Here is a 230686-nt window from a genome sequence, read left to right on the forward strand (position 1 = left end):
TAGGCACAGACGAGGAGAAAGCGCTGTCGTTCACGCCCGCTGATTTCGATAACAGCGAAGCCCTGTTTGTGGAAATTTGGGAAGACGGCGAGAAAACGGATGACTTCCGATTAGAACAATAAAAGAACCTTCTACCATAAATACATAGAAAGGCGGCACGAACATGGTACATGCATTCACCATTCAGCCCGAAACCTACACAACCTTCGAGGATGAAACCGAACAATTGGAGCAGTGTAAAGAATGGGGCTTACTTTCTGAGAAAGCGGCCAAAACGAAAACCTTTTACTACAAAAACAACGGCATGAACTTGTCTTGCGATATCGTCGGCTTGGTAGATAAAATGACCGCTGTCATCGAATTCGACAATAAGCAGCTGCACTGCATTCACCCCTCTTATCTGAAGGAGATGCAGGCGGCCAATTATAGCCAAAGACTGACGGCTGCCACAGACGAGACTACTGGAACTGACGCGGCAGAGTCTGAAACCGTAGCTCCCGCTGCTGTAGAATCCATCGCAGACGACTCCGCTCCAGCCGAGCAAGAAGCTGAACAAGCGAAAGCTCCGAAAACAAAACAGCCGAAAGAAAAAGCAGCAAAAAAAGAAAAGGCCCCGAAGCTGGAGCTGCCTGAAGATAAAGTTAAAATGATCGCTACGGTGCAGGAATTTACGACCGTCCCTAACAATTTCTCCGATAATGATGATGAAGTTATCATTTATGAGGCTGTTTCCATCACGGAACCTGCCATGGAGATCGGCACAGCCTGGTCCAGTCACAGCAACACGCTCAAAAAGTTGGAACTCGAAGTCGGAGATACCGTCACCTTTGAGTGCAAAATCGTAGCTAAGAAGCTTAGCAAGCATCCTGTACCTTACAAAATCAACAACCCTGCCAAAATGCAAAAGGTAACGGCGGAATAAGAAGACCAAAAAAGCTTAATCCATCCGCTTTGGCAAGCTGGGATTAAGCTCTTTTAACGCTGCCGCGGCAGCAGAGGGACGTGCTTCAGATGACGTATATTCAGAATCTTAGCTTCAGCGAGAGTCCGCTTTACTTTGCGTACCGCCGTCAAACGATCGGCAACGAACAGTTTCATGGCACCTTTCATGCACATCAAGGCGTAGAAATTTTGTTTGTACACGAAGGAAAGGGTACGCTGATTGTCGATCAACAAAGCTATGAGGTTACCGCCGGCATGCTTTGTGTTTTCCAACCCTATCAGCTGCACCATATCCAAGTAAGTCCCGACACGCCTTTCATCCGCTCAATTGTACACTTCGAGCCCTATCTCTATGAATCTTATTTTGAGAGATGGCCGAAGCTGCTGACATTTTTCAAGCAAATGCACACGAGCAAGCTGCCTGCGCCATGCATCTACAATATCAGCGAGCCGGAGCCGCTGCTTTCCCTTTTTCCAAGCCTGGAAGAGAAAATACCGACATTAGCGAAGAAAGACGAGCTGGAGGAATTTTCGTTATTCCTCGTTGCTTTTTTCCGAGCTTTACGGCAAATATGGGAACGAAGCGATGTGCAGTTCGACTCCGGCCACACACGCCATAAGCATCAGGCTGAGCGTATTCTGGGCTGGCTCGAAGGGCACTACACGGAACCGCTTCGACTTGAGCACATGGCTAGCGAGCTTCACCTGTCCCCTTACCATCTCTCTCATTTGTTCAAAGAGTGTACAGGCAGCAGCATTTCCGATTATGTGACCGCACGTAGAATGCAGCAAGCTGTCATGCTGTTAACTTCAACCGAGCAGTCGATCGCACAAATCGCCGAAAACATCGGGATTACGAACAGTTCCTACTTCTGTAAAATGTTTAAAAGCCGTATGGGCAGCACGCCCCATCAATTCCGCCTGCAATGGCAGAAGCAGCGCTGATAGCCTCGGTAAGCGGCATCCTTATTTGTAGCTGCTTCCTGTCGAGATGGTGGTCGTTGCAAAATTCTCGATCGACTTCTTTTTTTCATAGAAATGGATTGCATTCGCCTGAACACCTTCACGGGTATAGAAAGCATCCTCAGGGCCGATCGGGAATTTCACCAATTGTCCAGTGCTTGCCGATTTATAAATAGCTGTAATTAATTCGAGTGTTTGTCTGCCGCTCACCCCATCGATTAAGAGAGGCGCACCTGTCTCAATGGCGGTAAGCACATTATCGATTTGGCCCGCATGGCCTTCATGCACAACGTCCGGCAGGGCATCATAGAGAGCCTGCAGCTGTGACTCCAATGCTGGGTTCGGCTCAGGGAAGCCGTTCGCTTTTGAGTTCGATGCTTTCACTTTCCAAGGTGTGGAGACGCGCGCTTTAGCGCCTTGGAAAATCAACTGCTGCTCCTCTCCGTGATGAACCACAGAGGAGGTTAGTTGACCAAGCGATCCGTTAGCGTAACGCAGCATACCGATCGACAGATCTTCCACTTCGGCATTATCATGCGCAACATTGCTCATGAATGCCTGTACTTCACTCGGGCTGCCCATCATCCACAGCAGCGCATCAATATGATGCACGGCGTGGTTCAGTGTCGGGCCGCCGCCTTCTTTTTCCCATGTGCCGCGCCACCAGAGATCATAATACGAATGACCGCGCCACCAGAACGAATCGACCTGCACGTGCAAAATATTCCCCATAAGTCCGCTTTCCAGGACAGACTTCATTTTCATCATCGGCGTTTTGAAACGATTTTGAGCCACAACGGACAACAGCTTGCCTGTGCGCTGCGACACTTCATTCATCGTATCGCACTCTTCAAGCGAAGACGCCATCGGCTTTTCCACCATGACATGTGTGTTAGCCTCCATAAATTCGACAGCCAATGAAGCATGGGTATACGGTGGTGTACAAATGGAAACGAGGTCAATTTCCCCCGTGAGCAGTTCTTTATAATCCTTGACAGCCTTGGCATTCAGCCCATGTTGGTCAATTCGTTCCTGCGCCTTGTCCACGTAGATATCACTAATCGCCACAATTTGGCAGCGCTCCGGAAATTTCAAATAGGCTTCGATATGTGCGTTCGATATGGCCCCTGCACCAATAATAGCTACTTTGAGCATGCTTATTTCCTCCTTCAGCTTATTGGTTCAAGCTTACCAATATTCTCCTTCGAAATGTGCACACATCTTGTGCAAAAATACGACTATTTTGCGGTTGAATAACAGTCAACAGCCTTCTGATTTAATATAAAATGGAAAAACTACCGTTATTCTACGCTACCCAGTGGTGTGGAAGGTAATAACAGTGGAAGCTCCAGCTAAATCGTCGATGATTGCCCGAAAACTGATACACTCGTGAAATTAGCGGCAGAATTTCCAGTTATTAGGTTTTGTTCACATGAAATAACTGGAGTAATCGGCGCTAATAACTAACCACAAGCAAATCAAAAAAAGGCCGCCTTGTAGGCGACCTTTCATGTGACTATTCCCATTCAATGCTTCAGCTTTCTTCTAGCTTCCAATTCCTTTTTCAGTGCATGCTCAACCGATTCAGCGAGTAGATCAAATTTCTCTGCAACCGAATAACCGAGCACCACTCCGCAGTGCGAACACTTCTGCAATTGTAGATCAGTCATTTTGAAACAATGTCTACACTTGATCACAGTAAGCCGAACCTCCTATCGTGAACCATCGTCTCTATTCAACATCGGAAGCGCAGCGGAATCCAATATTTCCTGTGGAGCTATCCGGTGTGTTCTTGCTTCTCGCAGCTACCCGATACCGGTTGCAATACGATTTGTGGCACAAATAGGAGCCTCCACGCATCACACGGGCTTGACCGGACGGAGGTCCTGCAGGATTCACTCGTTTGGCTTTCACATGATAGTCCGGGCTGAACCAGTCCGAACACCACTCCCAAACGTTGCCCGAAACATTATACAATCCGTAGCCATTAGGCTCGAATGCTCGTACCGGCGCGGTACCTGCATAGCCGTCGCTAGCGTTATTCTTAATTGGGAATTTCCCCTGCCAAATGTTGCATCTATGCTGGCCGCCCGGCTTCAGTTCATCCCCCCAGGGGTAGCGCTTTTGCACCAAACCGCCTCTTGCGGCATACTCCCATTCGGCCTCTGTAGGAAGGCGTTTACCCGACCATTTGCAATAAGCTAGCGCATCTTGGTAGGACACGTGGATGACCGGATGATCCCATCGATCTTCCACATTGGAGTCCGGTCCTTCCGGATGCTGCCAGTCGGCTCCCTCGACAACCCACCACCATGGTGTTTGCTGCACGGCGGATTTCACCTTTTGAGCTGTGGCTTCAGATACAAACAGATGAAAAACAAACGACCATCCGAACGATTCCGCTTCGGTGCGATACCCCGTTTGATCAATAAATTGTTTGAATTCCGCATTGGTTACCGTACATGGATCTATGTAAAAAGGCTTGATGGTCACCTCTCGTACCGGTCCTTCACCATCGGCTGGGAAACCCTCTTGGTCGTCCGTCCCCATCAGGAACGTGCCCCCCTCCAAATAGATCATGCCCGACTTGTCCGAAACTTGACGATCGTTAGATTCAACCGCCTGAGCTTGAGCCTGAGACTGAGACTGAACAGGTGTCGGAGCGTCGGAGTGAACTTGTGTAGCTGAATCTCGACTTGCTGAACAACAGGACTTATTAGCTTCCAAAAAAATCTCCCCCCCATTTTATAATGAATGCCAAAACAACGTTATAAGACAAGAATATCACCTTCCAAGTAAACAAGAAAGGACCATTCGACAATCGTCGACTGGTCCCTGCTTGTTTACTCGCTTACCGCTCCGGTAGACTTGCGTACAACGAGCTCCGGTTTAAGCACTTGCTCTGGCTTGGCGTCCCCCTTGTTCGCGAGCTGCGCGATCACAAGATCAACAGCCAGCTTCCCCATCGCCTCTATCGGCTGGGCGATCGTGGTCAAAGGCGGGTCTGTGACCGAGGCCAAAATCGTATCGTCGAAGCCGACGATCGACACGTCCTCCGGTACGCGCAAACCCAAAGCCTTGGCCGCTTGCAGCGCGCCAATGGCGAGCAGATCGTTACAGCAAAAGAGCGCCGAAGGACGCCCCTCCTGCTGCAGCAGCTCCATCGTTTGGCGCTTGCCGTCGCGAAGCAGATCGTAACCGCCGGACTTCACCGAAGCATCCGGCAATTCGAGCCCCGCGCCCGCCAGTGCTTCACGGAACCCGCGAATGCGCTCCCGGGAGGAACTGACCTTCAGATGCTCGGCCAACACAGCAATCCGGGTATGCCCGAGCTCAAGCAAATGCTGCGCTGCTAATTTGCCTCCTTCGAAGTCGCCTACATGTACGGTTTGTACATAGGGACTTGCCATCTCCCTGGCTATGGAAACAATGGGAATCGACTTATCGACCAAGGGCGATAAAAGTTCCAAATTGTCCATTCCGGTACCGATGATCATGCCGTCCACGCTTTTTTGCTGCAACAGCGTTAAATACCGTTCAATTCGCTCGTCTTCGTTATGCGTTGAACAAATGACAATGCTATAGCCAAGCTTATGTCCTTGATCTTCAACCGCATGCGCGATTTCAGCAAAAAAAGGATTTGAAATATCGGGGACCAGCAGCCCGAGGGTGAATGTCTTTTTGCCTGTCAAAGCTGCGGCAATAACGCTTGGACGATAATTTAACCGTTCCATAACGAGAAAAATTTCGTTGCGGCGCTCCTCGCTGATTTTACCTTTTCCGTTGATAACCTGCGAAACGGCCGCTATCGATACTCCGGCTTCACGGGCTACATCATATATGGTTGCCTTCATTTGCTTCTCCCATCGTTGTTTCTTCCACATTAGTCTCTATTATGCTCAGAAGGCATCCAAGTTGCAACCCGCTCGTACAGCCGCTATTCGCGAGGTTTGGTCATGAGCCAAGCATGATCGGGATCATTATGGAACTTCCACGTCCGCGTTGGCCCCGCCATTACGTTCAAGTAATACACTTCGTACCCAGGCGGCGCACACACGGGATGATATCCTTTCGGCACCAACACCGTTTGACCGTCACGAACAACAAGCGTCTCATCCAAGGAGCGGTCATCCGTATAGACGCGTTGAATGGCGAAACCCTGCTCAGGCTGAACATGGAAGTAATAAGTCTCCTCCAGCAAGGACTCATCGGGCAGCGAATCCCGGTCATGTTTATGAGGCGGGTAGCTGGACCAATGTCCATCCGGGGTAAAAACCTCCACCACGAGTAGGCTGTCTGCCGACTCTTGTTCAGGGAGGATATTATGAATCCGACGCTCGATATTGCCATATCCGCGAGCCTCGATGCCAACCTGCGCCGGTTCAATCAATCGGGCCGGGTAACGGCCAAAGCCGGGAGCAGCGCATACCGCCAACTCCACGTCCGTAAGGGCCTTAACTTCGTAAACATCTTCATTCGGCACATACACCGAATAAGGAGCGATTTTCTCAAAGACGCTCATCCGCTCCCCAATTCCTTGCCACGATTGGAGCTTGGTGGAAACGTCCGCTTTCCCACTTAAAAGGACCAGACAGATTTCATTGCTGCCTGTTTCACGACGCAGAACCTGGCCTTCCGCTAGCTTGACGACTTGGAACCCTACATACTCCCACCCTGCAGACTCGGGAGTGACGGTAAGGACGACACCCTCTTTATCTGCCTCATAGGCTTTAACGATCAGATTGGAATCCGACATGTGATCCTGCCTCCCTACTGCATTATTGAGCTACTGACTGCTGCGACAACAGCTCGCTGATTTCACTGATTTTAACCGGACGCTGCAGCTCTCGAGAGAACTTCGCAGCCAAGGCGATACGTTCTGCTTGTAGCCCGTCAAAGCCTTCAACCGGGAGGGGATGACCGTTCACTAAGCTATCAATAAACATTTGTGTCTCAAGGATATATGCTTCATTGTAGCGTTCCAAGAAGAAATGCAGCGGTTTATCCCGCATAATGCCTTCGGCTGTGGAAATTTCCGCCGTATTCGGATGGTCATTTGTCACAGCGACACTGCCTTTGGAGCCGAAAACCTCTACTCGCTGATCGTAACCGTAGACAGCCTGGCGGCTGTTATCGATGACGCCCAGCGCACCGTTTGCGAAGCGAAGCGTCACAATAGCCGTATCCACATCGCCATGTTCAGCGAAAACCGGATTGATCAGCACATTCCCCTGTGCATACACTTCTTCCACTTCGCTGCCGGTTACGAATCGAGCCATATCGAAGTCGTGGATCATCATATCCATGAAAATGCCGCCAGAAACTTTGATGTAATCTGGATGCGGAGGATTCGGGTCGCGTGACGTAATTTTCACGATGTGAGGATCTCCAATTGTCCCATTTTGTACATGGTCACGCACACGTTTAAAGTTATGATCAAACCGGCGGTTGAATCCGATTTGCAGCTGGACGCCGGATTGACGCACCACTTCCAGCGCTTCTTCGGTTTGCGTAATGTCCATGGAAACCGGCTTCTCGCAGAAAATGTGTTTGCCGGCTTTCGCCGCCTGCTTAATCAAAGGTACGTGCGTATCCGTCGACGAGCAAATAAACACAGCGTCAATGTCGGGATTGGCAATTAGCACCTGGCTGTCCTGTACGACTTGATCGATGCCTCTTTCCGCAGCCCAAGCTGTAAGTTCCTCTCCGGCAAATAAATCACTCACCGCAACAACTTCTACCTGCGGCAATTTCAACAGATTATCGGTATGAATTTTTCCGATTCTTCCCGCTCCAATTATGCCAACTCTGATCTTCTTCATTGTGCATGTCCTCCCGCTTTTCCATCGCTGCCAAACAAGCGAATTTTCGCCTTAACCGAAGCCTTGATCGCTTCCCGCGCAGGGATCAAATAATTGCGCGGATCGTATGCTTCGGGATGCTCTTGTAGATAGCTACGAATCGCTGCTGTACAGGCCGATTGGTTATCTGTATTGACATTAATTTTACAAGTCCCCAAAGCAATCGCTTGCCGAATTTCGCTCTCCGGCAGGCCGCTGCCGCCGTGCAGAACAAGCGGCAGACCCGTCAATCGCTGAATTTCGCCCATGCGGTCGAAGCCCAATTTCGGCTGACCCCGGTAGGGTCCATGTACGGAACCTAGCGCAGGCGCCAGGCAGTCGATCCCGGTCTCATACACCAGCTTGACGCAATCCTCCGGCACGGCATACATCCCCTCAGCTTCGTCCACCACCAAGTCGTCCTCGCGTCCCGTGATTCTTCCAAGCTCTGCCTCAACGGTAGCCCCAAGAACATGAGCCATTTGAGTGACCCGCTGCGTTACCTCAATGTTCGCCTCCAATGTGTGGTGCGAGGCATCGATCATCACAGAGGTAAAGCCGGCATGAATGGCCCGTACACACACCTCATACGTTGTGCCGTGATCCAAGTGGAGGGCAACAGGTACCGTAATTCCGTAATGCTCCATGAGCGCATTGACCATTCCTACAATGCATGGAAGCCCGCCCATATAAGGAATATAAGGCTCGCTGACACCGAGAATGACTGGTGCCTTCTCTTCCTGGGCTGCTTGCAGAATTGCCTGAGTAAATTCCAAGTTGTTCAAATTAAACTGTCCAACGGCATACTGCTCTTCAAGCGCCTTATGCAGCATGTCTTTCATCGAAACCAGCGCCATACCTTCCACTCCTTCTCTCTCTCCATCACGTTTTTTACTTACATTACCAGCGAGCGGTCACCATTTTCTTCCGAGTATAAAATTCAACGCCATCCGTGCCGTTCGCATGCAGATCCCCGTAGAAAGATTTCTTCCATCCCGAGAAAGGGAAGAACGCCATTGGTGCGGGTACGCCAAGGTTGACACCGAGCATGCCGGCATCAATCGTATCCCGGAATTGTCTTACAGCGCTTCCGCTATCCGTGAAGATACAAGCGCCATTCGCAAAATCCGAACGATTTGCCAAATCGATAGCTTCTTCTAGGGAATCTACCCGCACAATAGAAAGCACAGGGGCAAAAATTTCGTCTTTCCAAATTTTCATATCACACTGCACGTTGTCAAAAATCGTTGGCCCAACGAAATAGCCTTCACCGCCCGCTGCCGCATCTTTACGTCCATCGCGCAGGAGTAAAGCTCCCTCTTGCTCTCCAGTCTGAATATATTGCAGCGTACGATCCTTATGCGGTCCACGAATGACAGGACCAAGGAAGATGCCTTCTTCGTTGCCGTTGCCGATCGTAATTTTATCCGCAGCTTCCACAAGCTTCTCTACGAGCTTATCGCCTACATCTCCCACAGCGACTACCACTGAGCATGCCATACAACGCTCGCCTGCAGAACCAAAGGAAGCATTGATAATTTCTTTAACCGTTAGGTCCAGGTTCGCATCCGGCAGAACGATGGAATGGTTTTTGGCACCAGCCAGCGCCTGTACCCGTTTCCCGTGTGCGGAAGCTGTTTTATACACATATTCTGCAACAGGCTGTGACCCTACAAAAGAAACCGCCTTAATGTCCTTATGCTCCAAAATGCCGTTCACCACGTCATGCGCACCATGAACGATGTTCAGTACACCTTCCGGCAAGCCGGCTTCCATAAATAGCTCCGCCAAACGATTAGCCAGCAGAGGCGTCCGCTCGGACGGCTTCAAAACAAACGTATTGCCGCAAGCAATCGCCAGCGGGAACATCCAGCACGGCACCATCATCGGGAAGTTGAAAGGCGTGATACCGCCAACAACGCCAACCGGATAACGATACATACCGGACTCCAGCCCCGTTGCGATATCCGGAAGCTGTTTACCCATCATTAGATTCGGTGCTCCTGCAGCGAACTCGACGCACTCGATCCCGCGCAGCACTTCACCGTAAGCTTCCGTGTAGCTTTTGCCGTTTTCTTTGGTTACGAGGCGCGCCAGTTCTTCCCAATGATCGACTAGGAGCTGCTGGTACTTGAACAGCACGCGAGCTCTGCGCGGAACTGGTGTCGCGCTCCAGGTTTTAAAAGCAGCGTTTGCCGCTTGAACCGCTTGATCCACATCCTCTTTAGTTGAAAACGGCACATAAGCAATGATTTCTTCGGTTGCCGGATTCATCACGGCTTCGTTCTGTGTGGCAGTTGATGCTACCCATGCTCCGCCAATCAAGTTTTTCAATACTTGTGTCATTGTGGTTTCCCCTTTCAAAGTTGCCTGGTTTCTAAATCTCGCCTATGAGGCAGTAATTTCATTGCGATTGCAGCGCTCAATATAATCTTCTACTTGGTTAACGGTCGGCATGGCATCCGAGCAGCTATGGCTGGAAATAACGATACATGCGGCAGCGCTTCCGAATTCCATGCTCTTCTCAAGCGTCCAGCCTTGCATAACGCCGTACAGGAATCCTGCAGCATAGGAATCTCCCGCCCCGAAGGTTTTGACGACTTTGGCTGGGAAGCTCTTCGCCCGGTGCCCCTCGTCATCCTGTGTATAAGCGATAGAGCCTTCTTTCCCATGCTTGATGATGACGATTTTCGCTGAATGGTTAAACCACTTGGAAGCCGTAACTTTATCGTCGGAGGACTCGTTGCTTTCGAAACATTCCATCATATCGAACTCTTCACGCGTTCCGAGGATGATGTCGCATTTTTCAGCGGCAAGATTGTAATAAACCGCTGTTTCTTCCGGTGATGTCCATGTATAAGGGCGATAATCCAAATCGAAGACGATAACTGCGCCGTGCTTTTTGGCATAATTCAAAGCTTGGAATACAGCTTCCCGCGATGGGCTTTTGGCAAGCGCCGTCCCGGAAATAAGCAGCACCTTAGCCTGGGCGATCAGCTCCTCTTGCACCTCGTTAGGCGTCAATTTCAGGTCGGCTGCGTTGTCTCGGTACATCAGAATGCTGCAATCGGTAGGACTTTTAATCTCCGTAAAAGCAAGCCCCGTCACGGCTCCGGTTGTATCCGTTACAACACCGGCGGTGTCAATCTTGTTGCGCTGCAGATAGTCGGTAATAAAACGGCCCATTTGATCGTTAGCCACTTTCCCGATGAAAGCCGTATTCAGACCTAAACGCGACATTCCAATCGTGATATTCGCAGGCGATCCGCCGACATATTTCGTAAACGTCATCGTTTCTTCCATGGGGCGATGAATTTCATTCGCATTCAAATCGATGCACAAGCGTCCAATAGCTACAAAATCAAGCGGCTTATTCGTTGGAAAAGATACATAGGTCATGGCTTCTCTACCTGCTTTCTTGGGATATGAGCGTTTGGATAAAATCAAGCGATTTCTTCGCGTATTCGTATGCTGGATGTTCAGCGGGATCTTGCTCGCCTTCCAGCATTGCCCAACCGCTGTAGTTACGCTCTAGCAGCTCCCGGAAAATTGGAGCAAAATCCAGGCATCCATCACCCGGTACCGTGAACACGCCTTGGCGAATGCAAGTCACGAAATCCGCGTTCGCTGCGCGTGCTTGGTCGAGTATTTCTTGCCGAATGTCCTTTAAATGAATATATGCGATACGATCGTAATGCTTACGTAAAACCGCAAGCGGGTCTGCGCCGCCATAATAGGCGTGGCCTGTATCAAACAATAGATACACAAGATTAGGATCGGTTAATTCCATTAGGCGATCGATTTCTTCCGGCTGTTCTACAGCCGTTCCGCCGTGATGATGATACGTTAGTTTGAGGCCATACTCCTGAGCGATGGCTCCGGCTGCATTCAGACCTTCTGCCAGCGATCGCCAGGCTGCTTCATCGAAACGCAGCACTTCCTTCTCGTTAGGCGTACGCCGCGGATCAAAGTGCAGGGAACCTCCCACTTCGCACGTGGAGATGACGGTGCTTCCCATCTCATGAAGAAACTCTACATGTTTGCGGTACGCTTCAAGTTCCGCTTCGCGGTAAGCCGGGTCGGAAAAAAGCACCGATTTCCACTGAGATGTTAGCTCAATACCGTGCTTCGCAAGCTCAGCCTTTAGAACGGTAGGATCTGTCGGATATTTCCGTCCCATCTCGGTTCCCGTCAACCCTAAAGCCTGAATATCGTCAACAATTTGCTCAAATGTGGTGTCAGCGCCGTGTTCCCTTACATCCTCGCCAACCCAATTAATTGGATGTATGCCAAGTTTAAAAGGCAGTTTACCCATGCAGCGTATCCCCTCTCGTTAAATGATCGTGACCGCCTGAATGCGGGCTTTCATGTTTTCGTGCGCTTCAACAACCTTGCTTGAGACGGAAACCTCGGGTACGCCTACATTCCACCAGGATTCATACCCATCGGTATTCGTGCCTGGAACGACAGAGATTTCAATGAGTGTAGTTACACTCTCCTGTTTGGCCATCTGCAGCGCAGTCTGAAGCTCCTCAGCCGTATTTGCCTTATAAGCTTTAGCCCCCAAACTGCGAGCATGCGCGGCAAAATCAATAGGCATATAGGCACCCGTCAAACCGCCTGTCGCTTCCGTGCGGTAGCGGAATTCATTACCGAAACCATCACTGCCTTGGCTTCTTTGGAGGTTATGAATGCATTGGAAGCCATGGTTGTCAAATAGCAGCACCGTTATTTTGCGGCCTTCTTGCAGGCTGGTGACCATCTCGGAATGCATCATCAGGTAACTGCCGTCGCCTACCATGGCGTATACGTCGCGTTCAGGTTCTGCCAGGGCAGCCCCGAAGGCTCCGGCAATTTCGTACCCCATACAGGAGAAGCCATACTCCATGTGATAGGTTTTGGGTTCGACCGGCCGCCATAATCGATGCAGATCACCCGGCAGGCTGCCGGCCGCACACACGATCACCGAGGAAGGGTCAATCGCGGCGTTAATGACACCCAATGCACGAGTTTGTGCTAGTCCAGCCTCATGCTCGGCCGCGTACAAGCGGTCCACTTCAGCGGTCCATTGCTGTCTAAGGCCGTCAATTTCCCCGCTTTCGTATGCAGTTCTATAGGCGGTCTGTGTAAGCGCTTCCTGCAAGGCAATAAGACCTTCTCGCGCATCGGCGGTAATCCCCACGCCATTTAACTTCGCCGCATCAAATCCGCTGACATTAATGTTGACGAACTGCACGTCAGGATGGGTAAAAGCCGACTTCGACGATGTTGTAAAATCAGAATATCTCGTTCCGACGCCGATAATGACGTCCGCCTCTTGCGCAAGCCGGTTGGCTGCCAGCGACCCTGTGACGCCGATTGCGCCGACCTGCAGCGGGTGGTTCCAAGGCAGGGCGCTTTTGCCGGCTTGCGTCTCGGCCACGGGAATGCCGAAAGCTTCGGCGAAAGCAGCAAGCTCCTGCGAAGCGGAAGCATACAACACGCCGCCGCCGGCGATGATGAGCGGCTTGCGCTTGCCTTTCACCAGCTCCGCTGCACGTTTGATCGCGCCCTCTGCGGCTGGCCGACGATCGATATAATGGACTTTCTTATCAAAGAAAGCTAAAGGATAATCATACGCCTCCGCCTGTACATCCTGTGGCAGAGCCAAAGTTACTGCTCCTGTCTCGGCCGGATCCGTCAATACACGGATAGCCTGAACGGCAGCTGTCATCAGTTGTTCCGGTCTGACGATCCGGTCCCAATATTTGCTTACCGTTTTAAAAGCATCCGTAGCCGATATCGTGTAATCCTGAATAGATTCCAATTGCTGCAGCACGGGGTCCGGCTGTCTGGAGGCAAAATTGTCTCCCGGCAGCAGCAGTACCGGAATGCGGTTAACCGTCGCTGTTGCTGCGGCTGTGACCATATTTAATGCACCCGGGCCAATCGAGCTGGTGCAGGCATAGATTTGCTGCCGATTCCGCTGTTTGGCGAAAGCGATTGCAGAATGCACCATGCCTTGTTCATTTTTACCTTGCCGATAAGTAAGACTGCCCGCGCTTCGTTCCAACGCTTCACCGATGCCCGTCACGTTGCCATGTCCAAATATACCGAAAACACCTTCAACAAACTTCTGCTCTCTACCATCAACCGATATGTACTGACTGTCCAAGAATCGAAGCAAAGCCTGTGCCATCGTTAAACGGATTGTGCTCATGGGTATCTCGATCTCCTTTGCTATCCCGAGGGATTAAGCGCTTAATCTCTCCTGTTTTAAGCACTTAATCTCCATCGAGGTTAAGCGCTTAATTTGATATTACTACAGGATTTCAAATGCTTCAACATTTATTTTCCAGCATCGGGTGAAATCAATGCGTAGCTGACGAACGCCAGCCTGCTGCTATCTGGAGACCATGAGTTGACATTAATTGTGCCTTGGCCGCCAAATAGTTGAACCAGTGTTCTAGCTTCGCCGCCACCGCTTGGCATCAAGCGTATTTCCACCTGCTTGTTCGGGGGATGGTCCCCGGGTTCAACATCGCCTTTTTTATACGCGATATACGCAACAAGCTCACCGTCAGGAGACACATGCGGGAACCAGTTGTTACTTTCATCAAACGTCATCTGCGTCTGCTCGCTGCCATCTACGTTCATGCGCCATACTTGCATCAGACCCGAACGAACGGAATTAAACCATATATGCTTTCCGTCGGGTGAATATTCTGGGCCGTCATTCAGACCAGGACTATCCGTTAGCTGTTTCTCCACACCACCGGCAGCAGGGATTGTATAAATGTCATATTGTCCGTTTCGTTCTGCACAGTAAGCTAGTTCACTGCCGTCTGGTGACCACCCGTGCAAATAACTCGGCGCCATGGGGGTAACGAGAACCGGATGCCCTTCCTCCAGTGGTACGATGTAAATGCGAGACTGACCGTCTTCCTGTGTATGATGACTTACGGCAATTTGCGTTTGGTCGGGCGATAGCACGTGATCGTTATTACAATGATCAATGAATCCCGAATCGATTAGCGTGCTTTCACTTTCCAAGATATCAAAAGAATAAAGACGGCCCAGACTATTATAAATGAGCCGGTTACCGTCACTCGTCCAATTCGGAGCTTCGATCAGGTAATCATAATAAGCCAGCTGAGTTCGCTCACCCGTATGAATATCGACGACTTCAAGGATGCTTCTCACGTTGCGGCCTTTATTCGTCAGCGGTTCTTTTAATGTATTCATTTGCTTACCTCCGTAGTCTATAGGATGCAATTTCATCTGTTAAATACTTCGATGTTGGCATGTTTAAACCTGCCTGCCTTTCCGAAGCACAAAAAGACACCCCCAGTCCAACGACTGAGGATGTCATCAACAAAACCTTCTATCTCACAAGCCCATGCGGATCGATCACGAATTTTCGAGAGACACCGCGATCAAATTCCTGGTAAGCGTTAGGCGCTTCCTCTAAGGAGATTTTCGTCGCGTTCACCGCTTTCGCGATTTGCGCTCTGCCGCTAAGAATTGCCATCATCAAGTCACGATGGTATTTCATGACCGGCGTTTGGCCCGTGACAAACGTATGGGATTTGGCCCAGCCGAGCCCGAACCGGATTTTCAGTGTGCCGATTTTGGAGTCCTCATCCACAGCGCCAGGATCGCCTGTCACGTACAACCCCGGAATACCCAGACTGCCGCCCGCACGCGTAACCTCCATGATGGAATTAAGCACAGTCGCCGGTGCCTCACCCTGCGCCTTGCCATGTCCATGAGCTTCGAAGCCGACGCAGTCAATCGCGCAATCCACTTCCGGCGTGCCCAAGATTTGCTCGATCTGCTCGGCCAAATTGGCATGCTCACGCAAATTGACGGTCTCGCAGCCGAAGCTTTTCGCTTGAGCCAGCCGCTCTGCGTTCAAATCGCCGACGATAACGACCGCTGCGCCCAGCAGTTGTGCGGAATGTGCTGCCGCCAAACCGACTGGCCCCGCACCGGCAACGTATACGGTCGAGCCAGGACGAACACCGGCGCTAACTGCACCATGGTAGCCCGTTGGGAAAATATCGGATAACATCGTTAGATCAAGAATTTTTTCCATCGCTTGCGCTTTGTCAGGAAATTTCAGCAATTGAAAATCAGCGTAGGGTACCATGACGTATTCGGACTGCCCTCCTACCCAACCGCCCATATCCACATAGCCATAAGCAGAGCCTGGACGATCCGGATTCACATTCAGACATACATTCGTATGGCGCTCTTTGCAATTACGGCAGCGTCCGCAGGCGATATTGAACGGAACGGAGACCAGATCCCCCTTTTGGATAAACTCCACATCCCGACCAACCTCAATGACTTCGCCTGTGATTTCATGTCCCAAAATAAGACCCGACGGCGCCGTCGTTCTGCCCCTGACCATGTGCTGGTCGCTGCCGCAAATGTTCGTCGTGACAACTTTCAGAATGACGCCATGTTCACATTTACGTCCCACATTTAGCGGATTCACGCCTGGACCATCACGTAAAATAAGATCCGGATAAGCTGTATCCCGGATTTCTACACTGCCTGGTTTGTTATAAACGACTGCTCTGTTTCCTGTCATCTTCGTATTCCTCCCAAAATTGAAATGTCACTTTCGTCGTTCGAACATCCGTGGAACATTCATCATTTTTTGCATAGGGGAAACGCTTTCACAAACATATAAATAGGCAGACCAAATAACCATTCCATCTATTTCCATTATATGAGACAAGCCCAGTGAAGTATACAGCTTCGCGTAACAAAGTTGTATCCACACTCACGCCTACGCTTTCTGTAGGCATTTTATCCATACATCTACGGTTGAACGGCCTTTAGCCACTCACCGACACCAAAAGAAAGCTCCATTTCCCATTCGAAGCAACCTTTTGACGGAATGACCTGCGCCGTTCCATTGTTTATCGCCGTCTCCAACGAATCGTAATAGCCGATACTTGGCTCCAATGCACACGTAACTCGATCATTAATCATACCTTCGTCAATCCAAATGCCGATATAGGGAACTTTGTCAGCCGATACAGACATAATGAAATAATTACCGCTTACTTCTTCATACAAACCCGACCATCCAGCCGTTACTTTCCCATCGTAATAAAACTTGCGTGCATCTCCAGATGCCTCGGGTGTAAGCCGTGAGACTTCCTTCCAGGAATAGGAATTGCCGGCTGTAAGTTTTTCACCTCCAAAAACACACAACATACGCTCCATAGAGTCAGGAAGAAGAAGGCGTGTCTGCTCTGTAATCGCAAACTGAGGATGCGGGACCCACAGGAAGGGGATTGGTTTATCCCCCTCATTCTCGGCGCGATACGACAGCTTGACTTTGTCTGTGTCCGCCAATGATATTCGCCTTGAAAACCGGTAGGACAGCTGCGGGCTTACGATCGTACAATTAACAGTCCCCTCTTCGATCTGACAGCTTCCTGGAAGCGACCAAAGTTCTCCATGATCCGGCAGGAGAATAGGTTCATCTCCGCCGGAAGGACAGGCAAGAATGGTTGGAAAACATTCGTCCCAACCGCTCATATCCCAATCCGTGAAGGTTGAGCCAAACTCCGGCTGCCTGAGAGGACGCGCACCTGAATCAAGCAGCCACTGTTTTCCAGTTGGCTTATACATCATGGAAACCAGCTTCCCTCCGAGCTGCGGGATGAGTTCTATTTTGAGCGTCTCATTTTCTATGGAAAGAGAGAAGTGCTCTTTATACGTTCCTGTCTGAACCTTCGCTGCATTCCTGTCTTTCATAGCATTCTCCTCCCAAAACCCGATGCTCTCTTCCCCTCTCAGAGCCTAATGAAAACTTTCCCCGCTTCTACTTTCACTGGATATGTTTTCAAATCAATACATACCGGCGCCCTCTTCGCCTGACCGGTAATCACATCGAATCTCCCGTTATGCTTCGGACATTCGATGATGTTTCCCATGTCAAGTCCCTCTGACAGGTGAAACTTCCCATGTGTGCAAAACCCCTCCGTCGCATAGTAGTCGTTTCGATCCGTTCGGTATATCGCGAAGGAACGCTCGCTATAATCAAAGCGGATCACGTCTTCCTGTTCAATTTCGTCCGCTCTGCATGCTTCAATCCACTCATCAGGCGCCATGTGTCATTCCTCCGGTCCTTGCAGGTTTCGTGCCCGTGCTTTTCAGTTCATTGGGGTCGGACGTTTTCGCCGGACCATAGTAATAAGGACGCGCCGTGCTCGGCAGCGGCTTAACGATCGTAAAGGATGGATCTTTGCCCTGTTTGATGAGCGCGTTCATGACTTCTTTGAGCGCAGCGCCTAGACTGCTGCACGGCTTCGGGCAATCCCCCAGCATTTCATTATGAAGCGCAGGAAGTGCATGATAAGGCACCATCGGAAACATATGATGCTCAACATGATAATTCATATTCCAGTAGAGAAATCTAAACACGGGATTCAGATATACCGTGCGCGTATTCAAACGATGATCCAAGACATCTTCATGCAGCCCCAAATGCTGCGATAATCCAAATAACAGCATCAGCAATGTACCATAGAATGTCGGCAGGCCAATAAACATAAGCGGCAGGAAACTCATTTGATAAATCGCAAGCCCGGTAACAGAGGCTAAAATAAGCAGGTATATGCGTGCTTCCAGGTATGCTTTGGGGCGCTCTGATAGGGGGATGTACTCATTTTCCGTACGATCCACTTTCCCAACACAATGGAGAAAAAAACGTTTTATTTCTTTCGGCCCGCCGTACAGATGAAGAATCTCCATAAAAAGAATGCGCCAGATCGGTGGTCTTTCCATAAAAATTTCGGGGTCACGCCCCACAATGTACGTATCGCTATGGTGACGCGTGTGGCTCCAGCGCCATGGTGTTGCAGACCGCAGCACCATGAAGGAAGCAATCTGATACACCACTTCATTCATCCAAGGTGTTTTAAAAGCCGTCCCATGCCCGCACTCATGCCAACGCGAATCTCCCGGGGATGCGTACAAGGTGCCGTAGATAAAAAATGCTGGAACAGCCCACCACGTTCCCCACGAATAATAGGCAAGGATGCCAGTGCCGATGAGAAGCGCGAATAAAATAAGGGTATCCCGGATCGCCGGCCCGTCTTTACGTTTCATTAACTCCTTCATCCTCTGACGAGGAATAGGAGACGTGTACCATTCGGTGGTGACAAGGCCCCTATCTTGTGCTCGCTGATTCTCCTTGCCTGTAAGGCTGTAATCTCTTCTTCCATTGGCTGAAGACATCTGAGCGCCTCCTTCTCCTTGATGATTATGCTTTCATTGTACAGACCCACCCTACGGAAGTATTTATCCCAAAGTAACAAAATGGTTACCAAAATCACACTATGGCAAATTCCCATAAATTTGTATAATGGAATTAGGCACTTGGACGGATCATGCGGAGGCGAACGATGACGACTAAGCTTTATTTTATGGAGCCAAGCGAAACGCTCGAACAGTTAAAGCAGTATTATTTCCCGCCGTATATTACGCTTGCCCATATGTTCCATGCCCCTAACGGCTGGAAATTGAAACCACGCTCGTTGAAGCAATATCAACTGCAATATGTGGTTGAAGGAGTTGCAGACTATCATATTAGCGGGCATGATTATGTTACGGAACGTGGGGATTTGATCTTTCACAGACCGAACGAGCCCCATTACGTCACCACCCGCCCGAACGAGCCTTATGTCTGCATCTCGATTGTTTTCCATTTCGGCGAATCCGGTTTCCCCGTTCAACAAATTCTGGATGCTTCCAATGAAACCGGTCCTCATTACATGGGGAATTACCAAAATCACACTATCGAGCATAAGCTGACTGAACTTGTACACCATTACCGGATGCCTGAGGTAACAGACCACTTTCTCTGTCAAAGCCTGCTGACACAGGTTTTACTTCAAATGTCCAAGCAAAAAAAAGAGCTCGCTGTCAGCCCTTCGAAGAAAGAAGATGCTAACAAAGCGAAGCTCATTCTTATACGCAACTATATCTCCAACCACTTGCAGGTTGGATTTACGCATCAAGACCTGGAGAAATTGACCGGCTGGAGCCGCAATTACATTATTACGCAATTCCGCACCGCATTTGGCATGTCACCCGTGCAATATTTGGTCTGGGTCCGATTGGAGAAGGCCAAGGAACTGGCGCTTCAATCCGGGCAATCATTTGGCGAAATTGCCAATGAGGTGGGCTACACGAATATCCATGCATTCGGGAAAATTTTCAAGCGAAAAACGGGTATGAGTCTTAGTCAATTTTGCGCTACACTTTTCAAAGACACACCGGACCAGTAGCAGCTTATTGATGTGTGACCGAATAGTCGTACACCCAGTTCTCCGCATAGGCATCCGGACTTTCACCAGGCGCAGTTGAATCATTGGATTGCGTATAGTTTCCAATTTTGAAGAAACACCCTGTTACATTTTTCGTTTGCGTGTAAGGCACAGTTTGACCGTTGTATTCATAGGAAATGACTCCATTCGCTACAATGATTTTAACCGTAAATAAAGTTCCCAGCGTATAATTGCTGTCGAGCAAATAACCATGCGTATTATCCCCGTCTGTAATGTAAATTTTTGCTGTCGTGGAAACGCCGCCAGGATTATTGCCTTCGACACGGAAGACAGTCACATCATCATTGGCATCGTGAATTTGGCCAACGACCGTTTGCGGTTTAACTGTTGTCAGATGCGTCACTTTTTGCTTAATATACATCGTATGTGTTTTCCCGTCATTACTACCCCAAGACATCTGATTGCTGGAATCTCCAGTCGTATAGTTATCTTTCATCTCGCGCAGCTCACTTCTAGGATTGCTGGACCCTGATGTTGACACAGCGCCATGGTTCGCGCGAAATTGAACGGCATAGCCATCCGCATCGTGCACAACTTTAAACCAAGGGTCGATGGAATACGTATTTAACGCTGGTTGTAATACTTCTAGTGGACTAGTCGAGCCGGATTGCTTCGGAATCGGCAAAGTGATTTTCCAATTTTTCAAGTATAGGACATCAGATGGAAGTGTTGGAGTTGTAGGTGGCGTCGGTGTTGGTGTGGTTGTTGGCGTTGCGGTAGGAGTTGGCGTCGAGCCAGTGCCGCTGTCAAGGGTAAAATCATCAAAGCGTACATCGGAAGAGCCCGTGCTTCTAGTGAAAATTACGGCGCTGGTATTCGTCGCCCCTGTCGTAAAGTTGACGGTAAATTGCGTCCAAGTTGAGGTATTGCCGCCAGCCGTAACTTCGCTGCCGCCAAAGGTATTAGCGCCAATAACGCCTTGACCCAAAATCCAGGCTTTCAACGTATAATCGGTGTTCGCTGTTAGACCGGATATGGTTTGCTGATAACCGCCACCGCTAGCTGTGGATTTGGCCGAACGAGTACCCGAGTGATGATCGCTCGTTGAGATCGCAGCGGAGCCAACCTTCGTCCATCCTGTTGCATCACTTTCGAAGCCAGGATTAGTGATCGCAATGGATGCGGCTGTTACCGACGTAACATTGCTGAAAATTAATGCGGTTGACAACAGCAAGGAAAGCATTACTAAGTAATGAATGGGTTTTAGCATTTTTTTTCGCATAATAATCCTCCTAGTTAATGGTCAACTTTTGTGTTCTGAGTTCGAAGCAGTACGCAATGCTGTTCATTCAGAAAATCAGTGTGAGGCAATCTGAAGGCGAACAATGACTTTTGTGCTGCAGGCCTAGGTGACCTCCTTTCATGTTCGAATACTAGCGTTTATTTCCGTGTAAGCGCTTAACAATGTTCATTATAGTTAAATTCTTCCTATCCCTGTAGCGTTTTTTTTAGGTCCACTTGTGTTATTCCTAGAGTCAGCACAAAAAGGGCCACTCCTCAGAAGATCACCTTCCTGGAGCAGCCCTCTATTCACTGTCTTAATTTCTAACTAGATTCGCTTGGGGATTTCTCGTCACCGCATCGAGCTCTTTCAGTTCCTCCTGAGTTAACTTCTCAGCAACCGTTGGCAAAATATCCGTAATGTGATGCGGTTTGGACACACCCAGAATCGCCGATGTGACTCCCTGCGTACTCAGAACCCAGCTCAGCGCTAGCTGAGCAAGCGTCCAACCCTTCCGAGCTGCGATTGGTTTCAACTGCTCCACAATGTGGAAATGCCGCTCTTGCTCCAGCAGCACTTGCAGCCGCTTCTCATTGGCAGCGCCACGAGTTCCTGCAGGCGGTTGCTGACCGTAGGCGTATTTCCCCGTCAAAAGTCCGCGTCCCAGCGGGCTGTACACGATAACGCCTACGCCTTCCGAGATGGCGAAAGGCAACAGCTCCTGCTCGATTCCGCGTGCAATCAGGCTGTATTCCGGCTGAACGCTCTCGAAGCGTTCAAGCCGCTGCAGTGCAGAGATGCCATGAGCTTTGGCGATCTGCCACGCCGCATAGTTCGAGGCGCCGATGTAGCGAACTTTTCCTTGACGAACAAGGTCGTCCAACGCGCGCAACGTTTCTTCGAGCGGTGTTTGTTCGTCGAATCTATGTACTTGGTACAAGTCAATATAATCGGTTTTCAATCGTTTAAGACTATTTTCAACAGCACGGTAAATATGGTATCGGCTTTGACCAGCATCATTCGGGCCTAGTCCGACACGTCCGTGAACTTTGGTCGCGAGCACGATTTCATGGCGGCGCGCACCAAGCAAGTTGCCGAGAATCGTTTCGGACTCGCCGGTTTCAAGCGGGTTATCCTTGTCCATCCCAGAGCCATACACATCAGCTGTATCAATAAGGGTAATTCCCGCATCAAGCGCCGTGTCCAGCACTTCTGCAGATTCCTTCTCCCCGATCCATCTGCCGAAAGCCATCGTGCCCAGACTTACCTCCGAAACGCGCAATCCTGATCGGCCAAGACGTCTTTGTCCAATACTCATATTCACATCTCCCTGTCTGTTGGTATTAAAAAAAAAGGGCAATCCCTCAAAGGATCGCCTCCGTTTTCTACGGTCGGTCAAACTGCTTCACTTAAACCAAGTTAATCACTTGGATTAATCCCATATTATCACCACGATGTCTAATCGTCAACCTGCCGATTGGTTATTTCAGCACGTAATATCGGATAATATATTCATCCAATTGTTGGCTAATCGCAACGACCTTTTCATGGGTAAAACAGCCGTGACGCTCGGCTTCCTCTATCATCTTCATGCGTAATGCTTCAATTTTCTGCAACAAAAGTTCCATCTCAACAGTTCACACCAATTCTGTTCAGTTTCGTTAGTGTCTTTATTATAAATCATGATTCCGCAGAAGTTTGTAAAACTTTGTCGACATGTTTTGAAGAATTTGTGAAATTTTATTTCAAGATGAAAAAGACGTTGAAAGCACGCTTTTTATAGCACAAAAGGGAGTTCTATATCAATGACTGTCCCTACTCCCAGCTTGCTTTGAATCCTCATGCTCCCATGGTGCGCTTCAATAATCCGGTAACAAACCATGAGTCCGAGCCCGGTTCCTTCTTCTTTTGTCGTAAAAAAAGGGTCACCCAGTCTAGGTATGAGCTCCTCAGCAATCCCAATCCCATTGTCTTTGAGCTTAATCAACATCTTCTTATTTCCTAGACGTTGAATAGCGATTTGAATAATTCCGCCGCCTGGCATGGCCTCCACGGAATTTTTCAACAAATTGATAAAGACCTGTTTCAACTGGCCTTCATCGCTTTTAACCATATGTACGTCATCGTTCATCCGATTAAAATCAATCTCGACATTATGCAAGAGTGCCTGAGGCTGAAGCAAAGAGACCACATTATCGATAATGTCACCAACGTTTTTATCTTCAAATCTGCTTCTTTGCGGCTTCGAAATGAGCATGAATTCGTTTACAATGCTGTTGATTCGATTTAATTCTACCAACATGATATCTGTGTACTCGACGATTTTTTGGGCAGGAGCGCACTTGATAAGCTTTAGAAACCCTACAAGTGAGGTTAAGGGATTTCGAATTTCATGCGCGATTCCTGCCGCTAATTGTCCGACTACGGAGAGTTTTTCCGATTGGAGCAGCATCTCTTCCGCTGTCTTGCGTTCGGTGATATCTCTTAGCACCGTCTGGATAACAGGACGTTCCAAATATTTATGAAGTACGACAGATGAAGCCTCAATGGCAATACGATCTCCGTGCAGTCCTAACAGGTTCAGTTCAATAAATGGTATATATTTATCGACGAACTCAACGGACTTGACTCTCTCTTTAAAAATCTCATGAAAATCAGGGTGTATGAACTCAATAACGCTTTTACCAATAACCTCATTCTGCGTTACCGCCCCTAACAGCTTCAACCCGATATCATTGATATAACAAATGATGCCTTCCTGATGCACAAGGATCGGCTCAGGGAGCAATTTAATCATACGCCTATACTCTTCATCCCGTTCGCGAACGATGCTTTCCATCACTTTTTTATGTGTAATATCTCTGCATAATAATTGAACCGACGGCTTGCCCAAATATTCAACCGGAACGGCTCTGATTTCGACATTGATCAGTTGGTTGTCCAGCCTTACCAACTTCTTCTCAATAATATCCGTAGGCTTCTTGGTTTTCAGTAAATCCTCTACCTGCGCTTGAAGCTCGTCTCTTTCATCCGGATGAATAAATTCTTTGGCTAACTTCCCTCGAAGCTGGTTTTCACTTTCAGCACCTACCAGCTTTAATGCGGCAGGGTTTGCATATACGATAACAGATTCACTGTATACAATAATGGGTTCCGGTGAATGTTCGACCAAATTGCGATAGCGTTCTTCGCTTTCTTTCAGCTTCACATCTTCCATTTTTCGATTAGAAATGTCTCTAGCTACTTCCACTAACGCAAAAATGCGGCCTTCGTTGTCCTTCAGCGGGGATATCGTCATGCTGGCAAAAAAAGAATCGCCATTTTTGCGAAGCTTATGCGTCTCATAACTCTCAGCCTGATCATGGTCAATTACACGGGAATGAATATTTCTTACTCGGTCAACTTCGTATAAGGGAACGGTCTTTAAACACTTTTCATAAACCTCATCATTCGTCCACCCATACATGTCTTCATACGCTTTGTTCACCTGCAAAATGTGATTTTCAAGATCAATAACTGCGATGCTGGCATTTGTATGGTGAAAGCAAAGGTCGAATAGTTGGTTAATTTGCTGCATCCAATTTGTCGGTATTGGTTTACTCTGTACCCTTTTATCCATGTTGTTAGTCCTCACCCTATCAATAAACGCATGTGTTTTTAGTAACAATTCTATGTTCTTCGGCATTTTCCTTTCCTTGTAAGGGTAAAAATTGATTTTCCATTTCATGGATAATGTCGAACACACAAAAAAGAGCGGCTCAGCAAGAGCCAGCTCCTTATTTCGGGAAGATCGATACTGCTTGATGGACTAGACTGGGGATCCGGGGGTATGTTCCATCCGATTTACCAGCCAATCCTCTAAAGTCGCAACGCGATCGGGATATTTGTAACTTCTCGCCAGGAATCCCGCTCCATGACCCGGCATCGGGTCTTGGTCAGTAGGCTGATAACGCAGGTCTACACTCCAACGTACCTCATCGGATAAATTAGGCGTTGACATGTGCAGGCAACGGTCATTAAACAGGATTGCGCTTCCTGCGGATACCGGTAGAACGACAGTCTCTGTTTTGCCCAATTGGCTTTCATGCAAAGCCGTGTATCCTGTTCCTGTATCCTCTTCCCGGTGCCACTTCAGTAAGCGCTTACGGTGCGTGCGCGGTTTAATATGCAGACAACCGTTAATCTCATTCGCATCAACAAGCGGAATCCAAACCGTAATCACGGGATTGGAATTGGCATCAGGCCAGTAGGATTTATCTTGGTGCCAGGGTACTGCGCCTGCGGCCACCTTTGGTATTTTTGGTCGTGTGTTATAGACCGGATTGGAAAACAGTTCGCCGCCGATTAACGATTCAACCGCATCCAAAATTTTGGGATTGCTCATTAAGTGAAAATAACCTGGAATCCTGTCTCGCCAGCTGCGCCCATATTTCAGGAAATGCTCCGCCGTCAAATCTTTGAACAATTCAGCCAAACGATATTTAAAAGGGCGATCTTCTAATTTGTCATGAATGAGCCCAGCCTGCACAAGCTCCTCCGCAATGGCCGAGACCTTCGTCGTCATCGCTTCAATTGCCTGCGCGAGATCTTCTTCCTGAAGCAAATTTGGAATTACGAGATATCCTTCCGTGTTATAAAAATCAACTTGCTCTTTGCTCAAACTTCCGCCGACTTGATTCACGTTCATTGTGTTCATTCCTCCTCAAAGTTGATCTACACTTATAAATTTAGCATCTTTGAGTTAAAACGTATTTATCCGGCTGTTCAAGGATTGATCAATTCTTCCGGTTATTTCTTTTCAACCAGAACATTATGACATACAATGAAATGACAACCTGCTAGCAAAGGGAGACCGTCTGATGCCGATTTTGACAGCGATGAATCCATCGATAAGAACCGCCCACCACTACCGCTTTCCTTACACGAAAAATGACAGCGAATCTTTCCGTTTAGGTTATTGTTATGCCTTCCACCTCGTGACCGGTGGCAAAGGAGCCATTACCCTTCCAACAGGAACCTTCTCCATCGCCAAAGGTGATCTGCTTTATTTTCCGCCTAAGCTCCAACATTCCTTCCATTCTGATGCTGCACATGCGTTATCGACCTATAACATTTATTGCGACTTATGGGCTACGCGCCTGGACGCTGGGCAAAAACATCTTGTTTGGAAAGAAGCCGACTTCGATCCTCACTTGTTAACGGCTATGGAGCCGAATCCTGACCTGGACACCTTGCCTAATCTGCTGCATTTCCAGCATCAAAGCGCCATTACCGACCTGTTCGCCCTAGTCGTAGAGCAGCATCAGAATGCTGCCCCCTATTCAGACGTAATCGGCAAAAGCCTTCTCCAAGCCTTACTGCTAAAAATTGTTCAACTGCACACTTACATGCCGTTTATTGATTTCCGGATTAAACCTCTGCTCGATAACATTCACCAGAAAGCCTATATGGAGTCCAGTTATGAATCCTGGCTGGAACAATGCAAGCTAAAGAAAACACAATTCCATCAGCTATTCAAACAAGCCACAGGCCTGTCGCCCAAGGCCTATTGGACTTCTGTCATCATGAAGCAAGCCGCTGCCGCATTAAAAGAGAGCGCACGATCGGTTACTGACATCGCCGAGGATCTGGGGTACTCTTCTATCCACCATTTCAGCAAGCAGTTCACTCTGTATTATGGCATCTCTCCTTCGGAGTATCGGAATCGGCAGCGGTCATAAAGCGCCTAAGCTCTTATAACGCCTCCAACAAGCGTTTTCGTTCTGCCGTGCCCATCGCCAAGTGGATCAGATGCGCCATCAGTTTCTTCTGTTCCACATTTAATCTAGCGAACACTCTTGGTTCCAGCTGACAGAGCTCCCGGATGACGGATTCCAGCTCATTTTTCTTCCGTGTGTCCTCAGGAGCGTCCGTGAAATCCGGAAAAGCCTTCGCTTCCGCAAATTCTTGAATGACATGGTCAGACAGTATTTCTAAATAGGGCTTTCTTTTCTGCTTAATAAATGCATTGATTTCTTCCAACAGAAATTGAAAAGCGTCGCTTTTTTTGCTCACACCAAAAGCCGCTTCGAGCTGACCGCTTTGATCATCGCTCTCAAAATCAAAGTAGTCGAACAGTTTGCTTTGAATGTAGACACTATGGTAAAAGGAATCCCCTTTATTATTAAAGGTGGTAGGCTGTTTATACTTTTCTTCCAAATGGGAGTCGATGAAATACAGCTTGGAATATTCGTGGTTTATCCGGTCTTGCCAACGGACAAATTTAATTTGAAACGCTGTTTGGCTGCCGGCATGTACGAGGTCAAAGCACTCTTTTTCCCCGATCAGACTCGAATAATCCAGCGATTGGCCATCCAGACGAAGATCGAAATCTTTGTCCGCATGAAGCTCCAGAAACCAGCCAAATTCCTTGCATAGATATGCCGACAAATCCTCAAGAATGAAATCCTGCATGATGTTGTGAAACGTGACACTCGTTCCTGCCTCTCCATCTGTCAGTTTGATTCTCGAAACCTCGTAGGCGTCCAAATGATTCGCGTTAATTTGAATGGTATACGTATTTTTCAATAAGCCGTCTGCATAAGTCGTTTTCCATGTCGCATCAGAAGCAAACCGATGAAAGGTTAATCGGCCGATCCCATTTTTACCGTGCATCGCCGATGTGGTTCTTGTCCGCTTCTCTGGATCTATCTGCTTCTCCGACTCAAAAAAAGGCGTGAATTTCCGTTCCAATTCACGCCGATCAATCCCGTAACCATTATCCGAGATTACGATATGGTCAACACCGCCGAGCACGTTTAAATGAAGTTTAACGTCTACCACTGTAGCTTGCGCATCGAAGCCGTTCCAAATATATTCGGAAATCGCCTGCAAATAATCAAATTTACGAAGCGTTTTTTCGATCCCTTTTGAGGATATTTGTATTTTGCCCACAACGATCAGCCCCTTCTACGAGTGAACTCTGCCTTCCTTTCTATCATATTCCAAATCTCTTATTGCTGTATGTCGATTTCTGCAACCCCTTCGCCATTGATTTTCGACAAAATGAGGGTTTGACGCTTGCTGTCAGGCCCTTGCTGTTTTAAAAAAGAATTAACATGCGGTTAACGTTCCACGAATAATCGAATGTTACGCTTATCGCATCTAGGAACTACAGGAGGGATTCTTATGCGCCTCGCGTTGTTTACCGATACCTATGTTCCTCAAATGAATGGCGTTGCACTCACGTTAGGACGTCTTACGGATTATTTAAATCGTCGTGGTGTTGAGCACCTCGTGTTCACGCCGAAATGCACGGATGAAATGGCCTACTCCGAACTGATTCGCCCCGTACCGTCCGTTCCTTTTTTTCTCTACCCCGAATGCCGAATTGCTTTGCCCAACATTATTTCTCTGCGTTCTGAGCTTGATCGCTTCCGTCCCCATCTGCTCCATATGGCAACTCCGTTTAACATCGGTTTGTGTGGTCTCCACTACGCCCGCAAGCACCGGATTTCGCACGTAGCCTCCTATCACACTCATTTTGATCGCTATTTAACCTACTACCGAATGAAAAGAGCAGTTCCATTGTATTGGACGTACATGAAGTGGTTTCACCAATCCTGCGACGCAACTTTCGTCCCTTCAACCGATACCATGCAGCACTTGCATGCACAAGGCTTTGACCGCATGCTATTGTGGTCCAGAGGTGTTGATTGTGCGCTCTACACCCCCGATAAGCACACGAATGCGGTTCGTGAGCGATACGGAATTACAGCCCCTCACCTCCTCCTCTATGTGGGGCGCATCGCCCCGGAGAAAGATATAGATACCTTATCGGCCGTCATGCGTACTTTGCCTGATTCGCTGAAAGAACGTGTTCACTGGCTCATCGTAGGGGACGGACCGCAACTTGAGGAGCTGCGCGAGCAAGCTCCGGACAATGTGACATTTGCCGGTTATAAGCAAGGGGTAGAACTTGCAGAAATCTATGCCTCGTCCGATCTCTTCTTCTTCCCCTCCAGTACCGAAACATTCGGCAATGTCGTCCAAGAGGCGATGGCTTCCGGCCTTCCGGTTATCGCCGCAAATAGCGGAGGAGTGCGGGATATGATTGTTCCCGGGCAGACGGGAACTTTATGCGAGCCACGTCAGCCAGAATCTTTTATTCAAGCCATTGATGCTTTCGTCAATGCCCCGGAACAATGGGCAGATTTCCGTAAGGCAGCAAGAAGTTTTGCCCTTGGACGCTCATGGGACGCTATCTTTGACAGATTGCTGGAGGACTACGAACAAATTATCGATGCTCGTCGAATTGGAAGCAAACTGGGATTCTATACAGCTTAAAGGAGGGGACATCCATGCGAATTACATTAGTCGGAACAGGGTATGTGGGCTTGGTTGCCGCTGTGTGCTTTGCGAAGCTGGGGCACGAAGTCATTGCCGTTGACCGCGAGCCCGTCATTCGCGGGCTGAAGGAAAATAAGCTGACCGTATGGGAACCTCGGCTGGAGCCAGAGCTGGCCGATGTCTATGTGAAAGGGTTATTACGCTTCGAGACAGATCTCGCCCGAGCCTCATCGGACACGGACGCATTGATGATTGCTGTAGGCACCCCTACGCGATCAGACGGTCATACGAATCTGGGTCATGTGCATGAAGTGCTGTCTCACTTGATGCAAGCCGGCACCTGTCCTCCTCTTGTCATCATAAAAAGTACCGTCCCCGTAGGCACCTGCGATGAACTGGAAGCTACTTTGCTGGCGGCTGGTCTTCGTACAGAAGTCGCCTTTAACCCCGAATTTTTAAGGCAAGGCAGCGCCTTCAAAGACTTCATGGAACCCGATCGCATCGTGTTCGGTTGCAAAACGCCGCAAGCTGAATCACTGCTTCGCCAGTTATATGAGGGGATCGTGGCTCCCGTACATGTTTGCGACCGGCGAAGCGCCGAACTCATCAAATATGCATCGAACGCCTTCCTTGCGATGAAAATCTCATTCGCGAACATGATGTCCGATGTGTGTGAAGGTTATGGCGCAGATATCCGCCACGTGATGAGCGGAGTTGGCGCCGATCAGCGCATCGGACCTGAATTCCTGTCGGCAGGCGTTGGTTATGGAGGCTCCTGTTTCTCCAAAGATTTACAATCCCTGCTGACGACCGGGAAATTGATCGGCAGCTCGCTTCCCATTTTGGAAGCGGTCGCCAAAGTCAATGACCAGCGCATTCCAAGGATGATCGCCAAACTTATCTCGCTTTGGGGCAATCCCTTAGGCAAGCGACTCTGTGTATTAGGCATCTCGTTCAAGCCAAATACCAATGATGTTCGCGACGCGCCATTTCTAACCTTATTAGCTCAGTGTGAGCGTCATGGCATCGAGGTTCAAGCCTTCGATCCTGTCGTCAGACAGGTTGGAGCTACAGCCGCTCAGGTGATGGACTCCCCTTATGCCTCAGCAGCCCAGGCCGATGCTGTCATGATTATGACGGAATGGCCGCAGTTCGCTGAACTCGATTGGCCTTATCTGCTTCACCTTATGCGCAGGCCTTATGTGCTTGACGGTCGGAATCTACTACCAAGCCAAATCATCTCACAAATTGTTGAAGTTGATGGGGCTATGTACATGCCCGTAGGAAGGTCAATGGAATGCAGTCCAATCCCTTGGGTCGGAGTCTCCTCACTGGAATAACATAAATTAACCCCAGTCCTCCGAAATAGGACTGGGGTTTTTCCGTAGACGGTTATCTGCTTTCAACTTCCACAAAAGTAACATGATCAACAGATTTCAGCGAAGCATAAATATCCGTTGCCTGCACTTTTTCATACGTTAGCAGCTTTAATTCCAACTGGTTAGAGCTGCCTTCTACATCCTTAACTTTCACACGTTCAATCTGAATGTTCAGCTCTTTTAACCTTTTGAAAATCCGGTTGGGATCCTGACTTTCATGACATATAATTCGTACTTCCAAATAGCGTTGTTTGAGAGAGCGGGGGCCGATCCACTTAATCATTACTGGAAACAAATTGACAGAAAAAATAATAAATATCACGGCTACAAATGCCTGCAAATAATAACCTGCACCAGTTGCAATTCCTAACGCAGATGCTGACCATACCATAGATGCTGTCGTTAAGCCGGAAATTTCATCATTATTTTTCCTTAAGATGACGCCTGCTCCTAAGAAACCGACGCCGCTGACGATTTGCGCAGCAAGCCGCATGGGGTCCATGTTGGTATGACCTAGAACCGAAAATCGGCTTACGGATTCAATAGAAACCATCGTAATTAAGCAGCTGGCAACAGCAATAACCATGTTCGTTTTCATGCCTACCGGCTTATGTTTCAACTGGCGATCAATGCCGATTAACATGCCAAGAAATAGAGCAATACCTAACTTAATCACAAAGGGAGATATCAACACTGTGTTTCTCCTCTCAACATGCCCCCGTCTGCAAGGCGGGACTTGTTATATAGATACGGAAAGACCGTCTAGTACCGCGTTAATTTCAACATAAGGATAACCATGAGCTTCAGCAACAGCTTTATACGTGACTTTACCTTCAATCGTATTAAATCCTTTTGCTAAATCTTGATGCTGCAATCCAGCTTCTCGATAGCCTTTATTGGCAATTTGCAAGCCATATCCGACGGTGACGTTCGTTAAAGCCACTGTAGAAGTTTGTGCGACAGCGCCAGGCATATTGGCAACAGCATAATGCACAACACCATGCTTCACGTAGGTTGGATTGCTGTGAGTCGTAATTCGATCGATAGTCTCAATTGAGCCGCCTTGATCAATGGCTACGTCCACAATAACGGAACCCGGTTTCATTGTTTTGACAGCAGCTTCAGTTACGAGTCGCGGTGCCAGGCTGCCCGGAATCAATACGGCGCCGATCAGCAGATCCGCTTTCTTGACCGCCTCGGCAATATTGCTGCTATGCGACATCAACGTGCGCAGCCGTCCTTGGAATTGATCATCCAATTGACGCAGCCGCTCTGGATTTACATCAAGCAGCGTAACACTTGCTCCTAGACCAACCGCCATTTTCGCCGCTTGTGTCCCCACCACGCCCCCGCCGATAATTACGACTTCAGCTGGCGCTACCCCAGGAACTCCGCCAAGAAGGATACCTTTTCCACCCTTGGACTTTTCCAAAAATTGTGCGCCGATTTGAATGGACATCCTGCCGGCGACTTCACTCATCGGGGTAAGAAGCGGAAGTGAACCGTTATTTAGTTGAATCGTTTCATACGCGATTGCGACGACTTTCTTGTCCGTTAACGCCCGGGTCAACTCGGATTCTGCAGCAAGATGCAGGTAGGTGAACAGAATCAAATCTTCCCGGAAAAACCCATATTCCTCTGCAAGCGGCTCTTTTACTTTAAGCACCATCTCCGCCGACCAAGCATCCGCTGCCGTAGGTACGATTGTGGCACCTGCCGTCAAATATTCGCTATCCTCGAAGCCGCTACCCAAACCAGCGCCGGTTTCAATCCAAACCTCATGTCCGTAATGTTTAAAAGTGGCCACACCCGCAGGTGTAATCCCAACTCGATTTTCATTGTTTTTAATTTCTTTTGGCACACCAATAATCATGTTCACGCATCTCCTTCGCCTATGTCCAAAATTGTTCTTGCTGTATGGCATCCACAAGATGAATCATATCAGCCGCTTCCACTTCACCGATGTTGCCAATTCGGAACGTGTTGGCGTTCGTAATTTTCCCCGGATAAATCACAAAACCTCTGAGCTTCAATTTCTCATATAAGGTTTGGAACTGGAACGCATCGCTTTCCGGATATAGGAACGAAGTAATGATCGGCGACTGCAGCGCCTCCGGCAGCAAGGTCTCAAAGCCGAGAACCTTCATTCCTTTGACGAGTGCCCGCTGGCTTGTTTTGTAACGATTGTATCTGGCGATAACGCCACCTTCATCCGCCAATTCTTTCAGTGCTTCATAGAAAGCACGGACGACGTGGGTTGGCGATGTAAAACGCCATTTGCCATTGTAGTTCTCCATTTTATCCCACTGGTCAAACAAATCGAGGGAATGGGAACGTGCCCATCCGGCGCACTTTTTCATTTCATCAATCTTGGCGATAATAAAACCGAATCCGGGAACACCCTGAATACATTTGTTAGCGCTGCTAATCAAGAAATCAATCTGTAGATCCGCGATATCCATTGGAATTCCGCCAAAGGAACTCATAGCATCTACGATATAGGTTTTGTTATATTTTTTGACAATGCGGCCAACAGCTTCTATCGGGTTCAACATGCCTGTCGTCGTCTCGCAATGAACAACAGCTACATGTGTAATATCCGTTTCTTTGCGCAGCGTATATTCCAATTGATCCAAATCCGGAGGTTGAACCTCCCCGTTATCCAAGAGAACGAGCGGGATATTCAGCATTTTCGCCATTTGGGCCATCCGTTGACCATAAGCACCATTTGCCATAACCAGAATTTTGCCATCCTGTGGAATAACGCTACCGATAACCGACTCTACACAAAATGAACCGCTGCCCTGCATAAGAACGGAGGTGTAAAGCGAAGTCTCCTTGGTCGCTAATTGGACAAGTTTAGCGCGAATATCCTGCACAATTCGGTTATAATCATCATCCCATGTGCACCAGTCTTTCAACATGGCCGCTTTTACCCTTTTGCTAGTCGAAAGCGGGCCAGGCGTCAAAAGCAAATACGGGTTATCCTCAATCAAATCTATATTCATAGTTACGTCCTCCCTCGTTTTATTCATCTATTGGCCACCTTTTGCCAAACGGGCATTAATATCATCAATGACTTTCACAAGGTCACCGATCGTCGGAATCACGTAGTCGGCCCCTGCTTGGCGGAAACGGTCTTCAACAACGTCCATTTTCGCTGCTAATTCCTCAGCTGGCATCGTATTGACTTCCTCCTCGGTAAGACCGAGCTCGCTTCCTCCTTTTACAACCCCAACACTCCATGCGCCTGCATTCACACCTTCTTGAATATCACTGACAGTATCGCCTACTTTGACAATCGCCTGGAACGGATAAACCCCTAGATTCGCGGCATTCGCGTAACACATCCACGGATACGGCCGCCCGGCTTTCACTTCGGAAGGAGTAACCAAGGAATCCGGCTCATACCCTTTCAACTTGGCCTCCCGGCTCACCACTTCCATCATTTCCGCCGTATAGCCAGTCGTAGAGCCAATTTTCAATCCTCTGTTCCGCAGTTCCTTCACTAAGTCCAGTGCACCAGGGATAGGGTCCGTATAATTCGGTAAAATTTCAAATAGCAAAGGTTCAAAATCGGCATACAGGTCATCCACATCCGCATTCGTCGGTAGAGCCCCAAATTTGTCTTTCCACAACTGAGCGATTCTCGGAATGCTGCATAAGGTATGGATATGATCCCATTTCAATAGTCCCATCGGACCGCGTGCTTCTTCAGCTGTAATGGCAATGCCCCGTTTCTCAAATATCCGCAAGAATACGTCCAGTGGCGCAAAACATCCATAATCAACCATCGTACCTGCCCAATCAAAAATAACGGCTTGAATACGACCTTCATAATTTTTCGACATCATTACCATCCCTCTCTTAGTTCGCAAATCAATATTTATTCTGATGTGATCCACTCGACATGCATTTGTTCCAGTTCTACTTCCCATTCTTCCGGTGCAGGAACATTGCTGACGATGACATCGATATCCCGCAAATCCGCCATTTTATAAAATTGCACCATACCTATTTTGGAATGATCGGAGACCACAATGCTCACTTTCGCATGCTCCATCATCTTCTTCGCTAATTGACCGCGTTTCTCATCAAAAGATGTGATCCCTTTGTCGATCATCATCCCATCGATGGAGATAAACGCTTTGTCTGCGTAGAAATGCTCCACCATTTTCTCCGCCAATGAGCCGACAACCCTGGATTGCAGGGAGCTTACTTTGCCTCCGATGAAAAATATTTCCCCGGAGTACAACTCTCTGTTCTTATACTCAATTAGCAAGTGAAGCGCAGGAATGGAGTTTGTCAAGATCGTGAGATTTTGCTTATCAAGCAAATGTTCGATCATCTGCATAGTCGTCGAGCCATCATCGATAAAAATCACTTCATTGTCCTGGACAAGTGCTGCAGCCCACTTGCCTATTTTACGTTTCTCCTCCACATTCAGTACTTTTCTGTTCAAATGGGAGGGTTCTTCCCGCGAGCGATTAACTTTCACCGCTCCGCCGTAGACCCGCTTCAGCTTGTTAGCCTCTTCAAGATCCTCCAAATACCTGCGTACAGTCTCCGAAGAAACCTGAAGCACCTCAACAAGCTCATTGGTAATTACTTTGCCTTCGGCATTGATCTGATTAAGGATATACTCCTTACGTTCTTCCCCGATAAGTGACACGAACGCGAACCTCCTTGCACAACTGCCTCATTGTTTGTTCATAGCGGCTACTTTCGAATTTGCCAAGCTTCCGTTTTCTTTCTTACTTTTTGGGAAAGGAGCGTGTAAAGCAGTCTTACGATAATATTCGTAATCACAATGAGCACCGCCATAGCTGCCGCTGCTGCTACATCTCCTGCATCCTCCATACTCACCAGCGCAACTGCCGCTAAGTTCAAATCCGCTGACCGCAGAATTACAACAGCAGAAACCGTAACCATGGAGTTGACAAAGAGGTACATGGCAATTTCTATGATTGCCGGCAGACACATAGGAACCGTTACTCTCAGCAATGTTTTGTAAAATGGCACACGCATCGATTCAGAAACGAGTTCGAATTCTTTATCCAGCTTCTTCAAGGCTGTCGTCGCCGTGATGAACGGCACGCCATAGAAATGGGTGATATTGGCGAGCACAAGGATAATCATCGATCCATAGATCCAGTTCATGGGATTGTTCGGATTATTAAAGAAAAAAATGTACGCTAAACCTATGACCATCCCTGGCAGTGCTAACGGCAGCACAGACAGAAAATAGCCAATTTGCCTAAGTCCGTTCAAATGACGCGATTTCTCAATGAGATAGGCGAATAAGAACGTGACGATGGTCCCGACGATTGCTGTAAAAAACGATACCTGCAAACTGGTCCAGAACGGATCAAGTCCTGATCCTGCGACACCGGAGAAATCATAATGTTTGAAGCTGAAATTTAAGTTATAAGGCCAAACTTTAATCAACGAAGCACACGCGATTGTTATTAATGGAATGAGTATTAAAATAGAAATGACTACTCCGAACAATTGAAAGATGGTGTCTCGAACTTTCCCCCCGGCTATCCGATAGGGAGTTGATTTGGAAGAAAGCATGGAACGCTGTTTTCTTTCTACCATTCGGTCAACTACAAAAGCGACGATTGCCGGAATGGTTAACAAAATGCCCACTGTAGCGCCCATTGACATATTTTGCTGTCCGATGACCTGCTTATAAATATCCGTGGCTAATACGTTGAATTTACCGCCAATGGCTTGTGGCGCCCCGAAATCCGTAAAACAAGCCGTGAAACAAACGAAGATTGCACTGATTAATCCATACTTGACCGAAGGCAAGGTAACTGTCAGGAACATTCTCACCTTACTTGCCCCTAATGTCTCCGCCGCTTCATAAAGCCGTTGATCTGTGATGGATAATGCGGTAATAAAAATGAGGAACGCTTGCGGAAACAAATAAATGACTTCAGAAATAACAATTCCCACAGGACCGTAAATCGGGATACGGATACCGCTGGGCAATAATCCGAAAAAACCAGATGTCAGAATGCCTTGATTGCCAAAAAGATACGTTAAAGCAATACCGTGCATCATGGTCGGCTCAAAAAGCGGGAGCATAGCGACATAATGCAAATAGGCTTTACCTCGAATCGCCGTCCGGCTGATCCCATACGCATACAGGAAAGCCAGGGTGACGGCAATACCTGTAGAAAGCAATGAAACCCACACCGTATTCCACAAGGATTGCGCCAAGGAAGGTGTCGTAAAATACTTGATGAAATTCTGGAACCCGATGAATTCTGCATTCGTATTGAAAAAAGCTTTACTGAACAGTAAACAGAGCGGCACTAAAATCGTGAACGATAAAGTGATGACGAGAACAATGATAAGGAAATTTTGCAAATTGAGGATTTCTCCCCAGTTTCGGCGAACAGACGGTGTCCAAGCAGCGCTTTGCTTCTCCATCACGCAGTCACCACATCATCCGGGGTAAAGGTAATGACTCTCTCTTGCGGAAACTCAACCGATACTTCAGCAAACTTCATCAAGTTCAATTTCTGTGCATGCTGTGCAGAGACATCCACGGAAAGCAGCTGATTTCCTAGCAAATCTTTCAACTCACGGATGGGCTGCAATAGCAATCTATAAAACGGACCTCTAAACTCCATGTGCTTAACGACAGCTTGGTAACCTGAACCTGATGAAGAAATACGAATATGTTCGGGTCTGACAGCAAAATTGGTGAGCGGTAAGTCTCCTTTGCGTGGCCCGTAGGCCAAGAAATTAATGGAACCTATAAAATCCGCTACAAAAGGCGATTCCGGTTGATCATACACTTGCTGAGGGCTTCCTACTTGCATAATTTCAGCATTATTCATAACGACAATCCGATCCGCCATGGTCAATGCCTCTTCTTGATCATGTGTCACCATGATGGTTGTAATGCCCAATTTTTCTTGCAGGCTGCAAATTTCTTCACGCAGTTTGGTCCTAACTTTGGCATCTAACGCTGATAATGGTTCATCCAGCAAGAGAAAATCAGGTGATAAAACAACAGCTCTGGCAAGTGCAACGCGTTGCTGTTGGCCGCCTGAAAGCTGGGACGGATAACGTTCTTTCAAATGTAGTAAATCGACTAGTGAAAGCGCCTCGCTAACTTTGTCGTTAATTTCCTTCTTCGTAAGTTTCCTCCCCTGCAAGCCGTAAGCCACATTCTGAGCAGCCGTTAAATTTGGAAATAAAGCGTAAGATTGAAAGACCATGCCGAAGTTTCGTTTGGATGGCGGCAAATTTGTGATGTCCTTGCCTCCAACCGTTATTCGCCCGCGCGTCGGTTTCTCAAGACCGGCGATAATGCGCAGCAAGGTTGTTTTGCCACAGCCGCTTGGGCCAAGCAAGCAAATGAATTCATTCTTTTTAATATCAATATTTATTTCTCTAAGCGCTGTAAAGGAGTCAAATGTTTTGTTCACACCTTGAATGGATAAATAGGCTTCTGGCATAAGCTGCCTCCTTGAACTTAGATTTGAGAAGGAAGGAACTGCTGACCTAGGCAGATCCGGACAGCAGCCGTTTCATTAACTTGATGGCGGGTTATTTCGGCTCGCTCTTCGTGTTATAACGTTGATCCCATTCAGCCAGAATACTTGCCCGATTTTTCGCAATTTCATTGAGATCATTTTTGATCAATTGTTTCATCGGGTCCACTTTGTAACCTTCAGGAAGTTGCGAATTATCGGTTTTGATCGCTAAGATGGCATAATTTTTGTTGTATTCTTTCATAGCTTCATCTGTAACAGCCCAGTCCAGAAACTGCTGAGACACTTGTTTAATCGTTTTCTTCTTAATCAGTGCATTGGCTTCTACATCCCACCCGGAGCCCTCTTTCGGGAATACAACTTCAACCGGGGATCCGTTCTTTTTCTCCTGCAAGCCGCGATATCCAAAAGAAATGCCGATTGGGTATTCGCCCGTACCCGCCAACTTGGCCGGCTTCGACCCGGAGTGAACATACATGGCAACATTATCATGCAGTTTGTTCATATAGTTCCAAGCTTTGTCTTGGCCCTCCAATTGGATCAATCCAGATACCGTCAGAAAACCTGTGCCTGAGGAAGAAGGGTTAGGCATGGTAATAAGCCCTTTATACTCCGGCTTAATTAAATCGGAATATGATTCAGGAATGGGCAATTTACGCTTTTCCATCTCTGTTTTGTTGACGATGAAAGCTGTTTCCCAAGCATCAATGCCCACCCAATGTTCCGGTACATTTTTATCTTTAAATTCAGGAAGTATGCGATCTACCCCTTGCGGAGCATAAGGTTCTAACTGATTACTTTGATCTAACACCAGCAAGCTTGTTGCCGCTAATCCCCACACAACATCTGCTTGCGGATTATCTTTCTCGGCCAGCAGCTTAGCCGTGATTACCCCCGTCGAATCTCGGACAATGTTAAGTTTAATATCAGGATATTTCTTCTTGTAACTAGCTAGATAGTTCTTGATTGCATCATCTTCCAGTGCCGTATACACCGTCAGTTCCTTACTGGTTGAATCTATACTGCTTGTTCCAGCAGGGCTTGCGGCTGCTCCAGGTGTCGACTCATTGATGGTTGCAGATTTGCCGCATGCCGATAATAAAGAAACTAACGTAACCGCAACGACTAAACCTCTAGTTAATTTTTTCATTGTTCCGATTCCTCTCCTGGTTATAATCTGTTCCTTCCGATAAGACACACGCTTCTCTCTACTTTAATTTTGTATGGTCTGGATGCAAAACGTCGTTTTCGCTGATCGACTATCGATCAAAGATCCCCCCCACATCGTTTTCCTTCAGTAAAAAACATAAAAACAACTTAAACTAATTGATTTTAATTGTTTTTAGTTGTTTTTATAATGAAATTATAATCTGATCCCCGTGGATGTGTCAACTATTTTATGTCACAAAATATAACATTAACATCACGTAGAGCTACCGAAACAAGCCGACTCATCGGAAGATTCCCTCCTAATAAATAAAAAAGATCTGCCCCAGTTTCGGAGCAGACCTTTTATTCATTTAACTGACTTCACAAGCGTGGAACAAGAATTTCTTTCAACTATTTTACTTTGAATAATGACATTTCTTTGGAAGTCATTAGGCAGCACGCCTAGTTGTTTCATTAACATTCTGACGGATTGAGCACCTAATTCCGAAGGTTGCAAGTCCATACTGGTAAGCGGCGGGTTTGATTGAACCATCATGGAAAGATCGCCACATATTACGAAGACTGAAACATCTTCAGGGACTTTGAGATTAAGATCTTTAATTGCATTGAGGGCACTGAATGCTGTACGGTCATCATCTGCAATTATTGCGGTTACTCCTTTCCTAAGTTCCCCTAAAGTGGTCATTGTTTCCTCATAGCCGTAATCCATGTACACATTTGAACTTAGATCAGGCTTATGATGAATCATGTGCTCTTCAACTTGAAGATGGTGATCTTCCATTGCTTTGATAAAGCCCTCTTTTCTATCGATGGATACCGTCATTAACTCGTTGGCATTTAAAAACATGATATTCCGATGTCCTTTTTTAATCAAATATTCACAAATATGATAACTAACTGCTTGATTATCATTATCTACACTATAACTATTAAGAACCGTTGAATTCATGACCCTGCCTACCGTAACGAATGGAATATTCTCCGAAGCCATCAGATGAATTCGCTCATCATTGGTTGTTGGACGCATGACAACAGCCCCATCGATTGGGTAACTAGACAAGAAAGGGGTTTGAACCTTTTGCAAAGGAATCATATCAAGCAGCACCCGGTATCCGTAATAGGAAGCTTCGAGTATGACCCCATTGATGAATTGCGTATGAAATGCACTAAAAAAGAAGTTGCCATGCGGAATTGTTAACCCGATCGCCATCGTTTTCTTTGTCACCAAGCTGCGTGCGATATGATTCGGCACATAATTCAGCTGTTTGGAGATACGCAATACTCGCTCTTTCACTTCATTGCTTGTAGGCCTCTTTTGGCTAAAAACATTGGAAACAGTTCCCTTCGAAACTTTCGCTAATTTGGCAACGTCATCTATTTTAGCCATATCCTTATTAACATCCCTTCAGAAAACCATCCATTTACGCTAATTTGTCATTGAGCTGCTCGACTAAATCAATTAACTCCAGTGGGTGACTAATTGTATACTGAGGGATTTCACTTTCGTCTGCGTGCAGCTTTGGATAACGTGGCGTCCAGCTTAAGAAGATACTCGTGATCCCCATTTGGTTAGCCCCTTTGACGTCCCTGCTCAAGTTGTTTCCGACCATGACAATACGGTTGCAGTCCTGTTCGCTGAGATCTAATGCCCCTATCGCAGCTTTGAACATCCGAGGACTTGGTTTGGAGGCTTTGACCGTCTCCGAGTACACCATCGTCGTAAAATAATCGTACAAGCCATTTTGTGTCAGAATATTTTTGAAGGATTGCGCATTGCCGTCGGCTACAATCGCTAGTGTATACCCCCGTTCAGCCAGCGTCTTCACCATGACATCGGCTCCTGGAATCACATTAGCTTGAATGACAATATCATGATCATCTCTAATTTCCGTACCTTCATCAATAATGGTATCGCCACAGTCCAGAAAAACAATTAGTTTCTTTTGTGCTGAAATATTCGTTGTATTATGATTCATGAATGACACCTCTTAGATTTAATTGGTTCGCGTAGTGACACGCAGCAAAATGGTTATTGTCATTGTCTACAGTTTGAAGCTCCGGTTCCTGCTGCACGCATTTGTCCGTTTTATACCTGCATCTTGGGTGAAAATGACAACCGCTTGGAGGATTAGCCGGATTAGGAACCTCTCCTTCCAGAATAATTCGATCCTTCTTCGTATCGGGATCTGGCTCTGGTACGGCTGACAAAAGCGCTTCAGTATACGGGTGCATCGGATGGGTAAATAAAGAATCAACAGGCGCCAATTCTACGATTTTACCCAAGTGCATGACCGCCACCCTGTCCGAAATGTTTTGTACGATCGATAAATCATGAGAAATAAAGATATAGGTGATCTGAAGCTGCTCTTGCAAATCCTTCAGCAAGTTAATAATCTGCGCTTTAATCGAGACATCCAAGGCCGACACTGCTTCGTCGCATACAATGAGTCTTGGCTGGGAAATGAGAGATCTCGCAATCGCTATCCGCTGCCTTTGTCCGCCAGAGAATGCGTGAGGATAACGTTTGAGATAACTGACATTTAAGCCCGTCTTTTCTGCGATTAAGGTCACTTTCTCATCCAATTGTGATTTCGACAGCTTGAAGTTGGCCAAAAGCGGCTCAGAAATAATGTCATATACGCTCATTCTAGGACTAAGGGATGAAAAAGGGTCCTGAAAAATCATTTGAATATCTTTACGATATTTCTTGAATGCTTTTCCCCGTAATCCTAAAAAGTCGACTTGCTCTTCTCCCTCCGGATGATAGAGAACTTGACCGGAGGTTGCATCCATCCCTCTCACAATACAACGTCCTAAAGTCGTTTTACCGCAGCCCGACTCACCGACAATACTTAATGTCTCGCCTTCCAAAAGCTCAAAAGAAACATTATTCAGCACGCGGATGGAGGATGGTTTGCTAAACAGCTTATTTTTGGATTTCACTTGAAAATCCTTATTCAATTGATTTACTTTCAAAATTGGTTTAGACATCCTTATTCTCCCTCGCCCTCAGCCATGTAGAGAAAGCATCTCACCATATGGTTATCGGAAACATTCGTTTTGGGAACGGCCTGCTTATTGCATACACCCTCGATTCGATCTGAACAGCGCTCGTAGAAACCGCACATCGGCGGCATATTAGTTGCTATGGGGACAGTTCCATCGATGGATTCCAATCTTGCATGCCTGTTTCCGGATAATTTAGGCATCGATTTGAGCAACCCTTTGGTGTAGGGATGTTTAGGATTATTGAAAATTTCCTTCACTGTCGATTGTTCGACTATTTTCCCCAAGTACATAACAGCCACTTCATCACACATTTCGGCAATAATCCCAAGATCATGAGTGACCAGCAGGATAGCCATACCAAATTCACGTTGAAGCTCCTTCATAAGCTCCAACACTTGTGCCTGTATCGTAACATCAAGCGCAGTAGTAGGCTCGTCGGCAATTAGCAATTCCGGGTTGCAGGACAAGGCCATTGAGATCATCGCCCGCTGACGCATCCCCCCGGAGAATTCATGCGGAAATTGGTCAAAACGCTTTTCTTGATCCGATATACCGACTTTGCCAAGCATTTCAAGCGCGATTTTTTTAGCCTCTTTTTTGTTCTTCGTTCGGTGGATTAATATAGCTTCCATAATCTGATTGCCAATCGTGTACATCGGTGAAAAAGCAGTCATCGGCTCTTGAAAAATCATGGCTATTTTTCTGCCACGAATGGAGCGTATTTGTTTGCTCCGTGTAGGTAACGATAACAAATCCAACTGATTTAAGGCTTTCTCCGATTCGGAGTGATACACGATCTTTCCGGTGGTTTCGCATTCTTTGGGATTAATGCTAATAATCGCCCTGCTAGTCAAACTTTTGCCACAGCCGGACTCGCCAACAAGGCCCAGCGTCTTCCCCTTTTTTATGTCAAAGTCAACGCCATCAACGGCCTTCATTTCTCCATTATCCATTTGAATTCGAATTCTGAGATCTTGGACAGACAATAGGGGGCGTTCAGATTGTGAAACGGTGGCTTGCGATGTCATACTATCCCTCGCTTTAGACTAGAATGAATTACTTCTTGTATGGATCGGCAGCATCGCGCAATCCGTCGCCAAGAAAGTTAAAGGTTAAAACTGTCACAATAACAAAACCTAAAGGGATCAGTTTCCAGGGATACAAAGCAACATTCTCGATCTGTTGTGCTTCTTGGAGCAAGACGCCCCAGCTCGTAGCAGGCGAGCGTATTCCGAGCCCTAGGAAGCTCATTGCTGTTTCACCAAGTATCATGCCAGGTATCGCTAAGGTCGTTGCCACAACCAAATAGGAGATAAATCCAGGCAATAGATGTCTAATAATGATTTTTGCGTCACTGACGCCGGCAATTTTGGCTGCCAACACATACTCCTCATTTTTCAAAGAGATGAACTTTCCTCTTGCAACCCTTGCTAATTCCGTCCACCCAATAAAGGCGAAAATGATGACAATATACAAATACATAGTGACAATTGGAACCCTAGCCGGAATGGCAGCTGACAATGCCATCCAGAGAGGAAGCGTCGGAAATGACCGAATGATTTCAATACTCCGCTGTATAATCGAATCGAGCCAACCGCCGAAATAACCGGACACCCCTCCGATAAATAATCCCAAGATGAAGCTTATTGACACGCCAATGAGAGGAATACTTAATGAAACTTGACTCCCCAGAAATACACGGGAAAGTAAGTCCCTACCCATGCCGTCCGTACCGAATAGAAATATGCGTCCCGGCGCATCGACGCCAAATAGATGAATATTCGTTGAAAACAGTCCTAAAAACCTATAGGTTTCACCTTCTACCAAAAAGCGAACAGGGTGACGAACATTCTCGTCTTGGACAAATATTTTACGGAGCGTCACAGGATCTCTTCCTGATTTCAGTTCATTCACGAACGGTCTCATATGGAACTGGCCATCTGCATCCTTAAAGCTTACTTTTACTGGAGGTGCGTTTACGTATTTACTGTCATAGCTTTGCAAGCCATAAGGCGCAATAAACTGTGCAAATAGGGCCGCTACATAAAAGCATGCAAGAATCGCCAAGCTAATCCGGGCCAATTTATGCTTTTTTAAACGACGATACATGAGTCGCCATTGTGAGCTATAAGAAAGATCACTTTTGGGAGTTTCTTTTACTGGAGTTATCTTTTGTCTTCCGACAATTGGAATTGTTTTCATGGTCACATACCTCTAAACTCTGTGCGAATTTTTGGATCGAGCCATGCCAATAAAATATCTGAAATCAATGTCCCCAGAACCGTCAAAACAGCCATAAACAACAGCCATGTACCCGCCAAGTACATATCCTGCGCTAAGAGAGCGTTATACATGACCGGCCCTTGGATGGGAAGATTGAGAACAATCGCCGTAATGGTGGAACCTGTAAATATAGAGGTCAGTGACCAACCAATTGTGCTCACGATCGGATTCATAGCTGCACGTGTCGGATATTTGATTAATATTTTTGTTTCCGATAAACCCTTTGCTCTCGCCGTCACCACATTTGGCTTATTTAATTCGTCCAGCATCTGACCTCTCATAACTCGAATTAATTCTGCTGTATTCGCTAAACCAATGACGATAACAGGAATGATCATATGCTTGAGTAAATCCAATACCTTATCTAACGACCAGCCTGCATTAACGAATTCACTTGAAAAGAGACCTAACAAGGGATCACCAAAGTAAACATACGACAAATACATTAATATTATGGCCATTAAGAAATGCGGCGTTGCCATGCCAAGAAAGCCAACAGCAGAAAAAATATAATCACCAATTGAATATTGCTTTACGGCACAGTAAATACCGATCGGAACCGCCACTGCGTATGTGAATGCCATTGTCACCAAAGAGACGACAATCGTTAATCCCATATATTGCGAAATAACCGTAGTAACCGGCTTGTTATAGCTGAAAGAATAGCCGAAGTCGAAGTTCGTTATCATATTGCTCATCCAAGCCAGATACTGAAAAAACCAGGGCTGATCCAATTTCAAGCTTGCTCGCATTGCAGCTATATCGGCGTCTGACATGACATCGCCTGCAACCGACATTTTAGCCGCATAAGTCGACACGTAGTCACCTGGCGGAAGCTGAATGATGTAGAAAACGATCATGGAGATAAAGAAAATAACCGGTATAACCAAGACGATTCTTTTTAAGATATAGTGAAGCATCTCTACCCTATCCTCTCCGTTTAATTCAAGAATGCCTCTGAACGATACAGGGGGATTTGGGATCCCCCTATTTCGCTTGAAGCTTATTTATGGTTTGATGAAAAATTGCGCAGGATGACCGTGCCCTAAGCTGCGGAATTCATCTGAATAGACTAAGTCTTTGGGTACGTTGCCCATTTTATTAGAAGCAACTACAAGGCGAGGCGTAGGACCGGCGTAGCCAATAATCCATTGATTTTTCTGATGTAGCTTCACAATCTCATTGCTCCATTTCTCGATCTCCTCTTTACTTGTCGACGCTTTAACTTTGTTCCAGTAGTCGAGAATTAAAGCTACATCGCCTTCCGGTTTAACACCTTCTTTGCCATTGGAAGACGAGTACAGTCCGTAATGTCCATACCAAGGCGTCAGTACCCTCAAAGGAACGAGCGTATCCGGACGGAATGCTACGTTAACCAGTGAGATATTTTCAGTCGTCGCAGGAATTTTGTTAGCGTACTTAAGTTCCTGATGCGTTCCTTGATCCACAACTTTAAGGTCTACCTTAATGCCCACTGCCTCGTAATACTTTTTGACAAGTTCCAGGAAACTTGCTGTGTTCGTACTGCCTTCAATGATCGTAATGGTCAGATCAGAGCCATCTGCATTCAGCCGGAAATTATTCTTATCGCGCTTGGTCAAACCAATCTCATCCAGCAGCTGATTAGCCCGATTCACATCGAACTTACTCCACTGATCTGCCCATCCTGCTTGGTAGCCAACCAATCCTTCAGGGACCGATGCCTGCTGAGGAGCGCCCAAGCCATTCGTTACGATTTCCGAAATTTCCTTTCGATCTACAGCAACCGACAGAGCCTCTCTAAATCTAATATCCTGGAACAGCTTGCGCAGATTCGGATCTGCAATCGTCTGATTCAACTGCAGGCCAGCGCTTGACCAATTGGGCGTCGTCCAAGACATAACGCGGAACCCTGCTTTTTTCTCATTTTCCTTGAGGACAGTGAAGTCTTTAAAATCGAAGTCAAGCAAATTGTAGTCTCCAGCAAGCGTACCAAGAATACGTTGAGCAGGATCCTGTACTTTGGTAGCAACGATGCGATCCATATACGGAAGCTGATTACCCTCTTTGTCTGTTTTCCAGTAATAAGGGTTACGTTCCATAATAAACTGATCGCTGTTGGGGTCATTTTTTGCCACCCAAGCCCGCAATGTCGGAATTTGTGGATTTACCCAATAATAATAGCCTGTTGCGACTAAGAACGTTTTTACGTCTTCGAAGCCCCATTTTTTCGCAATCTCTAGTGCTTTCTCTTGACCCACAAATTCAGGCAGTATCGTTTTTTGGAAGTGCGCTGGAGCGAAGAACCATTTGTTGTCTATCGCTACACGTTCCAGGAACTGTACGCTCGGATACTTGTGTACAACCTTAAATGTATAGTCGTCTACCTTAGTAACCGTCGCCAAAGCCTTCTCCCCTGATACAGGGTCTACGGAATAATAAGCGTCATATATTTTTTTGCCGAACGTTTCTTTGGTAAGCATGTGCTCCCAGTAGAATAGCACGTCATCGGCGGTAAACGGCACCCCGTCGGACCATTTCATACCTTTTCTTAAATGGATCGTAAATTCGGTAGAATCTTTGTTGACCTCATAACTTTTGGCCACATTAGGTTCAATTGTGCTTCCATCTTTTTTAAAACGGAACAAAGCTTCCTCTGTAGGCTGACCTACTGTCCAGCGGTCATTCGGTCCGGTCCATGGCATCTTCCAATCTCCGCCGTATTTGCCGATTTCCTCGGATACGGTTTCGACCATGATGTCTTCCTTGGCAGGCATACGCTCAGTCACTGGCTTTAACGTACCTGCGCTCACAAGCTTAGTAAGCATAGGAGCTTCTTTGAATCCGTCTGTCTTTGCGGGAGCGGGCGCTACGGGAGCCGCCGTTGCCTCTTTTGCGGCAGAGCTTGCCTTTGGACTAACTTCACTTGCACTCTCGCAGGCAGCAAATACAACAGTAAACACCATCAGCATCATGCCCAAAAATATGTGGTTCGTTTTCAAACCTATCCCCTCCATCATTCATCTGGTACTTCAATCTTCCTCATCACGAACTGGAAATTGGTTCCCTTCCACCCCCTAGATAGATTCAAGCTTAAACCGGTTTAAGTATGTGGAGATAAGAGTAAGCGCTTTCTTTGCAAAGCGTAAAAAGATCCAAAATAACAGATTAAACCGGTTTAACAAGGTACATAGCAATCGGGTAATCTCCTCTTTTGAGTGGAATTAAACGTAAGGTATGGATGTTTGTTAAACCGATTTAATCATAGTCACTCTAAATGTAAGCGCTTAACCAATATCTGTATCGTACCGTGTAATACTGGAAAATGCAATAACTTTTTTTGGAAGAATTTGGTGTCGAATGCCGTCGAAAAGAAAAAAAATCCTGTAAGCATCCACTAAGGACGCTTATCCAGGATTGGAAAAAGCAGCTTCTGATTCGGTTTCGTATACATGTTTGTTTTCCAGATAACCTCCGACCCCGTATCGATTCTTCCTTCCACCTTCTGCCCACTGCTCAGTTGAACCGCCGTTTTCAATGCCACATAGCCCATGTTGAACGGTTTTTGGACGACCATTGCCTGAATGATTTCCTCTTCCAGGAAACCGATTTCTTCCATGGAACTGTCGAAGCCAATCAGCTTGATCTCTCCTGGCTTCTTCCAATCGTGAAGCGCTTTGGCCGCGCCAAGGGTCGAAGGCTCATTTAATCCAACTATCCCTTGCAGATCCGGGTAATCCTTCAGCAGTTGCATCGTAATGTCGTACGCTTTTTCCGAAGATCCCTCACTGTAGTAGGTGTTCAGAATTTGGAAGCCCGTGTCCCTTTGAATGGCAGAGCGAAGGCCGTTTTCTCTTTCAATGGAAGTAGATGACCCTTTAATGAAATTAATAATGGCTATTTGCCCGCGATTCGGCAGTGTCTGGATCAGCGCTTCACCCGCTTTTTTACCCGCTTCCACATTATCCGTAGCGATAAATGACTTGGAGATGCCTCCCTTGAGACCGGAATCAACGGTAATTAAGGGAATACCGGCTTTTACAATTTCGTGTGCAATAGGCACCGTTCGCTCGAAATCTAAAGCCGACAAGACAATCGCCTTCGGCTTCATTGCTATGACTTCGCGCAACATCCGAATTTGACCATCGACATCTTTTTCCGTGTCTGTACCGACAACTTTCACCTTGCTGCCCATCTCTGCGGCAGCGGCGTTGACGCCTTGCTCGACAACCTGCCAAAACTCAATTTGCTTATCAATTGTCTTGGGTACAAAAACGATGGGCTGATTATTTTTACCTGCCGCCTTTAAACCGTACATATAAACAGCAATTGATAAGATTGTAATGACAATTAAGAATAACCAGCGCTTCATTCGTCTTTCACCTCCAACTCCGAGCAAGGAATCCGCAATGTGACCGTCGTCCCTTCTTCCGGTTCGCTTTCGAAAGACAAGCCATACGCTGTACCATAGAACAGTTGAATACGATGATGCACATTCCAAACACCTAGCCCCTGATCCTTGGAAGATTCCTGTCCTGGTCCCGGTCCCAGCAAGCCTTGCAGCTTGGCTTTATCCATTCCTAATCCATTATCGCTTACCGTAATTTGGATGACGCCGTCGACCAACCGCCCTTCAATGCGGATATGCCCCCGTTCTTCCATGCGCCTGATGCCATGGTAAATTGCATTTTCCACGAGCGGTTGAAGCATAATTCGTAGCATACGGCAGCCTTGCAGTTCGGGTTCTACCTCAATCGCGTATGAAAATTTATTCGTATATCGCATAGATTGTACCGTTAGATAGTTAGCCAAGTGCTCCATTTCCATGGATACCGAAACTTCTTGTTCCCCTTTGCCTATGCTGTAACGCAGCATTTTGGAGAGTGCCATGGTCATTTTCACGACTTCTCTCATCTTGTTCGTTTCCGCCATCCAAATGATTGATTCCAGCGTGTTATACAAGAAATGCGGGTTGATCTGGGATTGGAGCGCTTTGATTTCACTTGTCCGAAGCAGCGCCTCTTCATGCACGATTTGTTTCATGAGATCCTTTATTTTGACAAGCATGACATTGAAGCTTCTCGCTAATTTCCCAATCTCATCGGCTTGCGTAATATCAGCCCGAATGTCAAAGTTGCCCTGTTCCACCTGTTTCATATTCGCTTCCAGCTTCTTGATCGGTCTGCTGAGTGTAAACGATAGCACGATTGAAATACCCAGCGCGATGATCAAACACACGCTGCCCCATAGAACCGTTGAAAGCTGCATCTTTTTTTTATTGCCAACCAGCTCTTCGGGATACGTGACACCAACAATTTTCCAACCAAAATTCGTTGTTCGGATCGATAAGATTTTTTCATGATCATTTTCTTTCAATGATAACTGCCCGTCTCCCGAGGCCAGAATCGCTTCAATAGGTTCACTTTTCAAATTCGTATGGATGATCTGCTGCTGAGGGTGATAAACGAGGTCTCCTTCGGAATTGACAATAAACACATACCCTCTCTTGCCTAGTTGAATATGGCTGCAGAGGTCATTAATGATCGTGTAATTCAAATCAATCAGCAACACGCCGGTCTTGTCGAATCGATCATGGCCCCGAAACTGCTGACTCATGGAGATGACCCATGGATATTCGTTGCGATAGACATGTTCAACTTCCGAAGAAGAAATATAGGTGGCATCATTCTTCGCTTTCGTATACCAATCCTGCGCAATTAACTCAGGATAACTCTTCAGAGCGCTCTGCTCCCGGTCGGAGATGACAGCTCCATTGGAGCCTATAAAAAGAATTGCGCTAATGTCATTTCTGGATTGAACGATGACTTGCAGGGAGCTTTCAATCGCATTGACCAGGCTTTGTCCGACTTCTGAATGTGGATCCGCCATCGTCAAATACTGCCTGATTTGCCCATTGTTATATAGAAGGGACGAAATACTTTTCATATTGTCAATGTATGTCTCAATGGTCGTTCCAACCTGATTGATCAGCTCATTCGTATACTGCACAGAGTTTTCCGTAACGGAGTCCGACGACTGGCGGTATGTGTTGTAGCTCAGAATAAGCGTTGTGCCTATGATCAAACAGGAGAAAGCGACAGCTATGCTCGTGTGAATGCTTTTAAATCTAAAGAAACGCCTCTTATTCAAGAGAGCTCCCCTCTCTGCTTGCTGATCTATATTCTTTGGGCGTCATCCCATGATGCCGCTTAAAAATCACGCTGAAATACTGCGGGTCGCTGTATCCAATTTTCGCGGCAATTTCATAGGCCTTCAAATTCGTCTCGGTTAACAGCTCCTTCGCTTTGGCAAGGCGTATCCATGTGACATATTCAATGAAGGACTGGCCTTTCTTCTGCTTGAACAGCCCGCTGAAATAATTCATGCTCATATAGACGTGTTGGGCCACTTCATTCAGCGATAAGTTCTCATTCTGATAGTTTTCCAGAATATACACTTCAGACCGGATCAACAAAGAGTCTACATCTTGCGCCATTTTCATCATGACCTGTTCAAACAACTGCAGACATAACGACTCCAACCACCCTTTTATTTCATCTAAGGTTTTGTAGGCTCGAACCTGTCCGAGAATATCCGCAGCCTCCAGGGCGTCATGCCCTGAGTCCTCGAATAATTGAATGATGGCAACAAGCAGCCTTTGCACATAAATGTAGCAGCGATCTACCGATGATTGCGAAGCACGCAGCTCATGCATCCAGTCATTTAAGAGTCTGGCGAAAAGCTCTTTATTCCCCGTCTTCAACGCCGCGATCAGCTTGCGCTCCCATTCTGCATGATGCACTTGCAATTTACCTTTTCCATGCACGATATCTTCAATGGAAATAATCTTATTTTTGCCAACCATAAATCGATAATCAAGTGCCGAACCCGCTTCAGAATAAGATTTCGACAGCTCCTCCATCGCCCGGTAAGGTCTGCCAATCCCAATCGAAACGCGAACTCTCACGTACTTTTCTATGCACTGCAGGGCTTGCTCCGCGTATTTCTGGACAGCGAGAATCAAATGAGGCATTTCCCCTGCGAAAATGATGCCGATTCGCTCGTCTCTCGTTCGGAAGACAATACCGTTTTGCTCTAACTCAAAAATTTCGTGAACAATATTATACACGGCAAACCGCAGCAATTCGGTCTCCGAGCTTATTTTCGCAACCTTTGGATACATAAACTCCTCCACGTCTAACGTTGCCGCCAAGTAGTACGGCCCTGGGAGTGATAAATGAAACAAAGCAAATTTATTCAGAATCTCCTCTTTCTTCACTTCGCTGGTGACCATGCGTTCTAAAAATTGCTCGCGCAACAAAGGCATGCTCATATTTAGTTGGCTTTGCAGCCTGGACAGATCTTCATTTCTTAACCGTTTCTCATCGAGCTCTTTTCTCAAATGTTGCAAAATACCCGTAAATTCGTGATGGCCAACGGGTTTCATCACATATTCATACACCTTCAGTTTTACTGCCTGCTTGGCGTATTCGAATTCTCCGAATCCCGTCATAATGATGACGGTAATATCCCGGTAGCGATCAGCAATCGCCGCGGCAAGCGCCAGCCCATCCATGTGAGGCATCGAAATATCCGTAATAATCACATCCGGCAGCCGGATTTCGAGGGAATCCAAGGCTTCTCTTCCATCACCATAAGAACCTATCAGTTCAAAGCCATAGGCCTCCCAATCTATTTTCTCACGAATACTTTCCCGTACAGCCTCTTCGTCATCAACAATGATTAGGGTATACACCGTACCACCTCAGGTTTAACAAATTCGCTCTGAACCTCCACTTTATTCTATAATAGCGATTACATTTCCTGTAGAGGTTTGGAATTTCTTTTTGAGAAAAAGGTTGCCCGCTTAAGAGCAACCTCATCTAAACTTAGTTATACAGCAGCGCCTTAATTTCAGCTGAGTCCATGTTTGTTTTATCGTACCAATGGAAGCCAGTATCTATGCTCTTCTCAACTTTCTCGCCTTTGCTCGCCATGACCGCCGCCTTAACGGACCAATAACCGATTCCGATCGGATCTTGGGTAATGGCGCCAGCCATTTTGCCGCTCTTAATGGCGTCAATTTGCGCTTTGCCCGAGTCATAGCCGATAATGACAAGTTTATCGTTTTTGAGCTCGGTCACTGCGTTGACGACACCAATCGCCGAGCCTTCATTGGCTCCGAAAATACCTTTCAAGTTCGGGTGCCCTTGAATGATTGCTTTAGCCAAATCGGTTGATTTCAATTGATCGCCGCCGCCATATTGAATATCAACGATTTTGATGTTCGGATGCTTCGCTTTCATCTGATCGACGAAGCCGTCTCTGCGATCAACGCCGGTGCGGCTCGTTTGGTCATGCACAACAAGCGCAACTTCGCCGGCATCGCCAATCTTCTCCGCCATTTTGTCTGCGGCGAGTGCTGCGGCTTTCTTGTTATCCGTTGCCGCTGTTGTGACGGGAATATCGCTGTCCACGCCGGAATCGAAGCCGATAACCGGAATATTCGCGGATTTCGCTTTTTGCAGCAGCGAAACGGATGCTTTGCTGTCCAGCGCTGCGAAGGCGATGGCGGTTGGTTTTTTATCCAGCGCAGCTTGCAGCATTTCAATCTGTTTATCCACTTGCGCTTCAGTTTCCGGGCCTTCGAACGTAATATTCACGTCGAATTCTTTGGCGGCCTTTTCTGCTCCTTGCTTTACCGCTTGCCAGAATTGGTGCTGAAAACCTTTGGAAATCACAGGAATGTAAGGCTTTGAAGCGTTTGAAGAAGCAGGTTTGGCTGAAGATGTTGTTGTTGTACTAGATGTCGGGCTTGATCCACAAGCAGCGAGAAGAGATGCAGAAAGTGTAAGCGCAACGGTGGCCATGACAATTTTACTCATTTTGTTTTTCATTTTGTCGTCTCCCTTTTACATGGAATTTGGTATATGAATTCTTACAAAGAAGGAACACCTGAAGTCATTACCCCGCCTTACGCCGACGCAAAATGTCTGCATACACCGCAAGTAAAACCACAATGCCAACGATAACCGTTTGCCATTCTTGAGGAACGGACAAGATCCTTAACCCGTTGGTCATCACACTCATAATCAAAGCCCCGATCACGGTTCCCAGAATAGATCCCTGGCCTCCGCTTAATGAGGTGCCCCCGATGACGACGGCCGCGATGGCTTCCAATTCATACCCCATCCCAAGCGCCGGTTGGGCGGAGTCAAGTCTCGAAGCAATCATGACCCCCGCAATTCCGCTAAATAAACCGGTTAATACATAGATGGAGATTTTCCAGAAACGGATGTTTACACCGGATAGCCGCGTTGCTTCCTCATTGCTGCCTAATGCAAAGTTATAGCGTCCAATCACCGTTTTCGTCAGCACCAAGCTTGAAACAATGGCAAGCCCGAAGAAGATTAGAATCGCATTGGGAACCGCGAAGCCCGGAATCACCTTCTCCAGCGCTGTGCCCATCACAATTTCACGAAATGCAGGCGTTTCATTGAAATAAATCGGTTTCGCATGCGAGATCACAAGTGACAAGCCTTTCGTCATCATCATGACGGCCAGTGTCGCAATAAACGGTGGAATATTCATCTTGGCTACTGCAAAGCCGCTGAACAATCCGCAGAGAACACCTGTCAAAATTCCTGCCAGAATTCCAATGGGAATCGGCAAATGCCAGTTTGTAATGAACACACCGGTCATCACAGCCGAGAAAGTCATGACCGTACCGACACTGAGATCAATGCCGCCTGCTATAATAACGAACGTTGAGCCTAGCGCCAGCACACCGATGACAGCCGTTGATAGGAGAATCCCGACGATATTCGTGAATTGCAAGAAATTGCTGGAGGAGAGCGAGAAAATAATAACTAAGAGCGCCAAACTGGCGAAAGCTAACAATTTCTGTGTAGCGGCTGTCTTTGGAAGAATTGGCTTTGAAGATTTCAAGCTGCTTAATTGCATGAATGTCCATCCTTTCTTAATTGCGGCTTGTTGCTAGTTTCATAATCTCTTCTTGGTTGGCTTGATCACCTGGAAGTTCACCGGTTATTCGGCCTTCGCACATCACCAGAACACGATGGCTTAAACGCAAAATTTCGGGCAGCTCGGAGGAAATCATCAAAATCGCCTTTCCCTGCTTGGCTAAATCCTCTAGCAGCGCATAAATCTCGGATTTTGCCCCCACATCAATCCCTCTTGTCGGCTCATCAAAAATAAGAATCTGGCAATCGCGATGCAACCATTTCCCGATAACGACCTTTTGTTGATTGCCTCCTGACAGAAATTTCGCTTTCTGCTGCACACTCGGCGTTTTTATTTTTAAAGATTCCACATAGTGACCCGATACTTGTTCGATGCGACCATCTTTCATCCACCCGAACCGGTTGCGGAATTTCTTCAAAGAGGGCAGCGCAATGTTGGCCCCCAGATCCATATCCACGACAAGCCCGTATCGTTTGCGATCTTCGGAAAGATACCCGATTCCGTGTTTCACCGCGTCATGGGTTCCGCGAATATTCACTTTTTTCCCGTGTACATAGACTTCGCCAGTATCCATACGATCGGCTCCAAAAATCGCTCGCGCCATCTCCGTTCGGCCTGCTCCCATTAAACCGGCAACGCCTACGATCTCACCGGCATTCACGGTAAAATGAATATTCTTGAAGGCATTCCCACGGCTCAGATTTTCGACTTTCAGGACTGTATCCTGCGATCCGCCTTGCAAGCTTGGCCGTTTCTCAACCACGATTTCCCTTCCAACCATCATCGAAATGATCGCATTCATGGATGTTTCTTGCGTCTTCACAGTGGTAATGTAACGCCCATCCCGCATGACCGTTATTCGGTCGCTGATTCTTCTTAACTCTTCCATGCGATGGGAAATATAAACGATACCTACACCGTTATGCCGCAGCTTCTCAATCATCCGAAATAGTTCGTTTATTTCCGCTTCCGTCAGTGCCGCAGTCGGTTCATCCATGATGAGCACCTCGGAATGGAAGGACAGCGCCTTGGCGATCTCAACCATTTGCTGCTTGGCGACACTCAGTTCCGATATTTTCATACGCGGATCCAAGTTCAGGTTTAGCTGTTCCAGAAGCTCCTTCGTGTCGTCATTCATTTTCTTTTCGTCTAAAATAAATCGCAGTTTTTTACGCGGCTCCCGCCCAATAAACATATTCTGAGCAATCGTCAAATCGGGGATTAAATTGAGCTCTTGATGAATGATGCTGATACCTAGTCGTTGAGCTGTTTTGGTATCCGGAATCTGAACCTCCTTCCCTCTCAACAGCAGGCGTCCGCCGTCTTTCTGATAAATGCCGGTCAGGATCTTCATCATGGTCGACTTTCCTGCACCATTCTCACCAACCAAAGCATGGACCTCAGCTGGGATAAGTTCAAATTGGCAGTTGGAAAGCGCCTGTACGCCGGGGAAATGTTTATCAATACCTTCCATTTGTACAAGTGGATGTATCACTTTGGTTGTTCACCTCAATATCGTTTACTGCTTTCATCTTAGCTGTAAACGCTTCAATTGAGAGTGGAGTATTTTCATAAAAAAGTCGAAAAATTACCGATATATGGTTGAATGAAAAACAAAAAAGCACCCAAGGCCGCTGCCTCAGATGCTTCTCTCACTGTATATTTTATTCGGCCTGAATCCAGGTAATATCTTTTTGAATCAACTGTTCCTTCCACTCTTTAGGAGCGTCCACATTGCTAACGATAATATCGATCTTGTTCAAGTCAGCAATTTTGTAAAATTGTACTTGTCCAAACTTCGAATTGTCCGTTACCACAACGCTAATCTTCGATTGGTCAATTAATTTTCTGGCAAATTGTCCCCGATCTTCATCAAAAGCCGTGATCCCTTTGTCCAACATAATGCCGTCAATCGAAATAAACGCTTTATCCACATAAAAGTTCTCGATCATTTTTTCAGCCATAGAACCGACAACGCGAGACTGTAATGAACTTACTTTCCCTCCGATGAAGAAGATGTCGCCAGAAAGGAGTTCCTTGTTCTTGTAATCAATAAGCAGGTAAAGAGCAGGAACTGAATTCGTAAGTACTGTTATATTTTTCTTATTAAGCAAATAATCAATGATGTGCAGCGTCGTTGACCCATCATCGATGAAAATGACTTCGTTATCTTCCACTAATGTAGCCGCTGAACGGCCGATGATTCGTTTTTCTTCCGCATGCAAAACTTCTCTCTTCAGATGGGATGGTTCCTCACGGGAGAGATTGATTTTCACGGCGCCGCCATATACCCGCTTCAATTTGTTTTCTTCTTCCAATTCCTCCAGATATCTGCGAATCGTTTCAGAAGATACATTCAAATTATCAACCAAGTCCGTCGTTTTTACTTTACCCTCAAGGTTAAGCAGGTTTAGTATATAGTCTTTGCGTTCTTCTCCAATTAATGACATGATTCCCTTCCTCCTGAATAACTTTGATTGTCCTTTCTAATTATATGGCTTTACGAATCGTTTGCCTATCTGTATTTAAAAAAATAACAGGAAGGGTAAGCGGTAACCCTACAGGCATGTTATCAGACAGTTTACCAGAAATTCCAAGCAATTTAAACTCGAGAAAAATAGCGGGAGTAATCGGCGTCAGCTACAATGAAAAAGAGGGTGCCCCGCCATGTACATGGCTATTGGGACATCCTCTTCTATCCATTATTTCAACTCTGCAATCAGTCGATCAACTTCTCCTGATGGTGTGTTCAACACTTCATATACATTAACTAGTACATTGTTTTGAATTTGATCTGTCGTTAAGTTGCTGAAAGTTAACGTTTGTTTGCCATTAACTAAGCGATCAGTGCCGGTGAATGGGAAGATTTTAGAACCCAAAATCGTGCCCGATCGATCAACCAGCTCAAATTTCAATTTGGAGAAGCTATTGTCTACCAACACCTTAGGATCACGAATGAGATCCATATACAGCTGCAATTTATAGGTGTAATTGAGAGCAATCGTTTGTCCTGGCACTGTGATTTGAGACAACATGTAATCTTTCAAATTAACCGTATAAGGATACAAAGAGATCTCGTGTCTATCCTCTGGCTCCTGTACAGCTACCTGGTAGGAAGCAATTGTTGACTTGAACGCTGGTTTGGATTCTCCGTCTGTTTGTCCTTTGATTTCGTTTTGCACTTTCATCGTAAATGTATCGCTTGTCTCAGAGACAGGCAGTACAAATGCATAGCTGACAACTGTTGAAGTTCCTGGCGCGATAGACTTCTGATCATCATTTTGTCTGGAACCTGTGTAATCATAGCCGGTTGAGCTAGACAACATCGTTTGGAAAGCTGGGACAGGAATGTCACTAACGCCCTTGTTCGTCAAAGTAAACTTAGCAAAAGCTACTTTGCTGCCTTGATCTTTGTTGTCCGTAACATGCAGTTCTACCAAGGCTACATCAAGATCCTGATTAATAACGTCATTCCATTTCTCAAATGTAATCGGCGTTCCGTACGTATAACTGCCCGTGGCACCGGCAGCGCCTGGCATCTCAACATTCAGCTTCCCGATTGTGAAGGCAGAAGTTTTTACATTGCCTGCTGCATCTGCTTGCGTAAAGCTTTCGGATGTCAGCACATTGATGCTCTCCAGCACGGTATCCATATCAGCATGAATCGCATAATGAACATATTTACTTTGACCTGCATCGAGCACAACAGGATCTGCTTCAACCTGTTTGCCCGCATACAGATTCGTTTTGGACTTGCCATCCAATTCAATAGCCGGCAATGTTTCGGCTTGATCGTTCGGATTAGTTACCAAAAGTTTTACCACATACACGACACCTTCATTGCTGTTGCTTTTAGTAATATCAACTGTTTTGTATTGCAATGGCGATGCTACAGTCGGGATGCTGAACGTTTCTCCCCATTTAATGGAAGCCGGAGCCTTTTTAAACTCTCCGCGATTTCCGTTCCATACCAACCCATCGATTGGAGCAGATAGAAGCAATGTTTCCTGTTTCGGATACACATCATAATTAACATCAATCAGTGATAGATTGCTTAAATCCACTTCCGTTTGACGGTTGATGACTTTCAAATACGTCAATTCGACTTCCGACTCCGGCTGCACCCCGTGTGCATTGCTGCTGCTTGGACGCAACGTATAGATGGTACCATCCGTCGTTTTCACTTTAAGCTCATAGTCTGGAATGCGAAGCGTCTGATTGCTGGTGTTCATGATTCTAATGACAGAACCGAGACGCACGCCGTTTGCTGTTTTCTCGCTAGTGACGCCTTCGATTGCAACTTGCAGGTTGTCGCTTATTTGATAGACCGGAGCTGCGACTGTTTGAGCAACAGCAGCATCTGTTCCTTCTGCAAGCGCCGGGAGTCCCGTCATCAGCAATGCTGATGACAGAACGAGCGTCATTGCTACTTGTTTAAATTGAATTTTCATTTTTCCCGTTCCTCCTAAGAGTGAGTTTTGCGATTACATTTCAATCATCACATGGTGCTGAGCATCAGAATCCTTGGCGGATTGCTGCTCGACAGCCTCACTTTTCTTTTTCTTCCGCATAAAAATGACCAAGACGATCGCAATGAAAGCCGGAACCGCAGATACCATTAAGGTGTCAGCAATTGCTCTTGTCAAAGCCTCTTTTTGTACGAGTCCGTATAAAACGCCGATAACACCACCGGAAGCTGAACTTGTATCCGTCCCAAGTTCTAAGTAACGATGAACGACATTTGTCTGAAAATCAGCATACGCAGGCGTATTTGTAGAAATAGATTCATTGAATCTTACTCCGAATTGCGTAGATTTGTTATTCATAATACTGGTCAGCAAGGCGATACCCAGCGATGCCATCACGTTACGCACAACGTTGGATACGGAGGAAGCCCTACCGATCAAATGATTGGGCAACGTATTCATCCCGGCTGAGGACAACGGCATCATACACAAACCGATACCAATACCACGGATAACGAGCAAACCGCTAATCCAATGTGTAGACGTTTGCTGCGAAAGAACATGCATTTCCAGCGTTGTAAAACCAATAATAGCCAAACCTACGATACTTAGAGGTACAACTCCGTATTTGGAAACAAGTTTCCCTGCAACAGGCATCATGAAAGCCATGGCGATCGATTGCGGCATCATGACCAACCCTGTCTGCATAGGCGTCAATCCCGTTACATTTTGCAGAAAAATTGGCATCATATAGATCCCGCCCTGCATGGAAATCATAACGAAACTTGAGGCTGCCAAGCTGATCGTAAAGACGGAGTTTTTAAACAAGCGAAAATCCATAATCGGATTATCTTTACCTAGCTCGATATAAACTAATAGAATAAAACATGAAATAGAGATGAAGAACAAACTCACGATATAGAAGGAAGTCCACCCATCCGCTTGACCGTCCGTTAATGCCAGAAGCAGCGTGCTGAAAACAATCATACATAAGATACTGCCAACGTAATCAAATTTCAGCCCTGCACGTTTAGGCGTCTCTTTCAAGATAATCAAACCAAGACCTACGGCTACAATCCCAATGGGAACGTTGATGTAAAATAAATAGCGCCAGCTAAAATTATCAATTAAATATCCGCTTAGAGTTGGCCCCATCGCAGGCGCAGCCATCGCCGAAATTCCCCAGATCCCCATCGCTACTTGAATTTTGCTGCGAGGCATGATCTGGTAAAGCATGGCCATACCTACCGGCATAATAAAGCCGCCGCCAAGTCCTTGAATAATTCGGAAAATAATAAGACTCGTGTCGCTCCAAGCGATCCCGCACAATACCGAGCCGACGATAAACGCACTCACCGTGGTCAGAAACGTTGTTTTGTAACCGAATCGGTCCGCCAGGAAGCCCCCCATCGGAACAACGACCGCTGAAGCAAGCATATACCCCGTAACAACCCACTCGATTTCCGTAGATGTCGAACCGAATACAGCCATCAGTTTGGGTATCGCAACGTTCATTAAACTATTGTCCAAAATGGCTAGAAATGTGCCTAGAATGAGTACTAACAGTGCTAACCACTGGTAGACTGTGATCTGCTCCTCTTTTTGCTCAACTGCCGGAGTAGCTGTATCTGCCGTTGTTGTTGACATTGTAGCAGCCTCCTTTACTCGGCATGAACCTTAGCTCCGTCTGCCAGCTTGTCACCCGGGTTCAAGACGATTTTATCTCCCGGTTTCAGAGCCGAGTCTCCTTTAAGGTATACCCAATCCTGGTTCTTATCTTCGGTTTGCAGCACAACGGATTGCACAGCGTCACCGTTAAGTTTGAAAGCTACGGATTTACCATCTTTTTGAACAAGCGCTACTTTGGGCACTTCAACGCGACTTTCACTGCTGCTGCCTCCGAAGTCAACACTCGCTACAGCACCTGCATGTAACGTTCCATCCGGATTGTTTACTGTCAACTTCACCGGGAACGTATTATTATTCGTGTCGGATACAGGGCTTACAAAGGAGACCGTTCCTTCAAATGTTTTACCTGGAACACTAGGAACAATAACGTTTCCTTTGGAACCTTCCTTGATCGAATTGATCATTCCTTCAGGTACGCTAACTTCAACCTTCACTTTATCTACATTAACAACGGTCAATAAAGCAGCGCCCGCTTGCGCCATTTCTCCTGCATTCACGTTCTTTTTAACAATAACACCATCGATGGGAGATACGACTCCCGCATTTTTCACTGCGATTTGAACCAGATTCAAAGCAGCTTGTTTAGCGGTGACATCAGCTTTTAATTGCTCTAATGTGTTTGCCGTTGCCCCTTCTCTGATCAAACCAAGCTTCGCTTCGGCCGCAGCCAATTGCGCATTCGCAGCTTGTTGTTGTGATAGGGCCGCATCATTCGCTGACTTAGCCTTTTCATAATCAAGCGTTACTTTATCCAATTCGTCGGATGTAACATCGCCTTGATCATAAAAATTCTTAGCATGATTGTATCCCTTGGTTACAAGATCATAAGCTGCTTGCGCTTGCGTTACCCCTGCTTTCGCTTGGTTAACCGCTGCTTTGGCTTGGTCAACACCCGACATTGCCGCCTGCACATCTTGCGAGCGGGCACCAGCTTCCGTATCCGCCAATTTGGCTTGCGAAGCCGTCAGTCCTGCTTGAGCTTGATCCAACTGTTGGAGCAAATCTTCCGTATCAAGCTGCACAAGCAGATCGCCCTTTTTCACTTTTGCGCCTTCTTCAACGGAAACTGCGGCAATTTTACCGCCAATTTTGGACACGACTTGAACGGTTTGATCCGATGCCAGTTTACCGCTTGCGCCAACGGCATTCGCGCTGTTGATCGTAATCACCTTGACGGAAGGTACGCTTGATTGCGCAGTGCTGGCCGACGAGGATGTACAGCCGCTCGCAAGTATCATGGAACCGGCAAGAACACTTAAAGATATAACGACGTTAAGATGTTTTTTCATGGGCAATCCTTACTCCCCTTTGATATGGATTTTGATCGAAGCATTCATTCCTGGCGCTAGATCCAATCCTTTATTATCGTCTATAGAAATTTTTACACTCATACGTTGTGTTACTTTGGTGAAATTCCCGCTTGAACTTGTTGTTGGAAGCAAAGAGAACGTAGAAGCTGTTGCTTGGCCGATCTCCATTATTTTCCCTTGGAATTCTGTTTTGCCATATGTATCGACATCAAATGTTACCACTTGACCCACATGGACTTTTTTGATCTTCGTCTCATCGATGTCTGCGGATACGTAGAGCGCATTTTTATCCACAATCATGGCTACAGATTGCCCAGGAGCCACGACTTCGCCGACTTTGGCAGAAGTTTGAATGACCGTTCCGCTAATCGGAGCACGCAGTGATGCTTGATCTAATAAGCTATTTGATAAGTTCGTAATATCCTGCTGCCCAACGATTTGGTCCGCCACAACCGTATCTCCCATCTTAATGCCCAGCGTATTGATTTTGCCGGAAATTCGAGGCATGACACGGTAGATATCCCCAGAGATACGGGCATTGTCCGTCGCTACGTAGTTAGCGCCTTGATACCAGTAATAACTGCCGATAAAGGCTCCGCTAAGTACAATAACAGCCAGAATAATAATTAAAATTAATTTACGTTTCATTCCGTTCCCTCCAGCTTTTTCTCCAAATGTTTAATCAGTGTACCCACTACTTCTTTGCAAGTCGCAATCTGCTCGGGTGTAAAGACATTTTCTAGACCTGCATAAAACTCATTATTCATCGTCTCGACCTTCGATTTCTTCATTTGTTGACAGAAATCTGTTGTGCCAATCCAGACCACCCTGCGATCTTGTTCATCTCTTTTGCGTTCAACCATCCCATCACGTTCAAGCCTGTCGACAATACCTGACACCGTGCTATTACTGAGCTGCACAGACTGGGCAAGATCGCCAAGCTTTCTTGGTTCTTTTAAAAACAATTCCCGCAAAATAAATAGCTGAGGTCCCGTAAGCTCTTCCCGCTGAAGTTCTCGATACAGTAAAGAAGCCCGTACTTTATGCAGCCTCGTGAGTTCAGCTACAAGTTCTTTAACCTCTTCCAAAACGCGCCCCCCTTACACACCAAAATCATTCGTATACGAAATATTGTGACATCACACATCATACCACGCTTTTATGAAACTGGATATATGTAGAATTGTAATTTGTAAAAATCCTTTCAAGGAGCTGAAACCTATGTTTTCCAGCTGCAGAAGAAGGTATTTAAATGGAGATTTAAAGTATTTAACATTAACTGCTTCAAAATAGCAAAGGATCAAATTGAAGTGTTTTTTGCTGAAACGCTTTCATTTTTGCTCTGCCAGTCCTGGCAATACAACGCGATTGGGATCGTTTAAAGTGGAAATTGCGATTGGATGGAACTGTGGAATACGAGACAGCCTATTGGGCTATCTCTGAAGGGAATGGAGGAGGTTGTGGCTACTTTAGCGGTGACAAACAATGTTGCGGCGTGTCGTGGGCTTGGAATGAGGTTCCACGCTGAACTTAAGCTTGTTTTACAACGCTAACGTGAGCTGTTTGCGCATAGCAGCTACGTTAGCGATGTAAAACAACGTTACAGCGTGTCGTGGGCGTGGTTTGGGGTCCCGCGCGGCATTTAAGCTTGTTTTACAACGCTAACGCGAACTGTTCGCGCGTGGCAGCTACATTAGCGATGTAAAACAACGTTACAGCGTGTCGAAAGCGTGGAATGGGCTCCCACGCTGAACTTAAGCTTGTTTTACAACGCTAACGCGAACTGTTCGCGCGTGGCAGCTACGTTAGCGATGTAAAACAACGTTACAGCGTGTCGAAAGCGTGGAATGGGCTCCCACGCAGAACTTAAGCTTGTTTTACAACGCTAACGCAAACTGTTTGCGCATATCAGCTACGTTAGCGGCGTAAAACAAAGTTACAGCGTGTCATGGGCGTGGAATGGGGTTCCACGCTGAACTTAAGCTTGTTTTACAACGCTACCGCGAACTGTTCGCGCGTGGCAGCTACGTTAGCGGTGTAAAACAACCCTACAGCGTGTCGCTCACACTACTCCTGTGAATCCCTCTCCTTCTCATAGAGTGCAAACAACGCCAATTTCGCATAAAAATCCTCCAAAATAAATCGGGAGTCCACACTCCGATAGACGCGGATTTTACGGTTGCCCGGCTTCGCGAAATATCGCATTTCGGCATCCACATTCGGCGCCTCGATCATCTCATAATCGAATCTCTGCTCCTCCAGCAGCAGGGAAACGGCCGGCGAATCGCCGAGCACCCAGGTCTCCCCTTTCGGCCACTGCGGGCGATGTCCGTTTTTCATATTGTGATGGACAAGGTAGTCATATAAATAGCTGCCGATGCGGCCATGAGGACGAACCTTTACAGCAAGCTCGGCAATGCCAACGCGCACCATTTCGTACACATTTTTAGGAACCTGCCATAGCGGGATCGGGGAATTGAAAACGACATTCACTGCCTCGACATCATTGGATAAATTAAATTCATCATGCCCCTCAGGATACGTACCTCCGCCGATCCAAACAGCGGTAAGACGATTCGCAATGCGCGGCTCCTGCAAATAAGCGCTAGCCAGATCAGTTAACGGTCCTTGAAAGGTGACGAATAAAGGCCTCGGATCGTCCTTCATCGCTTCGTCAATAATGAGTTGGCTGCCTTCCGAAGGCACAGGCGTATGGACATCCGGGAGTTTGTGCGGAGCCCCCCGATAGACGCCATATTGCTCTCTCATCCCCATGAGCTGCAGCACATGCTCCACTTCCTCATAAGATTCTTCCATCGGAGCAGCGCTTCTTGGACCGAAGTGGGCGCCTATGAAGCCTTTTATTTGTAAGCGTTGTGATAAAATCGCATGCACAATCGCGTATTGATCGTCCGCTTCGCATTTGGCGTCGGTATTGATAATGACACGAATCTGCTTTTGCTCTGGAACCTCATAGGGCATAAAATGGTGCGGCATTTATGATCTCTCCTTTTTGCATCTAAGCATTCCGAGTTAAGACGGAGGAAACGGCCTTTTTCCAGCCCGAACAATGGGCTTCGCGCAGTTCCGGCAGCATTTTCGGCTGGTACGATATAGATCCTTCTCGCGTTGTACCTATCGCTTCGAGTGACGGCCAAAAGCCGATTCCGACACCGCCCAAATAAGCCGAGCCTAGTGCGGACAATTCCGCAATTTCCGATTTCACGACCATTTTACCTAATAAATCAGCTTGGAATTGCATCAAATTCACATTATCAGACGCACCGCCGTCTGCCCGCAGTTCTTGCAGCGCAACAGCAGTTTCATTTTCCATCAATTTAACCGCGTCGTGTACCTGAAAAGCAATGCTTTCAATGGCAGCCCGAATGATATGTGCTTTCGTTGTCCCCCGATTCATACCTGTAATGGAGGCTCTGGCATAAGAGTCCCAGTAAGGCGCACCAAGCCCGACAAATGCCGGTACCAAATATACACCCTCACTATCTGGCGTGTGCTCAAGCATCTGCTCCATCTCCTCAAACGTACGAAACAAACACAAATTATCCCGAACCCAGGTCAAGCTGTCACCCGAAGTGCGGATAACGGCTTCAACGGCATACGTCACTTTGCCGCCTCTGCCCCAGGCAATAGCGCTCACAAGTCCGTTACCTGATGGAATCGGCCTCTCGCCTACATTCATCAGCACGGATGTGCCTGTGCCGTAGGTGGCTTTCGCCATACCGCTCTCAAAGCACTGGTTGCCGAATAAAGCTCCCTGCGAGTCGCCGATGACCCCCGTGATGGGAACCCGGCAATCGCCGAATAATTCGCTATCTTCCGTGTAGCCAAAAATTTCATCCGAGCTCTTGACCTCGGGAAGAAGCTGCAGCGGCACGCCAAAAAGGCCGCACAGTTCCTCATCCCACTGTAACGTGTGGATATTAAAAAGCGATGTGCGGCTGGCGTTCGTATAATCCGTTGCATGCGTCTTGCCCCTACTCAGCTTCCACAGCAGCCAGCTGTCGATTGTGCCAGCGAGCAGCTGGCCGTCGGCCAGCTTTTCTCGCACACCCTCTGCATGCTCCAGGATCCAGCCCCATTTCGCTGCGGTGAAATACGGATCGAGCATCAGCCCCGTCTTGCTGCGCACACTCTCCTCGTGCCCCGCCTTCTGATAGACGGCGCACTGGTCAGCTGTTCGCTGGCACTGCCATACGATCGCGGCATGCACGGGAAGCCCTGTCGTTCGATCCCACAACACGGCCGTCTCCCGTTGGTTCGTGATCGTTAAGGCAGCCAAAGATTGCGGCCCGACTCCGGCTATCGCCAAAGCTTCATGAGCTGAGCGAATGACATTTGCGTAAATTTCCATGGGATCGTGCTCGACCCACCCCGGGCGCGGATAGTACTGGCGATGCGGGATCGCGCTTTGAGCCATTATCTGCCCTGCGCGGTTAATAATAAGCGCTTTCGTCCCTGATGTGCTTTGATCAATCGCGAGCAGGTAGGACTTTTCCATCATCATTACTCCTGTCTGCCGAGCATGCCAAGCGCCACACGCTTAAGATTGCTGCTGCTAATGCCGTAATGGTCAAAAACCTCAGCCGTTTTCCCGGCAATCGCCGGTTCGTCTGGTATGCCGATAATCCGCATCGGTACGGGCTGATGTTGAACGACCACTTCCGACACAGCTGCGCCAAGCCCGCCATGCACGCTGTGCTCTTCCACCGTGATGATGTGTCCGGTTTCCTTTGCCGCCTGAATAATGGCATCCGCATCCAAAGGTTTTATCGTATGCATATTGATCACTCGGCAAGATACGCCCGCTTCCTTCAGCGCTTCATGTGCATCCAGTGCCACACGAACCGTTTCCCCTGCTGCAATGATCGTTACGTCGCTGCCTTCGCGCATTTGCACGGATTTGCCGATAATGAATTCGTAATCGTCCGAATCATAAACATCTTGAACAGCGTTACGGCCAATTCGAACATAAACGCCGCCTTCGTGCTGCACAAGCGCTTCCGTCATCCGCTTCGTTTCATGCCGATCAGCCGGCATCATCACAGCGATGCCCGGTATCGCCCGCATAACGGCCACATCCTGTACGGAATGGTGGGACATGCCAAGCGCGCCGTAGCTGACACCGCCACTAATTCCCACCAGCTTCACGTTGGTTGCCGAATAAGCGACGTCCACTTTGATCTGCTCAATGCTGCGCATGCTAAGGAAACAGGCCGGCGAGGTAACGAACGGCTTTTTACCGCTGTGGGCAAGCCCTGCGGAAATTCCGACGATATTTTGCTCTGCGATGCCCACCTCAACGAATTGCTCCGGAAACGCTTTGGCAAAAGGTCCCATCGCCGCCGAACCCCTCGAATCGCTGGCAAGCACCATAATAGAGCGGTCCTGCTGCGCCTTTTCGAGCAAAGTCTCACATATGACCTGACGATTTGGAATCGTGTTCATCTTAACGCACCTGTCCTTTCTGCTCGTAGTTGTCGAATGTTGCGGCGAGCTCGGCCAGAGCTTTCTCCAACTCAACTTGGTTAGGCACATGATGATGCCAGTGTGGAACATTTTCGGCAAAAGAAACACCTTTGCCCTTCACCGTATTCGCCATGACAAGCGTCGGTTTGCCATTCATTGCCGGTACGGCCTCAAAAGTCTCGATCAAAGCCTGCATGTCGTTGCCGTCAATCGACACAACATGCCAGCCAAAAGCCGCCCATTTGTCCTCAAGCGGATCCAAGCCCATAACGTCTTCCGTTGAGCCGCTGATCTGCAGCCGATTGCGGTCGATAATCCCGATTAAATTATCTAATTTATAGTGAGATCCCGCCATCGCGGCCTCCCATACCGAACCTTCCGCCTGCTCGCCGTCTCCCATGAGACAATAAGTTCGATAGGCGGCGCTGTCTTTTTTCGCGGCAAGCGCCATACCGACGGCAACCGCAAGTCCATGGCCAAGCGCACCTGTATTCATTTCGATGCCTGGCACCTTATTGTTTGGGTGTCCGATAAGTTTCGTGCCGAATTTGCTGAAGGTTGCCAGCTCCTCTTTCGGGAAAAACCCGCGGTCAGCAAGGATCGACCATAGCGATTCTACCGAATGCCCTTTACTCAAAATAAAGCGGTCACGATCTGCCGCCTTTGGGCTCGCAGGATCAATATTCATCACACGGTAATAAAGTGCTGTCAAAATATCTGTATTGCTTAGTGAACCGCCCGTGTGGCCGGTCTGAGCCTGTGCAATCATTTGCAATAAATCCATCCTGATTTGCGTTGCTTTCGCTTGAAGCGCTGAGATTTCCATAAATCCTCCTTATTTACAGGCCCTTGCCTCGCAGCCAAGCCTGAATTTCGCTTTCCGTCGGATCAACAGGATCAGGGGATAACCCCGGGATATACGAGCAAGCTTCATATAAAGCAGGAATGACATTGGCATGAATGCCTACAGAATGATGCACGTACGGCCCCTTCACAAGCTTCTCTTCCCATAGCGGCCAGTCGTTCACTTCAACCCATACATAAGATCCACGTGTATACGGGCCTTGAATTCCCTTGGCTTTCCCAAGGAATAATTGATAATCGCCATGATCGCCGTCAAAACGGGCCAGTGTCATGCCGCCTCCTTTAATCTCACCTTCGTGAGTGCCAGGCGCATGATCGTCGAACAAGAAATGCTTGCGCAGCTTAGGCTTATTTTCAACGGAGAGAGAAACAGGGAAGTTCCCGCAATGGAACAGTAATTCTCCGTTGGCGTTCTCCGGATGGCGTACCGTTAAATCGGCAAAAAAGGTCGGCGCTTCATTCATCGCAGCAGCTTGAACCATAACGGAAGTAATCGCGCCATGGATATCAGTCTCGCATGTTACCGGGATCTGTTCATCCGTCAAAATCGCGTTCGCCAGACAAGGCATAATTCCCATAGCTTCCTGCAGCGCTGACCAGCATTGGATGGCAATCGCCGTGCTGCCTGTTTGCTGCGCGTACTGCTTCATGGCTACTTTCAATGCGGCAATTCGCCTTACATCCTCTTCCGTCACTTCCGACCAGTCCAGCTTCTCCTTGATGTAATCCATCGCGTGCGCCAATTCCGAGGATTGGCCGTTTTCGATGCGCTTTGTAGCACGCTGGATGTCAACGAGCGTAATCGGGTGCAGCTCAATTCCGAAACGCTCCAGCAATTCCCCTTCATTGCACATCATCGTCCAAAACGACGACGGTCTCGGCCCGATTTGCAGGATGCGCAGCGAACGGAACTGGCGAACTACATTCGCCGCTGAGATGAAATTAGAGAAACCCCTTTCAAAAACAGGATCATTCACACGCGTGTTCGTCACATAAGAAAATGGTACATTAAAGCGTCTAAGCACCTTTCCCGTTGCAAATAGTCCGCACTGTGTATCTCGAAGCCGCATGCCATCCTCGAGCGGAGCTTCATCGCGCGGCCCCCACAACAGCACCGGCTTGCCTAGCGCTTTACCTACTCGCGCAACTGTGTCTTCCGTACCGAAGTTACAGTGCGGGAAAAATACCGCATCCACTTGCTCTTGTTTGAACCGATCGATGATGAGGTCTGCGTTAATGTTATCGTCATAGAGAAGGCCTTCTGAATTGATCCCCTCCAGATCGACAATATCGATGTCCAATCCGAAGCTTTGGATTTTTTCCCTAATGAGCACTTTGTACTTAAACGCATCTTCCGCGCTAAAAACGAATCGGCGAGTCGGTGCGTAGCCCAGCTTTAATTTTTTCATGGATGTGCCTCCTGATAAGTTTAGCTAAACAAATAAATTATTGAGATGCAATATAACTAAAATACATATGTTTTTCTTCGTCTTCGTTTAGCTAATTTTATGAATAAACTTAATCTAACATGCCAATATTGGGACGTCAATGCTGTTTTTAACTAAAGTTTAGTTATTTTTATATAAAAAGTTTAGTGAATTCAAAACGAATTATTGCATTTCAAAGCGGTTAGGGATAAACTAAACTCACTCAACTAATTTAGTAAATGGGGATTGTTTGATTTGAAAATGGAAGACATTGCGAAAATGGCCGGGGTTTCTAAATCGGCGGTATCACTGGCTCTAAACGGCAAAACGGGGATTAGCTCGGAGACACGCGACCGTGTACTTGAAATTGCCAGAGAAAGCGGTTATTCCCCGAAGCCTCGGGCATCCGCTGTCGAAAACGCCGTGAAATCACTCTCATTTCTCGTTTTCACCAACTCGGGTATCGTGCTTGAAGCCTATTACCAGCAGCCCTTTTTTAGAGAGCTGATTCATTATATTGAGGATCGCTGCCGATCTAAAGGCTATTCCTTGCTTTTCTCTTCGGTAGATATGGAGTATTTCGAACGCGAAATTCGGACGCTTGCGGAGGATAACCAAAGCGACGGCATTATTTTACTTGGGAATAACCTTAGTCCGGAGGAGATTCTGGATATTTCAAATCGCCTAGGACCTCACCTCGTTGTGCTCGATAATTGCTTTGATAAGCTGCCTGTTCATTTTGTGAGCATGAATAACTTCATGGGAGCCTATCAAGCGGGGGTTCATCTAAGCGGTATCGGACATACAGAAATTGGATATATTGCCTCCAATGTTCGGATTCAGAACTTTGAAGAGCGCAAAATTGGCTTTTATGAGGCATTGCATGAACAGGGACTCGAAATCCATCCCGATCATATCTTTGCTGTAGCGCCGACAATGTTATCGTCTCAGGAAGATCTTAAGAAACAAATAAAGGCGTATATGGAAACGGACCGACAACTGCCAACCGCTATCTTCTGCGAATGTGATTACATCGCGATTAGCGCTATGAAGACGTTATCGGAGCTAGGCATCCGTGTGCCCGAACAAGTATCTGTCGTTGGGTTTGACAATATTTCGGAGTCTCGCATCATTTCACCGGAGTTAACCACCGTTCACGTCGAGAAAAAACGCATGGCTCAATTAGCGGTTGATCTACTGATCGAATCCATCGAACATGGTGTCGAGGCCACCTCCAAAATCAGGGTGGACACCCGTTTTGTTGAGCGGCACTCCTCTCATCCGCCGCGCAGCAGCGCTAATTGATGCTAGAAGTTAGGTTCCACTTTACATATTGGCAATGGATTGATTGTGCCCCTTGTGATTTTGGGGAACTACAGGACACTATTTGATGTAAAATTAGCAATTTGTGAGTTGGGAGGCTGCCCTTCGGCACCTACCACAAAAAAGCTGCACCTCTTCGGCCATCAAACCGAAAGGTGCAGCTTATTTTCATTTTATGATCAAGACCGGGCAGTTCGCATGTTTGATCACACCATGACTTACACTGCCGAGGAGAATTTCCGACATGAGGCCGACACCCCGGCAGCCCATCACGATCAAGTCGTGGCCATCTGTATCTGCCTGATGGCAGATGGTCGTTGACGGGTCCCCAGTCAACGTCACACTTTTGAAAGCTATTCTGCTCTCCATCAATTTCGCGGAAGCAGGTTCAACAATCTTCCGCCCTTCATCGGCCAGTGTGTCACTAAGCGGAACGCTTATCGGTGGATCATTTAAGATGATCTGAGGACTCACATGAATAATCGTTATGCGAGCATTCGGATATCCGTGCTTGGAGAGCTTGATCGCATGATCCAAGGCCCGATCGGATTGCTGCGAACCATCGATAGGAACAAGAATATGGTTGTACATAGGTTTTTCCTCCTTTGATCGTTGCCTGTACGTTAACTAGTCACTTCCCAGCAGTAAACCATCCTAAGCATACATACCCAAATCCGTGTTCCTTGAAACCATCATGTTCACGCCACGCTTTTTTGCTCACACGCATACCTCAGGAAACTTAAGGAAAAGATACTAGCACAACATCCTAGAGCTTGGAGAAAATACCATATGTTCGCTCGTTGGCTGAGCTCCAAAAAACATCCGAGTCTTCCTAAACCAAACACCATTGTGGAACCAGCGGCTTCCATGCCTTTATTCGCAACCATCCAGGAAAATACGGATTATGTCAGGCAAGCTCTCGGAAACAGCACGGATATTGTGATTAGAGAGTTTACCTATAACTCGATAACAGAGGACGTCGCTATTTTATACACCGATGGCCTTGTGGATGGGAATGTCATTAACGATTTCGTTATGCGAGCTATGATGACAGATACCATGGACATTGATCCTGCTCAAAACCCTTTTGACGTCTTGGAATTACATACGTTGACGATTGGTGAAATTCAGAAAGTTTCCGATATGAAAAAATTGTTTCATCATATCTTATCGGGCGACTCGGTTATCTTGATGAACGGCTACACGACAGGTCTTGCAGCAAGTACGAAAGGCTGGAAAGACCGTGGTGTAACGGAGACCAATGTTGAAACTGTTGTCCGCGGACCGCGCGAATCATTCTCTGAATCGATTCGAACGAATACGGCACTCATCCGCCGGAAAATTAAAGATCCGAATTTATGGGTGGAAACTTTTCAAGTCGGCAATGTGACCCAAACTGACGTCGTGCTGATGTATCTGCACGGGATCGCCCAGGATTCTCTTATTATTGAAGCCCGCAATCGTCTGAATCAGATAGACATTGACGGGATCTTCGAAAGCAGCAATATCGAGGAGCTTATCCAGGATGAAGTCATCACGCCTTTCCCAACCGTTTATAACTCGGAACGTCCGGACGTCGTCGCACTTGAATTAATTCAAGGCAAAGTTGCCATTCTCGTCGACGGCACCCCTTTCGTGCTGATCGCTCCCGCCTTGTTTGAAACCTTCCTCAAAGCTTCCGAGGATTACTATCATCGCGTGGATATCAGCACGTTAGTCCGGATACTCCGTTATGCCGGGTTTCTCATCGCTTTATTAGCGCCATCCTTCTACGTGGCCATCACGACTTTTCATCAGGAAATGCTCCCAACGCAGCTGCTCATTTCCCTTGCTGCGCAGCGAGAAGGCATTCCCTTCCCGGCTTTCATCGAAGCTTTGCTGATGGAAATCACATTCGAAGTGCTGCGGGAAGCCGCACTGCGGATGCCGCGAAGCATCGGTTCGGCGCTGTCCTTCGTCGGGACATTGGTCATCGGGCAAGCAGCCGTTGAAGCCGGTATTGTATCGGCTGCGATGGTTATCGTGGTATCCATTACCGCGATTTCCAGCTTCGTCTTTCCTTCCTATGACTTATCGAACGCCATTCGCATCTTGCGGTTCCCATTGATGGCTTTAGCGGCTTCCTTCGGATTTTTCGGGATACTGGCAGGACTTCTTGGATTAATTTTACATCTGAACAGTTTACAATCGTTTGGCGTGCCTTATTTAAGCCCTTTTGCTCCTCTGGAATTAAACAAACAAAAGGATGCCTTGTTTCGATTGCCTTTTCAGTCGTTATTTTCCCGAGTTCGTACGATCCATACCAACAACGTTGTTAAGAAAGCAAAAAGAAAACCATTCCGACCTTAAGGGAGGCACGAGGTCATTTGATATCCCGGATGCGACTAACAGCCTGCTTATTCCTGATCATTTTCCTAGTAAGCGGCTGTTGGAGCCGCAGAGAACTGAACGATATCGCGATTGCAGAAGGTGTCGGCATCGATATCTCGGATGGCCAGTTTGAGTTAACCGTTCAAATTGTGAACCCGCGGAGTGTGACGAAGGAAAAAGGGAATGCCGAAGTTCCTATCATCGTCTATTCTTCCAAAGGCGTGACCCTGAATGAAGCAGTCAAAAGATTGACATCGTCGATCTCAAGGAACATCTATTTCGCCCATATACGAATCCTTGTCATTTCAGAGGATCTCGCCTCCAAAGGAATTGTCAATGCGATGGATTATCTCATGAGAGGAAGCGAATTCCGGACTGATTTTGACGTTGTCATTGCCAGAAACAACACAGCCAAGGACTTATTAAGCGTCATGACACCGCTAGAGAAAGTTCCGGCCAACTATATCTTTAATTCTCTAGAAGCTGCAAAAAAAGAGTGGACTTCTGCGGTCACAATTAAACTCGATCAATTATCGAGCGGTCTCGTTACCCCAGGAAAAAGTTCCGTTGTCTCCGGCATACAAATTGTAGGTGAACCTACAACGGGCAAGCGCAATAACAATATCGACTACACGTCCCCCCGGGTGAAGTTGCAATATTCGGGCAATGCGGTCTTTAAAAAAGATAAACTCGTCGGATGGTTGAACGAGAAAGAGTCCCGCGCTTACTCTGTCATTACCAATCAATCCATGCGCTCTTCGATTCACCTCGTCTGTCCCGATGGCGGAAACATTGGTATCGATATTGCCCGCGTCAAAAGCAAGATACACGCTGTTATCAAGAACGATAAACCTGAAATTTATATCAACACTCGGACAGAAGGGAATGTCTCTGATGTAGAGTGTAAAATCAATCTTTTCAAAACAGAAACGATCGCCTATTTGGATGCACAGTACGTTGATTTCATTAAATCCAATATGGAGAAAACGATTAAGAAGACGCAGCAGTTAGGCACGGATATTTATGATTTCGGTGAAGCTGTCCATCGGGCTGATCCGACCTACTGGAACAAAGTCAAGGATCATTGGGAACAGGTCTTTAAGCAGTTGGAGCCACACATGAATGTGGTTGCTAAAGTGAGAGGTACAGGTACCTTGGGAGATTCTGTAGTCAATGATGCAAAGGAGTAGCCGATATGTTAATTGGCCTCAGTATACTATTAATTTCCATCCTGATTTCGTGGTATGAACTTCCGCGTTTGTGGAAGCAAGGATGTAAGAAGACAGTTTGGTTGTACCTTATCCTCATGCTGATCGGCAATGTGCTTGCTACGTTCAAAGGGATGGGAAAAACACTGCCAAATCCAGGCGACGGCATTACGTTTCTTATGGCCCCGTTAAGCAAGCTGTTATTGCAGGTCGGGTTAATCAAATGAGTTGGGCTCGGCGTAGGGAGGCAGAGCATGAACAACGAGAGTACTTTAACAGCTCGGCAGCTTATGATCTTTATTTTCTTGATTTCGCTGGGGACAACGATCCTTGTCGTCCCCTCCATTTTGACTGCACAATCCAAACAGGATGCCTGGATCGCCGGCACAACGGCCGTATGCGCAGGGATGCTTTTCATTTGGATGTATGTCAAGTTAGTCCGGATGTATCCGGATATGACGCTTTTTGATATGAATGAATATGTGTTGGGCAAATGGTTTGGCAAAGCGGTAACGCTTCTCTACATCTACATCATGTTCATAATAAGCGCGCAGGTCCTCTTCTATATTGGCGCCTTCATGACAACCCAGATCATGCCTACGACACCTATCCAATCCATTCACATTCTCATGATCACGTTTACCGTCATTGGCGCAAAGCTGGGTGTGGTCATCTTAGCGAGAACCGGTGAAATCTTTTTTCCATGGATTGTCTTACTGTTTTTCTTATTGGTAGTCTTTGTGGCGCCGCAATCCAATATGAAGAATCTGCTTCCAATTGGCGAAGCAAGTTTCATCTCCATTGCACGTCCGGCTATGTTTATGATCGTATATAGCTTTTTTCCCATCGTTTTTATCCTCTGTTTAACCTCAAAGGAGGCCAGATTTCCTGCGAGGTTCGCCAAATCCTTCTTCTACGGAGGGATAACTAGCGGAGTCATGATGATTATTATCACATTACTAGGCATTCTGGTGATGGGGGCGGACCAATCGGCACGGCATGTTTATGCCACCTATGCGCTAGCCAAAAAAATTAGCGTAGGGAATTTTCTTCAACGGATTGAGGTTACGGTCGCTTTCTTATGGTTTATTTCCATTTATTTTAAGCTGACCCTCTATTTTCATGTAACACTCAAAGCCGTCGCCTCCCTTTTTCAACTCCAAAATTATAAATCTCTTGCAACGCCAACGGGTCTCATCGTGATCGTGCTTTCTTTAATGGTATACCCCAATGTAGCCTACATCCATGAATGGGATCAACATACCTGGGTGCCTCTGGGATTATTTTTCGGCTGTCTGCATCCCGGTCTGCTCATCATCATCGGCTACATGCGCAGAAAAAAAGTCAAAAACAGCTAAACAAGGATGTGCTTGTATGGGCAAAGAGTCCATCACACCGCGGCAACTCATGATCATCGTCATCCTTTATTCCATAGGTACAGCTATACTGGTCATTCCAGCGTCGATAGCCGCGGATGTCAAACAAGATGCATGGATACCACTTGCACTCAGCATAGGTCTGGGCATAATCCTGGCCCTCCTTTATACAGCAGTGGCGAAAAAATATGCGATCTCTTCACTTTTCGAAATCAACGACCTCGTTTTTGGCAAGTGGTTGGGCCGCATGATCACCTTGGGCATTACCTTTCTGACGCTTATTTTCGGCGCTCAGGACGTTTTTTACGTCGGCCATTTTATGAGCACTCAAATTATGCCTTCAACACCTATCCAGGCCATTAACATCCTATTCATGCTTGTAGTTATGATGGGAGCAAAATTGGGATTGGTTGTTTTTCTCAGAACGGCTGAAATTTTCTTTCCGTGGCTTATCCTCTTATTTACCTTATTTATGACCATGAATATCCCTAATATGGATACGAACAATCTCTTACCGATTGGAGAAGCCACCGCAATCCCGATCATTCGGTGTACGATAAGAATCCTCTGTTTTACCTATATCCCCTTATTTATTACGATTGGCCCTATTATTAATCAAGTTTCAAATGTAAAAAGGGCTAGTAAGGGATACCTTGTAGGCGTTGTGATAAGCGGTCTGACCTTGTTTTTACTCGTGGCCTCCAGTGTCCTCGTGCTTGGGCCTGATTCTGCGGCCATAGAGTCGTTTCCTAGTTATGCCTTGGCACAAAGAATTAACATTGGAAATTTCTTGCAGCGCATTGAAGTTGTCGTAGCCTTCTTATGGCTGGTCTCCATTTTCTTCAAAACATCCATGTACTTTCATACAACTCTTCGAGGTTTAGCGCACACCTTCCAATTACGCGATTACAAATCTCTTTGTACGCCCATCGGGCTAATTGTTACCGTCCTGGCTCTTGTCGTTTACCCCAATGGCGCATTTGAGCAAAAGTGGGATAACCACACTTACATTCCTCTCGCCATCCTATTGGGCATTGTTTATCCGCTAAGCGTTGTACTGATTGGTTGGATGAGAGGACGGTTGACCACAAAAAAAGCCTGACGGAGTTCAAGATTGCTCCGTCAGGCTTTACTTACTTCAACTCCGCAACAAGATTCGGCGGCACTTCCCCTTGAACACCCTTCACCAAATTCGTTGCGGCAAGCATCGCCATATCAAAACGTGTTTGATGGGTAGCCGATCCGATATGCGGCAAGGTGACGACATTCGGCATTTTCAATAACTTGTTCTCCGGATCTACCGGTTCTTGTTCGAAAACATCAAGACCCGCTCCGCGAATCTGTCCTTTTTCCAATGCGTCAATGAGCGCTTCTTCATCCACGGTTTGGCCGCGCGACGTATTAATAAAGATGGCGGTTTTCTTCATGAGCGCCAGCTCTTCGCGGCCGATTAAACGGGTCGTTTCAGCTGTTAACGGCGTCATTAACACGACAAAATCAGACTCTTGCAGCAGCTCTTGCAGCGACCTGTAAACAACACCCAGCTTCTGCTCAGCTTCTGCTTTCCGGCTGCGATTGTAGTACATGACCTCCATATTAAAACCAAACTTCGCTCGTCTGGCAATAGCCTCCCCGATGCGCCCCATGCCAATAATCCCGAGCTTCGCGTGATGAACATCGATGCCGAAAATGTGGTCATCGCTTCCTTTTTTCCACTTGCCTGCTTTCACGTAAGCGTCAAGTTCCGGTATTCGTCTTGCTGCGCCCAAAATAAGCCCGAACACCGTATCGGCCACCGTTTCATCCAATACACCCGGTGTATGCGTTCCCATAACGCCTCTGGCCTTCATGGCCGCCGTATCTAAATTGTTGTAACCTACCGACACATTGCTTACGATTTTGAGCTTTGGCGCATGATCCAACAATTCTTGATCAATGCTTCCGCCGGAGATTAAGAGTCCGTCCATATCGGACAACTCCTCCAATAGCTGTTGACGAGGAATTTCTTCTTCCCTGTCCCATTTACGATAATCGCAGTGCTGTGCGATGTACGCCTCTACTTCACTTGGAACTCGCTTTGCAAGAAAAACTTTCGGTCTCATCCTCAAAACTCCTCTCCATACTATGTAAGAATCGTACCACAAATTGCTAGATTCAGATAAGTTCTTTTTGCTTTTTTAAGATGAGGTATAAAATGAAACTGCACACGGCGCAGATCGCAGCGCACAACCCGATGAACCCATATCCGGTCTGCAGGCCGCGAATCAAACCGATTTGGGTGTCCGATCCAACCCAATTTTTGACCAATTCAATAACACCGCCAATGAGATAGTTGCCAATGACACTGCCGACGCCCATGAGCGTAACCGTGAAAGTAATGGCCGTATCGGTGCCGTTCGGGTATCTTTTGGCAATAAAGGCCATAACGGTCGGATAAATCATCGCGATACCGATTCCCGCCGCTGCGAATAGGAAGGCAAGTGGTTCCCCACCCACAATGGCGCCAAACGTGCACAGAGCAGAAAATCCGGAGAAAATAATCAGCGACAAAAGGAATCCTATTTTATCCGTAATCGGGCCCAAAATCAGCCTTGCAAGCGTAAAACAGAGGAAAAAGGCAGAAAGCATGCCGGAAGCCTTCACACCTTCCCACATGTACGCTTTCTCCAGGAAATTGACTAACCACCCGCCTACCGCGAGCTCCGATACAACGCCAAATGAAAGAATCAGGACCATGAACCACAGAACCCGATCACGCATTAGTGTTTTCAAAGGAACCCGGTCTTCATGGGCAACTTCGTCAGAGGGAAAAGAACTGCGCCATGCAAAAAGGATGGGAAGTATGGACAACGAAAGCATGACCACATACATGCCGCGCCAATCGAGCATATGCCCGAATACGCTTACAGACATAAGTCCTGTTGCAATCAACGGGGCAACGGTGGAACTAAGTCCATAGAAGCCGTGCGTGAGATTCATCATCGTTCCCGTATTTTTCACAAAGATTCTCGCCCCTAGAATCGCGAGTGCAATCTCAAGCATCCCGTTACCGATATACATGAGAAAATAGGAAGAGGAAAACATTGGAAAGCTATTGGATAAATAGATGCAAACACCTGAAAGGATCATCACGCCAAAGGCAGCGATACTGACGATTTTAATCCCCCATAGACGGGTTAAAAAAGCCGTGAAGGAGCAAGCGATGAGATAACCCAGCGCATTGAGAGACAGCAATGTCCCAAGCTGCGATTCATTCAGCATAAAATCGAATTGAATGCGAGGGATCGCAGGTCCCTTAATATTTTCTGAAAAGCCAAACACAATGAAGCCTACAAAAATCGTAGCCAGTTGCATGGCGTAAACCTTTTTGGACTGTTCCAAACGTTGTTCCACGTGGTCATTCCTCCATGCAGCTTCGTTCATTTGTAGTCGCCAATGTAATACGCAAAGATAGGTTCAATCGGTTTAAAGTACAGATAGCCGTCTTCTTCCCAAGGTTGAAAGTGCAAATCCATACGTGAATCCTGCCAGTTCTCGGGAGTCCCCTTCGTTTTCAAACGACCGGGCACAACCGGCTCTTCGATGACCTTTGGAAACTCTTGATAGCCAAACAGCAGGTTCTCGTGCATCGCAATGATTTCGTATTTGTCCCCTGTGAACGACCGCTCTTCCTGAAGCTGATAATGATAATAGATATAACTGCTGATCATCTCAGGTTTCAAATGCGCAACTCTTCCGACACGCTTCTCTACCCGCTCCTTGCGCAGCCAGTGTTCGGTATCCGCCGGCTCATTAAAGTGGAACACGTCAATCATTGGAATCCACTTGCGCGGTTCCGCATGACCAGGCCAGTCCTTCAGATAGGGGACAGCTGCGCCAGCAATCTCATCAGGACTTAACCGGCTGTCTATGCACTCATAATAGAGGAATAGACTATTTCTCCACACATAAGCAGCAGCGGTCATCAACTCACCTTGCATGATGCGTTGTTTGGCTTGCTCACTTCTTTTCAAAGCTTTTACACCCGCAGATACTTGCCCCTCTTGAAATTCCGCTCGATAGATCATTCTTGTAATCATTTAAACTCGGCCTCAACTTTCTATGAGATCATGATCAACAAAACTGATTATACCACTGTTCACCAAGGTGCGGCGCGACAAAAAAAGACCCGCAGCTCTGTGCTGAGGATCTTCTGTTTACTTCAAACTCTAAACATTCTGACCAAATCATTAAGCTCATGCCCCATCTTTTGCAATTCCTCGGTGGCTTGAAAGATATCTTCCATGGATGCCATCTGTTCAGGGGAGGAGGCAGCGAGGTTTCGAAAAAGTCGGTAATGCGTTTTATAAGCTTGTACGGATTTTTTCCCATTTTTTTATATCGATTGCCACAACTTTTTATATGAAGGTACTGCTCTGTCATGTACCCTACTCGTTCAAGAAGGTTGTTGCCTTGCTCTGGATCAGCTTTGCTACTTCCAGCGCGGACTTCTGCTCACCAAAGAAAGCTCTAGCCTCATCCCCTATCATGGCGATCACACTGCCGTCTACCATCGGATAATTATCCGCCGTACTGAGGAGCTGTTTGAATTTATTGAATTCTTCATCCGACACCTTGGGCACTTTCCCGTCCTTCAGCTTATACGTACCGCTTTTCACCTGTTCTTGAATGCTGTTTAATTTCTTCTCATTCACAGACTTAAGCAGTGAAAAGCCTTCTCTCTCTTGTAGAGACTGCCCCTCTTCCGATAACAAGAAGGCAATCACCTTCCAAGCCCCCTCTTTCACCGGAGATTTGGCTTGAATAGCAAGCTGGGTCGAGGTGACAATCCGAGTTCCACCTGTTTGCTCAGGTTTTTGCAGCAGCTTCGGATTGGCAAAAAACTGATGCAAACCATCTATAAAATCTACGGGTGATCGCAAAACGGTAGAATAGAACATTTGCTTACCTACATCCGCAGGTTCCGAGGTCATGACTTTGTCATTATACATTTTCTTAATTTGCTGCATCGCTTCAATGAACAAAGGGGAGTCGAATGTTGCCTTTTTCGCTGTAGGATCAACAAATTGTGCGTAATGATCGACCATCATTTCTTGCAGTAGAATTTCTGGCGGATCATTGGCTAACGCGTAACGTCGCTCCGTGCCGCTTTGCCCCATTTTCTTCGATGTCTCCGCAAACTGCTTCCAGGTCCAGTTCTTATCGTCAACCTTCATTTTTTCAAGAATATCTCCATCACCGACGAAAGCCCGCAGGGAGAAACCGGAAGGAATCGTATACAAACCTCCATTTAACTTTAAGGCATCCAACACATTTGTTTGCAAATCACTTTTATTCACTGTTTGGTCTTGTTGCATGAGGTCACTCATGTTCAGCAGAAGCTTTTTGTCCAAATAATCACCGATCGGCAGTGAACTGATTTCGAAGATATCAGGCCCTTTTCCTGATAGCAGAGCTGCATTCGTCGTCTTCTGGTATTTCTCATAATCATTCGTAAACTGAATTTGAAGGTCGATGTCAGGGTACTTCTCTTCAAACTTCTTCTCTAGTGTCTGGTAATAAGGATTTGCCGCTTGTAAAGACATCGTAACGACGGTTTTCCCCTTTGCCGACCCTGATCCTGTGACCTCCTTGCTTGCCGCTGAGTCATCATTGCTTCCGGAACTGCACGCGGTCGCTACCGCCATTAAAAAACTCATAATTATGATTGATTGACACTTCTTCATCGTATGAATCCTCCTATCATTCTCTCTCATCTGCATGCTTAATTACTCCAGACGTACTCGGTTTCCATCTTGTAAAGGCTCACTGCTCTCCAAGATCACCATGTCTTCCTCATAAAGGCTATCGGATTGAACCATCGTTTCTTTGCTATTTCTTTCGCTGTACTGCAACCTGACTTTACGGACTATGAATTCGTTGCCCAGCGCATTTCTCATCTCTTCCAATTTATAAACAAACATACCTTCTCGATCCTGATGAATCGCTTCATTCGATATCATCCATCCCTCTTTACGCGATCGCTTCTCCAGCTTGATTCGAACCTCCTCACCCCCCTTCAATTCAGCATCAACGACCTTCACGCGAAGAACCTTCTGAGGCACTGTTATCGTCTTGCCTGACTCTCCATCAGAGGAGCTTACGGTTCGAGATTCTGCATCCGCCATTTCATCAATTGTACCGTTGATGATACGTGTATAGGGTTCCTGACCAGCGTGTACTTCGACCTCTACCTTCTCTCCCGCCGACATCCCTAAGCTGGACAGAAGAGTTGAATCAACGGATAGATCGAAGCGGTAGCCAAGGCTACTGTTCGTGATAAGGATCTCCGGTTCTCCCGCCGAAACCAGCCCTTCCATAGCATTTACCTTCGTTATCAGGCCATCGAACGGAGCCGTCATTTCCTTATAGGCTGCCAGCTCATCTCTAAATTCGTTAATTTTGCGCTCCTGCGCAGCCAGATCGAGCTTTCTCGTCTCAAGATCGCGCCTTGCCGTTCGAATCTTGATGTCGTCCCCTTCCATGGTTGACTGGATGAACTGGTCTTGCACATTCTGAAGCTCGATGTTTTGCTTGTCCAAGTTGGTTATAGCGTCTTCCAGCTCATGTTCAGCCACTTTGCTGTCATAACGGATGAGCGGTTGCCCCTTTTTGACATGATCGCCTCCTTTAACGAGAATCTGCTGCACTTTCCACCCGGCCGTATTCGACAGTTTAGCCTCATAGAACGGTTGTAGGCTGCCGCTGCCTGCGATTGTAAATACAAGACTCCCTTTCACCGGCTTTTCCGTTCTCACTTTCGGTAATGCTAACGACTGCAAGGTATTGCTGAATAGCGTAAAAAACACAAGTAATCCCATAAAAACAAGGAATACGACTTGAATGCTTTTCTTTCGGCCTGATACAGCCGGCTCCTTTTCCAACCCCGTTCCCCCTTACTTCTCTCCTATAAACTTTTCGCAGTACTAACCCTTGAGGCCAGACAATTGAATACCTTCTATGAAGTACGATTCCGCGTACAGAAACAGCAGCACCATCGGAGCCATATAGAGCACTGATGCAGCAAAAGCAATCCCCGGCTCGCCGCTTATCCTGGATAAATATACGGACAAAGGCTGCTTGAACGGATCTTCCAGAAAAACAATCGGCTGCTCCACCATGTTCCAATAGTCAACGAATAGAAGAAGAATTAGGGCTGCCAAACCCGGCGTAATCATAGGAACAATGATGGTGTAGAAAATCCGCAAATGACCGGCTCCATCTATCTTGGCCGCTTCCATATAGGCATATGGAATTTCCAGCATGAACTGTCTAAGCATGAACACTCCGAAGGCTGCGAAAATACCTGGTAAAATGATCGCACTCGGACTATTCAAAAGCCCCAGCTTATCCGCCATCATATAATTAGGCACCAGAGTCACTTGAAACGGCATCAGCATCGTAAAGACATATACGAGAAACAAGGGCTCACGCCCTCGAAATCGCAGCTTGGAGAAGGCATAAGCGGCAAGCGATGCTACCAAGGTCTGGCCTGCGATAATCGGTACGACCATAAAAACCGAATTCCAGAACATTTCCAAATATCTAGGGCTGCCGACTAACACCTTGACATACTGTTCCAAGGTCACTTGATCCGGGAGTAATTTTATATTCACGAAACGAGCCGCTTTGTTCATCTGCCCAATAGGGCTGTAATTGATGCTGATTTCTTGTGTAGTCATTAATGAATTGGTAAAAGTAATAACAATAGGAAATAACAACACGAAGGCTATGACGCCCATAACAATCGTTAACGCAATTTTTCGCAGGATACCAGCAACAAGCACGACTCCTTCCCCCTACTCCATAAACTGCCGATACCGGCGCTCTAGTATAAACATGCCTATGACGATCAGAAGGATACATCCGGCCATCAAAACCGCCGATGCAGTCAGCTTCTGAATATCCAACGACGTGAACATGTTGTTCATATAATGTTGCAGCATATAAATACTTTCATGTGGATAATCACCCGCAATCAGGTACGTTTCCCGGAATACTTTAAACGAATTAATGATCGACATGATGACTACAAAAAATATGGTGGATGTTAGATAGACCATCGTAATACTGCCAAACCGCCGTAAGCACCCAGCGCCTTCGATTTTGGCGGTTTCGTAATAATCCTTCGGAATTTGCTGAAGCCCCGCCAAGAAAAGAATCACGTTATAACCGATGTTCTTCCATATATACACAACAATGATGACCGTTCGGGCATCATCAGTTTTCATCCAATCCACACGTGCGATCCCGTAGCTGCTTAACCAGGCATTTAAAGAGCCGTTCCAGTCCAATAAAATCTGCCAGACAAGCAGGATCGAAGCAACAGGAACGACAAGCGGCAGTACATATGCCATACGAAGCCAATTGCGAAAATAAATATTTTGGTTTAACAACAGCGCCAAGCTAAGCGAAAGCAAAAGCAAAAGCGGAACACTAACAACACTGAAGTAAAACGTATTGAGAGCTGCCTTTCGGAAGGAGTCGCTTGCAAGCAGCGCACGGTAATTATCCAATCCCACAAAGCGGCTATCTACCGTACCATCCATGAAGGAATTGTACAATCCCATGGCAAACGGGATCAGGTAGAATAGCGCAAATCCGATACCGCTCGGCGCAAGAAACATCCATGCCACTGAAGTATCCTTACGTAAACCTTTCATCTGTCCCCTCCTCTCTTACATGTAGATTAAGATGAACTTTTTAAAAAAAAGCAGGGTAAAACTTAAAGTTTTTCTAAAGTCTTGGCAGAAAAAAAACACCGCCTTGGTAGGCGATGTCAACGTTGGGGGATTCGGACTTCAAATAATGTACGAATTAAATTGCTTTGAACTGTGATGGTGCCATGATGCTGCTCTACGATATTCTTCACGATGAACAGGCCTAACCCGGAACCGCCTTTTTCATGTGTTCGGGCCATATCCCCTGTAAAAAACATATCAAAGAGATGCGGCAGCTCCTCCTGCGGAATACAATCTCCGTAATTAACCACTTGGATCACTGCCTCTCCAACATCCGAATGGCCAAGAATATCGATAAACTGCCCATCTGCGCCATAGCGAATGGCATTCGTCAGAAGATTTTCAAATACGCGTGCCAGCAGATCTCCGTCACCCCAAACGAGCAAATGCGGAGTAATATTCATTCTGACTGTTACGTTTTTTTTAGATACGACAGGGAATAATTCCTCCGATAATTGGAAGAGAAGCTCGTTGAGATCGATCGATCTTGTTTCGAGAGGAAGCGTGCCATAGTTCATTCGAGCGATTTCAAAAAGCTCGTCAATCAGCTTTTCCAATCGTTGTGCTTTCGTGTAAGCAATGCGCGTATAGTGATTCGTTTGATCCCCCGTTAGTCCATCCGATTGAAGGATGAAATCCAGATAACCAATCACTGAAGTCAGAGGCGTACGCAAATCATGAGCCAAATTCAGTACCAATTGTTCCTTGCTGCTTTCCGCAAAATCGCCCCTTTCCATCGCTTGCTGTAGCTTCTCGCTTGCCCGATTAATGTCTCTAGCCACATCTCCGAATTCATCCTTGGAGGACAGACGAATACGGCGGTTGAAATCACCTTTCGCCAGTTGGTTAATTCCATTGGATATAACATGAAAATAAGTCGCATATCGTTTCGTGGAAAGATAGAAAAAATAAAAGGAGAGAGGAAGGAAGATGACGAGAAAAAAATTGATATCCCCGATATCTCTTATGAAATAACGCACTTTCGTTAAGGGATTCTCAAACTTGGTCGTGTAGTAATAGGATTGAAGGGCTTTAAAAAGGATATAGGTAATCGCCGCTGATAGTGACATGCTTAAACCAAACCATAAAATCATTCTAAATCGAAAGCTGCGGAACATATTAGCCATGGAAGGAGTACCCCACCCCCCAGACGGTTTTAATCCGTTTGGTTTTATGCATGTCTTCCTCCAGCTTTTTCCGAAGAGAGCGAATATGCACCATGACTGTATTGCTTCCCTCATAGTAGGTCTCACGCCACACTTGTTCGAAGATATGCTCCGAACTGAAAACCTTCTTGGGATGCCGGGCTAGCAGATATAAGATATCAAACTCTTTCGGAGTTAATTCTATGGGTTGGCCATATAAAAAAACAGTACGTTCTTCGGGATAGATGAACAATCCTCCGGCCTCCAAAACGGGTCTAGCCATTTGCGTCGATAGAATGAATTGCTTTGATCGCCTCAACTGCGCGTTAACTCGCGCTACCAACTCCATCGGGTTGAATGGCTTGGTAACATAATCATCCGCTCCTCTTACCAATCCCGCAATCTTATCGAGGTCGGACGTTTTTGCGCTTAAAAAAATGATAGGGAAGTGATGCTTCTCTCGAATCTGCCTGGTTACTTCATAACCATCCCGTTTAGGCATCATAATATCCAAAATCGCCAAATCAATGACATGCGCGTCACAGGCAGCTATAGCCTCATGACCGTCAGTTGCTTTCAGGCATCCGTAGCCTTCTTTCTCTAAATGAAGCTCGATAAGATCGGCAATCTCCGTCTCATCATCAGCTATCAAAATGGTAATCGACATCCTACATCCCCACCCCTATAAATTTCATTTGTCCAATAGCAGCTATGACCTGCCGCTTAATCAAGGATAGGGAAATTTATTTAAAAAGATATGGGGCTAAAAATTAAATCTTTCTTAAATTCTTTAAAACAAAAGCAACAGGTTGACAAAAAGAATGCTTATAACTATCAATGTTACATGTAGAACAAGATCAGCAAAAGGAGTGAATATCTATGTAGCACAAATTAAAATTGCCGGCGCTGCCATGATCATGGAGAAGCTAGAAGCTAACTTATCTGCTATAATGGGGTAAACGTGTCGAATGGAAAGAAGCCACATCCTTTCATCAAGACACTTCCTTCGTGAGGTGACAGTCATGGTTAACACACGTCTTTCCGTTGCTATTCATATAATGGCTCTAGTTCATACGAACCCTAAGGCTTCTTCCGATATGATTGCAGGAAGCGTCTCAACGAATCCCGTTGTCATTCGAAGAATTACCAGCATGTTGAAAAAATCCGGCTTACTATCTTCAAGAGTAGGCGTTGCCGGGTTTGCATTGACCAAAAGTCCAAGCGAAATCACCTTATATGATATCTATAAATCTGTCCAATTAGAGACAGAGATTTTCAATATTCATGATAATCCGAATCCGAATTGTACGGTAGGCAGGGAAATCCAACAAACTTTGGATGTAACCTTTGAAAGTGTAAAAGCGGCTATGGAAAATGAGCTTAGAAATAAAACACTACAAGATGTTATCTATCATATCTTCAAGTAGTACGAGCTTTTTTTCGACCGTGTTGTAACAATAATTATTACAAAAATCCTTAACCATTTTAGGAGGAAAAACAATGAAAATCGCCATCATCGGAGCAACAGGAAAAGCTGGAAAACTCATTATGAAAGAAGCCCTTTCAAGAGGACATGAAGTAACGGCCTTGGTTAGAAGTGTATCCAAAGTACAAGAACCCCATGTACACGCTGTAGAAAAGAATATTTTTGATCTAACAGCCGACGATTTGAAGCCTTATGATGTTGTTGTAAATGCCTTCAACTCCGCGCCGGGACTTGAGCATCAGCATGTTGAGGCCGGCAAAGTGCTGATTCAAGCTTATTAAAAGTGATTAAGCTGCCGATGTTTGTTGTCGGCAGCCTTTTTTTAATCATCAACATCTTGGGAAATGGTTAAGCTAACGCAGTAGGTCTAACCATAATTTCGCTGATCAGCGTATCATCCGGTTCGTTAATGGCAAATGCGATAGCTCTGGCAATGCTGTTAGGAGAAATCCCCAAGCCGCTTATTTGACCGGCTATCGCCTGCACTTCAGGACTCGTGATGCTGTCAAACAGTTCCGTCTTCGTCAGACCCGGAGCAATCACGGTCGATCGGATATTCGAAGTCGCCGATTCTTCAAGCCGCAGTCCTTCCGAGATGGCCCTTACTGCGAACTTGGTAGCCGCGTATACAGCCGATGTTGGTGACACCTGATAACCCGAAGTAGAAGACAGATTGATGATATGTCCAGATCGCTGCTCCCTCATGGCAGGCAGTACCGCGGCGATTCCATATAAAACGCCTTTGATGTTCACATCGATCATTTGATCCCACTCGGTTACTCTTAATTCATTCATCCTGGAACTCGGCATGACGCCTGCATTGTTCACCAGCACATCGATTCGGCCATATACAGCCAAGGCAAACTTAGCCAATTGCTGCATATCTTCAGCAGAAGCGACGTCGGCTTTTACAGAAGCAGCCTCGCCACCAGCCTGTTTGATTTCATCCACAATCGTGTGCAAGCGCTCCTCTCTTCTGGCTGCCAAAACCACCTTGGCTCCATGTTGCGCCAACATTATCGCTGCAGCTTCACCTATTCCACTGGATGCTCCCGTAATAATGATCACTTTACCTTGTATATTTTCCATCGCTAAACACTCCTTCACTGTTGAATATTATATTAAACACGTGTTGAATATTTAACGGCCGTTGATTAATATTATAGACAGAAGATGGGATTACTCAATGGTTGATTGATGCGGATTTGTTAGATATCCAACATCACCCTCCCTATTGTTGATTATCTGAAAAGGAGGTTACATAAAGTTGGAAAACGTCGCTAAAACCGACCGCCGCATTCTCAGAACGAAGCAAGCTATCACCAAGTCGTTTCTGGAGCTCTTTTCGGAAAAAGATTTTGAACAAATCACGATCAACGAGATCGCCGAGCGCGCCAATGTGAACCGCGGCACCATTTATCTGCATTACAGTGACAAATACGACCTTTTGGACAAATGCATTGAAGATCACATCAACGAATTGATTTCGCTCTGCACGAAGCGGGAGAATCCTTCGGTTTCGCAAGGCATGGTGCAGGACCCCAAACCGATTTTTGATTATTTTCACGATAACTTCCCCTTTTTCTCTGCCATGTTTTCCAATCAAAGGGTTTTTCTTTTCCGGGAACAACTGCTGAATTTTATCTCTGTCAATCTGATGGATAAAATGAAAAAGCCGGACAATCAGCCCGACATCGATCTAGAGCTGAAAGCGCAATTCATGGCCTCTGCTTTCATTGGCATAGTAGAGTGGTGGATACGCCATCAAATGCCGCATTCCACTCAGTTTATGGCCGACCAGGTTAGAAATTTATTTGAAAACAATCAAGTTTACCCAGCGAATAAATAAAAATGGTGCCCCTCACGCCAACATCTTGGCTTTAGGACACCTTCTTGTTTTAAACTTTAAACTGTCTAATTATGACATGCAGTTCTTCGGCAATCGTAGATAAATTTGCAGCTGAGGATGAAATACCTTCCATGGATGCTAGTTGCTCCTCGGCTGATGCTGATGCTTCTTGCGTTCCTGCAGCAATATTTCCAGAAGCTTCAGAAATGAACTGCATGGCGTGAACCAATTGTTCCGTGCCAGAAGCTACTTGAAGAACCGCTGAAGACACTTCTTGGATCTGAGTTGACACTTCAATAATAGCAGTCTCAATATGTTCGAACGACTCTCCAGCCGTATTAACTACTTCGATACCTATAGCTACTTCCTTCGTTGTAAATTCCACAGACTGAACAGCCTTTACTGCTTCCTCCTGAATCAACCCGATTAATTGTGAAATTCGCTCAGCGGAATTTGCCGATTGTTCTGCTAATTTACGAACCTCATTCGCGACAATCGCAAATCCGCGTCCTTGCTCTCCTGCTCTAGCTGCTTCAATCGCAGCATTCAGGGCCAGTAAATTCGTCTGCATGGAGATGCCAGCCATAACCTCAATAATCTGCCCAATTTCTTGAGAACGTTCGCCTAGACCTTTAATATTCGTCGATAAACCATTAACAGTCTGATGAATGGCATTCATCTGTTTACCAGCCGTCTGTATGGCACTCCCTCCTTGTGCTGCCTTCTCAGCCGCTTCCATAGCCACATCTGTAACAGAGTGCGCATTTCTCGCAATTTGCTGCACAGAATCGGATATTTTACTCACCGTTTCTAACGTTTCCTCCGCACTTTGAACTTCTTTTTCAGTACTCGACGCAATATCTTGCATCGTGATGGAGATCTGCTCAGTCGCATGACTCGTTTGTTCAGCACTTGTTGTTAACTCTTCCGCTGCTGCTGCAACTTGCTCAGAATTTATTCTCACTTGCACGATAATGTCACGCAAGCTTTCCATCATCTCATTCGAAGCGTGGACCAATTGCCCGACTTCGTCCTTCACATTCGTTATCATTTTATCCTCCGTTAAATTCCCTTCAGCAATGGACTTCATTCTGGCAACAATTTTAATAAGAGGAGCTACAATTTGATTGGCGATGAGAAGGGCCAGAATAATTCCTACGACTATGGCGATGATAGAAAGAGTTTCGATTTTCAATTGCAAACTATCCCCGCTAGATAACAACGCACTTCCCAGTTCCTGAATCTCCGATTCTCTAGTCAACGCTAATTTGTTAAAACCTTCGTCAATTTCACGTCCTGTAGAAGTAACTTCATTTTTTAAAATTTGTGTAGCCAAGTCCTTATTGCCACTATCGTAAGCAGGGAATAACTTTTGTTCAACAAGCTGCCTCCACTGAACGCTTTTCGCTATAAGATCTTTGGCTTCTTGCGAAGTCGTTATTGTCAAAAGTTTCTCCTGGTACTCCTTGCTCTCTTCCGTAGTTTCCAAGAACCTTTTTTTATAATCCGGGTCCCCAAATAAGACATAACCCCTTACCAAGGCTATACGTTTTTGTATATTTCCGCTTAGCTTTTCATCAATAACCAACTTCGTTACATCATTCGTTACGATTTGTTTGACACTCCCATTGAAAACGTTTACTTGTGTGTAGATAAAAACAGACATTACAACGAACAACACCAAAACAGCCGAGAAACCAAGTAAAATTTTAAGACGTAAACTCTTCAACTTCTTCATTGTCAGCTCTCCATCACTATTTTGTATTATATATACGACAAAATATATGATACATCTTTTACCTCTAAAGATAAACTACTTTTTCAATCTGTGGTAATAATGTGCAAGTAGCTTTTTCCCTCCTAACTAATCTTTTTACAATACGGCACTATACGACTTAACAAAGTTTCATTCAATACATTCAAAGGAACGGAAACATGTTGAATTTGTAAAAATGAACGACGAATTTTCAAATACACTTGTAACTCAATTATTCTTTTTTACGTAAAATCGACGGGATAAAACGCTTGCATTGATCAATTTTTCTCGATAAATTTTTTCAATATGCAGGCAATTATGCATTCTCATTTGTGACTTTTTGTTGAACACATAAAATTTTTGTAAACTATTTCAAAAACAAAAAAGGCTGCCCAGAAGGTAATTTACCTTGTGGGACAACCTCTGTTTATTTCGTCTTACTAACTCTGTGCCCCGCAACAGCGATCGCATTCTTCCCGCTCCTCTTCACCTCATACATGGCTTCGTCCGCCTTTTGCAACAAACCTGTAAGATCAGAGGCATGATCGGCGTATAGACTCACTCCAGCGCTAAAAGAAACGGGAATTAACTTTTGATGGATGCGAAAAGGGTTTACAGAGAGCGGGAATAAGCGCGAATTCGCTTCCTCGTACACTTGCATTTGGGCCGAATCGAAAGGCATCAGCAGGACAAATTCGTCCCCGCCGATTCTTCCTGCAAGATCTCCTGGCCTTGCATGCAGTTCCAACAATGCCGCGATATGTTTTAAATAGTCATCACCAATCAAGTGCCCATGCGTATCGTTCACGGTCTTGAAGTTATCCAAGTCTATTAATATCAGTGCGAATGGCTCGCCTGCAGCTATTTTAAGATTTGCATTCTCTTGCACGGCGGCCCGGTTCAAGAGACTCGTGAGTGGATCATGGTAAGCCAAATGACGATACTTCCTTTCGGACTCAACCAACCGGCGCTCCGTAGCTTTCAGGGAGGTGATATCCGTCAAATTCAGGATGACCAACCCTTCCTCCGCCCCTTCGATATTTTCCATGCTGACAATCATATCCAGCTGCGCTTGATCTTGAATGTTCAGTTTCATTTCCCACTGCCTATTATTCGTTTCTTTCATCTGAAGCTCGTTCCAGCAATCTTTGAAACTAGTATCATCGTAAAAAGATAGACTCGAGATGACATCGACCCGCTCCAAGTCATCTGTTTGTAAGCTAAACAAACCCTTCGCACGCGGATTCATCTCTTTGACAATCCCCGCTAGATCCAGAAGGAAGATTGCGGTCGGAGCGGATTGGAACAAGGTGTGAAACAGATCGCGGTAACTGGGCAAAAAGTCGTATTTCGTAATGAGCCTTCTAAGCGACACCACCCACAGAAGAGTTCCGGAAAAATAAAGAGCAATAGAAACTGAACTCGTAATAACTGCTAGAGACAGAAGAAAAGTCACAATAAGTATCCAGGCAAAAAGCGATAGTAATCCCGCCAAAAGTCTTATGAGCATCTTTTTACGTTTCACAAGTTGGGTAGTCAGCCAGGCAATTAACAAAATACCAACGGATAATAAAATATAACTTCCTACAAAAAAAACCGCTAAACCAAGCATAAGCGGACTTAAAGGACTAGGTCCATCTACCCTTGGCTGATAGAGATGTTGAGGACCAAAGATCAGCAGCATCAACGCCAAAGAAAGCAGTGGAGTTACATATATCCATAAGACAAATTGTCTTATTGTCGAACTCGTCTTACCCGCAACAAGCACACTAAGATGCACAAGGTTACTAATCGTTAATAGCAGCATAGGAGCATTCCAAAAAAGCACAATCAAACTCTCATACTTCGGAAAAAGCGCTGTCTTGATATATTCACCTAGAAAATAAAAGAGTAATGAAAGCATAAGCAGCGAGGCCACGCGGTTCACCAGGTTTTGTTTATTCCGGGCGTACATTGAAATAGCCATATAAAAAAACATATAGGACGGTAATAAAATCGTCAGAAAATCAAGCGATATTTCGTTCATCTGGAAGTCCTTTTCATGGAGATTAACCCTATCATTTATCGTTTAATGTTATTCCAAATCTTATAAAAATACAACAACCCGAACGCTGGAAAAGCGAACGGGCAGCATGTAATTTGACGCTATCGGTGTGGGTCATACCAGGCTAAAACCGTGCTCCAGTTACTCCATCCATAATAAGGAACGCCTATATCCAGCTGGGAAATAAAAATCTCCGCTTTGCTTCCATCCGGATTCGAGATCCATACTTCCGCATGGTTTCCATCTGACCGGATCCACGTCAGTTTATTACTCTTTCTGAGCATGTACGGCGCGAAGTCACCGTTTTTCTCCAGAGGATGCGTAAGTTGCTTCTGCTCTTTATTTGAAAGTCTCAGCTGATACAAAGCGGGAAGCGGCCATACAGCATCCTCTTTGGCTTCCTTCGACCTAGAAACAATAATCATGCGGTCGTTTTCCCATGTAAAATCACGATCCGCGAATCCTTGAGGCGTATAAGAAGCCGGCTTCATGGCGGGCAGATCCTTGAGCTTCAAATGCTTATTCTGCACCGCCACTCGGCCTTCCCCTGCAATATAGGCGAGCCTCGCCTTCGCAGGCGACCAGGCAAACCATTGCGGATAGTGAAGCATGTTATCCAATTGCTGGAACTGTTCGCCATCCGAAGACAACACGCATAAGGCATTCCCGTCCGCAGACAAAGATGCCGTTGGATGTGCGGTAAACGAGATCCACTTCTTATCACTGGACCATTTGAATATGCTTGTGCCAACAGCGAAAAAACCAGGCGACTCCGTAGGAAGCGTATAAAAATGCTTACTCTTATTAGGGTCCATTTTGGCATCGGCCGGAACCATGTACAATTCCACATTCGTCCAACCGGATGGCCGCAGCTGAGCAGGTGACGATACTAGAAATCCACTGCCATCAGGTACCCATGAGTAGTTATCCACACCCAGAGTTACATTTTTAAAGGGATCCACTTTATCGCGGCCAATCCTTGCGGTATTCAGAACGCCATCTATTTTAAAAGCAAGATCATTCCTGTTTGGAGACCACTGAAAATTGTCACCGCCTGGATACACACGGTTATGCTTTTTCGCCTCCAAGCTGTACACCCATATCTCGTGCTGCTGTTCTCCAAGGGCAAGTGAGTAAGCAATGAACTTCCCATCTGCTGACCATTTGGGCTCGCTTACCTTTTGATTTCGTGTAACTTGCAGCTCCTTATCGTCTTTTTGGACCCATAGATCGCCGCCGCGCACAAACACAGCTTGTACAGATTGCCTTGGTTCAGCGAATCCGACATTACCGCATAAGACTGAAATCACCAGGCTAATGAACATAATTTTAATTTTCATCGGTTGCCCCCTTTTCAAATCGTACAGAAATATTTTTTGCAGGTTGTTCCAAATTATTCCTGAATAAAGAGCAACAAAAAAACGCTTATCAACTCCCTCTGACCACTGGCCCGAAGAGCAATAAGCGTTTTTCATTTCCAATAGCCGTATCTTACCAAAAGCCTGTAATACAAATAAACCAGGCTATAAGCAAGTATATAAGATGCAAAGGTCCAACCTATATTCCAATGATTGCTGTATTCTACTTTCCCAAAAATAAACGCCATATATTCCAGCGCAGTCGTAGCCAAGCAAAAAAAGCCTATTTTCAGAAACGCATGCCGATTATTTTTTCGAATCCAATAAATCATATAACCGGCCATAACGGGATAAAGCCCAATATCAAGCGGAAGTGCTGAAAGTGTCTCATCATTCTCAATCAATGGGGTAAAATCCCAAAAATTCAGATGATACCCGGTATCATTGATCAAGCTAGATATTGTAACCGTAATAGGAAAGATTAGAAACACAATAATTCGAGATTTCCTGTACAGATAAATGCCAAATATCCAGGGGATTAAAAAGCCTGCAATAATGTTAAATAACATGATTTTCACCTCTTTACTCTAGATCCCCTAGTATGACCCGTTGTTGGTGAAAATATGATGTTTGCGAACTTGCAGGCTCGGACGCTCTATGCCTATCGCTTGTTTGCTATCTTTTCAGCCGCATCGACCGTATGTTTGAGCAAGGTCGCAATGGTCACTGGACCAACCCCGGCAGGAACCGGTGTAATGGCCGAAGCTACCTCACAACAAGCGTCATAATCAACATCGCCTACGTTTCCAGGATTGTAACCTGCATCTAAGACAATAGCGCCTGGTTTTAGCCAATCGCCTTGAACAAAGCGAGGTTTCCCCACGGCAGCTACGACAATATCTCCCAAGCGCACGATATCGGCCAAATTCGCTGTTTTTGAGTGGCAGGTCGTAACTGTTGCATTCTTATTTAGCAGCATCAGAGAAACCGGCTTGCCGAGTATTGGACTTCTTCCAATAACAACCGCATGTTTGCCCTCAACAGGAATTTCGTAATGGTCTAAAATGGCCATGATTGCCGCTGGTGTACAGGAAGGGAACTCAGCAAATCCAAAAGCATTTTGAGCAAATCCCAACGTCGTTACACCGTCGACATCTTTATCAATATGAATCTCCTCAAAAGCTGCCCTTTCATCGATATGCTTCGGGACTGGGTGCTGCAACAAGATCCCATGCACGCTGTTGTCATCATTAAGCTTGTGAATGGCTGCAATTAACTCCATCGTAGTCGTGTGTTCAGGAAGAGTAACACGAATAGATTGAATCCCCAGTAGCTTGCATGCGTTTCCTTTCATCCGTACATAAGTTGCTGAAGCAGGATCGTCGCCGACCAACACGGTCGCTAAACAAGGAACGACGCCTTGATTGGACAAGTTTTGAATTCTACTGTTCAGCGATGCCTTTATGGCGTCTGCGACCCGGTTACCATCCAAGATTAATGTTTCTTTCGACATTTTAATCATCCCTTTTGAGTAAATTTGAAACGCAAAGAGGTAAGGGGATATCCCCTTACCTCTGCCCAGGCGTACGGCTGATTATCTATGTGCTCCCTCATGGTTCCCCATGTTCCGCCAGTCACACACAGTTACTTGTATGAAAACATAATAACAACTATAGCGATAGTTTTCAATGCGTATGGAAAAAAGACTACCCAGACCTTACTCCCGTCGTTCCAATTCGCCTGCAATAAGCTTCCAACTCATCGAATGAAAACTTGTAGAAGGTTAAATTATTCACAACTGATGATTGGAATCCAGGCAAGCTACTCCACCTAGAAACAATTGGCTGTATCTCCTTATTGTCAGAAGAACTCCAGAACTGGAGCTGCTTCACGTCTGGGTTACCAGCTTTAATAAGGCTTAATAACGCTTCAAGACCACGTAGAAATAGCGGTGTACGCCGATATTGTTCCAAAATAAAGGCAATCTCGACCTGACAAATCTCTCGATCTTCATAATCATTTGCCCCTGTGCCGTACACGAAACCCGCCGCACCTACGATATCGTAAGTCTCATCGTTGAAAATCAGCATGGCTTGCCCGAACTGTAGTGGACTGCCCATGAAAGCGAGCTTCATCGCGAAAGGATATGGCAAGTTCAAAAAGGCTTGTTGCTGAATCAAAAAACGGATGTAAGCTTCAAAATCCATTTCGAACTTGCAAGTACGGAATTCGAAACCCATTATACCGGATTAGCTCGCAAATTCTCGTTGTCTTTGACGATTTTACCGAAACCGCCTTTGCTCGTACCTTTTTTAATGCTTGGTGGAATTACAATCATGCATAACGCCTCCTTATCAAGGATAGTTGTCTGTCATATGTATATTATACCTTTACGAATTTATCTAAGAAAGCTCTCAAATTGTTAATTTTGACACCAAATTTCATTTGTTTGCCAAGTATGCTATCCTCTTCATGGCTTATGTCGGCAAATTTCGCATACAATCTACATAAATATACATTATCTGCAAGTGCTGCAAATCTCACTTCCTGGACGTCCGGATTGTCAGACATAATCTCGCTTACCAAGAAGCGCAATCCTTTAATGAAGAGCCTTGATCCTCGATACGCACGGTCGGCTATGGCCATCTCTACAAAAGCGATGTGTTTATCTTCGTAATCGTGCTCTGGTGTTCCAAGGTAATAAGCACTTGCCGCAATAATACGCTGTACGTTTTGATCCACCACCTGAATCAACTGACCATACTTGATGAACGAATACAACATCGTTATCGTGTCGGTGGCCGAATACGAGGGATGCATATCCCGCCGGTTTTCCAGAATGAACAAACTCACTTTAGCCAAATCATCATCAGTGACGCACCGTTTGTAAATACTAGCCGTCATAACGTTTACCTTCACTCCTTCCGCAACGAAGCCTCTACATTCGGCTCAATAATGTCTGCTGCAATGTTTGTAAAATCTGTGGATACTCTGCCGTCAACTGGTGAAAAGCCTCTCGTCTGACCGATAGCAGTACCGCAGGACTCAGTGCCTTCACTGTTGCATTCCTTAATGTGTTGCGGAGCAGCGCAATTTCCCCGAAATGATCGCCATCCTGCAGAACGGCAACACGTATCTCGCCTTTGTCCGGAATATTTTTCACAATTTCAAATTTGCCTCGAACGATAATGTAGCATTTATTCCCCTCTTCGCCTTCACGAACGATTACTTCGCCTTCCTTACACGTATCTGTTGAGAACAAGGTAGCGATATCACTTAAAAGCGCTGTCTCAATGCCTTGGAAGAACGGCAGTTTAGCAAGCCGATTGACATCCACAGTCGCATGTAGACCATCGTGAGATAGATGAAACCCGATCTGTTTCTCCCAAAGATTCGCATACTCCCCCTTTTGATCCAGAAGCTCTTGATGGGTGCCGCTTTCGATGATCCGTCCGTCTTTAAATACATAAATGACATCGGCGTGCACGACTGAAGCTAGTCTATGTGTAACGGAAATAATCGTTTTGTCTTTCCGGCTTTGCGCTATCAACTCATTAATATCGGCCTCCGTCGCCGGGTCTAACGCCGATGTGACTTCATCGAGCAGCAGCAACTTCGGCTTCCGCAGAAGCGCTCTTGCAATGGACAGTCGCTGCCGCTCCCCACCCGACAGAGAGCCCCCTTCGTGGTGAATCTGTGTGTCGTATCCATCTGACCAGTTGACAATGGTATCGTGGATCCGCGCCTGCTTCGCCGCTTCTATCATTTCCGCTTCCGTCGCAGCTTCATTATTTATCAGCAAATTATCACGAATGGAAGCGTTAAACAGAAATGTATCCTGCGTAACAAGCGTAGACAGCTTTCTTAGCGACGCTTCACTTGCTTGACGCAGATCGCAATCATTGATTGAGATGGCCCCCTGGTTCGGATCGTAAAACCGTGATAGCAGCTGTAACGCCGTGCTTTTGCCAGATCCGCTAGGCCCTACGAAAGCCACATACATGCCTTCCGTAATACGCATGCTCACTTCCTTTAATTGATTCGCTTCATCGTTATATCCGAACGTCACCCGATCCATCTGAATTGAAGTAAAAGATGAAGATAAAGGTACAGGATTCTCCGCGTCAGGAACGTCCGGCTGCTGCTCCAATATCTCCTTCACCCGGCGGAAACTGATACTCGAATCAATGAGATTTGGAATAAGGACCGACAAATTTGTAACCGATTGACCTACGGATAAAAACAACGTAAAAAATGCCATAAAACCGCCAACCGTAATATCGTCATTAAATATTAAATACCCACCGAAACCGATCATGATACCGTTGAGAATGAGCAGCGCCGTGAGCGGCAACCGTTCGATCAAAGCCCCAGCCATATGCAGCTTGAAGCCGAAAGTTAACAATTCGTTTATCTGTTTGCGCGCACGATCTCGGATACTCCCCTGCAAGTGAAGGCCTTTAATCGTTTTGTGCCCTTTGACCATCTCGTCAATCGTATTGGCGAAATGCTCCTGCGCTTCCTTGTATCCTGTGTTGGCAGCCTCCGCACGCCCCTGCAGCAATTTCGGCCCGATAAACATGAGCGAAGACCCAGCCAGCATAGCAAGGGTTAGCTTCCAATTGATTGAAAAAAGCATGACAAGTCCGAGCGTCACACTTAACGTTTCCTTCATCAGGAATGGATACGTTATACGTACGACTTTCTCCATTGCACCCATATCGGCAGCAAACCGAGTAACCAAATCACCAACCTTGAACCGTTGATAAAACCGGAGCGATTGCTTTTGCATATGGTCAAACAGCTCACTGCGCATCTTTCGGATCATTTCCCCGCTAAGCTTGCCTAACGAGTAGTCGCCAAAAGCGCTTGCACAAATGTTCAATAACCCTCCGCTGAGCAGCACCGAAAGAATGAAAATGAATGCGTGGAGATCCTTAGGCATGAAAGCCTCATCTACCAAATATTTCAAACTTAAGGGTGAGGCAACGGAATACGCAATTTCGATGAAAATACTGCCTATGAATATAGCAGATAATAATTTATACTGTGCAAAATGACGCAGTATTGTCTTAATGAAAGGCAAAGAATATCGCCACCTCCTGCTATCCATAGATTACCTTAGATCTTTTAGGCTGTAAATCGTTCTAGCAATCCTTCAGATAAAAGAGTACAATCTCTGATAATAAACTAGAGTTCATAAATGCACTATTCAAAGGAGAATGCATCGATGTCCCTTATTCGAGAAATGACAATCGAAGATTATGAGCAAGCCTTTTTACTCTGGAATCAGATTGAAGGTCTTGTATTAAGCGAGGCGGATTCTAAACCAAATATCGAGAGTTATCTAGCTAGAAATAAAGGATTTTGTTTCGTTTGCGAAGCAGACAATCAGGTGGTTGGAACTATTCTGGCTGGGCACGATGGCAGAAGAGGGTTTATCTATCATCTAGCTGTGAATCCGGAATATCGCAAACAAAGGATCGGGCATCGGCTTGTAGAAGCGAGTCTTGCGCAGTTAAGAGAGATAGGGATTGAGAAATGTCACATTTTTGTACTCGAAAATAATGATCTGGGCCATTCTTTCTGGACGGCTGCGGGTTGGGAAAAAAGAAGCGGATTTTTCGTTTATTCAAAAACCCCTTGAACCGCGAAATAAAAAAGGCTGTCCAGACTTGTTGGTCCAGCAGCCTTTTTTTCTATAATTTCAATGTCATAAATGAACTAAGCGGGTCTTCCGTGTAATCAGCAAACGGCTCACAATACTCGAACCCGGATTTTTCATACAGTTTTCTTGCCGGTTCGAAAGCTTCCATGGAGCCTGTTTCCAGACTTAACCGCTGATAGCCACGTCGCTTGGCTTCCCCGATAATGTGCTCAAGCAGCTGTTTGGCAACCCCTTTTCTTAGATGGGCTGAAGAAGTTCGCATGGATTTTATCTCACCGTGTCCGGAGTCAAGTTCTTTCATTGCGCCACAGCCGGCTAATTGTCCTTGGTCCCAGGCACTCCAGAAGGTAACTTCCGGCTTTTTGAGCCCATCAATATTCAGGGCATGCATGCTTTCCGGTGGTGAAAGCTCTGACATTCCTTTTAGATGTTCCAGAATTAATGCTTTTACTTCTGTACCCGTTAAATCGTCAACCTTAATATCCAACACAGCCATAGTGAATCTCTCCTTATCATTACTCTCTATTTCTAAGTTATATTTTACATGAATTCGCCAAAGGTCAAAACCTTTTTTGAGCTCAACCTTAAAATCAGTGCTTGATGGCTAAGTCCCCCTGCGATGCCGATTATGGACAATTTCAAAGCCTATACCGAACAAAACTAATCATCGCGAAGAAGACGCCGGGGAGAGTGCCTGGCGTCTTCCCTTGTTAATCCAAGTATGAGTGCGCTCTCCGTTATCCTTAACCTTGAGCTGCATCCGTGTTCATGTAGTTGATTGCCCACATATGGCCGTCCAAGTCCTCGAAGGCCCAATGATACATGAATCCATAATCCTCAGGTTCTTCGTACGATTTCCCGCCCAAGGAGACCGCAGTATTCACGATTTCATCCACCTTTTCTCGGCTCTCGAAGGCCAATGCGATCGTCATTTGCGCATACTTTTGCGTATCAACGGTTTCCTTCTGCGTGAGCGACTTTAGAATTTCTTTGGTGAGCAGCATGACCTGCAGGTTGTCGCCGATCACGATAGCCACCGACTTCTCATTCTCGGGGAATTGCGGGTTGAGCTTGAATCCGAGTCCGGTGAAAAACGCCTTCGATTGTTCTACATTGTTTACAGGCAGATTGAAGCTCGTGAATGTGGACATTAATGCCATTTTTAAACACCTCATCTTCAAATTGGTTTGTTGTCATTAGCCTAAAGCCGATCCGGGAATTCATCAGCCTACTTGATTCCTGACACTCCTGTATTGTTGTAATTCCCCGACCACAACAAAAGGGATAAGCAGTTGCAAACCCAGTATATCAACGAATTTCTCAACATACCAGAGTTACACGTAAGCTAGATTCTGTTTGTCCATCACAATGACTCGTCGCACCATTCCATCAAACTATTCATCAGATCAGTCAACTTCCACCTCACCTACCAAAGACAAATTACACAATTCATGAACTGGAGCTGCTGCCGGTCGCCGTCCCCAACGGATGAGTAAGGCGGAGCTTGCGTGGCTAGCCTCGGCACCTGGGCCTGAAGCCGAGCAGCTCGGCCTTAGGGAACTAGAGGGCGCTATTTCTGCGAAATGAGCCCCTTTACTCACGGAAGGGGAACTATGGTCCCTTATTTCAACGGATTGGGCTGAAAGTCTGCCCCAGATGTTGAAATAAAGTCCTGTAGTTCCCCAAGAGTTTAAAATAGACCGATAGGGCAGAAATAGCGCCCTCAGGTTCCACTATGTGATGCAAACAGTCAAGTAAGGTGTGCAGCCTCGTCAATTTACCCGAAAATACTGCCGTTGCTCCGAGCGAATGATCCACTAAGTCGTCCCCGCTAAGGTAGATGGAAAAACAACCGTTAATCTTCGCTGCACAGTAGCAGACAAGGAAATAGCGGTAGAAGCTCCAGCAAAATCATCGGTAGGAGGCTAGAATTGGGTATAGTCGGCCTAATTAACACCAGAAAATCCAGCTACTTAGGAAAAAAGTGGAACAACCGCAGCAACTAGCAGGAGGAATCGGCGTTAAGCACTAGTAATCTGCCTCATCCTCGCAGTTGCTCGGTTTGTTCCGCCGAGCCTAACCCGCTCCGCTACTTAGCAATCGCCTGAACCTCGCCGGCAAGCGCCGCAAAAGAAGCAATCGACCTCGTTAAATCCGAGCGATCGGCCGTCATGCAAGCGAATCCCTCCTGGATTCGCCTCTCAAAATCAGCAGGAGCTGCTGCAAATTGGCTGCACTGGGCGACGGCTCCTTTCTCGTTCAGCAAATACTGCCCATTGCACGCGAACAATACTTGAACGAGGCAGCTTACCGTTCGAAAGAGATGCCCGGCTGCGTAAGAAACATCGTTACGCCCCAAAGCCTTTTTAGCGTTAGCGATGGAAAAATCCGCTTCCCACATAAATTTCGCGAGGGTCGCTTGCCGCAGCGCTTCCGGATACGGCCATGTCTTGGCCTTCATCTCAGCGACGAGACCCTCCGGATCCCAGAGCGGCCGGCAGCGCGCGACTTCTCCCATGTAGATCGATGTGCAGAAGCCATGCGGATGGCCAGGCTGATAATGAATATCGATCCGGCCTTGCCGGCAATCCTCGATAATGCCTGACACTTTGGCGGCATCCCGATACAGCACATCCAAGGGAAAGCCGCCGCTGCTAAGCCAGCCGCCGCCATTGATCCAAGGCCCCCATCCGCCGATTGGCGTGATAAGACCGCCGCGGTGCTGATCATCCAATGACTCCGCAGCTTTCTCCAAAGCTGCAACGTCAATCGGATGCTCAGGATCGTAGTATACGCCAATGTCAATATCCGACTCCTGTGTTTCGGTACCGCAGGCACGTGAGCCGCCTAATACAATAGCAGCGATTCCTTCTACTTTTTGCAGCTGCTCTACAGCTGATTGAATAACTTCATTGGCTTCCATCTACGAATCACCTACCTTGATACTAAAACTTAATGATAAGAGTAGATTGCGGATCAAGAGTGATCTTCTCTTTAAAAAATACTTTCCCCTCAGCATGGTCTACGGCTACTTCGATCCCTCCAAGCAAGACGCTCTGAATGTCGCGCCCCTTCAGCAATTCGCTGCCGAAGCTGGATAACGTCAGTGTCCCCATCTTAACCTCCAGCTCCAGCTGTCCATTCGTGCTGCGGAACTCGCCCCAACCGTCATTCAAGCTCCAGAAACTGCTGAATTCTTCTTGCTGCCACTTCGGACTAAAGCCAATATGCCCTTCGACCATATCATATTCAAATCCGCTAAGCGCCAGCAATAAACCGAAAGAAGCCATAGAGCGAGCATAATTGCTGCCGCATTCGAATTCATTCCACGGATTGCGGCGTTCCCCGTCATACCGGTCGCGAATCGCTTTCACCACACGCAGCCCTTCCGTAACGTATCCCTCATAGATCATATGGCAAGCAGCTTGATATTCAAAGCCATTCATACACTCTTCCGCGTAAGGAACAGGCACAATCGGAGAGTTCGCATCAGGCCATGAGCAGATCACAAGACCAGCCTCATCATTTAATCCGTAAATGCGGCAAGCATTCGGGTGATCGCCTAAATGTTCAATAAAGTTGTTCTCATAGATGGAATGAACCGCACGTTTTACTTTGTCCGAATCCAACACGTACCCTAAGCCAACCAGATGAGCAAACCCCTGTCCTAACACCTGATCAATGCCACAGCCTTCACCGATCTGATATTTATGCTCCCCAGCCTCTTCGTTCCAGTACACCGCTTCTGCACCATACTTTTCAAGCACGGAACGGTCTTTGAGATCAACCATTTGATGGAAATAACGCCCATTGAACAAATGCTCATTCGTCCATGCAGATCCTTTGAGCCTGATCGCATCGTACTCTGCCGCTGTCTCCGGCTCTCCTAGCGCATTCGCCATCTCGGCTGCAGCCTTCAGAGCCGCCAAGTACATACTTGTCAGCCAGGAATTTGGCCCGAACAGCTCCATATCAAGCGTATGGTGCTGCCGCCCTTCCATCACGCCGTCCTTGTCCGCATCCCATTGATCCTCATTGGTCGGCTCCCAGGCAAACTCGAGCGCTTTGCGAATATTAGGCCACAGAGAGCGCAGCCACGCTGTATCGCCGGACACTTTCCATTCGCGATATGACTTAATGATGCCGCCCATTTGACCATCGGCAGCGGCTCTGAACTTGTTATCGCGTGTTGTCCGCTCGGCAGGCAGCATGAGGCGGAACGCCATTTTCCCATTTTCAAATTGGGCATAGGTATAATCGATCTTCCGCATCGAACGTGCCAGTGCCGGGAACAGGAAAGCTGTCGCTTGCTCGTAATTCCATACGTGGGTGCAAGAGCCTTCGCACGAGCCTTCATTCGTATGCACACCCTCAAATCCGTACAAAGTCCCATCGGTTAAACGCAGTACAGTAGGCGATTTTAAAATAGAAATATTGCTGCTAATGGCATCAACGACGGTATCAGGCAGCGTAGACCCGAACAACGTATCCTTAAACAGTCGCGACTCCGCATAGAGCCGATCGTAATTCGTCATGACGTATTTAGCCGTAGCGGTGGAATCCTCGAATAGCGTTGAATAATAGTTTTTCCATGAAGGGTGTTGATCGCCGCCCGGATTCCAGAAGTTTACATAATTTGGAAAACTCCATGTAAGGATGAAACGAAATGTTGCTTTACCGCCCGCTGGTACCGTACGATGCCCGCTCAGCAAGCCGACATCCTGGTGCTTTTCATGCACTCTTCTCGGATCCAGTTCACTTGATGTTTCATAATTCCGCTCCTGAAAACGGCCTGGCCGGCGGAAATCTTTCCAGAACACGGTTAAGTTATCGAACCAGCTCCCACGGAACCAATAGGACTGATAACTGACATCATCATGATCAGCAAGCAGCGTCAAATCGCCAAAATCCGCTTCATCCTCCTTATACTGTACAGAGGACATCCGAATCGCTCTTCTCCCATCTACCTCCGTCGCTTCGTTTACAGCTCCTTTGCGTAGGGGGTTCGTTAAATTGCCTACTACACTGAGATCTAATTCATCCGTGGAGCGGTTCGTCACTTCATATTCAAAAATGGCACACGGGATCGATGAATCCCGATCGTTCAGCGGGATGAACGGATTGAAAGCTGTCAACTTGACATGAATAGGATCATCGTGATCATCGAACGTCATTTCTGCAAACGGAAATTCTCCGCGAAACGACGTGTTTTTAAAATGCGGAAATCCCGACATATTTTCCCGTCTAGGACCGTAGCCGTAGCCCTCAAATTTCCCTTTTCCTTCACCGGTATAAGGTGTCTGCAAATCCCCGTTCAAAACTTTGGTCAGGATCACCTCGCCTTGACGCTCCGCTTTTACAGCAAAAAAGGAGAATCCGTTAAAACTTAGCTTGTTCGGACGATTGAAAATCTCCCAATCGATCAGCCGACCATTCCCGGCCAGACCAATGCTGCCTGTCCCGATGCCACCAAGCGGAAACGAGATTTGATTCGTTTTGGCACCTGTATATTCAAAATTTTTCTCCATACCAAATTGCGCATTTGACTGATTCGTACTCATAGAACGGCCTCCTCAAACTCCTCATGATATTAAATAGTTCGTTGTGCTCACTTACATTTTAAGTCCACCCGCAGTGATGCCATCCAGCAAGTATTTTTGTCCGAATATGTAAAAAAGCAGCGGCACGATGAGCGACAATGTCACTCCTGCTAGAATGGCGGAAAGGTTCCCGGTACCAAAAGCTCCGGTTAATGCGGTCATCCCGATCGGCAGCGTCATTTTCTCAAATGAATTCAGGAAAATAAGCGGCCGGAAAAAATCGTTCCAATGTCCGATGAAGCTAATAACCGAAGTGACGGCCACTGCTGGATAGGACATCGGGAGAATGACCTTCAGAAACACCCAAATCCGGCTGGCTCCGTCCATATAGGCGGCTTCATCATACGCGCTGGAGATCGACATCATCGTCTGCCGAATCATGAAAATGCCGAACGGATTAATGAGTCCCGGCAAAATAAGCGCCAGATGCGTGTCAACAAGCCCCAGCTTCGACATCAGAATAAACTGCGGGATGATTGTTACTTGCCCCGGAATCATAAGCCCGGAAAGAAAAATGAGAAATAACGCGTTGCGTCCCGGAAAAGCGATGCGTGAAAAGGCAAAAGCCGCCATGCTGGAGATAAAAATATGTCCCAGCACGATGATTAAGCAAATTTTTAAACTGTTGGAAATAAAATCGAAAAACGGTACCTTCGCAAACACCTCGGCGTAGTTGCCAATATGCCACGCTGTCGGAAAGATAGCAGGTGGCAGCGAGAACGAATCCTTTGGCAGCCGCAGCGAGGTGGAGAATATCCACAGGAACGGGGTCAGCATTAGAAAGGATAAGAGCAGCAGCACGCCGTCCAGCAGAAAGCGTCCCGGCCTTAATCCCCGCATGGCGCCCATTTTAGTCCCGGTTCCTGCTGCCTGAAGATTGGAAGCCTCCACTTGTATCAACTCCTCTTTTAATCCCTTTCATAGTTGACCCATTTCTTACTAATCGAAAATTGAAAGACCGTCACACATAATATGATTAAAAACAAGCTGAGCGAGAGTGTAGAGGCATATCCCATCTCATGATGCTGGAACGCCACTTCATAAATATACATATTCACTGAACGGGAAGCGTCTCCTGGTCCGCCCGACGTAATGAGGTAAGGCTCATCAAAGATTTGGGTCGCCCCAATCAGAGTCGTCACCAAGACAAAGAAAATTGTTGGCGAAAGCATCGGCAGCGTGATGGAAAAAAAGCGCTGTGTCTTATTCGCCCCGTCAATTTCGGCGGCTTCATACAGTGCAGCAGGTATGCTTTGAAGTCCGATTAAGTAATACAGGAACGCATTGCCGATAAATTTCCAGAAGCTATATATCGCTACAGCCACATAAACCCACTGCGGAGACTGCATCCACGCAATTGGGCTGACACCAAATTTGCTTAACAAGAAATTCAGAATGCCGAAGTCCTTGCTGAAGATGAACTGCCACGCGACCGCAACCGCTGCCGAAGTCGCGAGTACGGGGAAATAAAAAATCGTACGGTACAAATACTTCCACCCTTTGCCGATATTCCGATTGACCGCTAAAGCAATCAATAAACCGAGAATCGCATGCATAGGGGTTAAAATCAATACATACTTGAGCGTATTTCCATACGTTAGCCATAAGCGATCATCTGCGAACAAATGCTTGATATTGTCAAACCCGATCCATTTGGCCGGCGTGATCACGTTATATTTGGTAAAGCTTAAATAAAGAGTCGCTACAACCGGTTCGCCAATGAAGAGTACAAAAAATAGCAAGGCTGGCGCCAGAAATAACAAGCCGACAACAGTATTAGACATCTTGCGATAGGTTCCCACGCTAGACTCCTCCCATGAACCGTGGAGCCGGGCGATCCCTCCGGACCGCCGACGGACTGCCAACGATTCGGCGTCATTTTTTCAGGATAGCGTCGATTTCTTGTTTCGCCTTTTTCATAGCTGACGCCGCATCGGATTGATTAGATAGGATCTCCGATACGTGACGGTCGAATACGCCTTGAATTTCGCCATATTGCATAGGCGCTTCTACCGCTTTGGCGACATCGGCACTTTCTGCGTATACTTTCCAGTTTTGAGCCGGTGTTTTCGGCAGCACTTCATTCATGACGGATATGCGTGTCGGAATTGAAGTATTGGAAAGCGTAGTTTTCTGTGAGTAGACACCGCTCAAGAAAGCTGAAAGCTTATAGGCGGCTTCCGGATATTTGGTGGATTTAAGGACAGGGAACGCCCCGGAACCAAAGATCACTTTGTTCGTTTTGAACGTCGGCAAGAACTGCACATCGATATTCGTAAACTTATTTTTGTCATACGTGCCGAATGGCCATTTGCCGGCAGATATCATCCCTACCTGACCATTCATGAGCATCTGAATCTGATCATCCTTCGGTCCTGGAACCGGGGCCACTTTATATTTGTAAATGAGATCCTGGAAAAACTGCATCATTTCGATGGCGTTTGGATCGTCTAATTTACTGGTTGTCATGTCATCGTTCAGAACGCTTGCGTTATTGTTAAACAACCACGCAGAGGCGCCAAAATAATAATTCGGAATTGCAAATCCGTATTGTTTTTTGCCGTCTTTTTCTGTAGTCAGCTTCTGCGCGTATTGGAGAAAGTCGTCCTTCGTCCAGTCTTTATTGGGCAGAGACAAGCCAGCTTGCTTGAGCATATCGGTATTAAAATGCATGACGACATTGTTCCAATCCCAGACAAAACCGTACGTTTTTTTGTCGATGACAAACGGCGACTGAAGTTTCGGATGCAAATCATTGTAGTTGTCCAGTGCAGCCGGATCGGCTTTCATGTAGGTATCCAACGGGAGAAGCAAATCCTGCTTCGCAAACATTTGAATGCCTTCGATGGCTACGCGAATGACGTCAGGCGATTTGCCGCCGGCGATCATCGTCTGAATTTTGTTGAAATAGTCGGCCCAACCGCTGCTGACGACTTCCACTCTTTTGACCGTGATATCCGGGTTCTGTTTATTGAATTCGGCCAAAATATTCGTTAACTGCTCATCTGAGGCTTCATTTTTACTCCATACTAGCGTTAATTCGGCTTTAGTTGATTTCGATGAAGTTGGTGTAGAATTGGAGCTGCATGCAATTAGTGACCACCCGAGTGCAAAAATTAATAAAAAGACCCAAACCTTTCTCATACAGGACACCATCCTTAACAGAATGTGAAGCCGCGCTACCGAGCTGGCATAACCGGTGCGGCCTGATGCCTTTCTACGTTGCGATTCATGGTCCATGTTGATCCCGTGCACGTGCACGGCAAAGACTAAAAAAATTTGCAACAAGCAACTGTGCCATCCGGGGCGTCCCCCGCTTCGGCTAATCCTGCATTGGAGCTCCACTCACCTACATCGTGCACGTGAACGAACTCATCTTAACAAATTAGTTTCATTTTGTAAACGCTTTAAATGAAATTCGTTCCTAATGCCTATATGCACGCATTCCCTTTACGTTCACGAGCACGGGTCTTGACCTGCACGCCGAGTTAAGCTACGATTAGACCACTAGAGCCTTTCACGGAGGTCCATTCCTATGAACATTACCAGCAAACAAATCGCCGAATTGTGCGGCGTTACCCGAGGGACCGTAGATCGCGCATTGAACAACCGTCCAGGCATTCATCCGGACACACGCGATAAAATCATGCGCGTCGCTGAAGAGCTTGGCTACAGACCGCATTTCTTGGCTCAGAGCCTTGTCAAAGGACATACGAAAACACTTGGCATCGTATTATTCGATATCCATAACCAAATTTTCTCCCAGCTCTTCCATGCCTTCGAGGCTGAAGCTCGGAAACGAGGTTATATCGTTTATTTAGTGCTTTCCAATCGGGACAAGGAGCTCGAAATGGAATATATCAACAACTTGTTGGATCGCCGTGTCGATGGAATTGCCCTGCTGCCGGCGAATGACAATAAGAAATTCGAGTCATTTCTCCTTCGTTCACGCACACCGATTGTAACATTCGGCAACCGGCTAGCTAGTCCGTTTCCCTATATTTGGATTAACGATAAACAGGCGATTTGTGATTCTGTTGCCTTTCTTGCCGAACAAGGCTACCGCCATCTCATCTACTTAAGCCCTCCCCTGATGCGCAAAGGCAAAGAAAACATTTATGTGCCCGAGCAGCGATATCAAGGTTTCTTGCAAGCCTGTGCGGAGATTCCGGATATGAGGTTTAACGTCATTGCACAGAAGCAATATTTGATGGAACTAGAAACATTGATGGAAACAATCGACAGCAAATGCGCCATCCTCTGCTCCAGCGATGTGTACGCATTGGAGGTCTTGAAATGGCTGAAAGCGCGTAAAATCCGCGTACCCGATCAAGTCGGCCTTATGGGCTTCGATAATATTGAGTTTCTGAAATATATTAACCCCTCCCTGACGACGGTGGACTATAATGTGAACGAAATCGGTACCAAACTCGCTGATCTACTCATCCGCCGCATTAATGATGAGGAAGTGCCGGCCGAGACATTGATCGACCATCATGTCCTGCAAGGGGAGTCCGTATCATTGTCTCTTGACTAGCTGGTTGGTGAAATAAAAAAGGCTGTCCCAAAGTCATTTAATGACCGAGGGAACGCCTCTTTTTTAGAATGTATGGGACAGCCATAATTATTTCACTTCATCGGCTTCGGCACCAATCCTGTCTTGTAATTGCTGTAAATATAAGCTTCGTGGACTGACATGTGTACCAAAGCTATCCCAAAAAGCATCATTCTTTGGTCTAGGATCATAGGCATTAGGCAGCAGCGCTTTCCCCTTCATCCCCACATGTCCGAAAGCGTAATTTTGCGCAGTCGGCGGTTGTTGAGAAACTAGCTCATTGCGGGTATTCCAGGTGACGTAGTTAGCCCCCGCCCAGCCATGACCGCTGCCTAACCAAGCCCTATCTTGGATGTGAATGCGACCATTCACATTGTCATACAAACAGCCTACTGACCATCGATGATGCGGCTCGCTGGTGTTATAATCTTGTTTGGATTTGCAATCGAAGAACACATTCGGACCTGTAACACGGGAATCAACTGTAAAAGCATGTCTTGCCCCTCCCGAGTAAACACGTTGTACCAAAGCCAATTCGCCAACAAGATGAAATGAATAACGGCGCCCGCCGGTTATTATACTTATAAAATCGGATACGGCGCAATCTTGAACGGTCGTCCACTTGGTATCACGCTCAACTTGCACGAGAGCATGCTGCAGATGGAAGCCTGCCACATTGCGAACCCATGCATGCTTAACTCGGTCCATATACACACCCGTGATGGCGTGATTTTCATCAGCCAAGTACGTCGCACTTCCCTCATTTCCATCCACGCTCGTTTCCTTGACGCTCGGATCATAAGTCACATCAATCCGCAAATGTTCCACACCAATCCGTTCAATCCGGCCGGCATCTTCGTATTTGACGATCGCACCTGACCCCCACCGTTGTTCTATTGCATTGGCTATAGGTGCGTCGAGTGTTATACAATTGCCGTCAATATGCGTGATCACTCTGTCGAACGCTAGTTCAAATGGCGACCATTGCACGGTCCCTCCTGTTACAGGCCTTGTCCTAATTGAATCCATCCCAATGGCATGAATCCATCTTTCATTCCCAAATCGCAGCACCTTCACGGTATCACCCGGACGAAAGCCGGATGAATCTTCGACATGGAGGCTGCGTGAGCCTGACGGAACGTAGAGATCTGTTATAGACGCTGCGGTCTCTGTTAACAGTTCCGGAGCCGATGCTCCCTGGATATCGATCACACTGCGCTTCATCGTCCCTGTTGCATACAGCAGCGTGCCCTTTTCGTCTGCTCCTTCTCCACGCAATACGACTCCGCTCGCACGGATACGAAGCTGTCCGCTGACTGGGTATGTACCTTTCCTTAGAAGAACGGCCCCCCGGAAGCCGTCTGGAGAAAGGTGCATGGCTGAGATACGATCCAGCGCATGCTGAATATGTGCCGTATTATCGCCTTCAATAGGTTCAATGGTGAGGACTATCGGCACATCCGGTAATGGGACTCCCCCACCTCCATACCCTGCATTTGAAAAGTCGATGACACGATTCCCCTTATAATCCGGTACATAGACAAGCTTGCCGTTCTTGTTCAGATAAACGATTTGATTCTGACCTTCCTCAGAAGCCGTGGGATCTAGAATCGTAAAATAAAAAGCATCGTAACCTACAACATGGCCGTTCAGTAGAAGTTCGATACGCCATTGATAGTGCGCAGCTTGGGAAGCATAACCAGGTATTATAAATGTACAATCCGTGTTAGCCTCAACTTCACGTTCCGGTAAAAAGGTAATGACCTCACCGGTTAAATCGTTTATCAAAGTGTTCTTCACCGACATACGTTCACTAGCCAAAATATGCAGGACAGGAAATTCGCTGTCCGCTGCCAGTAGAGCAGGTTGCCCGATTTCCATAACAAGGGAAGGATGCGTTAGCCATAGATCTGCTATCCTTTCGGACGGATCATCAACGTCAACATAAAGGTTGATCTCTTGCGTGACCCCTTGTAAAGTAACATGGCTTTTGACTTGAGCAATACCTGATTTAAGCGCAGTCATGGCACCTATTTCATCCAATACGACTACCTCCGGATTCATGCAAGTTGTTACGATCTCTGCTCGTGTTAGATCAGCTGCCGTCCTATCCGTCATGACTCCTTTTATAGTAAGTCGCGCACTGCCCCCTTTTACAAGCGCTAATGTATCCCATTGTTCAAAGGTATCTCCCTCAGCATTGCTCGCATAAACACTTGCTAACAAAGGTCCGTTTGGAATCGACGGGATCTCGTAAATTCCCAAATCCACCAATTGAAAATCACGGTCTGGATCGAAAAGTTCCGCTTCCAGCTTGACATATCTGGCATTAACTCGTGGAAAAATGGTCTTATTGGTACGTCCGATGTCTTCTTTAGAAGCATCTTTGCGGTAAGCCTCCTGCCAAATGAGGTTGTCTTGCGAATAGGCGATCTGATAACCACTTATGAAGCCCGATGCAAATTTCAAAATGATCTGGTTAAACGAAACCGTACTTCCCAAATCAACCGTTATCCAAACGCGATTGTCATCCTTTCGATCCGTGCTTAGCGGCTGCCAAAAAGTGCCCGCTTCTCCATCCACAGCAAGGCTTCCTTCACCATTCATACGCTCCGAGCTGCAAATTACTGGTCGTTGTAAAGCTAAGTTGACATGCATACTATCTTATACCTCCTCACTTTTCGTCGAAATTACCATGATCTGTTGCAGTGTTCAAAATCCTATGACCTCTGTCTAAATTTTACTCTTTATAAGCTGCCTTTACATTGTATGAACTTACACTGCCCTGTCATTTTTTACGATCTCGCTGTACACCTTCACTCCAACCGTTCAAGCAGCCGTATAACACAAACGGCTGCTCTGTTTACACAGAGTCAGCCGTTTTTAAATCTCTTATTACTCTTTCACAGAACCAAGCGTAATCCCATGAATGAAAAAGCGCTGCAGGAACGGATAGATGACAAGTACCGGAATCATCGCAATAAAGATTTTCGCCGCATTCAACGTCTGATTGGAAAGCTCGCTCATCTTTTGAATTTGCTCCGCAGTCATCGTATTGGCATCCACAATGACCACCAGCTGTTGAATGTAGGTCTGCAGCGGATAATGATCCGCATTCGACATTAACACCAGACCGTTAAAGAACTCATTCCAGTGGTAAACGATACTGAACAAGGTCACAGTCGCGAGTACAGGCACAGCCAGCGGGATGAATATTTTCACAAGCATATACCAAGGACCTGCACCGTCGACGAGTGCCGCTTCCTCCAATTCCTTCGGCAAATTCCGGAAATAGTTAATGACCAGAATGACACTGAAGATCGGAACGCTATTCCCAAGGACTAACGCCCAAATATTATTAATCAGACCTAGAGATTTGACCGTTTGATACCAAGGGATCAAGCCACCGTTAAATAACATGGTGAATACCAAAATCCACATCAAGACATTACGAAACGGCAAATCTTTCGTATTTTTCGATAAAGGGTACCCCATCAACACAATAACAACAAAGTTCAGGGTCGATCCCAGAACAACACGCTGAATCGAGATCCAGAAGGAATTGAAAAATTTACTGTCGCCCATAATTTCATGATAGGAATTCAAGTTAAATCCCACCGGCCAGAAGCTGACCTGCCCCGAGGACGCTGCCGCATTGTCGCTTAGCGAAACAGCCAGCGTATACCAGAGAGGAAGCACACACAAAAGAGCGATGCCAACCAGCAGCACGATAAGGAAAAGATCGAACACTCTGGAGCCTATTGTTGTTTCTCTGACCATAATCCTGCTCCTTTATATTAAAAAATACGATAATTTGCAAACTTAGCGGCTAGCACATAGGAAGTCGTAATTAACGCAAAACTAATGATGGATTTCAAAAGCCCCATTGCCGTAGCCAATCCATACTGCAGATTCAATAGACCTGTCCGATAGACCCAAGTGTCAATAATATCCCCGCTTGAATACACAAGTGGATTGTACAAGTTAAAAATTTGGTCAAAACCAGCGTTTAAGACATTCCCTAAGCTAAGTACCGAAAGTAAAATGACTGTTGTCATCATGCCGGGTAGCGTGACGTGAAGCAATCGCTGCCAGCGCGTAGCGCCGTCAATTGCAGCCGCTTCGTAAAGCGCCGGGTTAATCCCCGTTAAAGCCGCCAAAAAGATAATGGTGTTAAAACCGAATTCCTTCCAAACATCACTTCCAACGATGATAAAAGGAAACAACTCCGCCTTGCCGAAAAACAGCGTAGGACTGATGCCGAAGAACCCCAGCAACCCGTTAACAGGTCCTTTAAAGGACAAGATATCAAGCAAAATACCGGAAAGAATAACCCAGGATAAAAAATGTGGTAAATAAACAATCGTCTGAACCCATTTCTTCAACACCGCGATGCGTAATTCATTCAGCAATAACGCGAAGACCAGCGGAACAATCATATTCGCAATAATTTTCATGACAGCAATGAACAAGGTATTGAAAAACACCGTTTTACTGTCGTTCAATGAAAACATGTACTTGAAGTTTTCCAAGCCGACCCATTCGGAATGAAGAATGCCTAAGCCTGGATTAAAATCCTGAAAAGCAATGACAATGCCGAACATAGGCACGATACTAAACAGCGTCAACCATATAAAGCCAGGAAGAAGCATGAGATAGTAATGTTTGGCAAAACCCTTCGTAACCATCCTATCAATCACTTCCATTCTTTGTTGTTAAGGGAAAGGCGCCAGAGTAGTCTGGCGCCTGGTGTGCCCTTGCGACTATTTCAAGTTCGCTTCGATTTCACTAATGATCTGATCTCCGCCCTGCTTTTTCCAATCCTCGACGAACTTGTCGAAGGATTCCAACGGCGCAGCGCCCATAATAATTTTGAGGAACGTTTCTTTTTCCAATTTATCCAGCGCAGACCATCGGCTTTCCATCGTTTTCGTCTGGGAGTACGTTACGCTGTAGGTTTTCTTATACGGCAGCTGGAGCGCAGATATCCCTACAAGTGTTGAATACATCCGTTTCCATGTTCCTAAATCCGCATTCGGATCCCAATACTGAATATCGTATTTGTCGTAAGGCTCCAGCTTCACTTTTTTCACTTTTTCCGCATCGGATTTCAGCAATTTGTACCCCGGGAGATCCATATCCTCCGGTTTTTTGGTACCAGCAAGCACTTCTTTCATCATTTTGTACGTAACGTCCATCTCATCCATTGGAGCATATACGATACGTAATGGATAGTTGCCAATGGCTACTTTCACATCGAATTTGGATTCGTCACGCAGCAACAAGTTTTCCATTTGAATAGCAGCTTCTGGGTGCTCATACCCTTTCCGAACAACGAGATACTGATTCGTCGGGTTCCCCATGTGTGGCGTAAATTCGCCATTTACATCCAGAGGCGCCGCATAAGCCTGCCAGTTTGCTTTCGGGTTATTTTTGATGGCATCCGCTAACGGACCATATCCGCCAGCCCACCACAGACCGAAGTAAATACCGGAAGTTCCATTTTTGATCAGCTCTTGCGCGTCTTTACGAATCGTCATTTCCTTGTCAATCAAGCCTTTGGAATATAGATCACGCAGCTTAGAGAGCGCTTGCTTTGTTTCTGGCTGAAGGGAACCGTACGTTGTTTTACCGTCAGCGCCTTTTAGCCAAAATCCTGGATAAGAATGGTAGGAAGCGAAAATCGGATCGAAACCATAGTTATTATTGTTAGGATTGATAAAATCTGCATTCAACAAGCCGCCCAATTGTGGCCCTGAAATCCCGATCGTATCCGCTTTGCCATTCCCGTCTGGATCTTGCTCGACAAAGGCTTTGGCTACTTTCTCCAGTTCATCCATCGTTTTCGGCGGTTGCAGGCCTAATTTATCCAGCCAATCCTTGCGAATCCACATCATATGAACCATATCTGATTCTGTTGTGACGTTCGGAAGGGCATACATTTTTCCATCTACGGTAACTGATTTAAGCGCAAGACCTTTTGTACTATCGACGATGCTTTTGAGTGCTGGTGAAGCATATTTGTTATATACTTCTGTCAGATCCGCGAGCTGACCGCTTTTCACCATTTGTCTGAACTGCGTGTCTTTCACAACAAGCGCGTCCGGCAAATCATTGCTGGCAATAGATAGGTTAACTTTTTGATCGTAATCCTTTCCGCTTGCCGCTTGCCAAACAATTTTGGTATCAATGTTCAAGTTGTCTTTAATATAGCGGGTATACTGATTGCTTTCCGGCGAATCTCCAGCAGGCAAGCTTTTGTCCGCTGCGTCGACATCTTTACCAATTTTAATCGTAATCGGTTTCTCTGATTTCGTGAAAGGGCCTGCGGCTGCTGTTTGTGCTCCCGCAGTTTGTGTAGCCGCTGTTGAAGCTTTAGGTGATTCCTTAGCCGTATTCGCTTCCGAACAGGCAGATAAGACAACTAGCATTCCTGCGAGTAAAAGCAGCATGCTTTTTTTAGGCTTGCTCATATAAATCCCCTTCTTTCGTTTATATAATTTGTCTACACGATAAAAATAACACGAATCCTCCCCCTGCAAGGAGGGAAAACGGTTACACCTTAGATGGGAAATTGACCGAGATTTTTCTGCCACTCGCATCCAACCTGCGGCATTTCCGGCATTTGACCCCCTAACTTTCGGACATTTCTCTACCTGCTGCATGCTTTAGCCGATACTCGCTTGGCAATAGTCCGGTTTGCTCCCGGAAGCTGCGGCTAAAATACTTCTCATCCATATAGCCTACATGCTCAGCAATCCATAAAATTGTCTTATTCGTATAAAGCAAATACTCCTTTGCCTTGTCGATTCGGTTATTGCGCAAAAACTCGCTAAAATTAATGCCGATAATTTCCTTGAAACACTGGCTGAAGTAGCTTCTGCTCATATTCACCCGCTTCGCAATGATTGCCGCAGTAATCTGCTCCTGCATTTCTTCGCTGACGATGTGAACGGCTTTCATCACGCATTCGACGACCTCTTGCGAGAAAGCCGGTTTGTCCATCGCTTTACGGATCATGTCACGCGTACTGGTTATCCACGCTTCAACCTCCAGCCAGTTCTCAAAAGCGTCCGGCAGCGCAATTTTCGCCATATGAACAGCGTGGAATAATAGATTCCATTTATCCGTTAACGTATACAAGAGCCCAATTAGCTTGGTTTGCGGCAAACGTAAATGCTTCAACTGTTTGACCTGAGCGGCGAATAACGGATCTTGATGAATCCATTCGTGCCCCGACCATTGTTCCTTCACTTGATCCAGATCCGGCACAGCTTTATCCACTTGAAAAATGGTTTCGTCTCGTGAGAAAGCCCCTTCATAGAAGACATCGGATGCTTGCGGAGCAGGCTTTTGTTCCTCCAGAATCCGTTTATGAATTCTCCCCAGCACTTCTTCAAAGCGCTCCTTCTCAAGCTGCACCTTGGCAATATAATCAATAGCGCCAAGCCTCAGCGCCTCTTGGATATACTCAAAATCCTGGTGGAAAGTGAGCACAACGGTATACATAGTCGGATATTGCTTGCGCACAATCTTCAATAGTTCAATCCCCGACATGACGGGCATCGCTAAATCCGTGAGCAGTAAATCGACGGCATGGTCGGCTATGAATTCCAACGCCTTCTCGCCGTTGCTCGCTTCTCCAACAACCTCCATATCAAACTCGCTCCAGGGCATGGCAGAAATAAGCCCTTTACGCACCAATTTATCGTCATCGACAATCATCACTTTAATCATGACGGCGGTTCCCCTCCATAATAGGTATCGTTACAAATATCGTTGTCCCTTTGCCGATCACACTTTGAATACGCAGCTCCGCCTTATCGCCATACTGCGATTCGAGCATCCGCTTCACATAATTCAACCCAATTCCCATGCCGACTTTTTTGTTCTCGATTTCCGGGTTATGCAGGAGGTTTTGAATCGTTTCTTCCGACATCCCTGAACCGTTATCCTGAATAGAGATCAGAATGGCATTCGTTAAATTCACATCTACGCGGATATACCCATCGTCGCTTAACCCATGATAAAGAGAGTTTTCCACCAGCGGCTGAAGAATAAACCGAGGCACCGGCATGCTCCAAACATCTTCATCGACGTGCATTTGGACATCAAACTTAAAATCATAACGGATTTGCTGCAGCGTCAAATATTGCTTCAAAGCCTCAATCTCTTCATTAATTGTGGATGCCGTTCCCAGCTTGCCCAGATTGTAATGCAGCAGCTTATTTAGGGAAGAAACAAGACGATCGATCTCATTTTGACCATTCATAAGGGCCAGCCAGTGCACCGTATCCAGCGTATTCATCAGAAAATGGGGATTTATTTGATACAGCAGCTTCTCAACTTCCAGATCCACCCGCCGCTTCTCCTTATGCTCAACCTCGGCGAACAACTCCCAAATCTGCTCCCTCATCTGTCTAAATTGGTTCAAAAGGAAATCAAACTCCGGTATTTTGGTTTTTACATTAACCACTTGCGCGCGATTTTGCGCCATCAGCTTGATTTCTCGATTAAATCCATTCAAAGGGACATAAACCATTTTCCATAAAAGCCATGCCATCAGCAAACTAATTCCTAGAAAAATAAGCGCAAACAATAAGATTTGCAGAAACCACCGATTCATTTCCTTATTGTAATCAGCTTTCGGAATGACGGATACGATACTCCACCCTTGATTGCTGGCCTGCCGAAACCATATAAATTCATTCAGCTTGCCGTGCGTACTGTCACTGGAGAAATTCGGGAAGAGCGTATCTTTCACGAACGAATTAGGCAGCTCCGTATAGGCGATTCGACCATTATTGTCCAGAAAAATGTGATAATTCCCGCCGCCGAATTGATCATTGTTCAGGATATTCTGCGTCAGATGGAACCCTGATTCAATGTAGACATACACGTCATCGCGCATGGGCAAATCCACTTTCCTCAGTGCCGAAAAAACAAAGTTGTTATCGAAACGGTTGTTGCTGATATGAGGCCCATAATACGAAATTCCTGAGTATTCTGCCAGCAACGGCAGCTTTTCAGGAGAGAAATTATCTTTGACCCCTACATTTTCGAGATCGTAAGTATTATCCTTTTGAAAATAGTACAAGGTTAGACCGATATTTGGATTCGTAAAGGTCACTAAGCTTAATTCATCTCTTAAATTGCTAATCATTTGAGATCGTTCATAGGTTTGGCTAGGTGGAAGCGATAACATCTGATCCAGCTTTTTCCCTACGCTACCGGGAAAAGCAAGCTGCTGAGAAACGTGATTTAAATTGCTGATCGTACTCTCTAAGGAGAGTTCAACTTGCTTTAAATTACTCTGTATCCCGTTCTGAATTTTATTCGTCAGGATCGAGTAAATCGTGTAATAAGAAATGAGAACGATACAAATAAACGGTATCAGCGTACTGCAAAGAAAGATGATAAATATTCGCTTTTTTAAAGTTAAATAATCGTACATCCATGGTTTTACAATGTCTCTTAGCTTAGCAAACAAATGACTTCACCCCTGATTCTGTTTCCATTCTTTATGCATGGGCTTTTCTTCGATATTCGGATGGTGTACAGCCAAAATGAGCTTTGAACACACCGATAAAATAACTTAGCGTATTAAATCCGACATCCAGCGAAATCTCTGTAATCTTCTTATCCGTGTCCTTCAACAAGTAAGCCGCCCGCTGTGCCCGTACTTGATTTAAGTACTCCAGCGGGCTTTTCCCGGTAAAATTTTTAAAATATCGACAGAAATAAGACTCGCTGAAGGAAACGAGCGCTGCTAACTCCTCCAATCGAATGGGCCCGCTGTAGTTCATTTGAATGTATTCGATAATGAGTTTTAGCCGGTCAATATGCGTCGGGCTCACCGTAGGGGGAAGCTCGCGAAAAGATGGCCCTCCCAACATCATCAGCTTCGAAATAATTAATTGCAGTAATCCTTTTGTCGTCAATTCGTATAACGGCAATTCATTAATGTTCAAATCGAACACTTGCAGCAGCAGTTCCAGCAGTTCAATTTCGCCTGCCGAATGGCGTGTGATATGGGCAGGAATGATATATTTCTGCTGGATAAGCGGTGTAATATATTTCTCGCCCACAAGATCAAACCGCCCGTTTCCTACAATATCCGGGTGAAACACCACGGCTGTGAAGCAGCATTCTTCTTCTGAGGTGATGTAACCCGAGTGAAGCTGACCGCCATTCACGAAAATCGCTTCACCCGCCTCCAGCTCATAGTCATCCATAGAAACGCGAAAAGTAGCCTTTCCCTTCGTCAGCATTAGAAACTCCAACTCGTCATGCCAATGAAGGTCCAGCAGTTCTTCCCCTGGCTGACAGCAGATTTCATATACACGAATCGGATATAGCGGGTCGCCGTGAACGCGGTCTTCTTTTAAATGCGCCTGCTGCATAGCTTTCGTTCCTCCTTCACAAAATCAAGCCTTATGTCAAAATACTGATATTTTCTAGCAATATAAAGAAAGGAAAGCGATTTATAAATCAATATACTTATATTAAATTACAACGAAGGGCTGATGGCAATGAAATTTTCGAATGGCTATTGGATGGCAAAAGAAGGATACACAGTTTTGAACCCTGTTGATGTCCGCGAAGTGGAGCAAAAGGGCAACAATCTTACGGTTTATGCCGCAGCGCGAAGGATTCAGCGAAAAGGCGATACCTTAAACGGCGCGTTGCTGACGTGTGAAATTAGCTCGCCAATCCCTGATGTCATCCGTGTACGTTGGACGCATCATGCAGGCAAGACAACAAAGGGACCGGCTTTTGAATTGTTCGAAAATCCGTTGACGCCTGTCACTATAGATGAAAGCGGTCATCAGGTGACGCTTAAATCCGGCAATCTAAGTGTCAAAATAAATAAACAAGAAACTTGGGGAACGGAGTTCTTTTACGAAGAAAAACGTTTGACTGGCTCCAATAGCAAAGGCGCGGGGCATATTACAACAGATAACAAAGATGTATACTTCCGCGAACAGCTGGACCTTGGCGTCGGCGAGCACATTTACGGACTTGGGGAACGCTTCACCCCCTTTGTGAAAAATGGGCAAGCGGTTGACATCTGGAACGAAGATGGCGGCACAAGCAGCGAGCAAGCGTACAAAAATGTTCCTTTTTATTTATCGAGTAAAGGTTACGGCGTGTTCGTCAATCATCCTGAGCATGTCTCGTTCGAAGTTGGCTCTGAGGTCGTTTCCAAAGTCCAATTCAGCGTACCTGGCGAAAATATCGAATATTTCATCGTCGGCGGCCAAACATTGAAAGACGTTCTGAACAATTACACCAAATTGACTGGAAAACCCGCCCTGCCACCAGCTTGGTCGTTCGGTTTGTGGTTAACCACTTCCTTCACAACGAATTACGACGAAGCTACCGTGAACAGCTTCATTGACGGTATGATCGAACGCGATCTTCCGCTGCATGTTTTCCATTTTGACTGCTTCTGGATGAAAGAATATCAATGGACCAACTTCGAGTGGGATGCCGATATGTTCCCCGATCCGGTAGGCATGCTGAAACGCCTTAAGGACAAAGGCCTCAAAATTTGTGTATGGATCAATTCGTATATTGGCCAGAAGTCTCCGCTGTTCAAAGAGGGCATGGAGCAAGGCTATTTGGTCAAAACCTTAGAGGATGACGTGTGGCAGTGGGATCTCTGGCAGGCAGGCATGGGGCTGGTCGATTTCACGAATCCGGCGGCAACCGAGTGGTACAAGGGGCATTTGAGACGGTTGATTGATATGGGAGTGGACTGCTTCAAAACGGACTTCGGCGAGCGCATCCCTACGGATGTTAAGTACCATGACGGATCTGATCCGCTGAAAATGCATAACTATTATACCTTCCTGTACAACAAAGCTGTCTTTGAGGTGCTGGAAGAGAAACTTGGCAAAAATGAAGCGATGCTTTTTGCCCGCTCGGCCACAGCAGGCGGCCAGCAATTCCCTGTGCACTGGGGCGGCGACTGCTCGGCCAATTATGACTCCATGGCGGAGTCGCTGCGCGGAGGCCTGTCGCTCGGCTTATCCGGCTTTGGCTTCTGGAGCCATGACATCAGCGGCTTTGAGAAAACAGCGCCGCCTGATATTTATAAGCGCTGGGTCGCCTTTGGTCTGCTGTCTTCCCACAGCCGACTGCACGGCAACGAGTCTTACCGCGTGCCGTGGCTGTTTGATGAAGAAGCCGTCGATGTTCTCCGACATTTTACGAAGCTCAAAAGCACGTTGATGCCTTATCTGTTTGAAAGTGCCATCCAGTCCACTGAGATGGGGATTCCGATGATGCGCGCGATGGTGCTCGATTATGCTGCGGACCCTTCCACGCATCATTTGGATACGCAGTACATGTTAGGCGACAATCTGCTCGTGGCTCCAATCTTTAATGATCGCGGGCAAGTGATGTATTATGTGCCGGAAGGCCGCTGGACCGACTTCTTTGGCGGGCAAATCGTTGAAGGCGGGAAATGGCACGAAGAAACCCATGGTTACATAACGCTGCCATTGTTAGTTAAACCGAATTCGTTGCTCGCCATCGGTGCGAACGATCAGAAGCCCGACTACGACTACGCGGATGGTGTATCCCTGCATTTGTTTGAACTGCAAGATGGCGCCAGCGCTGCAGCGAATTTGTACAGCTTGCAAGGCGAGCTGGAAGTGACCGTGAAGGCTGTTCGCCGTGATGAAGAAGTAAGCTTCTTCATTCAAGGGGCAACGAAGCCGTATACGATTGTGCTGCGAGGTATTCATGAAGTCGCCGGTGTAGAAGGGGCGGAGTGGATCGATTCCGCTAACGGCATCGTGCTTACGCCTGAAACGGGCAAAACGCATGTAGTCGTTAGCCTGTAAGAAAAGGCAGTTCCCAAGTAGAAGATTCTACTCTTGGGAACTGCCTTTTTTTGCCGCCCCCATTTCCACTGTTGATCCCATCGTTGGCATGCATCCGTGTGCGAAGGGGGAACTACAGGGCGCTATTTCAGCGAGTTAGGCTGATTTCTGGCTGCGAGCGGAACTACAGGGTCTTATATGCCCACTGGATGCTGCATTTGGGCTTCATATACTGAAATAGTGGACTATAGTTCTCCTAACAAGTAGAAACAGCTCGTTTTCCTCTAAATAGAAGACCATAGTTCCCTAATGGAAGCCTAGCTAGCGGATGCGATCTCTAAATCATATCAGAGCGGCGATAGCTCCAACTCCACCCTATCAGCCACTAACGTATAAAACTCAGGAAACCTAGCATCTGAAGGACTTGGTATCTCTTCCAATGCGCGTATCACGAGCCCGGAAGCCGCAATGGCTGTGATAATCTCGCCAAGTGTCCAACTTCGCAATAGAACCTTCTCCAATCCGGAGCGTTCCTCCTCAGGCAGCAGTTTAGCAAACGCTACCTCTCCTTCTTTAGTCCCCTTTTCAAAATAGTTGCCGCTTGGTTGATTCAGATTAACCGTGTTCAGCCAAGCTCGTGCAAAAGGATGAAAGTCGGTCAAAAGGAACCGACCCTTGTTCCCAAGCCTGCGACGGACCACCTCAAAGATAGCATTAAGATCAGTGAAATAATGCAAAACGCCAAACTCCATCAGCACGATGTCAAACTGGCCAAGCGACTCTTCGTTCGGGATTTGCAAGACGTCCGAGCAGATATAGTCGAGCTTCACACCTACGGCATCGGCAACTTGCTTGGCGTACAGGCGATTTTCTTCAGAGATGTCCACGACGGTTACATCCGCGCCTAACATCGCAAAAGAGATTGCTTTCCTCCCGTGCGAACCAAGAAGATTAATTATTCGCTTTCCACTTGGATCACCTATGTATTTTAACCAATAGCGCAGATGATGCTTGTGTTCCCTTTTCAACTCTACGGCAAGTTCATCGGGTGTCCCGAAACTGTGTACCCAAGCCTGATACGCTTTCGTTTCCCAAGCCTTCTTGTTTGCTCTTGAAAACTCCTCTTGCACATCCATCCCCCCAGGTTCTTCTGACTCCAAAAGCTCTTCCTTTGCCCATATCCTTAATTTACCACATATTTCAGAGCAACAAACAGTCCTTCTTCCGCGTCTAAACATTACTAAAGTCAGCTAAGGAGTGTAGGATATGAAGATAAAAAATGGCTTGCAAACAGGAGCAGCGTTGATGTTTCTGCTCATGGGCATGCTCCCAGCAGCAAATGCTCATGCAGATGCGGACACGTCGCTTCCCGTCTATCTCGATGGCCATCCGTTGAGCTTTGAGACGCCTCCCGTTATCGAAGATGGCTACAGTCTTGTTCCACTTCGTGCAATTTTTGAGGCTGAAGGCGCAAAAGTTTCTTGGGATGACAACACACGAACAGTTACTGCTACGAAAAATGATATCGTATTTACATACCGCATTGGTGACATGACGGCTTATAAAAATAAAGACCAGCTAGATATGCCGATCGCGGGTAAAATTATTGACGGCTCCACGATGATCCCGCTTCGGTTAATAAGCGAAACACTGGGCAATCTCGTGAAATGGCATGAATATTCGCGATCGATTACGATTTCCTCGGCGAATGAGTATGAAACCAAGATTGAATATGGCGTCAATCTGCGTGACGCTCCGAATACAAGTGGGCAAGTTCTTCGAATGATTCCGAAGAGCGAGAACATTCATGTCATCCGGGAAGTCGACGCCAACTGGTTGGAGGTGCAGACGAAGGACAAGACGATTGGTTTCCTTTCTGCAGCCTCCCAGTATACGGATTACGCCAACGTCGCTTCAGCAGATAAAAAAGCCGATGATTTGCTCGCTTTCGGAGCTAAATTTCTCGGAACGCCTTACGAATTCGGAGCAGATCCCGGTCAAACCAAGACATTCGACTGCTCCTCATTCGTCCAATATGTGTTCAAGCAAGCATTGTCAATCGATCTCCCGCGAGTCTCCTACAACCAAGCCTTGAAAGGAACTGAAGTCCCTCTAGATGAGCTGCGCAAAGGTGATGTGCTGTTCTTTGACGCACGCGGGCTCGATATCGGACATGTTGGCATCTATGCAGGAGACGGGCGGATTCTTCATACTTACTCCAAAGAGCAAGGCGTGCATTATGAGGACTTTACTGATAAATGGAAAAAACGTTTTGTTACGGCTAGAAGGATGTTCTAATTCCTTCATCAAAGTGGGATAATGGCTAGTCCAGAGGCAGCATTTCCTACTTTTATCGTGTCTATGATCTTATTATCCCGGACTCTTATAACAGAGACGGTATTTTCTCCAAAATTAGCCACATAGGCATATTTGCCGTTTTGCGTGATAGCGACTATGCCGGGTTTCTTTCCCACCGGAACGGTAGCTATCACTTTATTTTTTTTCAGCCTAATGACGGAAACGGTATTATCTCCTTCATTACCGACATAAGCAAATCGATCGTTTGGCGTTATCGCTACTCCCACAGGTGTTGAGCCGACTTTAATTTTGCTAAGGATCTTTCTGCTTCTCGTACCAATGACCAAAACGTTGTGATTCGTGGTCACTTAAGCCAATCTGCTGTTTTGGGTAAAAGCAATTTGATCCGGACCCACTCCAGCGGGAATGGTGTCTATGACTTTATTACATTTCGCATTAAAAATAGAAATCGTATTGCTGTCGTGATTGCTCACGTAGCCCACCATTCTTTGTCCTATTTTCTGAGGTGTGACAGTTACGCCTACCGGTCTCTTACCTACCTTTAGCGTTTGAATGACCTTTCTCTTTTTGATACATAGAACTGAAACGGTATTATCGGCTGAGTTCGTAACATACACATACCTTTGCGATGTTCCTACATCTGAAGGGCTTTTTCCGACTGGGATCGTGCTAATAATTTTATTCGTGCTTCGCTGGATGACTTGGGCGGTGTTATCGGTTTTATTGATGACAACCGCATGTTTCCCATCGGGGGTGACCGCGATCTCAAAGGGACCTTTTCCCGTCTTTATCGTTGCCTTGACCTTTCTGGTTCGGGTATCAATTACCGAGATGGTATTGTCGTTGAAATTCGTAACGTAGGCGAAATGAAACGAGGGTATACGTCTATTCATGGTCACAAGGGATCACTCTCCTAAGTAATCTTATGTTGGGAGATGTGCCCCAGGGAACGGCTGTTATCACGAGGAATTTGCAAACTCTGCAGGCAACACCCTCATATGGGATCAGCATGACGAAAAGATATGATATAGTATGAAACGTTGTCATGGAGGAGCTTCCTATGCGAACCAATACAGAACAAAGAAAAATCACAAATCAAGATATTGAACAAATGATTGTCGAAATAGATAAAGGCTGGACGGAACTGAATAACATCCATGTGTCGTGTCACCATATTTGGAGGGATCTCGTGCAAATTTCGCAAGATTTGGACGAGAAATTCGGTATTTCCTATTAATTTAGTGTTTTAAAAACAAAAACAGCAAGCCCCTAGTCATCTAGGAAGGCTTGCTATTTTTATTTACCTTTTATTTCGCTTGAATGTAACCTTCTGCTTTCAACAGTTCAGCGATCAGAACAGCGCCGCCAGCTGCTCCGCGCAATGTGTTATGCGACAATCCTACGAATTTGTAATCGTAGATGGAATCTTCACGCAAGCGACCTACGGAGACGCCCATACCGCGCTCGATGTCACGATCAAGTTTCGTCTGCGGTCTGTTCTCTTCTTCGAAATAAGTGATGAACTGCTTAGGTGCGCTAGGCAATTCAAGCTCTTGCGGACGGCCTTTGAACTGGAGCCAACGAGCAAGAATTTCTTCTTTGGATGGTTTTTTCTCAAACGATGCAAAAACAGTTGCCAAATGTCCATCTGTTACAGGAACGCGGATACATTGGGTTGTAATTAAAGGGGAGCTTGCTTTAACAATGGCATTATTTTCGATGCTGCCCCAGATGCGCAGCGGCTCTTGCTCGCTTTTTTCTTCCTCGCCGCCAATATAAGGAATGACATTGTCAAGCATTTCAGGCCAATCGGTGAAGTTTTTGCCCGCTCCGGAAATTGCTTGGTACGTCGATGCAACAACTTGGGTTGGTTTGAAGTCCAGCAAGGCATGAAGCGCCGGCACGTAACTCTGAATGGAGCAGTTAGGCTTAACGGCAATAAAGCCGGTTGAAGTTCCGAGACGTTTTCGTTGTGCCGCGATCACTTCAATATGCCCTGGATTTACTTCCGGGATAACCATCGGGATATCAGGTGTCCAGCGGTGAGCCGAGTTGTTGGAAATAACAGGCGTGCCCGTTTTGGCGTAAGCTTCTTCCAACGCTTGAATTTCATTCTTTTTCATATCGACGGCACAGAAGATAAAATCAACTTGAGAAGCTACTTCTTCCACTTTCGAGGCATCTTGAACAACAATTTGTTTCACGCCTTCAGGGATAGGTGTAGCCAGTTTCCATCTGCCTTGCACGGATTCTTCATATGTTTTACCCGCAGAGCTGCTGCTAGCTGCGATCGCTGTTACTTTAAACCAAGGATGTTGATCCAGCAATTCAACAAAACGCTGGCCAACCATTCCTGTTCCTCCGACAATACCCACTTTTAATTTTTCTGACATGTGATATTCAAATCCTTTCAAAATGGTATGATAAACTATTCAATAAGTCTGAAATGGTGTACCTAATCAGCACGTAACCTGTATTTCTTTTATAAAAGCAAAAAAATCCCACCCCCAAGACTAATACAGCCTCAGGGACGAGATTTGGATTCCTCGTGGTACCACCCCAGATTCGCCAATATGTCGCCATATTAGCCTCTTCAAGTACGGCATTACGGTGTAATGCGGATACTTTAGCTCTGTAACAGGAGCTCCTGGCACACCATCCCCTTCTTGCCCGGTTCCGATGCGCTGCTCTGAGCCTTTTTTCAATAAAGATTTCTTTACTCCTTTTCAGCTAACGGAGCTCTCTGTGAAAGATTTCATTTATCTACTCTTCTCTTCGTCGCATTTGAATGTTGCGATAATATTATCAGATATCGATTGTAACGTAAACAAATTTTTTGAAATTTCGAAAATAGGACAAATTATTCGCCTACGATGTCCGCCCTTAAATCGCTCGCAACTTCCATCATCCTTGGAATCACGGCTTCATTCGTGCCTGACACGTAAACATCCCCCTGATAATGCCGGAAGGGAATCTTGCTGTCGCCATAACTCCACATGAAGAAATCACCTTCGATGGACATCGTGGTTGTACCGGTTATCGTAAACACAGGTGTATAGGAAAAATCAGATTGGGATGCAAAATACTGTTTGCATTCTTCCAAAGAGATGACAGCTTCCGAGTTGTCATTAACTTGCAAGGCTCTTGTAATTCGATAACGTTGGCTCAAAACCATTCCTCCATTCGTTCACCAACATATTTTATTGCAAAATCACGCAAATTGCTAGCGCAATTTTATGCAAAAAAGCCAATCCAATGACTGGAGTGGCTGGGTCGGTATCCATTTGCTTGCCATCATGATTTGGTTAGCTGTCTGCGATCTTCAACTTGTGGCGGCTCTTCCATCCAACCATGCTCAATCATGATTTCCCCGCCTTCTTTGACAAAGGGGATAATTTTTTGAGCAAGTTTCGCGAGCGCAAGCGGTAGATCACTACGCAAACTGAAAGCTCCGCCAAGCGAGTGGCTGCCAATCGCAAACGAGCCCAATAAATTGGTGAGATACATCATTATCTTATCTGAAAATGGTGAAACGGTGGAGTTAGTCGCTTTCCCCGCGTGAGTAGCAGGAGGCTCAATGTAATCCTCACGAAGAAATTCACCCAGCGTTGTTTCAACTTCTTTGGACAATTTCATGCCTTTCACAAAATATTCTTTCACATTCTTATCATGAGCAACTTGAGCGAAGCCGATCATCAGCTGCATCCCTGTAAGATTCGTTTCAATCGAATGATGTAAAAGCGAAATCTCAATCGCATTTAGCGCTCTTTTATCTTTAAACAAATTGAATCCAGATAAATAATTATCATTCTTAATAAAGGTTACCTCAGTGGGCATGGACATATAGGGCGGCCGCGATAAAGCCCCTTTCTCCTGCAGGAATTGCACGCACTGATCGTACATCTCTTGTGAATCTGCTGTTAACTGCTTAAAGAGCTCTCTGATGTCTTTCCGATATGACATCGTAGAATGAAACGCGAAAAGAGGAACTTCAATCTTGCTTATCATAAGCAAAAACATCGGTTCGTACAGATAATCAAATAACTTGGGAACCCCTTTATTGACGTCATTTGCATTAAATCCTAGCGGAATGACTGCTCCTGCTTGCTCGAAAATGAGTTTGATCGTCGTTACTATTTGATCACTGGAATCGTACGTTGCTTTCAGAATTTGTTTAACCTCTTCATTTTCTGCGTTTTCAAGGAAATATTCCAAAAAGCGAAGCAACATGGTTTTTTCTTGATAGGTCATCCACAAGTTACCTATTTCAGACGATGTCAATGGGATATCGGTTGATGCCATATGGTTGACTCCTTTATGTAAATTCGCGTGATCTCTTCCTGATGTTTACTTTCATTTATCATTTCCTATCGGGGAAAGAATATCCAGAATCCTTTTACCTTATTGGCTGTGAAAATAGGGCTACCCCTCTGGTCATTAAGACCTTTGGAATAGCCCTCATCATTTTTGCTAAAGACAAGATTGATGAATTGAAGCCCGGTTAGCTTTTGAGTTGTCAATTACGACGAGCCGTTCGCTCTATGGCATCAACAGTTACTTTGTACAGTTGGTGCGGCAGATCGTGTCCCATTCCGTCAACCAACAGTAGCTCAGCGCCCGGGATGGCAGAAGCCGTATCCTCGCCACACGCCGGGACGAACAGGGGATCGTCCACCCCATGAATGACAAGTGCTGGTACTTTTATGGTCGCCAGCCGCGGACGACGGTCACCGGAGACAGCGATCGCAGCAATTTGTCGACCGACACTGCCTGGATCGTAGGCTCGCAGAACTTCCTCCAAAATGAGTGCCCGATAAGCGTCATCTTCAAACGGATAACCGGTGCCGGCGATGCGCTTGGCAAAAGCGAGGCTGTGCGCCAAAAATCCTGCTTCATCCTCAAAGGGGCTCGGCGCCGGTTTAGTCATCAATGCCATGACATCCGGAGATGCTTGAGGAAGAGTGGGATTTCCTGAACTGGACATAATGGAGGTGAGTGATAAAACTCGTTCAGGGTACTCACTGGCTGCAATCTGGGCAATCATTCCGCCCATCGACCTGCCAACGAGATGTGCCCGGTCAATTGAAAGGGCGTCGAGCAGTCCGATAACGTCGCCTGCCATGTCATCGAGCGTGTAAGGGATGTCCGGTCGCTGTCCTGACATGAGTGCAGTGGCCAGTGCTTCAAAATTCAGCGCCGGATAATGGCTAAAGTGTGTCGAGCAACCTACGTCGCGATTATCAAAGCGGATCACGCGGAAGCCCCGTGCTGCTAGTATCTCACAAAACGGAGCCGTCCATCGGATCATCTGGGTTCCAAGCCCGGCGATTAGGATAATAGCTTCGTCATTTTCGTTACCGAAACTGTCATAAGCCAAATCAACACCGTTGACTTTTAGAATGTTCATGCGTATGTTCTCCTTCAATTAATTTGGTATTGGAAGTTCTGTCATAGGCAGAAGGCGTAAATCTTCGATCGCTGCAGTCCGATGCCCGATACCGGTCAGGTAGTCTTGATGACTTGAAAAAGCAAGAAACGACTGCGCGCTGCTCTGGCGGATCAGCATAACAAGATCCCATCTTTCGTCTTCGGGTCCGATAAGGAACTCTCCACCATCGCCAAGAAACAAGATTTCTCCTCCGCATTCACGGAGATATGGAAGGGTGTGCTCAATATAGCTTTTAAAAGCTTCGGCACCGCTGATTGGGTCCTCCGGTGTTAGCTCAGGATTGGCTGTGTAATCGGCAACATCAGCAGGTTCAACATGACGATGCTGCCCTCAATGCCTCGTTGCATAAACTTCATGCCAGCGCGTAGCGATGGTTCGATGTAACGAATAGATTCAAACTCTGTCATAGCGGCTCCTTTCGTAGTCATAAGTTCCCTTCAGGGAATACATGAGCGGCTAATTTCTTGACATGGTTTCTGATATCAGGTGCCCAGTCATGGATGAAGTGGTAAAAACGGTCCATATCACTAGCATACAGTGCCCGGAGAGCTTCTTCGTATTGATGGAAATCTCCGGCCATAGCTGTCATAAAGTTATAAGCTGCTTCTTGCGACTCTCGGACATTGCTCTGTTTTTCTCCGGTACGGCGAGCCTCATCAATGAGTTTGCGTAATGTTACCGACGCCCCTCCAGGTTGACTCTTGAGCCATTCCCAATGCCGTGGCAATAACGTAACCTCACCGGATACAACCCCCAACTTGGGTCGACCGGCCCGCCGTGTAGGCTGATGATTCTCTTCCTTACTGGGTAAGTCACCAAACTGTTCTTCTAATCGTTTGAGCACATCATCTGTTTTCCCACGAAAATCAACATCTACTGGCTTCCCCGTGGAATCGTCAAATATAAGCAACTGTGTCAGGTCTCTATCATTCAGAGCATCCTTCACTGTAATAACAATGTGCTGTAACGAACCACTGGCGACGACTTTCACACCCAAAAATGCCGTGCAGTATAAGCTTGTTAGGGCATTACTCATGTTAACCTCCTCTCAGATTGCCAAGCTAATTATACCCGGATAAAAATAAAAGATCAATATTACCCGGGTAAAATGTATTTAATCGTTCATAAGCCAATTCCCCATCTCTACAGAAGTCTTTCCCGCCACCTCGCCAAACGCAAAAAAAGCTATCCCCCAGCCTTATCAAAACAGCTGAGGAATAGCTCATAAATACTTATTTAGCGAAAAGCTTTTCTGCCGCATCAAGCGCCATTTTGTTTCCAATGGCTGAGTAATCCAGCCAAGGCTGATCAGCAATCGGGTAAATATGACCCGCTTTGACCGCTTTAAGCCCTTTCCAAATCGGGTTAGATGACAGCTGTTCAAAAAAGCTTTTTTGCCCCATCTTCATTATTCACAATAACAAAAATCGCGTCGGCATCGTAGTCAGGAAGAGCTTCCTGCGAAATCGCTTCATACGCTTTATCGATTTTCTCAACACCTTTTGCCGGCTTCAATCCTAGATCTGTGAACAAAATCGGACCGAGCGGACGCTTCATGCCCATAACACGTAGCTCTTTCGCTGTTACACGTATCGCCATCACTTTCCCGTCAATTAGGGGGCTAAACAGAAATCGGCAAAATAGAGGATCGTCGTTCCTCTCGCCAATGAAAAATTTGCATTAGCGGAGAAATAGCGGACGCTAGTTCCCTGGAATCCCCCCACCACATAAAACAAAAAAAAAAAACCTAGCGAAAATCGCTAGGTCCTTGGTCAATGTGTTATTTCGTCATATTCTCATATTCACCCTTCGTCAAGCCAAACAGGCATTCATCAAAGTGCTGCCCCTTCGTGAAAATCATATTCCGCAGCCTGCCTTCTTGGACGAACCCAAGCCGTTCATGCAGCGCTACGGAACCCTCATTAAAGGCATACACATGCGCCGTAACTTTCTGATAGCGCAGCTCTTCGAAATAATACCGCAGCAGTATCTTTATCGCATCCGAGGCATATCCCTTACGCCAATGCTCGCGAAAGATGGCTACGCCGTATTTAAAAGTGCCATGCCGCCGATCGCAGCTGCTAGTGCTCATACTCCCAACGAGCTCACCATCCAACGTTTCAATGGCGAGCATGATGTTATCGCTGACCGGAACATTCCCTGCTTGATTCGCTGCCCAAGCTTTCGTTCCTTCTTCCGATCTAGGAAAATAGATGACGTCACAGTGCCTCGCACCTTCCGAATCCAAATCATTCAGATGGAATTTCTCCCAATCCGAAGCCAGAACGGGTCGTAACCGGACTTTTTTACCTGACCATATATAGTTTTGCATAAGCTACTCCGTCTTCCCTTAATATTTTCGTGTAGTAACATCCCGTTTAGCCGTTTCCTGAGAGAAAATACTTTCCGCTGTAATAATATTCACCGGAATTTCCTTGCCTGCGACGAGATCTTTAGCCGCTTTGATGATTTGTGGCCCCAGCAAGGGGTTGCACTCCACGGACATGTTCAGCTTCCCGGCAAGCATAGCTTGAAAGGCAAGCTTCGTTGCATCCACGGAAATGACAATGATGTCTTTACCTGGCTTTAAGCCCGTCTGTTCAATCGCTTTAATCGCGCCAAGCGCCATATCATCATTATGTGCAAAAACAACTTGCGGTATCTTCCCCTGTTGAAGCACTTTCCTCATTAACTGCTGACCGCTTTCCGTCGTGAAATCCCCGACTTCCGAAGCGATCACACGAAATCCGTCATGCTGAGTGAGCACCTCTTCAAAGCCTTGTCTACGCTCAATGGCAGGTGCGGACCCTGCAGTTCCTTGAAGTTCTACAATCTGGGTTTCCCCGGACACAGGCTTGTGCTCCACAAGCCACCTAGCCGCTCGCCGTCCCTCTTCAACAAAGTCCGAACCTATGAACGTCGTCCATAAGGAGTCATCCTCCAGCTTCACTTTTCGATCCGTCAAAATGACCGGTATGCCCGCAGCCTTGGCTTCCGCCAAGACATCGTCCCAGCCGGACTCCACAATCGGCGTGAAGGCAATAACGTCCACCCTCTGCTGAATAAAACTCCGAATAATCTCGATTTGCTTGTCTTGGCTGCCCTCGGCATTTTGCATAATAAGGTCGATGCCGAGATCTTGAGCCGCCGCATTCTTAATAGATTCGGTGTTGGCTGCCCGCCAGCTGCTTTCAGAACCTACAACCGCTACGCCTAACTTCATTTTTTTCGGGTTCACACTCATACGAGAAGCAACCTGTTTCAAGCTAGGGTCACTGGCTGCCCCCAGCTCTCTGGTATTTTTTTGCGTGATAACATGACTTGGTAAAATGATCTTCTTGGGAATGACCTTCTCACGGTTCAGAATATCGAGTGCGTATTGAATCGACTCTCTGCCCCCTGTCGGACTAGTAACCGTCCCGCTAAGAACGCCTTGTTTGACTAAATCAAATCCTCCATTTACCGTATCCAATCCATCAATACCGATGATTTGCACATTGCTCAAACCTAAGGCATCAATCGCGCGAGATGCGCCCAGCGCCATGGCATCACTATGCGCAAATACGAGCTTAATCCCGGGAGAACTTGGTAAAATACGCTTCAACTCGTCTTCTGTCCGATCCCGCTGCCAGTCCCCGACGATGACTTTATCCACCTGAATCGATGGTGATTGCGACAAGTAATCTCGAAACCCACGGCTCGTTTCTTCAACGGATCTGGAACTGACGGCTCCTTTGATCTCCACAACATCGGCTGAAGCGCCCCCCAGTAAGTCAGCAGCTAACTTACCCGATTTTTTGCCAATCGACAGATTATCCGACCCGATAAAAAGCGAATAATCATAGCCGGTAACGCCTCGCCCAAGGACAATGACAGGAATCTCCTTATAGACCTCCGTCACGATCGGCGTCAGTTTCTCGGAGTCATTCAGCGATATAATGAGCAGATCGATGCCATACTTCATCAGCTTCTGGACATCGTGAACCTGCTTCTCACTATTTTCAGCAGCATCGGTAAAAATAAGCTTAACGTTCTTGTGCTTTTCGGCTTCTTTCCGTATTTCATTGTTCATCAGCAGCTGCCGGGGTTCATTCAAGTTCGGTTGACTAATGCCAATTAAAAAATCAGGTTCATCTTTTACCGCTTTAAGGTGCAAGAGGCTTGCGACGAGCATGACCACAACCAGGCCAATCAAGCTAAAGATAAGCAGCCAAATGTAACCTTTTTTTGAGGGAACCTTCATCCTAGTAGTCTCCACGCTTTCTATATTCCAGTGGCGATACGCCTGTCATTTTTTTGAAGGTATGGCTGAAATAATGCTGCGATTGGTAGCCGACTTTTTTCGCAATTTCATACATTTTGGAAGTCGGATCATTCAAATATTGAATGGCTTTTTTGATCCGAATATCGGTAAGACAATCTACAAATGATTTGCCCAAATCTCTTTTTAACAATTTACTCAAGTACGTGGCATTGACATTCATCTGTTCGGCCACTTCGGATAAGGACAAATCTTCTTTATAATAATAGGTTTCCAAATATTTCTTCGTCATCATAACAATAGGAGTCAAAGCGCTTTCACGAATCAGTTCCTGATTCATCTCTTCATAATGTTTTGGCACTTGTTCAAGCTGTTCTACAACCGAATGCGTAAGCAGCATGCTGACTCCCAAATAGGTCATGACCACACGTTCAAACTCTTGATAGACAGCTCGTATACTGTTAAGATCTGAAATTTGTGTAAGGGCAGCAATTCGGCCTTTTTCAGCGCTAAACACCGTGGAGATCGGCAGCTGCGGAAGCATTTCGCTTAAAATATTTTTGATGGCAAACTCAAGCAATGACGGGTCCCAAATTTTGCTCGGGGCATTCGCTGTCACTTTGCCGAGCGGCTTCAGAAGCAGCATGCTGATTTTCCCATGGAACTGCGGTTGAAAAAACAGCCATTCTTCCTCAAACTGCTCCTTCGTTAATTTCCCGGTAATCCATTTGCTAAAAAACTCTTCCCGCATCGTCTCCGCATTGAACTCCAATTTATGGTTCATCCATTGCGTATGCTTTTGCTCCACTCTATCTTTCATCAGCACTTCGAGCGCCTTGTTTACGGCTGAGCTAAGCTCCGTTTTTTGCACAGGTTTTAGCAAATAATCAAAGGCATTGAGACGGACAGCTTGCTGGGCGTAAGCAAATTCATCATGACCAGAAATGACGATCACCAGGCAATTCGGATTTTGATCATGCAATTTTTCAATCAATTCAAGGCCATTCATGAAGGGCATATTAATATCCACAAACATCAGATCAGGACAAGCTGAAGCCGCGATTTCGAGCGCTTCTTTCCCATTTTCAGCTTCTGCAACAACCTCAATGCCCATATCTGCCCATGGAAGCGTTTTACATAAACCGTTTCGAATGCGTGGTTCATCGTCTGCAATCATAAGTTTCCACATATTCGTCACCTCATCCTGTCTTTTTCACTGCTTGCACCATTGGATGCTTGATTTCGACTGTTGTACCTTTGCCAAGGGCACTATAGATCTGAATCCCGTAAGCGGTACCATAAGTGAGCTGAATACGCTCATTCACATTGAACAAGCCGATTCCGTACTGATCTTCGCGCATTTTCTCCCCACGTAAAATTTGATTAATTTCCTCCAGTTTTTCCGGAGGTATGCCAGCTCCATCATCTGTGATTCGAAAACAAATCAGATCCGACTCCAGCTCAGCACAAATACTGATTTTCCCCTTGCCTGTTCTTGCCTTGATGCCATGATAAATCGCGTTTTCAATTAAAGGCTGCAAAATAAGTTTAAGGACCTGATAGCTGTACAAATGTTCCGGAATATCGAATTTAAAATCTAATTTATCCATATAGCGGGACATTTGAATAATCATATAGCTCTCGGCGTGCTTAACCTCATCCCGTACTGGAATCCACTCGTTTCCACGATTCAATCCGATTCGGAATAGATTCGTAAGCGCTCCGATTACTTCAATAATATCGTCGGCTTCATATTCTTGCGCCATCCACTGGATGGTATCCAGCGTGTTATATAGGAAATGCGGTTTGATCTGGGCTTGAAGAACCTGCAGCTCAGCTTCCCGCTTTTTTTTCTGCTCCACGTAGACCACATTAATTAAATTATTAATTTCTTCCAGCATATGATTAAAGCTGTTGCCCAGCTGTCCGATCTCATCATTGGTCTCGGAGACGAAACGTTGATTGAGCTCACCGTTCTTCACATGACTCATCAAACTCATCAGCTTACGGATGGGACGGATCAATGTACCGGTAAAGTAAGCGGACAACAAAGACGCCAAAACAATCGTTATGAAGGTAACGATGAGTGTATATAGCTGAATATCTGTGATAACTCTCTGGTAATCGTCATTCGGAATAACCCCAATGAATCTCCACTTATTCGTTGCGGAATCATTGAACAAAATGCGATAATCGTGCCCTTTAATCTGCTGCGTTAAACTTCCTTGCGAACCGTCCGGCAGCCATTTGCTTTGAATGCGGTATACGATATCGTTGGTTGGCGCATACACAATATTGCCTTTGTGATCCAAGATGTACATAAAACCGGATTTGCCGAGCTTCACATTTTCAAAGATGGATTTAATCATATCCATTCTTAAATCCATAAGAACGACCCCCAGCACTTCTTCCGTTTGGGGATCCACTACTGCATGTACGAGCGATAATACATCGTAGGAACTGTAATTTTGGGACGTCGAAACGTTACGCCCTATCGGATTACTAATGATCATCGTATCATTAGGTGCTTTTAGCGCATCCTGAAACCAGCTTTCCTCGACCAATGAATCGCGCGTAATGCGAAACATATCATGCGATGTAAATGCCCCGCTTTTATTAACTAACATAATGCCCATGATTTCTTTGTTGCGCTCTGTGTACATGGACAACGTCTTGTCAATCCGTGCAACCTCGTCTTTAGAAGGTTCTTGCCCTTTCATTTGCATAAACTTCTCGACTTCCGGATCCTGGCTTATGTAGTGTTGAACATCCTTCAGATGCTCGATATAATAATCCACATTGCTTTCAACCTGATGAATCATCTGCAGCGTACTTTGGTCCGCTTGATTCTCGGAGTAACTGCTGTATGTTCGAATGCCCCAAAAGCTGAGCGTAAGAATAGAAATAAGAATAATTAAGAGAAAGATGCAGTTTAGCTTAAAACGTATGCTGCGGTCGTGCCACCAACGAAGATATGCTCTCACTGCGATCCTCCTCTTAATTGATATGGTTCTTATAATATCACAACTGAACTACGTTTTGGACGGTACTTTTCGTTTTTTTCGGGTTATGCGGATTCCGCTTTCTTTCCCTTCTCGATACGATGGCCCGCTGCAGGGCGATGAAGGCAAACAAGAGAAAACCGATCACGATTTTCGTCCACCAGGAGCTTAAAGACCCTTGAAACATAATCATCGTTTGAATAACGCCAGCGCTCAAAACACCAAGCATTGGACCCACGAAATAACCAAATCCGCCCGTTAACAAGATGCCTCCAATGACACAAGCCGCAATTGCGTCCATCTCGCCTCCCATTAAATGAAGGCCATAACCGGACAGCATGTAGAAGGTAAACACGATTCCGCTTAATGCCGAGCAAAATCCGCTAAGCGTATACACCGCTAATTTGGTCACATACACAGGAAGACCCATTAATTCCGCAGATTTCTCATTCCCGCCAATTGCATAAACATTTCTGCCAAACGCCGTATATCTTGAAACGTAGACAGCTGCAGCGACGGTGACTAACGCGACAACAACCCCGATGGAGATGGACCCATCCCCTGGCAAAGGAATTCTGAAGTTGGAAATGGCGCTGTAAATGGGATTATCAATCACAATGCTCTCGGGACTGATCAAAAAGCACGTGCCACGTGCCAAGAACATGCCGCCGAGCGTGACAATCCACGGATGAATATGGAAGCGGCAAATCAGATAACCTTGCAATAATCCAAATATGGTGCCTAACAGCAATACGCTTGGCATAACAACGAATGGATGAATGCCCGCTCTTAGCATAACGGCGGAAAGTACACTGACCAAAGCAATCAATGACGCAACGGAAAGATCAATACCGCCTGTTACAATGACAAAAGCAAGGCCCGTCGCAACAATAATCAGAAACGCGTTATCAACGAACAAATTTAAAAAGACTTGCATGGAGAAAAAGCTGTCAAACATCGCGGAGCCTGTTCCATATAACGAAATGAACAATAGAATCGTGGCAAGAATGGTGATGTTGGAGGATGTAATTTTAAGCGGCATTTTCATGAACAAGCACCTTCTTTCCCGGTTTTCTGCTAAACGTACGACCGAACATACTTCTCAATACGTCAGATTGGACTAAGCTGACAAGAATAATAACGACGGCTTTGACAACCATAACCGACTCCGATGGGACGCCTAACGTGTAAATCGTCGTCGTTAAGGTTTGAATGAATAGTGCGCCTAACACGGTGCCGCCTAAGTAGAAACGCCCGCCTCGCATGGAGGTACCGCCGATAACAACGGCCAGGATCGCATCGAGCTCGAACCATAACCCGGCATTGTTAGAATCTGCACCTGTAATGTTGGAGCTGACGATGATGCCGGCAAGGGCTGCACAAAAGCCGCAAATTACATAGACAGACATCATAATACGTGTAGAATTAATGCCGGCAAATTCACTGGAAACGCGGTTGGACCCAACGGATTCCAGGAACAACCCAAACGCCGTTTTCCGTGTAATGACATGTAAAACAACAAAAACAACGACAGCCAAAATAACGGCAAAAGGTAAACCGAGCAAATAGCCTCCTCCTACAAAGCGGTAAGCTTTATCGGAGATCGTAATAATCTTTCCGCCGGAGATCAGCTGTGCGATGCCTCGACCTACGGTTAACAAGATCAGTGTGGCGATCATCGGTTGGATTTTCAACTTCGCTACGAGCAAGCCATTCCAGTACCCGCACAGTACGCCTATTCCCAAACCTGCCAATAAGGCTAAAGCGAACGGAACATGTTTCTGCAATAGAAATGCTGCCAAGGAAGCGGCAATCGCCAGCACGGAACCTACCGAGATATCGATTCCTTCTTTGGCAATAACCAGCGTCATGCCCAGCGCTATGATAAGGATTGGTGTTCCTCTGTTTAAAATATCAATCAAACTTCCAAATAAGTGCCCGTCTTGTATCCGAATGTTGAAAAAACCAGGAGTAAACAGGGCATTAAATAATAAAATTACCGCGATCCCTAGTGAGGGCCAAAACAATTTGGAGCGAATCGCATTATGAAACATGCTCTTTAGCGGCGTCATTTTTATACCCTCCCTCTGCAATCATCTGCATAATTCGTTGTTCACCGATTTCGTTCCCGCTCAACTCACCGATGATCTGGCGATCGCGCAATACCAGAATGCGGTCACAGCAGCCAACCATCTCTTCCCATTCCGATGTGATCATCAAAATGGTCATTCCCTCCGCTGCAAGCGATAAAATTAATTTGCGAATTTCCGCTTTGGAGCCTACGTCAATCCCGCGAGTTGGCTCATCTAAGATAAGGAGCTTCGGTTCTGTCGCTAACCATCTCGCTAATATCGCCTTCTGCTGATTCCCTCCGCTAAGCTGATCAATTCTTTGCTCCATGCTGGAAGCCTTGATGCTAAGCAGCTTCATATAATATTCTGCGATTTCTTGCTGCTTGCGAAGCGATAAATTATGCAAGATTCCGCGTTTGGCTTGCAGCGCAAGCACAATATTTTCCCGAACCGTCAATTCCCCAATAATGCCTTCAACCTTACGTTCTTCCGGACAAAATGCTAAACCGTATTCGATCGCTTTCTTAGGAAACATGGTGCGGATCTTATCATTATCGATTGTCATAGCACCTTCATCCGCCTTATCGATGCCAAAAATCAACTTTGCGATTTCCGTGCGCCCTGATCCAAGCAAACCTGCAAGTCCTAAAACCTCTCCTTTGCGAACCGTTATATCAAATGGCTCCATGGAACCTCGACGTCCTAATTGTTTGGCTGACACCCACACCTCGCCTTTTTTCATTCCGACAATCTTGCTTTGCTGTTCTTCATCCGTCCATTCACGGCCAATCATCTTGGAGATCAGGTTAATTCTCGGCAATTCCTCGGTTAAGTACTCGCCTACCAGCTCGCCGTTTCTCAGCACCGTAATGCGATCGGATACCTCATAGACTTGATCCATGAAGTGAGTAACGAAGACGATCGCCATCCCCTCGTCCTTCAGTTTCCTCATAATTCGGAAAAGTTCCTTGACTTCTTGCTGATCCAAACTGGACGTCGGTTCATCCAGAATAAGCAGCCCGGAAGAAATATCGACCGCTCGTGCAATCGCCACCATCTGCTGAATCGCTACGGAGAACTCGGAAAGCGGCTTCGTTACGTCGAGCTGGATGCTCAATCGCTCCAGAAGTTCCTCCGCCTTATGGTTCAAGGTGTGCCAATCGATGCTTCCTCCGCGCTTACGTGGTTGACGGCCGATGAACAAATTCTCCGAAACGGATAAATTCGGACAGAGATTCACTTCTTGGTAAACCGTACTGATGCCTAAAGCCTGCGCATCCTTTGGAGATTTGATGTGCACTACCTGGCCGTTCAAGGTAACGATGCCTTGGTCCATCTCATGCACACCTGTCAAAACTTTAATCAAGGTGGATTTCCCTGCGCCATTCTGTCCCATCAAAGCATGAATTTCTCCTCTTTTAAGCTGAAAATCCACATTCGTTAAAGCTTTGACACCAGGGAAAAATTTACTAACGCCAGTCATCGTTAATACGGGTTGCTGCTGCATTCCTCTCCACTCCTTTATTCATCTTGGATGAACGAAATCAAGAGCTCCGATTGACTCTTGATTTCGTTTAATTCTCTATTTATCTTAGTACTTACGGTTTGGCAGAGCGTCGATGGCTTTTTGGCCTGTGAACACATCTTCATTGGATTTAATCCATTTCGGAAGCTGTTTTCCTGCTTTCAGGTCTTTTGCCGCTTGGAACAATTGAGGTCCGAGAAGTGGGTTACACTCAACAACCGTATTCAGCTTGCCGGCTTTGACAGCTTCGAAAGCTTCTTTAATACCGTCAATGGATACGATTTTCACGTCTGAACCTGGTTTTTTACCAGCTTCTTCAATCGCTTGAATTGCACCTAGTGCCATGTCGTCGTTATGAGCGTATACGCCTTGAATATCTTTACCTTCAGGGGATTTCAAAATCGCTTCCATCACTTGTTTACCTGTTGCACGGTTGAAATCACCGCTTTGCGATTTCACGATTTTAATGTTCGGGTGTTTTTTCATTTCGTCGTCAAAGCCTTTTTTACGGTCGGTTGCTGCGCTCGCACCAACGGTTCCTTCCAGCTCAACGATATTCCCTTTGTCTCCAAGGTGCTCCGCCATTGCTTTGGCCGCGTTTTGGCCTTCTACGATAAAGTCGGAACCAATGAAGCTTGTGTATAGATCTTCGTTCTTTTTGTCGATGCCACGGTCAACGAGGATAACCGGAATTTTCGCATCCTTCGCTTCTTTCAGAACAGCTTCCCAGCCTGTTTCTACGACAGGAGCCATCGCGATGACATCAACCTTTTGGGCGATAAAAGAGCGAATGGCTTTAATTTGGTTTTCTTGCTTTTGCTGCGCATCAGAGAACTTCAAGTCGATCGTAGGATCAGCTTTCGCTGTGTCTTGGATGGATTGCGTTTCCGCACCGCGCCAGCCGCTCTCCGCACCGATTTGGGAGAAACCAACGGTAACTTTGCCATCTCCTGCTTTAGCTGCTTCTGCCGCCTTTGTAGCTTGAGGCGCTGTTGTAGCGGATGTCGTTTCTGTTGTTTTAGCCCCGCAGCCTGCGACCAATGACATTAATACCGTTGCTGTTACAAGTGCCCCCATGACTCTTTTTCTTTGTACCATTTGTGTTCCTCCTCGAAATAATTATTTACAACCTTAGTGTAATATTTAACCAGGTAAAGGTCTTTACACGTAAAAGTCATTTTTTGCTTTATTCCGTCATACCGGATGAAAACAGCGGAAAAAGGATTCAACTGCCAGGCAGCAGCGGAAGCTGGCGAATTGAACGGAGAGGTGAGGGGCAACAACGGAGCACCACAACGAGCGGACCACAGTTCCCAAGCACGTTGCCTGGCCTCCATCACCCGCTAAACGGAACTACAGGGCGCTATTCCGGCTAAAACAGGCAGATTTAGCGTTGGAGGGGAACTACAGGACCTTATTCGCTCGATGGAGGCAGTACTTCACTCAATAATGGCGAAATAACGGCCCGTAGTTCCCACTGCCGCATCAATTGGCTTTATTTCGCCAAATTAGCGGACCACAGTTCCCCAGCATGTTGCCCAGCCTCCCCTCACCAGCTAAACACAAAAAATCCGGCCAAATGAATGGCCGGACAGTTGTTTATTGCATGATCGCTCTTGCAACAATGACAAGATCTGCGATATCGACTTTGGTATCCATGTTGACGTCTGCTTTCTTCCCTACCGTGTCCCAATCCGCATCGCCTTGCTTCTTGCCATACGCTGCCGCAACGATCGCTAAATCGCCTACGCTAAAGCCTCCCGAATTAAGGTCGGCATTAATTTTCTTCGCTTCAAAAGCAGTAACTGCCTCTGCCAGCATGTTACTGGCCGCAATCAGCTGCTCCTCTGTTGAAGCACCATTGCCTGCAACAAGCGCTGCTTGATCGATGGCTGCTTGCAAGGCCGCTTTGGCGCCTGCCGCATAGTAGCCATCTTGCGCGTCTTCAACGGCTTGATCATGCTTCGTTTGGGCTGAAGCAATCGCTGCCAAGAGAGCTGCTCTATTCCCCGTTGGGTTTGCCGGCTCCTTAAGTTCGAGAATAAGCCTGTCGACCTCGGCAAAGTTCGTCTTTTTAGTCAACTTAATCGTGTTTAATCCTTGATTCAACGTTATCGTTATGGAAGACGGATTGTAACGTCCCCAGCCGAATTGTTTGTAATCAATCACTTGATTAGCGCCATTGTTGACAGAAACATCGTGCTGGGAAATGACAGTGCCTCCCGTTCCGTTAGAAGCCATAACCGTCATGGCATATGTACCCGCTTCTTCTACGTTGACGTTAAATAAGATATAGTCGGTGCCAGCCGTGTCCACATAACCGACCACTTTGCCGCCGGAAGCGTCGTCCGAACTGTTGACTCTTGCATTTCCGCCGAGATCAGCGTCCTCTGCCTCATAGCTGTACAGGGAGACAGACGGCGTGCCGGATGGTTCTTGAACCAATGCGCCATATGCCACCGGTGTTCCAAAGTTTGGCGTACCATCCTGGTTCCAAGTGAATTTTTGCGCGCGAACGGTGCGATTGCCCCAGCTTCCGCCGGATTTAAGATCAGCGTGGTACACGATCCAATCTTCCGTACCATCCGGGGACTTGGTGAAACTGTTATGTCCCGGTCCGAAGGCACCCGGAGCTTTGCTGAACACAGGACCGGACTTCGTCCAAGAAGCAGGATTCAGTACATCACCATCCGTATTCGTCAACATGCCCAGCGTATAATCATCCGTCCAACTGCCGCTTGCCGAATAGACGATAAAAATTTTATCATCTTTCATCAAAACTTCCGGAGCTTCATTAATGCTAGGCGGCGTGCCTTTCAGCTCCCAAGCTTGATCAGGCGTAGACACCCGAACTCTAGGTCCGCTAATTGTCCAAGGATTGCTCATTGGAGCGATATATAAATTTTGACTAACATTGGTGTCGCCTTCCCAAGCAGACCATACGAAATACATGGAGTTGTCGCTTTTCGTTAGGACCGTGCCGTCAATAGCCCATTTGTCTGTGGCATCTGCAATCTTTCCTTTCATCGTATAAGTTCCTTGCGCGTCTTGCGAATCGCCTTCAATCACATACATTCGGTGATTATTATTGTTCCCATCATCCGCTGCGAAATAGATGTACCATTTTCCACTCAAATACTGAATTTCAGGCGCCCATAGTTCCTTCGAATACATTTGTCCGGCAGGAGGTGTATAGACCGTTACGCGAGGCGCGATTCCAATATCTTGCAGGCGTTTGGTTTTCGCCACCTGAATTGAACCGTCATTCTCCGATTTTACATAATAATAGTAGCCATCCTTAAATACAACGCTCGGATCTGCCGAACCCGCACCGCTGGAGACAGGTACGATCGGGTTTTTGAACATGCCGCTATCCGTAACCGTCACCACGGCTGAAGCGCTAACGCCCCCCGCTGCCGTAACCGTAATGGTCGCTGTTCCTTTGTTAATCCCTTTCACGTATCCGTTGTTGTCAACTCTCACCGTACCTGTGTGGCTGGAGCTCCACGTCAACTGTTGGCTAGAAGCGTCTTCAGGCGCAATCGTAGCTGTCAGTTTTTTCGTTTCGTCCACTTTTACAGTCAATGTTGCTGCATCCAAAGTAACAGACTGCACACTTTTACCTGAATAAACAGGTGTTAAGGCTTGTTTGATTAAATTCGCGTGCGACCATTTCACATGTAAGCTTGCGTCGCCGGTTGCATGCACATACTCGACCTTAACCGGGTATTGTTGGCCGGCTGTTAAAGTAATCGTTCCGGTTTTTTCTTCTCTTGTACCGCTTGTTTTATTAACGACCAGTGTCTCACCAATCCACACTCTAGCAATGTTGTCGCTATCAACGTAGATCGTATGCGTTCCGGTATTCTCAGGCTGCACAGTCCCCATCCATCTAGTTGAGAAATGGTCTTCGCCAATGCCTACGGTTGGATCGGAAGATCCTGTGCCCTTCTCATCCCCAAGGTCAAAATCAATTTTGGGCGTGATAGAAGATTTGGCTAACGATGTGAATTGATCATCTTTGTAATAGTTCACGTTGAATAAGGGCAGCGTGTCGAAAGCAGCACCTGTCAGCGCCTTAATATCATTGACATCCCAAGGATGTCCATCCGGATACGCAATTCCATGGAAAGGCATCGTCGGCTCCGATGTCATCGGATTCGTATCGGATCCCCAAGGGAACCGTGTGTTATCCCGGCCAATACCGAACTCCCACATAACGTAGCCAATGCCTTTATTCCCATAGTGTTCCACGATGCCCGGAACGGTTTGTGTCGAACGGTTCATGGCTTCATCCGCAAGAATTCCCTTGCTGACCCCGTAAGGAGTTGGGTAATCCGCTTCATAGGGATGCCAAGTAATGAAGTCCGAAGTAGCTTCACCGCTAAATTGGCCGGCTGTTGAAGACACCGGGTGCACGGTATCAATTTCTTTGATCCAAATCCGCGCATCGTTCATAATCTGCTTCGTGATTTGGTCCATAAGACCGGTCTCGCCATTGCTTGGTTCATTATAAATGTTCCAGAAAGCAATTCTCGGATCGTTTTTATGCGCTGTTACGATACCTTGTACATACTCCTTCAAATCTTGCTTGTTAGCCTCATAGTTCGCTTTCACCGCATCACCCGGGCCTTCCACCCAACGGCTGTTATGAGCACCGTATCTAGGTGCCAACTGAGGCCCCATGACCGGATAGTCATCCCAACAATCGTCGAACAAGGCAAGCTCGACCTTGATGCCGTGTTTGTCGGCAAGTGCCAAGAAATCTTCCAGATTGGCAAGCAGCTTGGCGCTGTTATCTTTCCACAACAAGTTATGCACGAATACCCGTACAAAGTTGATACCATACATTTGCGCATATCCTAATTCACGATCATTGATATCATGATCGTACTCATTCCATTGTTGAATCTGGTTCACCACATTCGTTGGCACGAAAACCGCGCCTTTTACCCAAGACCAATCATAGGTCGGCAGTTGAACCTCGCCCAAGTCTTTGACAAATAGATTGTCATAGCTGGTCGCAACATAGTGCGCTCTGACACCGATAGCTCCCGTCGTATAGGAGGTATCTACCGCACTTACGATATGCTCACCATCGATATAAATATCGATATGGCTGCCTACTGCCGTCACCTTCATATGGTAGGCTCTATTTTGCTGGATCGGATACAAAATGGAGGCAAGCTCTTTCCAATTGTTGTTGAATTTGCCCAATTGAACGCGGCCATTCGAAGTGATTCCTGCATAATAGCCTTTCAAGTTATCTCCGCCATTGCTAGGGTCTGTAACGCGGAAGATTAAACCTGCATTGTCGTTATTAACGCCGTCTTTCATTGTGATATCAGCTTCGTATTCAAAGTTGCTGAACGAAGTGCCATCCGCTACGGATTTGTAGCCAGGACCTTTATCCGTTACTTGATAGGCCTTCCCGGATACATTCCACGTGCCTTGGTACGTCTTCCAGCCGTTCGCATTATCATCGTTGAAGTCATCCGAGAAAGTACGGCTGACTAGCGTAAATGTAGCGCTTTGCACCGCTGAATCGAGCATCCCGCTTTTGGTCGCATAAGCTTTCACCGTCGTAGTTGCCGTCAAAGTGATAGGTCCACTATAAACAGGCGATGATGCTGTAGGGAAACTGCCATCTAAAGTAAAGTGGATATCGGCACCTGCTGTCGAGCTCGTCAATGTGACGATTTGCGTATTAGGGAACGTGCCCGATGCCGGACTAATGACCGGCGCTGCAACCGGCAGCACAACCGCCGTCAAACGCTGCAAAGAGACATTGTCATAAGTAACCGCTTTATCATCGTTCCAAGCTCTAAGCCCAACGGTACCTGATGCGTACGTTGCATCTGTAAAATAAAATGCAAGTTTATCATTCACATAGATGTAAAAATGCGTCCCAATCCCAATCACTTTCAGATGATTATAGGCATTCGGGTTGACACCGCTCACAACCGTTGACGCGATTTCCGTCCAGGTGCCAGACGCACCCGCTGTGCTCATTTTGCCGACTTGAAGCTTTCCAGCAGCGTTCATACCAGCGTAATACGCATTAACTTTATCTACGCCGTCAGCTGGCTCCGTCGCTCGGAAAATGACTCCGCTATTATTAGCGATCGCATCCTGCGGATTCACATCCACTTCAAACACAAAATTTTGATAAACCGCATCCACGACTGACTTTGCACCTCTTGGATTCATAGCCTTATAGCTGTAAACGCCTTGCGTTACAGACCAGGATGTCGGAGTACCAACTGCCGCACCCATATAATTCGTCCAGCCGTCTGCAGCGCCATCACTGAAATCATCCGCGAAAACTTGCTCGCTCTGCGCAATGATATACGAGGCTGTCACTACATCCGAGACCATTTCCCCTGCTTTTTCAGCATAGGCTTTAAGAATCGTATCCGATGTTATCCCGATAGGCGACGTGTAGATGGGAGAAGTCGCATTCGGCAGCGTGCCATCAAGCGTGTACCGAATCGTCGCCCCGTCCGTCGCCGAGGTAATGGCAACGTGCTGCGCACTGTCGTAAACCCCGGACGTTACGCTGAACTCAGGCGCAAACGTCGCTGCAGTGCTATACGCTTTGGCTTCAAGATTATCGAAGATCGCCCCACCCCACCATGTTCGAAGGCCAATCGAACCGGAGGACGTAATCTGTTTGCCGTCGTTATCGATAAAATCAATCTTAGGGGTATTCATATCTTCAACGAAGATTTGAATGTGATTGCCTACCGCGACGACTTTCATATGACCGCTCGCATAAGGATACGGTACTTTCTGCAATTCCTTATATTCATTGCCACCCGCCCCGGTTACCCTGGAAAGCATAAGGGTCTTGTCCACACGCAGAGCTGCGAAGTAACCATTATACCCATCCGGTACGTTACCTGTTGGCGTTGTGACCCGGAACAAAAGCCCTGATTGATCATCGTTGATCCCGGACACTTGAAGATCCGCTTCATAAACCAGATCTTTAAAATTTGTGCTTTCATACACCGTCTTTAAGCCAGGTGCGCCAGTTGATTTATACTGCTTGGCTGCATTGACCGTCCAAGTCCCTCTGTTCCCGGCATCCGCCGACCCATAGGTTGTCCAACCATCTGCATTGCCATCGCTGAAATCCTCTCTAAATACCGGCAATGGATCTCCTGCTGCCGCCGAAACCGAGGCAACGGGCAAATACGTGACTGCCATGCATAAAAGCAGCATATACGCCCATACTTGTCGAATCTGTTTGTGTTGAAAAGCAAATACTCTGTTCAAACCAAATCCTCCCCCTTGAATCACCTATGTAACCATGCTGTGGTTATCTTCATCATGACGGATAAAGCACTTTTTGTATTTAGATTATTTGGTTTTCCTTTATACTTTTCAGACAAGAATCCGATTCGGCGCAAACCATCCATCCTATTAAAAGAAAGACGCTCCGCACAGATCCACCTCGTGATCCGTCCGGAACGTCCCCTCTTACACCTATTGCAGAATTTTTTGCGCCATGATCGCTAAATCTTTAATGTCAATTTGATTATCGTTAAACAAATCAAATTGTTTGTATTTCTCCCAGTCCGCATCCTTGGAAGACTTCCCGTAGGCGGCAGCCAATATGCCTAGATCCGCGATGGAATATTTGCCATCTCCATTCGTATCTCCAGGGCTGGCCGTTAGGACTGAATTCAAGAAGCTGTTCAAAGCTTCACGCAATGCCACAATCGCTTGCTCGACTTCACTTTGTGTCGATGCCGTATTGTCAGCGACGGCTTTGGCTTGACTAATCGCAGACCAGAGAGCAGCCTTCGAGCCAGCAGGATAGTTTCCTGGACTTGAGCCTTCGGTTGCGTTTTGATGCTTATCTTGTGCCTGAGCAATCAGATTGTTCAAGGCTGCTTTGTCAACGACAGTAACGATTTGCAAGCTGTGCGTAACACTGTCAAGTTGCGTTTCTACGCCGTTGGCATCAGCTATAACAGCTTTCGTTAACGTGATGTTTGTGCTGCTCGGTTGTGCAATGGATTTGGCTTTCCACTTCAGCTTCAACAAGTGATCATTGATAGTACCTGCTCCCAAATTGACCATAATGATACGTATCTTACCAGGAGTTTGTAATTGATCTACAACCTTAAATCCTTCCTTCAGCTCATCTACGCCTACATATTCCACTAGATTAGGGTCGTAGCTTATGTTCAAATCCTCGGCGTACACACGCTCAGTAACACTTGTGAATCCTAGCTCCACATCAAACGGTTCACTCGCCTGAACTTCGGCAGGTCCCGTCAAAGTCGCAGAAGCTGGAGTAGATGGTTCGGTTACAGTGGCTTGCAGCGGTCTAACGACAATGTAGTCCAGTTCATAGAAACCGGTGCCTTTCATGAATGTGACCGTGTTGGAGCCCTCGTTCAGCTCGACTTTCACAGGGATCGCCATGAACCTGCCCCAATTTTGAGTGCCTTGGAGCTTGAACGACTGTTCCTTACCGTTTACGAGCATTTTACCCGTCGCAGCCGTAAAATCACTGCCATTGGCAAACCAGACATCAACCGTATAAGTACCGGCTGTTGCGGCCTGGACATCACCAAACTTCACGTAACTATCCACGTAGTCAATTTCACCTACATAGCTTTTACCGGATGCATAGTTGTTGTTTGTATTCACTTTCGCTCTGAACAACTCGGCTTGTTCAGCCTCATATTTGATGGAGGCGACGGCATCCGGATTCTCGGTCACTTCAGGGAAGTAACTGACCCGCAAGTTCTCCGCCCCGTATGGAACCAGCGTAATATTCTCCGTCGGCTCTGTCGAAAGCAGCGGGCCGATTGGCGGTTCGGAGGCTTCTACGTTGTTGGCCGATTTGCCCCATGCAGGAACTTTCTTCGCTTTGGCAATCAGCTTGACTGGACTTGTCGCCTGGATGAAAGGATTCTCAGGCATTGGTCCCTGCACAACCTCAATAGATTCTTCCGGATGTTCACGGTCAATCAATAACCCGTAGTTCCATGGTGTTTTGGAAAGCACGCGGAACTGGCTGAACCCAAGCGCTGTGCTATTAAAACCTGGCACGGCCGCAATCGGATTCGATTGTACTTGCCAATCTTCTTCCACTTGAAGAGAGAATACGAGTGGACCGCGTTCGATCCCGACGGAGTTGTTAACCCACGTCGATGTTTTCAACTTCATCGGCACCGTCAGAACAACATGGTCCCCTGCCGCCCATGTTCTGTCGATCGTCAGGTATTCTCCTGCTTTCACAGTCGGCTGAGCTTGGCCGTTTACCGTAACCGTCGGTTGATCCGCCCATGCAGGGATTCTTAACTTGAGTGGAAAACTTACAGATTCAGATGTGTTCACTTCAAACCCGATTTGATCTTCAAACGGGTAGTTCGTTGTTTCTTCTACCGTTACATTGGCATTCTTAATCTTGGTCGAAACGCGGCTTGGCCCGTAAGCAATAACGCCAAGTCCACCATCCTTCGTAGCTGCCCACATATTTTTCACAAAATACGGCCAACCCATATGCATATTAAAACGGCAGCAAGGGAAACCGGAAGTTGGGGAAGGCATCATCCCGTTATCATAGTTTTGTTTGAAGCCATGATCCGCAATATTGCTCTCAACCTGATTAGGCAATGAATAATACTGATGAAGCTTCAAGTCCTTATCCATCGCACCTGGCAATGAATTGAAGGCAATTTTCTCAAGCGCATCACCAATGTGAGGATCCCCGAGAATCATGGCCGCCTCTTCATTACTTTGCATCCGCTCGGTAATCGCACAGAGCTCTACACCCTGCGTAGACGCAATACCGGCCAACATCTCTGTACCGGATGGCATTCCTGTAATTTGCGTATGCTTGGTCAAATTCTCAACGCCTGCCTGGAACGCATCACGATCCACATTGTCATGTGATCTTTGATAATAAATCGCCGGCATTTTAATCGCTTCATTCACGTTAACCGAATGAGTCGGTTGGAAGTCATTGCCGAAATTCTGGAAACCGTCATTCGTAAACGTATCCGTGATAGGATACCCTTGTCCGGCCAGTGTATCAGCCAACTGAAATAAGAAAGCGTCATCCGTCCGGTTGTACAACCAAAGCACAGTATCAATATTATCGCCTACACGCACCTTGCCCCAGTCTCTGAGTGGTCGAGCAGGTAATTGAGCGGCTTGGTAGTGGAAATAGTTCGTCATGAACGTAAGCACACGAGCATCATTCGTAGCTTCATAGTAGTCCTTCATGACATAGAGCGCGACCATGCGTGGCCACCAATCATCGCTGCTTTTGGGACCAAAGGAACCGTCCGCTTGCTGGCTCGCCAAGATGGCTTCAATCCATTTTTGCGATTTGGCAATTAAGTTCGGATCTTTCAACGTGTAAGCCAGAGGGACTAGTCCTTTCAAATAATACACGGGACGCTCCCAATCAGAATCTGGCGCTGTGCCCCCAAGCCATGCAGCGTTCGTACTGAGTTCTCCGTATAAATCCTCTGCATATCCGGTAGCCCCGTCACGTTGAAGTTCAAGCTGCTTCAGGAGCCAGCCTTTGGCTTCAACCGAACCAAGCGGCAGCGGGATAAATGGCGTTTGCACCAGCGGATCCTTATTCGCTACAGGTGAAGTGAATTCTTTGTCCGGCACCACATATTCACTTGCGATGACATTATCGTAGCTTGCCTGCGCACGGTAACTTCTTAAACCGATTCCGCCTTTCGTATATTTCTGCGCACTGTCGTCCGTATAGACGAGGACGGGCTTTTGGGAATCGTTGACATACACTTTAATGTCATTCTGATACGTGACGACCTTCATGTGATAGTAACGGTTCGAATCGATCGTGTCGAACACTTTAACTTGCTTCAACGGTGTCCAGTTATTGTTCATGCGGCCAAGTGTAACCTTGCCATCACCGCTTAAACCCGCGTAGTAGCCCTTCACATTATCTGCCCCGGGTGTTGCGCTTTGTGTCTTGAAGAGCAGCCCTGCATCTCCTGTACCTGTATCGCTCGGCAGTTTAATATCGCTTTCCAGCGTCATATCCTGGAATTCAGCGTCTTGAGCCAGCATTTTGTAACCGTCACCTTTATTAACCGTAATGGCTCCGGATTGCAACTTCCAGCTTCCATCCACCACATTCCAATGCTCAATCGTTTGTTCTGCCGGCGTATCGAAGTTGTCCGATAACAACGTATCGCCTCCCACAGATTTCACTACAATATTGTCGTACGAAGGCATTGAATTGTACATTCTAACGCCAACACTACCTTGTGTGTACGTGCTGTCCGTTTGCTGCAAAACTAACACATCATTGACATATACGTTGATTTGACTGCCTACTGCAGAAACTTTCAAACGATAATCCGTATTCGGATTAATGGTTACATTGGAACGCTTTAATTCCGTCCAATTGTTGCTCATGCGCCCAAGCATGACCGCTCCTGTTCCGGTCGCGCTAAGTCCAGCATAATAACCACGCACATTATCAGCGCCTGGTGTTGCGCTCACGGTTCGGAATAACAGGCCGGCGTCTCCGTTACGATCAGCCACACGAATGTCTGACTCTATCGTAAAGTCACTCATGTCATCCTTGTTGGAGATCGCTTTATAGCCTTGGCCTTTCGCTACCGACAGCCTGCCTGCATCAATGGACCATGGACCTTCAATGGCATTCCATGTATCGTTTATCTTCATTTTATCGAAATGATCAGCAAAATAGCCAGGTATTTTTTCCGCTTCCGCTGCTTGCACCGGATAGGGAGATAACATAGTCAAATATAAAGCAAAAATAAGCAATTGGACGATTACCGTTTTTCCTTTTAACACAGGACACCTCTTTTCCTAAAATAAATCAAACCTTACCCCTTGTGGATTTCTGCCACGTCGTTATGTAAATCGTCAGCCGTCAAGCTGTCTCCTCCTTTCCATAAAGTTGAAAGCTGTTAAGGCTCCACAAGATGCCTGATCTTTTCTTCCAATTCCAGCGGATCTACCATGTGAAACGTATCCATGACATAACCGTTTTTATCGATTAGAAAAACAGTCGGCAGCGCATGAAGCTGGTACAAATCAGCGGCATGTTTATGCTCATCCAGCAGAATGGGATACTTGAGATTGTTCTGTTTGATGAATTTCTCAATATTTTCCGGCTTTTCTTCGGTGGACACGTTGATGCCCAGAAAATCAACTTGATCCTTGTACTGTCCATACAGTTTACGCAGTGTGGCCAACTCAACCGAGCAGGCTTCACACCAGCTGGCCCAGAAATGAATGACAACCGGCTTCTCCCGTTTGCCCCCAATCGTATGATACGAACCGTCCAATGCTTTTAAGGTAAAAGAAGGCGCTTTGACATCATTGGTGCCTGCCTTTTCCCCTGAGCTTGCCAAATTCACGATGCTCTCCAGCTTGTGGACATCCAAACGCTGCCCGTCGCCGCCTGAATCAGGTTCCGTACTTTTGTGTGCGAAATGCAGATACAATGGCAAGCAGCTTAGCAGTAGAATGCCAACTAGCACACTGATCATCTTTTTCATGTGAACCTCTCCCTGAACGTTGTTTACCCTGATTATATCCATGTAAAAAAAGGGCGTCTTTACGCGATTAGGCGAAACTTTGCGCGATTCTGACAAAAGTTCAGGACAAGGCATCTGATGGCGCAAAAAAAAGTCGCCCAACCCCAATAAATCCTGAAGTTAGACGACTTTCCTATCCGTTTATTCCAAAATTCTCTGTGCCAACATGGCCAAGTCGACAAGGTCTACGCGACCATTGTTGTCCAGATCCGCTTGTTTGTACTTATCCCAATCTGCGTCTTTCGACGTTTTGCCATAAGCGGCTGCAACAATAGCCAGATCGCCGATTGAGTACTTACCGTCGCCATTTGTGTCACCGGAATTGCCAGTAACAACCGACTGGTTAAAGGCTTGCAACGCTCCATTCAGCTCAGTAACCGCTTGTGCAACCTGCGCATTCGTCGCATTCGCATCGTTAGCAACGAACACAGCTTTATCGATAGCTGCTTGCAATAGCGCTTTGGCTCCAGCAGGATACTGACCAACGGCTGTACCTTCCGTCGCACCGTCATGCTTGCTTTGCGCTGTAGCGATGAGAGAGTTCAACGCTGTTTTATCGACATTAGCAAGTATACGAATGCTTTGCGTGGTACCGTCAACAGCCGTTTCTACGCCTTCACCGTTCGCCAAAACAAGATTAGAAAGGGTAATTGTGCTGGTCATATCCTCACCAGTCGTCTTCGCTTTCCAATGCAGCTTCAGCAAATCGCCATTTATACTCGTACCGCTTACATTTACTGTAATAAGACGGACCGAACCAGGAACTACTTTCTTGTCGAGAAGTTCTAAACCGCTTTTCACGCTTTCAGCGGATACAAATTCGAGTTGATTCGCGTCATACGTAACGGTTACATCTCCAGCATACACACTTTGCGTGACACTGTTCATGCCAAGCGTCGAATCAAACGATTGTCCGCTTGTGACCGATGCAGGTCCAGTTAACGACGACGTAGGATCATTCACAATCGGGCCGACTGAGAAGTAATCGAACTTAGCCGGGATGGACGTCCCGTCGGTTGCGGAGAATGCATAGAATCCCACTTTGAGATTCGATAATTGAACGGTAACAGGGTCTGCAGCCTGCTTCCAGCTGGAACCATCCCAATAATAGGTCGTATAAACGTTACCCACCTTACGGATTTGCATATACGATGTATCGTAACCTGGATGAGTCGCCATATGCCCAGCTTTGGTGTATGTGGCATTTTTCTCGAAGGCGGATTCCAGGGATTTGCCCGTTGCGCCGTCTGTATCCCACACATGCCCAAACTTCACATAGTTATCTTCATCCTGCCAAACGAGCAGACCGGCTTGCTGGTAGTTCTTCCTTACCTGCGCATCAACCTTCGTTGTGATGACAAAATCACCGCTAGGCGCGTTTTGCAAGAAGGCATTTTTCAGCGCATTTGAATTGCCAAAGCTATCGCCTGTAAGCGTTTGAATCGTCAACTTGCCAGGATTGGTCGTCAGACTCCAATTCGCGTTATTTTGACGGTAAATACTCCAATTGCTGTTTAGCGTAGTGCTGTCGAAGTTATCCACCGTGGAGCCTTTTGGAAGCGGATCGTTTACACCAGCGAAAACTTTTTCCTTCTCAGCTGTTAAGTCATTAAGCGCTTGCTGGTAATTGCTTGCAGTGGCGTTGCTGTCGGCAAGTACCTGCTTAGCGGATTGAATGACACCTTGGAGATGATCCACCACAGCTTGCGGGTATTGGCCAGGCTTCGTACCTGCGGTGAGCTTACTGAAAAAGAGTTCAGCGTCTTGAATGCCGCCGGACAAATCGCCTGCCGTAACCGTGCCGATTAACTCGCGGTGAGCTTTGGCGATCCGGTCAAAATCGAGCTTTTCCACTTTGCGGTCATAGGACAGCAAGCCGTTAATCTCATATTCGACGTCGCTGATCTGCGTATAAATCGCTGCGCTCAAGCCAGGATTTCCTTTGAGATTTTTCAATTGGTTAATATAATCGATGTATTTGTCCGTAATCTCTTTTTTGCTTTTCATCTCTTGATACGAGAACACAAGCGGACTCCATTCATGTCCAGGTGTATGCAGACCGAGCCCTCCATACTCCCCGAGCACAGCAGCACGTGTGTCCGTTGGCTTCGGTGAATTCGGAGCTGGGTAAGCATGCATATCAACCAAGTCGCCTGCACCGGAATCCTGCCAGCCGCTCGCGTTATTAATTAAACGCGTCGGGTCAAGGCTTTTCACATAATTGGTCGCATCCTTCGTCTGCTGTCCGCCCCAATCGAATTCGCCCCAGCCTTCGTTAAAGACTGTCCATTCAATAATTGACGGTACACTGCGAAGCTGGTCGACCATTTCTTTGTATTCCTTCAGCCACTGCGTTTTGGCAGCTTGTGTGATATCCGCGCCATGGTTATTTTGGCGATCCTCCAAACTCGGCATATCCTGCCAAACGAGGACGCCTAACTTATCCGCCCAATAGTACCAGCGAGCCGGCTCTACTTTAATATGCTTACGGATCAAATTCATACCGACTCGTTTCACGGTTTGAATATCATATTTCAAAGCGTCTTCTGTCGGTGCCGTATAAATGCCGTCCGGATAAAAGCCTTGATCCAGCGGCCCCATTTGGAAGACGAATTTGCCGTTCAACAGCGGTCTTGTAATGCCGTCTACTTTCCCTAGCTTGATCTCCCTCATTCCGAAATAGCTGTTAACTTGATCGACTACTTGATCCCCGTTTTTCAAGCGAACTTGCAAATCGTACAAAAATGGATCATCCGGCGTCCATAACCTAGGATTCGGAACTGGAACTTTCAGCTCTGTACCGGCAGGACCGCTGATTCTTCCAACTTCCTGCCCGTCCTTCGTCGCAATAGCTTCAACGGTGAGATTGTTAGCTGCTCCCGCAGGAACGGTTAATTTTAACGTTTGATTCGTAAGATCCGGCGTCATATCCAGCTTTTCGATATGAGCCGGTGCGACAGGCTCCATCCAAACGGTTTGCCAAATCCCGGAGACGGACGTGTACCAGATGCCGCCGAGTTTTTTCACCGTTTGCTTACCGACAGCTTGATCTTCACCCATATCCGTATTATCCAGTACGTGAACGATCAGTTCATTATCGCCTGCTTTTAATTGATCGGTGACATCGAAGCTAAACGAAGTGTAACCACCTTTGTGCTCGCCAACCTGCACACCGTTGACATAAACCGTTGTCAAATAATCAGAAGCGCCGAAGTTCAGCATCACGCGCTGCCCGTTCCAATCGCTTGGAACCGTAAATGACCGCTTATACCACATGAGATTTTCTACGCGTTTAATCCCCGAAAGCACCGACTCGGCAGCAAAAGGAACAACGATTTTCTCCTTCAATGTTTGCCCGGTTGGAACCGCCTCCCCGACCTTAGCCGACTGGAATTGCCATTCCCCGTTCAAGTTCTGCCATTTATCGCGAACGAGCTGCGGCCTAGGGTATTCAGGAAGGACATGATCCTTATCTACTTGGCTCGCCCATGGCGTCGTGATTTGATACGTAGAATCGTTTTTCAACATTTTATCGAACGCCTGAACGACTCTGCCATCCTGATCCTCCAGGCCAGCCTGGCCGTCATAGCTCGCCTTAACTAACCATACATCCTTCGAATATACCGGATACTGGAAAGTAACCACGATGGTGCTGTTATCGCCTTGCTTGAGCGCTGCTGAAGCAATCGGCCAGTTGCTGCCCATGACACTGACGTTGAAATGATTAACGAACCCATCTGGAAGCGATTGCAAAGGTTTATCCAGTTTAACTTCCGCCGTCGCTCCATTGACGGCTACGCTGCCCCCGTAGGAGAAACCGCTTGGCGGAGTAAGCGCCTCCGTCGGTATCGCGGATTTTGGTGTGGATGGACTCGACCAGCGCATGTGAATGTTAGATCCGCCATTATTTTCAAAATACTCAACCTTAATCGCATATTTTTGCCCTGCAACCAGTGAAATCGGCGCTGCAACCTGCTCTTTATCCCAATCGTTGACCCAATGATCGATGACCAGTTTGTTGTCAATCCAGAGCCGGAAGCCATTGTCACCAATGATGGAGAACGTGTAGTCTTCGGAAAACTGCGGTTCAATGAACCCGCTCCAACGTACATTCACATTATCCTGCTGCCCGGTTAAAATCCCAAGCGCCGTCTCCAAGTTGCCGAAGTCCAAATTGGGATCAAGTACGGTTGATTTTAACGTGCCAAAGTTAAACTGCGGAGAACCCGAACTTGTGTAGTACTCCCCTTTTAAGCCGTGAACGACTGGCTCATTCGCCACTTCCGCTGCTTGTGCTTGAAGGGACATCAACGGAGCCGTTGAGATTGTTCCGAATGCACAAGCGGCAATAAGCAGCAGATTAAACGTCTTCTTTAACTTCATCCTATTCCAGCCTCCTGATCACATAAATGATGAATGGGCGAGAGCATTTCAATCAATTCGCCTCGCTTTTTATACATTAACTCCTTTCATCCTATTCATTGGAAGATTACAGATACATTATGTAACAATGGAGACAGGAAGTATTTAGGTTATTCCGCCTTTTTGTACGTTTTCTTGCCATTTCGCTTCAGATGTTTACAGCCATGTAAAAAAACAAACGCCAATACAAAAAGGAGGTTGCTCTTAGGCATTTTCCGCCACTCAAGCCCCTCCCTGATGTTATTTCACAGTCATTTTACCAATCATTATTTCGCAGTCAACAGTTTATAAATGAGCATGGCCGCTTGAGCGCGATTCGTAAATTCCTTAGGATGAATGCCCTCGCCATATCCATCTACCAAGCCCATCTCGACTAGATTTGTAACACTTTGTAGCGCATAATCCGAAATATCCGAAGTATCGTTAAACGAATCAGCTAAAGAGGTCCCTTTACTTGCCGGGAGCTTATTCAGCGTTTTTAACGTACGAGCCGTGAGGGTCATCATGTCCTCTCTCGTCACAGACTCTCTCGGATGGAAGTTATTATTCTCGTCACCCTCGACAATTCCTAAGCTTCTTGCAGCGGATAAGTGCTCATCGAAGTATTCACCCTGCTGCACATCGTCAAAACGCTCGCCTGAACCACCTTTTACCTCCAATGCTCTCATCAGAAGAACCACAAAATCAGCACGTGTAACAGGCTGGCCCGGACTGAAAGTACGCTCAGCGGTTCCATTCACAATCCCCTTCTCAGCTAGGAAGGCAATCGCTGTTTTGGCCCATGTGAAATCGCCCAGATCATCGAATGGGAACAAATCGTTAATATCGACGGCCACTTTGGCATTCGAATCCTGATCCGTGCTTGCTAGAATAGAATCGACCAATTTGACCTTGCCGATTGCCAGTTCCGCCTTCCCGTCATCAATCGCTTCAAATTTTAATTTGTACAAAATCTGTTCGCCATCGTCGCCCTTAGTTCGGCCTATGCGTGTGTGCGCGAGCTGAATATGGTTATCTTTCACAATGGGAGGAACTGAAAATCCAGGAATATCCGTCGTAGCTTCTTTTAATTTAAGCTGCTTCGGATTGAAATCCAAATTGATTTCGTACGCATAGACATCTTTTAGCTGATGCCCTTTTATGAGAACTTCCACATTTTCTCCTTTGGACGGCTTATCCGTAAGAACTGTCAGCGTATACGAGGGTGATTCCTCTGCTGAAACTGATGCTGAACCCCCTACTATCATCGTTGCAGCGAAAACGGTCATTAAACTTCCTGTCATTATTTTTTTTACTTTCACGTTGGAGTGCCCCTTTCCTTTCATTACCTCCAATATAAAAAAAACTAGCATTCATGTATTTAGACTATCAGGTGTAAATTTGCTATTTTCGGATATTTTGCTTAAAACGGCATTGTCTTGCCCGGCCCGCGCAAAATAAGGGTGTAGTTCCCCTACAGCATCGCGGTGCTCTGAAATCAAGCATTAACGTAAAAAAACCGAACACAGGAATTAAACTTCCCATGTCCGGTTGCAGCTGATAGCTGGCTTTTACCTCTATTTACATGTCGATTTAAGTAATTCTTCGTGCCTTGAAATGACGATATCGATGATACATCTATATATTTCCGAAGCATAAGCAGGGTTCAATCCATATTGAGCCGAAAGCTTAGCGATCTTCTGAAACTGTTGATTTTCACGGCTGACATCTTGCGAGTCCAAGTGATTCTCCGCTTTATAAATCCCGACTTCTTCCGTATATTGAAATCTTTGAGCCAGCAAAGCAATGATCTTTTGGTCAACTTCATCTATGCCATTTCTTAGTTCATCTAATTTTGTCATCTGCCATTCCTCCGCGTTTCATCCGATGTTTGCCAGTTATCCGTCATCGTAACGGGCATAATTGCGCCATCCTCAAAGTGCAATCTGTCTATACATAAAACCCTGCTTCCTGGATCAGTATCGCCTATCAGTCTACGATGATATACAATGATCCACATATCGGTTTCCGGCAAATACAAATAACCGTGATGGCCAGGTCCCTCGGCAATCGGTTCCTGTTTTTGAAGAATCGTGCCTTTATTCTCAAATGGCCCCAGCGGACTGTCGCTTGTGCCATAAGCCACCCGATAAGTGCCATTCACCCAACTTCCCATGGACCACATGAAATAATAAAGGTCCCCGTTCTTTATCATACAGGGGCCTTCAACATAGCCTTCCGGCGTGACAGAAAGGAAAGTATCCCCATTTTCAAAAGGAACAAAACCGGTCATATCCTCATTCATTTTCGCCACATTACAGTGCCCCCAACCTCCATAATAGAGATAAATGGTACCGTCATCATCTTTAAAGAGATGGGCGTCAATCGGTTGAGCCGAGTGAATGAAACGATCGATAAGCGGTTTCCCCAAATATCCTCTAAACGGCCCCGCCGAATTGTCCGATACGGCAATTTCCAAACCGCCTGTTTCATCATTGGACTGGATATCGTTTGATGCAAATACGAGGTAGTATTTCCCCTTATTTTCAATGATCGTCGGTGCCCAAACAGCCCTCCACACCCATGGGAAATCTGACATTTCCAGTATGGCTTCATGCTTATCCCAGTGAATCAAATCCGTAGAGCTAAATGCATCCAGATTCATCTGGTCCGTATACGCTGTAAAAGATCGCGTAGCGTAAATCCAGTGCTTACCCTCATAGGTTCTAGCTTCAGGGTCGGCATAAAATCCTGGCACAATAGGATTCGTTATTACAGGCATCTGCGTCAATCCCCTCGTATATATGCATATTTATGCAGGCATATGCGCCTAAAAAAGAGCCGCATAGCGCGACTCCCCCACTACCTCTTACTCGTATTTTTTCCGAATTCGCTCAGCCATCCAGTGATTTACTTGAAAAAGATCCGCCACAGGCTGGCGTGTAAAAGGTAAAGTCGGCATATAACCTGGCGGGCCGAATTCAGGTGTGAACGTTGCAAATGGCTGCGCTGGGATGATCGCGTTGTGGAACATTTCGTCCCACCACATCTCGAATTGCTGCAAATAATTGGCATACTCAGGAGCTGCTGGGTGCGGAACTTGCGGACCTTCCTCAAAGCCGACCCTTCCATGAACATGCAGAGCTCTGCTCTTAATCAGTTCAAGATCCTCTTGCTGATCAGCCAGCATGGATTCGCATACACATGTGAAATGGCTAAAATCTGCTGTGACTTTCAGATCCGGGAACAATTTCAGCACTCTGGCCGTAGCTTTCGGAGTGAACATAACCCGTCCTCTATGTGTTTCGTGCGCAACTTGAATGCCAGCCGCTTTCTCCACGCGCAACGCCTGTTCGAAAAAGCGATTTTGCTCATCTTCCGACATATAGTCTTTTCCACTATGAGAGTTGATTAGCACAGGAGAAAATTGCTTCGCCCGCTCGACTTGTTCTTGAAAGGACTCTTCATGATGATTGGATGTGAAAATCTGAGGGATGTATGCCAGTTGTAAGTCGCCTAACAACTCAATAAATTCATTTTGCTGCTCTTGACTTGGCATAGGTGCTTCGATTCCCTCGTAACCATGCTGCTTGGCGCGATGCAGCTGCTCGCTAAGCGAACCTGACATGCCCCACAGCGCGTGAAAAAGATGTAATTTCAACGTATTCCCTCCATTGATTATAAAAATGGCTGATCATCGATTAGTTCGCCCCTGACTAGCCAAATACCTTTAAAGGCGAAAAATTGAAGGGAATGAAATAGCGGTAAAGGGGATGAATTGCGGAGCGACCGTCTTTATCGACGCGGACCGTAGACGGTCAATAGCCATTATGGTTACTTTTAAAATGCGCCTTCATTCATAAATATAGTCATTAGCTTACTATATTTTGGGGATTGCACCTCTGATCACGATAAGACAAAGCTTCTTCTGTAATTCTTTTGATATCAACCGGTGAAGTAATTTCGTCATTCACCATATCCGGCAGGATGTTTTTCAAAAAATAATCAACGCAATGTAAAGGAATCGTATTAATTTTGATAAGTGCGTCACGGTACATTTTAATGAATTCTTTCTCCGTGTTTCCCCTTTTAAGTTCCGCAAATGCTTCATACACCTGATCCATTTTATCTGCCACTTCCAAAATTAATCCTTCAATCGAATGATCTTTGCCCTCACGAAGCTGATTATGAAAAATTTCTTTAAACTCCTCAGGAATCTGTTCTTCAATAAAGTTATAGACCATGCCTTCTTCAACCTTTTGAATCAATAAACGAAGTTCAGGGGATGCGTGTTTGACAGGCGTTTTGATATCCCCAATAAATATTTCACCATAATCATGGCTGCTTGTGATTTCGTAAAGCTTTTTCCAATCAATGCTGGCGCCGTTTTTCTCTTCAATGTCTGCGAGAGTTTTGGCGTACTGGACGACCTTCCATGAGTGAGCCGCGACACTGTGTTCCTCAAACTTGAACTTGCCTGGACAGCGAATAATTCTTTCTAAATCATTTAAAGACCTAAAATAAGCATGGATTCCCATACGTTCAGCCCCCCATTATGTTAGAATAGCTCGTCCATTTCATTCTTGGTCTTCACAATCATTAGTTTACAATCTGCCTGTAAAATCTAGATTAAATCTAATGCGTAATCAAGTTAAATGTCTGAAAATTTGCAAATGCTAAAAAGCCTGATTTCTCAGGCTTACAACATTAAATCAGCTAATTAGCATTCCGCCGATGGCTCCCGAGATTACGACAACCCATGGGGGCAGCTTCCAAAAGACAAGCATCACAAACAGCAGCGTGGCCAAAACAAAATCGACGGGAGCTAGGATAGCCGTGATCCAAAGCGGGTTATATAACGCAGCAAGCAAAATGCCAACAACGGCTGCATTAATGCCGACTAATGCTCCTTGGACTTTAACGCTCTTACGCAAAGTGTGCCAGAAAGGCAGAGCTCCTACGACTAAAAGATACGCCGGGAGAAAGATAGCTATTGTAGCGATAATCGCACCTTTCACTCCGCCAATCATCGTCCCCAAATACGCTGCGAAGGTGAATAACGGTCCAGGCACAGCTTGCGCGGCACCATATCCCGCTAGAAAGTCCGACTTGCTGACCCACCCTGTCGGGACGACTTCCCTTTCCAGCATGGGGAGAACAACGTGGCCCCCGCCAAAAACAAGCGATCCTGAGCGGTAAAAACTATCAAACATAGCAAGCCACTCGATATGAACAATTTGCCGAAGTGAGGGAAGCAGGATCAGAAGTCCAAAGAAAACACCCAAGGAGAGCATGCCAACGCTTCGGCTAATGGGAATGGAGAGATTTGTCGTATTCGGGATCTTCGTATTTTTATACAAAAACATCCCTGCAATTCCCGCAATTCCTATAAGTAAAACTTGGCTAATAGCCGTCTGCCACAGGAGGGTAACAGCTGCTACAAGTACGGCAATTGTTGCCCTATTGCGATCAGGAGCAAGCTTCTGCCCCATGCCCAAAACAGCTTGAACGACGATAGCTACTGCAACAACTTTGAGGCCATGAATCCAGCCGGCGCTACCAATATCAAACCCTTGCAGCAGTAAGGCAAACAGTACCAACGCAATGACCGATGGCAGTGTAAACCCCAGCCAGGCTGTCAACCCGCCCAGCATTCCAGCGCGAACGATCCCAACGGCTATGCCTACCTGGCTGCTGGCCGGGCCGGGCAAGAATTGGCATAGAGCAACGATATCCGCATAATCCTGCTCATTCAACCATTTGCGGCGACGTATGTACTCGTTATGAAAATAACCGAGATGCGCAATCGGCCCGCCAAATGAAGTTACGCCTAACTTCGCGGACACGGCCAATATTTCAAGATGAGCCCGTACTTTGCTAATAGGTATCTGTTCCTTTGCGATCGTATCCTTTTCCACGAATTGTGATACCTCCAACTAGATCGTTTAATTTCTTGAAATGAAACATTGATAAACATTGATAAATTACCACCGATTTCCTCGGCGGTCAATTACATAATCTTAATAAATGGATAAGGAAAAAAGCAAGCTAATTCCGTGAGCTCTTTCACTCAAAGAATTAGCTTGCTTCCTTCTCTTATTGCGCAAATTCACCGCGCAACCGATCTTCAAAATATTCATCCATATAGGATTTTATGAACTGGTTACGCACTTCAATATTTTCTTCTTTCTTGAATAAGCCAATTTTTCGAATCCGTTCATGTTCCGGCTTTCGACTCCAATGTTCGTAGGCTTCCTTCTCAAGTGCCAGATTGATTCTGCGAATGGTGAGATACTCATTGGTTCTTTCGCAGCGCTCTTTCTCGAGATCTGGTGCAGGAGGAATCAGTTTTTGAATTTCCTCATTCTGACGCTTCAGTTCTTCATAATGCTGCTGCTCTAGCTTCTTTTGTTTTTCATGAAGCACCTTCACCTCATCTACGAACTCTCGCTGTTGACGCTTCTCTTCCTCGATGTCCCGAGGAGCTGGTAGCATGGTTCTTAGCTCTTGATTTTGGCTTAGCAGCTGTTTATTTTGGTTGGTCAGGTCCGCTACAAGACCGCTTAGCTGAGTGACACCTTCGATGAGTGGCTTAATCGCGGTATGGATACGGTCTTCCAGCAGTACGGCAAAACCCTCCTCAAACTTCTGTTTGAAAGCGTCCGCAGAACGCTCGGTTACCGCTTGGGATGCTTGGGGAGCTGCCGGGGGAACCGCTGGCGCCACAGGAACGGGTAGCGTTCTTGGGACGTTCTTGCGAACATGATTCATCGTTGAGCTTGCCGCAGTCTTCATACTTTGACCAGCATCCAGCCGTTGTTTCAGGATTTCAAAAATATCGATGTCATGCTGCGTGAAAATCCGATTGCCATTATCTTCTTTACGAAACTTGTAGCCTCTCGCTTCAAGCGCCATCGCATATTTGCGCAAACTTGAATCGCTTACCCGGAGGTGCTCATGCACCTGTTTTGGACTGTATACCAACTCTAAATCTAAATTGACCATATCGCCATCTCCTCACTATTTCCAAGGATAAAATGCTTCTAATAGTATTCTAGATTCATAGAGTTGCATTTACAGTCGAAATAGGAGTGTCGAAATCTGTTTACCTTTGCGTACAAGAATTTATGAATTATTTCCCAAGAAATAAATCGTTATTTCATATTGGCTAAATTCCCGCCCCTATTTCCCGGGGCTGACGGCGTTTCATATTGGCTATCATAACACCAGCCAGAATCAGAATGCCCCCGCCTACTTGGGCCGCTCGAATCGGATCGCCCAGTAAGAAAAAGCTTACGATAATCGCGATAAATGGCGGGATATTCATAAACATTGCACTAGTAGAAGGGCCAACTACGGCGATGCCCTGGTTCCACCAAAAGCCGGCCAAGCCTTGGCCGATGACGGCTACGCTGATCAGCAATAACCAAGTCAGCAAGTGATGGCTCGCATGCAGATGGCCTTGAAGCGCTTCAACTCCAACGGCAGGTGACATTAGAATGGTCCCAATGACCGTTGAATATATGGTTACTTCGTAGGAGGTCATCCCACTAGTTAGTCTGCGAATAAACAACAAGCTGATTGACATGCCCAACATTGCAAGCAGCAAATACACATCGCCTTTAGAAATTCCAAGTGTCTTTCCTCCATACAGGACTATACACACGACGCCAACTAATGCTACGACAGATCCGGAAAGCTTCAACCAGGTGACTTCTTCTTTCAGAAACAGACGCGATAACATCAGCGTAGCAATAGGAGAAAGCGCAATAATGAGCGCTGCGTTACCTGCTGTTGAGTGCTGCAGCCCTGTAAAGTAAAACAATTGGTTGAATAAAGTCCCAAAAATACCGGCAAACAATAGAAGTCCCCACTCCCGCGAGGTTGGGCGTCTGATGGATTTGTTAATGACCGCTACAGAAATTAAGAACAGTGACATAACAACGAGTCGGGCGAATGATAAAAAAATAGGCGAGAAATCTCGCAGCAGATAGGCGCTTGCAACATAGTTAAAGCCCCATAACAGCGATACTCCCCAAAGCTTCCATAAAACATTACGTTCTGGCATCTCTCTGAAATCTCCTTAACCTCTAAATCAAATTTGATGATTGCCTGACAGTGACAGCAAACAGATCATTAAAAAGATATTCGCTCGGACTCCTGGAATTCCTCCCACAAACGAGAAGCCGGACATGGAAAATCCCATGTCCGGTTTCATCATTTTACAATACCTAATACAAAACCATCATATCCTTTACTGCCGACCGTCTGAATGGCCGTTGCCGAAATCCTCGGTTCATCCGCCAACAGATCATAGAATTTCCTTACTCCCTGAACGCGGGGATCTTGACTTTCCTCATTGATGACCTCGCCATCACGGATGACATTATCTCCAATAATCACCGTCCCAGGATGAGAAAAATGCAGCGCCCATTTTAAATAATGAGGATTATTGGGTTTATCGGCATCTATGAATATCAGATCAAAAGGCTCAACACCTTCACTGTCCAACTGAGCTAATTGTTCTAAAGCGTCTCCCACTCGAAGCTCGACAAGTTCACTTAACTGAGCATGGGATATGTTTTCACTCGCAACTTGAGCATGAATCGGATCCAGTTCCAATGTAACTAACTTTCCATCTGATGGTAATGCCCTCGCCATCCAAATGGTACTATATCCGCCTAATGTGCCGATTTCCAAAATCCGTTTAGCGCCGTTCATTTGAATCAACAAATTCAAAAACTTACCTTGCGTAGGTGAAACATCATAAGCTGGCAACCCTGCAAGCTGATTCGCGGCCAAGGCATTTTCCAGAACAGTGTCGTGTGGAATCAACCGTTCTTTAATATACTGATCTACTTTTTCCCATGTGTTTGTTGCATTCATTGTTATCACTCCTCTTTGCTATTTACCTTCTGACTTCATTATAAACCGAATCTAATCATATAAATAATATATCTTTATGTTAGAATCATATATATAATATATAAATCAGAAACAAAGGGAGCCTTCTAATGAATTTACATGCCTTACGCTTATTTCATACAGTTGCAACCAGCGGTAGTGTGACACGCGCTTCCGAATTGTTAAATATAAGCCAACCCGCCATTACTGCACAGATCAAAAAGTTCGAAAAGGAGCTGCAGCTTCTCCTGCTGAAACCTCTGGGAAGAGGGGTTGCGCTAACGGATGCCGGTGAAGAACTGTCTTTACTTGCAAAAAGGCTTTTTGCGGTTGAACAACAAATCGAACAATTCGCTCACAATTACCGCAGCGGCACAACCGGAAGTATTCGGCTAGCCGCTACCTACTTACCCGCTCATTTCCTCATCCCAACTTGGATCGCAAAGTTTAAGCAGCAATATGAACAAGTTGAAATGATGATCAACACGACCAATTCCAGCGGTGCCTTGAAACAGCTGCTCAATGTAGAAGTTGATATTGCCATTTATGGGGGCATAGCCGAAACTTATCCGGACACCATTCTGACAGAGGAATTGTTTCAGGACGAGTTATGGTTTGTCGTGGCGCCTAATCACAAATATGCCAATCAGCAGGTCTCTCTGTCCGAAATGATGAAAGAACCTTTTGTCATGCGTGAAGAAGGCAGTTCAACTCGCGAGAGACTGCTGTCTTTATGCCGCACCTATCATTCAGCCGTTCCCGCCATTTCTTTGCAATTTAACGGACTGCATGAAGCGATTACTGCCGTGATTGCCGGGTATGGCGCTAACTTCGTGTCTTCCCTCGTTGTACGGGAATATGTAAATCGTGGTGAGCTGTCCCGAGTTTATGTAGAAGGAATCCAACTTAAGAATACAATCGCCATTTGTACACGTAAAAATGAACCCTTATCTGCTTCAACAAACAATCTCATTCAGATGATCCGTCAAAACCCTTATAACAAGCCGTTCTTATAATCAGCGAGAACTTCATTGATTGTGCGCCGAGAAATCTCTGCGAGGACAAGATTTGTTTCTAGATAATAGGCTAGCGCGATTAACCCGAAGGAAAGCGCCCACCCGCTCCCGCGTAACCAAGCCGCATCATCGATTGGCAGGGCTGCGCGGAAGCGTTCGCGGCCTTGCGCGGCAAGGAATGTCCACGCGACCATAAGGTCGCATGCAGGATCTCCCACGCCCAAAGTTCCAAAGTCAATAACGGCGCTTAGCCGGCCCTCTTCCATCAGCAGGTTGCCTGGGTGGAGATCACCGTGAATCCAAACCGGTTTGCCTTGCCACACCGGGGCCTGCAGGGCTGCCTCCCATACAGCGGTTGCTGCGTGAGCCTCGACAATGCCTTGCAGGGTTACGATGGCAGCACGAACAGCGGCATCCCGCTTCGCCAGAGGTTCGCCACGGCCTGAGTTATGTGCGCCTGGCGGAGGACCTCCATCGGAATCAATCCGCTGCATGGCGGTTACGAACTGAGCCAGTGCGTTAGCTGCATGGTTGTGATCTTCCACTTGCCGGACCGTCGCGTTCTCCCCTTCCAGCCAGCGATACACAGACCAGTGCCGGGGGTAGCCTTCAGTCGGCGCCCCAAAAGCTATCGGAGCATGAATGGGAATCGGCAGCAGCGCAGCCAGTTTTGGCAGCCATTTCTGCTCCTTCTCCACCTGCCCGACCGCCCATTCCGCCCGCGGCAATCTTACGGCCATATTCGTGCCGAGCCGATAGATCACATTGTCCGTCCCGCCGGAAATGACCTGCTCCATCGGAAGATCTGCCCACTGTGGAAATTGCGTAGAAATTAAGCTTTTCACAAGTGCTGCATCAATTACAAGATCGTTTGCTTGGCTCATTTGGACATAACCTCCCTGACCCTACTTATTTGTACCTGAATAATCCGACCCTTCGCATTCTATGCCTAACTCTCCTCTTGCTCTGTCTGCCGCTCGAAAGCTTCTGTGCTCTTCCCTGAGAAATACGGAACCATGAGTGCACAGGCAAGCGCCAGCATGATTAAGAAGATAAACGCTCCTCCTCGAATATCTTTTACCGATAAAGCCAGTATGAGCAAAAGTATCCTCGATGCATTCAAAAAGCATTCCCGCCACAAGAAAATTCGCGCTTGCTGGATAGCCGATTGCTTGGCAATAATTCGGAACTGCCTCGTGTTCCACACCGTCCCGAAATAAAACATCCCGATGGTCGTTAAAATATTGGAAATGATGAGGATGGGTGCTTTGGGCAGCAACGGCAGAAGAATGCCGACTGACACAAATATCATCCCGATAGCCAGCCATACCCCTTCACGCGTCTTCAGTCTTCTGTATAACATCATAGCCCCAATGGCGAAGCAGGCATAAAGCACATTAAGCATGGCGATGACCAATTTGTCCTCTGATACTGAAAACGTAAACACCAACGCAAACAGCACCTGAAATTGCAAAAATATGCCTGCCGCCAGCAGAGACGGAACCATCCATCGCAGCGCACTGGTTGCAAATACGAGCCGAAATTGGATGCCGCGAAATAATGGCACGGATTCTCCGGCGAGGGTAATAGTAGGAATATAAAACGAAACAGTCAATAACAAGCCCACAAACACGAACATCAGTAAAAAGGACCCTGAATATCCAATCCATTTGATAATGAGCGCAAAAGCAATCGGATTAATAATCGATACGAGCTGGTTGATGATATTGGCAATTGAAAAATACTGCTCAAAATCCTTCCCTTTTCCGTACACACTCAGGGTAATGTTTTGCGCCGCGGCATAAAATCCCCACATGACGCCGATGGGAATGGCGATGATTGTGATCCATAAAAGCCTATTTTCCAGCTCCAGCACCGATAAAAGCAGAAAAACGACTCCGCCGCAGACCGCATTCGTGCGAATCAACACACGTGTCGTATAGCTGGTTAACAATCTGGAACCCACCGCAAACGCGAAAGTCCATGTGATAAACATAATGAGGTTGAACCATACCACCTCAGAGATGTTGTTGTTCTTCTCCCAAATAAATAAATTGACGAAAATACCAATGTAGTTAAATATGACTGTTGATGCTGCATTCATGAGCAGCAACCGTTTCATCTGACCGCTAATCTGCATCCCTTTCATCCGCCTTCTCGAGTGTTCATGGACATCCAATAAACATTCGATTAGGGCAAATTGATTTCCTGCATAACTAGAGTAACCGTTTCCACCAATCACCATGGCGCTCCTCTTGGGTATAGTGCATACTGGGCTGCTATCGGACTGAGGCGACCTTATTAGGTGAAAAAACGGCCATCCGAATTTCTAACGGACTCCAGCGCAATTATTGGCGTTATTTTCGTGAAAATCGGCTGATTTTTGTCCTATATCGACTCTGGAGTCCGTTAGATTTGGGATAGGCGCTATTTCCCTGAAATAACGGCTGTGGGGTCCGTTAGCGAAACAAGCGCGGTGGTTTGCATGTGCGGTTTGGCGGTATGCAATACACGATAGCGCGCCCTGTACGGAGAATGATAAACTAATGATCAAAGAGGTGAATATGGATGACAGATTTACTGGGTGCGGCACTACTGCTATTGAGCCTAGATAAAAAAGATATCACCGTTCTAGGCGAAGGATTTGAGAGTATCGTGATTGAACAGCGAGATGGAACTATTTTTAGGATTGCAAAAACGATTGAAACCGCTGGTCACTATACGAAAGAGTGTCAGTTATTGCCTCACATTCGATCTTCACTGGATGTTGAAATCCCGCTGCCTATTTCCAATCGCTATGATCCATCCATCGTCCCTCCAGGAATCATGAGCTATACAAAATTGAAGGGAACCCCGCTTCATCCAGACCGTCTTTCGCCCGGCAATCTACCTATTATTGCAAAGCAGCTCGCGGAATTCATTAGTAAGTTGCATGCAATACCTGTCCATTCTTTGCCTGCCAATTGTCCGCAAGAAGTAAACAACAAGAACCGCATGCGGGAATTGCGGGCAAATACACAAGACATTTTAACCAAAGTTTTAACAGTAAAAGAGCAGAGAATACTGTCTTCCTGGTGGGAGGAAACTTTGGAAGATGAAACATTTTATACTCATCCAAACGTTTTGTGCCACGGAGATTTATGGTATGCCAATATTTTAACCGATGAATTAGGTGAGCAGCTAACTGGGGTCATTGACTTTAGTGCGACGCACATTGGAGATCCTGCGCAAGATTTGGCAACGCAAAGCTACATGGGAGAAGCCTTTTATCGTCTGATGTGCAGAGAATACGCAAACAGTTTTCCTGCAGATACGACCATCGAACATCGGGTAAAAAGACATCAAGGTCTTCGAGAATTAGGCGGACTAGTACACGCTCTTCGCTATGATCCATCAGAAATCGAAGATGCTGTGTCAAAAATAAAACATGTAATCATCAAGTAAATGTCATTCATCGTCACCCACAAATGCAAAAAAGCAGCGCAAGGGATGCGCCGCTTAAGACTTAAACATTTATCATCGCTTGTTTTGAAGAACTTACGCCGCGGAACTTCACATAACTCGTAATGCGCCAAGTCGCGATGTACCCAAAGGTAAAGAGGTTGCACATAAAACTGAGTGTGCTTGGATCAATTGATTTTATAGTTGCTACGGCAAGGAAACGTAATGCAAAGATTACAACCAGCAGTACGAACACCGTTTTGTTACGTTTAATAAATGTGTTGCCATTGTCCCGCACTTCAAAGTTGGTCGTTAAGATAAGGGGTATGGAAACAACCATACCGATCAAAAGTGCAAGAATAACTTGCTCTTCACGAATATGCAGCGACGGATCGAACAACTGCGTGAATGAAGTTGAAATATATAAGATTGGCAGCAGCAGCGTTACTCCTGATTTTTTTAGCGGCTTATTCATTCCACTTAAATGTCCACGCAGGATAAAAAAGAATATTAACGCTGAAATCATCATCGATACTGTTGAATTCATAATTTGAACACTCCCTTAAAGGATTTATTAATATCATTATCACCTTTGAGGGAGTTTTTCAGAAGTGAATCAAGTCATCGGTTCGAGGTGACAATCGTCATATTCGAGAGGAGCTGCTAACCCGTCGCCTTCGAAGGGATACGAGTAACCATCTCACCCACCAGAAGCAGTAAAACAATCGAGAAATATATGCTAATCGTATAGCTTTCCGTATAGATAAGTCCAAAACCCTTTTGGAAGATTGTAGTCAGCAGATGAATGGAGAAATTGGTAAAAACGAATGCGTAACTTCTGATCATCCACTTCCGATGGCGGTCTATTTGTTTTTTTCTGATTTTTACAATCGCCATGATGATAAAGAACATCCATATGATATTTAACAAATTAAAAGCCATGCTGCTAATCTTCCCCCCCGTCGCAAAGGGAGCCATGTAACCGGACGTAAGATCAACGATCATAACGGATATCACATACAAATAACCGTTCAAGCGATGGAACTTCCTGTATTTTTTTAGGATTATAGATGAGAAATTAATTGCACCCGCGATCATCGCTAAGCAAGCAAATGCGACATGCACATGCATCACCTTCAGCCATACAGCGACTTGTAAAGCCCGTCTGAGATCGATCTTTTGACTTAGAAATGCGGTTGCTCGGGGATCATGAACAAAATTGGCGTAAATACTGTACACAATTAAAACAACTGTGACGAAAACCAACAATAGGTAAGCATTTTTTTTATTGAGCATCGTATAACCTTTCTCTAGTTCATCCATTCTTATATTTGGAGAATACTTTGAATAACTGGCTGAATATCCTCCGTATTCCTGATGACAAAAAGATGGTCAGCCTCACCCTCTATCGGATCTGTCATGCCGTTTTTATGAGATTCAGCCTGTTGCCGAATAAGCACTTCCTCAAATGATGAAGCGCTCCTAAATATAGCTTTGCTTCGCTGGCTATCCACAACTCGGGCCTGAAGAATATGATCCGGAATTTCAAAATGAACAAGGACACTTTCGAAGCCATTATTACGAAAATGGGCAAGCAGCTCCAATCTTCCTTGACGAGCGCGATTGGAGTTGCAAAGTATGAGATGAGCATCGGTCTGGTGAACCGCAAAATTGACTATTGTTTGAGTGATGGCGTACTTAATCGCATTAGGTCCTTTTTTCGGAAGTAAGGTTTGGTAATACGTATTGATGAACTCAGCATGATTATCTTGGTCTATCACTAGGGAGTTAGGCAACTGTTGTTCTAAGCTTTTGGCAAATGTCGTTTTGCCGCTATGGGTTTTGCCAACCGTTATAATCACTAATCTTTTCATAGGCAGCTCCATTCTTCAAGGTAATTTAATGTTCTTTTCCTTAAGGCTGTCAAACCTCGGTTAGTAGCAAGTATGTTGTACTTTTTACAACCATTTGGCTGTAATTGGGCCTCAGATCGCCTCTATGTTGTACTTTCTACAACGATTCATGCTCTATATCGCTTTCATCTCACCTTTTCGCATTAATTGGTTGTATATTGTGCAACGAATGACCGTATTCGCGATCAGACCACGCCATTATATTGTATATAATGCAACATACGCCTTCAATATTGCTGATCAGCCGTTTGATGTCACCTCAAGTTCATCCTTATGCCATTCCTTCACTCATGCGCCATTTTTAACGTTAGAAATGCCTGTTACTCCGCTCAGCGAACGAACATCAAAAAAAAAGACCTCCAGCAGCGAGCAGCGCTGGAAGTCTTTTTGAATAGCAGTTCTTATGGCAGCACATTGCCTGCCGCGCGAAAAATCTCATACCATTCCTGGCGTGTCAAATGAACATCAGCTGCTTTACAGCAATCCATTAAACGCTCAATCGTTGTCGTGCCAGTAACCGGCTGCATCCGCGCTGGGTGGCGTAATAGCCATGCGATTGCGATAGTGGTATTGCTCACTTCGTATTTGGCAGCAATCTCATCGATTTTCAGATTCAGCTCGGGGAATTTTTCGTTGCCAAGGAATACGCCTTCGAAGAATCCGTATTGGAATGGCGACCAAGGCTGAATTGTGATATCGTTCAGTCTGCAATAATCAAGCACGTTGCCGTCACGGTTCACAGCGGATTCATTCAGCATGTTCACGTTCATGCCGTTTGAAATCATCGTGGAGTTCGTGATACTTAGCTGCAATTGATTGGCAACAAGCGGCTGCTTGACCGCTTTCTTCAGTAGTTGAATTTGCATCGGAGTCTGGTTCGAAACACCGAAGTGTCTAACTTTTCCTGAGCTTTCAAGAAGATCAAAAGCCTCGGCGACCTCTTCCGGCTCTACTAATGCATCCGGACGGTGCAGAAGCAGAATGTCCAAATAATCGGTTTTGAGGCGCTTCAGGATGCCATCAACGGATTCCAAAATATGTTCTTTCGAGAAATCGAACATACCCTTCCGAATTCCGCATTTGGATTGCAGAATGATTTTCTCGCGAATATCATCGTTCATATGAATGGCATCGGCGAAGATTTCTTCACAAGTGCCCCCACCGTAAATATCAGCATGGTCAAAGAAGTTGGCCCCTGCATCCAGCGCTGACTGGACGAAGCGCTCAGCCTCATTTTTTTCCAATGAATTAATTCTCATACAACCTACTGCGATAACCGGAACTTCCAAGTTGCTTGTACCAAGTTTCATCGTTCTCATTGTGCTAAATATCCTCCTTCAAGGCTTCCAACTTGTTCACTCATTTTATGTAACACTCTCATTGTCACACATTAGGCTAGTAGTTTTCAAGAACTGCTGTTATTAAGTTTTTTTAAGTCTCAGACGGTTAACGGCGTTACCCTACTCATCATCTTCAATGAGCGGCACTCGTGCAATACGGGGATCTGTAAACAGATCATATTCGTCCCGACTTGTACTGGAAAATTCCGAAACGACCGCTCCGTCATCCCCAGCTTGAAACCAGTGCTTGATCCCAGGGTTTATCGTGTACTGCTCACCAGGATGCAATTCAATTTCGTGAAAAACCGAATAGTAAGCTTCGCTTCCTACAGGAATTGTCGCTTTCAAGCTTATGGCCGCTTCTCCTTCCACATACAGAAAAACTTTTCCGGAACGGCAGCGAAACGTTTCCATTTTGCCGGGATCCTCACCTACTGGTGGATGTAAGTGCTCTGGACAGGTTTGCCGAGGAAAAAGAACAAGTTCTTTCGCGCAATAACGATCGGTATTGACATAAGTCACTAATTCAAGTCCTTGTACGTCCAATTGGCCGAGTCCGAAACCAGCCACTTCAATATGCCGGATTTCCTCCTCTGTCAGCACAATACCGTTTGTTTCCAACATTTGCGCGGCCCGCTCCTGCGCCTGGCTTACTTCGCTTCTTTTCATCGATTACCGGCTCCCTTCGGCTATCTTACGATGCGGTCCAATCCAAATTTGCCGACCGTTTTCAATGTAATTTTATAACGCCAAATGTTCGTTAACAACATAGAAAACCAGAAAAACCGTCAGGGAAAACATCCTGACGGTTCATTCGACCAACTACACACCTTGAGGAACTAGAGTCCGCTATTCAAGTAAATCAGCCCGTTTCCGCGTTCAAGCGGAACTACAGGGCCTTATTTGACCGCCTAATCCCGTTTTCTTTAAGAAAACGGACAAATAGCGCCCCACAGTTCCCCTCCACACAAAAAGGGGCCTTTTCCGATGAAATAGCGCCCTATAGTTCCCCTGCAAGTGAGGAACCGCTCAAGCGATAGCAGCAATTTTCAAATTTCATGGGGTGGAGTATGCCTGCATCATTTCTCACAAGCAACGCCGTCATTATCTTTATCAAGTTTAGAACTATATCCAGGTTGACCTCTTTTGATATTATAAACGCCGGCAGCCTTGGCTTCCGCGCAAGAATTATAGATAACGTTCGACTCTGTCGTTGGCGCAGGCTTCACCGCAGGTGATGGCATTGGTGCCGTGGTTGTCGGCACAGCCGTCGCTGCCGCTGACGGACTTGGCTTGGCTTTCACAGCATTTTCGTGGAACCCGTCCTCTTGGGCGTAGTTCTCGACACTCCAGATGTTAACTCCTTTAAGCTGTGCTTCTTTTTGTATCTCACGAAACTTATCGACATATTTGACATTCGGCGGGTAGATATAGGCCACTCTGGCATACCCATTTTCGAGCAGCATTTCATTGAACATTTTATCCCCTATGTATAAATAGCAAAGCAGCCTTCCGTATTTATCCCGCTCGGATACGTCAAGTTCCAAACGCACATCTTTATCATTTAACGTATCTTTGGCGAATTTGGAAGCTTCTAAAGCAAACGGTTGAACAGGTTTATCGGGGGCTACGCTTTCTGGCGTATCCACAAGCAATAATCTTATTGTTTCTTCTTTTACTTTCCCCGATTCTTGAAATGACACTTTCATAGTATCCCCATCGACGACCCGTACGATCTTCGCCGGTATCATCTTGCTGTTGGCTAGTGCGGAGGCAGTCGTTGTTGACGCACTCGGTGATGGCGAGACTGCTGTGGGAACCGCTGTTTGTTGCGAACATCCTGTCACGATAAAAACGATCAAAACGATTGAACTGATAAGAACCTTTTTAAACTTTTCATGCAGCATGTGAAGACCTCCAAGTATGACTGATCTATACGACTTCGCCATTATAACAAATCGTGGGATTAGAAAATAGGAAAAGGTTGGTCATTCGCCTTAAAAGACAAATGGACCAACCTTATTCGTTCCAAACATGTTAAGCCGCAGGCTGTGCTTTTCTCCAAGTAGACCGAAGGTACGCAATCGCACAGACGATGGCTAGAATGACAATCAGCGTAAGTCCCCAGTAAATATTGCTGTAAGCATGCGCGAGCGGGAGATCTTTCTGCCAAACAAGGGCACTTGCCGTTGCTGCAACCCCGAACGCTCCGCTGAAAAATTGTAGCAGCTGAAATAATCCAAGGCCGGACGCAATCTGTGATGGAAGAAGCAGTCTCGACATTTCATTGGATATACTGCTCGTTAAGATCGTATAACTTACGCTCATTAACATATAGATGAACATGATTGAAAAGAAAGATATGCCCTCGAATAAGGCAAAAAGAATCACAGATGCCAGTAGAAGCAGTGGCGTATAACGAATGATCGAGCTGTTGCCGCGTAAGTCAATAATACGGCCAACTTGACGGGAAATGATCATCGCGAGAGCTGATCCTGGGAAAATCACCAAACCCGCTTGAATCGCACTTAGGTGATACTGTTTAACGAGAATCTGCGGCATGAGGAACAAGGTTGCGAAGCTGCACAAATACGCGGCCACGCCCACAGCGCCTAAAATAAGAAACGATCGGTTCGCAAATAATGACGGAAGTACGAAAGGATCTTTTGCTGACCGGATGCGCACAATAAAGAGAACGATCGAGACAAGCCCGGCAAGCAGTGCAATGAGAGAATGGTTCGTTAGGAATAAAAGAAGTCCAGTCGTACCTACGCCGATGAATAGTGCGCCTAGCGCATCGAAGGAACCTTTGCGTGGTTCTTCTTTTGGAATGAGCTTCATATACAGAGGAACTAGCACCAAAGTGATAGCCGTTACGACAAACAGCAGATGCCAGCCTAAAAACTCAACGATAAAACCACCGACAACAGGGCCGAAGCCAAGTCCAAATGCGACGGAAGACATGATCAACGCCATCGCTTTACCTCTGCGTTCCAATGGAATGTAACGGGACAATAGGACTAACGCCAGTGCTGGAATTGAACCCGCTCCGGAGGCTTGCAGAATGCGGACAATTAGCAGAACAGCGAAGCTGTTGCTGAATAATCCCATGATGGCTCCAATACTTAACGACAGGATTCCGATAACGAAAAGCCTTCTTATTGGAACGAAATCTGCAAGTCGACTATACGTAATGGATGAGATCGCGAATACAATGGAATATCCCGTTACGATCCATGACGTGGATGCGGCTGTGAGTTGGAACGCTTTGGCCACATCGGGCAATGCTAAGTTAAACATCATCGTGTTCATGATGACGAGTACAATCGTTAATCCGAGCAGAAAGAGAACGACTCCTTCTTTTTTGATGCCACTCTCTTGTGCTTTATTTGTATCTTTTTGCATGGCGTTTATTCGCCTCCTCATCCAATTTAATAATTCGATAATTATCGAACAATAGAATAATAACATGAGTTATGCTATAATACAATCGTTAACCCGAAATAAATGAGGGGGCTCTAGAATGAAACATTTACATCATCCAGATATTGCAGACATTCATTTGTCCACCGTCTTATATGCTCTGAGCGATCCTATCCGCTTGCATGTCGTCTCTGAACTCAGCACTTTGAACGAACGAGCTTGCGGCGATTTCCAAGTACCTGTTGTAAAATCAACCATGTCTCATCATGCTCGAACGTTAAGAGAAGCCGGCATTGTGAATATTCGCGTCCAAGGCACTCAACGGCTTATTTCCTTAAGAACAGAGGATTTAGAGCTACGTTTCCCTGGCTTGCTTTCCTCTATTCTAGCTGCTTATGACGCTTCCGATGAGAAAAAGCGGCTTTTATCAACTGAGCTAGGATGACAGGTCAACAGGAGGACGACTACCTGTAAATAACGCCGATTTCTGCTGCTATTTTCGGCATTTGATACACTTTTGCGAAGTTAACTGGAGTTACTACCGCTAATACGATCAATTTCTAGGAATCCCGCACTCTGAAGCGATTTAGATGGCATTTCTACCGCTATTTCATTCACCGGACCGACGTGGCGCGGGTTTAACGGTAGAATTTCCTGTTATTCTGTTGAGCGCTGTCGTCATGAACAGTCCTCTGCATGTATGAAAGCGCCCTCAGTTCTTCGCGCTGCAACTTTATCGCCATAAAAAAAGAGCTAAGCGCATAAGGCGCTCAGCTCTTTTTCATGATTCAACGGGAAACCCCAATCGTTACAATTTCACAACGGCCAACCGGCAGAGTCAAACGGCCTGATGCATCTGTATCCATACGCTCACCGTGCTCTTCCAAGATCGTACTCTTGTAGAAGTAGTAATACGGCGTATTCGAATGAAGCTTCAGTTCAGCCGCATGAGACCGCATGTTGTACCAACGCAGCAGCAGATCGCCCGTGCCTTCATTCATTTTCAGCGAAGAAAATGCCAAATCTCCGCCTTCCCACTCGAATGGTGCATACGTTGGCGCAATGCTGCCAGCGTGAACCCCCGTCTGACTTAACGTCCAAGGGATTTGGAATTGGTAAGCCTCCGCATACGCGGCGGACTGAATAGCTTGATCACTGTACGGAATGATCTCCATACGAACCGTATGCTCACCTAAACATTGCGCTTCCGGTGTAGGGAACAAGCCCCAATCGCCAAGCTCGCCAACGGCACGAAGCAAGGTCACAGCAATTGTATTGCGTCCGTCCTGCATGACCTCATATTCGTTCAAACCGAGGTTAGCAACAACAAGTCCTGCTCCCGCTTCACTGACATCAACAAAAGCCTGTTGGTGCTGGGTATTGCTTGGATTCTCCCATTCCGCTGCCGGCTTGTTGCTGCGCTGTGGGATTTCAAACATGGAGTCCACCTGGTGAACACTCGTGTCCAAATCCGTAGGGAAAAGCATCCGCAGACGGTGATCTTTCGCTTGATTGTTAAATGTCGCTTCAATCTCAACCCCTTTGCCGCCACGGCTCAAAGAAACAACCGTACGAATGGTCATAGGCACCATCCGTGTGGAACGCTGAGCTTTGCGATGCGGGAAGTAGATCAAATCGCGCTGCTCTTCATCCAGCTTGTCATCAGCCGATGCAGGGATCACCCATTCATGGATGATTTCGATCGCAGCTTGATAAGCCGTATCTTGCAGCACGCGAATCTGCGCGGCAATGCCCTTGGTCGTACGCGGCGTTTCGCCGTCCGGCTGTTTGTACATATATTCGTTCCCGATATCCCCGGTGTTCTCATATACACCCAAATCGCGGTACGTACGGCCACTCTTCTTGTCCAACAGGCTGAACGATCCGTCATCCGCAATGGCGATTTTCAGCGCTGCATTTTCCATTACACGGTCTGCCGTGATCAAGGAAGCCTGCTGAGAGACCGTCGACTCCTTTTTCACCCAAGCATACGTCTTCCAACCTAAAGCAGGCACTTTCTCCGCTTCAAAAGTTAGCTTCACCTTGCGGCTCATATACGGCTGGCGGAATTTATCATCCGGCAAATCGTAGCCGAACTGCAAACCTAGATCTTCCACGGTGCAGGAAAGCTCCGTTCCCTGCTCATCCACGAGCACACGCCCCGTGAGATCCGCTTCCTTAGCAAGACGGCTTGCCTCTTCAAGCTTATAACCGTCACGGAAGTACAGGCTAAGCGCATCAAGCTCAATACTGACAACGCCGGTACGTTCCCAACCCGAAGTGTTAAAAACGACAACCGGCAGGGCGTCCTTGCCTGCTCCCTCGAAGCTCGAAGTATCAACCGCGTCAGCAAGCGCGCGGGATTTCTCCTCCACAATCGCTTCCGCCACGTGACGACTCTTCTCGAAACGAGTGACCATTTCACGGTGCACTTCATCCACGCTGCATCCACAAATACTGTCATGCGGATGGTTCTGCATGAGTGTTTTCCAAGCATAAGTGAACAGATGGTGCGGGTATTTCTCCCCGACGCCAAGCGTATGTGCGAATGCAGCCAGTGGTTCCGCGACTTTCTCCAACATCGCTTGACCCAGCTGGTTCATCTGCTTCAAATAAACACGCGCCGAAGCCGTGTTCACCAGTGTGGACCAACCGTCCGTGCGTTGGCTGCGAAGCTCGCCTTTTACTGTAGAAAGCTCATGCTTCAATGAACGCTGAACAGACTGCAAGTAGTCATTGAAATTCGAATGGATAAATACCGTGTCCGGATGCAGTTCCCGTGCCGTTTCAATCGCCTCAGGCAGATCAAGCTGAATCGGCTGATGATCGCAGCCATTCATGAACAGCAGTTCGCTCGTCGAAGCGTATTTCTCGGCATCCGACAGTTTCCTCTCCCAATATGCCTTAGCTTCTTCGAGATCCACAGGGACTTCGTTACCGTTCGAGTACCAGTTCGCAAAAAGAATGCCGAGGACTTTGGAACCATCCGGCCCTTCCCACATCAGTTCAGAGAAAGAGGATTCATAATCACTATCAGAGACCGTATTGTTAAAACCAGTAGGCTTGACCCCACGGCCAAAAAAGGCGTTCGTAATGCCGGATTGCTGCATCAACTGCGGCGTTTGGCCAACAAGCCCGAACGTATCCGGGAAATAGCCGATTTTGGCTACGGAGCCATATTTGCTCGCATCTTGATGCCCAATCTGCATATTGCGTACATTCGCTTCACCGCTAGTCAGGAAAGCATCCTGCAGAATGTACCAAGGACCGATGATGATTCGGCCATCTTGGATATATTTTTCCAATTTCCCTTTTTGATCAGGTCGGACTTGCAAATAATCCTCGAGAATAATGGTTTGGCCATCCAAGTAAAAACTGCGATAATTCGGATCGTTATCTAATTTATCCAGCAAAGTGTCCACCAATTTCACAAGGCGTACATGATGCTTCTCATAAGGTAAATACCATTCCCGATCCCAGTGTGTATGGGAAATGATATGAGCTGTTCGTTTGGCGCTCATGGCTTAGCTCCTCTCAATTTGAACTTCATCCGGTCGGTAGACAGATAAGATTTCACCCTTCACATTAGCTGCAAAGAGCACAGAGCGCTCTTTCTCCAACGTAAAGGTATAGGTTGCTCCGCTATCCGTATCTTTCACTTCAATGTTCGCATCCCAAGCATATTCGGAAACAAATACGTACAGGAAACCTTCCTTGTAACGCAGCTTCCTTCCGTACACGCCAGCGATATCGCCGCCTTGCTTCCACTGCAAGCCGCTGTCGCAGCCTGCTGCTTCAATCGCGTAGCGATATAACGCAAGCATTGGTTCCGTCCGTTCGTTCAGTTCAACGGGCAGCGGACTCCAAATCAGCTTGCCGCGTCCAAGCGGAATCTCAGCGACCGCGTCGCCCCGGCTGCCCTCTCCAACGGATGAACCCGTGCGCACTTCCTTAACCACCTCGGCAATGCGTCGCTGGCCGAAGGATACCGGCAGCTTCTCGCCACACAGCAAGAGCATTTCTTCCCGGCGCACATTCTGAAGCTCCGCTTCGCCCAGCACATCGGTTAAGCGTGGCGTCTGCTTCCAGTAGGCGTCAAGACTTAGCGGGCCCGTTACAAGCAGTGTCGCCCCCGTCGTCTTAACAATCTCCAGCAGCTTCTCCCAAGCCTGCTCGTCGATATTATGAGCGCTCGGAAGCACAATCAGCTTCGGCGGTTGGTCCATAAGCACGTCCAGATGATACTCCGAAGCCGCTCGCACCGGCATGTTCATCTGATACGTTAGCACACGGATCATTCGTGTCGTAGCATCGAAGGCCAGCTTCCGATTCGAGAAATCGTTCGAATAAGGGAAAATCGCTGCGATGTCTTCCAGCGCCCGATCCTCGAATAAGTCTCTAATTTCAGCCATAAATCGTCCGAAATCATAGGAAACATCGGCTTCCGGCTTCTCCGTTCCGTCTGCGCGAAGCGCGCCAATATGCGATTCATTCGCATTATCCATATAGAAGTTTGTATTCCAAATCCAGTGAATAGCGCCAGCGCCGCCAGTAGCGAATGCGTAGGCATATTTGCGTTCCAGCATGCTCCGCAGTTCGTTCTCCGAGCGTTTGGCGCGTCCATCAGGCGTCTCTACGTACATGATGCCTGTTTCTTGAATAACGTTAGGTTTATTGTGTGTTTTGGCAAAAATACCGTCCCAAACGAGGTTGTCGTTCAGCCACCACGAATGAACAGTCGTATAGTCGACGGCTTCCTGATAAAAGAAAGGCGAAGGCCGCTGCGCGCCAAGCGCCTCGTCTTGCCCGACCACGACAAGGTGATTCGGACAAATTTCCTTGATTGTGTCGTAGAGTTCCTTCGCCCAACGATTATGCATATCCATCGAGAACAGGCAGTAATCGAGCCAACGAGTTCCCTTTTTGGCCCGGTGCATATCCTGCACGTCAAAGTTGATTTCATCTGCCTCTGGAATGATAGCCGCTTCAAAGGTTGGAAGCTGTTCCGGCGACATATTCCACCGCTCTTGAAGGAGCGCAATACTTTCGTGGCGCTGCTTCAGCCAAGCTGTGAAAGCGGCCTGCTCGAAAGTGTCCCGGCTGGAGCGAGGGCCATTCGCAAAAATCTGCGCCGGATCGAACATGGACGGCTCATTGATCAAGTCCCAGTCCACATGGGTAGACTCACGGTGGCGTGACACAATGGAGCGGATAAACCGCTTCTGCGCCTCTACGCTTTGCGGATCCAAGAACGGATTCACGCCTTCCCAAGTCTCCGGTGTAAAGGAGAAGAAGGTGAACGTTACTTGCAAATTGTGCTTTTTAGCCGTTAAGAAAAAGGCGTCGATAGCTCTCAGCACTTCTTCGGAAGCATGGCCATCCACCTGCATCACATTGCGGTACGCCGTCCAAATGCCCGTACGAATCCAGTTAATGCCCGCTTTCGCCATCTGGGCCATATCCCGGTCCCAAACGTCCGCGTTCGGCAGAAACAGAAATTTCCGAGCGACATCGGAAGTCATATACGTCATGCCGACAATTGGCAGTGGGCGTCCATCTTTGATGAAATAATCGCGATCGCACGTGATTGGACTGCCTTCAGCGAGCAGTTCCGAATCGTGACCCCAAAAGCCCTGGCGCAGCACCCGAATCTCCCCATCTTCAGCCTGAGCAACACACGTTACACGATACAAGCCGCGCTCAATGTCTATAGGTACTGGAATACGCACAAGATTAAATTCTTTGTTCACGGCTGCTGTTACTTGATGCGTCCAACTGGCCCCAGCGCCATCTTCGCGCTCCAAAGTCAGATCAAACTTCCATTTTCGAGAAGGGGTTTTGACTTCCGCCAAGTTCCTTCCCATCCATTGTGTTTGAATCGTCAGCACCGCATGCTCGCCAGTCTCGTAACTGGCATAATTCGGCTTGATCCACAGCTCCGTAACCCCTTTGGCGCAAAATGCCGCCCACGCGAGCAAGGCCTTTGCTCCGCCTTCTTGCCAGAACCCTGCGCTGAGCGGGACATTGACAAACAGCCAACGCGAACCCACAAATTCGCCGCGGGTGTTTTCCCATAGAACGACAGGTGCAGCAACCTCTCGGCCTTCGTTACTGACGCCCTTCATGAGAGGATAAATCTGCGTGCTCATCGTTCCAGCCGCACCCATTTGATGGGGCAAATCACTGTTGCGCGTCGTATGCGGCACCATGTTCCATGTGTCGGCAATCGCAAACAACGATTCTTGTCCCTTCAGCAGCGGTATGGTGTCTAAAGCCGCATAGCTAAGAATCGGGCTCGACTCGACGCGGAGCATCTCATGGATGAATAGCTGCTGGTGGTACGCGGTTTGTTCCGCTTCCACCTGCCAGCCGTCAGCCTGCCAGCGAACCGGCCGCTTGAAGGCTGCGCCTCCGACGCTTAGCAATCCGCCGCCGCGTTTCAAGAAAGCTAGAATTTCCTGCCATGCGGATTTAGGAAAATAGGGAGCATGCAGGTTGACGAAGCACCCTCCCTCCGTTTGCCGAAGCATTTCCGCAAGCGAGTCGGCGTCTGCAAGGATTCCACCTTGCGCTTTCAACTCAGCCGCAGGAACTTCAAGTGAAGCGCTGATCGGGAAAGCCGGATCATAGAAAATGACGACAGGATGGCTCGGACTCATAGCAAGCCTTCCTTCATCGCTTTATACACGAGCTGGGAGAACAGACTGTTTGACCAAGCGAACCATTTGCGCGTAAAAATGGTTGGATCATCCACATGAAAGCCTTCATGCATAAATCCGGTGTCCGCATCCGTCGCTTCGAGCATGGCGATCATCGCTAATTTCTCTTCGGCTGTTGAGGCCGTAATTCCTTGCATGGACAAAGCCATATGCCAAATATAATTGTCCGGTGTATGCGGACTGCCGATCCCCTTCGCCACTTTCCCTTCAAAATAGAACGGATTTTCTTTGCTCAGCGCAAATCGTCTTGTGTTCTGATAGATCGGATCGTCAGCAGAGACATATCCCAGATAAGGAATCGACATAAGGCCTGGCGTTCCTGCGTCATCCATCAAACAGTAATTGCCGAAACCATCGGTCTCGTACGCATAGATTGGTCCAAACTCCGGATGGCGATAAATGCCGTAAAGCTTAATCCCGTGATCGATATCCGCTTCCAGCGCTTTCAGATCATGCAAGAAATCCATATCCCGGAACACCCATTCCGCGAATTCTTGCATATGGCGCAGGGCTACAACCGCGAACATATTCGCAGGAATGTTGTAATGGAAATCGCAAGCATCATCGCTGGAACGGAAACCCGACCAAACCATACCGGTATAATTCACCGGCATCCCCAGTCCGTTGTTGCGCAGCGAATCCGTCGGAATTCCGTTATTGCGAGTGAACCGATAAGGAGATTGCTCGAAGTGATGCTGTTCCGTCTTGAAAAGCTCATAGATTTTGAACATTGCCGCTTTAAAGCCGGCATCGAAGATATCCGTTAGTTCGGTCTCCTTCCAATAGGCGTAAGCCAGACGCATCGAGAAACACAAGGAATCCAGTTCAAATTTCCGTTCCCACACCCATGGCGACATGTCCGTCTGATCCGCTTTGTTCCAATGCCAATCGTTTGCCGATTCGTTAAAAGCGTTCGCATAAGGGTCAATATGAATATATTGCACATGCCTTTTAATTAACCCGCTAAGAATTCGCCCAAGATCCGGATCGTTTTTGGCAAACGGCACATAGTGCATCACCTGTTCAACCGAATCACGCAGCCAGGATGCCGGGATATCCCCCGTAATGACGAATGTCGTGCCGTCCTCCATCAATTTCGTTGTCGTCTCCAGCGTGTTTGGGAAACAATTTTTAAATAATTGCAAAAGCTTCGGACGGTGCGCCAACTTCTCTTCGGCTTCCGCTAATATCTCTTGAATCGCCTTTGGCATTTCCAGCTTCGGCATGGGAATTTTCGGCAGTCTGAATTGTTCCATGGTAAGTCCTCCAAAATAATTATGATTAACAATGATTGTATGAATTCGTCTGTCTTACTCTTTCACTGCGCCAATGGTCAAACCTTGAATAAAGTACCGTTGGAAAAACGGATAAGCGAAGATAATCGGTCCCGTTGCAAGCACAACCATCGCCATTCGCGACGTATCCTGCGGGAGTGACTGCAGTAAGCCCACGCCAATGGATGGATTGCTCGTATTTTGCAGCAAGAACTGCATACTGTTCTCGATCCGCATCAGCATGGATTGCAGCGGTACGAGATTAGGCGAATCGATATAGAGCAGCGCATTGAACCAATCGTTCCAGTAACCTAGCGTACTGAACAAGCCGATCGTTGCCAGTCCCGGAAGCGAAAGCGGCAGCACCAATTTGACGAAAATACCAAATTCACCCGCGCCGTCGATTTTCCCGGACTCAATTATCGCATCAGGCACCGACGTGCTGAAGAAAGTCCGCATAATCATCATGTAGAACGCATTACCGGCAAGCGGTAATACAAGAGCCCACAAGGAATCCTTAAGCCCCATTAATTGCGTAACAACGATATAGGTCGGCACGAGACCGCCATTGAACAACATCGTAAAAAAGGCGAAGAAACCGAAAAAATTCCGGAATTTAAAGCTTTTTCTTGAAATCGCATAAGCAAAAGTAGCTGTCAATATCAAGCTTACAATCGTGCCGACAACCGTTACTAGAATCGTGACCCCGTAAGACATGAGCAATTGATCGCCCGCTTTGAACAAATAGCGATAGGCTTCCAGACTCCACTTCTCTGGAAAGAGTCGATACCCGTTCGCGCTTAACGTCTTCTCATCTGTGAATGAAATAATCGTTACAAATAGAAATGGAAACACACATGCCAAAGCAAAGATCCCTGCAACGAGGTTAAACAGGACATTAAGCACTGGCGGTAATTTATGAAAATCACGACTTTTCATCGGTTTTGCTATCATTGTGAAGTTCCTCCTTTCCCTGCAATTCCCTTAGAACAATGCATTATCTTTATCAAATTTTCGAACAATATAGTTGGATGTCATAACGAGAATAAAGCCAATAACAGATTGATAGAGACCTGCAGCCGTACTCATCCCGATTTCACCGGTAGATTTGAGTCCGCGATAAACATACGTGTCGATAACATTCGTTACCGAATATAGCGTTCCTGAATCTCTTGGCACTTGCAAAAATAATCCGAAATCTGCATAGAAAATACGACCGATCGCGAGCAGCGTCAGAATGGTCATCAGAGGCTTCAGCATCGGGAACGTGATGTGCTTAATTTGCTGCCATTTGCTAGCACCGTCAATCATCGCAGCTTCATAAAGGGATTTATCAATCCCCATAATAGCGGCCAAATAAACAACACTGCTATAACCTACGGATTTCCATAGATAGACGAAAATAATAATAAGAGGCCAGTACGTTTTATCGTTATACCACCGGATCGGATCGACTCCGAATGCCGAAAGAATATGATTAAGCATCCCTTTATCAAAGCTAAGAAAACTAAATACGAAGTAACCTACAATGACCCAGGATAAAAAGTAAGGCAGAAACATTCCGGTTTGGTACAGTTTCGCCAGCTTCTTGTTGGCAATTTCCGATAAGACAATGGCTAACGCCACGGAAAGCACCAGCCCAGCAACAATAAATACGATATTGTACAGCAGCGTATTTCGCGTAATGATATAGGCATCATTCGTACTGAATAGAAACTTGAAATTTTGCAATCCGACCCATTTGCTTTCCATAATACTTGCCCAAAAACCGTCTCGGCTATAGCGATATTGTTTGAACGCAATCACCATGCCAGCCATCGGTAAATAAGAGAAGAACAGGAACCAAAGCGTCGCTGGCAATGCCATGAGCAGCAGCACTTTGCTTTGTTTAACATCTTTTAGAAATGCTCCTATTCTATTCATAAAACCACCCCTCACGTTTGCGATTAAAAAGATCAGGCGAATGTGTGACATTCGCCTAATCCGAATTCGAGCTTATTTTTTGTTTGCCGCTTTCCAAGCATCGATCTGACTTTGTGCTTCTGCGATGATTTTATCCAGACCAGCCGCTTTGAACTTCTCGTTAGCTTGAGGAATGAATTTATCAGGATCTACGGTACCTGTCATCAATGTCGCCCAGAATTCTTCTTTCACGTTCTGAACCGCAGCGATTTCAGCTGTTACTTTCGAAGGATCGAAGTTGAAACCAAGAAGCGGTGCAGGTACGCCGGTGTCATTAAACTTTTTAAACTCTTCCCACTTGTTCTCAGGATCTTTTGCATCTTTGTACGTCAGTAGAACATTTCCAAGAGAGAAAGTCGGCATATCGTAGTTTTTGGAATCCGGCAGGTTTTCCATTTTATCGTTATCGAGCTTTTTGTAGTGAACGCCCTCGATACCGGAGTCAACCATATTGCGTAGAACCGGATCTGTGTTCAGCAAGTTCAGGAACTCCATCGCTTTCTCAGGATATTTGGAATTTGCTGAGATCGCTTGCATGGAACCCATCACGGACCAGTTGTAAATCAAAGCAGGGCTTGCTTGCGTAGAAACAACAGGATAACCATAGCTCGCCGACCATAGGTTATCTGCGAAAGGTTGGTTGGTCGCTTTGTCCGCGAACCATTTGCCTGTCACTTGAACATCGTTCAAAGAGCTAAGCGTTGCCGCTTCTGTCGGGATGTATCCCGCTTTGTAGTATTTGTTCATGGCTTGAAGCGCTTGCTTCATTTCCGGTGTATCCAAAATGTTGACGACTTTGTAATCCGGGTTGTCGATTTTCACAGCCATCGGCATTTTTTCAATGACATAGTCATACGGAACATATGGCATGAAAGTTTTATCCACAGCTAAACCATAAACATTCGGCTCTTTTTCTTTAATCGTTTTCAGCAATGGCTCCAAGCTTTCGATTGATTTTACGTTATCGATTTTCAAGTTGTATTTATCAAGCAGGTTTTTGTTAAAACGCCATACGTCTTGTGCCGGAAGCTCTTTATTGGCTGGAACACCGTAGTTGTGGCCATCTACTTTAGATCCGTTCAAGAATGCAGGGTCCAACGCTTTGACAATGCCTTGTCCATTTTTTTGCAGAAGTTCATCAATAGGCTTGAAAGCGCCTTTACGCGCGTTTTGCACATAGTCAAATGCCCATGAAGACGTGAACATAATGTCCATAGGTGTACCGGAAGCGGTCATGACCTGCATCTTTTGCGGATAGTCGCCCCAATCGATCATGTTCATTTTCACCGTTACGCCAATTTTCTGAGCCGTGTATTTACTAACTTCCGTCATCACGCGGTCAACGTCTTTTTGCGGCGTTCCGATCGTGTACCAAATCAACTCTACCGGTTTATCTGGCGTTCCCGCCCCATTCGTATCGCTAGCATCTTTGCTTCCACATGCACTAAGTACCATTGAAGCTGCAAGTGTTAGTCCAATTGTCGCAGTCCATCGTTTTTTGATCTTGCTCATCTGTGTGTATCCTCCCTGTTCAGTGCTCTATTGTATAACGCCCGAGGGGCTATATTTACAGTAACCTATGAAAGCATTTACAAATAGACGATAAATTAAATGTAAGCATGTACAAATCAAAGAAAAAACAAAAAAAGGACTGCACTCCAGTTTACCCTAGAGCAGTCCTCTATAATCGGTCGGGGATATTCCCACGTACTTTTTGAACTGTTTATAAAAATAACCGACTTCCCAATAGCCCACATCTTTGGCAATAACATGCACCTTCAAATGCGTTGTTTTGAGCAGTTCCTTTGCTTTCTCGATCCGGTACCGATTGATATATTCCGTAAACGACTCGTTAATTTCTTTGTGAAACAGCTGTCCTAAATAAACCGGATGAATATGGTAGTGAGCGCCTAACATTTTGAGTGAAAGCTCATCCGCGTACGATTCATGAATATATTTCAATACTTGCTGCACGATCGGACTTCGAACGTCAGAGATTAATAATCCGACTGTCATCTCGGCAACTTCCAGAATCGCCTTTTCCAATTCGTCAAGTGTCACTGAGCTCCTGATTTGTTGAAAAGCTTGATTGTATACGTCTTGTTCTTCCGTGTGACGGATCGCCTTGAGTTCCATTTTGAAATGAATGACCATCTCGAAAGCAATATCCTGAAAATGCTGCGGGGTAATTCCCGGCAGCGCCTGAATCCGCTTGAAATCACTCTGAATTTGCAGCTTTAATTGTTCCAGATCTTTGCCCACGATCAGTTTGGCATAACAGGACCAGTCAATCATCGAGAAATCCACCTTGGGATGGCCTTCATGGAACGCTAAGTCGCTAACATCAATCAGATAAAGCTCCGGATAAACCCAGAAATACTCCTGTGCTTTCTTCGCGCTTGCATAACTTTCTCCTGTTTGTTCAGGAAGCTGCTCAACACTTCCTACCGTGATGCGGAGTAAACGGTCGTGCAGATCGACTTGGAATTGTCGAAGCAAATCCTTCAACGTTTTTCTGCCGCGATCTGCATCATTCATAACGGCAAGCAGTACGATATCGCCATCCATATCGTAGAAGGACGTCAAACCGTCATGAGCCTCCACTCGTTGTGAGAGTGTCTCAAAAACCTCCGCGGCATTAGATTCGGTCCGCAATACGGAGACTACCATATACGGAGAATCCAGGTTGAAACCCAGCAAATCCGCTCGTTCGTAGAATTCCGTCGGCGCAATCTGATGCGTCAGCCAGCGCTGCAACGTGTTATCCTTCAAAATTTGTTTGCTGTATGCTTGAACAAGTCTTGTCTCTTTCGTAGAATTCAGCTTCTCAACCGTATTGTGTAGAGTTGCTTTGAACTCTTTGATATTGATAGGTTTCAGCAAATAATTTTCAATGCCCAGCATCATGCCTTCTTTCAAATAACTAAATTCATCGAATCCGCTGAGCACGATGACTTTCAGATCCGGGTGGTGAATCCGGGCACCCCGAATTAAATCCAATCCGTTCATCACAGGCATGGAGATGTCCGTCAAGAGGATGTCCACGGTCGTTTCCTGTAAAGCCTCCAAGGCTTTTTGACCGTTGCCCGCATGTCCAACAATCTCCAGCCCCATTTCCGCCCAGTCGATAATGTCGTACAATCCTTCTACAATAAATGGTTCATCATCCACAATGAAAACCCTAAACATCGTAATCCTCCTTCCCGCCGTCTGCAGGCAGCCATACATCTACAGTCGTTCCATGCCCTGGCGTGCTTCTCAGCTCGATGCCATATTTACTTCCATAGAGAAGCTTTAGTCGTTGATGAATGCTCCGCAGACCAAAAGACTCATCTTCGGACTCTTCCGTTTGCAGGCGCTGCTCAATCTCTTTCAAACGTTCTGACGTTATCCCGTTACCGTTGTCAGTCACTTGAACGTGCAGGAATTCCTCCATTTGATGGACTCGAATGTGCAGCTGGTTGTCCGTACTTTCATTCCGCAATCCATGCACGATGTAGTTTTCAATAATAGGCTGCAGCGACATTTTCATGATACGAAGAGGAGCAAGCTTCCGATCCCATTCGATTGTGTACGTAAATTTATCTTTGTAGCGAATCTGAAACAGCTCCAAATACAAGCGGCAGGCTTCCAGCTCGTCCTTCAACGTGTACACTTTCTTCTGCTGGACAAAACTGCGAAATAATGCTGATAAGCTGTAGATCATTTCGCCAACGTCATGAGCGCCTTGGGATATCGCCCGCATGCGGATCACTTCCAGAGTATTGTATAGAAAGTGAGGATTAACACGGGCTTGCAGAGCGGTTAATTCCGTATGTTTCTGCTTAATATCCGCCTTATATACGCGGTCGATATATTGGTTCAATTCATCGATCATCTCGTTAAAGCTGCGGGAAATCTGGCCCAGTTCATCCTCGCGAGCGTCCTGAATCCGCGCTGTCAAATCGCCTTGTTTGACCTTCCGGGTGAAGCGGATGATCAGGTTCGTTCGCTTAGCGACATTCAGCACGACCAACGATGGCAGCAGGATCGCGATAGCAATACACACGGCACTAATTGAAAAAATCGTGCTCCCGATTCGCCACGAAGAAGCGGAAAGCTCCTCTTTGGGCATCAGGCCGACGACGATAAAATCTCCTTTGTTTTGCGTAAGCTTCGTCACATAATTGTTATTATTCATCTCGCTGTGCTCATACATCGCATTCACTTGATCCATGTATGGATAAGGCTTGCCATAATACTGATCCGAGGAGTCGAACAGGACGCCGCCCTCTGATGACAGGACGAGAATCGCCCCTTTCAGATCTTGCTGCTCATCGGATAACACTTTCCAAATGCTGTCCGAACTGAAATAGACAAGCTGTTGACCGATGTTTTTCAACGTTTGTTTATCATTTATCGGTGTGCGCACGGCATATAGATGGTTATCCCACTGATCCGCGGCTTCGCGCACCCAAATATTCGGAAGCGAGACACTTTTGCTGTCAAGCGCCATCACTTCCGGAATATAGGAGTGCGCCGCATTCGTGGATATCAGCCGCATCGGCCGATTGTGGCTCAGAACGTACAAAACCTGCTGATCCACGCTGTACAACATCACATTGCGAATATCCTCGTCATCTTCCAAATGGTTTTTGAAATATTCCAAGCCGTCATTCCATGTGCTGTTTCCGCCTAAATTATTCTGTTCAAGGCTATGCTGCACATATTCTTGAAAGGGGTGCTGCAGCATGAAGGATACGCCTGCGGCCAGCGAACTATCCCGATATAACCCAAATAAAATGGACTGCGCCGAGTCATATTTCTGCCCCAAATAATCATTAACGTTCATCATGGCCTTCTTTTGTATATCCAGCTCACGGTTGATCGCGGCTTGTGACATCGAGTGATACATGAAAAAAGAAAAGGAAATAATCGTAATAATCGTAATGAGTGAAAACAGGAGCAGCAATCTCATGAATAAATTATTTCTCAAGTAGGCTAAATAAACGTTCACGAACCCCATCTGACCATCATCTCCTGCTGTTAATCGGGTTCATTATATCATGTCGGAAGCCGCACAGGAAAACCGGCGGATGAGCCGGCACTCCCTACGCCTTTACCCAGACGGACATTTCGCCGCGCCCCCTGTTGGCCCACGCATAATACGGTATAAACTTCAAATTGACCTCATTCAGCTGGCAGTCAGCGCTGGCCATGTACAACTGGTCTCCCCATTCGCTGGTTGCTAACCGATAAGCAGGAACAGAAATGGTCTGAAGGCCTCCTACAACATCAGGCTCAAATTGAATCTCATAAGCAGGCTGCCGCTGCAAAAGAACTTGATGCAAGTTCGGTCCATTGTCCACCTCTTCGATGCAATACACCAGAGGTCCTCGTTGAAGCGCGACTTTGCCGATGGTTTCACGCACCTGCGGATGACCCGTCATCCGGTTGACCGGCATCGACAGATCCAGTTCTACGTGATCGCCAGGCTGCCATTTTCTATGGATGTAGGCATAGCCATCCACACAAACATCAGGAATTGAAACGAGTTCATTTTGAACAATGAGCTTCGCTTCCCGGCACCATTTCGGTATTCGCAGCGCTAAGGTGAACTCGGTCTCCCTCTCAACGTCAATGTGAAAGCGTACAAGCCCTTTCCAAGGAAATTGAGATTGCTGCTCAATCTTTACCGGCTGCCCTTCTATTTGCAAGGTAGCTTGATTGCCAATGTACAAGTTCGCGTAAATCGTTCTCCCCTGAATGTTATATACATAATGACCTAACGAAGCGAGCAAACGCGCAATATTCGGCGGGCAGCACGCACATCCGAACCATCCTTGCCGCTCCGCCTTCACATGGTTCACCGTGTGATTTTTACCGATGGCATCCGGCCATACCTCTAACGGGTTCACATAGAAAAACCGTTTGCCGTCGCGCGACATCCCACTGATCACGGTATTGTAGAGCGCTCGCTCCATGACATCCGCGTACTCGCTTTTGGCCTCCATTTGCAGCATGCGCTGCGCGAAGAATATCAAGCCGATCGAGGCGCAAGTCTCCGCATAAGCGGTGTCATTAGGCAAATCATAATCCAGCGAGAACGACTCCCCGTACTCCATAGAGCCAATTGCCCCTGTTATGTACATACGTTTGCTGACAATATTCCTCCATAATCGACGGCAAGCTTCAAGCAGTTCCGCATCCCCTGTCTGCGCCGCTACATCAGCCATCCCCGTGCACATATAAACGGCACGCACCGCATGCCCCTCTGCCGTGTGCTGCTCTCGAATCGGTCTATGGGCTTGACTATAAGCACGATCATGAACAATATCTAACGCTGGAAAATGAACCTTCCCATTGCGGCGATGATACTCCATTTCATAAAAGCTCGGCTCTTTCCCTCTTTCGTCCAGAAAAAACTGACTTAATCTCAAATATCTTTCATTCTGTGTGACATTGTACAGCTTAACCAGCGCTAATTCAATTTCTTGATGCCCGTCATATCCATTCAATTGATCCGGCCCAGGCCCAAATACCTTATCGATGCAATCGGCTAGACGGCAAGCTACTTCAAGCACCTTCTCTTTCCCTGTCGAGTTGTAATAAGCAACGGCTGCTTCAATAAAATGACCCGCACAGTAAAGTTCATGACACTCAGCAAGATTCGTCCATCTATTCTCCGGTTCTTTGAGCGTAAAGTAGGTGTTTAAGTACCCATCTTTCTGCTGCGCCAGGGCAATAATATCGATAACCTCGTCTGTCAATTGTTCCAGTTCCGGGTCCTTCCTTGTCTCCAATAAGTAACTCACGGCCTCAAGCCACTTCGAAACATCGCTGTCCTGAAAAACCATGCCATAGAACTCGCCGGTCTCCAAACCAGCCGCAATCTTGAAATTTTTCATCGCATGGCTTGGCTCCGCCCCCTCAATTCGATCATTCAACGCTTCCCACTGATAAGGAACAACAACGTCACGAACCAATCGAATATACTCGGACCAGAAATCATCCGTAATCTGGATTTGTTTCAATGGAACAGGTCTTGCGATCGATAAAGTCATGGAAAGGCTCCCCTTTGCTTTCATAGTATGATCCATAGAAATCACAGCGAGACCCGTCATCCAAGGATGACAGGTCTGCCTTGCTGCAATAAACTATTCTTCGTTTAACCAGTCATCCAGAATCATTTTTGCCACTGCCGCCAGTACATGAATATCAATAACGCCACTATGATAGATGTCGGCTTTCTCAACCAGAGGCCAGTTGGCATCTGTAGACGTCGTTCCGTAATACTTGGCAATCAACGACAAATCATTCAGCGTAATCCTTGTTTCACCTGGTATTAATGTAATGAATGTGGTGATGTAAGTTTGTACAGCAGCTTGCAAGCTGACGACCGCTGCATCCACTTGATTTTGCGAAGATGCGTTGTTCGCTGTTGCTTGTGCACTGTTAATCGCTGCCTGCAAGGCTGATCTCGCTGCTGCCGGATACGTACCGATGGTCGTGCCTTCTTTTGTCGTATCCAATTTGCTTTGAGCTTGCGAAATGGCCGTGTTCAGTGCCGATGTATCCACGTTTTGCGTGTCTACGGTGATTTCAAACGCATGAGCTGCGCCTTCTACCGCTCTGCCTACACCGTCTTTTGATATTTCAAAGTCGGAGATGTAGACGCTAGTTGTGACCGTATCGCTGACGGCTTGCGCACGAGCGTGTACGGTTAACAGCGGACCTGACTCGCTGACTTCATTGTTGCTTCCTTCACCGGCCATAAGAATCATAATTTGGCCTTTATCTGCTTTTACACCTGTATCCAGCACTCGGAAATTAGCTTTCACAGGACTCAGCACATTGTCTGCCAAGGAAAGCGTGCCGTTGCTATTCGTTTTAGTTTCGAATTGCACTTTGCTTGGGTCATAATTGAGCACCATATTCAATGTCGTGAAGCTGGTGCGCAGTTTATTCACCCCAATGCCCAAATCAAACGCCTGAGCACTGCCAACGGAAGAAGGCCCTGTTAATGTTGCTGCCGTGACGCCTGCTGAAACGACTGTAACATTCGCTTTAGCTTTGACAGCTGTTCCTTGAACCGCACCATTGACAATAAATGTGCCCTCTTGCGCATACTTGGATGGATCAATTGCATCCCATGTGACATTTACGGGCGATGTTGAGGAGTCGCTATACACCGCTGTTACAACAGTCGGTAACACTGGAGCTATTCCCGCTTCCGTCGTTACATTGATCTCGTTAATGCTTGCAATTTGCTTCCCTTGATAGATGGTCTGAACTTCTTGTGGACTCTTATCCAAATTATAGATTTGGAAATCATCCAACACTCCACCTTTTAACGGAGCGCCGTCCGAATAACCGCTAACGCCGATTAATTTGGGGTCGTTGGTTGGCGTAATACTATTCAAAGCTCCCTCAATAGCTACCTGCTGGGCTACTCCATTTTTGTAAATAGATCCTTGCTTGGTAACCGAATTAAACGTAAACGCGACATGCGTCCATTCATTTAATGGGAAGAAGGCATTTGGTGTTTGAGCAACCTTGAACAGGTTCGTACCGTCAATCATCATAATAATTGCGCCATTGAGTGTGATGAAGAAACCCTGTCCCGCATAATTGCCATTCGGCTTGAACCAAGCGACAACTTGCTCGCCGCTAATGCTGGCTGTACGCTTAAACCAGAAGGAAACGGTAATATCCGCCGGTTGCAAATCTTGGCTGGTCCCAGCGTCAATTTTGCCGCCGTTCAAGTTCAATCCTGCGCCGTCATGGCCTCCTGCTACCCATGCAGCTGATCCTCCCGCAGTTGTCTTCAGTGTGCCGGTATTCCCTTTATTTGACGAATCGGTAAGCGTCGTTCCACTGCCCTCGTCAAATTTGTACCAGAGCATTAAGTCTGTTCCTGCCGCAGGACCCGGTGTTACAGTCACATTCGCTACGGCTTTTATTGTCGTGCCCGCAACCGTTCCTTCCACGGTGAACGTTCCCGCTTGCGCATATTTCGCTGCATCCGGCTGTTCCCATGTGACGCCAACATAATCACTGCTCTGATCCGAATAGTTACCCTTCACAGTGGTTGGTAAGAAAGGTGCTACGCCCGCTCGAGTAGAGACAGCAACCGGATCAATGCTTGTTAACGACGGTGTTCCAATGACTGTGACGATCGCCATCGCCTTCTCAGATGTACTTGGGACTACGCCATTCACGATAAAGACATTGCCTATTGTAGAGAACTTCGAAACATCGACTGGATCCCAAGTAACCCCTACTTTCGTCATCGTGCCATTTTTAAGTATCGCTGTTACAGTCGTTGGTAATTTCGGTGCTTTGTTAACAACAGCATCCACGGTGATACAAGGAATACTAAGGATGTCCAACGGATTCTCGCCTGTCGTGTGCAAACGCAAAACCGTCACCGAATATTTAGGCAAGCTATAGTCGAATAGTGGACTTACGGCAGAGATAGCCTGTGTTTGCGGAGCAACTTTTGTTGGATTCACTAACGAATTCTCGTCGGTCAAAGCGTTAGCGGCAAGTACCGTTGCCGTTCCTTCCAGGGACAGGTTGGCTGCGTTGATCCCATCCAGATGGATGCGGGTGTTTTGCGCAGCACTAGAGTTGTTGACTAGTTTCACAACAATATCACCCGTTGAAAGGTCCTTACTGACTGCCGAGTATACACCTGCTAAGGCGCTAGCGTTAGGTTTGGATAGGGTGCTAGGCAGAACATAAGAGCTTTTGCTCGTATTGCTGCTAAATAACTTCTGAACCTGGTAGGACGTCGTCCCATAGACTTGTGAGTTATTAAAGAAAATGAGATCAGGCCACCACTGCGTATAGGTATTTCCGCCTGCGCTTCCGAGCTTGGCAAAGGTTGGCGCATACGAGGCAAACTTCACAATATCCCCATTACGCTCTAAACCGGTCATATAGGCTGCTTCGGCAAGTGCGCCTTTCATCGAGTTGCCTGTATTGCCATCGCCATTGTTGGCGGAGCCAGCATCATTTTTAACCGCATATTCGCCGACAAATACCTGCTTGGAATTACGGTCGTAACTATCGTACCTGTTCGTATTGTTCAGCATAAAGGAAGCGTTCGTGTAATAGTGCTCATCGATGACTTCCGCTCGCCCCTTTCCTTTACTTGGGTCGTTAATCCAATTCCAGCCTGCAGCAACGTCCGCACTGCCACCCGTTGAAAAAATGAGATTCATATACGGATATTTGGCTTTAATCGCCTCGTAGAACAAAGGATAACGATCATAATAATCCTGTCCCCAATGTTCGTTGCCAAGGCTCATATATTTCAGATTGAACGGAGCCGGATGTCCGGCAGCAGCACGCTTAGCGCCCCATTCCGTGGTAACATCGCCATTGGCATATTCTATGAGATCGAGCGCATCCTGGATATAGGGCTGAATCTCATTCAACGGCGTGTTGGGACCGCCTACCAGGAATTGCTCTACCATGCCTACGTTAACAACCGGCAGCGGCTCCGAGCCCAGATCCTCCGCCAATTGGAAATATTCATAGAAGCCCAAACCACCCGATTGATTTTGGGTTAGCGCAGCCCCTTTCTCGCCACGGTTTGCCGTTGACCAGAAATTAATGTTATTCGGGCGTTCCGCTACATCCCCAATTGTGTTTTTCCAGTTGTACGCATTGGCCATGTTTTTACCGCCGACAATGGCTCCGCCTGGAAATCTCAGAAATTTGGGATTCATATCCGCAAGCATCTGCACCAGATCGGCTCTAAGCCCCCCTGGACGATTTTTCCATGTTTTCTGAGGGAATAACGAGACCATATCGATATCGATTCGACCGGTATTTTTTGTTTTGATAAACAGCTTGGCATTGGTTGCAGATCCTGTAGCCTGAATCGTTGCTGTGAACTTATTCCATGTGCCCTTGATCCCTGAACCTGCAATTTGGGCTTCGCCATAGGATTGCGTCCCTGACGGGTCCATAACACTGACAGTGAGCGGTTCCGTTAACGCATCGTTGCTGCGTACGTACACGGAGAAATCATATTTGTCGCCATTTTTAATGGCCATGCCATCATAACCATCATTGGAAATCCCAACGCCATCACCCGGCGCAGTCACGGAAAGCTGCAAGTACGTTGGATTTTTCGCATTTAATGGACTTGTTTTCAGTGCGGTAATCGTGCCTACACCCGCTCCAGTTTGTATCAATTTCCAAGCAAAAAGTGGGGCCGGTGTCGAATTCGCCGTACTTCCTGTCGCGGAAAGAAATTCGAAGGAACGATTCTCAACCAGCTCGGCATACAGCCCTCCGTCACCGGCGTAGTTAATATCCTCCAGAAATATCCCGTTCAAGTTCGGGCTTATCGTTGCTCCCCGCTGCGCTGCGTTGATATCCAGTTGGTAATCGACAGGATCGGCAGCTAGAACAGTTCCAGTGGATGCAAGTAAAGGAGCCGCAATCACGAAAGACATGAATGCCGAACATACTTTAGTCAAAAGTTTCACGATCCATCACCTTTCTATTTCAACAATGATCATTTCATGTCCAGCATTCTAAGGATTAACGTTACTGCTTCTGCTCGCGTTGTAGGGTCATTAGGCGCGAAGGCATTGTCTTCTTTCCCTTGAACTAATCCAGCCTTAAGGGCTGCGGCAACAAATCCTTTGGCATACGCCGGAATCGACTCGTAATCTGCAAAGGACGTATTCTCGCTTGCCTCTTCATTCAATCCGAGCACACGAATAATAGCCGTTACCATTTCCGTACGGGTAATCTGGTTATCTCCACGGAATGTGTTATCTTCATAACCGTTAATGACATTTTGTTTCACCGCTGCCGATAAAGACTCTTTGGCCCATTGCGGGATCGCATCGATATCAGCAAAGGTTAGATCTTTACTATCACTTGCAGGAGGTTTTAATGCACGCATTAACATCGTGACAAACTCAGAGCGAGATACTGGACGCTCCGGACGGAACGTACCGTCATCATACCCCTTGACGATGCCGAGACTGATAGCTCTCCGAATGGCAGCTTCCGCCCAGTGCTGGTCAATGTCCGTCAGAAGGATCTGGCCGATCTGTATGGTTGCCAACGTTTCTGCTTTTTGCGAAGTCATCTTCAAATCGGAGTCGATTAATTTCACGTCTTTTATCTGAATGAGGGCGTCCCCCTCTTCAATAGCCTCAAAATTAAGCGTGAAGAACGTGAGATCTCCACTCTGTCCCGGTGAAAGTCCAACCTTCGTATGAGCAAAAGCTAGCAGGTCACCCTTTATTATCGGACTGACAGTAAAGCCGGATATTGCACTTTTACCGTCTTTAAATAACAGGCGCTTGGAATCAAATTGTAAATTAAATTCATAAGCGAACACATCCGTCAAATTTTTGCCCTTGACGGTAACTTGTACCTCTTTGCCTGCGTTTGTTTTGTCGCTCATCTCAAGGAAAAAAGAAGGAGAATCCGCCGCCAGTAAAGTTTGTGGCAGCAACCAGGTAGTGAATAGCAGAAGAGCTAAGCTAAATGAAAACAGTTTGCGAGTCATTAAGCCGATTCTTCCTTTCTATAAGGATCGGGGAGGGGCTATATGCCGCCGCCTCCCCGATTCTAGTAATTAGTTTTCCAGCATCCAATCGTCAATAATCATTCTGGCAACGGCTGCTAGGACTTGAATGTCAATTTCGCCATGGTTGTAGATATCTGCTTTTTCAATTTCGTTCCAATTTGTATCAGTAGATTTAGTGCCGTAGTACTTAGCAACGATGGACAAGTCATTAATCGTAATTTTCGTTGCACCAGGAACAAGTGTAATGAACTTAGTCGCGAATGTTGCTACGGCCTCATTCAATGCAGCAGTTGCTGCGTCCACTTGCGGCTGTCTCGAAGAGGACTTGTCAAGAACTGCTTGTGCACTTGCAATCGCCGCTTGCAGAACCGCTTTCGAACCCGTTTGGTACTTGCCGAGTTTGTCGCCTTCTACCGCTGAATCCAGCTTGCTTTGCGCTGCAGTAATAGCATCAGCTAATTGAGATTTATCAACTGTACCTGGTTCTGGATCTGTTTCAGTAATTACAGAGTTATTAAATGCCGTCACAGCAGCGTTCAGCTCATTCAGTGCAGCAGCTACTTCAGCTTGCGTGGATGAAGGGTTATTGCTTACTGCCGATGCTTGAGTAATAGCTGCCAGCAATGTGGCTTTGGAACCGCTCGGATATTGACCAACCTGAGTACCTTCAACTGCGCTGTCATATTTACTTTGAGCAGCAGCAATGGCTGTAATCAAATCAGCTTTATCCACAACGTTAATTTGGATATTGAGGGAAGCACCAGGGACTCCTGTTTCAGATCCTTCATAAGAAACTTTAAAGCCAGTCAACGATACCGTCGTGATGCCCGGTTCAACACTTGCTTTTGTTTTGGCATGAAGGGTCAATAAATCGCCCGGACTGCTAATGGCATTGTTTGCACCTTCGCTAGCCATGATAACCCGAATTTCACCTTTTTGGGCTTTGACGGCTGTACCCAGCACTTTAAATTTGTCTTTCAGGTTGCTAATTGCACTTTCAGCCAAGGATACGGCATTCCCGCTAGTAACCGTGTCAAATTCCAGCTTAGCAGGGTCGTATTTCACAATGACGTCCATCGTCGTAAAGCTTGATTGCAAGCTGCTTACTCCAACGGTCAAGTCAAACAATTGAGCCTGATTCACAGCTTCAGGGCCGATTAATGTAGACGATGTTACTTGAGGTGCAAGTACTGTCACATTGGCGACTGCCTTAATTGCTGTTCCGGCAATCGTTCCATTGACACTGAACGTGCCAGCTGCCGCATATTGCGCAGGGTCAATAGATGTCCAAACGACGTTTACTGTGGCCGTTGTTCCGTCGCTATACGTCGCCGTTACGACACTCGGCAGAACAGGAGCTGCTCCCGGAGTCGTCGTTACATTGACCGGAGCGATGCTCGTGATGGCTTTCGCAGTGACCGTAAGCGTCAAGTGAGCTACAATACTTGTGCCTTGGACAGTACCGTTAAGCGTAACTGTTCCAGGAGCTGCGTATTGTTCTGGTGTTATGCTCCAGACGACATTAACAGGTCCGGTTGTACCGTTATCGAATACAGCTGTTACCGTTTGCGGCAATACCGGCGCTACGCCAGCTGCCGTTGTAGCCGTTGCTGTTGTTAGAGACGTAATCGCCCGTGGATACACCGTCACATTGGCTTTGGCCTGTACCGAGCTGCCTGGTACGGTACCTAGAATCGTGAATGTTCCAGGTTGATTCAACAGATTCGGATCAAACGCATCCCATGTTACTTTAATGTTGATGTTATCAATCGAACCATCGTTATAAAAAGCTTCGATAACCGTTGGTAATACAAGAGGTTCTCCAACCGTGATGGATATATTCTCATCCGGTATGCTGTTAATCGTTACTTCATTCGTTACACGTACATAGACCGTAGCTTCAGCTTCAATATTTGTACCTTCAACTGTACCTTTTACCGTGAAGCTTCCTGGCGTTGCGACTTGACTTGGCGTCACAACATCCCAGATTACACTTGCAGCAGCCGTCGATCCATCTTCGAAAACTTTCGTAACGGTCGGCGGAAGGACAGGCAGCACATCATGAAGTGTGCTTACTTTAACAGGTTTCACGCTTGTTGTCGGCGTCGTGTAAACCTTCCACTCCAAAATTCCCGTCCATTGCGTGCCTCTTGTGACTGTCATACGCAGCTTCGTCGTCGTAATCGGAGAGAACGTCGTTGTATTGTATTTGTTAAGTGCAACGCCATTCCCCACGGCATTTGGAACATCCACATATTGCGTGCCGTTCCAGTATTGAAGCTTACTGTCCGTAGGTGCCAGAATACCACCGTTATCTGTCCACCAATAAACATCCGATTTCGAAATGTTCACCGGTGTTCCCCACGTGTATTCCACCCATTGTGTTTTAGGACTGCTGTTCCAGTTTCCGTAAGCACCGCCTGTTTTATCGGTTGAGCTAGTCGGATCATAACCGTCATTGATCGCATTCAGATTTTCCCAAGTTGAAACAAAGGAAGTTGATGGCGTAGCTGTTAAGGCTACATTCACCGCATTCGGAAGCGGATCTACTGTCACGGCGACATCCACATTGGTAGACAATTCACCATCTGTTGCCGTAAGTGTGATGACATAGCTACCTGGTCTGTTAAAAGTAGCAATCGTATTGCCAGCTGCATCTTTAGTAAAGATTGCCTGACCGCCTTGGACTCCGCTTTTCAGCGACCAGCTCGTAGTAAGCGTTCCGTTAGGCAGGCCGTCATCCGTCATATTGACCAGCAATTTGGCTTTTAACGGAATTTTCGCACTCGTATCTTGTTGGACCGTCACCACTGGCGGCGTATTCACAACCTCCGGAGCTTTTACGCCCGTACGAAAGATTTGAAGTTCTTTGACACCTACATTGGAACCCGGCTTAGGAGTCATCAGGACTCTTACCTTCTGTGCTGTAATTTCAGGGAATTGGATGTGATTATAGTTTGCCAGTGTTGGTGATTTGTACTGTTTAGGAATAGCTACCCATGCAGATGTGGCTTCGTCGTAGTATTGGACGGTATACATGGATGGCTCTCTGTAAAAGCTTTGCGGTTTGTCGTTATAATAATAAATTTTGATATCATCAAATGTCTTAGGCGAACCCAAATCAGATTCTAACCAATCTTGCGCATTGGTTGAGCCTCTCGACCCCCAAATTGGAGGATTAGCCGTGAAAGCACCGGAGGTAAAGAAGTTACCGCTGATCGTGAATCCTGTTTTGGCATTAGCTGCTGAGGTTTGCGGATGCGTATAAGAAGCTGACATGGTTGAATCCAAAGCCAGGTTAACCGCTTTGCCAGTTTCCGGCGTCAAATCCACACCGGCTTTCTGGAATAAGTCTGCCGCCCTGTCATACGTATTCAAATCAACATCCATAGCACTCTTCATTTGCGTATTCCTGTTCTGTACCGCTGCTACTGCTCCGCTGCCGTCTAAGATCGATACGACACCTGTCGCCGGATTCCATTCCAGATGAGCCAGTTTATCTGTTCTCATGACTAACGTACCGTTCACATACATCGAATATCCTTCTTGAACATTCGGATAGTACGTAGTTCCGTCACCTGGTTTATCCCAGACAATCGTTACGTCGTTGCCATGATATCGCAGGTTATTCACCGTAAAGTGATCCCAACCGATATCAATTGGCCATAGCTCGACCGTTGCGTCTGTACGAGGTACAAGGCCCATAATATCTTCAATGACTGAATAGTTGTAATTCCCAAGAATATTGTGGTGAATGCCGGATCTTCCGCCGATTTGTTTCGTTGTTGGATTCCAGTTATACCAATACTCATTGTTATCCAAGTAGTTGATATTCCCTTGATAAGCGGTTGACCATCCAAGCCAATACATCAGTTTCTTATACATATCAGCTGTTATGTAAGGCTGGTTCGGGTATTTGCGAAGCACTTCGGTAAAGAGTCGAATATTTCCTGATGCATTCAAATTGGCAAAGTTATTGGAACCGCCAACACCTGCCGCTACCGATAAAGCTTTGTCTTTCTGGTTAGCCGTATAGAATGGGAATACGGGGAATTCGGCGCTGTCTCCCCAATATCTAAGTGATTCTAGGTACTTAGGATCATCTTTAGGAACAAGTCCATCCATTTGGAACGCGTAGTAATTGTTCGCTTCTTTCCATGGGATAAATGTATTCGTCAACAAATCCTTTTGTAAAAACATTTTCGAACTATCATCCCACATGATGGACAAGAACGAGGTCTTCAACTTATCTGCAAAAGCGAACATTTCAGCTGCCTTTGCCGAATCACCGGCCAGTTGGTAAGCTTTGGCTGAAGCCATGGCATTTCCATACACGAAAGCGCTCTCAGTTCTATTCTGATCAATATTGCCTCTTTTTTCATAATAGTGAAAAGCATTGCCATCGGCATCGTTCCCTGTTAGAGAGCCCCAATCATAATTGATGACGCCGTCTTTGTTTGTATCAAAACGATCCAGCTGGCCTTTCGCATCCTTTTCCGAATATCGCGCCAAATTTTTCAGGATTTTCGGTTGACCGCCATGGACTTCATATGTTTGAAAAGCGGAATCCCCAATGTACTGAGAGTAGCTGTTATTCCAGTTGGAAGGTTTACCTGGATTATCTGTAAATAGACTGTCCCTGGAAGTTTCTCCCGCTGACACCCAATCCCCATAGGAATAAATCGGACTTCTTAAATATTTCAGATCCTGCATATGCATCGGCTGGGTTAATACGATTGCGTTGTTGTAGCCTAAAGCTCCTTCAACGGAAATCGGGAACTGATAGTCATTCCCAGGAATGTTGGTATCAAGAAAATTAAATCGGCTTAACCACCATCTGTAGTAGATGATCTTTTTAATATTCTCGTCCGCAACATCGATATACGGGACGTTGTCTGCCCACCACTTGTTATATTCACGAAGTTGCGTTAGATAAGCGGTATTGGCATCATAATCTTTAAATCTGTTGTAATCGACAAGCGATTGCGGGATTTCATTCGTGATGAAACCCATTTGGAATTTAAGCGTTATTTTCTCATTAGGCGCCAAAGTGATAGATCTGGTTAAAATCCCATTGCTTGCCTTCATGCCCGTGCCGCTGAATCTTGGATACACTTTGGTCAAATTGTTCCTGACATCAAAGGTGCCAGAAAGCTCTGTGCCATCACTGGATGCCGTTTTGGCGAATGGTGAATCTGCGGTTAAATCAAAGGTTTTGGAAGTTGTACCTGTATTCGTAATCGTCACATTGTCGATAGCTACGTTATTATCTGTAATGAATTTGGTTTCTTCCAGCGTATATCCCGTCGCATTATAAAAGGCAGACCAATAACTTGGCGTTTGAACACGTTTGTTGGCATCCTGCGTGAAGGTTACGCCAGGGATCTGAATCGAGTACCCCTTTTGGTTCAGCAAATCAAAATAAGCGATATTATTGCCAAAACCTATGACGGTAGCACTATTCGTATACATGTACAAGGCTTTGCCCCGTGACATCAAATAGGTTCCTGTCGGATCATTCCCTTTCCGGGTGAGGATGCGATCCATCCAGTAGGAAGTGCCGCCTGCGGCAAGGTCCGCTTGATACATATCCATCATTCTGCTGCTGCTCGCATTGAACGGTGCAGGTTCTGCAGGTACAACGACATTGCCGGCTGCATTCGTAAACACAGGCATTCCGGGATCATTATTATTCACGAAATTAGGATCTGCAGCGAAAACGGATGCGCCGAAAATGGACACTAACGAGAACACTAACGATGTCGTCAAGATTTTTCTGCCAATTGATTTTTTGAACTTTCTCATTTGTTACCTCCTATTGAATTTTAGCCATGACATGCCCCTTAGTAGCTACTGTCTGCCATCTAAACAATGACTTAGCGGAATGAACAGCCTGCTGCAACACATTTGCTTATCTACGATGCTGATCATTCCGTTCATGAGGACCACCCCCTTAAGGTAGTTAACTTCGCAATCCGATTGTGCAACGTCTACCCCTTCACACCGGTCATCGCAATACCTTCTACCAAATGTTTTTGTGCAATGAGGAATAAGACTAAGGACGGCAGGACAACCACGCTGGTTGCCGCCATCATGTAATTCCACTGTGCGGAGTACGTTCCTTGGAACAAGGTCAATCCAAGCATCAACGTATAGTTTTTCTCGCTTGTGATAAACACGAGCGGCCCCAAGTAGTCGTTCCAACTGGCCAGAAACGTCAGCAGCCCAACAACAATCATCGATTGCTTGCCGATTGGCAATATAATTTTCCAATACGTCAGGAAATGGCTCGCGCCGTCGATTTTAGCCGCCTCATCCATCTCTTTCGGAATGGACATGAAGAACTGGCGAAGCAAGAAAATGTTAAACACCCCACCGCCAAACCAAGCTGGAGCAATTAACGGAACGAAAGAATCCGTCAGATTCAATAATTTCCAACCGATAAAATGTGGAATCATAACGACGAAGAACGGGAGCATTAATCCGGTCAGAATGACGCCAAATACTCGGTCTCTCCCAACCCAGTTAATCCTGGAAAAGCTGTATGCGCAAAGCGAGCTGCTTAATAATACGCCAACAATGGAAAGCCCGGTAACGATCGTGCTGTTGAGGAAATATCTATGGAATGGATGGCTGCTTAGTGCGGTCTTAAAGTTATCCCAATGGATGGTCGTTGGAAGGAAGATCGGGGGACTTTTAAAAATTTCACCCATATCTACAATCGCCGTTCGAACCATCCAATAAAAAGGGAATAAGCAAATGATGCTGCCGATCACTAAAATGACATACACAAGAAGCAGCTTGAATGAACTCCTATTTGTCATTTGTGGTCTTCCTGCCCTTCGTAATACACAAGAGATTTTGAGAATTTGAAGAACACCCAGGTGAACAATAAAATTATCAGGAATAGAAGAACGGCACTCGCGCTCGATGTACCAAAATTCGAGAATTGAAAACCTTCTCTGAACAGGTAGAGAACATATAAGTAACTCGCTTTATTAGGTCCCCCTTGCGTCATTACGTAAGGCTGAACAAACGTTTGAAAAGCATTGATAAACCCGATAACCGTATTGAAAAATATGATTGAAGAGCTCATTGGCACCGTAATATACACCAATTTTTGAAAGCTGTTCCCACCGTCTACTTCAAGTGCTTCGTACAGATGAGCCGGTATATTCTGAAGCCCTGCCAGAAAGATGACGATCATGTTACCGGTGGTCCACAAACTGATTAGAATTAAGGTCGGGATCACGGTTGCATCGGAGGACAACCACAAGGATGTTGGTAAATGAAACGTTTCAAGCAGGAAATTGACGACACCGAAATTCGGCTGCAACAGCCAAAGCCAGATCATCGAAGACGCTGCAAGCGGGATGATGACAGGCAGATAAAATATGGCACGAAAGACCGTTCTTCCTCTTATTTTCATATTCAGTAAAATGGCAATGAAAAACGAGAAAATGATTCCTGCTGGCACACTGATCATCACATAATAAAAGGTAGCCCTGACGGCTGGATAATAGAAAGCGTCTTTGCCCGAAAGCAGGTGTACATAATTATCAAGTCCAACAAATTGAGGAGCGGAGACAATATTATATTTCGTAAAACTTAGAAATACGGTATAAAACACGGGACCAACTACGAAAATGAGAAACCCCAAAAGTACGGGAGAAGCAAACAATAAACCGTTTAAAAGCTCGCGAGCGACTCTTTTTTTCAGCATTTTCTTGGATGTCGATACAACCAGCTTATTCTCAGTACTAATCTCCATCGCTATCTCTCCTGCTATCATTTGTTCGATTAGCCGGCACGAAGGCCGACTAATCAATAAATCCATTGCTGATGTCCCTATTCAATGATTAGTTAGAACCAAATCTGCCTTTAATCTCCTGCTGAACTTTCGGAGCTAAATCTTTCAGCGCTTTTTCCGCTGTTGATTTACCGAGCCAAACAGGGTCAAGGGCGGAGAAGGTCATATCCGTGACTTTACCGAAATTCATCAAATAGTAACCGGCGCTTGCCACCCCATTATTCAACAAGTTGTTCATAAAGGCGTCTTTGAAGCCTTCCGGATGCGCCGGATTATTTTCCGCCCATTGTGCAACCAATGCAGGATCGGTGTACCATTTCTTCATCGTCGGCATCCACAATCCGCCTTTGTACAAATCAATGGCGCCTGCAGGATCAGCCAGGAATTTGGTCAGCATCCATGTTTCTTCCAAATGTTTCGATGATTTGTAGATAACGCTCGCACCACTAATGCCCATTGCGATGCTTTGCTTCATCTTCGGTAGGGCACCAATGCCGTAGTTCACTTTTGCCGCTCCAAGATCAAGATTGATCCATTGTCCGTGCATACTCATCGCAACAATTTTGGATTGCAGCGCAACAGCTTGAGACGGAATCGACTTCATTTGAGTCGGGGATGGCGCTACATGATACTTATTGATGAGATCAGCGAGTCTTTGCACCGCTTCGACCGCTTCCGGTTGGTCAAGCGCGAACGTTTTGCCGTCTTTCGAGATGATATCGCCACCGTTATTCACGACTTGAGCCATAATCGGCCCCCACCAGCTTTCAAAAGATACACCGAACTGTTTGATATTATTAGGGTCAAAATTCGGATCAGCCGCATTTTTACCATTTTTGTCCAACGTTAACTTCTGGGCCGTAGCTACAAATTGATCCCACGTCCAGGCATTTTCAGCTTTCGCAGGAGGCGGTTCCACTTTTGCCTCTGCAAACAAATCTTTATTGTAAAAAATAGCAAATGATTCTGCAGCTGTACTTATCGCATACGTGTAATTAGGTTTTGTGCCGTTGAACCAAATGTAGTCTAAGAAATCCGATTTTTTAACTTCCTTGTCATTGGCGAACAAATCGTTGATGTTAACGAATTTCTCTTCATTTTGCCAAGCTTCCCCTAGCTCAGAGTGCATATAGCCGGCATCCGGCGATTCATTACCGGCCACCATCGCTGTAATTTTAGCGTCATAATCCGATTCAGGAATGAACACGGGATCTACCGTAATCCAAGGATATTTCTCCGTGAATTTTTTCGTTGCGTTCTCGATCGCTGTTTTTTCTTGCGGGCTCCCCCAATAGGTATACTTTAATTTAACGGGTTCTTTCTTCGCTTCTGGTGTTGCAGCAGCTTCTTTGCTTGGTTGAGGCACAGTCGTTCCCGCTGGTGTTACCGCCGCCTCTTTGGTACTCGTACCGGTCGTACATCCGGTGAGCGTTATCATGGATGCGAACAAAACCACAAGAGATCGTTTCATCATTCTTTTTTTCTGTAACAATTTGTTTTCCTCCCTTATCGCTCTAGGTTCTTCATAAGGTTTGACTTATGTAATACCACTATAACGAATGCGCTTACATCTTGGATATTCGAAAGATTTTGGTTTAGTGGACTATTCTTATATTTTCAATAAAATTGACGCCGTACTAAAAATTGTCCACACTGCTCTCGAATTTGCGAAATGGAAACACAATATGCACACTCGTTCCTACGCCGACTTGGGAGTCTATCGCGATTCCGTACTCCTGACCGAACAACAGCTTAATCCGTTTGTCTATATTGCTAATCCCAACATGCTCCGAATCGTTTTTCATGATATGTTTCCTTTGGGAGTCATCCATTCCCTTGCCGTTATCCTGCACAGTAAAATGCACCATCGATTCGTTATGCCATCCGATGATTTGAATCATACCGCCGTTCTCAAGCGATTCGAATCCGTGAATAATGGAGTTTTCTATGATGGGCTGAAGAAATAGTTTGGGTACCGTACAGCTGTCCAAGGAGGGGTCAATCTCGATTTGAACGCCAAAGATACCTTCATAGCGAGTGCTCATGATATGCAAGTAACCTTTCAGCCACCTCATATCCTCTCGAAGAGGGACGACTTCTTTTTTATTATGAACGGTATACTCAAGCATCGTGGATAAGCTGATAATCATGCGGCTAATGTCATCCTGATTTTTATCAATAGCCATCCAGTTTATAATATTTAACGTATTGTAGAGAAAGTGAGGATTCAGCTGCAGATTTAAAGCCATAATCTCCGCTTCTTTCTCCCTTAATTTCACCTCATAATTTTCGGTAATCAATTGTTGAATTTTCTCGTTCATCTGGTTGAATTTGGTAAAAAGAAAGCTGAACTCCTTGTCCGATACAACGGGAATCTTCGTAGTGAATTTACCAATCCCGATCAAGTGAGTCGCAACTAACAATTTCTTGATCGGATTCGTCAACCAGCCGGAGAGCAGATAGGCGATGATAACCGACAACACCATGAGAAATATGCTCAGATACAGCGTATACGTGCGGAGGTTCGATAAGTTGACAATCAGTTGATCATACGGCACGAACGCTGCTGTAATCCACCCCGTCGTTTGCATGCGGTCGAAGCAGACCAGCAGCTTTTTGCCGGCAATCGTCGTGATCGAGGATCCGCTTTTTTGCAGCATGGCGGCTTGAAACCAGTTTGAGTCTGCGTATGATTTGGTGTGATTGGATTGCGAGGGTGAGATCACTCTTCCGTCCTGGGATAGGACAAAAGTAAAGGCCCCCGTTACAGGCAGGCTATCGGCAAACACACTATTAAACATATCGATTTTTACATTAATTAACAGGACGGGCCGTTCGATGCCTTCACTCATGTAATGAATCGAGCCGTTTTGGAAATAGGTGCTGTTGATCGTACGGGCGGCCGCAAAGAAACTATTCACATTGTTATTCAGAATTTCTCCACTTTTCACGATTTCGGACACTTCGTAATTAGGAACCCACACAAGCCCCCCTTGTGCATCCTTCGCATCCTTATATACGCTGGAATCCAGCACCTTCTCCTGAGAAATGGATACATTATTGCTTCCAAAAGCATAGTAGCTCGTTAGCAGATTCGCTGAGAAAATATCACCATTTTCAATAAAATACTGATTTAATATTTCCTTGATCCGCTTGTCCATTTGAATTAATTGCATGTCATCATCGGTGCTCATCGCGTTTAACAGGGCATATAATTCGACATTGGAAATGGTAGATAAGGTGCTTTCTTGTAGTTTGTTCAGCCTGTTATCAATAATTTGGTTGTCTTTTTTGACAATTTCATAAATATGTTTACTGGCATTTTCCAGAATAATTTGAGAGCTTGTATTGTAATATTTAATGCCAATTACCACAGCTGGAACTGTAATAAGAAAAATATAAGAAATCGTTAATTTGTCTCTGAACCTCAGCTCACTCAGTAATTGACCTAGCCGTCTCAAATATTTCTTCATTGCCGCATCCACTCGCTTTTTATTTATTCGCGTTGAAAATGTTCACCGTAATTCTTCTGTACTCTTCAGGTGTGACACCAAACTCTTTTTTAAATACGCGATTGAAATATTTCGTATCCTTAAAGCCGATCAATTTGGATATCTCATAAATTTTTGAATCCGTCTCTTCCAACAGCTCTTTCCCTTTTCTGAGCCTTGTTCGAAGCAAGTATTGGCTGAACGAAATGCCGGTGTTTACTTTGAAATAATGACTGAAATAACTCGTATTAAAATAAAATTTGCTGGCCACTGACTCCAGAAATAAATCCTCGGCATAATGCTCCTCGATATATTGCAAACAAGTTTTAATAATCATTTCCTTTTTCCAATTTCTAGTCTTCAGAATCGTATCAATCATCTCACTTAACATTTCGATAACGGAAGTTTTCAGCATGGAATAAAAGGGGCTATGTTTTAACGTCTCCTCGGCCCTTCTCAATAAATCTTTATAATAATCCTCAAGCATAACCTCTTTAAACTGATGGATCAGGTGCAGCACAATACGCAGAATAAACTCTTTAAAGGATTCAGGCAGGGGTAGTCCCTCATTGATTTGCTTTTCGAAAATGGCCGTGATCAATCGAACGGTTTTCTCTTTATCCGACTCCCGAACAGCATCAAGCAGCTCCTCTTCTTCTCGATATTTGGTGAGCACCTTCCCGCTTGCTGCCGGCCTAATCTCATCCAACGATAGAATGATAGCGCTACCAAGAAAAAATTGATACGATAAAGCCCGTTTGGCATCTTCGAAGGCTTGTTTAGCTTGCCTGATGATATCCTCACATTGGCTTCCCAGCGCTATGGTGATCTCCAATCCGTTTTCCTTCATTTGTCGAATGCATGCGCGCAGCTTATCCTGCGTTTCAGTCGAGCAGATTTCGAATGAACGGGTGGAGATAACGGTAACAAGTATACTTCTTCTGTCCTCCAAGGAAAATGAAACAGAGCCTGCTGCAGGCCCTAAAGTTTGTTCTATTTGCCCCTTCAAAAATTGTTTGGCCTGGAAATCATCGATATAATCCGCTGATCTAAACGCATTGATCTCTGTGAGCAAAATTGTGCCCGCCTCGATCGGAGGAAGTAATTTTCGCAATTCAGACAGGCTTTTCCCCTCTATATGCCCAGCAACCCATTGATTCATCAAATGATCGTTGTAAATAGGAAGCGTTTGATTAAGTTTAATAAGCGCATTTTCATTTTCTTGCAGCTGTGTGTGATTGGAGGCTATTTCTCTTTCAATCTTCTCCAAGGTATTTTTCAGAGTCGCTGCATCAACAGGTTTAAGCAAGTATTCGCATACCCCTAAGCTTATCGCTTTTTGTGCGTATTCGAATTGTCGGTAACCGCTTAATACGACAAGAATAGGCGGTTTTTCGTAGGCATCCAGATGTTCAAGCAGCTGCAATCCATCCATTTGGGGCATACGGATATCGCTAAAAACAATATCAATGGGATTGTCAGCCATAACGCTAAGTGCTTCATTTCCATTTTTAGCCTTATATACATGGTATTCCGGCCTTAATTTCCCGATCAGATTCGCTAGCCCATCCCGGTGTCTTGGCTCATCATCGACAATTAATAGTCTATACATCGAACGACCCCCATCTCTATTTCATGCAAAAGGAACACAGCTTGTAAGCTACTAGCAACAATTTCACCAAAAACACGACATTCCCTGCTAATAAATTAGCATTCGACAAAGGTTCTATCTGTTTTTCAAAAAACAACATTTTCTTCAGCAAAAAGTCTAAGATCCGCGCCGCTGCTCGATACGTGGTGGCTTTATCATGCGTGCAGAGAAGATAAAAAATGAGATTCTCGTTGACAAACAGGCAGCTAGTATCTATATTTATTTAATGAGACCGATTATCATTATCAATAAATATGTGGTTTAGTTCCACCATTAAGGAGACTCCAAGATGAAAAACAAGCTTTTTATACCTATTCTCTTCGTGTTCATGTTCGCTATTACCGCTTGCGGCAACAATGCGACAAGCAATAGCCCTGCCGCTTCCCCACAAAGCTCGAACGCGCCAGCCGCTGCCAAAGAAGCTTCCGGCATGATGACTTATGCATCCGAGACAGGACCTGTTCAGGTTCCGTCGAGTCCTAAGCGTATCGTTGCCCTGACGAATGCGCCGAACGTGCTATCGCTAGGCGGCACACTGGTCGGAGTCGACGAATGGACGAATAAGAACCCTCTTTTCAAAGAAAAACTGAATGGCATCCATGTTGTTTCAGATAATGAACTTGAGAAAATTATCGAGCAGAAACCGGATCTCATTATCGCTGGCTCCGAATCGAAAAATATCGAAAAGTTAAAACAAATTGCGCCAACTGTCGTCTATACGTGGGGCAAACTGGACTATCTAGCCCAACAGCTTGAAATCGGTAAATTGCTGAATAAAAGAAAAAGAGACGCAAAATTGGATCGATGATTTCAAGAAACGTGCGGCAGATATCGGCAAGGAAATCAAAGCCAAAATCGGTGACCAGGCTACTGTATCCGTCATTGAAACAGATTCGAAGGACTTCTATGTATTCGGCAATAACTGGGCTCGCGGTACTGAAGTCCTCTACCAAGCAATGGGTTTAAACATGCCTGAGAAAGTTAAAAAGGATGCCCTGGGCCCAGGCTACTATGCGCTCTCACAAGAGGTTATCCCCAATTATGCCGGAGACTACCTTGTCCTTAGCAGAAGCTCGGCAGCCAACAATTCATTCATGAAAACCGAAACATGGAACAACATTCCGGCCGTCAAGAACAAGCACGTCATCGAGATCGATACGGAAGCTTCAACGTATAGCGATCCGACAACGCTCGAATATTTACTGAATATTTTCAAGGAAGGATTCCTTGGCAAAAAATAATGTCACTTTATTCCACAGGATTTATAAACAGTCCATAATCTAAAAAAGAGCCAATCCAAATGGATTCAGCTCTTTTTTCTAATTTCTTATGAATACTCTACTCCCACTGGTATTCCGCCCGTTCAAGCAGTTGCTTGAGTGCGCGGACCGCAGTGACAACACGTTTAGGATTACTCGCGTGCGGCATGTAATGCTGCAAATGCGGCTCTACAGACAGAAACCCGTCGTAGCCTCTCTCTTTTAGAGACAGCAGCAGTGCATCAACCTCTCCGTCACCCGCTCCGGCAGGAACAAATAGCTTCGGTTCGAACGTAGCATCCTTAATATGAATGTAATCCGTATAGGCTTGGAGTTTCGGATACGCGTCCTGCATCGGTTTAATATCATTCTTAACAAAGTTACCTGGGTCGAAAGCCATACGCAGGGAATCGGACGCGCAATGCTGTAAAATTTCCAAACAACGTTCATCCGTCGTTCCATACAAGTTATTATCATTCTCAAGAATAAGGACAACGTTATTCTGTTCTGCGATCTCTGCCAATTGCTTCATTCTGCGCAGTACTTCGTCTCTGCACGTATCGAGATCCGCATTCTCGGGCGGATGGTAGGAAAATATACGAATATACGGGGTTCCTAACACGTGTGCTGCATGAATTGCCTTCTGGACCGCTTGCACTTGCGGACCAAATTCTTCCGCAACCGGATATTTACCGATGGGAGAAGCAATGGAAGATACTTGAAAACCGTGTTCCTTCAATATTTGGTGGATGCTGGAGAGCTCCTCATCATTTAGCTCCAAGACATTTTTGCCCCAAACATTCCGCAGCTCAATATAGGAGATCCCCTCTTGCTGCAGCACGTCTAACTGTTCTTCCAAATCCTGCGATATTTCATCGGCGAAACAAGTAATTTTAGCTTTAAGCATGGCCATCTCTCCTTTATTATTTGCTGCTGCCGAAAGAAGCTGACATATCTTCTTGCGTTTTAGACTCTGTGACGACCTTTTTCACAAATGTAGAAGATTTGATCAGTTCGTCCAAGTGAGATTGGAATGCATCGCCGTCAATTGGTACCTCAACAGGGCGCTTCTGGAAGGAAGACAGTATAATGCCATTAGCCAGCGTCAAAGAGCCAAGACCTTCCGGTCCTTCGGCAATCAAATCTGTTTCCTTGCCTAGGAGGCGGTCAACCAAGCGGCCGGTTACGACATGATGGCCATTAGGAGCATCCTCATCCACTTCAACTTCCTCCGGTTCAATCTGCCAAGTGGCAAATTTCTGCTCAGTCTCTCTCGTGAACGTGAGCATGGATTCCTGATATTTATAGTGAAGCAGCTTATCGTTCTCCAGCACCAGTTTGCCGGTATCGCCGACAATTTCCAGGCGGTTCGTTCCCGGCAGCTCAGCTGTTGTCACAATCAAATGCCCGATCATCCCGTTTGAATGTTCAAAGTAAGCGGTTACCTCGTCCTCAACTTCAATGTCATGATATTTACCGATATGCGCATGACCGGAAATTAGCGAAGGCAGCCCGAACAACCATTGATACATATCGAGCGTGTGCGGACACTGATTCGTCAAGATGCCGCCGCCCTCGCCGGCCCATGTCGCACGCCATCCACCACTATTATAGTAAGACTGGGAGCGGAACCATTTGGTATGAATCCAAGTAGCGCGAGTGAGTTGGCCCAACTCTCCGCTTTCCACAATTTCTTTGAGCTTTGCATAGAAAGGCAGCGTTCTTTCTTGAAACATAATGGCAAACTGGAGGCCCGGGTATGTCTCTTTAGCGGATTCATAAGCTTCAATCATGCGGTTGGCATCATTGACATGAACGGCGATCGGTTTCTCGCACATGACATGAATCCCGCGTTTGAAAGCCTCAATGGCAATGTATGGATGATCGTAATGGGGAACGGCGATAATGATGACATCCAGCCCGGAGTTGTCCAATAAATCCAAGACATCGTAATAAGCCGTCGTCCCATACGTTTTAGCATTCAAATCAGCTTTTTCTTTATCTACATCACAAACGCCCACAAGCGCTACATTGTCCATCTCACTCAAATACTTCAAATGCGTATTTCCGATATTGCCAATGCCAACAAGTCCAAATTTGATTTTTTGCTCACTCATAGGTAGTTCCCTCCCAAATCTATTGAATATCACACTATCATCCTATATCATTACAATTACCACTTCCTTGATGAAATTGCCTCAAAAGTGGATAAACTTGCTCTCATCACAGGAGGTCATTATCTTGATTTCTGATTACTTGGAACAGTTTGATGAACATGTGAAATTCCGTCATGCCATTCGAACAGCCCCCTTTAATGTTCATTTTCATTTGCATCAGGGCTGTGAGATCTTCTTTTTAATCCGGGGTGATGTGAACTATTTCGTTGACAAGACGATGTATCCTCTGGAATTCGGTGATCTCATCATTACCAATGAGCATGAAATTCATAAGCCTGCGCTCACGACAGACGACTTATATGAACGTGTAACCATAGAATTTAATCCGGCTCTGATTGCTCTCTTTCAAACCGAAAACTTGAAACCGCTTCAATGCTTCTATGATCGTCCCGCCGGTGAAAAAAACAAAATCAAGCTTAGCGAACAACAATCCTCCGCCTTGCTTGATTTGTTTACGAAATATAATGAAATCATCAACCATCCATTTCCAGGCGATTCCCTCGTGAAACTTGGCTGTTTGATTGAAATTCTTGTTCTGGTTCATCGATTCTTTTATACCAACAAAGCAAACGAAAACGGCATGGATTTGCCGAAAAGATTGAGCCCTATCCTGGCCTATCTCGATCAACATCTCACGGAAGATTTGACCCTTGAACGGCTTGAGAAAATGTTTTTTATCAGCAAATATCATCTAAGCAGACTTTTCAAAAAACATACAGGCAGCACGATCCATGAGTACATCATCTACAAACGGATTGCGCTTGCCAAAAAAATGCTCGCAGATGGTTACAACGTTACCGAGGCCTGCATGGGGTCAGGTTTTAATGATTACACCGGCTTCCTGCGCATGTTTAAGAAAAAAGTAGGCGTGCTGCCCAAGTATTATGCAAGCAAACAAGCTCTCAAATGACCCCTCATGGAATGGGGCTTATTTCCTGGCTTATTTCCCGCCCGTTGGCTCGATCAAGCGGTGTTTATACCACTTGTCCCCATAGTAGCGCCAGAGGAAAACCGCCCCGCGCACGCCCCATTCCAATTGCATAGCCGCCCAAACCCCGATAACGCCGTAACCAAGGGTGATGCCGAACACATAGCCGAGCACAACCCGGAACAACCACATGGTCAGCATCGAAGAAATCGAGGTGAAACGTGAATCCCCCGCAGCTCGCAGTGCCCCTGGCAGCAGGAAACTGATCGACCATAGCGGAATTTGAGCTAAGAAATTGACCAGCATAATGAGATACAGATCGTCCATAATCTCTGCCGGAGGGCTGAACATTCTTACAAGCGGATTGAAAAACGGAAGTAACAGCAGCCCCATCAATAAGAGGGCACCCGATGACAGCCACATAAACGACCTCGTAAATTTGCGGGCATCCTGAATATTGCGCCTCCCGATACATTGCCCTACCACCGTGACTAACGCCGTCGACAAGGCGATTGAAGGGATTTGCAGCAGCATGGCGATGACCGAACTGATAGCGTTAGTTGCAATCGCATAGGTGCCCAGGCTGACGATATAGATTTGGGTTAACATTTTTCCCCCGTTAAAAAATAACTGCTCCGCTGCGAATGGCAGCCCAATGAACATGATTCTCTTAAACATGGAGAAATTCCATTCGAGTACATCCTGAAGTTGAATTCGCAGGCTGGCATCCATCCGCAGCAGGTAGAATAATGCGCAACAAGCCGCTACATACCGGGAAATATTCACAGCCACGCTCAACCCTAGAACGCCCATGTCCAGATAATGGACAAATACGACATTGAGCAGCACGTAGGTGAGGTTCATGATCAAAGACAGCACCAAGGTCACTCTCGTTCTGCCGATCCCTCTAAGCGCTCCGTTAACCGCTTCCTTGATCGCGATCCCCGTGTAGGAGATACAGCTGCCCACCAAATAGGTACCGGCATGGGAGAACACTTCCGGCTCCGCCGTGCCGAACAGCACCTTAAGAATAGGATGATAAAACAGCAAGACGAGCAGGCTGAGCGCTACCGCAACCAACGTGACCGCGGAAAGCGAGCTTGCCGCCGCTTTGGAAACCATTTTATCGTTCCCGCTGCCCTTATACTGCGCCACGACGACTGTACCGCCGGTCGCTATGGCGACAAAAACGTTAACCAAAAACATGTTGAGCGAATCGACCATACTTACGGCGCTGATCGCCGCCACGCCCGATGAACTAATCATCGCCGTGTTCACCAAACTTAAGCCGACAAGGAAGGCTTGGTCGATGAGAATCGGTAGAAATAATGAGATGACCTGACGGTAATCGATAGATTCCCCTGAAAGGTATTTGTTTAAAATAGCATGGCAATAAGCCTTAAATCGTACCATCATGCTAATGATTCACTTCCCATCCGTATTTGTCCGCAGTCCCCAGTATGCTGATTCGAATTTCCTGAGATGATTCGAGGTGCCGGGAGCAGGTGCGGCCGTTCAATGAACATTCAAACAACACTGCTTCAGGTACGAAGAGAAACTGGCAATATTCCTATGCATATGCCTGCTGTTACCTTCTAGCTTACTCAACATGATGCCTCCTTCCAATAAGGAAAGGGCAAACGTAGCCAATGCATCTACATCCAAATTCCCCTTAAATTCCCCCAATCGTATGCCTTCACGAATAATATTTTTCATCATATCCAGAGTACTAATAAGACCACGCTGCGCTCTATCACGCAATATCGGATGAGTGTCATCACTCTCTACCGCTGTGTTCTGCAAGGGACACCCGCCGATGAAAGGGGGATTATCCACAACATCTTCGTAGACGTGAAAAAAAGCGAGCAATCGCCCCGAGGCAGACTCCTCTTTCTCCATAGCTTCGGTGAATCTCCTGCCGACTGTACTAGCCGCATATTGATAGGCTTCGAGGGCAATTTCGTCTTTACTGCTAAAGTGGCGATAGATGCCTCCCTTTTTAATGCCGGTGGCGGCAATAATATCGTTTAACGATGAACCCGCATAGCCATGTTGATTAAAAAGTTCGGCAGATTTCATGATGATGTGTTCCCTGGTTCTATCTCCTTTTTTCATAAGCCCTCCGTACAAACCGTAGTCGATAATTCATTATAGCAAATTTTTCGAGGGATCCATTGCCATTTATTGGATGTATGGTACAATTAAAAGATACCATATGGTATCTTATGTTCAATGAGACCCAGAGTGAAGCGCCAAAATTCCATTCAAAAGGGAGCGTTGTCCCATGTCGATGAACGAACAATTGGAACAAACCAAAGCAGGTTTTATTGCAAAAGTGCCTGAAATGGCTCAAGTGAACATTTTCCGCCATATCCAGGAGCAGCAGCAATCCGGTATCGTTTTTGGTTTGAATGAGGGGGATCGTGCCCCCAACTTTACATTAACTAATCCGCTCGGAGAGCAAATCACCCTCTACGACCAGCTTGCCAATGGCCCGGTCATTCTCATTTTCTACCGGGGCGGATGGTGCCCATTCTGCAATGTCCAGCTTAGAGCTTATCAGCAATTGCTGCCTGAAATTCAGAAGATCGGCGGCCAACTGATGGCCGTCTCTCCACAAAGCCCCGACAACTCGCTGTCTCAGATGGAGAAGGAGCAGCTTACGTTTCACGTGCTAAGCGATCCGAACGGCCAGGTCGCCGACAGTTACAAGCTTTTATTTGAATTACCTGCTTATCTTCAAAATACCTTTACTGGCATACTTGGGCGGGATCTCGCCAAGTTCAATGAAAGCGACCGCTGGCTGCTGCCGGTTCCGGCGACTTACCTCATTGACAGGCAGCTTATTATCCGTTATGCCCGCGTCGATCCTGATTTCATGAATCGAACGGAGCCACAAGAAATGATCAATCAATTGAAAAGGCTCGACTAAAGGGAACTGGAGTCCTCTATTTGGAGAAAGATAAAGTAACGAACTGTAGTTCCCTGAAGTCCCAAAAACATCAAAAAAAATGGAATCAGGCTAAAAAAGCCATGATTCCATTCTTCTATCATTCTTCCTATTGATTCAAAACCTTCTGTGCCATTTTCGCCAGATCTTCAACATCTACTTTGCCATCGCCATTCAAGTCTGCTGCTCTAGCAATATTCCAATCCGGGCTGCTGCTATTTTTCCCATAATGAGTAGCAAGGATTGCCAAATCACCAATCGAATATCTACTGTCATGGTTCAAGTCGCCATCCGAGACATAACCCTCAATGCTCACCGCAAGCTCAGCAGGTACGGCTTCGATCTCCACACCTTTCTCATCGGCCAAAATGGCTTTGAGCACCGAGATGTTGCCAGAGGAATTCGGAGAACCCTTCGCTTTAAATTGCAGTGTAACCAGCGGTGTTTCATGCTTGCTTCGATCATCTCCTCCGATGTTCGCGAGGACCATACGAACGCTGCCCTTGTGATCATCGACATAATGAACAACGGCAATAGCATCTGCAGCTGAGTCTACTTTCTGCAGTTCAAACAAATCTGCTGGATACTTCAACGTAACATCTGATCCGTAGACCGCATTTGTTACACTGGATACACCAAGCTTCACCGCGAACGTCGAACCTTCATTAACAAGACTTGCTCCGTCTAAAGTCATGTTCGGTTGTACCGCATCTTCCATTTCAGTCACACGAATGTTATCGAACGTTGCATTGGCCTTGTATGTGCGTACCCCAATAGCACCTTCTGTGTAGGTACCGTCAACCGCACTAGCCACGAGTGTATCATTCACATAAACATCAATGTTAGGCCCCTTGGCTACAACCTTTAACCGGTAGACCGTATCTACGGTGATCGAAGGGAGCGCTTTATTCGCCAGTTCTGTCCAATTGTTATTCAGCTTGCCCAGTTGAACACGACCAGCCAATGTAATGCCCGCATAATATCCTTGCAAGTTATCCGTTCCAACCGTTGGATTATTCACTCTGAATATGACGCCGGCATTAGCTAAATTAGGGCTGGCACTCATGGAGATATCCGTCTCATAAGTGAAGTCTTTGAATTTCGTATCGTTAGCCACAGCTTTGTAACCTTCACCGTTAATTACGGTGTAGTTGCCGTTAGCAGCACTCCACTCACCACCATACGTCGTCCAACCAGCTGCATTCCGATCATCAAATGTATCAACAAAAGGCAAAGGATTGTTGGCTTTATCGAGAAATTGCTTCGTGGCTGCATCCAGCGCAGTTATCGCTGTTTTAATGCCGTCCGCGGTAGTTTGCTCGTTGTCATACGCAGCTTGTGCGCTTACAATGGCCGCTGAGAAAAGATTCACGACTTGCTGCTTGTACTGCCCCGGTCCATCGCCTACAGCGGCGTTATCACGAAGCTGCTTCGCCGCTTGAATTCTGGTCAAAAGGTCGGACTTATTGCTATTGCCAATTAATTCCCTGTGTGCTGCGGCAACGCGAGCGAAATCTACCTTTTCCACTTTGCGGTCGTAGCTTAAAAGTCCATTGATTTCGTATTCGACATCCGAAATTTGGGTATATACGGCCGCACTAAGTCCAGGTTTATCTTTGAGTGTTTTGATCGTATTGATATAACGAATATATTGATCTGTTAACTCTTCTTTCGTGTTCATCGCCAGTCCGGCATACACGGTCAAAGGACTGAATTCATGCCCTGGCACGCGAAGTCCTACGCCCCCATATTCGCCAAGCGTGGCTGCCCGATATTCCGAAGGCGTCGGCGACTCGGGTGCAGGATATTTGTGCCAATCCAGGAAATGTCCTGCTTTGGACTCATTGGCCCCGCCTCCGGCATCATACCAACCGGTAACTCCATTAATGAGGCGAGTTGGATCTGCTTTTATCGCATGTGCAATTGCCTCTCGGGTATAATCACCGCCGTTGTCGAATTGCCCCCACCCTTCATTAAAAACAATATAAACGATGATGGAAGGTGAATTCTGCAATTGCTTAATCATTTCATCGAATTCTTTGTAATATTGCGGTTGAGCCGAGACATCTCTGCTGGTTCCACTTGGCATGTCCTGCCAAACGAGAAGTCCTAACTTGTCTGCCCAGTAATACCAACGGGCCGGTTCGATCTTAATATGTTTGCGGATCATATTCATATCCATCCGCTTCTCGGCTGCAATATCGAATTTCAATGCCTCATCGGTTGGCGCTGTATACAGGCCGTCCGGCCAATACCCTTGATCCAAGGTTCCCATTTGAAAAACGAACTTCCCATTCAGCAATGGACGCTGGATGCCATCGACTTTTCCCAGTTTCACTTCTCTCATTCCGAAGTAACTGTCAACATTATCGATGATCGTTCCGCCATCCTTCAAAGACACCTTGAGATCATAGAGGAACGGGTCGTCCGGTGTCCACCATCTCGCATTCGGTACCGGAAGTTGCAATTCAGTACCTGCGTTTCCGTTAATGCGACCGACTTCAACGCCATTTTTTAGTGCCACAGCCTCCACCGTTTTACCTGTACCATTTACCGCATCTACGGTCAGCTTCAACTGGCCATTCCAGATATCAGGCACCATATTCATCCGGTCAATACTTGCGCTCGCGACAGGCTCCAGCCAAACGGTTTGCCAGATCCCGGACACCGACGTATACCAGATGCCTCCTGGTTGTACAACGGTTTGTTTCCCTTTAATTTGATCCCCTTGGGTATCCGTATAATCGAGTACATGAACAATCAATTCATTTTCCCCGGGTTTCAACTGACTTGTTATATCGAAACTGAATGACGTGTAGCCGCCTTTATGGCTTCCTACCTTTGTTCCGTTCACATAGACGTCCGTTTCGTAATCCACTGCGCCAAAATTCAACTTCACATGTTGGCCATTCCAATTTTGCGGCACCGTGAAATTTCGCTTATACCACATAAGCTGCTCTTGGCGTTGGATGCCTGAAAGCCGGGATTCCACGGCAAACGGTACCGTGATGTTCTCTTTCAGCGTTTGACCTGTTGGAAGGGCGTCCTCTTGCTTGGCGGGTTGGAATTCCCACTTCCCATTCAGGTTTAGCCACTGATCGCGAACCATCTGCGGTCTCGGATAATCCGGCAACGGATTGCTCGGATCAACTTGGCTTGCCCACGGCGTTTCGATCTGATAAGTAGAGTAATTTTTGATTGCAAGATAAAAATCTTTGAGTGGCTTACCGCTAGCTGCATACACAAGAGCGCCGCCGCCTGTATATCCGATATTGGCCATCGGGGCATCTTGGTAATACATCGGATATTCAAACTCTATCTGAATCGTTTTAGGATCACCGGACTTTAAAACCGCCGATTTGATCGGCCAATCCTTCCCGAGCACATTAGCCGAAAGTTGCTTGTGCGCATCGCTGCCCAGCTCCGCTAATGCCTCCGCAAATGTGAATTCGGCATGCAATCCATCAGGCAGAACCGATCCGGCAACGGGTCCGCTATTCTCAAAATCGACAGGCAGCGTGAAGGCTGTTGCAGGTACGATTTGCTTCGGCACACTTGGGCTGCCCCACCGTAAAAACAAATTGGACCCGCCGTCATTCTCGAAATACTCCACTTTAATGTCGTATTTCTTGCCGGCTACCAAGGTAATCGGACTGCTTGTTTGTTCTTTATCCCAGTCATTGACCCAATGATCAATGATTAGTTTGTTGTCAATCCATAATCGGAAACCGTTGTCACCAATCATCCAGAACGTATAATTTTCGGAAAACTCAGGTGTAATCTGTCCTGTCCATCTCACATTCACGTGATTGTTCTGCCCTACCAGCGTTGTGAATGCTCCTTCCAATGAACTAAAATTAATGTACGGATCGACCACCGTCGTAACCAAGTCTTCAAACCTAAACTCATCGGGTCCCGAGTTCTTGTAATAGTCAGCTTTCAAGCCATAATTTGTTGCATTGGGATTGGAATCTGCCGCATGGCTTTTGGATAAACTAGACGGAAGAATGATACAGATCAGCATAGAAAAGATAAATAACTGCACAAGCCTTTTGGTCGTTTTCATTTGTACAATTCTCCTCTTTTGAATTACTGGATTCACGAGTTATGAAACGAATCTTCTTGAATATGCCTCCTCTCCTTCTCAACTTGGCATTACCCTCAAATCAAAAGTGAGCGCATATCAAGCATATATGTCCCTCTAGCTATTTGTATTTACAGATTTCAGGCATTTCTTGTAATTTTATGGCAATCTATTGTGTGGGTCGTATCGTCGCCTGGCTGACGTCCATTCAGACTGTTCACCAACAGCAACTCCTACCTCACCCTGCAATTTACATAAGAGTTGAACGAAAGTTTTACGATTGGAGGGAACTAGGGTACTCTATTTGGGGGAAAATGAGTTGTTTTCCTTTCCTAGCAGAACTACAGGGTCTTCTTTAGCCTCCATGACATGTTATTCATGTAAAATCGGCAAAATAGTAGACTGTAGTTCCCTTTGAAATGGAAAATAGTAAGTTTACAGGAAAATAGAGGACTGTAGTTCCCTTCCAAAAACTACGAGCCATTTGCACGGCGCAGGCGCGTTGTGGATGAGTGTGACATTGGATGAAATCCAATGTCAGTCGCAAACAATGGCCACCGCCATCAGTATATTGCATTTTGTGCAATATTAAGGCCCCAGGTCGGCCGCTGCCTCCTTCAACGTTGTACAAAGTACAACGATTTGGTGAGGATAGCGCAGTTTTTACGCTATTTGCGTTGAATTCATTGTAGTTTGTGCAATGAAGAGTGGGGTGTTGGGGTTTAAAGCAGTTCTATGTTGTATAAAGTGCAGTATAGACATGGGCGCGAGGCGGTCATACCGAGCAGTTTGGTCACTTCACGCAAGACGACACAAAACAGCCCAAGACAAATGTCTCGGGCTGTTTCCATTTACATATATAACTAGTTTCCTGCACTAGCAATAACGAACTCAAACGAGATTTCCTGGTCAGCCGGAATCTGATATTCCTCATGCACAGGCGCTCCCCAGCTATCGTCGCCACCGACACCCATTTGTTTGCCGGCAACTGTTACAACCGTATAATGAACATCCGGCAGCTCCCAAGCATGGTCAGCATGCTCAAGCTCAAATGCCGTATATGGAGACAAATTGCATTCTACTGGAGCGTGTGGGTCAGCCTTAATCATAAGACCGTTCCCTTTCACATCCGTCACACTCACACGACGAACACCAGTTCGATTACCCGATTCCTGTGGCACGAGGTACGGTGTTGGCAACTGATCAACCTGACGGCTGAAGATTCCCAAACGAGCTCCGAAGCTGCGATCGCTATAGTTTTCTTCCGGTCCCATTGCGTACCATTCTGACTGGTTATAATCAGCCGACATCTTAAAGGAAACGGCAAGGATCGGAAGATTCGGCAGACCCGCTGCTCCTTTGTAATTCGTGTGTACCCGAATGGTTCCATCCGCATGCACCGTATAAGCAATACGAACGCTGACTTCAGAGCTAATGCTGAATCTGTATTCAAAGGCAACCGTTGCCGAGCTTTTCTCTTGCTTCAACTCTGTGCTGACACATTTGCGCGCCAGACTCGAGGCATACCAAGCGCCGGCCGTATAGCCCATTGCGGTACCTTTATCATTGTCTGTGGTAGCCCGCCAAAATAACGGAGCCGGAGGTATCGCAATCATCTCACGACCATGGTATCTAAGCGAAACAAGTGATCCTACCTGCTTCGAGAAAATGACGGCGAATCCTTTCCCAGTGACGCTGATATTGACGTCTCCCTCTACCACGTTGACTTCACCGGCAGGTTGTTCATTTTGACTATTTGCTTCTATGATGAAAGTGGATTGGCCAAATGCCGTCTCAAACCCGGCGTCGGCCCATATCGCAGACTCTTTGAGCACCAATGAAGCCTGGATGCAGTATTCACCTGATTGCCCATTCACGTCTGGCAGCTCGATCGGAACGATGCTTTCGCTCTGCGCTTCAACGGCAACATCCCTAAATCCATGACCGATTTCCGTTCCTTCATGATAAAGGCGATATTCAAGGACATACTGATCTGTGTTCACAAATAAATTTTCGTTAATTACTTTAATATGGTTTCTAGTAGGTTCCAACTTGATATTCTGATAAAGAAATTTAACTTCCTGCATCTTAGGAGTCAGCTGGCGATCAGCGAATACCAGTCCGTTGCCGCAAAAGCTGTAATCCGTAGGACGGTCTTGGAAATCCCCGCCATACGCCAAGAATTCACGGCCATTCCGATCTTTTTTCATAATCGCCTGATCGATATAATCCCAAATAAAGCCGCCTTGATACATTGGATATTTGTTTTCCAGCTCCGTATACTTGTGAAGCCCTCCGACGGAATTGCCCATTGCGTGCATATATTCGCAGCTGATATACGGTTTGGCCGGTTGGCTGTTGAGATATGCTTCAATGTCCGCAGGTTTGGCATACATTCTGCTTTCCATGTCGCTAGTAGCGTCATAATCACGATTGTGGAACACGCCCTCGTAGTGAACGAGTCGGCCTGGGTCCGTCTCACGGAAATAGTCGGCTACATTCAAAATAACTTGGCCGGCATAGGATTCGTTTCCGCAGGACCAGATGAGAATCGAAGGATGATTCTTATCGCGTTCAACCATCGAAATCGCACGGTCAAGTACGATATCCTGCCACTGCATATCGTTGCCCGGAATGTTCCACGAAGGCTCGACAGCCCCCATTTTCTGCCACGAGCCGTGCGTCTCCAAATTCATCTCGTCGATGACGTAGACGCCATACTCATCACATAACTCATACCATAAGGTCTGGTTCGGGTAATGGGAAGTACGGACTGCATTGATATTGCTGCGTTTCAGCGTTTGAATGTCCCATAACATATCCTGCTTCGTGATGGCTCGTCCGCTGCGGCTGTTGAATTCATGGCGGTTTACACCTTTGAATACGATCCGTTTGCCATTTAAGCACATCAGCTTGTCTTTCATCTCAAATCGGCGGAAGCCGGTCTTTTGCACGATGGCCTCGACCAAACTTCCGTTCTCATCGTAGATCGAAATACATGCCGCATATAAATATGGATTTTCTGCACTCCATGGCTGAACAATGCCCGCAGCGAGGTTGAAAGACAGCTTGCCGTTTCGGAATTCGCCCTTTTCTGTAAGAATCGCCTGTCCCTTAGCATCTTTCAATTCAAGCTTGGCACTAGCCGTTTCTGCATGAGCGTCTCGGAGATCAAGATCAATTTCGAGCAATCCTTCCACATACGCATCATCCAAATCTGCTTTTACACGCAAATCCCACACATGCACCTTAGGAACCGTATATAAGTATACATCCCGGAAAATGCCCGATAACCGCCAGAAATCCTGATCCTCCAGCCAGCTTCCTGTACTTCTTTGATAAACCTCAACGGCCAACTTATTCTCACCTTCACGAATATAAGGCGTGAGATCAAATTCCGAAGGTGTGAAGCTGTCTTCGCTGTAACCGACGAATTCGCCGTTAAGCCACACGTAGAAAGCTGATTCAACACCTTGGAAGGAGATATAAACCGGCTTTCCTTTCATCGTGTCTGGAAGTTGGAAATTTTTCACATAGCTGCCGACAGGATTATGTTCTTGCGAAATGTGTGGAGGACGCAGCGCTTCTACGCCATCCCAAGGATACATCGTATTCACATACTGCGGCTGTCCCCAGCCCTGCAGCTGAATATGTCCCGGAACTTGGATATGCTCCCAGCTGCTGCAGTTATAGTCCAATTGAAAAAACGATTGCACACGGCTCGCTGCGTTTGGCGCATAGCTGAACTGCCAGCTGCCATTCAAGCTATGCCTCATGTCCATGGATGCGCCTGCTTCAGCAGCAGCTATCGAGTGATAATAGCGGTGGTCGGAATGTGCGTCCAACCTGTTAACTCGAAATACACGCACATCTTGCAGCCAATCAAGGCTTGGAACCGAATGTTTCATGAATAATGCCTCCTGAGAAATAAAACTGAAATAACACCTATGTTTTGACTGCCATCAGCTCCTATTTTACTGAACCAACCATACCTGCAACAAATTGTTTTTGCATAAGGAAAAACACGAGCGCTGTCGGAATCGTCGAAATGACAATAGCGGTCATAATGACCCCGAAATCCGGTGCATAACTAGAGCCTAAATTTGAAATCAATAAAGGAATTGTGCGTTTCTCCGGCGTTTGCAGCACGATAAGCGGCCACAAGTAATTGTTCCAACTGGACATGAACGTAATAATAGCTGCAGCTGAATAGGTCGTTTTCATGGTTGGCATATAAATTCGGAAAAACAATCCTAATTCCGTTAACCCATCCATGCGTCCTGCTTCCAAAAGCTCTCTCGGAAACATTTTTGTGCTTTGGCGAAAGAAGAAAATGAGAAACGCCGTTGTAAATGTTGGAAGAACGACAGCAGTCATCGTGTTGATTCCGAGAAAAGGAACCGTCTTCGACAAGCTGGAGAACATTTGGTAAAGCGGAACCATCAACGCTGCGAACGGAATCATCATGGAGACAAGCAGCAAGTTGAACACGACATCCTTCGCTTTACTCCGATAAACTTCGAAAGCATACCCCGCGAGCGAAGCAACGAGCAAAGCCAATATCGTAGTCGATAAAGAAATTTTAAGGGAATTCCAGAGTGCAGGAATGAGATTGATGGAATCA

General features: G+C 46.4%; 177 protein-coding genes, 3 pseudogenes, 1 riboswitch and 1 other annotated feature (2 of these 182 running past the window's edge). Of the genes and pseudogenes, 28 read left to right on the forward strand and 152 right to left on the reverse strand.

All coding sequences use genetic code 11. The features are described from left to right. From RQP52_RS15005 to RQP52_RS15015, 3 genes are all read left to right on the forward strand, one after another. Window positions 1-122, forward strand: partial view of a hypothetical protein gene (locus RQP52_RS15005; RefSeq protein ID WP_164819425.1) — the 3' portion only. The gene continues 55 nt to the left of window position 1, outside the view; 122 of the gene's 177 nt are visible here — the last part of the coding sequence; its start codon lies off the left edge, out of view; it ends in the stop codon at window positions 120-122. Between the two features lie 41 nt (window positions 123-163). Continuing rightward, window positions 164-922, forward strand: coding sequence for a hypothetical protein (locus tag RQP52_RS15010; protein ID WP_315952531.1), 759 nt, complete (start codon window positions 164-166; stop codon window positions 920-922). Between the two features lie 89 nt (window positions 923-1011). Continuing rightward, the gene (locus RQP52_RS15015; protein ID WP_315952532.1) at window positions 1012-1887 is read left to right on the forward strand and encodes an AraC family transcriptional regulator; all 876 of its coding nucleotides are present in this window, start codon (window positions 1012-1014) and stop codon (window positions 1885-1887) included. A 21-nt stretch (window positions 1888-1908) separates the two neighbouring features. Here RQP52_RS15015 and RQP52_RS15020 read toward each other — a convergent pair whose 3' ends face one another. From RQP52_RS15020 to RQP52_RS15095, 16 genes are all read right to left on the reverse strand, one after another. After that, the gene (locus RQP52_RS15020; protein ID WP_315952533.1) at window positions 1909-3060 is read right to left on the reverse strand and encodes a Gfo/Idh/MocA family protein; all 1152 of its coding nucleotides are present in this window, start codon (window positions 3058-3060) and stop codon (window positions 1909-1911) included. Between the two features lie 371 nt (window positions 3061-3431). Then, on the reverse strand, window positions 3432-3575 hold the full coding sequence (locus RQP52_RS15025; RefSeq protein ID WP_315952536.1) for a hypothetical protein: 144 nt from the start codon (window positions 3573-3575) through the stop codon (window positions 3432-3434). A gap of 61 nt (window positions 3576-3636) precedes the next feature. Then, on the reverse strand, window positions 3637-4632 hold the full coding sequence (locus tag RQP52_RS15030; RefSeq protein WP_315952538.1) for a formylglycine-generating enzyme family protein: 996 nt from the start codon (window positions 4630-4632) through the stop codon (window positions 3637-3639). A gap of 116 nt (window positions 4633-4748) precedes the next feature. Beyond that, a complete protein-coding gene (locus RQP52_RS15035; RefSeq protein ID WP_315952774.1) occupies window positions 4749-5759 on the reverse strand; it encodes a LacI family DNA-binding transcriptional regulator in 1011 nt (336 codons plus the stop codon). A gap of 83 nt (window positions 5760-5842) precedes the next feature. After that, window positions 5843-6661: a 5-deoxy-glucuronate isomerase gene (iolB, locus tag RQP52_RS15040; protein ID WP_315952540.1), complete on the reverse strand. Its 819-nt coding sequence runs from the start codon at window positions 6659-6661 to the stop codon at window positions 5843-5845. 22 nt (window positions 6662-6683) lie between these two features. Continuing rightward, a complete protein-coding gene (gene iolG / locus RQP52_RS15045; RefSeq protein ID WP_315952541.1) occupies window positions 6684-7727 on the reverse strand; it encodes an inositol 2-dehydrogenase in 1044 nt (347 codons plus the stop codon). Further along, window positions 7724-8602: a class II fructose-1,6-bisphosphate aldolase gene (gene fba, locus RQP52_RS15050; RefSeq protein ID WP_315952542.1), complete on the reverse strand. Its 879-nt coding sequence runs from the start codon at window positions 8600-8602 to the stop codon at window positions 7724-7726. Before fba ends, iolG begins: the two co-directional genes overlap by 4 nt. A gap of 43 nt (window positions 8603-8645) precedes the next feature. Continuing rightward, window positions 8646-10091 carry a CoA-acylating methylmalonate-semialdehyde dehydrogenase gene (locus RQP52_RS15055; RefSeq protein ID WP_315952544.1) on the reverse strand — a complete coding sequence of 482 codons (1446 nt, stop codon included), beginning with the start codon at window positions 10089-10091 and terminating at the stop codon, window positions 8646-8648. Between the two features lie 42 nt (window positions 10092-10133). Further along, window positions 10134-11144, reverse strand: a complete 1011-nt coding sequence (gene iolC / locus RQP52_RS15060) for a 5-dehydro-2-deoxygluconokinase (RefSeq protein WP_315952545.1) — start codon at window positions 11142-11144, stop codon at window positions 10134-10136. A 7-nt stretch (window positions 11145-11151) separates the two neighbouring features. After that, complete coding sequence (gene iolE, locus RQP52_RS15065; RefSeq protein WP_315952546.1) at window positions 11152-12060, reverse strand: myo-inosose-2 dehydratase; 909 nt, start codon at window positions 12058-12060, stop codon at window positions 11152-11154. 18 nt (window positions 12061-12078) lie between these two features. After that, on the reverse strand, window positions 12079-13944 hold the full coding sequence (gene iolD / locus RQP52_RS15070; protein ID WP_315952548.1) for a 3D-(3,5/4)-trihydroxycyclohexane-1,2-dione acylhydrolase (decyclizing): 1866 nt from the start codon (window positions 13942-13944) through the stop codon (window positions 12079-12081). 128 nt (window positions 13945-14072) lie between these two features. Further along, window positions 14073-14969, reverse strand: coding sequence for a TolB family protein (locus RQP52_RS15075; protein WP_315952550.1), 897 nt, complete (start codon window positions 14967-14969; stop codon window positions 14073-14075). A gap of 139 nt (window positions 14970-15108) precedes the next feature. After that, on the reverse strand, window positions 15109-16323 hold the full coding sequence (fdhA, locus tag RQP52_RS15080) for a formaldehyde dehydrogenase, glutathione-independent (protein ID WP_315952552.1): 1215 nt from the start codon (window positions 16321-16323) through the stop codon (window positions 15109-15111). A 233-nt stretch (window positions 16324-16556) separates the two neighbouring features. After that, complete coding sequence (locus RQP52_RS15085; RefSeq protein WP_315952554.1) at window positions 16557-17504, reverse strand: aldose epimerase family protein; 948 nt, start codon at window positions 17502-17504, stop codon at window positions 16557-16559. A gap of 38 nt (window positions 17505-17542) precedes the next feature. Continuing rightward, window positions 17543-17860, reverse strand: coding sequence for a MocE family 2Fe-2S type ferredoxin (locus RQP52_RS15090; protein WP_315952556.1), 318 nt, complete (start codon window positions 17858-17860; stop codon window positions 17543-17545). Then, window positions 17850-18989 carry a fatty acid desaturase family protein gene (locus RQP52_RS15095; RefSeq protein ID WP_315952558.1) on the reverse strand — a complete coding sequence of 380 codons (1140 nt, stop codon included), beginning with the start codon at window positions 18987-18989 and terminating at the stop codon, window positions 17850-17852. The genes RQP52_RS15090 and RQP52_RS15095 overlap by 11 nt, the downstream gene beginning before the upstream one ends. 167 nt (window positions 18990-19156) lie before the next feature. Between RQP52_RS15095 and RQP52_RS15100 the strand changes: the two genes are divergently transcribed. After that, window positions 19157-20041: a helix-turn-helix domain-containing protein gene (locus RQP52_RS15100; protein ID WP_315952560.1), complete on the forward strand. Its 885-nt coding sequence runs from the start codon at window positions 19157-19159 to the stop codon at window positions 20039-20041. Between the two features lie 4 nt (window positions 20042-20045). On the opposite strand, the gene RQP52_RS15105 is transcribed toward RQP52_RS15100, so the two are convergent. The 5 genes from RQP52_RS15105 to RQP52_RS15125 form a co-directional block, all read right to left on the reverse strand. Beyond that, a complete protein-coding gene (locus tag RQP52_RS15105; RefSeq protein ID WP_315952562.1) occupies window positions 20046-21323 on the reverse strand; it encodes a polysaccharide lyase family 7 protein in 1278 nt (425 codons plus the stop codon). Between the two features lie 316 nt (window positions 21324-21639). After that, window positions 21640-22641 (reverse strand): aldo/keto reductase, encoded by a 1002-nt coding sequence (locus RQP52_RS15110; RefSeq protein WP_315952564.1) that lies wholly within the window; start codon window positions 22639-22641, stop codon window positions 21640-21642. Between the two features lie 163 nt (window positions 22642-22804). Beyond that, the gene (locus RQP52_RS15115) at window positions 22805-22951 is read right to left on the reverse strand and encodes an aspartyl-phosphate phosphatase Spo0E family protein (protein WP_145657396.1); all 147 of its coding nucleotides are present in this window, start codon (window positions 22949-22951) and stop codon (window positions 22805-22807) included. 149 nt (window positions 22952-23100) lie between these two features. Further along, complete coding sequence (locus tag RQP52_RS15120) at window positions 23101-24942, reverse strand: PAS domain S-box protein (protein ID WP_315952566.1); 1842 nt, start codon at window positions 24940-24942, stop codon at window positions 23101-23103. Between the two features lie 189 nt (window positions 24943-25131). After that, complete coding sequence (locus tag RQP52_RS15125) at window positions 25132-26010, reverse strand: phytanoyl-CoA dioxygenase family protein (protein ID WP_315952568.1); 879 nt, start codon at window positions 26008-26010, stop codon at window positions 25132-25134. 172 nt (window positions 26011-26182) lie between these two features. Between RQP52_RS15125 and RQP52_RS15130 the strand changes: the two genes are divergently transcribed. Then, on the forward strand, window positions 26183-27043 hold the full coding sequence (locus tag RQP52_RS15130) for an AraC family transcriptional regulator (protein ID WP_315952569.1): 861 nt from the start codon (window positions 26183-26185) through the stop codon (window positions 27041-27043). A 13-nt stretch (window positions 27044-27056) separates the two neighbouring features. On the opposite strand, the gene RQP52_RS15135 is transcribed toward RQP52_RS15130, so the two are convergent. After that, complete coding sequence (locus RQP52_RS15135; protein ID WP_315952570.1) at window positions 27057-28256, reverse strand: ATP-binding protein; 1200 nt, start codon at window positions 28254-28256, stop codon at window positions 27057-27059. 234 nt (window positions 28257-28490) lie between these two features. Between RQP52_RS15135 and RQP52_RS15140 the strand changes: the two genes are divergently transcribed. Together RQP52_RS15140 and RQP52_RS15145 are read left to right on the forward strand one after the other, a co-directional pair. Then, window positions 28491-29648: a glycosyltransferase family 4 protein gene (locus RQP52_RS15140; RefSeq protein ID WP_315952572.1), complete on the forward strand. Its 1158-nt coding sequence runs from the start codon at window positions 28491-28493 to the stop codon at window positions 29646-29648. Between the two features lie 14 nt (window positions 29649-29662). Next, window positions 29663-30991 (forward strand): UDP-glucose dehydrogenase family protein, encoded by a 1329-nt coding sequence (locus tag RQP52_RS15145; RefSeq protein WP_315952574.1) that lies wholly within the window; start codon window positions 29663-29665, stop codon window positions 30989-30991. Window positions 30992-31043: 52 nt separating this feature from the next. On the opposite strand, the gene RQP52_RS15150 is transcribed toward RQP52_RS15145, so the two are convergent. The 32 genes from RQP52_RS15150 to RQP52_RS15305 all read right to left on the reverse strand — a co-directional run bounded on the left by RQP52_RS15150 (window position 31044) and on the right by RQP52_RS15305 (window position 70197). Beyond that, entirely contained in the window at window positions 31044-31721 is a 678-nt protein-coding gene (locus tag RQP52_RS15150; protein ID WP_315952775.1) for an MgtC/SapB family protein, read from the reverse strand. A gap of 48 nt (window positions 31722-31769) precedes the next feature. Then, on the reverse strand, window positions 31770-32903 hold the full coding sequence (gene ald / locus RQP52_RS15155; RefSeq protein WP_315952575.1) for an alanine dehydrogenase: 1134 nt from the start codon (window positions 32901-32903) through the stop codon (window positions 31770-31772). A 19-nt stretch (window positions 32904-32922) separates the two neighbouring features. Next, a complete protein-coding gene (phnW, locus tag RQP52_RS15160; protein WP_315952777.1) occupies window positions 32923-34023 on the reverse strand; it encodes a 2-aminoethylphosphonate--pyruvate transaminase in 1101 nt (366 codons plus the stop codon). A gap of 42 nt (window positions 34024-34065) precedes the next feature. Beyond that, window positions 34066-34881, reverse strand: coding sequence for a phosphonoacetaldehyde hydrolase (phnX, locus tag RQP52_RS15165; RefSeq protein ID WP_315952779.1), 816 nt, complete (start codon window positions 34879-34881; stop codon window positions 34066-34068). Between the two features lie 35 nt (window positions 34882-34916). Continuing rightward, window positions 34917-35702 carry a DeoR/GlpR family DNA-binding transcription regulator gene (locus RQP52_RS15170; protein WP_315952576.1) on the reverse strand — a complete coding sequence of 262 codons (786 nt, stop codon included), beginning with the start codon at window positions 35700-35702 and terminating at the stop codon, window positions 34917-34919. A gap of 47 nt (window positions 35703-35749) precedes the next feature. Next, window positions 35750-37474 carry a putative 2-aminoethylphosphonate ABC transporter permease subunit gene (locus tag RQP52_RS15175; RefSeq protein WP_315952577.1) on the reverse strand — a complete coding sequence of 575 codons (1725 nt, stop codon included), beginning with the start codon at window positions 37472-37474 and terminating at the stop codon, window positions 35750-35752. Continuing rightward, complete coding sequence (locus RQP52_RS15180) at window positions 37474-38511, reverse strand: putative 2-aminoethylphosphonate ABC transporter ATP-binding protein (RefSeq protein ID WP_315952579.1); 1038 nt, start codon at window positions 38509-38511, stop codon at window positions 37474-37476. Before RQP52_RS15180 ends, RQP52_RS15175 begins: the two co-directional genes overlap by 1 nt. 91 nt (window positions 38512-38602) lie before the next feature. Then, the gene (locus tag RQP52_RS15185; protein ID WP_315952581.1) at window positions 38603-39697 is read right to left on the reverse strand and encodes a putative 2-aminoethylphosphonate ABC transporter substrate-binding protein; all 1095 of its coding nucleotides are present in this window, start codon (window positions 39695-39697) and stop codon (window positions 38603-38605) included. 366 nt (window positions 39698-40063) lie between these two features. Further along, window positions 40064-41104: a LacI family DNA-binding transcriptional regulator gene (locus RQP52_RS15190; RefSeq protein ID WP_315952582.1), complete on the reverse strand. Its 1041-nt coding sequence runs from the start codon at window positions 41102-41104 to the stop codon at window positions 40064-40066. Between the two features lie 34 nt (window positions 41105-41138). Next, window positions 41139-41693 carry an HAD family hydrolase gene (locus RQP52_RS15195; RefSeq protein ID WP_315952583.1) on the reverse strand — a complete coding sequence of 185 codons (555 nt, stop codon included), beginning with the start codon at window positions 41691-41693 and terminating at the stop codon, window positions 41139-41141. Further along, on the reverse strand, window positions 41683-42708 hold the full coding sequence (locus tag RQP52_RS15200) for an ABC transporter ATP-binding protein (protein ID WP_315952584.1): 1026 nt from the start codon (window positions 42706-42708) through the stop codon (window positions 41683-41685). Before RQP52_RS15200 ends, RQP52_RS15195 begins: the two co-directional genes overlap by 11 nt. Window positions 42709-42710: 2 nt before the next feature. Next, window positions 42711-43754 (reverse strand): ABC transporter ATP-binding protein, encoded by a 1044-nt coding sequence (locus RQP52_RS15205; protein WP_315952585.1) that lies wholly within the window; start codon window positions 43752-43754, stop codon window positions 42711-42713. Between the two features lie 28 nt (window positions 43755-43782). Further along, window positions 43783-44928, reverse strand: a complete 1146-nt coding sequence (locus RQP52_RS15210; protein WP_315952586.1) for an ABC transporter permease — start codon at window positions 44926-44928, stop codon at window positions 43783-43785. 2 nt (window positions 44929-44930) lie between these two features. Then, window positions 44931-45929 (reverse strand): ABC transporter permease, encoded by a 999-nt coding sequence (locus RQP52_RS15215; RefSeq protein WP_315952587.1) that lies wholly within the window; start codon window positions 45927-45929, stop codon window positions 44931-44933. 87 nt (window positions 45930-46016) lie between these two features. Then, window positions 46017-47990: an ABC transporter substrate-binding protein gene (locus tag RQP52_RS15220; protein WP_315952589.1), complete on the reverse strand. Its 1974-nt coding sequence runs from the start codon at window positions 47988-47990 to the stop codon at window positions 46017-46019. Between the two features lie 395 nt (window positions 47991-48385). After that, a complete protein-coding gene (locus tag RQP52_RS15225; protein ID WP_315952590.1) occupies window positions 48386-49360 on the reverse strand; it encodes a substrate-binding domain-containing protein in 975 nt (324 codons plus the stop codon). Further along, entirely contained in the window at window positions 49357-51138 is a 1782-nt protein-coding gene (locus RQP52_RS15230) for a sensor histidine kinase (protein ID WP_315952591.1), read from the reverse strand. Before RQP52_RS15230 ends, RQP52_RS15225 begins: the two co-directional genes overlap by 4 nt. Continuing rightward, window positions 51131-52744 (reverse strand): helix-turn-helix domain-containing protein, encoded by a 1614-nt coding sequence (locus tag RQP52_RS15235; RefSeq protein WP_315952593.1) that lies wholly within the window; start codon window positions 52742-52744, stop codon window positions 51131-51133. Before RQP52_RS15235 ends, RQP52_RS15230 begins: the two co-directional genes overlap by 8 nt. 133 nt (window positions 52745-52877) lie before the next feature. Continuing rightward, window positions 52878-53885, reverse strand: a complete 1008-nt coding sequence (locus RQP52_RS15240; protein WP_315952595.1) for an ABC transporter substrate-binding protein — start codon at window positions 53883-53885, stop codon at window positions 52878-52880. A 67-nt stretch (window positions 53886-53952) separates the two neighbouring features. Further along, complete coding sequence (locus RQP52_RS15245) at window positions 53953-54951, reverse strand: ABC transporter permease (protein ID WP_315952596.1); 999 nt, start codon at window positions 54949-54951, stop codon at window positions 53953-53955. Between the two features lie 16 nt (window positions 54952-54967). Continuing rightward, window positions 54968-56446, reverse strand: a complete 1479-nt coding sequence (locus RQP52_RS15250; protein ID WP_379171502.1) for a sugar ABC transporter ATP-binding protein — start codon at window positions 56444-56446, stop codon at window positions 54968-54970. A 190-nt stretch (window positions 56447-56636) separates the two neighbouring features. Continuing rightward, entirely contained in the window at window positions 56637-57422 is a 786-nt protein-coding gene (locus RQP52_RS15255) for a DeoR/GlpR family DNA-binding transcription regulator (protein WP_315952599.1), read from the reverse strand. Between the two features lie 252 nt (window positions 57423-57674). Beyond that, complete coding sequence (locus RQP52_RS15260; protein ID WP_315952601.1) at window positions 57675-59423, reverse strand: hypothetical protein; 1749 nt, start codon at window positions 59421-59423, stop codon at window positions 57675-57677. Between the two features lie 33 nt (window positions 59424-59456). Continuing rightward, on the reverse strand, window positions 59457-61085 hold the full coding sequence (locus tag RQP52_RS15265; protein WP_315952603.1) for a DHA2 family efflux MFS transporter permease subunit: 1629 nt from the start codon (window positions 61083-61085) through the stop codon (window positions 59457-59459). A 14-nt stretch (window positions 61086-61099) separates the two neighbouring features. Further along, on the reverse strand, window positions 61100-62416 hold the full coding sequence (locus tag RQP52_RS15270; protein WP_315952605.1) for an efflux RND transporter periplasmic adaptor subunit: 1317 nt from the start codon (window positions 62414-62416) through the stop codon (window positions 61100-61102). A gap of 9 nt (window positions 62417-62425) precedes the next feature. Continuing rightward, window positions 62426-63085, reverse strand: coding sequence for an HlyD family efflux transporter periplasmic adaptor subunit (locus RQP52_RS15275; protein ID WP_315952607.1), 660 nt, complete (start codon window positions 63083-63085; stop codon window positions 62426-62428). Beyond that, window positions 63082-63525: a MarR family winged helix-turn-helix transcriptional regulator gene (locus RQP52_RS15280; protein ID WP_315952609.1), complete on the reverse strand. Its 444-nt coding sequence runs from the start codon at window positions 63523-63525 to the stop codon at window positions 63082-63084. The genes RQP52_RS15275 and RQP52_RS15280 overlap by 4 nt, the downstream gene beginning before the upstream one ends. 979 nt (window positions 63526-64504) lie before the next feature. Next, window positions 64505-65434, reverse strand: a complete 930-nt coding sequence (locus tag RQP52_RS15285; RefSeq protein WP_315952611.1) for a nucleoside hydrolase — start codon at window positions 65432-65434, stop codon at window positions 64505-64507. A 22-nt stretch (window positions 65435-65456) separates the two neighbouring features. Then, window positions 65457-66962: a glycerol kinase GlpK gene (gene glpK, locus RQP52_RS15290; protein WP_379171488.1), complete on the reverse strand. Its 1506-nt coding sequence runs from the start codon at window positions 66960-66962 to the stop codon at window positions 65457-65459. Next, a complete protein-coding gene (locus tag RQP52_RS15295) occupies window positions 66962-67903 on the reverse strand; it encodes a transketolase family protein (RefSeq protein ID WP_315952615.1) in 942 nt (313 codons plus the stop codon). The genes glpK and RQP52_RS15295 overlap by 1 nt, the downstream gene beginning before the upstream one ends. Before the next feature lies 1 nt (window position 67904). Further along, on the reverse strand, window positions 67905-68750 hold the full coding sequence (locus tag RQP52_RS15300; RefSeq protein WP_315952617.1) for a transketolase: 846 nt from the start codon (window positions 68748-68750) through the stop codon (window positions 67905-67907). Window positions 68751-68763: 13 nt separating this feature from the next. Next, a complete protein-coding gene (locus tag RQP52_RS15305) occupies window positions 68764-70197 on the reverse strand; it encodes an L-fucose/L-arabinose isomerase family protein (RefSeq protein ID WP_315952618.1) in 1434 nt (477 codons plus the stop codon). A 273-nt stretch (window positions 70198-70470) separates the two neighbouring features. On the opposite strand from RQP52_RS15305, the gene RQP52_RS15310 reads away from it, so the two are divergent. Continuing rightward, on the forward strand, window positions 70471-71520 hold the full coding sequence (locus RQP52_RS15310) for a LacI family DNA-binding transcriptional regulator (RefSeq protein ID WP_315952620.1): 1050 nt from the start codon (window positions 70471-70473) through the stop codon (window positions 71518-71520). Between the two features lie 186 nt (window positions 71521-71706). Here the strand turns inward: RQP52_RS15310 and RQP52_RS15315 are convergent, their stop codons facing one another. Beyond that, a complete protein-coding gene (locus tag RQP52_RS15315; protein ID WP_315952622.1) occupies window positions 71707-72129 on the reverse strand; it encodes a universal stress protein in 423 nt (140 codons plus the stop codon). Window positions 72130-72327: 198 nt separating this feature from the next. On the opposite strand from RQP52_RS15315, the gene RQP52_RS15320 reads away from it, so the two are divergent. The 5 genes from RQP52_RS15320 to RQP52_RS15340 are packed head-to-tail and all read left to right on the forward strand — an operon-like array spanning window position 72328 to window position 77594. After that, window positions 72328-73887 (forward strand): spore germination protein, encoded by a 1560-nt coding sequence (locus RQP52_RS15320; protein WP_379173014.1) that lies wholly within the window; start codon window positions 72328-72330, stop codon window positions 73885-73887. 29 nt (window positions 73888-73916) lie between these two features. Then, entirely contained in the window at window positions 73917-75098 is a 1182-nt protein-coding gene (locus RQP52_RS15325; protein WP_315952624.1) for a Ger(x)C family spore germination protein, read from the forward strand. A gap of 5 nt (window positions 75099-75103) precedes the next feature. Continuing rightward, on the forward strand, window positions 75104-75343 hold the full coding sequence (locus RQP52_RS15330) for a hypothetical protein (protein ID WP_315952625.1): 240 nt from the start codon (window positions 75104-75106) through the stop codon (window positions 75341-75343). A gap of 27 nt (window positions 75344-75370) precedes the next feature. Continuing rightward, the gene (locus RQP52_RS15335) at window positions 75371-76474 is read left to right on the forward strand and encodes a GerAB/ArcD/ProY family transporter (protein ID WP_315952626.1); all 1104 of its coding nucleotides are present in this window, start codon (window positions 75371-75373) and stop codon (window positions 76472-76474) included. Between the two features lie 16 nt (window positions 76475-76490). Beyond that, window positions 76491-77594, forward strand: a complete 1104-nt coding sequence (locus RQP52_RS15340; RefSeq protein WP_315952627.1) for a GerAB/ArcD/ProY family transporter — start codon at window positions 76491-76493, stop codon at window positions 77592-77594. A gap of 31 nt (window positions 77595-77625) precedes the next feature. Here the strand turns inward: RQP52_RS15340 and RQP52_RS15345 are convergent, their stop codons facing one another. From RQP52_RS15345 to RQP52_RS15385, 9 genes are all read right to left on the reverse strand, one after another. Further along, entirely contained in the window at window positions 77626-78594 is a 969-nt protein-coding gene (locus RQP52_RS15345) for a 2-hydroxyacid dehydrogenase (RefSeq protein WP_315952628.1), read from the reverse strand. Between the two features lie 52 nt (window positions 78595-78646). Next, entirely contained in the window at window positions 78647-79846 is a 1200-nt protein-coding gene (locus tag RQP52_RS15350; protein ID WP_315952781.1) for an MFS transporter, read from the reverse strand. 65 nt (window positions 79847-79911) lie between these two features. Beyond that, complete coding sequence (locus tag RQP52_RS15355; protein WP_315952629.1) at window positions 79912-80571, reverse strand: hypothetical protein; 660 nt, start codon at window positions 80569-80571, stop codon at window positions 79912-79914. 348 nt (window positions 80572-80919) lie between these two features. Next, complete coding sequence (locus RQP52_RS15360) at window positions 80920-82191, reverse strand: ABC transporter substrate-binding protein (protein ID WP_315952631.1); 1272 nt, start codon at window positions 82189-82191, stop codon at window positions 80920-80922. Between the two features lie 69 nt (window positions 82192-82260). Then, window positions 82261-83415, reverse strand: coding sequence for an efflux RND transporter periplasmic adaptor subunit (locus tag RQP52_RS15365; RefSeq protein WP_315952632.1), 1155 nt, complete (start codon window positions 83413-83415; stop codon window positions 82261-82263). Window positions 83416-83457: 42 nt separating this feature from the next. Next, window positions 83458-84318, reverse strand: coding sequence for a carbohydrate ABC transporter permease (locus tag RQP52_RS15370; RefSeq protein ID WP_315952634.1), 861 nt, complete (start codon window positions 84316-84318; stop codon window positions 83458-83460). A gap of 12 nt (window positions 84319-84330) precedes the next feature. Continuing rightward, window positions 84331-85194, reverse strand: coding sequence for a carbohydrate ABC transporter permease (locus RQP52_RS15375; protein WP_315952635.1), 864 nt, complete (start codon window positions 85192-85194; stop codon window positions 84331-84333). 116 nt (window positions 85195-85310) lie between these two features. Then, entirely contained in the window at window positions 85311-86399 is a 1089-nt protein-coding gene (locus RQP52_RS15380) for a sensor histidine kinase (protein WP_315952637.1), read from the reverse strand. Further along, window positions 86392-87084, reverse strand: coding sequence for a response regulator transcription factor (locus RQP52_RS15385; protein ID WP_315952639.1), 693 nt, complete (start codon window positions 87082-87084; stop codon window positions 86392-86394). Before RQP52_RS15385 ends, RQP52_RS15380 begins: the two co-directional genes overlap by 8 nt. A 355-nt stretch (window positions 87085-87439) precedes the next feature. Here RQP52_RS15385 and RQP52_RS15390 point away from each other — a divergent pair, with 355 nt between their 5' ends. Next, on the forward strand, window positions 87440-87844 hold the full coding sequence (locus tag RQP52_RS15390) for an Rrf2 family transcriptional regulator (RefSeq protein WP_315952641.1): 405 nt from the start codon (window positions 87440-87442) through the stop codon (window positions 87842-87844). 73 nt (window positions 87845-87917) lie between these two features. Further along, window positions 87918-88172 (forward strand): annotated as a pseudogene (locus RQP52_RS15395) (NAD(P)-dependent oxidoreductase); the annotation flags it as partial. Between the two features lie 79 nt (window positions 88173-88251). Here RQP52_RS15395 and RQP52_RS15400 read toward each other — a convergent pair. After that, entirely contained in the window at window positions 88252-88992 is a 741-nt protein-coding gene (locus RQP52_RS15400) for an SDR family oxidoreductase (RefSeq protein WP_315952642.1), read from the reverse strand. 178 nt (window positions 88993-89170) lie between these two features. Between RQP52_RS15400 and RQP52_RS15405 the strand changes: the two genes are divergently transcribed. After that, a complete protein-coding gene (locus tag RQP52_RS15405; RefSeq protein WP_315952644.1) occupies window positions 89171-89752 on the forward strand; it encodes a TetR/AcrR family transcriptional regulator in 582 nt (193 codons plus the stop codon). A 49-nt stretch (window positions 89753-89801) separates the two neighbouring features. On the opposite strand, the gene RQP52_RS15410 is transcribed toward RQP52_RS15405, so the two are convergent. From RQP52_RS15410 to RQP52_RS15445, 8 genes are all read right to left on the reverse strand, one after another. Then, complete coding sequence (locus RQP52_RS15410) at window positions 89802-91490, reverse strand: methyl-accepting chemotaxis protein (protein WP_315952645.1); 1689 nt, start codon at window positions 91488-91490, stop codon at window positions 89802-89804. A gap of 445 nt (window positions 91491-91935) precedes the next feature. Continuing rightward, window positions 91936-93534: a sensor domain-containing diguanylate cyclase gene (locus RQP52_RS15415; RefSeq protein WP_315952647.1), complete on the reverse strand. Its 1599-nt coding sequence runs from the start codon at window positions 93532-93534 to the stop codon at window positions 91936-91938. A 119-nt stretch (window positions 93535-93653) separates the two neighbouring features. Next, window positions 93654-94892 (reverse strand): TolB family protein, encoded by a 1239-nt coding sequence (locus RQP52_RS15420; RefSeq protein ID WP_315952649.1) that lies wholly within the window; start codon window positions 94890-94892, stop codon window positions 93654-93656. A 131-nt stretch (window positions 94893-95023) separates the two neighbouring features. Continuing rightward, window positions 95024-95479: a CBO0543 family protein gene (locus RQP52_RS15425; RefSeq protein WP_315952651.1), complete on the reverse strand. Its 456-nt coding sequence runs from the start codon at window positions 95477-95479 to the stop codon at window positions 95024-95026. 92 nt (window positions 95480-95571) lie between these two features. Then, window positions 95572-96423: a bifunctional 5,10-methylenetetrahydrofolate dehydrogenase/5,10-methenyltetrahydrofolate cyclohydrolase gene (locus RQP52_RS15430; RefSeq protein WP_315952653.1), complete on the reverse strand. Its 852-nt coding sequence runs from the start codon at window positions 96421-96423 to the stop codon at window positions 95572-95574. Between the two features lie 56 nt (window positions 96424-96479). Further along, window positions 96480-96558: riboswitch (ZMP/ZTP riboswitch) on the reverse strand. Window positions 96559-96616: 58 nt separating this feature from the next. Next, a complete protein-coding gene (locus tag RQP52_RS15435) occupies window positions 96617-97117 on the reverse strand; it encodes a hypothetical protein (protein WP_315952655.1) in 501 nt (166 codons plus the stop codon). Between the two features lie 175 nt (window positions 97118-97292). Further along, a complete protein-coding gene (locus RQP52_RS15440; RefSeq protein WP_315952656.1) occupies window positions 97293-97814 on the reverse strand; it encodes a hypothetical protein in 522 nt (173 codons plus the stop codon). Between the two features lie 34 nt (window positions 97815-97848). Further along, window positions 97849-99996, reverse strand: a complete 2148-nt coding sequence (locus RQP52_RS15445; protein ID WP_315952658.1) for an ABC transporter transmembrane domain-containing protein — start codon at window positions 99994-99996, stop codon at window positions 97849-97851. A 144-nt stretch (window positions 99997-100140) separates the two neighbouring features. Here RQP52_RS15445 and RQP52_RS15450 point away from each other — a divergent pair, with 144 nt between their 5' ends. Continuing rightward, on the forward strand, window positions 100141-100557 hold the full coding sequence (locus RQP52_RS15450) for a GNAT family N-acetyltransferase (RefSeq protein WP_315952659.1): 417 nt from the start codon (window positions 100141-100143) through the stop codon (window positions 100555-100557). A gap of 52 nt (window positions 100558-100609) precedes the next feature. Here RQP52_RS15450 and RQP52_RS15455 read toward each other — a convergent pair whose 3' ends face one another. From RQP52_RS15455 to RQP52_RS15485, 7 genes are all read right to left on the reverse strand, one after another. Beyond that, the gene (locus tag RQP52_RS15455; protein ID WP_315952782.1) at window positions 100610-101065 is read right to left on the reverse strand and encodes a GNAT family N-acetyltransferase; all 456 of its coding nucleotides are present in this window, start codon (window positions 101063-101065) and stop codon (window positions 100610-100612) included. A gap of 256 nt (window positions 101066-101321) precedes the next feature. After that, a complete protein-coding gene (locus RQP52_RS15460; RefSeq protein WP_315952661.1) occupies window positions 101322-101738 on the reverse strand; it encodes a VOC family protein in 417 nt (138 codons plus the stop codon). Window positions 101739-102667: 929 nt separating this feature from the next. Then, window positions 102668-103501 (reverse strand): nucleotidyltransferase domain-containing protein, encoded by an 834-nt coding sequence (locus tag RQP52_RS15465; RefSeq protein ID WP_315952663.1) that lies wholly within the window; start codon window positions 103499-103501, stop codon window positions 102668-102670. 22 nt (window positions 103502-103523) lie between these two features. Further along, window positions 103524-106139 (reverse strand): GH116 family glycosyl-hydrolase, encoded by a 2616-nt coding sequence (locus tag RQP52_RS15470; RefSeq protein ID WP_315952664.1) that lies wholly within the window; start codon window positions 106137-106139, stop codon window positions 103524-103526. A gap of 51 nt (window positions 106140-106190) precedes the next feature. Further along, window positions 106191-107069 carry a carbohydrate ABC transporter permease gene (locus RQP52_RS15475; RefSeq protein ID WP_315952666.1) on the reverse strand — a complete coding sequence of 293 codons (879 nt, stop codon included), beginning with the start codon at window positions 107067-107069 and terminating at the stop codon, window positions 106191-106193. A gap of 17 nt (window positions 107070-107086) precedes the next feature. Then, window positions 107087-107980, reverse strand: coding sequence for a carbohydrate ABC transporter permease (locus RQP52_RS15480; RefSeq protein WP_315952668.1), 894 nt, complete (start codon window positions 107978-107980; stop codon window positions 107087-107089). Window positions 107981-108053: 73 nt separating this feature from the next. Next, window positions 108054-109322, reverse strand: a complete 1269-nt coding sequence (locus RQP52_RS15485; RefSeq protein WP_315952670.1) for an ABC transporter substrate-binding protein — start codon at window positions 109320-109322, stop codon at window positions 108054-108056. Between the two features lie 391 nt (window positions 109323-109713). Here RQP52_RS15485 and RQP52_RS15490 point away from each other — a divergent pair, with 391 nt between their 5' ends. Continuing rightward, entirely contained in the window at window positions 109714-110715 is a 1002-nt protein-coding gene (locus RQP52_RS15490; RefSeq protein WP_315952672.1) for a LacI family DNA-binding transcriptional regulator, read from the forward strand. Between the two features lie 87 nt (window positions 110716-110802). Here RQP52_RS15490 and RQP52_RS15495 read toward each other — a convergent pair whose 3' ends face one another. The 7 genes from RQP52_RS15495 to RQP52_RS15525 all read right to left on the reverse strand — a co-directional run bounded on the left by RQP52_RS15495 (window position 110803) and on the right by RQP52_RS15525 (window position 121136). Then, window positions 110803-113391 carry a discoidin domain-containing protein gene (locus RQP52_RS15495; protein WP_315952674.1) on the reverse strand — a complete coding sequence of 863 codons (2589 nt, stop codon included), beginning with the start codon at window positions 113389-113391 and terminating at the stop codon, window positions 110803-110805. A 237-nt stretch (window positions 113392-113628) separates the two neighbouring features. Then, the gene (locus RQP52_RS15500) at window positions 113629-114513 is read right to left on the reverse strand and encodes a carbohydrate ABC transporter permease (protein WP_315952675.1); all 885 of its coding nucleotides are present in this window, start codon (window positions 114511-114513) and stop codon (window positions 113629-113631) included. 17 nt (window positions 114514-114530) lie between these two features. Continuing rightward, window positions 114531-115421, reverse strand: a complete 891-nt coding sequence (locus RQP52_RS15505) for an ABC transporter permease (RefSeq protein ID WP_315952783.1) — start codon at window positions 115419-115421, stop codon at window positions 114531-114533. A gap of 75 nt (window positions 115422-115496) precedes the next feature. Further along, window positions 115497-117206, reverse strand: coding sequence for an extracellular solute-binding protein (locus RQP52_RS15510; RefSeq protein WP_315952676.1), 1710 nt, complete (start codon window positions 117204-117206; stop codon window positions 115497-115499). A gap of 160 nt (window positions 117207-117366) precedes the next feature. Then, a complete protein-coding gene (locus RQP52_RS15515) occupies window positions 117367-118470 on the reverse strand; it encodes a response regulator (RefSeq protein ID WP_315952678.1) in 1104 nt (367 codons plus the stop codon). Further along, complete coding sequence (locus tag RQP52_RS15520; protein WP_315952784.1) at window positions 118463-120187, reverse strand: sensor histidine kinase; 1725 nt, start codon at window positions 120185-120187, stop codon at window positions 118463-118465. The genes RQP52_RS15515 and RQP52_RS15520 overlap by 8 nt, the downstream gene beginning before the upstream one ends. Before the next feature lie 67 nt (window positions 120188-120254). After that, complete coding sequence (locus tag RQP52_RS15525) at window positions 120255-121136, reverse strand: AraC family transcriptional regulator (RefSeq protein WP_315952680.1); 882 nt, start codon at window positions 121134-121136, stop codon at window positions 120255-120257. Between the two features lie 129 nt (window positions 121137-121265). On the opposite strand from RQP52_RS15525, the gene yicI reads away from it, so the two are divergent. Continuing rightward, window positions 121266-123587 carry an alpha-xylosidase gene (gene yicI / locus RQP52_RS15530; RefSeq protein ID WP_315952785.1) on the forward strand — a complete coding sequence of 774 codons (2322 nt, stop codon included), beginning with the start codon at window positions 121266-121268 and terminating at the stop codon, window positions 123585-123587. 326 nt (window positions 123588-123913) lie between these two features. Here yicI and RQP52_RS15535 read toward each other — a convergent pair whose 3' ends face one another. Further along, window positions 123914-124702 (reverse strand): class I SAM-dependent methyltransferase, encoded by a 789-nt coding sequence (locus RQP52_RS15535; protein ID WP_315952681.1) that lies wholly within the window; start codon window positions 124700-124702, stop codon window positions 123914-123916. 130 nt (window positions 124703-124832) lie between these two features. Here RQP52_RS15535 and RQP52_RS15540 point away from each other — a divergent pair, with 130 nt between their 5' ends. Then, window positions 124833-125864 carry a stalk domain-containing protein gene (locus RQP52_RS15540; protein WP_315952683.1) on the forward strand — a complete coding sequence of 344 codons (1032 nt, stop codon included), beginning with the start codon at window positions 124833-124835 and terminating at the stop codon, window positions 125862-125864. Window positions 125865-125872: 8 nt separating this feature from the next. Here RQP52_RS15540 and RQP52_RS15545 read toward each other — a convergent pair whose 3' ends face one another. Continuing rightward, window positions 125873-126232, reverse strand: coding sequence for a YncE family protein (locus RQP52_RS15545; protein ID WP_315952684.1), 360 nt, complete (start codon window positions 126230-126232; stop codon window positions 125873-125875). Further along, window positions 126233-126778: a YVTN family beta-propeller repeat protein gene (locus RQP52_RS15550; protein ID WP_315952786.1), complete on the reverse strand. Its 546-nt coding sequence runs from the start codon at window positions 126776-126778 to the stop codon at window positions 126233-126235. It lies immediately after the preceding gene. A 167-nt stretch (window positions 126779-126945) separates the two neighbouring features. Here RQP52_RS15550 and RQP52_RS15555 point away from each other — a divergent pair, with 167 nt between their 5' ends. Further along, window positions 126946-127122: a hypothetical protein gene (locus RQP52_RS15555; protein ID WP_157326056.1), complete on the forward strand. Its 177-nt coding sequence runs from the start codon at window positions 126946-126948 to the stop codon at window positions 127120-127122. Between the two features lie 70 nt (window positions 127123-127192). Here RQP52_RS15555 and asd read toward each other — a convergent pair whose 3' ends face one another. The 29 genes and pseudogenes from asd to RQP52_RS15700 all read right to left on the reverse strand — a co-directional run bounded on the left by asd (window position 127193) and on the right by RQP52_RS15700 (window position 168059). Continuing rightward, window positions 127193-128278, reverse strand: a complete 1086-nt coding sequence (gene asd, locus RQP52_RS15560; RefSeq protein WP_315952685.1) for an aspartate-semialdehyde dehydrogenase — start codon at window positions 128276-128278, stop codon at window positions 127193-127195. Window positions 128279-128408: 130 nt separating this feature from the next. Continuing rightward, window positions 128409-128673, reverse strand: a binding site (T-box leader). Window positions 128674-128745: 72 nt separating this feature from the next. Beyond that, on the reverse strand, window positions 128746-129054 hold the full coding sequence (locus RQP52_RS15565) for a hypothetical protein (RefSeq protein WP_315952686.1): 309 nt from the start codon (window positions 129052-129054) through the stop codon (window positions 128746-128748). A gap of 125 nt (window positions 129055-129179) precedes the next feature. Continuing rightward, window positions 129180-130187, reverse strand: coding sequence for a DUF3231 family protein (locus tag RQP52_RS15570; protein WP_315952688.1), 1008 nt, complete (start codon window positions 130185-130187; stop codon window positions 129180-129182). A gap of 214 nt (window positions 130188-130401) precedes the next feature. Continuing rightward, a complete protein-coding gene (locus RQP52_RS15575; protein ID WP_315952690.1) occupies window positions 130402-131292 on the reverse strand; it encodes an alpha/beta fold hydrolase in 891 nt (296 codons plus the stop codon). 18 nt (window positions 131293-131310) lie between these two features. After that, window positions 131311-131514, reverse strand: coding sequence for a hypothetical protein (locus RQP52_RS15580; RefSeq protein WP_315952691.1), 204 nt, complete (start codon window positions 131512-131514; stop codon window positions 131311-131313). Window positions 131515-131603: 89 nt separating this feature from the next. After that, the gene (locus tag RQP52_RS15585) at window positions 131604-131762 is read right to left on the reverse strand and encodes a hypothetical protein (RefSeq protein ID WP_315952692.1); all 159 of its coding nucleotides are present in this window, start codon (window positions 131760-131762) and stop codon (window positions 131604-131606) included. Then, window positions 131759-132370, reverse strand: coding sequence for a DUF2239 family protein (locus RQP52_RS15590; RefSeq protein WP_315952693.1), 612 nt, complete (start codon window positions 132368-132370; stop codon window positions 131759-131761). The genes RQP52_RS15585 and RQP52_RS15590 overlap by 4 nt, the downstream gene beginning before the upstream one ends. Before the next feature lie 196 nt (window positions 132371-132566). Beyond that, window positions 132567-132939 (reverse strand): annotated as a pseudogene (locus RQP52_RS15595) (ABC transporter substrate-binding protein); the annotation flags it as partial. 175 nt (window positions 132940-133114) lie between these two features. Next, window positions 133115-133666 (reverse strand): GNAT family N-acetyltransferase, encoded by a 552-nt coding sequence (locus RQP52_RS15600; protein ID WP_315952694.1) that lies wholly within the window; start codon window positions 133664-133666, stop codon window positions 133115-133117. A gap of 18 nt (window positions 133667-133684) precedes the next feature. Further along, complete coding sequence (locus RQP52_RS15605; RefSeq protein ID WP_315952695.1) at window positions 133685-135577, reverse strand: substrate-binding domain-containing protein; 1893 nt, start codon at window positions 135575-135577, stop codon at window positions 133685-133687. A 1-nt stretch (window position 135578) separates the two neighbouring features. Continuing rightward, window positions 135579-136784 carry a response regulator transcription factor gene (locus RQP52_RS15610; protein WP_315952696.1) on the reverse strand — a complete coding sequence of 402 codons (1206 nt, stop codon included), beginning with the start codon at window positions 136782-136784 and terminating at the stop codon, window positions 135579-135581. Window positions 136785-136794: 10 nt separating this feature from the next. After that, on the reverse strand, window positions 136795-138579 hold the full coding sequence (locus RQP52_RS15615) for a sensor histidine kinase (RefSeq protein WP_315952697.1): 1785 nt from the start codon (window positions 138577-138579) through the stop codon (window positions 136795-136797). Window positions 138580-138616: 37 nt separating this feature from the next. Then, the gene (yjfF, locus tag RQP52_RS15620) at window positions 138617-139645 is read right to left on the reverse strand and encodes a galactofuranose ABC transporter, permease protein YjfF (RefSeq protein ID WP_127450416.1); all 1029 of its coding nucleotides are present in this window, start codon (window positions 139643-139645) and stop codon (window positions 138617-138619) included. Beyond that, window positions 139629-140669, reverse strand: coding sequence for an ABC transporter permease (locus RQP52_RS15625; RefSeq protein WP_315952698.1), 1041 nt, complete (start codon window positions 140667-140669; stop codon window positions 139629-139631). Before RQP52_RS15625 ends, yjfF begins: the two co-directional genes overlap by 17 nt. Then, window positions 140641-142176, reverse strand: a complete 1536-nt coding sequence (locus RQP52_RS15630) for a sugar ABC transporter ATP-binding protein (RefSeq protein WP_315952699.1) — start codon at window positions 142174-142176, stop codon at window positions 140641-140643. Before RQP52_RS15630 ends, RQP52_RS15625 begins: the two co-directional genes overlap by 29 nt. An 84-nt stretch (window positions 142177-142260) precedes the next feature. Further along, window positions 142261-143292 (reverse strand): ABC transporter substrate-binding protein, encoded by a 1032-nt coding sequence (locus tag RQP52_RS15635; RefSeq protein WP_315952700.1) that lies wholly within the window; start codon window positions 143290-143292, stop codon window positions 142261-142263. 501 nt (window positions 143293-143793) lie between these two features. After that, entirely contained in the window at window positions 143794-149472 is a 5679-nt protein-coding gene (locus tag RQP52_RS15640; protein ID WP_315952701.1) for a family 43 glycosylhydrolase, read from the reverse strand. A 210-nt stretch (window positions 149473-149682) separates the two neighbouring features. Beyond that, complete coding sequence (locus RQP52_RS15645; protein ID WP_315952702.1) at window positions 149683-154023, reverse strand: family 16 glycoside hydrolase; 4341 nt, start codon at window positions 154021-154023, stop codon at window positions 149683-149685. Between the two features lie 116 nt (window positions 154024-154139). Then, the gene (locus RQP52_RS15650) at window positions 154140-154733 is read right to left on the reverse strand and encodes a TlpA family protein disulfide reductase (protein WP_315952703.1); all 594 of its coding nucleotides are present in this window, start codon (window positions 154731-154733) and stop codon (window positions 154140-154142) included. Between the two features lie 180 nt (window positions 154734-154913). Then, the gene (locus RQP52_RS15655) at window positions 154914-159155 is read right to left on the reverse strand and encodes a PA14 domain-containing protein (protein WP_315952704.1); all 4242 of its coding nucleotides are present in this window, start codon (window positions 159153-159155) and stop codon (window positions 154914-154916) included. A 305-nt stretch (window positions 159156-159460) separates the two neighbouring features. Further along, the gene (locus tag RQP52_RS15660) at window positions 159461-160495 is read right to left on the reverse strand and encodes an S-layer homology domain-containing protein (protein ID WP_315952705.1); all 1035 of its coding nucleotides are present in this window, start codon (window positions 160493-160495) and stop codon (window positions 159461-159463) included. Between the two features lie 255 nt (window positions 160496-160750). Continuing rightward, window positions 160751-161035, reverse strand: coding sequence for a chorismate mutase (locus RQP52_RS15665; RefSeq protein WP_315952706.1), 285 nt, complete (start codon window positions 161033-161035; stop codon window positions 160751-160753). Next, the gene (locus RQP52_RS15670; RefSeq protein ID WP_315952707.1) at window positions 161032-161955 is read right to left on the reverse strand and encodes a glycoside hydrolase family 43 protein; all 924 of its coding nucleotides are present in this window, start codon (window positions 161953-161955) and stop codon (window positions 161032-161034) included. The genes RQP52_RS15665 and RQP52_RS15670 overlap by 4 nt, the downstream gene beginning before the upstream one ends. Before the next feature lie 87 nt (window positions 161956-162042). Beyond that, complete coding sequence (locus RQP52_RS15675) at window positions 162043-162834, reverse strand: sugar phosphate isomerase/epimerase family protein (RefSeq protein ID WP_315952708.1); 792 nt, start codon at window positions 162832-162834, stop codon at window positions 162043-162045. A 211-nt stretch (window positions 162835-163045) separates the two neighbouring features. Next, window positions 163046-163711: a YfbR-like 5'-deoxynucleotidase gene (locus tag RQP52_RS15680; protein ID WP_315952709.1), complete on the reverse strand. Its 666-nt coding sequence runs from the start codon at window positions 163709-163711 to the stop codon at window positions 163046-163048. Window positions 163712-163885: 174 nt separating this feature from the next. After that, window positions 163886-165091: a chromate transporter gene (locus RQP52_RS15685; RefSeq protein WP_315952711.1), complete on the reverse strand. Its 1206-nt coding sequence runs from the start codon at window positions 165089-165091 to the stop codon at window positions 163886-163888. A 178-nt stretch (window positions 165092-165269) separates the two neighbouring features. Further along, window positions 165270-166178: a hypothetical protein gene (locus RQP52_RS15690; RefSeq protein ID WP_315952712.1), complete on the reverse strand. Its 909-nt coding sequence runs from the start codon at window positions 166176-166178 to the stop codon at window positions 165270-165272. Window positions 166179-166341: 163 nt separating this feature from the next. Further along, the gene (locus RQP52_RS15695) at window positions 166342-167241 is read right to left on the reverse strand and encodes a DMT family transporter (RefSeq protein WP_315952713.1); all 900 of its coding nucleotides are present in this window, start codon (window positions 167239-167241) and stop codon (window positions 166342-166344) included. A gap of 149 nt (window positions 167242-167390) precedes the next feature. Continuing rightward, a complete protein-coding gene (locus RQP52_RS15700) occupies window positions 167391-168059 on the reverse strand; it encodes an O-methyltransferase (RefSeq protein WP_315952714.1) in 669 nt (222 codons plus the stop codon). 128 nt (window positions 168060-168187) lie between these two features. On the opposite strand from RQP52_RS15700, the gene RQP52_RS15705 reads away from it, so the two are divergent. Next, on the forward strand, window positions 168188-169093 hold the full coding sequence (locus RQP52_RS15705) for a LysR family transcriptional regulator (RefSeq protein WP_315952715.1): 906 nt from the start codon (window positions 168188-168190) through the stop codon (window positions 169091-169093). On the opposite strand, the gene RQP52_RS15710 is transcribed toward RQP52_RS15705, so the two are convergent. After that, complete coding sequence (locus tag RQP52_RS15710; RefSeq protein ID WP_315952716.1) at window positions 169072-169977, reverse strand: aminoglycoside phosphotransferase family protein; 906 nt, start codon at window positions 169975-169977, stop codon at window positions 169072-169074. The genes RQP52_RS15705 and RQP52_RS15710 overlap by 22 nt on opposite strands. Window positions 169978-170042: 65 nt before the next feature. Further along, window positions 170043-171338, reverse strand: coding sequence for an MFS transporter (locus RQP52_RS15715; protein ID WP_315952717.1), 1296 nt, complete (start codon window positions 171336-171338; stop codon window positions 170043-170045). A 323-nt stretch (window positions 171339-171661) separates the two neighbouring features. Here RQP52_RS15715 and RQP52_RS15720 point away from each other — a divergent pair, with 323 nt between their 5' ends. Beyond that, on the forward strand, window positions 171662-172537 hold the full coding sequence (locus tag RQP52_RS15720; protein ID WP_315952718.1) for a phosphotransferase: 876 nt from the start codon (window positions 171662-171664) through the stop codon (window positions 172535-172537). A gap of 61 nt (window positions 172538-172598) precedes the next feature. Here RQP52_RS15720 and RQP52_RS15725 read toward each other — a convergent pair whose 3' ends face one another. The 3 genes from RQP52_RS15725 to RQP52_RS15735 form a co-directional block, all read right to left on the reverse strand. Beyond that, window positions 172599-173081 (reverse strand): CcdC protein domain-containing protein, encoded by a 483-nt coding sequence (locus tag RQP52_RS15725; protein WP_315952719.1) that lies wholly within the window; start codon window positions 173079-173081, stop codon window positions 172599-172601. 116 nt (window positions 173082-173197) lie between these two features. Next, the gene (locus RQP52_RS15730; RefSeq protein ID WP_315952720.1) at window positions 173198-173830 is read right to left on the reverse strand and encodes a DUF2306 domain-containing protein; all 633 of its coding nucleotides are present in this window, start codon (window positions 173828-173830) and stop codon (window positions 173198-173200) included. 29 nt (window positions 173831-173859) lie between these two features. After that, a complete protein-coding gene (locus RQP52_RS15735) occupies window positions 173860-174408 on the reverse strand; it encodes an ATP-binding protein (RefSeq protein ID WP_315952721.1) in 549 nt (182 codons plus the stop codon). 94 nt (window positions 174409-174502) lie between these two features. Here RQP52_RS15735 and RQP52_RS15740 point away from each other — a divergent pair, with 94 nt between their 5' ends. Continuing rightward, a complete protein-coding gene (locus tag RQP52_RS15740) occupies window positions 174503-174838 on the forward strand; it encodes a hypothetical protein (protein WP_315952722.1) in 336 nt (111 codons plus the stop codon). Window positions 174839-174848: 10 nt separating this feature from the next. On the opposite strand, the gene RQP52_RS15745 is transcribed toward RQP52_RS15740, so the two are convergent. The 4 genes from RQP52_RS15745 to RQP52_RS15760 form a co-directional block, all read right to left on the reverse strand. After that, window positions 174849-175766 carry an aldo/keto reductase gene (locus tag RQP52_RS15745; protein ID WP_315952723.1) on the reverse strand — a complete coding sequence of 306 codons (918 nt, stop codon included), beginning with the start codon at window positions 175764-175766 and terminating at the stop codon, window positions 174849-174851. A 141-nt stretch (window positions 175767-175907) separates the two neighbouring features. Continuing rightward, the gene (locus tag RQP52_RS15750; protein ID WP_315952724.1) at window positions 175908-176456 is read right to left on the reverse strand and encodes a D-lyxose/D-mannose family sugar isomerase; all 549 of its coding nucleotides are present in this window, start codon (window positions 176454-176456) and stop codon (window positions 175908-175910) included. A 410-nt stretch (window positions 176457-176866) separates the two neighbouring features. Continuing rightward, window positions 176867-177694, reverse strand: a complete 828-nt coding sequence (locus tag RQP52_RS15755) for a thermonuclease family protein (protein ID WP_315952725.1) — start codon at window positions 177692-177694, stop codon at window positions 176867-176869. 130 nt (window positions 177695-177824) lie between these two features. Beyond that, window positions 177825-179192 (reverse strand): MFS transporter, encoded by a 1368-nt coding sequence (locus RQP52_RS15760; protein ID WP_315952726.1) that lies wholly within the window; start codon window positions 179190-179192, stop codon window positions 177825-177827. A gap of 118 nt (window positions 179193-179310) precedes the next feature. Between RQP52_RS15760 and RQP52_RS15765 the strand changes: the two genes are divergently transcribed. Continuing rightward, window positions 179311-179655: an ArsR/SmtB family transcription factor gene (locus RQP52_RS15765; protein ID WP_315952727.1), complete on the forward strand. Its 345-nt coding sequence runs from the start codon at window positions 179311-179313 to the stop codon at window positions 179653-179655. A gap of 343 nt (window positions 179656-179998) precedes the next feature. Here the strand turns inward: RQP52_RS15765 and RQP52_RS15770 are convergent, their stop codons facing one another. The 17 genes from RQP52_RS15770 to RQP52_RS15850 form a co-directional block, all read right to left on the reverse strand. Then, window positions 179999-182731: an alpha-mannosidase gene (locus RQP52_RS15770; RefSeq protein WP_315952728.1), complete on the reverse strand. Its 2733-nt coding sequence runs from the start codon at window positions 182729-182731 to the stop codon at window positions 179999-180001. A gap of 3 nt (window positions 182732-182734) precedes the next feature. After that, window positions 182735-185869: a beta-galactosidase gene (locus tag RQP52_RS15775; protein ID WP_315952729.1), complete on the reverse strand. Its 3135-nt coding sequence runs from the start codon at window positions 185867-185869 to the stop codon at window positions 182735-182737. Next, on the reverse strand, window positions 185866-187185 hold the full coding sequence (locus RQP52_RS15780) for a glycoside hydrolase family 125 protein (protein WP_315952730.1): 1320 nt from the start codon (window positions 187183-187185) through the stop codon (window positions 185866-185868). The genes RQP52_RS15775 and RQP52_RS15780 overlap by 4 nt, the downstream gene beginning before the upstream one ends. Before the next feature lie 54 nt (window positions 187186-187239). Continuing rightward, a complete protein-coding gene (locus RQP52_RS15785; protein ID WP_315952731.1) occupies window positions 187240-188157 on the reverse strand; it encodes a carbohydrate ABC transporter permease in 918 nt (305 codons plus the stop codon). A 30-nt stretch (window positions 188158-188187) separates the two neighbouring features. After that, a complete protein-coding gene (locus tag RQP52_RS15790; RefSeq protein WP_127450471.1) occupies window positions 188188-189126 on the reverse strand; it encodes an ABC transporter permease in 939 nt (312 codons plus the stop codon). 72 nt (window positions 189127-189198) lie between these two features. Beyond that, the gene (locus RQP52_RS15795; protein ID WP_315952733.1) at window positions 189199-190677 is read right to left on the reverse strand and encodes an ABC transporter substrate-binding protein; all 1479 of its coding nucleotides are present in this window, start codon (window positions 190675-190677) and stop codon (window positions 189199-189201) included. A 156-nt stretch (window positions 190678-190833) separates the two neighbouring features. Further along, window positions 190834-192354 (reverse strand): response regulator transcription factor, encoded by a 1521-nt coding sequence (locus RQP52_RS15800; RefSeq protein ID WP_315952734.1) that lies wholly within the window; start codon window positions 192352-192354, stop codon window positions 190834-190836. After that, window positions 192347-194170 carry a sensor histidine kinase gene (locus RQP52_RS15805; protein WP_315952735.1) on the reverse strand — a complete coding sequence of 608 codons (1824 nt, stop codon included), beginning with the start codon at window positions 194168-194170 and terminating at the stop codon, window positions 192347-192349. Before RQP52_RS15805 ends, RQP52_RS15800 begins: the two co-directional genes overlap by 8 nt. An 85-nt stretch (window positions 194171-194255) precedes the next feature. Next, a complete protein-coding gene (locus tag RQP52_RS15810; RefSeq protein WP_315952736.1) occupies window positions 194256-196208 on the reverse strand; it encodes a glycoside hydrolase family 127 protein in 1953 nt (650 codons plus the stop codon). A 93-nt stretch (window positions 196209-196301) separates the two neighbouring features. Continuing rightward, window positions 196302-200618, reverse strand: a complete 4317-nt coding sequence (locus RQP52_RS15815; protein WP_315952737.1) for an Ig-like domain-containing protein — start codon at window positions 200616-200618, stop codon at window positions 196302-196304. Window positions 200619-200680: 62 nt separating this feature from the next. After that, window positions 200681-201691, reverse strand: a complete 1011-nt coding sequence (locus RQP52_RS15820) for an S-layer homology domain-containing protein (protein ID WP_315952738.1) — start codon at window positions 201689-201691, stop codon at window positions 200681-200683. A gap of 69 nt (window positions 201692-201760) precedes the next feature. Next, window positions 201761-207517, reverse strand: a complete 5757-nt coding sequence (locus tag RQP52_RS15825; RefSeq protein ID WP_315952739.1) for an Ig-like domain-containing protein — start codon at window positions 207515-207517, stop codon at window positions 201761-201763. 185 nt (window positions 207518-207702) lie between these two features. Next, the gene (locus RQP52_RS15830; RefSeq protein WP_315952740.1) at window positions 207703-208536 is read right to left on the reverse strand and encodes a carbohydrate ABC transporter permease; all 834 of its coding nucleotides are present in this window, start codon (window positions 208534-208536) and stop codon (window positions 207703-207705) included. Next, window positions 208533-209483: a carbohydrate ABC transporter permease gene (locus RQP52_RS15835; protein WP_315952741.1), complete on the reverse strand. Its 951-nt coding sequence runs from the start codon at window positions 209481-209483 to the stop codon at window positions 208533-208535. Before RQP52_RS15835 ends, RQP52_RS15830 begins: the two co-directional genes overlap by 4 nt. A gap of 88 nt (window positions 209484-209571) precedes the next feature. Next, on the reverse strand, window positions 209572-211014 hold the full coding sequence (locus RQP52_RS15840; protein WP_315952742.1) for an ABC transporter substrate-binding protein: 1443 nt from the start codon (window positions 211012-211014) through the stop codon (window positions 209572-209574). Between the two features lie 145 nt (window positions 211015-211159). Further along, complete coding sequence (locus RQP52_RS15845; RefSeq protein ID WP_315952743.1) at window positions 211160-212995, reverse strand: cache domain-containing sensor histidine kinase; 1836 nt, start codon at window positions 212993-212995, stop codon at window positions 211160-211162. Window positions 212996-213014: 19 nt separating this feature from the next. Further along, window positions 213015-214625: a response regulator gene (locus RQP52_RS15850; protein ID WP_315952744.1), complete on the reverse strand. Its 1611-nt coding sequence runs from the start codon at window positions 214623-214625 to the stop codon at window positions 213015-213017. Window positions 214626-214953: 328 nt separating this feature from the next. On the opposite strand from RQP52_RS15850, the pseudogene RQP52_RS15855 reads away from it, so the two are divergent. Next, window positions 214954-215905 (forward strand): annotated as a pseudogene (locus RQP52_RS15855) (iron-hydroxamate ABC transporter substrate-binding protein). Between the two features lie 97 nt (window positions 215906-216002). Here the strand turns inward: RQP52_RS15855 and RQP52_RS15860 are convergent. Continuing rightward, complete coding sequence (locus RQP52_RS15860; RefSeq protein ID WP_315952746.1) at window positions 216003-216830, reverse strand: sugar phosphate isomerase/epimerase family protein; 828 nt, start codon at window positions 216828-216830, stop codon at window positions 216003-216005. A 16-nt stretch (window positions 216831-216846) separates the two neighbouring features. Continuing rightward, complete coding sequence (locus RQP52_RS15865) at window positions 216847-218040, reverse strand: Gfo/Idh/MocA family protein (RefSeq protein WP_315952748.1); 1194 nt, start codon at window positions 218038-218040, stop codon at window positions 216847-216849. Between the two features lie 124 nt (window positions 218041-218164). On the opposite strand from RQP52_RS15865, the gene RQP52_RS15870 reads away from it, so the two are divergent. Next, the gene (locus tag RQP52_RS15870; RefSeq protein ID WP_315952750.1) at window positions 218165-219010 is read left to right on the forward strand and encodes an AraC family transcriptional regulator; all 846 of its coding nucleotides are present in this window, start codon (window positions 218165-218167) and stop codon (window positions 219008-219010) included. A 30-nt stretch (window positions 219011-219040) separates the two neighbouring features. On the opposite strand, the gene RQP52_RS15875 is transcribed toward RQP52_RS15870, so the two are convergent. Both RQP52_RS15875 and RQP52_RS15880 read right to left on the reverse strand, forming a co-directional pair. Then, entirely contained in the window at window positions 219041-220453 is a 1413-nt protein-coding gene (locus RQP52_RS15875) for an MATE family efflux transporter (protein ID WP_379174164.1), read from the reverse strand. Between the two features lie 90 nt (window positions 220454-220543). After that, window positions 220544-221107 (reverse strand): TetR/AcrR family transcriptional regulator, encoded by a 564-nt coding sequence (locus tag RQP52_RS15880; protein ID WP_315952754.1) that lies wholly within the window; start codon window positions 221105-221107, stop codon window positions 220544-220546. Window positions 221108-221312: 205 nt separating this feature from the next. On the opposite strand from RQP52_RS15880, the gene RQP52_RS15885 reads away from it, so the two are divergent. After that, window positions 221313-221960 (forward strand): peroxiredoxin-like family protein, encoded by a 648-nt coding sequence (locus tag RQP52_RS15885; protein WP_315952755.1) that lies wholly within the window; start codon window positions 221313-221315, stop codon window positions 221958-221960. Between the two features lie 127 nt (window positions 221961-222087). Here RQP52_RS15885 and RQP52_RS15890 read toward each other — a convergent pair whose 3' ends face one another. From RQP52_RS15890 to RQP52_RS15900, 3 genes are all read right to left on the reverse strand, one after another. Next, window positions 222088-226044, reverse strand: a complete 3957-nt coding sequence (locus tag RQP52_RS15890) for a PA14 domain-containing protein (RefSeq protein WP_315952756.1) — start codon at window positions 226042-226044, stop codon at window positions 222088-222090. A gap of 881 nt (window positions 226045-226925) precedes the next feature. Further along, a complete protein-coding gene (locus RQP52_RS15895; protein ID WP_315952757.1) occupies window positions 226926-229970 on the reverse strand; it encodes a glycoside hydrolase family 2 TIM barrel-domain containing protein in 3045 nt (1014 codons plus the stop codon). Between the two features lie 61 nt (window positions 229971-230031). Continuing rightward, window positions 230032-230686, reverse strand: partial view of a carbohydrate ABC transporter permease gene (locus RQP52_RS15900; RefSeq protein WP_315952758.1) — the 3' portion only. Its footprint extends 170 nt past the window's final position; only the last 655 of its 825 coding nucleotides appear in the window; the start codon falls outside the window, past its right edge; it ends in the stop codon at window positions 230032-230034.

Source organism: Paenibacillus violae, assembly GCF_032461945.1.
Taxonomy (GTDB): Bacteria; Bacillota; Bacilli; order Paenibacillales; family NBRC-103111; genus Paenibacillus_E; species Paenibacillus_E violae.

What these genes read in the sequence shown, in the direction of transcription:
- RQP52_RS15010 (WP_315952531.1), top strand. Translation starts at nt 164, where the DNA reads ATGGTACATGCATTCACCATTCAGCCCGAAACCTACACAACCTTCGAG.
- RQP52_RS15015 (WP_315952532.1), top strand. Translation starts at nt 1,012, where the DNA reads ATGACGTATATTCAGAATCTTAGCTTCAGCGAGAGTCCGCTTTACTTT.
- RQP52_RS15020 (WP_315952533.1), bottom strand. Translation starts at nt 3,060, where the DNA reads ATGCTCAAAGTAGCTATTATTGGTGCAGGGGCCATATCGAACGCACAT.
- RQP52_RS15025 (WP_315952536.1), bottom strand. Translation starts at nt 3,575, where the DNA reads ATGACTGATCTACAATTGCAGAAGTGTTCGCACTGCGGAGTGGTGCTC.
- RQP52_RS15035 (WP_315952774.1), bottom strand. Translation starts at nt 5,759, where the DNA reads ATGAAGGCAACCATATATGATGTAGCCCGTGAAGCCGGAGTATCGATA.
- iolB (WP_315952540.1), bottom strand. Translation starts at nt 6,661, where the DNA reads ATGTCGGATTCCAATCTGATCGTTAAAGCCTATGAGGCAGATAAAGAG.
- iolG (WP_315952541.1), bottom strand. Translation starts at nt 7,727, where the DNA reads ATGAAGAAGATCAGAGTTGGCATAATTGGAGCGGGAAGAATCGGAAAA.
- fba (WP_315952542.1), bottom strand. Translation starts at nt 8,602, where the DNA reads ATGGCGCTGGTTTCGATGAAAGACATGCTGCATAAGGCGCTTGAAGAG.
- RQP52_RS15055 (WP_315952544.1), bottom strand. Translation starts at nt 10,091, where the DNA reads ATGACACAAGTATTGAAAAACTTGATTGGCGGAGCATGGGTAGCATCA.
- iolC (WP_315952545.1), bottom strand. Translation starts at nt 11,144, where the DNA reads ATGACCTATGTATCTTTTCCAACGAATAAGCCGCTTGATTTTGTAGCT.
- iolE (WP_315952546.1), bottom strand. Translation starts at nt 12,060, where the DNA reads ATGGGTAAACTGCCTTTTAAACTTGGCATACATCCAATTAATTGGGTT.
- iolD (WP_315952548.1), bottom strand. Translation starts at nt 13,944, where the DNA reads ATGAGCACAATCCGTTTAACGATGGCACAGGCTTTGCTTCGATTCTTG.
- RQP52_RS15075 (WP_315952550.1), bottom strand. Translation starts at nt 14,969, where the DNA reads ATGAATACATTAAAAGAACCGCTGACGAATAAAGGCCGCAACGTGAGA.
- fdhA (WP_315952552.1), bottom strand. Translation starts at nt 16,323, where the DNA reads ATGACAGGAAACAGAGCAGTCGTTTATAACAAACCAGGCAGTGTAGAA.
- RQP52_RS15085 (WP_315952554.1), bottom strand. Translation starts at nt 17,504, where the DNA reads ATGAAAGACAGGAATGCAGCGAAGGTTCAGACAGGAACGTATAAAGAG.
- RQP52_RS15090 (WP_315952556.1), bottom strand. Translation starts at nt 17,860, where the DNA reads ATGGCGCCTGATGAGTGGATTGAAGCATGCAGAGCGGACGAAATTGAA.
- RQP52_RS15095 (WP_315952558.1), bottom strand. Translation starts at nt 18,989, where the DNA reads ATGTCTTCAGCCAATGGAAGAAGAGATTACAGCCTTACAGGCAAGGAG.
- RQP52_RS15100 (WP_315952560.1), top strand. Translation starts at nt 19,157, where the DNA reads ATGACGACTAAGCTTTATTTTATGGAGCCAAGCGAAACGCTCGAACAG.
- RQP52_RS15105 (WP_315952562.1), bottom strand. Translation starts at nt 21,323, where the DNA reads ATGCGAAAAAAAATGCTAAAACCCATTCATTACTTAGTAATGCTTTCC.
- RQP52_RS15110 (WP_315952564.1), bottom strand. Translation starts at nt 22,641, where the DNA reads ATGAGTATTGGACAAAGACGTCTTGGCCGATCAGGATTGCGCGTTTCG.
- RQP52_RS15115 (WP_145657396.1), bottom strand. Translation starts at nt 22,951, where the DNA reads ATGGAACTTTTGTTGCAGAAAATTGAAGCATTACGCATGAAGATGATA.
- RQP52_RS15120 (WP_315952566.1), bottom strand. Translation starts at nt 24,942, where the DNA reads ATGGATAAAAGGGTACAGAGTAAACCAATACCGACAAATTGGATGCAG.
- RQP52_RS15125 (WP_315952568.1), bottom strand. Translation starts at nt 26,010, where the DNA reads ATGAACGTGAATCAAGTCGGCGGAAGTTTGAGCAAAGAGCAAGTTGAT.
- RQP52_RS15130 (WP_315952569.1), top strand. Translation starts at nt 26,183, where the DNA reads ATGCCGATTTTGACAGCGATGAATCCATCGATAAGAACCGCCCACCAC.
- RQP52_RS15140 (WP_315952572.1), top strand. Translation starts at nt 28,491, where the DNA reads ATGCGCCTCGCGTTGTTTACCGATACCTATGTTCCTCAAATGAATGGC.
- RQP52_RS15145 (WP_315952574.1), top strand. Translation starts at nt 29,663, where the DNA reads ATGCGAATTACATTAGTCGGAACAGGGTATGTGGGCTTGGTTGCCGCT.
- ald (WP_315952575.1), bottom strand. Translation starts at nt 32,903, where the DNA reads ATGATTATTGGTGTGCCAAAAGAAATTAAAAACAATGAAAATCGAGTT.
- phnX (WP_315952779.1), bottom strand. Translation starts at nt 34,881, where the DNA reads ATGTCGAAAAATTATGAAGGTCGTATTCAAGCCGTTATTTTTGATTGG.
- RQP52_RS15175 (WP_315952577.1), bottom strand. Translation starts at nt 37,474, where the DNA reads ATGGAGAAGCAAAGCGCTGCTTGGACACCGTCTGTTCGCCGAAACTGG.
- RQP52_RS15180 (WP_315952579.1), bottom strand. Translation starts at nt 38,511, where the DNA reads ATGCCAGAAGCCTATTTATCCATTCAAGGTGTGAACAAAACATTTGAC.
- RQP52_RS15185 (WP_315952581.1), bottom strand. Translation starts at nt 39,697, where the DNA reads ATGAAAAAATTAACTAGAGGTTTAGTCGTTGCGGTTACGTTAGTTTCT.
- RQP52_RS15190 (WP_315952582.1), bottom strand. Translation starts at nt 41,104, where the DNA reads ATGGCTAAAATAGATGACGTTGCCAAATTAGCGAAAGTTTCGAAGGGA.
- RQP52_RS15195 (WP_315952583.1), bottom strand. Translation starts at nt 41,693, where the DNA reads ATGAATCATAATACAACGAATATTTCAGCACAAAAGAAACTAATTGTT.
- RQP52_RS15200 (WP_315952584.1), bottom strand. Translation starts at nt 42,708, where the DNA reads ATGTCTAAACCAATTTTGAAAGTAAATCAATTGAATAAGGATTTTCAA.
- RQP52_RS15205 (WP_315952585.1), bottom strand. Translation starts at nt 43,754, where the DNA reads ATGACATCGCAAGCCACCGTTTCACAATCTGAACGCCCCCTATTGTCT.
- RQP52_RS15210 (WP_315952586.1), bottom strand. Translation starts at nt 44,928, where the DNA reads ATGAAAACAATTCCAATTGTCGGAAGACAAAAGATAACTCCAGTAAAA.
- RQP52_RS15215 (WP_315952587.1), bottom strand. Translation starts at nt 45,929, where the DNA reads ATGCTTCACTATATCTTAAAAAGAATCGTCTTGGTTATACCGGTTATT.
- RQP52_RS15225 (WP_315952590.1), bottom strand. Translation starts at nt 49,360, where the DNA reads ATGAAGCGCTGGTTATTCTTAATTGTCATTACAATCTTATCAATTGCT.
- RQP52_RS15240 (WP_315952595.1), bottom strand. Translation starts at nt 53,885, where the DNA reads ATGAAAAACAAAATGAGTAAAATTGTCATGGCCACCGTTGCGCTTACA.
- RQP52_RS15245 (WP_315952596.1), bottom strand. Translation starts at nt 54,951, where the DNA reads ATGCAATTAAGCAGCTTGAAATCTTCAAAGCCAATTCTTCCAAAGACA.
- RQP52_RS15250 (WP_379171502.1), bottom strand. Translation starts at nt 56,446, where the DNA reads ATGGAAGGTATTGATAAACATTTCCCCGGCGTACAGGCGCTTTCCAAC.
- RQP52_RS15255 (WP_315952599.1), bottom strand. Translation starts at nt 57,422, where the DNA reads ATGTCATTAATTGGAGAAGAACGCAAAGACTATATACTAAACCTGCTT.
- RQP52_RS15260 (WP_315952601.1), bottom strand. Translation starts at nt 59,423, where the DNA reads ATGAAAATTCAATTTAAACAAGTAGCAATGACGCTCGTTCTGTCATCA.
- RQP52_RS15265 (WP_315952603.1), bottom strand. Translation starts at nt 61,085, where the DNA reads ATGTCAACAACAACGGCAGATACAGCTACTCCGGCAGTTGAGCAAAAA.
- RQP52_RS15270 (WP_315952605.1), bottom strand. Translation starts at nt 62,416, where the DNA reads ATGAAAAAACATCTTAACGTCGTTATATCTTTAAGTGTTCTTGCCGGT.
- RQP52_RS15275 (WP_315952607.1), bottom strand. Translation starts at nt 63,085, where the DNA reads ATGAAACGTAAATTAATTTTAATTATTATTCTGGCTGTTATTGTACTT.
- RQP52_RS15285 (WP_315952611.1), bottom strand. Translation starts at nt 65,434, where the DNA reads ATGCCGCACCATTTTATGCCCTATGAGGTTCCAGAGCAAAAGCAGATT.
- glpK (WP_379171488.1), bottom strand. Translation starts at nt 66,962, where the DNA reads ATGATGATGGAAAAGTCCTACCTGCTCGCGATTGATCAAAGCACATCA.
- RQP52_RS15295 (WP_315952615.1), bottom strand. Translation starts at nt 67,903, where the DNA reads ATGAACACGATTCCAAATCGTCAGGTCATATGTGAGACTTTGCTCGAA.
- RQP52_RS15300 (WP_315952617.1), bottom strand. Translation starts at nt 68,750, where the DNA reads ATGGAAATCTCAGCGCTTCAAGCGAAAGCAACGCAAATCAGGATGGAT.
- RQP52_RS15305 (WP_315952618.1), bottom strand. Translation starts at nt 70,197, where the DNA reads ATGAAAAAATTAAAGCTGGGCTACGCACCGACTCGCCGATTCGTTTTT.
- RQP52_RS15315 (WP_315952622.1), bottom strand. Translation starts at nt 72,129, where the DNA reads ATGTACAACCATATTCTTGTTCCTATCGATGGTTCGCAGCAATCCGAT.
- RQP52_RS15320 (WP_379173014.1), top strand. Translation starts at nt 72,328, where the DNA reads ATGTTCGCTCGTTGGCTGAGCTCCAAAAAACATCCGAGTCTTCCTAAA.
- RQP52_RS15325 (WP_315952624.1), top strand. Translation starts at nt 73,917, where the DNA reads ATGCGACTAACAGCCTGCTTATTCCTGATCATTTTCCTAGTAAGCGGC.
- RQP52_RS15330 (WP_315952625.1), top strand. Translation starts at nt 75,104, where the DNA reads ATGTTAATTGGCCTCAGTATACTATTAATTTCCATCCTGATTTCGTGG.
- RQP52_RS15335 (WP_315952626.1), top strand. Translation starts at nt 75,371, where the DNA reads ATGAACAACGAGAGTACTTTAACAGCTCGGCAGCTTATGATCTTTATT.
- RQP52_RS15340 (WP_315952627.1), top strand. Translation starts at nt 76,491, where the DNA reads ATGGGCAAAGAGTCCATCACACCGCGGCAACTCATGATCATCGTCATC.
- RQP52_RS15345 (WP_315952628.1), bottom strand. Translation starts at nt 78,594, where the DNA reads ATGAGACCGAAAGTTTTTCTTGCAAAGCGAGTTCCAAGTGAAGTAGAG.
- RQP52_RS15350 (WP_315952781.1), bottom strand. Translation starts at nt 79,846, where the DNA reads ATGCAACTGGCTACGATTTTTGTAGGCTTCATTGTGTTTGGCTTTTCA.
- RQP52_RS15355 (WP_315952629.1), bottom strand. Translation starts at nt 80,571, where the DNA reads ATGATTACAAGAATGATCTATCGAGCGGAATTTCAAGAGGGGCAAGTA.
- RQP52_RS15360 (WP_315952631.1), bottom strand. Translation starts at nt 82,191, where the DNA reads ATGAGTTTTTTAATGGCGGTAGCGACCGCGTGCAGTTCCGGAAGCAAT.
- RQP52_RS15375 (WP_315952635.1), bottom strand. Translation starts at nt 85,194, where the DNA reads ATGAAAGGTTTACGTAAGGATACTTCAGTGGCATGGATGTTTCTTGCG.
- RQP52_RS15380 (WP_315952637.1), bottom strand. Translation starts at nt 86,399, where the DNA reads ATGGCTAATATGTTCCGCAGCTTTCGATTTAGAATGATTTTATGGTTT.
- RQP52_RS15385 (WP_315952639.1), bottom strand. Translation starts at nt 87,084, where the DNA reads ATGTCGATTACCATTTTGATAGCTGATGATGAGACGGAGATTGCCGAT.
- RQP52_RS15390 (WP_315952641.1), top strand. Translation starts at nt 87,440, where the DNA reads ATGGTTAACACACGTCTTTCCGTTGCTATTCATATAATGGCTCTAGTT.
- RQP52_RS15400 (WP_315952642.1), bottom strand. Translation starts at nt 88,992, where the DNA reads ATGGAAAATATACAAGGTAAAGTGATCATTATTACGGGAGCATCCAGT.
- RQP52_RS15410 (WP_315952645.1), bottom strand. Translation starts at nt 91,490, where the DNA reads ATGAAGAAGTTGAAGAGTTTACGTCTTAAAATTTTACTTGGTTTCTCG.
- RQP52_RS15415 (WP_315952647.1), bottom strand. Translation starts at nt 93,534, where the DNA reads ATGAACGAAATATCGCTTGATTTTCTGACGATTTTATTACCGTCCTAT.
- RQP52_RS15420 (WP_315952649.1), bottom strand. Translation starts at nt 94,892, where the DNA reads ATGAAAATTAAAATTATGTTCATTAGCCTGGTGATTTCAGTCTTATGC.
- RQP52_RS15425 (WP_315952651.1), bottom strand. Translation starts at nt 95,479, where the DNA reads ATGTTATTTAACATTATTGCAGGCTTTTTAATCCCCTGGATATTTGGC.
- RQP52_RS15430 (WP_315952653.1), bottom strand. Translation starts at nt 96,423, where the DNA reads ATGTCGAAAGAAACATTAATCTTGGATGGTAACCGGGTCGCAGACGCC.
- RQP52_RS15435 (WP_315952655.1), bottom strand. Translation starts at nt 97,117, where the DNA reads ATGGATTTTGAAGCTTACATCCGTTTTTTGATTCAGCAACAAGCCTTT.
- RQP52_RS15440 (WP_315952656.1), bottom strand. Translation starts at nt 97,814, where the DNA reads ATGACGGCTAGTATTTACAAACGGTGCGTCACTGATGATGATTTGGCT.
- RQP52_RS15450 (WP_315952659.1), top strand. Translation starts at nt 100,141, where the DNA reads ATGTCCCTTATTCGAGAAATGACAATCGAAGATTATGAGCAAGCCTTT.
- RQP52_RS15460 (WP_315952661.1), bottom strand. Translation starts at nt 101,738, where the DNA reads ATGGCATTAATGTCCACATTCACGAGCTTCAATCTGCCTGTAAACAAT.
- RQP52_RS15465 (WP_315952663.1), bottom strand. Translation starts at nt 103,501, where the DNA reads ATGGAAGCCAATGAAGTTATTCAATCAGCTGTAGAGCAGCTGCAAAAA.
- RQP52_RS15470 (WP_315952664.1), bottom strand. Translation starts at nt 106,139, where the DNA reads ATGAGTACGAATCAGTCAAATGCGCAATTTGGTATGGAGAAAAATTTT.
- RQP52_RS15485 (WP_315952670.1), bottom strand. Translation starts at nt 109,322, where the DNA reads ATGAGAAAGGTTTGGGTCTTTTTATTAATTTTTGCACTCGGGTGGTCA.
- RQP52_RS15490 (WP_315952672.1), top strand. Translation starts at nt 109,714, where the DNA reads ATGAACATTACCAGCAAACAAATCGCCGAATTGTGCGGCGTTACCCGA.
- RQP52_RS15495 (WP_315952674.1), bottom strand. Translation starts at nt 113,391, where the DNA reads ATGCATGTCAACTTAGCTTTACAACGACCAGTAATTTGCAGCTCGGAG.
- RQP52_RS15500 (WP_315952675.1), bottom strand. Translation starts at nt 114,513, where the DNA reads ATGGTCAGAGAAACAACAATAGGCTCCAGAGTGTTCGATCTTTTCCTT.
- RQP52_RS15505 (WP_315952783.1), bottom strand. Translation starts at nt 115,421, where the DNA reads ATGGTTACGAAGGGTTTTGCCAAACATTACTATCTCATGCTTCTTCCT.
- RQP52_RS15510 (WP_315952676.1), bottom strand. Translation starts at nt 117,206, where the DNA reads ATGAGCAAGCCTAAAAAAAGCATGCTGCTTTTACTCGCAGGAATGCTA.
- RQP52_RS15515 (WP_315952678.1), bottom strand. Translation starts at nt 118,470, where the DNA reads ATGATTAAAGTGATGATTGTCGATGACGATAAATTGGTGCGTAAAGGG.
- RQP52_RS15520 (WP_315952784.1), bottom strand. Translation starts at nt 120,187, where the DNA reads ATGTACGATTATTTAACTTTAAAAAAGCGAATATTTATCATCTTTCTT.
- RQP52_RS15525 (WP_315952680.1), bottom strand. Translation starts at nt 121,136, where the DNA reads ATGCAGCAGGCGCATTTAAAAGAAGACCGCGTTCACGGCGACCCGCTA.
- yicI (WP_315952785.1), top strand. Translation starts at nt 121,266, where the DNA reads ATGAAATTTTCGAATGGCTATTGGATGGCAAAAGAAGGATACACAGTT.
- RQP52_RS15535 (WP_315952681.1), bottom strand. Translation starts at nt 124,702, where the DNA reads ATGGATGTGCAAGAGGAGTTTTCAAGAGCAAACAAGAAGGCTTGGGAA.
- RQP52_RS15540 (WP_315952683.1), top strand. Translation starts at nt 124,833, where the DNA reads ATGAAGATAAAAAATGGCTTGCAAACAGGAGCAGCGTTGATGTTTCTG.
- RQP52_RS15550 (WP_315952786.1), bottom strand. Translation starts at nt 126,778, where the DNA reads ATGAATAGACGTATACCCTCGTTTCATTTCGCCTACGTTACGAATTTC.
- RQP52_RS15555 (WP_157326056.1), top strand. Translation starts at nt 126,946, where the DNA reads ATGCGAACCAATACAGAACAAAGAAAAATCACAAATCAAGATATTGAA.
- asd (WP_315952685.1), bottom strand. Translation starts at nt 128,278, where the DNA reads ATGTCAGAAAAATTAAAAGTGGGTATTGTCGGAGGAACAGGAATGGTT.
- RQP52_RS15570 (WP_315952688.1), bottom strand. Translation starts at nt 130,187, where the DNA reads ATGGCATCAACCGATATCCCATTGACATCGTCTGAAATAGGTAACTTG.
- RQP52_RS15575 (WP_315952690.1), bottom strand. Translation starts at nt 131,292, where the DNA reads ATGAACATTCTAAAAGTCAACGGTGTTGATTTGGCTTATGACAGTTTC.
- RQP52_RS15585 (WP_315952692.1), bottom strand. Translation starts at nt 131,762, where the DNA reads ATGACTACGAAAGGAGCCGCTATGACAGAGTTTGAATCTATTCGTTAC.
- RQP52_RS15590 (WP_315952693.1), bottom strand. Translation starts at nt 132,370, where the DNA reads ATGAGTAATGCCCTAACAAGCTTATACTGCACGGCATTTTTGGGTGTG.
- RQP52_RS15600 (WP_315952694.1), bottom strand. Translation starts at nt 133,666, where the DNA reads ATGCAAAACTATATATGGTCAGGTAAAAAAGTCCGGTTACGACCCGTT.
- RQP52_RS15605 (WP_315952695.1), bottom strand. Translation starts at nt 135,577, where the DNA reads ATGAAGGTTCCCTCAAAAAAAGGTTACATTTGGCTGCTTATCTTTAGC.
- RQP52_RS15610 (WP_315952696.1), bottom strand. Translation starts at nt 136,784, where the DNA reads ATGTGGAAACTTATGATTGCAGACGATGAACCACGCATTCGAAACGGT.
- yjfF (WP_127450416.1), bottom strand. Translation starts at nt 139,645, where the DNA reads ATGAAAATGCCGCTTAAAATTACATCCTCCAACATCACCATTCTTGCC.
- RQP52_RS15625 (WP_315952698.1), bottom strand. Translation starts at nt 140,669, where the DNA reads ATGACGCCGCTAAAGAGCATGTTTCATAATGCGATTCGCTCCAAATTG.
- RQP52_RS15630 (WP_315952699.1), bottom strand. Translation starts at nt 142,176, where the DNA reads ATGCAGCAGCAACCCGTATTAACGATGACTGGCGTTAGTAAATTTTTC.
- RQP52_RS15635 (WP_315952700.1), bottom strand. Translation starts at nt 143,292, where the DNA reads ATGGTACAAAGAAAAAGAGTCATGGGGGCACTTGTAACAGCAACGGTA.
- RQP52_RS15650 (WP_315952703.1), bottom strand. Translation starts at nt 154,733, where the DNA reads ATGAAAAAGATGATCAGTGTGCTAGTTGGCATTCTACTGCTAAGCTGC.
- RQP52_RS15655 (WP_315952704.1), bottom strand. Translation starts at nt 159,155, where the DNA reads ATGAAGTTAAAGAAGACGTTTAATCTGCTGCTTATTGCCGCTTGTGCA.
- RQP52_RS15665 (WP_315952706.1), bottom strand. Translation starts at nt 161,035, where the DNA reads ATGACAAAATTAGATGAACTAAGAAATGGCATAGATGAAGTTGACCAA.
- RQP52_RS15670 (WP_315952707.1), bottom strand. Translation starts at nt 161,955, where the DNA reads ATGCCTGTAATAACGAATCCTATTGTGCCAGGATTTTATGCCGACCCT.
- RQP52_RS15680 (WP_315952709.1), bottom strand. Translation starts at nt 163,711, where the DNA reads ATGGGAATCCATGCTTATTTTAGGTCTTTAAATGATTTAGAAAGAATT.
- RQP52_RS15690 (WP_315952712.1), bottom strand. Translation starts at nt 166,178, where the DNA reads ATGGTCAATTTAGATTTAGAGTTGGTATACAGTCCAAAACAGGTGCAT.
- RQP52_RS15695 (WP_315952713.1), bottom strand. Translation starts at nt 167,241, where the DNA reads ATGCCAGAACGTAATGTTTTATGGAAGCTTTGGGGAGTATCGCTGTTA.
- RQP52_RS15700 (WP_315952714.1), bottom strand. Translation starts at nt 168,059, where the DNA reads ATGAATGCAACAAACACATGGGAAAAAGTAGATCAGTATATTAAAGAA.
- RQP52_RS15705 (WP_315952715.1), top strand. Translation starts at nt 168,188, where the DNA reads ATGAATTTACATGCCTTACGCTTATTTCATACAGTTGCAACCAGCGGT.
- RQP52_RS15710 (WP_315952716.1), bottom strand. Translation starts at nt 169,977, where the DNA reads ATGAGCCAAGCAAACGATCTTGTAATTGATGCAGCACTTGTGAAAAGC.
- RQP52_RS15715 (WP_315952717.1), bottom strand. Translation starts at nt 171,338, where the DNA reads ATGGTGATTGGTGGAAACGGTTACTCTAGTTATGCAGGAAATCAATTT.
- RQP52_RS15720 (WP_315952718.1), top strand. Translation starts at nt 171,662, where the DNA reads ATGACAGATTTACTGGGTGCGGCACTACTGCTATTGAGCCTAGATAAA.
- RQP52_RS15725 (WP_315952719.1), bottom strand. Translation starts at nt 173,081, where the DNA reads ATGAATTCAACAGTATCGATGATGATTTCAGCGTTAATATTCTTTTTT.
- RQP52_RS15730 (WP_315952720.1), bottom strand. Translation starts at nt 173,830, where the DNA reads ATGCTCAATAAAAAAAATGCTTACCTATTGTTGGTTTTCGTCACAGTT.
- RQP52_RS15735 (WP_315952721.1), bottom strand. Translation starts at nt 174,408, where the DNA reads ATGAAAAGATTAGTGATTATAACGGTTGGCAAAACCCATAGCGGCAAA.
- RQP52_RS15745 (WP_315952723.1), bottom strand. Translation starts at nt 175,766, where the DNA reads ATGAGAACGATGAAACTTGGTACAAGCAACTTGGAAGTTCCGGTTATC.
- RQP52_RS15750 (WP_315952724.1), bottom strand. Translation starts at nt 176,456, where the DNA reads ATGAAAAGAAGCGAAGTAAGCCAGGCGCAGGAGCGGGCCGCGCAAATG.
- RQP52_RS15755 (WP_315952725.1), bottom strand. Translation starts at nt 177,694, where the DNA reads ATGCTGCATGAAAAGTTTAAAAAGGTTCTTATCAGTTCAATCGTTTTG.
- RQP52_RS15760 (WP_315952726.1), bottom strand. Translation starts at nt 179,192, where the DNA reads ATGCAAAAAGATACAAATAAAGCACAAGAGAGTGGCATCAAAAAAGAA.
- RQP52_RS15765 (WP_315952727.1), top strand. Translation starts at nt 179,311, where the DNA reads ATGAAACATTTACATCATCCAGATATTGCAGACATTCATTTGTCCACC.
- RQP52_RS15770 (WP_315952728.1), bottom strand. Translation starts at nt 182,731, where the DNA reads ATGAGCGCCAAACGAACAGCTCATATCATTTCCCATACACACTGGGAT.
- RQP52_RS15775 (WP_315952729.1), bottom strand. Translation starts at nt 185,869, where the DNA reads ATGAGTCCGAGCCATCCTGTCGTCATTTTCTATGATCCGGCTTTCCCG.
- RQP52_RS15780 (WP_315952730.1), bottom strand. Translation starts at nt 187,185, where the DNA reads ATGGAACAATTCAGACTGCCGAAAATTCCCATGCCGAAGCTGGAAATG.
- RQP52_RS15785 (WP_315952731.1), bottom strand. Translation starts at nt 188,157, where the DNA reads ATGATAGCAAAACCGATGAAAAGTCGTGATTTTCATAAATTACCGCCA.
- RQP52_RS15790 (WP_127450471.1), bottom strand. Translation starts at nt 189,126, where the DNA reads ATGAATAGAATAGGAGCATTTCTAAAAGATGTTAAACAAAGCAAAGTG.
- RQP52_RS15795 (WP_315952733.1), bottom strand. Translation starts at nt 190,677, where the DNA reads ATGAGCAAGATCAAAAAACGATGGACTGCGACAATTGGACTAACACTT.
- RQP52_RS15800 (WP_315952734.1), bottom strand. Translation starts at nt 192,354, where the DNA reads ATGTTTAGGGTTTTCATTGTGGATGATGAACCATTTATTGTAGAAGGA.
- RQP52_RS15805 (WP_315952735.1), bottom strand. Translation starts at nt 194,170, where the DNA reads ATGGGGTTCGTGAACGTTTATTTAGCCTACTTGAGAAATAATTTATTC.
- RQP52_RS15810 (WP_315952736.1), bottom strand. Translation starts at nt 196,208, where the DNA reads ATGACTTTATCGATCGCAAGACCTGTTCCATTGAAACAAATCCAGATT.
- RQP52_RS15815 (WP_315952737.1), bottom strand. Translation starts at nt 200,618, where the DNA reads ATGTCTTTCGTGATTGCGGCTCCTTTACTTGCATCCACTGGAACTGTT.
- RQP52_RS15820 (WP_315952738.1), bottom strand. Translation starts at nt 201,691, where the DNA reads ATGACTCGCAAACTGTTTTCATTTAGCTTAGCTCTTCTGCTATTCACT.
- RQP52_RS15825 (WP_315952739.1), bottom strand. Translation starts at nt 207,517, where the DNA reads ATGAGAAAGTTCAAAAAATCAATTGGCAGAAAAATCTTGACGACATCG.
- RQP52_RS15830 (WP_315952740.1), bottom strand. Translation starts at nt 208,536, where the DNA reads ATGACAAATAGGAGTTCATTCAAGCTGCTTCTTGTGTATGTCATTTTA.
- RQP52_RS15835 (WP_315952741.1), bottom strand. Translation starts at nt 209,483, where the DNA reads ATGGAGATTAGTACTGAGAATAAGCTGGTTGTATCGACATCCAAGAAA.
- RQP52_RS15845 (WP_315952743.1), bottom strand. Translation starts at nt 212,995, where the DNA reads ATGAAGAAATATTTGAGACGGCTAGGTCAATTACTGAGTGAGCTGAGG.
- RQP52_RS15850 (WP_315952744.1), bottom strand. Translation starts at nt 214,625, where the DNA reads ATGTATAGACTATTAATTGTCGATGATGAGCCAAGACACCGGGATGGG.
- RQP52_RS15860 (WP_315952746.1), bottom strand. Translation starts at nt 216,830, where the DNA reads ATGCTTAAAGCTAAAATTACTTGTTTCGCCGATGAAATATCGCAGGAT.
- RQP52_RS15865 (WP_315952748.1), bottom strand. Translation starts at nt 218,040, where the DNA reads ATGAGTGAGCAAAAAATCAAATTTGGACTTGTTGGCATTGGCAATATC.
- RQP52_RS15880 (WP_315952754.1), bottom strand. Translation starts at nt 221,107, where the DNA reads ATGAAATCTGCCGAACTTTTTAATCAACATGGCTATGCGGGTTCATCG.
- RQP52_RS15885 (WP_315952755.1), top strand. Translation starts at nt 221,313, where the DNA reads ATGTCGATGAACGAACAATTGGAACAAACCAAAGCAGGTTTTATTGCA.
- RQP52_RS15890 (WP_315952756.1), bottom strand. Translation starts at nt 226,044, where the DNA reads ATGAAAACGACCAAAAGGCTTGTGCAGTTATTTATCTTTTCTATGCTG.
- RQP52_RS15895 (WP_315952757.1), bottom strand. Translation starts at nt 229,970, where the DNA reads ATGAAACATTCGGTTCCAAGCCTTGATTGGCTGCAAGATGTGCGTGTA.